149 protein-coding genes, 1 tRNA gene and 2 pseudogenes are annotated in these 162,115 nt (G+C 67.1%); 73 read left to right on the top strand and 79 right to left on the bottom strand.

Annotated features, from left to right (window positions below; all coding sequences use genetic code 11):
• Positions 1 to 151: pseudogene (locus KBZ33_RS04570) on the top strand (IS630 family transposase); the annotation flags it as partial.
• Here the strand turns inward: KBZ33_RS04570 and KBZ33_RS04565 are convergent.
• Both KBZ33_RS04565 and KBZ33_RS21590 read right to left on the bottom strand, forming a co-directional pair.
• A complete protein-coding gene (locus KBZ33_RS04565) occupies positions 148 to 834 on the bottom strand; it encodes a retropepsin-like aspartic protease (protein ID WP_254950903.1) in 687 nt (228 codons plus the stop codon). The pseudogene KBZ33_RS04570 and the gene KBZ33_RS04565 overlap by 4 nt on opposite strands.
• Before the next feature lie 260 nt (positions 835 to 1,094).
• Positions 1,095 to 1,898, bottom strand: a complete 804-nt coding sequence (locus KBZ33_RS21590; RefSeq protein ID WP_254950904.1) for an AEC family transporter — start codon at positions 1,896 to 1,898, stop codon at positions 1,095 to 1,097.
• A 679-nt stretch (positions 1,899 to 2,577) separates the two neighbouring features.
• Here KBZ33_RS21590 and KBZ33_RS04555 point away from each other — a divergent pair.
• Positions 2,578 to 4,074, top strand: coding sequence for an NAD(P)/FAD-dependent oxidoreductase (locus tag KBZ33_RS04555; protein WP_254950905.1), 1,497 nt, complete (start codon positions 2,578 to 2,580; stop codon positions 4,072 to 4,074).
• Between the two features lie 75 nt (positions 4,075 to 4,149).
• On the opposite strand, the gene KBZ33_RS04550 is transcribed toward KBZ33_RS04555, so the two are convergent.
• Both KBZ33_RS04550 and KBZ33_RS04545 read right to left on the bottom strand, forming a co-directional pair.
• A complete protein-coding gene (locus tag KBZ33_RS04550; RefSeq protein WP_254950907.1) occupies positions 4,150 to 5,352 on the bottom strand; it encodes a glycosyltransferase family 4 protein in 1,203 nt (400 codons plus the stop codon).
• Positions 5,349 to 6,287 (bottom strand): glycosyltransferase, encoded by a 939-nt coding sequence (locus KBZ33_RS04545; protein WP_254950908.1) that lies wholly within the window; start codon positions 6,285 to 6,287, stop codon positions 5,349 to 5,351. The genes KBZ33_RS04550 and KBZ33_RS04545 overlap by 4 nt, the downstream gene beginning before the upstream one ends.
• Positions 6,288 to 6,947: 660 nt before the next feature.
• On the opposite strand from KBZ33_RS04545, the gene KBZ33_RS04540 reads away from it, so the two are divergent.
• The 6 genes from KBZ33_RS04540 to KBZ33_RS04515 all read left to right on the top strand — a co-directional run bounded on the left by KBZ33_RS04540 (position 6,948) and on the right by KBZ33_RS04515 (position 15,931).
• Positions 6,948 to 8,216: a glycosyltransferase family 4 protein gene (locus KBZ33_RS04540; RefSeq protein WP_254950910.1), complete on the top strand. Its 1,269-nt coding sequence runs from the start codon at positions 6,948 to 6,950 to the stop codon at positions 8,214 to 8,216.
• A 57-nt stretch (positions 8,217 to 8,273) separates the two neighbouring features.
• The gene (locus KBZ33_RS04535) at positions 8,274 to 9,218 is read left to right on the top strand and encodes a UbiA family prenyltransferase (RefSeq protein ID WP_254950912.1); all 945 of its coding nucleotides are present in this window, start codon (positions 8,274 to 8,276) and stop codon (positions 9,216 to 9,218) included.
• Between the two features lie 115 nt (positions 9,219 to 9,333).
• Positions 9,334 to 11,280 carry a methyltransferase domain-containing protein gene (locus KBZ33_RS04530; protein ID WP_254950913.1) on the top strand — a complete coding sequence of 649 codons (1,947 nt, stop codon included), beginning with the start codon at positions 9,334 to 9,336 and terminating at the stop codon, positions 11,278 to 11,280.
• A 317-nt stretch (positions 11,281 to 11,597) separates the two neighbouring features.
• Positions 11,598 to 12,449 (top strand): phytanoyl-CoA dioxygenase family protein, encoded by an 852-nt coding sequence (locus KBZ33_RS04525; protein WP_254950915.1) that lies wholly within the window; start codon positions 11,598 to 11,600, stop codon positions 12,447 to 12,449.
• 147 nt (positions 12,450 to 12,596) lie between these two features.
• A complete protein-coding gene (locus KBZ33_RS04520; RefSeq protein ID WP_255011561.1) occupies positions 12,597 to 13,400 on the top strand; it encodes a phytanoyl-CoA dioxygenase family protein in 804 nt (267 codons plus the stop codon).
• A gap of 308 nt (positions 13,401 to 13,708) precedes the next feature.
• Positions 13,709 to 15,931: a glycosyltransferase gene (locus KBZ33_RS04515; protein WP_254950919.1), complete on the top strand. Its 2,223-nt coding sequence runs from the start codon at positions 13,709 to 13,711 to the stop codon at positions 15,929 to 15,931.
• Here the strand turns inward: KBZ33_RS04515 and KBZ33_RS04510 are convergent.
• Together KBZ33_RS04510 and KBZ33_RS04505 are read right to left on the bottom strand one after the other, a co-directional pair.
• Positions 15,913 to 17,178: an ATP-binding cassette domain-containing protein gene (locus KBZ33_RS04510; RefSeq protein WP_254950921.1), complete on the bottom strand. Its 1,266-nt coding sequence runs from the start codon at positions 17,176 to 17,178 to the stop codon at positions 15,913 to 15,915. The genes KBZ33_RS04515 and KBZ33_RS04510 overlap by 19 nt on opposite strands.
• Before the next feature lie 2 nt (positions 17,179 to 17,180).
• Positions 17,181 to 17,990, bottom strand: a complete 810-nt coding sequence (locus tag KBZ33_RS04505) for an ABC transporter permease (RefSeq protein WP_254950923.1) — start codon at positions 17,988 to 17,990, stop codon at positions 17,181 to 17,183.
• 525 nt (positions 17,991 to 18,515) lie between these two features.
• Between KBZ33_RS04505 and KBZ33_RS04500 the strand changes: the two genes are divergently transcribed.
• The 3 genes from KBZ33_RS04500 to KBZ33_RS04490 are packed head-to-tail and all read left to right on the top strand — an operon-like array spanning position 18,516 to position 21,058.
• The gene (locus tag KBZ33_RS04500; protein ID WP_254950924.1) at positions 18,516 to 19,520 is read left to right on the top strand and encodes a glycosyltransferase family 2 protein; all 1,005 of its coding nucleotides are present in this window, start codon (positions 18,516 to 18,518) and stop codon (positions 19,518 to 19,520) included.
• Positions 19,521 to 19,536: 16 nt separating this feature from the next.
• Positions 19,537 to 20,763, top strand: a complete 1,227-nt coding sequence (locus tag KBZ33_RS04495; RefSeq protein ID WP_315859132.1) for a glycosyltransferase family 87 protein — start codon at positions 19,537 to 19,539, stop codon at positions 20,761 to 20,763.
• A gap of 55 nt (positions 20,764 to 20,818) precedes the next feature.
• Positions 20,819 to 21,058, top strand: a complete 240-nt coding sequence (locus KBZ33_RS04490; protein WP_255011559.1) for a hypothetical protein — start codon at positions 20,819 to 20,821, stop codon at positions 21,056 to 21,058.
• 162 nt (positions 21,059 to 21,220) lie between these two features.
• Here the strand turns inward: KBZ33_RS04490 and KBZ33_RS04485 are convergent, their stop codons facing one another.
• The 4 genes from KBZ33_RS04485 to groES all read right to left on the bottom strand — a co-directional run bounded on the left by KBZ33_RS04485 (position 21,221) and on the right by groES (position 24,890).
• Positions 21,221 to 22,099, bottom strand: coding sequence for a hypothetical protein (locus KBZ33_RS04485; protein ID WP_254950927.1), 879 nt, complete (start codon positions 22,097 to 22,099; stop codon positions 21,221 to 21,223).
• Positions 22,092 to 22,571 (bottom strand): hypothetical protein, encoded by a 480-nt coding sequence (locus KBZ33_RS04480; protein WP_254950928.1) that lies wholly within the window; start codon positions 22,569 to 22,571, stop codon positions 22,092 to 22,094. Before KBZ33_RS04480 ends, KBZ33_RS04485 begins: the two co-directional genes overlap by 8 nt.
• Positions 22,572 to 22,887: 316 nt before the next feature.
• On the bottom strand, positions 22,888 to 24,525 hold the full coding sequence (gene groL / locus KBZ33_RS04475) for a chaperonin GroEL (RefSeq protein ID WP_254950929.1): 1,638 nt from the start codon (positions 24,523 to 24,525) through the stop codon (positions 22,888 to 22,890).
• A gap of 53 nt (positions 24,526 to 24,578) precedes the next feature.
• Positions 24,579 to 24,890, bottom strand: coding sequence for a co-chaperone GroES (groES, locus tag KBZ33_RS04470; RefSeq protein WP_015110667.1), 312 nt, complete (start codon positions 24,888 to 24,890; stop codon positions 24,579 to 24,581).
• Positions 24,891 to 25,139: 249 nt separating this feature from the next.
• On the opposite strand from groES, the gene atpD reads away from it, so the two are divergent.
• The 3 genes from atpD to KBZ33_RS04455 are packed head-to-tail and all read left to right on the top strand — an operon-like array spanning position 25,140 to position 28,169.
• A complete protein-coding gene (atpD, locus tag KBZ33_RS04465; protein WP_254950930.1) occupies positions 25,140 to 26,606 on the top strand; it encodes a F0F1 ATP synthase subunit beta in 1,467 nt (488 codons plus the stop codon).
• A gap of 16 nt (positions 26,607 to 26,622) precedes the next feature.
• Positions 26,623 to 27,030, top strand: coding sequence for an ATP synthase F1 subunit epsilon (gene atpC, locus KBZ33_RS04460; protein WP_254950931.1), 408 nt, complete (start codon positions 26,623 to 26,625; stop codon positions 27,028 to 27,030).
• Positions 27,031 to 27,062: 32 nt separating this feature from the next.
• Complete coding sequence (locus KBZ33_RS04455) at positions 27,063 to 28,169, top strand: rhomboid family intramembrane serine protease (protein WP_254950932.1); 1,107 nt, start codon at positions 27,063 to 27,065, stop codon at positions 28,167 to 28,169.
• 8 nt (positions 28,170 to 28,177) lie between these two features.
• On the opposite strand, the gene KBZ33_RS04450 is transcribed toward KBZ33_RS04455, so the two are convergent.
• A complete protein-coding gene (locus KBZ33_RS04450; RefSeq protein WP_254950933.1) occupies positions 28,178 to 30,475 on the bottom strand; it encodes a transglycosylase domain-containing protein in 2,298 nt (765 codons plus the stop codon).
• Positions 30,476 to 30,534: 59 nt separating this feature from the next.
• Between KBZ33_RS04450 and KBZ33_RS04445 the strand changes: the two genes are divergently transcribed.
• The 6 genes from KBZ33_RS04445 to KBZ33_RS04420 are packed head-to-tail and all read left to right on the top strand — an operon-like array spanning position 30,535 to position 35,627.
• Positions 30,535 to 30,819: a hypothetical protein gene (locus tag KBZ33_RS04445; protein WP_254950935.1), complete on the top strand. Its 285-nt coding sequence runs from the start codon at positions 30,535 to 30,537 to the stop codon at positions 30,817 to 30,819.
• Positions 30,816 to 31,541, top strand: a complete 726-nt coding sequence (locus KBZ33_RS04440) for an FHA domain-containing protein (RefSeq protein WP_254950937.1) — start codon at positions 30,816 to 30,818, stop codon at positions 31,539 to 31,541. The genes KBZ33_RS04445 and KBZ33_RS04440 overlap by 4 nt, the downstream gene beginning before the upstream one ends.
• Entirely contained in the window at positions 31,538 to 32,893 is a 1,356-nt protein-coding gene (locus KBZ33_RS04435; protein WP_254950939.1) for a protein kinase domain-containing protein, read from the top strand. Before KBZ33_RS04440 ends, KBZ33_RS04435 begins: the two co-directional genes overlap by 4 nt.
• 3 nt (positions 32,894 to 32,896) lie before the next feature.
• Positions 32,897 to 33,634 (top strand): VWA domain-containing protein, encoded by a 738-nt coding sequence (locus tag KBZ33_RS04430; RefSeq protein WP_254950941.1) that lies wholly within the window; start codon positions 32,897 to 32,899, stop codon positions 33,632 to 33,634.
• On the top strand, positions 33,628 to 34,959 hold the full coding sequence (locus KBZ33_RS04425; protein WP_254950943.1) for a protein phosphatase 2C domain-containing protein: 1,332 nt from the start codon (positions 33,628 to 33,630) through the stop codon (positions 34,957 to 34,959). The genes KBZ33_RS04430 and KBZ33_RS04425 overlap by 7 nt, the downstream gene beginning before the upstream one ends.
• 5 nt (positions 34,960 to 34,964) lie before the next feature.
• Complete coding sequence (locus KBZ33_RS04420; RefSeq protein ID WP_254950945.1) at positions 34,965 to 35,627, top strand: transaldolase family protein; 663 nt, start codon at positions 34,965 to 34,967, stop codon at positions 35,625 to 35,627.
• Between the two features lie 21 nt (positions 35,628 to 35,648).
• Here the strand turns inward: KBZ33_RS04420 and KBZ33_RS04415 are convergent, their stop codons facing one another.
• Positions 35,649 to 36,131 carry a 30S ribosomal protein PSRP-3 gene (locus tag KBZ33_RS04415; RefSeq protein ID WP_254950947.1) on the bottom strand — a complete coding sequence of 161 codons (483 nt, stop codon included), beginning with the start codon at positions 36,129 to 36,131 and terminating at the stop codon, positions 35,649 to 35,651.
• A 47-nt stretch (positions 36,132 to 36,178) separates the two neighbouring features.
• Between KBZ33_RS04415 and KBZ33_RS04410 the strand changes: the two genes are divergently transcribed.
• Positions 36,179 to 36,976, top strand: a complete 798-nt coding sequence (locus tag KBZ33_RS04410; protein ID WP_254951126.1) for a TIGR01548 family HAD-type hydrolase — start codon at positions 36,179 to 36,181, stop codon at positions 36,974 to 36,976.
• On the opposite strand, the gene KBZ33_RS04405 is transcribed toward KBZ33_RS04410, so the two are convergent.
• Positions 36,948 to 38,279, bottom strand: a complete 1,332-nt coding sequence (locus KBZ33_RS04405; RefSeq protein ID WP_254950949.1) for an aminopeptidase P N-terminal domain-containing protein — start codon at positions 38,277 to 38,279, stop codon at positions 36,948 to 36,950. The two genes, KBZ33_RS04410 and KBZ33_RS04405, sit on opposite strands and share 29 nt — an antisense overlap.
• Before the next feature lie 103 nt (positions 38,280 to 38,382).
• On the opposite strand from KBZ33_RS04405, the gene KBZ33_RS04400 reads away from it, so the two are divergent.
• Genes KBZ33_RS04400 through ald form a run of 5 tightly spaced genes read left to right on the top strand, consistent with a single transcriptional unit; the run spans position 38,383 to position 44,209 of the window.
• Complete coding sequence (locus tag KBZ33_RS04400; RefSeq protein WP_254950951.1) at positions 38,383 to 39,396, top strand: CNNM domain-containing protein; 1,014 nt, start codon at positions 38,383 to 38,385, stop codon at positions 39,394 to 39,396.
• Complete coding sequence (locus KBZ33_RS04395; protein WP_254950952.1) at positions 39,393 to 40,730, top strand: DUF697 domain-containing protein; 1,338 nt, start codon at positions 39,393 to 39,395, stop codon at positions 40,728 to 40,730. The genes KBZ33_RS04400 and KBZ33_RS04395 overlap by 4 nt, the downstream gene beginning before the upstream one ends.
• Positions 40,727 to 41,308: a nicotinate-nucleotide adenylyltransferase gene (locus KBZ33_RS04390; protein ID WP_254950954.1), complete on the top strand. Its 582-nt coding sequence runs from the start codon at positions 40,727 to 40,729 to the stop codon at positions 41,306 to 41,308. The genes KBZ33_RS04395 and KBZ33_RS04390 overlap by 4 nt, the downstream gene beginning before the upstream one ends.
• Complete coding sequence (locus KBZ33_RS04385) at positions 41,308 to 43,017, top strand: NAD+ synthase (RefSeq protein WP_254950956.1); 1,710 nt, start codon at positions 41,308 to 41,310, stop codon at positions 43,015 to 43,017. The genes KBZ33_RS04390 and KBZ33_RS04385 overlap by 1 nt, the downstream gene beginning before the upstream one ends.
• Positions 43,018 to 43,060: 43 nt before the next feature.
• A complete protein-coding gene (gene ald / locus KBZ33_RS04380) occupies positions 43,061 to 44,209 on the top strand; it encodes an alanine dehydrogenase (RefSeq protein ID WP_254950957.1) in 1,149 nt (382 codons plus the stop codon).
• A 25-nt stretch (positions 44,210 to 44,234) separates the two neighbouring features.
• Here the strand turns inward: ald and KBZ33_RS04375 are convergent, their stop codons facing one another.
• From KBZ33_RS04375 to KBZ33_RS04365, 3 genes are all read right to left on the bottom strand, one after another.
• The gene (locus KBZ33_RS04375; RefSeq protein ID WP_255011557.1) at positions 44,235 to 44,840 is read right to left on the bottom strand and encodes a methyltransferase domain-containing protein; all 606 of its coding nucleotides are present in this window, start codon (positions 44,838 to 44,840) and stop codon (positions 44,235 to 44,237) included.
• Between the two features lie 262 nt (positions 44,841 to 45,102).
• Positions 45,103 to 45,876, bottom strand: coding sequence for a hypothetical protein (locus KBZ33_RS04370; RefSeq protein ID WP_254950959.1), 774 nt, complete (start codon positions 45,874 to 45,876; stop codon positions 45,103 to 45,105).
• Positions 45,877 to 46,122: 246 nt separating this feature from the next.
• The gene (locus KBZ33_RS04365; RefSeq protein ID WP_254950961.1) at positions 46,123 to 47,112 is read right to left on the bottom strand and encodes an SDR family NAD(P)-dependent oxidoreductase; all 990 of its coding nucleotides are present in this window, start codon (positions 47,110 to 47,112) and stop codon (positions 46,123 to 46,125) included.
• A gap of 111 nt (positions 47,113 to 47,223) precedes the next feature.
• On the opposite strand from KBZ33_RS04365, the gene KBZ33_RS04360 reads away from it, so the two are divergent.
• A complete protein-coding gene (locus KBZ33_RS04360) occupies positions 47,224 to 47,745 on the top strand; it encodes a WbuC family cupin fold metalloprotein (protein WP_254950962.1) in 522 nt (173 codons plus the stop codon).
• Between the two features lie 19 nt (positions 47,746 to 47,764).
• On the opposite strand, the gene KBZ33_RS04355 is transcribed toward KBZ33_RS04360, so the two are convergent.
• Complete coding sequence (locus KBZ33_RS04355) at positions 47,765 to 48,337, bottom strand: DUF721 domain-containing protein (RefSeq protein ID WP_254950963.1); 573 nt, start codon at positions 48,335 to 48,337, stop codon at positions 47,765 to 47,767.
• Positions 48,338 to 48,432: 95 nt separating this feature from the next.
• Between KBZ33_RS04355 and KBZ33_RS04350 the strand changes: the two genes are divergently transcribed.
• From KBZ33_RS04350 to KBZ33_RS04330, 5 genes are read left to right on the top strand one after another with little or no spacing between them, the layout of a single operon-like run.
• Positions 48,433 to 49,206 (top strand): PspA/IM30 family protein, encoded by a 774-nt coding sequence (locus tag KBZ33_RS04350; RefSeq protein WP_254950965.1) that lies wholly within the window; start codon positions 48,433 to 48,435, stop codon positions 49,204 to 49,206.
• 35 nt (positions 49,207 to 49,241) lie between these two features.
• Complete coding sequence (locus tag KBZ33_RS04345; RefSeq protein ID WP_254950967.1) at positions 49,242 to 49,592, top strand: thioredoxin domain-containing protein; 351 nt, start codon at positions 49,242 to 49,244, stop codon at positions 49,590 to 49,592.
• Positions 49,579 to 50,790 carry an aminotransferase class I/II-fold pyridoxal phosphate-dependent enzyme gene (locus KBZ33_RS04340; protein WP_254950969.1) on the top strand — a complete coding sequence of 404 codons (1,212 nt, stop codon included), beginning with the start codon at positions 49,579 to 49,581 and terminating at the stop codon, positions 50,788 to 50,790. The genes KBZ33_RS04345 and KBZ33_RS04340 overlap by 14 nt, the downstream gene beginning before the upstream one ends.
• On the top strand, positions 50,787 to 51,575 hold the full coding sequence (locus KBZ33_RS04335; protein ID WP_254950971.1) for a biotin--[acetyl-CoA-carboxylase] ligase: 789 nt from the start codon (positions 50,787 to 50,789) through the stop codon (positions 51,573 to 51,575). Before KBZ33_RS04340 ends, KBZ33_RS04335 begins: the two co-directional genes overlap by 4 nt.
• A gap of 36 nt (positions 51,576 to 51,611) precedes the next feature.
• Positions 51,612 to 52,856, top strand: coding sequence for a peptidoglycan DD-metalloendopeptidase family protein (locus KBZ33_RS04330; protein ID WP_254950973.1), 1,245 nt, complete (start codon positions 51,612 to 51,614; stop codon positions 52,854 to 52,856).
• A 14-nt stretch (positions 52,857 to 52,870) separates the two neighbouring features.
• On the opposite strand, the gene KBZ33_RS04325 is transcribed toward KBZ33_RS04330, so the two are convergent.
• Both KBZ33_RS04325 and KBZ33_RS04320 read right to left on the bottom strand, forming a co-directional pair.
• Positions 52,871 to 53,554: an ABC transporter ATP-binding protein gene (locus KBZ33_RS04325; RefSeq protein ID WP_254950975.1), complete on the bottom strand. Its 684-nt coding sequence runs from the start codon at positions 53,552 to 53,554 to the stop codon at positions 52,871 to 52,873.
• 18 nt (positions 53,555 to 53,572) lie between these two features.
• Positions 53,573 to 55,114 (bottom strand): NAD(P)H-quinone oxidoreductase subunit N, encoded by a 1,542-nt coding sequence (locus tag KBZ33_RS04320; protein WP_254951129.1) that lies wholly within the window; start codon positions 55,112 to 55,114, stop codon positions 53,573 to 53,575.
• Positions 55,115 to 55,298: 184 nt separating this feature from the next.
• Here KBZ33_RS04320 and topA point away from each other — a divergent pair, with 184 nt between their 5' ends.
• From topA to KBZ33_RS04295, 5 genes are read left to right on the top strand one after another with little or no spacing between them, the layout of a single operon-like run.
• Positions 55,299 to 58,028 carry a type I DNA topoisomerase gene (gene topA, locus KBZ33_RS04315; RefSeq protein ID WP_254950977.1) on the top strand — a complete coding sequence of 910 codons (2,730 nt, stop codon included), beginning with the start codon at positions 55,299 to 55,301 and terminating at the stop codon, positions 58,026 to 58,028.
• Positions 58,028 to 58,522: a hypothetical protein gene (locus tag KBZ33_RS04310; RefSeq protein ID WP_254950978.1), complete on the top strand. Its 495-nt coding sequence runs from the start codon at positions 58,028 to 58,030 to the stop codon at positions 58,520 to 58,522. The genes topA and KBZ33_RS04310 overlap by 1 nt, the downstream gene beginning before the upstream one ends.
• A gap of 4 nt (positions 58,523 to 58,526) precedes the next feature.
• A complete protein-coding gene (locus KBZ33_RS04305) occupies positions 58,527 to 59,183 on the top strand; it encodes a DUF2232 domain-containing protein (protein WP_254950979.1) in 657 nt (218 codons plus the stop codon).
• The gene (locus KBZ33_RS04300; protein ID WP_254950981.1) at positions 59,180 to 60,340 is read left to right on the top strand and encodes a nicotinate-nucleotide--dimethylbenzimidazole phosphoribosyltransferase; all 1,161 of its coding nucleotides are present in this window, start codon (positions 59,180 to 59,182) and stop codon (positions 60,338 to 60,340) included. Before KBZ33_RS04305 ends, KBZ33_RS04300 begins: the two co-directional genes overlap by 4 nt.
• Positions 60,341 to 61,363 (top strand): twin-arginine translocation pathway signal, encoded by a 1,023-nt coding sequence (locus tag KBZ33_RS04295; protein WP_254950983.1) that lies wholly within the window; start codon positions 60,341 to 60,343, stop codon positions 61,361 to 61,363.
• 15 nt (positions 61,364 to 61,378) lie between these two features.
• Here KBZ33_RS04295 and KBZ33_RS04290 read toward each other — a convergent pair whose 3' ends face one another.
• Together KBZ33_RS04290 and KBZ33_RS04285 are read right to left on the bottom strand one after the other, a co-directional pair.
• Positions 61,379 to 62,464 (bottom strand): aldo/keto reductase, encoded by a 1,086-nt coding sequence (locus KBZ33_RS04290; protein ID WP_396107942.1) that lies wholly within the window; start codon positions 62,462 to 62,464, stop codon positions 61,379 to 61,381.
• A gap of 85 nt (positions 62,465 to 62,549) precedes the next feature.
• Positions 62,550 to 63,101: a bifunctional nuclease family protein gene (locus KBZ33_RS04285; RefSeq protein WP_254950985.1), complete on the bottom strand. Its 552-nt coding sequence runs from the start codon at positions 63,099 to 63,101 to the stop codon at positions 62,550 to 62,552.
• A 69-nt stretch (positions 63,102 to 63,170) separates the two neighbouring features.
• Here KBZ33_RS04285 and KBZ33_RS04280 point away from each other — a divergent pair, with 69 nt between their 5' ends.
• Both KBZ33_RS04280 and KBZ33_RS04275 read left to right on the top strand, forming a co-directional pair.
• Entirely contained in the window at positions 63,171 to 63,812 is a 642-nt protein-coding gene (locus KBZ33_RS04280; RefSeq protein ID WP_254951133.1) for a riboflavin synthase, read from the top strand.
• An 82-nt stretch (positions 63,813 to 63,894) separates the two neighbouring features.
• A complete protein-coding gene (locus tag KBZ33_RS04275; RefSeq protein ID WP_254951135.1) occupies positions 63,895 to 64,485 on the top strand; it encodes a DUF308 domain-containing protein in 591 nt (196 codons plus the stop codon).
• 18 nt (positions 64,486 to 64,503) lie between these two features.
• On the opposite strand, the gene KBZ33_RS04270 is transcribed toward KBZ33_RS04275, so the two are convergent.
• From KBZ33_RS04270 to KBZ33_RS04255, 4 genes are all read right to left on the bottom strand, one after another.
• Positions 64,504 to 64,884, bottom strand: a complete 381-nt coding sequence (locus KBZ33_RS04270) for an AbrB family transcriptional regulator (protein WP_254951137.1) — start codon at positions 64,882 to 64,884, stop codon at positions 64,504 to 64,506.
• A 121-nt stretch (positions 64,885 to 65,005) separates the two neighbouring features.
• On the bottom strand, positions 65,006 to 65,608 hold the full coding sequence (locus KBZ33_RS04265) for a cytochrome c oxidase subunit 3 (protein ID WP_254950987.1): 603 nt from the start codon (positions 65,606 to 65,608) through the stop codon (positions 65,006 to 65,008).
• A 49-nt stretch (positions 65,609 to 65,657) separates the two neighbouring features.
• Entirely contained in the window at positions 65,658 to 67,325 is a 1,668-nt protein-coding gene (ctaD, locus tag KBZ33_RS04260; protein ID WP_254950988.1) for a cytochrome c oxidase subunit I, read from the bottom strand.
• A gap of 46 nt (positions 67,326 to 67,371) precedes the next feature.
• Positions 67,372 to 68,250 (bottom strand): cytochrome c oxidase subunit II, encoded by an 879-nt coding sequence (locus KBZ33_RS04255; protein WP_254950989.1) that lies wholly within the window; start codon positions 68,248 to 68,250, stop codon positions 67,372 to 67,374.
• 338 nt (positions 68,251 to 68,588) lie between these two features.
• On the opposite strand from KBZ33_RS04255, the gene KBZ33_RS04250 reads away from it, so the two are divergent.
• The 7 genes from KBZ33_RS04250 to KBZ33_RS04220 all read left to right on the top strand — a co-directional run bounded on the left by KBZ33_RS04250 (position 68,589) and on the right by KBZ33_RS04220 (position 74,700).
• Entirely contained in the window at positions 68,589 to 69,365 is a 777-nt protein-coding gene (locus KBZ33_RS04250; protein ID WP_254950991.1) for a hypothetical protein, read from the top strand.
• A 205-nt stretch (positions 69,366 to 69,570) separates the two neighbouring features.
• Entirely contained in the window at positions 69,571 to 70,527 is a 957-nt protein-coding gene (locus KBZ33_RS04245) for a heme A synthase (protein WP_254950993.1), read from the top strand.
• Positions 70,520 to 71,515: a heme o synthase gene (locus KBZ33_RS04240; RefSeq protein WP_254950994.1), complete on the top strand. Its 996-nt coding sequence runs from the start codon at positions 70,520 to 70,522 to the stop codon at positions 71,513 to 71,515. Before KBZ33_RS04245 ends, KBZ33_RS04240 begins: the two co-directional genes overlap by 8 nt.
• Positions 71,516 to 71,553: 38 nt before the next feature.
• The gene (locus KBZ33_RS04235) at positions 71,554 to 72,576 is read left to right on the top strand and encodes an ABC transporter ATP-binding protein (RefSeq protein WP_254950996.1); all 1,023 of its coding nucleotides are present in this window, start codon (positions 71,554 to 71,556) and stop codon (positions 72,574 to 72,576) included.
• Between the two features lie 19 nt (positions 72,577 to 72,595).
• On the top strand, positions 72,596 to 73,459 hold the full coding sequence (locus KBZ33_RS04230) for an ABC transporter permease (RefSeq protein ID WP_254950997.1): 864 nt from the start codon (positions 72,596 to 72,598) through the stop codon (positions 73,457 to 73,459).
• Between the two features lie 10 nt (positions 73,460 to 73,469).
• Positions 73,470 to 73,976: a hypothetical protein gene (locus KBZ33_RS04225; RefSeq protein ID WP_254950999.1), complete on the top strand. Its 507-nt coding sequence runs from the start codon at positions 73,470 to 73,472 to the stop codon at positions 73,974 to 73,976.
• Positions 73,977 to 73,995: 19 nt separating this feature from the next.
• The gene (locus tag KBZ33_RS04220) at positions 73,996 to 74,700 is read left to right on the top strand and encodes an N-acetylmannosamine-6-phosphate 2-epimerase (RefSeq protein WP_254951001.1); all 705 of its coding nucleotides are present in this window, start codon (positions 73,996 to 73,998) and stop codon (positions 74,698 to 74,700) included.
• A gap of 39 nt (positions 74,701 to 74,739) precedes the next feature.
• On the opposite strand, the gene groL (KBZ33_RS04215) is transcribed toward KBZ33_RS04220, so the two are convergent.
• Positions 74,740 to 76,407 (bottom strand): chaperonin GroEL, encoded by a 1,668-nt coding sequence (gene groL / locus KBZ33_RS04215; protein ID WP_254951003.1) that lies wholly within the window; start codon positions 76,405 to 76,407, stop codon positions 74,740 to 74,742.
• A gap of 135 nt (positions 76,408 to 76,542) precedes the next feature.
• Here groL (KBZ33_RS04215) and KBZ33_RS04210 point away from each other — a divergent pair, with 135 nt between their 5' ends.
• The gene (locus KBZ33_RS04210) at positions 76,543 to 76,785 is read left to right on the top strand and encodes a hypothetical protein (protein WP_254951147.1); all 243 of its coding nucleotides are present in this window, start codon (positions 76,543 to 76,545) and stop codon (positions 76,783 to 76,785) included.
• On the opposite strand, the gene fabG is transcribed toward KBZ33_RS04210, so the two are convergent.
• The 3 genes from fabG to KBZ33_RS04195 are packed head-to-tail and all read right to left on the bottom strand — an operon-like array spanning position 76,786 to position 79,555.
• Entirely contained in the window at positions 76,786 to 77,538 is a 753-nt protein-coding gene (gene fabG / locus KBZ33_RS04205) for a 3-oxoacyl-[acyl-carrier-protein] reductase (protein WP_254951005.1), read from the bottom strand.
• Between the two features lie 40 nt (positions 77,539 to 77,578).
• Positions 77,579 to 78,703 (bottom strand): TrkA family potassium uptake protein, encoded by a 1,125-nt coding sequence (locus KBZ33_RS04200; RefSeq protein WP_254951007.1) that lies wholly within the window; start codon positions 78,701 to 78,703, stop codon positions 77,579 to 77,581.
• Between the two features lie 9 nt (positions 78,704 to 78,712).
• Positions 78,713 to 79,555: a glycosyltransferase family 9 protein gene (locus KBZ33_RS04195; RefSeq protein ID WP_254951009.1), complete on the bottom strand. Its 843-nt coding sequence runs from the start codon at positions 79,553 to 79,555 to the stop codon at positions 78,713 to 78,715.
• 37 nt (positions 79,556 to 79,592) lie between these two features.
• Between KBZ33_RS04195 and ispD the strand changes: the two genes are divergently transcribed.
• Together ispD and KBZ33_RS04185 are read left to right on the top strand one after the other, a co-directional pair.
• Positions 79,593 to 80,342 (top strand): 2-C-methyl-D-erythritol 4-phosphate cytidylyltransferase, encoded by a 750-nt coding sequence (ispD, locus tag KBZ33_RS04190; RefSeq protein WP_254951010.1) that lies wholly within the window; start codon positions 79,593 to 79,595, stop codon positions 80,340 to 80,342.
• 8 nt (positions 80,343 to 80,350) lie between these two features.
• Entirely contained in the window at positions 80,351 to 81,013 is a 663-nt protein-coding gene (locus KBZ33_RS04185; protein WP_254951012.1) for a CpcT/CpeT family chromophore lyase, read from the top strand.
• Positions 81,014 to 81,053: 40 nt separating this feature from the next.
• On the opposite strand, the gene KBZ33_RS04180 is transcribed toward KBZ33_RS04185, so the two are convergent.
• Positions 81,054 to 81,977 carry an LD-carboxypeptidase gene (locus KBZ33_RS04180; RefSeq protein ID WP_254951014.1) on the bottom strand — a complete coding sequence of 308 codons (924 nt, stop codon included), beginning with the start codon at positions 81,975 to 81,977 and terminating at the stop codon, positions 81,054 to 81,056.
• 6 nt (positions 81,978 to 81,983) lie between these two features.
• Positions 81,984 to 82,877: a 4-hydroxybenzoate polyprenyltransferase gene (locus tag KBZ33_RS04175; RefSeq protein WP_254951015.1), complete on the bottom strand. Its 894-nt coding sequence runs from the start codon at positions 82,875 to 82,877 to the stop codon at positions 81,984 to 81,986.
• A gap of 130 nt (positions 82,878 to 83,007) precedes the next feature.
• On the opposite strand from KBZ33_RS04175, the gene KBZ33_RS04170 reads away from it, so the two are divergent.
• Positions 83,008 to 84,675: a Ppx/GppA phosphatase family protein gene (locus KBZ33_RS04170; RefSeq protein WP_254951017.1), complete on the top strand. Its 1,668-nt coding sequence runs from the start codon at positions 83,008 to 83,010 to the stop codon at positions 84,673 to 84,675.
• On the opposite strand, the gene KBZ33_RS04165 is transcribed toward KBZ33_RS04170, so the two are convergent.
• From KBZ33_RS04165 to petC, 9 genes are all read right to left on the bottom strand, one after another.
• The gene (locus tag KBZ33_RS04165; protein WP_254951019.1) at positions 84,650 to 84,883 is read right to left on the bottom strand and encodes a hypothetical protein; all 234 of its coding nucleotides are present in this window, start codon (positions 84,881 to 84,883) and stop codon (positions 84,650 to 84,652) included. The two genes, KBZ33_RS04170 and KBZ33_RS04165, sit on opposite strands and share 26 nt — an antisense overlap.
• Before the next feature lie 23 nt (positions 84,884 to 84,906).
• Positions 84,907 to 85,398, bottom strand: a complete 492-nt coding sequence (locus KBZ33_RS04160) for a RodZ family helix-turn-helix domain-containing protein (protein ID WP_254951021.1) — start codon at positions 85,396 to 85,398, stop codon at positions 84,907 to 84,909.
• Positions 85,399 to 85,530: 132 nt separating this feature from the next.
• A tRNA-Val gene (locus KBZ33_RS04155) sits at positions 85,531 to 85,602 on the bottom strand.
• Between the two features lie 120 nt (positions 85,603 to 85,722).
• Positions 85,723 to 86,382, bottom strand: a complete 660-nt coding sequence (locus KBZ33_RS04150) for a hypothetical protein (protein WP_254951023.1) — start codon at positions 86,380 to 86,382, stop codon at positions 85,723 to 85,725.
• A 108-nt stretch (positions 86,383 to 86,490) separates the two neighbouring features.
• Entirely contained in the window at positions 86,491 to 87,075 is a 585-nt protein-coding gene (locus KBZ33_RS04145) for an alpha-ketoglutarate-dependent dioxygenase AlkB (RefSeq protein WP_254951025.1), read from the bottom strand.
• Positions 87,072 to 87,836: a precorrin-4 C(11)-methyltransferase gene (cobM, locus tag KBZ33_RS04140; RefSeq protein WP_254951027.1), complete on the bottom strand. Its 765-nt coding sequence runs from the start codon at positions 87,834 to 87,836 to the stop codon at positions 87,072 to 87,074. Before cobM ends, KBZ33_RS04145 begins: the two co-directional genes overlap by 4 nt.
• The gene (lgt, locus tag KBZ33_RS04135; RefSeq protein ID WP_396107939.1) at positions 87,833 to 88,654 is read right to left on the bottom strand and encodes a prolipoprotein diacylglyceryl transferase; all 822 of its coding nucleotides are present in this window, start codon (positions 88,652 to 88,654) and stop codon (positions 87,833 to 87,835) included. The genes cobM and lgt overlap by 4 nt, the downstream gene beginning before the upstream one ends.
• 35 nt (positions 88,655 to 88,689) lie before the next feature.
• Complete coding sequence (petA, locus tag KBZ33_RS04130) at positions 88,690 to 89,631, bottom strand: cytochrome f (RefSeq protein ID WP_254951028.1); 942 nt, start codon at positions 89,629 to 89,631, stop codon at positions 88,690 to 88,692.
• 57 nt (positions 89,632 to 89,688) lie between these two features.
• Complete coding sequence (petC, locus tag KBZ33_RS04125; protein WP_254951030.1) at positions 89,689 to 90,249, bottom strand: cytochrome b6-f complex iron-sulfur subunit; 561 nt, start codon at positions 90,247 to 90,249, stop codon at positions 89,689 to 89,691.
• A gap of 127 nt (positions 90,250 to 90,376) precedes the next feature.
• Between petC and KBZ33_RS04120 the strand changes: the two genes are divergently transcribed.
• A complete protein-coding gene (locus KBZ33_RS04120) occupies positions 90,377 to 90,706 on the top strand; it encodes a DUF3067 family protein (protein WP_254951032.1) in 330 nt (109 codons plus the stop codon).
• A 9-nt stretch (positions 90,707 to 90,715) separates the two neighbouring features.
• Here KBZ33_RS04120 and tatC read toward each other — a convergent pair whose 3' ends face one another.
• Together tatC and KBZ33_RS04110 are read right to left on the bottom strand one after the other, a co-directional pair.
• A complete protein-coding gene (tatC, locus tag KBZ33_RS04115) occupies positions 90,716 to 91,474 on the bottom strand; it encodes a twin-arginine translocase subunit TatC (protein ID WP_254951034.1) in 759 nt (252 codons plus the stop codon).
• On the bottom strand, positions 91,471 to 93,174 hold the full coding sequence (locus KBZ33_RS04110) for an NFACT family protein (protein ID WP_254951035.1): 1,704 nt from the start codon (positions 93,172 to 93,174) through the stop codon (positions 91,471 to 91,473). Before KBZ33_RS04110 ends, tatC begins: the two co-directional genes overlap by 4 nt.
• 60 nt (positions 93,175 to 93,234) lie before the next feature.
• Between KBZ33_RS04110 and gmk the strand changes: the two genes are divergently transcribed.
• A complete protein-coding gene (gmk, locus tag KBZ33_RS04105) occupies positions 93,235 to 93,822 on the top strand; it encodes a guanylate kinase (RefSeq protein ID WP_254951036.1) in 588 nt (195 codons plus the stop codon).
• A gap of 58 nt (positions 93,823 to 93,880) precedes the next feature.
• Here gmk and psaJ read toward each other — a convergent pair whose 3' ends face one another.
• Positions 93,881 to 93,997: a photosystem I reaction center subunit IX gene (psaJ, locus tag KBZ33_RS04100; protein ID WP_035834007.1), complete on the bottom strand. Its 117-nt coding sequence runs from the start codon at positions 93,995 to 93,997 to the stop codon at positions 93,881 to 93,883.
• A 93-nt stretch (positions 93,998 to 94,090) separates the two neighbouring features.
• Entirely contained in the window at positions 94,091 to 94,600 is a 510-nt protein-coding gene (locus KBZ33_RS04095; RefSeq protein ID WP_254951038.1) for a Photosystem I reaction center subunit III, read from the bottom strand.
• A 73-nt stretch (positions 94,601 to 94,673) separates the two neighbouring features.
• Between KBZ33_RS04095 and tsaD the strand changes: the two genes are divergently transcribed.
• Entirely contained in the window at positions 94,674 to 95,729 is a 1,056-nt protein-coding gene (tsaD, locus tag KBZ33_RS04090) for a tRNA (adenosine(37)-N6)-threonylcarbamoyltransferase complex transferase subunit TsaD (RefSeq protein WP_254951039.1), read from the top strand.
• 39 nt (positions 95,730 to 95,768) lie between these two features.
• Positions 95,769 to 95,966: a high light inducible protein gene (locus KBZ33_RS04085; RefSeq protein ID WP_254951041.1), complete on the top strand. Its 198-nt coding sequence runs from the start codon at positions 95,769 to 95,771 to the stop codon at positions 95,964 to 95,966.
• 4 nt (positions 95,967 to 95,970) lie between these two features.
• Here the strand turns inward: KBZ33_RS04085 and KBZ33_RS04080 are convergent, their stop codons facing one another.
• A complete protein-coding gene (locus tag KBZ33_RS04080) occupies positions 95,971 to 97,050 on the bottom strand; it encodes a type IV pilus twitching motility protein PilT (protein WP_254951043.1) in 1,080 nt (359 codons plus the stop codon).
• A gap of 241 nt (positions 97,051 to 97,291) precedes the next feature.
• Between KBZ33_RS04080 and wecB the strand changes: the two genes are divergently transcribed.
• Complete coding sequence (gene wecB, locus KBZ33_RS04075; protein ID WP_254951044.1) at positions 97,292 to 98,413, top strand: non-hydrolyzing UDP-N-acetylglucosamine 2-epimerase; 1,122 nt, start codon at positions 97,292 to 97,294, stop codon at positions 98,411 to 98,413.
• Here the strand turns inward: wecB and KBZ33_RS04070 are convergent.
• Positions 98,410 to 99,531, bottom strand: a complete 1,122-nt coding sequence (locus tag KBZ33_RS04070) for an efflux RND transporter periplasmic adaptor subunit (protein WP_254951046.1) — start codon at positions 99,529 to 99,531, stop codon at positions 98,410 to 98,412. The two genes, wecB and KBZ33_RS04070, sit on opposite strands and share 4 nt — an antisense overlap.
• Positions 99,532 to 99,686: 155 nt before the next feature.
• On the opposite strand from KBZ33_RS04070, the gene ychF reads away from it, so the two are divergent.
• The 7 genes from ychF to KBZ33_RS04035 all read left to right on the top strand — a co-directional run bounded on the left by ychF (position 99,687) and on the right by KBZ33_RS04035 (position 107,642).
• Complete coding sequence (gene ychF, locus KBZ33_RS04065; protein ID WP_254951048.1) at positions 99,687 to 100,778, top strand: redox-regulated ATPase YchF; 1,092 nt, start codon at positions 99,687 to 99,689, stop codon at positions 100,776 to 100,778.
• 11 nt (positions 100,779 to 100,789) lie between these two features.
• Positions 100,790 to 101,677 carry an NAD(P)-dependent oxidoreductase gene (locus tag KBZ33_RS04060; RefSeq protein ID WP_254951050.1) on the top strand — a complete coding sequence of 296 codons (888 nt, stop codon included), beginning with the start codon at positions 100,790 to 100,792 and terminating at the stop codon, positions 101,675 to 101,677.
• Positions 101,678 to 101,764: 87 nt separating this feature from the next.
• Complete coding sequence (locus KBZ33_RS04055; RefSeq protein ID WP_255011553.1) at positions 101,765 to 102,769, top strand: glycosyltransferase family 2 protein; 1,005 nt, start codon at positions 101,765 to 101,767, stop codon at positions 102,767 to 102,769.
• A gap of 110 nt (positions 102,770 to 102,879) precedes the next feature.
• On the top strand, positions 102,880 to 103,599 hold the full coding sequence (locus tag KBZ33_RS04050) for an ABC transporter ATP-binding protein (protein ID WP_254951052.1): 720 nt from the start codon (positions 102,880 to 102,882) through the stop codon (positions 103,597 to 103,599).
• On the top strand, positions 103,596 to 106,220 hold the full coding sequence (locus KBZ33_RS04045; RefSeq protein WP_254951053.1) for an FtsX-like permease family protein: 2,625 nt from the start codon (positions 103,596 to 103,598) through the stop codon (positions 106,218 to 106,220). The genes KBZ33_RS04050 and KBZ33_RS04045 overlap by 4 nt, the downstream gene beginning before the upstream one ends.
• Entirely contained in the window at positions 106,217 to 107,386 is a 1,170-nt protein-coding gene (locus tag KBZ33_RS04040; RefSeq protein WP_254951055.1) for a lipocalin-like domain-containing protein, read from the top strand. The genes KBZ33_RS04045 and KBZ33_RS04040 overlap by 4 nt, the downstream gene beginning before the upstream one ends.
• 34 nt (positions 107,387 to 107,420) lie before the next feature.
• On the top strand, positions 107,421 to 107,642 hold the full coding sequence (locus tag KBZ33_RS04035) for a hypothetical protein (RefSeq protein WP_254951057.1): 222 nt from the start codon (positions 107,421 to 107,423) through the stop codon (positions 107,640 to 107,642).
• On the opposite strand, the gene KBZ33_RS04030 is transcribed toward KBZ33_RS04035, so the two are convergent.
• Positions 107,616 to 108,770, bottom strand: a complete 1,155-nt coding sequence (locus tag KBZ33_RS04030) for an MFS transporter (RefSeq protein ID WP_254951059.1) — start codon at positions 108,768 to 108,770, stop codon at positions 107,616 to 107,618. The two genes, KBZ33_RS04035 and KBZ33_RS04030, sit on opposite strands and share 27 nt — an antisense overlap.
• Positions 108,771 to 108,826: 56 nt before the next feature.
• On the opposite strand from KBZ33_RS04030, the gene KBZ33_RS04025 reads away from it, so the two are divergent.
• Complete coding sequence (locus KBZ33_RS04025) at positions 108,827 to 110,407, top strand: alpha/beta hydrolase (protein ID WP_254951061.1); 1,581 nt, start codon at positions 108,827 to 108,829, stop codon at positions 110,405 to 110,407.
• A gap of 26 nt (positions 110,408 to 110,433) precedes the next feature.
• Here KBZ33_RS04025 and KBZ33_RS04020 read toward each other — a convergent pair whose 3' ends face one another.
• The 19 genes and pseudogenes from KBZ33_RS04020 to KBZ33_RS03930 form a co-directional block, all read right to left on the bottom strand.
• Complete coding sequence (locus KBZ33_RS04020; RefSeq protein WP_254951062.1) at positions 110,434 to 111,453, bottom strand: ABC transporter permease; 1,020 nt, start codon at positions 111,451 to 111,453, stop codon at positions 110,434 to 110,436.
• Complete coding sequence (locus tag KBZ33_RS04015) at positions 111,450 to 113,033, bottom strand: ABC transporter substrate-binding protein (protein ID WP_254951064.1); 1,584 nt, start codon at positions 113,031 to 113,033, stop codon at positions 111,450 to 111,452. The genes KBZ33_RS04020 and KBZ33_RS04015 overlap by 4 nt, the downstream gene beginning before the upstream one ends.
• Positions 113,034 to 113,165: 132 nt before the next feature.
• Positions 113,166 to 114,482 (bottom strand): homoserine dehydrogenase, encoded by a 1,317-nt coding sequence (locus KBZ33_RS04010; RefSeq protein ID WP_254951066.1) that lies wholly within the window; start codon positions 114,480 to 114,482, stop codon positions 113,166 to 113,168.
• Positions 114,483 to 114,515: 33 nt separating this feature from the next.
• Complete coding sequence (locus tag KBZ33_RS04005) at positions 114,516 to 114,935, bottom strand: SufE family protein (RefSeq protein WP_254951068.1); 420 nt, start codon at positions 114,933 to 114,935, stop codon at positions 114,516 to 114,518.
• 17 nt (positions 114,936 to 114,952) lie between these two features.
• Positions 114,953 to 115,426: a hypothetical protein gene (locus KBZ33_RS04000; protein WP_254951070.1), complete on the bottom strand. Its 474-nt coding sequence runs from the start codon at positions 115,424 to 115,426 to the stop codon at positions 114,953 to 114,955.
• 7 nt (positions 115,427 to 115,433) lie between these two features.
• Positions 115,434 to 115,619, bottom strand: a complete 186-nt coding sequence (locus KBZ33_RS03995; protein ID WP_255011551.1) for a hypothetical protein — start codon at positions 115,617 to 115,619, stop codon at positions 115,434 to 115,436.
• A gap of 60 nt (positions 115,620 to 115,679) precedes the next feature.
• A complete protein-coding gene (locus tag KBZ33_RS03990) occupies positions 115,680 to 116,300 on the bottom strand; it encodes a 5-formyltetrahydrofolate cyclo-ligase (protein ID WP_254951073.1) in 621 nt (206 codons plus the stop codon).
• On the bottom strand, positions 116,297 to 116,779 hold the full coding sequence (ruvC, locus tag KBZ33_RS03985; RefSeq protein WP_254951075.1) for a crossover junction endodeoxyribonuclease RuvC: 483 nt from the start codon (positions 116,777 to 116,779) through the stop codon (positions 116,297 to 116,299). Before ruvC ends, KBZ33_RS03990 begins: the two co-directional genes overlap by 4 nt.
• 15 nt (positions 116,780 to 116,794) lie before the next feature.
• Positions 116,795 to 132,934, bottom strand: a complete 16,140-nt coding sequence (locus KBZ33_RS03980; protein ID WP_254951077.1) for an S-layer family protein — start codon at positions 132,932 to 132,934, stop codon at positions 116,795 to 116,797.
• Positions 132,935 to 133,134: 200 nt separating this feature from the next.
• A complete protein-coding gene (locus KBZ33_RS03975) occupies positions 133,135 to 133,716 on the bottom strand; it encodes a TVP38/TMEM64 family protein (RefSeq protein ID WP_254951079.1) in 582 nt (193 codons plus the stop codon).
• A gap of 10 nt (positions 133,717 to 133,726) precedes the next feature.
• Positions 133,727 to 134,224, bottom strand: coding sequence for a response regulator transcription factor (locus tag KBZ33_RS03970; protein ID WP_254951142.1), 498 nt, complete (start codon positions 134,222 to 134,224; stop codon positions 133,727 to 133,729).
• 273 nt (positions 134,225 to 134,497) lie between these two features.
• Positions 134,498 to 134,686: pseudogene (locus KBZ33_RS03965) on the bottom strand (crossover junction endodeoxyribonuclease RuvC); the annotation flags it as partial.
• 104 nt (positions 134,687 to 134,790) lie between these two features.
• The gene (locus KBZ33_RS03960) at positions 134,791 to 135,033 is read right to left on the bottom strand and encodes a hypothetical protein (protein ID WP_254951081.1); all 243 of its coding nucleotides are present in this window, start codon (positions 135,031 to 135,033) and stop codon (positions 134,791 to 134,793) included.
• A gap of 1 nt (position 135,034) precedes the next feature.
• A complete protein-coding gene (locus KBZ33_RS03955; protein ID WP_254951082.1) occupies positions 135,035 to 135,253 on the bottom strand; it encodes a CopG family transcriptional regulator in 219 nt (72 codons plus the stop codon).
• A 77-nt stretch (positions 135,254 to 135,330) separates the two neighbouring features.
• Entirely contained in the window at positions 135,331 to 136,416 is a 1,086-nt protein-coding gene (gene bchI / locus KBZ33_RS03950; protein WP_254951083.1) for a magnesium chelatase ATPase subunit I, read from the bottom strand.
• Positions 136,413 to 137,855 (bottom strand): DUF3370 domain-containing protein, encoded by a 1,443-nt coding sequence (locus KBZ33_RS03945; protein ID WP_254951085.1) that lies wholly within the window; start codon positions 137,853 to 137,855, stop codon positions 136,413 to 136,415. Before KBZ33_RS03945 ends, bchI begins: the two co-directional genes overlap by 4 nt.
• The gene (locus KBZ33_RS03940) at positions 137,852 to 138,916 is read right to left on the bottom strand and encodes a serine hydrolase (protein ID WP_254951087.1); all 1,065 of its coding nucleotides are present in this window, start codon (positions 138,914 to 138,916) and stop codon (positions 137,852 to 137,854) included. The genes KBZ33_RS03945 and KBZ33_RS03940 overlap by 4 nt, the downstream gene beginning before the upstream one ends.
• Positions 138,917 to 138,963: 47 nt before the next feature.
• Positions 138,964 to 139,707: an RNA methyltransferase gene (locus KBZ33_RS03935; protein ID WP_254951089.1), complete on the bottom strand. Its 744-nt coding sequence runs from the start codon at positions 139,705 to 139,707 to the stop codon at positions 138,964 to 138,966.
• Positions 139,704 to 140,132 carry a cytochrome c gene (locus tag KBZ33_RS03930; protein WP_255011549.1) on the bottom strand — a complete coding sequence of 143 codons (429 nt, stop codon included), beginning with the start codon at positions 140,130 to 140,132 and terminating at the stop codon, positions 139,704 to 139,706. The genes KBZ33_RS03935 and KBZ33_RS03930 overlap by 4 nt, the downstream gene beginning before the upstream one ends.
• A gap of 75 nt (positions 140,133 to 140,207) precedes the next feature.
• On the opposite strand from KBZ33_RS03930, the gene petG reads away from it, so the two are divergent.
• The gene (gene petG, locus KBZ33_RS03925) at positions 140,208 to 140,321 is read left to right on the top strand and encodes a cytochrome b6-f complex subunit V (RefSeq protein WP_015110794.1); all 114 of its coding nucleotides are present in this window, start codon (positions 140,208 to 140,210) and stop codon (positions 140,319 to 140,321) included.
• Between the two features lie 63 nt (positions 140,322 to 140,384).
• Here petG and KBZ33_RS03920 read toward each other — a convergent pair whose 3' ends face one another.
• The 9 genes from KBZ33_RS03920 to KBZ33_RS03880 all read right to left on the bottom strand — a co-directional run bounded on the left by KBZ33_RS03920 (position 140,385) and on the right by KBZ33_RS03880 (position 148,158).
• Positions 140,385 to 141,266: a hypothetical protein gene (locus tag KBZ33_RS03920; RefSeq protein WP_254951092.1), complete on the bottom strand. Its 882-nt coding sequence runs from the start codon at positions 141,264 to 141,266 to the stop codon at positions 140,385 to 140,387.
• A gap of 102 nt (positions 141,267 to 141,368) precedes the next feature.
• The gene (locus tag KBZ33_RS03915) at positions 141,369 to 142,031 is read right to left on the bottom strand and encodes a hypothetical protein (protein WP_255011537.1); all 663 of its coding nucleotides are present in this window, start codon (positions 142,029 to 142,031) and stop codon (positions 141,369 to 141,371) included.
• 187 nt (positions 142,032 to 142,218) lie between these two features.
• A complete protein-coding gene (rsmD, locus tag KBZ33_RS03910; RefSeq protein WP_254951096.1) occupies positions 142,219 to 142,785 on the bottom strand; it encodes a 16S rRNA (guanine(966)-N(2))-methyltransferase RsmD in 567 nt (188 codons plus the stop codon).
• Entirely contained in the window at positions 142,782 to 143,405 is a 624-nt protein-coding gene (gene hisH / locus KBZ33_RS03905) for an imidazole glycerol phosphate synthase subunit HisH (protein WP_254951098.1), read from the bottom strand. The genes rsmD and hisH overlap by 4 nt, the downstream gene beginning before the upstream one ends.
• The gene (locus KBZ33_RS03900; RefSeq protein WP_254951100.1) at positions 143,402 to 144,436 is read right to left on the bottom strand and encodes an LOG family protein; all 1,035 of its coding nucleotides are present in this window, start codon (positions 144,434 to 144,436) and stop codon (positions 143,402 to 143,404) included. The genes hisH and KBZ33_RS03900 overlap by 4 nt, the downstream gene beginning before the upstream one ends.
• A 61-nt stretch (positions 144,437 to 144,497) precedes the next feature.
• Positions 144,498 to 144,821, bottom strand: a complete 324-nt coding sequence (gene trxA, locus KBZ33_RS03895; RefSeq protein ID WP_015110798.1) for a thioredoxin — start codon at positions 144,819 to 144,821, stop codon at positions 144,498 to 144,500.
• Between the two features lie 282 nt (positions 144,822 to 145,103).
• Positions 145,104 to 146,267, bottom strand: coding sequence for a GuaB3 family IMP dehydrogenase-related protein (locus KBZ33_RS03890; RefSeq protein ID WP_254951102.1), 1,164 nt, complete (start codon positions 146,265 to 146,267; stop codon positions 145,104 to 145,106).
• A 72-nt stretch (positions 146,268 to 146,339) separates the two neighbouring features.
• Complete coding sequence (locus KBZ33_RS03885; protein ID WP_254951104.1) at positions 146,340 to 146,930, bottom strand: CAAD domain-containing protein; 591 nt, start codon at positions 146,928 to 146,930, stop codon at positions 146,340 to 146,342.
• Positions 146,931 to 147,003: 73 nt separating this feature from the next.
• Positions 147,004 to 148,158, bottom strand: a complete 1,155-nt coding sequence (locus tag KBZ33_RS03880; RefSeq protein ID WP_254951105.1) for a homocysteine biosynthesis protein — start codon at positions 148,156 to 148,158, stop codon at positions 147,004 to 147,006.
• A 33-nt stretch (positions 148,159 to 148,191) separates the two neighbouring features.
• On the opposite strand from KBZ33_RS03880, the gene gyrA reads away from it, so the two are divergent.
• Positions 148,192 to 150,867 carry a DNA gyrase subunit A gene (gene gyrA / locus KBZ33_RS03875; RefSeq protein ID WP_254951107.1) on the top strand — a complete coding sequence of 892 codons (2,676 nt, stop codon included), beginning with the start codon at positions 148,192 to 148,194 and terminating at the stop codon, positions 150,865 to 150,867.
• A 15-nt stretch (positions 150,868 to 150,882) separates the two neighbouring features.
• Here gyrA and KBZ33_RS03870 read toward each other — a convergent pair whose 3' ends face one another.
• Positions 150,883 to 151,905, bottom strand: a complete 1,023-nt coding sequence (locus KBZ33_RS03870) for a hypothetical protein (protein WP_254951109.1) — start codon at positions 151,903 to 151,905, stop codon at positions 150,883 to 150,885.
• Between the two features lie 15 nt (positions 151,906 to 151,920).
• On the opposite strand from KBZ33_RS03870, the gene crtL reads away from it, so the two are divergent.
• On the top strand, positions 151,921 to 153,177 hold the full coding sequence (gene crtL / locus KBZ33_RS03865) for a lycopene beta cyclase (RefSeq protein ID WP_254951110.1): 1,257 nt from the start codon (positions 151,921 to 151,923) through the stop codon (positions 153,175 to 153,177).
• Here crtL and mqo read toward each other — a convergent pair.
• Positions 153,174 to 154,661 (bottom strand): malate dehydrogenase (quinone), encoded by a 1,488-nt coding sequence (gene mqo / locus KBZ33_RS03860; protein WP_254951111.1) that lies wholly within the window; start codon positions 154,659 to 154,661, stop codon positions 153,174 to 153,176. The genes crtL and mqo overlap by 4 nt on opposite strands.
• 113 nt (positions 154,662 to 154,774) lie before the next feature.
• Here mqo and KBZ33_RS03855 point away from each other — a divergent pair, with 113 nt between their 5' ends.
• Positions 154,775 to 155,386 carry a PAP/fibrillin family protein gene (locus KBZ33_RS03855; protein ID WP_254951112.1) on the top strand — a complete coding sequence of 204 codons (612 nt, stop codon included), beginning with the start codon at positions 154,775 to 154,777 and terminating at the stop codon, positions 155,384 to 155,386.
• A gap of 16 nt (positions 155,387 to 155,402) precedes the next feature.
• Here the strand turns inward: KBZ33_RS03855 and xth are convergent, their stop codons facing one another.
• A complete protein-coding gene (gene xth / locus KBZ33_RS03850; RefSeq protein WP_254951144.1) occupies positions 155,403 to 156,236 on the bottom strand; it encodes an exodeoxyribonuclease III in 834 nt (277 codons plus the stop codon).
• Between the two features lie 82 nt (positions 156,237 to 156,318).
• Between xth and KBZ33_RS03845 the strand changes: the two genes are divergently transcribed.
• A complete protein-coding gene (locus KBZ33_RS03845) occupies positions 156,319 to 156,711 on the top strand; it encodes a hypothetical protein (protein ID WP_254951114.1) in 393 nt (130 codons plus the stop codon).
• Here the strand turns inward: KBZ33_RS03845 and KBZ33_RS03840 are convergent.
• Complete coding sequence (locus KBZ33_RS03840) at positions 156,641 to 157,492, bottom strand: lipopolysaccharide assembly protein LapB (protein ID WP_254951115.1); 852 nt, start codon at positions 157,490 to 157,492, stop codon at positions 156,641 to 156,643. The two genes, KBZ33_RS03845 and KBZ33_RS03840, sit on opposite strands and share 71 nt — an antisense overlap.
• Before the next feature lie 118 nt (positions 157,493 to 157,610).
• Here KBZ33_RS03840 and KBZ33_RS03835 point away from each other — a divergent pair, with 118 nt between their 5' ends.
• The 5 genes from KBZ33_RS03835 to KBZ33_RS03815 are packed head-to-tail and all read left to right on the top strand — an operon-like array spanning position 157,611 to position 161,742.
• On the top strand, positions 157,611 to 158,315 hold the full coding sequence (locus KBZ33_RS03835; RefSeq protein ID WP_254951116.1) for a hypothetical protein: 705 nt from the start codon (positions 157,611 to 157,613) through the stop codon (positions 158,313 to 158,315).
• 1 nt (position 158,316) lies between these two features.
• A complete protein-coding gene (locus KBZ33_RS03830; protein ID WP_254951118.1) occupies positions 158,317 to 158,958 on the top strand; it encodes a hypothetical protein in 642 nt (213 codons plus the stop codon).
• Complete coding sequence (locus KBZ33_RS03825) at positions 158,955 to 160,169, top strand: LarC family nickel insertion protein (protein ID WP_254951120.1); 1,215 nt, start codon at positions 158,955 to 158,957, stop codon at positions 160,167 to 160,169. Before KBZ33_RS03830 ends, KBZ33_RS03825 begins: the two co-directional genes overlap by 4 nt.
• The gene (locus KBZ33_RS03820) at positions 160,166 to 161,242 is read left to right on the top strand and encodes a lysylphosphatidylglycerol synthase domain-containing protein (RefSeq protein WP_254951122.1); all 1,077 of its coding nucleotides are present in this window, start codon (positions 160,166 to 160,168) and stop codon (positions 161,240 to 161,242) included. The genes KBZ33_RS03825 and KBZ33_RS03820 overlap by 4 nt, the downstream gene beginning before the upstream one ends.
• Before the next feature lie 29 nt (positions 161,243 to 161,271).
• Positions 161,272 to 161,742: a Fur family transcriptional regulator gene (locus tag KBZ33_RS03815; protein WP_254951124.1), complete on the top strand. Its 471-nt coding sequence runs from the start codon at positions 161,272 to 161,274 to the stop codon at positions 161,740 to 161,742.
• Positions 161,743 to 162,115 lie beyond the last annotated feature (373 nt).

The following is a 162,115-nucleotide window of genomic DNA, read 5'->3' as shown; positions in this document are numbered from 1 at the left end:
CTCCAGTGTCAAGCAGCTGATCGCCAGGATCGAGCAGTTCGTGGCGGCATATAACAAGAACACAGCTCCATTCACCTGGACGGCTACGGCGGATTCAATCTTGGAAAAGATTCAGCGTCTTTGCTCTTGTATCTCTGGGACAGAACACTAGGCCTCGGCCCCGATCAGGAAACCGCCCAGCACCAGGATCGGCTGGGGCGGGGTTGGCGCAGGGGGTGCCGACCGAAGCGGTGGCAAGAGGGAGGGATCGATCCGGATCGGCAGCAACCGCAGGCTCGGTGCCCCGAGCACCCCATCCGCCCTCGCCGGCAGGGCGGCCACCGGCAGCACCAGCGCCTCCACTCCCTCCAGGGAAAGAGCGGGCGTACCGAGAGGAGCTGCCGGGTCGCGCAGCAGCAGATCGGGAAGCCGACTGCGCTGAGGGTTCAGATCAGGGCAACCGTGGCCGCCTCCTGCCAGTCCAAAGGCGCCCCGGGGCAGTGGGCGGCGCTCCAGGGCCAGCCGCTCCGCCAGCTCCGGCGTGACCATCGTGGAGGTGGCGCCGGTGTCGAGCAGCAGACGGATGCGGGAGCCCTGGCGCTCGTGGCGGGGAGCATGGCCGGCTCTGGCAGCGGCTGCGCCGGAGCCGGGCGGCGCCCCGACGCCCGAAACCTGAAAGTCGAGCACCGGGGTGTGGCCCCCCTCGGCGCGCTCCAGCGCGAGGCTCACCGTGCCCCGGCTGCGGCCTCCCGAAAGCGGCTGGCCGGCCAGCTGGATCAAGGCATGGGCAGGAGCGCTGGCGGCGGGACTGACCGGTGGACGATCAGCGGCCCTGGTGGGAAGGGTCAGCAGCAAGGCCAGCAAGGCTGGGCACCGCCACCAACCAGCGCAGCGAACGGCAACCGGAGCAACCAGACGCAGCTCTGAGGGCTTGGCCGTCGGCTGCCAGCCAGGGTCTGGCCGGGAGCCCATGACGTGGAATACAGAAGAAGGCTCAACCCGGTGAGTCGTGGATCCCCGTTGTGAAGGGCGTGATCGGCGTGCTGGGCCTGCGTGATTGGGCAGCCCCGGTTGCCGGGAGCGTGCGGATCCAGCGTGGGGCTCGGCGCAACCGATCACCCAGCCGGCAGATGGGCCAGCAGCCGCCACCAGAGCGGCACCGTGACCAGGGCCAGCAGGGTGGTGGCCAACACCAAATGGGCGGTGCGGTCGGCGTCACGGCCGGCCGCCTCGGCCAGCAGCAGGGCCGACACCGCGGTGGGAGCCGCCGCCTGCAGCACCACCGCATCCTGCACGGCGAGCGGCAACGGGATCAGTCGCGTGAGCGCGACCATCAGCAGCGGCATGGCCAGGAGCTTGAAGGCCACGGCTCCCCCCAGAGGCCACGCCTCCCCGGGCGCCAGCGACACCCCTTGGCGCAGGCTCACCCCCAGCCGCATCCCCACCACACTCAGGGCCAGCAGCAACAGTTGAGACGGCCACCACAGCAGCCGGCCCAGCTCCGCGCCCCAGGGCGAAAGGTGCAGCAGCAGGGCGATCGCCAGCCCCTTGCAGGCCGGACTGCCCCACAGCACCGCCAGAGCGCGGCGGGCATCGAAGGCGAGCCCCTGCACCAGCAGCGGACCCACGCTCCAGGTGATCAGGGTGCCCACCAGGTCGTAGCTGATGCTGTGCCCGAGCGAGGCCGGCGGCAGCAGGGCCCCGGCCACCGGAATGCCGAAATAGCCCGTGTTGCCCACCACGGCCCCCAGCTGCAGGCCGCCATGGGGAATGGAGCGGCGCAGCGGTGCCCATCCCAGCAGCAGCAGCAAGCCAGCCCCATTCACCAGGGCCGCCATCGCTCCAGACACCAGCAGCTCTCGCCCCATCCCCGAGCGCAGCAGCAGGCCCATCAGGCTGAGCGGCACCCCCCAGTTCACCAGCGGAGCGGCCAGCCGGGAGGGCAGCTACTGGAAGCGAAGCCCCAGCAGCAGGCCAAGCAGCAGGGAGGGGATCAGTTCGCAGGCGAAGCGCAGCACGGCGGGGGCCTTTGCAGGTGATCCTCGAATCCCACGGACAATCCGGCAGGATTCCAAGTCGTTTGGTGGCAGTGGGAGGCCAACCTCAATCACAGCCTTGATCCCTACCAGGAACGATCCGCGCTACGTCTCACCGCACCGGTAGCGCGGCAAGTGCATGCACTCCAGGGTTCTTGCCGTAGAGGGGGCCTGGTCAGCATGGCTCGGTTGATCCCCACTGCGACGGCGGCGTCCTTGCAGTTGCGTGGCCGCCAGTGTGCGGCTCACCAGGTAGAACTTCCAAGCCCAGAACCCGGTGAGATTTAGGCAAATTGCTGGCAGCTGCCCATCAGCCTTAATTTTTGACGGCGCTGGTTTCACCCGCACTTAAGCCAAAACAATCTGGGTGCGCAAAATTATGAGTGGAACAGCGAGCGTGAAATGGCGATGCCCCGCTGCTGGAACAACCCCGTCGATGATGTCGAGTTAGAATCTCGGTTGATTGAGAACGCGGGACGGCCTTGGAATTACTCCCCAGCATCTCGTTGCAGGATAGGCCATTGGTAGTATTGATGCACATTTCCGCACTCAAGCTTCTGGCATGCGAATTGGGGTGATTGGCGCCGGTCCAGCCGGATTGACCGCCGCGTACCTGTTGAGCGGAGCAGGTTTGGATGTGCAGATCTGGGAATCCGATCCCACCAACGTCGGTGGCATCTCGCGCACCGTGACCTACAAGGGATATCGATTTGACATCGGCGGCCATCGCTTCTTTTCAAAATCCAAGGAAGTGGAAGACCTGTGGAGTGAGATTCTGCCCAACGACATGCTTCAGCGAAACCGACTATCCCGCATTTACTATCGGGGAAAATTCTATTCCTACCCCTTAGATGTAGCCGAAGTTGTTGACAACCTCGGCAAGCGCCAATCACTACTTACCGTTGCGTCCTACTTCAAAGCCAAACTCACCACAAACGGTAAGCCCGCCAATCTCGAGGACTGGGTGACGCACAAGTTCGGCGGCCGCCTGTATCAGATGTTTTTTAAGAGTTACACAGAGAAGGTATGGGGCATGCCCTGCCGCGACATCTCAGCCGACTGGGCTGCCCAGCGGATCAAGGGACTCTCACTGAGCCAAGTGGCCCGCACGGCGCTGCGCCCCGCACGCAGCACTCCAAACCCGGATGACCGGGAACGCTCCGATGTGATCAAGACCCTGATCACATCTTTCCGCTATCCACGCCATGGGCCCGGCATGCTCTGGGAGGCAGCCGCCGAAAAGATCCGGAATCGTGGCGGAACGATCCACATGGGCACGCGGGTGAACAGTCTCGGGTACACCGGCCAGGGCAAGTGGCGGGTGTCCCTGAGGACCAAAGAGGGCAAAGAACAACAGCAAGACGTTGATCAACTGATCAGCTCCGCACCCCTGGGCTGGTTGGTTGACCACCTGCAACCAAGCCTGCCAGCCGTGGCGCTGGAAGCCGCTGGAGCCTTGCGCTACCGAGACTTCCTCACGGTAGCCCTGATCCTGAAGACCCCAAGTACCTTCCCCGATAACTGGCTCTACATCCATGATTCCCTGCTGCAGGTGGGCCGGATCCAGAACTTCGGCAACTGGTCGCCGGAGATGCTCGCCGACCCCTCAAAGGCCTGCTACGGGATGGAGTACTTCTGCGACCGAAGCGACCATCTCTGGAACAGGAGTGATGCGGACTTGATCCAGATGGCGACCCGGGAACTGCTCAGCCTCGGGCTGGCCCAGGACGGTGATGTGATCGATGGAGCCGTGGTGCGCCAACCCAGGGCCTACCCGGTGTACGACGACGCCTATACCGAACGCCGTCGCTGCATCCGCGCCGCTCTCAGCGAACACTGCCCTGGGCTGCATGTGGTGGGGCGAAACGGCATGCACCAATACAACAACCAGGATCATTCGATGATGACGGCCATGCTTACAGCCCGGAACATCCTGGCCGGGCAGCAGCTCTACGACGTCTGGCGGGTAAACCAGGACGCCGAATATATTGAATCCGGAGTGGTCGGTGCTGGCAACACTACCCCTGCTGATCCAGCGCCAGCCGGCCTAGGTGTCTGAGCAGGGACGCCAGAGCCGATTGCCCTCCGCCGCAAGCACACTGATTCACACGCTGACACCGTATTGATCGAGGTGCTAGCGAATCACGTCGCCATAAATAGCCTCCAGCCGCGACGTGAAGCCGTTGAGTTCAAACAAGTCCCGGGCCCGGGCGTGGCCGCGAGCCCCGAGCACCTGGGCGAGGGCGGGGTCGGAGAGCAGCAGCTCAAGCCGGCTCGCGAAAACCTCGGGGTCGCCGGGGGGCACCAAGTAGCCCGTCTCCCCGTCTGCGACGATCTCCGCAAGACCGCCGCAGCGGCTTGCTATAACAGCCACACCGTGCATCTGGGCTTCGGCGGCGATCATGCCGAAGGGTTCCTCCCACAGCGAGGGAACACAGACAACCCAGGCGGAGCGAACCATGGCAAGTGTGGCCTCGGGTGACAGTTTCCCCGTGAAGGTAACCCGCTCGCCAACACCCAGACCAAAGGCGAGGCGAACGAGATTGCTCCATTCAGGACCGTCGCCGATCACGACGAGGCTGCTGTGGGGAACGCGGGGTGCTAATCGGGCGAACGCCCGCACAACTGTGTCGATGCCTTTCTCCGGCACAAGACGCCCTGCCACCACCGCCGTCGGTGTTGTCGGCAGATGGATGCGAGCTTCCACCGCGACGGTGCCGGGGTGAACGACGCTGGCCTTCCCCAGGTGAGGGGGACCGAACTCCGCCAGCCGATTTGCAACAGCCTGGCTGATGGCGACGACCCGCGTAAACCGTTGCGCCAGGGCTCGATCGGCCGCCAGCTGGGCCATGAGCGGCAGCCAGTCGTGGATGGGCAGGCAGCCAGTGCGCAGACACGCGATCCCGGGGCGGGATGTACAGATGCGACGATCTGGCAGCAAGCGATTACCCAGCGGGCAGATCACCCTGTTCCACATCGCGTAGTAAATCACCGGTACATCGCCGAGCGCCAGCAGGATCAATGGCGACAGCTGGGTCAGGTAGAGATTGACGTGGACAACGTCGGGAGCGAAACCGGCGAGCAACCTGCGAAGCGTGCATGCCGCAGCCAGGTTCGCGGATTGCACCACCGTGCGCCACCGACTCATGGTTCCATAGCCCAGATCATCAGCCAGGTTGGTTTCGCTGCCAGCTTGCGCGGAGGAGGCAAAAACCCGAACCTCGTGGCCCCGCGCCCGTAAGGCATCACGGAGGCTGAAGACGATCACCTCAGCGCCGCCGGCGAAGGTGCCGTAGTCGTTGACGAGCAGAATCCTCATGTTGCCCAGGTCATTCATCTTCCCGGGTTCGAGCCGGAATCCCGCCGTGAGAAGAAGCGAGAGAAGGAAGGGAAAGAGGATCGCCTCGCTGCAACGGAGAGTGCTTCGATGAAAAACCCCACCGCATTGGCAACCTGCCAAAGGGCGAGAGCCGCCACCAGGGCCAACTTATCCAGAATGTGAACATTTCGCTCCGCAAGATGATGCCGGACACGGCGGAACAAGGTGAGATGGAAGCTAAGGTCTTCCTGCATTGACCCAGATCGACGCTGCTTCCGTCTGGCCTGATAGAGGTAGGCGCCGCGCCCGTAGCGGATATGGAGATCGATGAATTTTCTAAGCGACTGGGAATGGCGATGCTCCACGCGGGCGTCTGGGCGCCAGATAAGTGGCCATCCAGAGATGCGCCAGCGGTCACAGAAATCACGGTCCTCTGCACCGGCGCGGGGAAAGCTGCTGTCAAATCCGCCGAGGGAGAGGAAACAGTCCCTCGGACAGAGCATGTTATTACTAGCGAAGAAGTAGGAATTATCAGGATCGGCGTTGAAATGCTCATAAACAAGGTCCACGATCAGCTGACTTGTGGAAGCGAAGAACTCAGAGCCAAGCCCATTCAGCGTCGCCCCGCCTACGAGTGCGCTGGGCCGCTCCTGGGCCGCCCGCACAAGCGTGTCGAGCCACTGTGGGTCCGGCAGGCAGTCGTCGTCAGTGAATGCGATCAGGGTACCTCGTGCCTCCTGAACGCCGCGATTGCGGGCCGCTGCGGGGCCGGAGTTGTCCTGACGGATGACACGCAAGTCAAACCATCCAGACCATGACAAGGCTACGCCTTCAAGCGGCTGCGGACTGCCATCATCCACCACCACCACCTCCCATGGCTCAGGCAGGGTCTGCACGGCGAGTGCTGCAAGGCAGGCCTGCAGTTGCAACGGGCGGCCGAAAGTGGGAATCACGATCGTGACGACAGGAGCATGGACGAGAGGCCCGGAATGGCGGCGCTGTTGAGCGCCTAGCTGTCCGTCTACCACGCTGCAAACCTTTGCTTCAGGGTGAATAGGTGAGTGTTGACCCTGAGCCAGGGTTATGTCAATGTAAACGGCTCGCGATTATTCAGCCGAGTGCCGGTGAAATTGAGGCTGAACGTTGCTCGGAGGCTGCATTACATGCGAGAAACTGAGACGAGATGGGCGGGATGAGATAAATTGTCATCATGCTCAGAAGCATCTCATGGATGAGACGGCATGGAGGATAAATCCAACCAGAAAGCAGAGTGGAGTTCACGGCCTGAGAATAACATGACAGCCACCCGAGAAAGCTTTATGCGTCAATTCTGCAAAAGAGAATTGAACATATGTTCTCATCATTGGCTAAGCAGCAAAAACCCTGCTTATCACAGGCAGGTCTAAAAGCTAACCACAATATTGCTAGGCAAGCACTTATCCTTGAGGCTCATCGGCACACCTTGAGGCAATTAGCTTATGCAATTCAGTTAGTAAAAGCTGATGTTGCAACCCTTGCCGAAACCCGAATGCTAAGCTGAGAAACAGATTGCTGGCTATCGACCTGCCATGCAGCAAACCTAAAAATAGTCCACCGCAATGAACCAAAAGGGGATGGCAAACTCCAGAAGAATTCTTTTCATCACCTCATGCCCCTTGCCATGGGGAGGTTCCGAGGAGCTCTGGTCTGGCACGGCTCAAAAACTCGCTGTACGTGGTCATCATATCCTCGCTGGAGGCTCTGAAAACATCCCATCAAGAGCCAATCACCCCAAATGGATTCAACTAAAGAATCGAGGTGTGAAGATTGATTGTTTTGGCGTTCACCCTATGGAACGCTCATTTGTTGATGCAGTTCTGCGCTTCAAGCCTAGATATTATCGTCTTGCATCGTATCTACGCAATCATGTTTTGGCTATGAGGTTGCGATGGCGAAAACCTGATTTGGTCGTGGTTGCTCAAGGTCAGGCTTATGACGGGTGTGTGCCGATACCGTTGCCAGAAATCTGTGAAAAAGCAGGCATCCCCTATGTGCTGATTTGTCAAAAGGCGGCTGAGATTCATTGGCCACATGATGGCGCACTGGCTGCTTTGCGTCGGTCCTACAGGCAAGCCAGGCACAGTTACTTTGTTTCAAAGCACAACTTTGAGCTGGTTCAGAAACAACTCGGCATGAGCATCTCGGCTGTTTCTGTGGTTCGAAATCCGTTCCTAGTGCCACACGATCAAGCGATACCTTGGCCTCAGCCATCTATGTCGCCGTGGCGTCTGGCCTGCGTTGGTCGTTTGTGGCCAGAAGAGAAAGGCCAGGATGTGATTCTGAACGTTTTAGCACTGCCAAAGTGGCGAGCTCGGCCTCTGCATGTCAGCTTCTATGGCGAGGGAGCGATGGAGCAGGGCTTGAAAGGAATGGCCAGCTATCTCGGGCTTGAGCAGGTGAGTTTTCCCGGCTTTGCATCGCCGCAGGAGATCTGGCGAGAGAACTATGGTCTGGTGCTGCCCTGTCGTGCCGAAGGCCTGCCTTTGGTGCAAGTCGAGGCGATGCTCTGTGGACGGGTAGTGATTGTTGCCGATGCCGGTGGCACGTCTGAGATCCTTCAGGATGGAGTGCATGGCTTCCTTGCCAGCTCCGCTAGCATCTCCGAAATGGATGCGGCCCTAGAGCGAGCCTGGCAACGCCGTGATCAATGGCAGCAGATTGGTGCTGCCGCCGGTGAACATCTCCGCAGCCTCTATCCTCCTGATCCCTGCTCGGTCTTTGCCGATCATCTTGAATCGATCCTTGATCAACTACCAAGCAGCTCATCACAGCGAGCCATAAATGCTCATACAGGTCAGAGTAGGCAAAGCCATCAAGGATCACCGAATGTATCAATAAAATGAGGCAATAAGCCTGTGCTAAAATCTATCAAAGCTAACCAGTGGTGGGGGTATCACTTCATGGTGATGCTTGGTTCTGCTTATTATGCACTTTATATCACACCTATTCTCCCGCCAATCGGGGCGTTCCTGGCCAAGCTAACAATCTTCACCATTGCCACGATTGGTATCGCAAGCTTCGGATATGTGATCAATGATCTTACGGATGTGAAACAGGACCTGAGATCAGGCCACTACAACATCATGGTAAGGCATGCTCGCCTAGGCAGATGCTTGATTCTTGTATTTGTCGTATTATTGGGTACTGTGCCTTGGATTTGGCTGCCAAGATCGCCGCTGATTCTGACTCTTCTAGCGCTCGAATATGGTCTTTTCCTCGCCTATAGCGTTCCACCCATTAGGCTAAAGACCCGTGGTCTGTGGGGACCGATCGCTGATTCGATCTATGCCTATGTGTTGCCAGGTACCATCGCAGCCTTGGTCGCCAGTGATGGGGAGTCTGGACCGGCATTCGTTGCTTACATCATCGCATTTGTAGCCTGGTGTTTTCTATTTGGACTCGTTGGCATCCTGAAGCATCAGTTGTTTGACCACTCCAGGGATCGCATTGATAAGATTAGAACTTTTGTGGTGATCCGTGGTTGGGATGCAGCTTTTGATGCCACGGTTAAACTGGCTAATGTCACCTTGCTGGCCTATCTGCTTTTAATGACAATACAGGGCCATGCCAACCTTTTTATCTTATTAGGATTTTGTGTACATCTCTCATGGCAGTTTTTCAATTGGAACAGACATGCTATGGGTGCAACTAGATTGTCTGATTCGGTTTCTCGCCCTGAGCGCTTTCACATTCTCTATAATCAGATAATCGGTGACTTTTGCTGGTATTGGCAGCCACTGCTTATTCTCATTCTTCTTTCTCTTCGATCATCAGATTATCTGATTTTGCTAATGGCGCACCTTCTGGTGCTTCCCAATGGGATCAAGCGCATGGTATTGGAATGATGAAGGAATATCCCTGATCCGCATCACTGCGAAAATCAGGCGAACTATCGTATAGTGGTATTGCTTCAAGTTCACGGCGCGTCTCCGAAACCCCAACTGATTCTGTCACATCAACATGAGACAAATACTGCGAGACAAATCCCAAAATGCCCTCCTCTCAAGAAGAGGGTATGTGCGACAGCGGCTGCTTGCAGATGATCAGATCCAGGATTTGCTGGACAATGCACGTCACTTCTATCCACAGGAAGATCTTTTGCCCTCCATGGATAGATCAGGGAATTCATACGTTTTGAATAGCTACACTGATGACAACACTGCATACCGTCAGTTCGCTGCCGAGCACCTAAAGAATATTCTTGGGCCGTATGTTGAGCAACTCCTTGATGGCTATCGTCTTATTTCATGCGGATTATTCATCAAAGTACCAGGAGCTGGCTGGCTCGATCTGCATTATCATCCCACAGTTGTAGACAACCCAAAGCACTGGGTTATCGATATCTGGTGCCCATTGATTGATACTGATCTAACCAATGGAACTCTTTGTGTTGTCCCCGAGAGCCACAAAATCTTTCCTCAAATCATAGGTCACCCATCATCTGGGCCTTTGTTTTGCAAGGATTACACGAATATCGTCAGAGAAAAATTTTCGCTTGCCCTGCCATCCAGAGCTGGGGATGTCGTTATTTTTGAAAACAGCCTGCTGCATTGGTCGCCTATCAATAATTCTAAAACACCAAGATATGCTTTGCACTGCTCATGTGTTCCCATCGAAGCCACGGCAGTGCATACTCATTTTGATCCAAGTCAAGCCCATAAGTTTGATCTTTACAAGGCTACTGATGACTATTTTGAACAAGTATTCGGCAGTTTCCTTCCTCGCCCAAGTGAGCTTGATTTATTGAAGACAATTCCCAATCTCAATCGACTTTACAGCCGGTCAGAATTTGAAGAACGCTTAAACAATGCAGCCCAGATTAGGCACAACTTATTCCCAGAAAGCCAGTCTGTTGATGACGCATGCTACGAGGAATTGAAACAGCAAGAGCGTGAAGAAGGCGATTACACTGAATCCATTCCCGTTCCGAAAGAATTCACAGTCGCGCCATCTGTAAGATCGGCAGTTGATCATCAGACTTCAGATCAACTGCTTAGGATTCAAAGTTCTATACCAAATGGCTCTCACTTTTCTGCCCGGCTTCATTCTTTTGCTGATAAAGTACGCAAAAATTTTTCTTTGCGTGACGGCTCGTCTCGGCCATTTGCGGATCAGATCCTAAGTGTGCAGCGCAACGCTCGTAAAGCTATCAATCAATACTCAACGTCAGATGTTAAACAATATTATGATGAAATGACGTCTAGCTATATCGAGGGTTTTGGTGAGGTGTTTCAAGGCTCCAGACCTGAATCAACTGATGAACTAGTTGACTACCTCATTCAAGCTGCAAAGCTGGAAGACAACCTGACAGTCCTAGATGCCGGCTGTGGTATCTGTGGGCCAGCGATTATGTTTGCTGAGCGATGTGACATAAATATCGAAGCTCTAACACTTTCTTCTGTTCAGGTTAGCAAAGCTCAGGATCTTATTCGCAATAAAGGTCTACAACGTCAGGTCAATGTTAGGCAAGGCGACTTTCATCGACTCGATGATCTCTATCCAGCCAATACGTTTGATCGCGTTTTATTTCTTGAATCTCTATGTCATGCTGAGGATTATCGTAAAGTATTGGCTCAAGCAAGCCATGTTTTAAAGCCTGGTGGATTTCTGTACATCAAAGATTTTTATGCCATTGACCATCGTTCAAGGCCTAAATTACTCGCCTTGCAGGCTAAAGATCTGCAGTCTCTTAATGATATCTATCGTTTGGTCATGCCTGACCTCCCCAGTACAGTTGATTTGATCAGTGAGTTGGGATTCGAAATATTCTTTATGCGTAAACCCCAATATAACTACTCTCTTTTGGCCTGGCAGAATTTTATGCAGCATACAAATCAGTTTTGGATAAGAGAGTCGGGAGATGCGATTCAGGCGGCAGAGTTCTTAGCTTACAAGCCAACTGAGTAACTGACAGGAAAGCAGCCACTTGCACCGTTGATATCGTAACCTATAAATAGTAGTTACTCCTTGTATTGTGAATCATCTTTATGTTAATTCTTGAATCATTTGGGTCGTAGCCTGAGTTAAATTTCTGCTTACTTTTAAGTTTAAAGTCTGAAATTGTCTTGAAGTTTGGAATTAAAGTCTTTCCTGGAGCTGTCTCACATAAGATCAATTCATCCAATCTGTCTGTTCCCCGCAGAATCTCTTATCTAATGCCTGTGCTCCTTACAGCCGTGATAAGTTGCATTCTTTTTTTTTTAGTTCTAATCATAGCGCCATCTATGCGAACAACTTTTATTGATCCTTTGCTTCAGGCGGAGTTTAATGAAAACGGTTATGTTGTTGTTGATATAGCAGATCCCGATGAATTGCAACAACTTCTAGAAGCTTACCATCAGTTTTATCCCGATGGTGAGCAGGGTTGTTTTTTTTCTTGCCATGATTCTGACTTTGATCGTAGACTCCGTTCTCAAGTGTTGCTCCGTAATATCATTGAAGCGAATGCTGCTACCCTCCTCAATCGATACCAGTTTGTGAGTGGAGCCTTTGTAGCCAAACATCCAGGAGAGGCGGGCGTTATCAAACCCCATACCGATCTTACATTCGTTGACCATCAGCTTTGTTCAGCTATAGCGGTATGGACCCCATTGACAGAGCTTACTTCTGATAAGGGGCGTCTTCATGTGCTGCCAGGATCGCATCTCTACACACCCATGTGTGGATCCAACCTTATGAGAAGTTATTCTCACATATCAATTTCTCAGATGACTGAAGTTAAGGTCAGAGTTGGACAAGCTGTCTGTTATGATCTGCAATTGATTCATGCATCCCCCGCTAATGAATCAGCGGAACCTCGGATTGCTGCAAACTGCGTCTTCACGCCGATAGATGCCCAGCTGCTGCACGTTACGTTGCGAGATGGAAGAATCTATCGCTATGCAGTTGATCTTGAATTCTATGCGAGCCGGGGTGGTGATGAACCTGCTAATCAACGATCTCTACAGCGCTATCCAGTATTGGATTCGCTGCCGAGTGGGTTCTACCATGATCGCTGGGCTACTTATGGCAATAGAACCAAGCTTCCTAATGCGATTCAATGGTTGATCAAACGAACTGCTTGGTTCGTTCATTGATGAATCCGAGAGCTGGGGCGTCTCCCTTCGCTCTGGCACCGAAGTACAATGGTTTTGTAATTTGCAGTTTTGGTAACTATGGGTACATTTTTTAAGGATAAAAGCTTGCAAGAAGCATACGATATCGAGGGCTACGCAAGCACATGTATGCTTTCTTCCGATGAGGTAAGCCAATTTCTTGCGGAGCTTGCTAAACTTAATCCTGAAGGTGGATTCGCCCCCTCTGTTTCAGCTAACATAGCGCTTCCTTACCATGTGTCTTTTTTGGATAGTAATCAAGATTATCGACGAGGAGTATTCAAGCTAGTTAGTGACTATTTTGCCTCCAAGGTTAGAGAAGTTTTACCTGATTATCATATTCTGAATACGAGTCTTATTGTCAAGCCGCCACGCCATGGCTTGTTTCCTGTTCATCACGATTGGAGCTTTCTGGCTGACCATGCTGGAAAATGCATGACGATCTGGTGCCCTCTTATAGATACAAATACAGAGAATGGAACGATTCATCTCCTGCCAGGCAGTAATAAGGTACTTAAGGAGATTCAAACGCCAAAGATTCCTTGTTGCTTTCATGGCTTCCGTGAGGATATCGTTGAACGCTGGCTTCAGCCAATTCCGACTCTAGCTGGTCATGCACTGCTCTGGGATAACCATATGATCCATTGGTCAGGAAAAAATCATACGGATGATCCGCGAATCGCGGTACAGATTACCTGCATACCGGTTCATAGCCAGCCCGTATATTTCTACTACAACGAACAGAGGCCTTACCAGTTTGAGCTTATTGATGCCGACCAGGAGTTCTGGTTAAGAACTGATCACCAAGAGCTCTTCACGCGTCAGCCACACTGGAAAAGCTTGGGTTATGTACCCAACGAAAATCGAAGTTTATCAATAACTGAATTTAGCGAATTGCTTAGGAAGAGAACTGGATCATGCCGTACAGAGTGATCATCGGCTTACCCCGATGGGAAATCAATTCAAGCTGCATTTTCGCCGAGAGAATGGTAAGGGGTCTTTTAGGCCATGGCCATGAGGTTACACTTCTTCTCACCGAGACACATTCTACGATTTCAGAGGGAGAGGGAGCGAGCCAGGAGGCCACCCTTCCCGCCGATTTGCCTTGCGACCTCCTGGCTGTAGGGGGGCAAGATCCCTGGGGACATCGCTGGGAGGCTTTGGAGCGGTATCTCGAAGAACGAGCTCCATGTCATTTTCTAATGCTCCACGACTTGCGGCACAACGTGATTGCGCCCAGGTTGTCGAACCGCATCAAAAGCATTGGGGTCTTGCTTAAAGATAGCGAGCCTCTCTTGCAACAAGCTTATTATCTTTTTCCTTATTGGGATGCAGTCGTAGCGGCCAACGAACGCATCCACTACAAGCTCACGTATTTGCATGGTGCAAGTCCAAAGCTGGCAATGATCCCTCCTGGGATCCCCCTGCTCTCATCTCCGCCAGATAAGAGCCGAGGAGATACGCAGATAGCCTGCATCCTGGATTCGATGCCTTCCCCATCAGATCTAACTATTTTGGTGGCTGTCATGTCGCGCTTGGCGTGCCATACAAGCCAATTTCGTTTTACCCTTCTTGGATCAGACTTATCGCAGGAAACTCTCAGTAAGCAGCTTCAGCCTCTAGTTCAGTCTGGTTTGCTGACCGTTGCTGGTCGGATGCCCAACGCAGATCTGCTTGATGCCTTTGTAAACCAACACGCTGTTCTCTCCACTGTCCCTGAGAGTGCAGATCTCCCCCTCAGCCTCCTAGAGGCCATGAGCCGCGGCTGTATTCCTCTTCTGCCCTGTATGGAATCACGAGCGGGGCTGATAGTTCATGGCATCAACGCACTGACATCCGCTGCAGGGAACCCTGATGACTTCGTGACTCAGGTCGAGATGCAGCTCTCCGACCTTGACCAGAGACGGCGTTTAGGAGACAAGGCTTTCACAACCGTCAGGACCGCTGGGCTTGGCAATGAGCAGATGGTGGAGCGATACTTGAATCTCTTTGAGCGAATTGGCGAGCGATCTCTGCGAAGAGATTTTGCTCGTTCTCGTAAGTTCTATGTTGCCCTGCAGGAAGAGGTGGCAGGTCAATCCATCTTTCCTGAAAGCAGCATGGTTGATCAGCAATATATTTCAGCCACAGACCGCTGGCCCGATCCACCAGCTCTCATCAAAGCTATAAGCCACGTATCCAGCTTGCCCTCCAAATCGATTCCTCTGGAACAGCACCGTGTTCTCGTTGCCTGTAGCGGTGGATCAATCAGCGGAGTCGATACCTTTTCCGTTCATCTTGTGCGTGGACTGCGTCAGCGTGGAATTGATGCCCGCATTCTCACCCGTCCCGCTGATCAGGATGGTCATCCCATCTCTTTTGCAGACGACATCCCCTTGGTGCTCAAGGACCCGCGGCTTGAATCCGACTATCTCAGCTGGAAGATTCGCTGGCAGATCATGCGCGAGCATCTGGAAAATCTCAGCCCCTGCATCTATTTGCCAAACTATGATGATCGCTATTCATGCCTCGCGCCGGTTTTGTCGAATCGTGTGAGAGTCATTGGCATCGCCCATAGTGATGATCCCTGGCATTATGAACATCTCTGCCGCATTGGGCACGCCTGTAACGCCTTGGTTGGCGTGAGTCATGCCATCACGGATCACCTGCGAGGCCTGGCACCAGCTTTTGGCTCGAGGTTGCACACGATTCCTTATGGAATCCCGTTCCCTTCCGCCTTGAAGCCTGCCTGGGATGAAGACGTCTCTGGTTTTGACAGGTCTCGATTGCGCATCATCTACACCGGTCGGCTCATTCCAAGGCAGAAACGGGTGCTTGATTTGCTTGTGATTGCCCGGGCGCTCGACGATAGGAGTGTTCCTTATGAATTGATCATTGTCGGCGATGGTGATCTTCGCTATCCGATGGAACGGCAAGCCCATCAACTGGTGCGTGAGCGAAAAATCTGGTTTACGGGAGCCCAGCCTCATGAGGATGGATTGGCCATCCTGGCGATGGGTGATGTCTTCTTGCTCCCTTCATCTTTCGAAGGGCTCTCGGTGGGAATGCTGGAGGCGATGGCCCTTGGGCTTGTTCCTGTCGTCAGCGACCTGCGAAGTGGTGTACCCGATGTGATCGTGCCTGGTTGCAATGGTCTTGTTGCCCGAGTGGGAGATTACGAAGGATTCGCGGACCATCTCCAATGGCTCTGGCGCCATCCCGAAGAAAGGCGTCGCATGGGACAGGCGGCCACACGCACAGTGAATTCTACTTATCTGATCAACCCAATGATTGAGCGGTACATGTCGCTTTTCCAGGGGGTTGTCTCGTCCCCATTTTCACGGCCTTCCGGTGGGGCCATCGTTCCACCAGCTCACATCTTGCCTGACTTGAAGCTATCAACCTGGGCGGCGAGGATTGCGTCGGATCCTGGGCAATCGGTTAATCGTGTAATGAAGCGAATGTTTCAGTCCAGTTCGGATTGATTGCTCGTCATCTCCCATTCTGCTGCAATGTGCACGAAGTTACGCTTCTGACGCATGATAACCGTCCAGTTGATATCCTCCGCTATGACTTTCAATGGAAATGCTGCACTATCCCACCCAAGGGTGGCAATGGTGGTTGCTGATGATGGCTGGAACAAGGCGAAACGTAGGTCATACTTGCCCGGTGCCAGCGGTAGCCGATCGATATTACAGCGTATGATCGTCATGGGTGGCTTGAGAGAAAGACTGCCCTCAGGATATCCGTGAACAAGGGTGGTAATTGAGGTGAGTTCGGCGTTGCCGATATCGATCGCACATGCCAAGCAACCGATCTGTTGTTGAACACAAATCTCCAGCTCAATCACTAGTGATCCGCCTGAGGATACGGGAAGGTTATTCTGTGTCTTCAGATTGATGGAGTTGATTTGGCAGATCTCATTTGATGGGATTTCTGTAGATTTTTTTATCTCTTTTGTGTCTAGCTTCTCGTTTTCTTCGATACGTTCTTGATAGACCGTGATCACATCTGTAGGGTCGCCTTCGGCAATGATCCGACCCTGATCGAGCAGGATAGAGTGATGGCAGAAAGCCTGGATCAATGTCATCTCGTGGGAGCAGAGAAGGATCGCCCCTCCCGCATCCACATAATCGCGAAGAAATCGCCGAAAACGATTGCGAAATTGTTGATCGCCTCCTCCGAGGGCTTCGTCGATCACAAATAATTCCGGCGCCAAGCGGGTATAAATCGAAAAGGCCAGGCGCAATCGCATTCCCAGGCTATAGGTGCTAACTGGCGCATCGATAAACTCACCAATTCCTGCAAATTCCTCCACGGCTTCTATTTCTCTGGGGATACCTGCGGTGGGCAACCCATAGAGGGCAAGCAGGGTGGCGGCGTTTTCCCTTCCGGTTTCGAATGGATTCAGGCCGCCGTTGGCATCGATCATGGCGATGCGAGGGGTCTTGATGTGGATCGAACCAGCTGTTGGGAGAATGACGCCTGTGACCAGATTGATCAGCGTGCTCTTGCCCGCACCGTTGTGGCCAATCACGCCAACCACCTGGCCGGGCGCGATGGCAAGATTGATATCCTGCAGTGCCCAGAATTCTCCGGCGCGAAGCTCAAGACGTGGAGGACGGCCAAAGATCTGCCGGCTGATATCGGCGAGGGTGTGGGGAACGGCACGATCGTGTCGGCGACACAATCGCTTCCACATACCATCAATCACCAGGAGTGGTTCGGCCATCGTCACATCATCAGCCTTTCGACCACGTGGGGCCTGGAAACACGACACAAGCTCCAGCCCAACAGAAGCAATGCACTGCCCAACAAGCCGGCCAGAGCAGATGCAATGGTATGGCCCTCTCCACCATAGGCGGCCGCACGGATACCATCGAAGGCCCAGGTTAGGGGGTTGATGGCCGCAATACGACCCAAAATTGTGCTGCCCGTGATCGGTACGAACACCGGCGTGATCGCGAAGATCGTCCAAGGAAGAAGAGATGACACATGCTCAAGGTCCTGGGTGAGGGCGGCAAATGGGGCGATCAACAGGCCAATCCCTGATCCAGCGAAAGCGATGCCGCAATAGCCCAGAACGGCGATCATGGCCATCACTGGGCTTGGTGCTGGCACCGAGAATAGTGCATAGACAGCAACCACGATCGAGAACCGTACCAGCATGGTGAAGAGCAACTGCATCAGATCAGCCATGATGAAAGCATCCAATGGCAATATCTGTCGCCTTAGTACGTGTTGGTGTGTGATGAATAGGCGTCGCATCGTGTTGAGTGCTTCCAGGAATGTTTGCGCAAGGGCAACGCCGAAAATTCCGTAGAATGCGGCTGGTATATTTGTGGAGCCAGCAAGCATCTGAGCCCGCTGGCTGCCGATTAACACCACGGCCGTCAATATCGTGGGAACGAAGGCCCAAAGCAGTCCGAGTGATGAGTAGCGATATTGTTGCGCTAACTGCCTTTTAAAAAGACAGTACGCACTGAAGCGGCAAGCTAGAACATCATTAAGCCACTGATTCAGATAAGAAATATTTTTTTTCATTGATGGCTAATGTAGGCTGACGAGCAAAATCACCGACTCTTTCGCTTGTGGAAGAAGGTGTTGCAATGGGCAAGGTGTGAATGTTTCGCTGACTGTTGGGATGCGTCAATCAACCAAGTACTCAGTTTAGGCCAAACTTTATCACCTTTGGCTGAATCAAGAGCATGATCGTCGCTTGGGCGAGGATGCTACCATTGCGAAGGCCAGCGATTTCGCTTCATTCAGTTATTTCAATTGTTTCCTATTTGCGCCATTCTCATCGCATCACCTTGTGGCCCACCAGATAGCCAGCTGTCCAAGTCTTAAACTTGCCCATTTCAACGGTAAGAGGGCTGATAAAATAAATGAAAGTGCCAGTTCATTCCCTGCTTTAAAGTAAAAGTTAATCAGTTGTACGCACGTTTCGCCATGCCCCACATGAAATTGATAAAGATGTTCGGATCAAGCAAGCCCATCAGACGCCTATGACAACCCTGATTCGCTCCACGGGGTTTTCCATCCTGATGCACTGCGATCGCAGTGTTCATGTTGAGCTCTGACTACCCATCCTTCACCCTGGTGATGCCCACCATCGGCTGGGACAACACCTTCTGTCGCTGCGCCCGGGCCGCTTTGGCCGGTCTTGAGACGGACGACGAGGCCCTGGTGGTGTTTGACGGGTTGCCGCCAGCTCCTCCCTCCTGGCTGCTGCAGAGCGGCGCCCGTCTTCTCAACACCGGCCTAAGGCAGGGGCCTGCCGCCGCACGCAACCTGGCCGCCCGATCGGCCCACGGCGAGATCCTGCTGTTCGTGGATGCCGATGTGGAACTGGCCCCAGCCGCGATCGAGCGCATCCGAGCCCGTTTCCGCGCCAATCCAACCCTGACGGCAGTGTTCGGCAGCTACGACGATCGCCCCGCCGCTCCGGGGGTTGTGAGCCGCTTCCGCAACCTGCTGCACCACCACACCCACAGCAGCCACCCCGGCGCCGCCACCACCTTCTGGGCCGGCTGCGGCGCGGTTCGTCGCGAGGCCTTCCAGGCTGCGGGTGGCTTTGACGCTGTGGCCTACAAGTGTCCCAGCATCGAGGACATCGAATTCGGCCTGCGCCTCAGCGACGCCGGCGGGCGGATCGAACTGGATCCCTCCATTCAGGGCACCCACCACAAGCGCTGGACCCTCCGCTCGATGGTGGCCACCGACATCCGCCAGCGGGCCATCCCCTGGAGCCGGCTAGTGCTTCGTCGCGGCAGCCGCAGCACCCACCTCAACCTGGATCGTATCGCCCGCCTCAGCGCCCTGCTGAGCCTGACTGTGGTGGTGATCAGCCTCGCCCTACCCTTTGTTCCGACCCTCTGGCCCTTGCCACTGCTGGCTCTCGCCCTGATCGTGCTGTTCAATCGAGGGTTCTACGCGCTCTGTTTCCGCCGGGGCGGCGCGCTCCTCGCCTTAGCGGCCGTTCCGCTGCATTTCCTCTTTTTTTGCTATTCGAGCCTCAGCTTCTGCTTGGTGATGTTGCAACAAGCCCTGACGGGAAACGGACAGACATGAAGGAGCTAAAACGGCCATGGCGTCTCGAGATCGGTCGGCAAGTTGTTCTACTTGTTCTGTTCATCTTGCTGGCCTGCTATGCCGCCTTCAACCTGGCCAGTGGCCTGAAATCCAGCCACGGTCATCTGACAGCGGATCTGATGACGCGAGGGCGGGAGTACGCCGTTTTCCGGCAGGGTTTCTATCCCATGAGCCGCCTCCAGCACCCACCGGTACCGGCCCAATTTCCCAACTCGGTGTATCCCCCTACGCCCAGCCGATGTTCGGGTTCTTCTTTGTCTGGGGCGGTTCGGGTGGAGCCTGGCGACTCGTGCACGGACTGAGTCTGCTCTCCCTGGGCCTGATCAGTTGGATTGGCTGGCGCACGCTCCGATTCGCTGGTCCCGCCGCTGGCCTGCTCGGGGCCCTGGCTCCCGTGGCCATCGGTGGCAATAGCAATTGCCTCTATCACGGCCAATTCTCGATCCTGTGCATGGGTCTGATCAGCCTGCAGTGGTGGCTGCTGGAACGCCAGCGCCCGCTTCCGGCGGGGATCAGCTGGGCCCTGGCCATGCTCAAACCCCAGATTGCCGCCGCTTTTGCCCTCCCGTTACTCCAACGGGGCAACCGCCGCGGTCTGCTGCTGGGCCTTGCCGTGCTGCTTGTCCTTTCAGGGATAGCCCTGGCCTACACCCACGTCTCGCCCATCCGGTACGTCTCTCTCTGGTTGGTGCCCAGCAGCCTGAGCTTCGTGAGGGCTGGGAACACGAACCTGATGGGGCTGCTCGGTCCGTGGGTTGGGGCGATTCTGACGCTGACCCTGCTGCTCGGTGGCCTGTTCCTTGCCAGGAAGACCGCCAAGGGGCGTCATCAGCAAGGAAGCATGGCAGCTCCTCGCCGGGTCGACCCCGGTACGATGCTGCGGCTTCAGGGACTGTGCGCGGTACTGGGAGCCCTGGCCGCCTATCACCTCAACTATGACAACATCATGCTGTTCCCTGCCCAGCTGGCAATCCTGAGCTTGGCGCTGCGCCATCCCGGGATCTGGATCGGGGCACTGGCGGTGGCTATGCAGGTCTCCCTCTGGATCCCGGTCCACCTGACCGCTGATCGGTTCCTCCCCCAGACGCTCTCGGCGGCAATCTGGTTTTCTGTGGGGCTCACCCTGCTGGCCAATCGGCCCGAGAATTTCCGTACAACCCTCACAGAGGCAGCCACGGAATGTTCCATCAACTCGACGACCTTGCTTGAGAGAGCTCCTTGATTCAAAGCCGAGTTGAACGCCCCAGGCTGGGGTTGATCCGCCATCGTCTGCTGTTGTGAGTCAACGCCCCGTGGTCGTTGGTGCCGCCCTCGCCCTGCTGCTGGGCCTGGGGGCAGCGCTGCTCCCGCGGCCCGATCGCCGCAGCGCCTGGGACCAGGCGGCCCTCACCGGCGATCTGCCGGAAGCGAGCACCCCAAATCGGCGCGGACTCTGGGCCGACCAGCTGCGGCCTCTGCTGCAGGCAGCCGATGCACTCGGTGCGGAGCCCAGCGATCCAGCTGAGCGCCTGGCCTGACGGCAGGCCCAGTGCGCCATCAACCGGCGGCTTCAGGAGTTCCAGCGGCAATTCGGGCGGCCGGTGGAAACGGCTCAGCAAATGGGCCGGCCCCCCGCCTGTGAGCAGTTGGCGGGCAAGGGCTGAGCGCCGGGCTTGGAATGGGCCGATCGGCCTAAGCGCTCAGTTCACATGGAGCTGGCGGGCCTGCTCAAGCGTGGCCAGCAGGTCGGCGTCGTCAAGATCGAGGGCTTCGGGCCAGAGAGGCTGGAGCCAGGTGCGGAACCGATTGGGATCGAGGGCGGCGGTGGCTCCAAGAGCGGTCGAGGCGGTGGGCTGGACTAAGGCCCGGCCGACAACCTGGGGCGCGGGAGCCAGGCAAGGCCTCGGATCCGGCCGTGGGGCATCACCGGGCTGGAGCGCTCGGAACGCCACGAAGAACTCCTCCTGGGCCGCCAGCACGCGGAACTTATGGAACTCCAGCAGCCGCGCCCGCAGCCGGACCGGATCGATCAGGCGGCAGCAGCGCGGATCGACGCCCAGTTCCAGCTCCAGACCCGGCGTGAGGCCTGGGATCCAGGGGGACAGCACCTCCAGGCAGCTGGGAGCTTGGTGATGGGCGCGCTTGGTTTCGGGGTGGGGGTAATAGATGAGGGCGGCCAAGCCGGCGGAACCAACGGCGCCTCCGGCATCGGAGCAAACCGCATCGCCGCTTGAAACTTCACCTCCAGCGCCCCCGCCAACGATTGCCGCTGTGGCGGTTTCGGCGGGAACCCGCAGGCGGCATTGCCAGAAGGAGAAGGTCTCCGGTGGATGGCGATCGGTCCATTCCAGGGCCTCAACCCGGGCGTCAGGGTCACTGAGGCGCCAGTGGTCCCGAACGGCCTCCAGGTTGAGGGTGCCGGCGAAGAAGGGCGACAGATCGATGCCCCTGGCCGCAAAGAAGGGCGCCTGCAGGTGAATCGTGCCGGCCGGGTAGGGGCTGGTGGGGGCCCGGCCCGATGCCATGCCATGGCCCGCCACCAGCCGGCAGCGCACCCAGCGCAGTGACGCTTCAGCCATGACGTGAATCACCCACCTGGGTGTGGCTGCGGCAGCCGAGCACCGCGTCCGGATCGCTGTAGTGCTTGAACTCCAGCCAGTTGCCGGTTGGATCGATCAGGAAAAGGGTGTGATGCTCCAGCACTTCGCCGGCGAAGCGGAGCTTCGGTTCCACCGCGAAAACCAGGCCCCCAGATCGGCTGCGCTCCAGCACCTCCAGCGGATTGGCGATGCCGCCGCTCCAGAAGGCATTCCAGATGCCGTCGATCTGGTTGCGCAGCTCACCGGTGAGCACCGAGGCGGCCGTGGTGCCAGGGGCGAAGGCGGGCTGGGCGCTGGTGGGGGCCGCGCCAGTGACGTTGCGGCGGCCGCGGCCTGGGGCTTTCAAGCCACCGCCGGCGCCGCGGGCCTTTTCGGCAGCACCCATGGCCACCACGTGGTCCTTGGCGGCTTCAAACTCCTCGTCTCTGAAGGGTTCATCGGCCAGGTCCAACAGCTCGGCGCGCAGCTCTGCATTGCTCAGGCGGCTGCCGTCCTCCGGGATCAGGGCCAGCAGGGCGTCAGTGAGGTCGGTGCGGACGGGGTATCAGACGTGGAGCGGGGCAGGCAGGGGGTGGGGGGGCCAGGCTGCGTTGGGGCAGCCTGGCAGCGGGGGTCGGGTGTGCCCAGTGTGACGCTGTGCAGCCGATGCGTCTGGGCCGTTCATGCGAAAGACGAATGGCCTGCCAGCGCCAAAAAAAAGCGCCCCGTGAGGGGCGCTGGGAACTGAAAGCGAAGGGGGTTGAATCCGACGCTGACCGCAGGCGCGATCAGTAGTCGAAGTCGCCGCCCATGCCGCCACCGCCACCGGCGGGAGCAGCTTCCTTCTTCTCGGGCATGTCGGCCACGATGCACTCGGTGGTGAGCACCATGCCGGCGATCGAGGCGGCGTTCTGCAGGCCGGAGCGGGTCACCTTGGCGGGATCGACGATGCCGGCGGCCAGCATGTCGACGTACTCGCCGGTGGCGGCGTTATAGCCCTCGTTGAAGGGCTTGTTGCGCACGTGCTCGGCGACGACGGCGCCGTTGACGCCGGCGTTCTGGGCGATCCGCATCAGCGGAGCGGTGAGGGAGGAGGCCACGATGGTGGCGCCGATCAGCTCCTCGCCGGAGAGATGGGCGGCTGCCCACTCTTCCAGGGCCGGGGCCAGGTGGGCCAGGGTGGTGCCACCGCCGGGGACGATGCCTTCTTCAACGGCCGCCTTGGTGGCGTTGATGGCATCTTCCAGACGCAGCTTCTTGTCCTTCATCTCGGTTTCGGTGGCAGCGCCCACCTTGACCACGGCCACACCGCCGCTCAGTTTGGCCAGACGCTCCTGCAGCTTCTCCTTGTCGTAGGAGGAGTCGGTTTCGTCCATCTGCTTGCGGATCTGCTCGCAGCGGGCCTTCACGGCCGCCTCGTTGCCTTCGGCAACGATGGTGGTGGTGTCCTTGTTGATGGTGATGCGGCGGGCGGTGCCGAGCATCTCCAGCTTGGTGTTCTCCAGCTTGAGGCCGGCGTCCTCGGTGATCAGCTGACCGTTGGTGAGAACGGCGATGTCCTCGAGCATGGCCTTGCGGCGATCACCGAAGCCGGGAGCCTTGACGGCAGCAACGTTCAGAACGCCGCGCAGACGGTTCACCACCAGGGTGGCGAGGGCTTCCTTCTCGATGTCCTCGGCGATGATCAGCAGGGGCTTGCCGGTGCGGGCGATCTGCTCAAGCACGGGCACCAGATCCTGCACCAGGCCGATCTTCTTGTCGGTGAGCAGGATGTAGGGCTCGTCGAGCACCGCTTCCATCCGCTCGGTGTCGGTGGCGAAGTAGGGCGAGATGTAGCCCTTGTCGAAGCGCATGCCCTCGGTGACCTCCAGTTCGGTGGTCATCGACTTGCCTTCCTCGAGGGAGATGACCCCCTCCTTGCCCACCTTGTCCATGGCATCCGCGATCATGCGACCCACCTCTTCGTCGTTGCCGGCGGAGATGGTGCCCACCTGGGCGATGGCGTTGGAGTCGGCGATCGGCTTGGCGTGCTCCTCGATCTTGCCGACCAGGAACTCGGTGGCCTTGTCGATGCCCTTCTTGAGGGTGATGGCGTTGGCGCCGGCGGCCACGTTGCGCAGACCCGCCTTGACCATGGCGTGGGCCAGGACGGTGGCGGTGGTGGTGCCGTCACCGGCGGCGTCGTTGGTCTTGCTGGCGGCCTGACGGATCAGGGCCACACCGGTGTTCTCGATGTGATCCTCCAGTTCGATCTCCTTGGCGATCGTCACGCCGTCGTTGATGATCTGGGGAGCGCCGAATTTCTTTTCCAGCACCACGTTGCGGCCCTTGGGACCCAGGGTGACGGCAACGGCTTCGGCAAGAATGTCGATGCCGCGTTCGAGCGCCCTGCGGGCTTGCTCGTTATAGATAATACGTTTGGCCATGGAAGAAGAAAAATTGCTTGGTTGGTAGTGATGCAGACGGGAAACCCGTCAGATCAGTTGACGACGGCCAGGATGTCCTTCTCGGACAGAAGCACGTACTCGTCGGTGCCGAGCTTGATGTCCGTACCGGCGTACTTGCTGTAGAGCACTTTGTCGCCGACGCCCACTTCAGGGGCCTGACGGGAACCGTCGTCGTTGCGCTTGCCAGGACCGATCTGGACCACTTCGCCCACTTGGGGCTTTTCTTTGGCGGTGTCGGGCAGAAGGATGCCACCGGCGGTTTTTTCCTCCGATTCGGACACCTTGATGAAGACGCGATCTCCGAGGGGTTTGACCGTGGAGACGCTGAGGGAAACGGCAGCCATGAAATGACGCGAAGAAAAGGTTGCGAAGACAGCGACGCCGATCGGCCGGGGCCGGAGCGTTGCTGGGGTGGGATGAGTTAGCACTCACGCCCTTCGACTGCCAACCTAGGTGGCGGCTCTGTCGCGGCGCCATCCCCGGGCTGTGCGGGTGACCGAACCCCTAAGTCCCAGGCCCCTGCGGTGGTAAGGTTGCCCCGCTTCAGACGGGTGGTTGGACCCCGCTGGGCACACCACGCTCCTTCCTTACCTATGGCTGCTGCCGCTCCCGCCGTCCCTGGTACCAAAGGCACCGTGCGCCAGGTGATCGGCCCCGTCCTCGACGTGGAATTCCCTGCCGGCAAGCTGCCCAGAATTTTCAATGCCCTTCGCATCGAAGGCACCAATTCCGCTGGCCAGCAGGTGGCCATCACCGCTGAGGTGCAGCAGCTGCTGGGCGACCACCGTGTCCGTGCTGTGGCCATGAGCAGCACCGACGGCCTGGTGCGCGGCATGGGCGCCCTCGACACCGGCGCTCCCATCTCCGTTCCCGTCGGTGAAGCCACCCTCGGCCGGATCTTCAACGTGCTCGGCGAGCCCGTTGACGAGCAGGGCCCGGTTTCGACGACCATGACGGCCCCGATCCACCGCCAGGCTCCCAAGCTCACCGAACTCGAAACCAAGCCCCGCGTCTTCGAGACCGGCATCAAGGTGATCGACCTGCTGGCCCCCTATCGCCAGGGCGGCAAGGTCGGTCTTTTCGGTGGCGCCGGCGTCGGCAAGACCGTGCTGATCCAGGAGCTGATCAACAACATCGCCAAGGAGCACGGTGGCGTCTCGGTGTTCGGTGGCGTGGGCGAACGCACCCGTGAGGGCAATGACCTCTACGAGGAGTTCAAGGAGTCGGGCGTGATCAACGCCGGCGACCTCTCCAAGTCGAAGGTGGCCCTCTGCTACGGCCAGATGAACGAGCCCCCCGGCGCCCGCATGCGCGTCGGCCTGTCGGCGCTCACCATGGCCGAGCATTTCCGTGATGTGAACAAGCAGGACGTGCTGCTGTTCATCGACAACATCTTCCGCTTCGTGCAGGCCGGTTCCGAAGTGAGCGCCCTGCTGGGCCGCATGCCGTCGGCCGTGGGCTACCAGCCCACCCTCGGCACCGACGTGGGTGAACTGCAGGAGCGCATCACCTCCACCCTGGAGGGTTCGATCACTTCGATCCAGGCCGTCTACGTCCCTGCCGACGACCTCACCGACCCGGCACCTGCCACCACCTTCGCCCACCTCGATGCCACCACCGTGCTCAGCCGCGGTCTGGCCTCCAAGGGCATCTACCCGGCCGTGGATCCCCTCGATTCCACCAGCACCATGCTTCAGCCCGCCGTGGTGGGTGATGAGCACTACCGCACCGCCCGGGCCGTGCAGTCCACCCTGCAGCGCTACAAGGAACTGCAGGACATCATCGCGATCCTGGGTCTGGACGAACTCTCCGAGGACGACCGCCGCACGGTGGATCGGGCCCGCAAGATCGAGAAGTTCCTCTCCCAGCCGTTCTTCGTGGCCGAGATCTTCACCGGTCAGTCCGGCGAATACGTGAAACTCGACGACACCATCAAGGGCTTCAACATGATCCTCGCCGGTGAACTCGATGATCTTCCCGAAGCCGCTTTCTACCTGGTGGGCAACATCGACCAGGTGAGGGCCAAGGCCGCCAAGATCCTCGCCTCAGCCAAGTCCTGATACGAGAATCCTCTCCATGACCCTCACCCTGCGCGTCCTCGCCCCCGATCAGAGCGTCTTCGACGGCACCGCCGACGAAGTGATCCTGCCCGGCACCACCGGCCAGCTTGGCATCCTCACCGGCCACGTCTCCATGCTCACCGCCCTCGACAGCGGCGTGCTGCGGGTGCGGGAGGGGGCCAACTGGCAGTCGATCGCCCTGATGGGTGGCTTTGCCGAGGTGGTGGCCAATGAGGTCACCGTGCTCGTCAACGGCGCTGAGCTGGGCAGCAGCATCGACGCCGCCGCCGCCCAGAGTGATTTCGAAGTGGCCCAACAAGCCGCTGCGGCCCTGGAAGGCTCCGACCCCAGCCCCGAAAAAGTCAAGGCCCAGCAGGCCCTGGCCCGCGCCCGCGCCCGTCTTCAGGCCAGCAAGGTCGCCTGAGTTCTCCTGCTGGCCGGGGGGCTGCGGCGGCCATGGGCAAGGGTCGGGAACTGGGACTGCAATTGCGCCAGTGGATCGCCACCGGTTCCGTCAGACTGGACAATCCCCAGGCCCTGGCCAACCGGCTGATTGATGTCCTCGGGGCTGAGGAAGCTCTGAGGGGACCCGTGCGGGACCTGGCCACCCAGCCTTTGCTGCTGCGGGTGCTGCAATTGCAGGGTGGTCCCCAGCGCAGTGCCATCGCGGCCCTCAGTCAGCATCTGGCCGGCATCTACACGCCGAGGGTGTTGGCAGAGCTGCTTGACCTGCTGGAGGCCAGCTCCGGCGTGGCACCCTCCCGGCCCGCCGGCGATGTCCCGGCCGCTGATGCCTCCCCTGCCATCACCGGGAGCTTCCCCCTGCCCTGGCTGGAGTGTCTGCGGCCCCTCGGCCCGGGTCTGGCGCTTTCGGCGTCGGGCGCCCTGGTGCTGTTCTGGGCCGGTGGGGAGCTCGACCAGTGGTTCTTTGATCCCTGGCGCTGGGGTGGCGGCGTGGTGCTGGTGGTGGCCCTGGCCCTGCTGCAGGCCCTGGCCCTCGGCCCGCTGCGGGTCCTGCGCCGCCGCTGGCCCCTGGCCCTGGAGGCCAGCGGTGACCCTCGCCGTGCCTGGTGCTGGATCACCGCCCCCTGGATCCATGCGGCCAACCGCGAGGCCCTGCTCAACCTGGTGATGCTGGCGCTCGTGCTGGGGGGCTCGTCGCTGCCCCTGGCCTCCCTGCTGCTGCGCTATTCCCTCACGGCCCTGGCCACCACGGCTCCGGCGGTGCTGGTGGCCCGCCGGGCCCGGGTGCTGCGGCACTGGGACGGGGCCTCCGGTCCGATCGCGGCTGTGATCGCCCTGGCTTCGGTCCTCAGCCTCCTGCACTGGAAGGCTCACCCCTTCGTGGTGGGCGCTGTGGAGATCCCAGCCTGGGTCCTGCTGGTGGTCTTTGGTGCCGTGCAGCTGGGCTGGCAACTGCCCCGCCGCGATCCCCAGGACAGCAGCAGCCCCATGGCGCGGCTCTGGAGCAGCCCCTGGTGCTGGGGCACCGTGCTGGGAACGGCCTGGGCCCTGGTCACCCGCGCCCAGGAGCTGGCCAGGGGCCTGGGCTGGCTGGGCTGAAGCCGGCCTCAGCCCGCCAGGGCGCGCATGTACTGCCCCCATAACTGGGCCACCAGGGCGCCGGAGGCGGCCTGGGCTGGTCGGTTGTCGTCGTTGCCCATCCAGATGCCGGTGAGGATGCGGCTGGCGGGGGAGTAGCCCACGAACAGCACATCGACGCCGTTGTCGGTGGTGCCGGTCTTGCCGCGGGCATCGGCCACCACGGCGGCAGCGCCGCCGGTGCCGCCACTCACCACCTGCCGCAGCAGGCCATCCATTTCGGCCGCCAGCGCCGGTTCGATCAGCTGTTGCGACAGCTCGGCCACCGGCGTGGTGACACCGCTGGGGGGGCAGGTGGCCAGGTTGCGCACCGAGCCGCAGATGCCCAGGTCGTAGATGCGTTTCACGCCGTGCAGCGGCACCGAGCGGCCGCCGTTGGCCACCACGGCGTAGGCCCGCGCCAGTTCGTAGAGGAAGGTTTCCTTGCCGCCCAGCACCATCGAGACGCTCTCTTCCATGGGCGTGCTGATGCCCAGCTGGCGCGCCTTGCCCACCACCTTGCCCAGGCCGGCCTGCTGGGCCAGCCGTAGAGCCACCACGTTGTCGGAGTTGGCGAAGCCCGCCGCCACACTGGTGCTGCCCCCCCCGCCACGGCAGCCGGCCACGTAGGCCAGGGGCGCGCAGGAGACGGCATCGCCGGGCTTGACGCCGGCCTCCAGGGCCGCCAGGAAGCTGAACAGCTTGAAGGTGGATCCGGGCTGCCGCAGGGCCTGCACCCGGTCGAAGCTCGAGCGGCTGTAATCACCGCCGCCGACATAGGCCAGGATCGCGCCGGTGCCGTAGTCGATCGAGATCAGGGAGCCCTGGGTGAGCCCGGCCCGGCCCCCGGGGCCCTCGAGGAACGCCTTCAATTGCTTCTGGGCGATGGCCTGAAGGCGGGGGTCGATGCTGCTGATCACCGCGTAGTTGCCCCGGGCCTCCGCACGGCTGAGGTCGAGGGCGAAGCGCCGCCCCTCCAACTCGCTGATCACGTAGTCGCTGAAGAAGGGATAGCTGGAGTAGCTGGATTCGCGGCAGGCGGAGGGATCGATGTTGAGAGGCCGGCGGCGGGCGTCGATCAGCGCCTGGTCGGACAGATAGCCCTCGGCGTGCATCCGCCCCAGCACCAGGTCGCGGCGCTCCCGGCCCCAGGCGGGGGTCTCCCGGTTGCAGGGGCTGTAGCTGTTGGGGCTCGGCAGCAGGCCCACCAGGAACGCCGACTCCGCCACATCCAGGGCGCTGGCCGACTTGCGGAAATAGAGCTGGGCCGCCTGCTCGAACCCTTCGGCCCCCAGGCCCAGGTAGGCCCGGTCGAGGTACATCTTGAGGATCCGGTTCTTGCTGAAGCCCGCCTCCAGTTGCCAGGCCACCCACAGCTCTCGCAGCTTGCGGGCCAGCGACACATCGGTGCCGACGGCCGGGTAGACCATGCGGGCCACCTGCTGGGCAAGGCCGCTGCCGCCGCCGGTACCCAGCACCAGGGAGCGGGCCGTGCCGAACAGGTCGATGCCGCTGTTCCAGCCGAAGCGGGAGTCCTCCGAGGCGATCAGGGCCTGGCGCAGGTGCAGGGGGTAGTCGGCCAGGGCGGGCAGGGCCGTCGAGGAGCCCTCGGCCGCATCGATCTGGCGGCCATCGCTGGAGAACACCTTCACCGGCCCGCCCACCGACCGGATCGAGGAGCCACCGGAAATGGTGGTGGCCAGCAGCAGGCCCCCCAGGGCCACGCCCGAGCCGACGAGGGCGCCGATGGCCCCCCAGTGCACCAGTTGCCCCAGGGGACTGCGGGGATGGCGATACACCAGGGTGGGCGCTTCACCCTTGAGCGGCGAGCCGAGCTGCAGCCGGTCCCCGTCCCGCAGGTGGATGGCGCGGATGCGGCGATCGCGGTGAAACAGACCGTTGGCGGAGCCGAAATCCTCGCCGCGGTAATCCCGATCGCCGGGGCGCTCCTGCTCCACGATCGTGTGCACCCGGCTGACGCCGGTGGCGTCGGCCTGCAGCTCGCAGAGGGGATCCCGGCCGATGCGGTAGCGGCCCCCCTCCAGGGCCAGCCGCTGGCGGCACTGGCCGCCGATCCAGAGTTCCAGCCAGGCGCCGTGGTGCTTCAGTTCCCCCAGGGCCGCTGCCACGGCCCGGCGGCGGCCGCCGGCCGGAGTGGGGCGGCGAAGGGACTGCCAGAGGCTCAGCCAGCCCGTGGCGGGCTCGGGTGTGGGGCGCGGTGGGGTGCCAGGTGGAGTGCCAGGTGCGGTGATGTCGCCAGGCGACGCCTGCTCCGTCGTCCCCACCATCCCGGGCCCATCTGCCTTGCTCCCATACGCTAAGCGCAGCGATCGGAGCGGCCGGCCAGGTGGAGCAACGCCGGGATCCATGGGCACCCTTCCGCATCTGGACCGCCCTGACCATCGGGGTGTACGCGCTGCGGGCCACCTTTGCCGCCACCTGGGTGGGGGCGATCCCCGGCTGGGTGCTGCTGCTGCTGCTGCTGGTGGCCCTGGCGCTGGCGGCCTTGGCCCTGCTGTTCCCCGGGCGGGTGATCTCCTGGCGGGAGGGCGAACCGATGGGCTGGTGGGGCCGCTTTCTGGCCGACCGACGCCTGGGCCGCCGGCGCAAGGCCGGTGAGGACCCCCGATGAGCTCCCACCCCCGGCTGCTGCTGCGGGACGATCCCGGCCGCAGCGTGCCGCTGGATCCCCGCACGCCCCTCTCGATCGGCCGCGATCCGGCCAGCGGCCTCTGCCTGGGCCAGGCCCAGGGCGTCTCCCGCCACCATGCCCTGGTGCGGCTGTCGCGAACGCAGGCGGGCCAGTGGTTGCTCTGCGACTTGGGCAGCGCCAACGGCACCTATCTGGAGGGCGCCCGGCTGCGGGACTGCCGGCCCCTCTCGGACGGCGATGAGATCCGGCTGGGCCTGCAGGGGCCGGTGCTGCAGTTCCGCACCACCGGCAGCGCTTCCCCCCAGGCTCTCCCTTCCGCCGGCCGCCCGGCGGCTCCGGTGGTGGCCCAGGCGGCCGCCGGCCAGCTGGATTTCGCCGGCCGTTCTCTGCGCCTCGATCGGATCCGCTCGGCCTACGTGCGCAGCCGCCGGCGCCATCCCCAGGCCTTCAGCTGGTGGCTGTTGCTCTGCCTCGGCGGCCTGTTGCTGCTGCCCTTCCCCTGGCTGTTCTGGCCCGTGCAGCTGGGGGCGCTGGCGGGCTGGATCCTGCTGGGCTCCCGCTGGGAGCACCTGCTCGAGTTGACGCTCCAGGACGGCCTGGCCTACCGCCATCGCTTCGACAGCCTGGAGACGGCCCTGGCCCACCGCAACGGCATCCGCAAGGCCATGGGCGCGGCCCCGGCGACGGGGAGGCGGCCATGAGCTGGATCCTGCCAGAGGGCGCCAGCCTGGGCTTTGAGGGCCTGGCCGCACCGCTGCGGATCGTGCGCGGCCTCGGGGGTGGTACTCAGGGCCAGGTCTACGAGGTGGACCTGGAGGGGGAGCGGCTGGCCCTGAAGTGGTATCTGCCAGCCTGCATCGCCCGCGACGGCGGCCTGGAGCGGCGCCTGGTGGCGAGCATCCGGGCCACCGCCCCGAACGAGGATTTCCTCTGGCCGATCGCCCTGCTGCGGGCCAGCCCCGCCAGCCGGCCCCTGATCCGCATCCGCGACGAGAGCTTCGGCTACCTGATGCCCCTGCGGCCGCCCGCCTACGTGGGCGCCTGCGAGCATGCCGCCGGCCGGCTGGCGATCGGCCTGCGCCAGGTGATGCGGGCCTGCTTCGGCCTCGCTGACGCCTTCCATGCCCTGCACCTGGCGGGGCTCTGTTACAAGGACGTCTCGCTCGGCAACCTCTTCCTGGAGCCGGCCAGCGGCGGCATCCTCATCTGCGACAACGACAACGTCGCGGTGGACGGCGCCGACCACGGCGCCGTGCTGGGCACCCCGGGTTTCATGGCTCCGGAGGTGCTGCTGGGGCAGGCCCGTCCCGGGGCCGACAGCGACCTGTTCTCCCTGGCGGTGCTGCTGTTCCGGCTGCTCACCCGCCACGACCCCCTCAAGGGCCAGATGGAGCTGGCGATCCGCTGCCTCGACGAGCCGGCCCGCCGGCGCCTGTGCGGCGAGGACCCGGTGTTCATCTTTGATCCGGTGGATGACCGCAACCGGCCCGACCCCATCGAGCATGCGGCGGCCCTGATCACCTGGCCCATCTACCCCCGCCCGCTCCAGGCGCTGTTCGAGCAGACCTTCTGCCGCGGCATGAAGCAGCCCTCCCGTCGGGCCCTCACCGGCCAGTGGAAGCAGGAACTGGCCCGCAGCCTTGATCGACGTTCCCTCTGCCCCGCCTGCGGCCAGGAAAACTTCCAGGCCAGTGGCGCCCCGGCGCTGTGCTGGAGCTGTGGCGCCCCTTTGCCGGAGCCGATCACGCTGCGGCTACCCCATGGGAGCGTGGTGGCCGCCCCCGACAACGAGCTGCACCCCCACCACTTCGATGCCCTGGCCGGGGAGGATCTGCGCCGGCCGCTGGCCCGGGTGGTGGCCCATCCCCAGGACCCCCGGCGGCTGGGGCTGCGCAACCTCTCATCGGCCGCCTGGAGCGCCGAGACCCACGACGGCCGCGTCCAGGCGGTGCAGCCTGGCGAGAGCTGTAGCCTCGCCGCACTCGCCCGGATCCAGTCCCCGGCGGGTCCGATCGCCGTGCAACGCCCGATCCGGCCATCCCCCATCGCCTGATCCATGCCGTTTCCCGACGTCAAGCTGGCCAACCGGCCGCTCCACTTCCTCTACCTCTGCGACTGCTCCGGCTCGATGGCCGCGTCCGGCAAGATGCAGGCCCTCAACCAGGCCATCCGCCAGTCCCTGCCGGGGATGGCGGCGGTGGCCCGGGACAACCCGGAGGCGCGGGTGCTGGTTCGGGCCGTGCGCTTCGCCGATCACGCCGTCTGGCACATCGAGACCCCCACGCCTGTAGACCAGCTGGAGTGGCGGGATCTGCAGGCCGGCGGCATCACGGCCATGGGGGAGGCCCTGAAGCTGGTGGCGGCGGCCCTGCAGACCCCGCCGATGGAGGTGCGCGCCCTGCCGCCGGTGCTGGTGCTGATCTCCGACGGCCAGCCCACCGATGATTTTGCCGCTGGCCTCGAGGCTCTGCTGCGGGTGCCCTGGGCCCAGAAGGCGGTGCGGCTGGCCATCGCCCTGGGCCACGACGCCGATCTGGAGGTGCTGCAACGGTTCATCGGCACGGAACCGGCAACGGCGGGCCGCTCGCCCCGACGGCCCCTGCAGGCCAGCAACGCCACCTCCCTGGCCCAGTACATCCAGTGGGCCTCCACGGCGGTGGTGGGGGCCGCTTCGATGCCGGCGAGCCGGGTGAGCGAGACGCCCCTGGAGCCTGCGGCGGGCAACATCCCCCTGCCGGATCTGCCCCCCACCGTGCTGGATCCCACCGACGACGTCGGTCCCCTGGTGTGGTGAACCCCTGGGTGGCGCCGATCGGTGCCAGCCGGGCCGGGGCCGCCCACCTCAGGGCCGGCCGCCCCTGCCAGGACGCCGTGCTCTGCGGCGAGCTGCGCGACGCCGCCGGGCAGTCGGTGATGCTGATGGCGGTGGCCGATGGCCACGGCGGGCGCCGCTACCGGCGCAGCGAGGTGGGCAGTCGCCTGGCCTGCGAGACGGCCTTGGCCGTGGTGGCTGACGCCCTGGCCGCCGCGGCCCCGGGGGACGGGGAGGGGGGCTGGAGCCGCTGGCTGGCCCACGACCTGCCCGAGATGGTCCAGTGCCGCTGGCTGGAGGCGGTGCAGGCCCACTGGCAGGGCGATCCCGGCGAGGGCGACTTCGAGCCCCTGCTTTACGGCAGCACCCTGGGCCTGGTGGTGATGACGTCCCGCTGGTGGGGCCATACGGGCCTGGGCGACTGGGACCTGGTGCGGGTGGAGGCGGACGGCCGTGCCCGGTTGCTGGAGGAGGAGAACGAACCGACCGCGCTTGGCGAGGCCACCTGCAGCCTCTGCCAGCCCCAGGCGGCGTCCCTGTTCGCCCGTCGGGCGGCCCTGCATCCCCTGGCGCCAGAGGAGCGCGACTTCGCCCTGGTGCTCTGCACCGACGGCATCCGCAAGTCCTGCGCCAGCGACGGCGACTTCCTCACCCTGGCGGCCTGGCTGGCCCGCAGCGCCGCCGAGACGGCCGGGATCCTGCCGGAGGCGCTGGATCGGATCAGCCGCGAGGGCAGTGGCGACGACGTGACCGTGGCGATCGGCCGCAGCGAAGCGCCCGGCGAGGAGCTGCCGCCGCCGCCGCCAGCCCAGGCGAAGCAAACCCCTCCGCCGCCGCCATCCCCCCCGGCGGCCCCGGAGGCGTCCCCTCCCCGCCCCCTTCCCCGGCGGCGGCGCCCGGCGATCGGCCGGGCGCTGGTCATCGGCCTGGCCCTGGCCGCCGCCGGTGCGGGCTGGCTGGCCCTGGTCTGGCCCCGAACCCAGCCCCCGCCGCAGGCGGCGCCCACCTCCCCCGGGCTGCGGGCCGCCCTGGCCGAGGTGGAGCGCCTCTGCAGCCAGCCGGCCACCCTGCCCCTGGAGCTGCGCCGTCGCCGCGACCTGTTCGTCGCCTTGCGCCAGGGCCGGCAGGATCCGGCCCGATTGAAGGCTGCAGCCGCCTCGGATCCCCTGGCCGCCCTGATCGCCGCGGATCTGCCGGCGGCCCACCCTCGCCGCCCTCTGCAGGCCCTCGGCGCCTGCCCGGCCCTGCTGGAGGCCCTCAGCCGGCAGTGGGCCGAATCCCCAGCCCCGGCCACCGTTATCCCCTGAACCCCATGGCCCTGCGCCTGCTGCTCGATTGCGCCGATCCCCTGGAGTGGGAGCACTGGCTGCCCAGCGGCCTGTTCCAGGGCGTCACCACCAACCCGACCCTGCTGCGGCGGGCCGGCCAGCCCTGCAACTTTCACCACCTGGGGCGGCTGCATGAGCGCGCTGTGGCCCTGGGCTGCCGCGAGCTGCATCTGCAGACCTGGGGCGTTGATGGGGAACAGCAGCTGGCCACCGGCCGGGCCCTGGCGGCCCTCGATCCCCAGCGGGTCTTCGTCAAAGTGCCGATCACCCGGACCGGCGCCGCGGTGGCGCGCCAGTTGATCGCCGAAGGGGTACCCGTCACCTTCACCGCCTGCTATGAAGTGGCGCAGGTGCTGGTGGCCGCGGCCCTCGGGGCCGATGGCATCGCCGCCTACCTGGGCCGCATCAGCGATCGTGGCCGTGACGGCCACGGCGAGCTGATCGCCATGCAGCGGGCCCTCGAAGGGGTGGGTTCCAGCACCCGGTTATTGGTGGCCAGCCTGCGGCAGCCGGGGGATCTGGCCCGCCTGGCTGCCGCCGGCCTGGCCCACCACACGATCAGCCCGGCGATTGCCCAAGCCCTGTTCGCCAGCCTGGATACAGCCGCGGCCGCCGAGCAGTTTGAAAAGGACGCCCAAGGCGGCTGAACCGCCTGGGAAGGGCAGGACTCAGGCGGTCCCGCAGAAGGTGACGTCGGGGAACTTGAGCTTGGCCTCATCGAGGGATTTGCCGCGCCCTTCCTCCTGCCAGTAGTTGATCACCTCGGTGGCCTTGTTGAGGATCTCAACCCGCTCGTTGTCGGTGATCCAGCTCTTGGCCTCAAGCTCGCCCTTGAGGGTTTCCCAGGCGTCTTCCCGGGGCCAGAAGAAGTAGGCGGTGAGGGGGCTGGGCCCGCCACCGACGATCTGATCCACCGCCAGGGCGACGTTGTCGGGCAGCCAGAGGATCTTCACCAGGAAGCGGCCCTCGTCGGCCTTGGGGGTGTAGCCGGAGGGCACCCCGTCTTCGTCGATGGTGGCGGTGGCCAGGGCGGCACTGCCGCCGCGCAACACCGGACGACCCTCGGTGGTGTCGGCGGCAATGGCCGCGGGTACGGCGCTGACTGCAGCGGCCTCGGCACTCTCAGGGGCTGTCACGGTTTCGGCGCTCAAGGAGAACTAGCAAACGATTAACCTACCAGCCGATTCGCTGCAACCCCCTGGCTGCCCCCGCCGCCCCCCGCGCCGTCCTCCTGTTCGACATCGACGGCGTGATCAGGGATGTGGGCGGCAGTTACCGGCGCGCCATCGTCGAAACCGTGCAGCACTTCAGCGGCTGGGCGCCGGAGCCCGCCGCCATCGACGCTCTCAAGGGTGAAGGTCGCTGGAACAACGACTGGCAGGCCTCGATGGAGCTGCTGCGCCGTCGCGGCGTGGCCCCTCTGCCTGCCTGGGCGGAGCTGGTGGCGGTGTTCAGCGGCTACTACTTCGGTGGCGATCCGGAGGGGGATACCGGCCTCTGGCGCGGCTTCATCGGCAGTGAGCCCCTGCTGGTGGACGGGCCGTTCTTCGCCGCCCTCGGCGATCTTGGGATCGCCTGGGGCTTCGTCAGCGGCGCCGAGCCCCCCTCCGCCCGCTTTGTGCTGGAGCAGCGGCTGGGCCTGGTGGCGCCGCCCCTGATCGCCATGGGCCAGGCCCCCGACAAGCCCGAGCCCACCGGCCTCCTGGCCCTGGCGGCCCGCCTGGCGGGGGTGCCCCTGGGCGCCGGCGCCCCGCCCGTGGCCTACCTCGGCGACACAGTGGCCGATGTGGAGACGGTGCGCCGCGCCCGCGCCCGGGTGCCCGGCCAGCGCTTCGAGGCCCTGGCGGTGGCGCCCCCCCATCTGCACGGGCCCGGACGGGAGGCCGAGCGGCAGCGGTATGAAGCGCAGCTGCGCCAGGCGGGGGCCGACCATCTCCTGGGCTCCACCCGTCAGGTGCTGGAGCTGTTCAGCGCTCCATCGCCGCCGGCGCCTTGAGGGCGGCGGCCGTGAGCACCTCATGGCCGTGGTCGCTCACCGCCACATCGTCCTCGATGCGGATGCCGATGCCCTTCCAGCGCTCGGCGATGGCGGGCTGGCCCTCGGGTACCGCCAACCGGTCACTCACGTAAAGGCCGGGCTCCACGGTCAGCACCATGCCCGGCTCGAGCGCCACGTGGTGCTCGCCCAGCCGGTAGGCCCCCACATCGTGGACGTCGAGGCCGAGCCAGTGGCCGGTGCGGTGCATGTACAGGTGGCGGTAGGCCCCCTGCTCGATCAGGCCATCCACCGCGCCGCTGAGCAGGCCCAGCTCCACCAGCCCCTCCACCAGCACCCGCACGGCGGTGTCATGCACCCCTTCGGCGGTCTGGCCAGGGGCCACCGCCGCCACGGCCGCCTCCTGGGCGGCCAGCACCAGTTCGTAGAGGGCCCGCTGCTCGCCGCTGAAGCGTCCGTTGACGGGGAAGGTGCGGGTGATATCGCCGTTGTAGTAGTCGTCGAGGCTGCAGCCGGCATCGATCAGCAACAGGTCGCCGTCCCGCAGCACATCGGCGTTGGCGGTGTAGTGGAGGACGCAGGCGTTGTCGCCGCCGGCCACGATCGAGCCGTAGGCCGGGCCCCGGGCCCCCTGCTCAAGAAAGTGCTGCTCGATCACGGCCTGCACCTGCCGTTCGCTGAGGCCAGGCCGCACCACCCGCCGCGCCAGTTCGTGGGCCTCGGCGGAGATGCGGGCGGCCTGCCGCAGGCGGGCCAGCTCCTCGGGTTCCTTGCGCAGCCGCAGCTCGTGCAGCAGCGGGCAGGGGGCGACCAGCCCCAGGGCCGCCTTGCCGCTGCGGGGGGCCCGATCCAGCTGGCGCCCCCAGGCGGCGAGCACCAGGGGTTCCACCTGGGGGTGGCGGCCCACCCGGAAGGCGATCCCCTCGGCGCCGTCGAGATACTCCGGCAGCCGCTCGGCCAGTTCGCGGCGGGGGTGGGCCAGGTCGGCGCCAAAGCTGGTGACGGCACCCTCGCAGCCCCAGCGGAAGCCGTTCCATACCTCGGCCCCCGGATCCTTCGCCTCCACGAACAGCACGAAGGGGTTGTCGGGGCGGTGGGGGAGGAACAGGGCCACGGCACCGGGCTCATCGAAGCCGGTCAGATACCAGAAATCGCTGTTCTGGCGGAAGCTGTGCTCCACGTCGGCGTGGTGGGTCACCAGCGCCGCGCCGGGGATCACCGCGGCCACTCCGCCCAGCTGCTGCAGGAACCGCTGGCGCCGGCGGGCCAGCAGGGCGGCATCGATCGGGGGGGTCGGCGGCATCGCGGCGCAGGGATGTACAGCGAGAAGATGGCACAGCCGATTAAATACACGTGATCCCCCCGAACCTGCACGTGCCGTTCACCCCTGCTGCCCACCCCCGCGGATGAACGATCTCCTGCTTCTGGTTCTGGCGGTGATCGTGATGTTGATGGGGTCCTTCCTGTGTTCGGGGGTGGAGGCGGCCCTGCTCACGGTCAACCCAGTGAAGGTGCATGAACTGGCGAGCCGCCCCCGGCCGGTGCCAGGGGCCCGGCGGCTGGAAGCCCTGCGCCAGCGACTCGGCCGCACCCTGGCGGTGCTTGTGATCGCCAACAACATGTTCAACATCTTCGGCAGCCTGATGGTGGGCGGGTTTGCCAGCGTCGTCTTCGCCCGCTACGGCGTCAGCGGCCCGGCCCTGCCCCTGTTCTCGGTGGCCCTCACCGTGCTGGTGATCCTGCTGGGGGAAATCCTGCCCAAGGCGATCGGCAGCAAGCTGGCCCTGCCCGTGTCCCTGGCCGTCGCCCCGGGGCTGGGGTTGATCACCACCTTGATGTTGCCCCTGGTGCTGCTGCTGGAGCGGATCCTGCCGGCGATCACGGCCGAGAACGAGATCAGCACCGACGAAAACGAGATCCGCCTGCTGGCCCGCCTCGGCTCCCAGCAGGGTCAGATCGAGGCCGATGAGGCCGCCATGATCGCCAAGGTGTTCCAGCTCAACGACCTCACCGCGCGGGACCTGATGCTGCCGCGGGTCTCGGCCCCCACCCTGGCGGGCCACCAGAGCCTTGATGAGCAGCGCGCCACCCTGCTGCGCCATGCCACCGCCTGGTGGGTGGTGCTGGGGGAGGAGGTGGACGAGGTGCTGGGCGTGGCCAGCCGCGAGCAGCTGCTCACCGCCCTGGTGGAGTGCCGTGGCGCCAGCCAGGCCGCCGATCTCTGCGAACCGGTGGAGTTCGTGCCGGAGATGATCCGGGCCGACCGGCTGCTGACCAGCTTCCGCCGCAATGGCTCCGGGGTGCGGGTGGTGGTGGACGAGTTCGGCGGCTTTGTCGGGGTGATCGGCCCCGAAGCCGTGCTGGCGGTGCTGGCCGGCTGGTGGCGCCGCCCGGCCTCCGCCGCCGAGAGCCACCCATGACCATGGCGGCCCCGGCCCCCCTGGTTGCCCCCCCCGCCGCCGAGCGCTGCCGGCAGCTGCTGGCCCGCTGGCGATCGGGGCTGGTGCTCAGCGGCCGGGAGCAGGCGGCCCTGGCGCCGGAACTGGCCAGCCTCGATCGCCAGCTGGAACGCCTGCGCCTGCGCCGGCCGCGGGTGGCGGTGTTCGGCCGGGTGGGGGTGGGCAAGTCGAGCCTGCTCAATGCCCTGCTCGGGGAGGAGCACTTCGCCACCGACGTGGCCCACGGCTGCACCCGCCACCAGCAGCAGCAGGCCTGGGGCCAGCCCTTGGCCGGCCTGGAGGGGGTCGACCTGGTCGACACCCCCGGCATCGACGAGATCGCCGCCGCCGCCCGCTCCCGCCTGGCGGCCCGGGTGGCGGTGGGGGCCGACCTGGTGCTGCTGGTGATCGACAGCGACCTCACCGTGATGGACGCGCAGGCCCTGGACGATCTGCTGGCCTCCGGCAAGCCCCTGCTGCTGGTGCTCAACCGCAGCGACTGCTGGCCGGAGGCCGAGCGCGACGCCCTGCTGGCCAGCATCGGCCTGCGTCTGCCGGTGGGGGCCCGCAACCTGCGGCCCCTGGCCGTGGCGGCCGCCCCCCGCGAGGCACGCCTGCGCGCCGACGGCCGGGTGCGCAGCGAGCCGGCGCCGCCCCGGGTGGAGCCCCTGCGCCGTGAACTCACCGGCCTGCTCGAGCGCCATGGGGAGCTGCTGCTGGCCCTCAATGCCCTGCGGGCCGCCGACCGCTTCAGCCAGGCCCTTCACCGCTGCCGGCTGCGCCACGGCCGCCGCCAGGCCCAGGGCCTGATCGGCCGCTTCGCGGCCCTCAAGGCCACGGGGGTGGCGGCCAACCCCTTGCTGCTGCTCGATCTGGCTGGAGGTCTGGCCTGCGACAGCGCCCTGGTGGTCCAGCTCTGCCAGCTCTACGGCCTGCCCATGACCCGCGGCGGGGCCCGTTCCCTGCTCACCCGCCTCAGTGGCCACAACGCCCTGCTGGGGGGCGCCCAGCTGGGCCTGCAGCTGCTGCTGGGCGGGCTGCGCCAGCTGCTGCTGCTGGCGGCGCCCCTGAGCGGTGGGCTGAGCCTGGCGCCGGCGGCCCCGGTGGCCCTGGCCCAGGCGGCGCTCGCGGTGCACACCACCCGGCGCACGGGCCGGCTGGCGGCCGCCGAACTGCTGCGCGCCGCCACCGCTGCGGGCCAGCCGGGGGCCCTGCTGCGCCGGCTGGTGCGGCAGGATCCGGAAACCCGCCGCTGGTTGAGCGAGTGGCAGCAGGAGGGAGGGGAACGCACCGCCGGCGGCGGCCTCCAGCCGTGACCCCCCCTGAAGGTCGTCTCGCCCTGTTCGGCACCAGCGCCGATCCCCCGACCCGCGGCCACAGGGCGCTGCTGGAGGGACTGCTGGGCCTGTTCCCTGCGGTGGTCACCTGGGCCAGCGACAACCCCCTCAAGCAGCACGGCGCCCCCCTGGAGCTGCGCACCGCCCTGCTGGCCGCCCTGGTGGGCGCCATCGATGACCCCCGGCTCAGCCTGGAGCCGCAGCTGAGCAGTCCCTGGGCGGTGGAGACGCTGGAGCGGGCGCGGGCGCGCTGGCCCCAGCGGGAGCTGGTGTTCGTGGTGGGCAGCGACCTGGCCGGCCAGATTCCCCGCTGGAAGCGGGCCGACACATTGCTGAGCAGCTGCCGGCTCGGCATCGCCCGTCGCGAGGGCTGGCCGCTGGAGACGGCGGATCTGGAGCGCTTGCGCGGCCTGGGGGCCAGCCTCGACCTGCTGCCCCTGGCGATCCCGCCCAGCGCCAGCTCCCGGATCCGGGATCGGCCCGATCCGGCCCAGGTACCGTCCGAGCTCTGGCCCGTGCTGCTGCAGCACAATCTCTACGGCCTCTCCGAGCCCTGATGCGCCTCGCCCTGGCCCAGCTCAATCCCCTTGTCGGCGACCTGGAGGGCAACGGCCAGCGGATCCTGGCGGCCGCCGAGCGGGCCCGCGCCGGCGGGGCCGACCTTGTTCTCACCCCCGAGTTGTCGCTGTGGGGCTACCCGCCGCGGGACCTGCTGCTGCGCCCTGCCCTGATCCAGCGCCAGGAGCAGGTGCTCGCGTCCCTGGCGGCGGCCTGCCAAGACGATCTGGCCCTGCTGGTCGGGGTGGCCGAGCCGGCTGTTGGCCGGCGGCAGCCTGGCCTGTACAACGCCCTGGCCCTGGTGCAGCGGGGTCGCTGGCGCTATGTCTGTCGCAAGCGCCTGCTGCCCACCTACGACGTCTTCGATGAGCGCCGCTACTTCCTGCCCGGCGACGCCGCGGCGGTGCTGGAGCTGGAGGCCGGTGGCCGCCCCTGGCGGCTGGGCCTGACCATCTGCGAGGACCTCTGGGTGGAGGAGACCCTGCGCAGCCGCTGGCCGGACGCGGTGGATCCGATCGCTGATCTGGTGCCGAGCCGGATCGACCTGCTGCTCAACCTCTCGGCCTCCCCCTTCGGCCGCGGCAAGGGGGAGGTGCGCCAGGCCCTGGCGGCCCGGGCGGCGGCCCGGCTCGGGGCGCCGGTGGTCTACCTCAACCAGGTGGGCGGCAACGACGAGCTGGTCTTCGACGGCGCCAGCTTCGTGGTCGATGGGGCCGGGCGTCCGTTGCTGCGGCTGGCCTGCGCCGCCGAGGACCTGGGCCGCTGGGACGCCGGCCCCCCTGCGGCGACCAGCCCCGGGGCCACCACTGCCACGACGCCCGCGGCGCCGCCAGATCCCTGGGAGCAGCTGCTTCGGGTGCTGGTGCTGGGGGTGCGCGACTACGCCGCCAAGTGCGGCTTCCAGCGGGCCCTGCTGGGGCTCAGCGGCGGCATCGATTCGGCCCTGGTGGCGGTGATCGCCGCCGCGGCCCTCGGGCCTGAGCGGGTGGAAGGGCTGCGGATGCCCTCCCCGTTCAGCTCGGCTGGCTCCTTGGACGACGCCGCCGCCCTGGCCGGGCGGCTCGGACTGCGCACCGCCACCCTGCCGATCGCGCCGCTGATGGAGGCCTTCGCCGCCGCCCTCAGCGCCGAGCTGGGGGCGCCACCGCGGGGGGTGACCGAGGAGAACCTGCAGTCGCGGATCCGGGGCACGCTGCTGATGGCGGTGGCCAACGAAAAGGGGGGTCTGCTGCTTTCCACCGGCAACAAATCGGAGTTGGCGGTGGGCTACTGCACCCTCTACGGCGACATGAACGGCGGCCTGGCGGTGATCGGCGACCTCTACAAGACCACCATTTCCGGTCTGTGTGACTGGCTGGATGGGCCGGCCTCCGGCCCCTGCCGCGCCACCCTTGGCCTGCCGTCCGATGCGGAGCTGATCGGCGTGGCGATCCGCACCAAGCCCCCCAGCGCCGAGCTGCGCCCCGACCAGCGCGACAGCGATTCCCTGCCCGACTACGCGGTGCTCGATCCCCTGCTCAAGGCCTGCATCGAGGAGATGCGCACGCCGGAGGAGCTGGTGGCCCAGGGGGCCGACCGGGAGCTGGTGGACCGGGTGGCCGGGTTGCTGCGGCGGGCCGAGTTCAAGCGCCGCCAGGCGGCACCGGTGCTCAAGGTGAGCGACCGGGCCTTCGGCAGTGGCTGGCGGATGCCCATCGCCTCGGCCTAGGGTTTGGCCACGATCGCCTCAGGGCGGCAATTCTTTTCGGTCCATGCCAGCTCCCGGCCCGGCACCCCTGGCCTCTCCGATGGCGAGCATCGGTGTGCCCACGGAAATCAAGCGCGACGAACAGCGGGTGGCCCTCACCCCTGACGGCGTCCATGAGTTGGTGTCCCAGGGCATGGAGGTGCGCGTCCAGGAGGGGGCCGGGCTGGGGGCGGGCATCAGCGACGACGACTACCGCGCCTCCGGGGCCCGCCTGGTCAGCTGTGAGGAGGCCTGGGCCGCCCATCTGGTGGTGAAGGTGAAGGAGCCCCAGCCCCAGGAATTCGCCTTTCTGCGCAGCGACCTGGTGCTGTTCACCTACCTGCACCTGGCGGCCTACCCCGAGGTGGGCCAGGCCCTGCTGGACGCGGGCACCACGGCGTTGGCCTACGAGACGGTGCAGCTTGAGGACGGCAGCCTGCCGCTGCTGGCGCCGATGAGCGAGGTGGCCGGCCGGCTGGCGGCCCAGGTGGGGGCCCACCTGCTGGAGAAACCCCACGGGGGCCGTGGTGTGCTGATGGGGGGCTGCACCGGCGTGCGGCCCGCCCGGGTGGTGGTGCTGGGGGCCGGCACGGTGGGCTGGAATGCGGCCCGCATCGCCGCGGCGATGGATGCGGAAGTGTTCCTGCTGGATCGCTCGCCGCAACGCCTGCGGGGCCTGGAGACCGCCCGGCGCGGCCGCATGACGGGCCTGGTGAGCAGCCGCAGCCTGATCGAGCGGCTGGTGCCGGGGGCCGACCTGCTGATCGGCGCCGTGCTCCTGCCCGGAGGCCGGGCCCCCACCCTGGTGGGGGAGGAGCTGGTGCAGCGCATGCGGCCAGGGTCGGTGATCGTCGATGTGGCCATCGACCAGGGGGGCTGCATCGCCACCAGCCGCGAGACCACCCACACCGATCCGGTGGTGACCATCCATGGCGTGCAGCACTACGCCGTGGGCAACATGCCCGGCGCCGTGCCCTTCACCTCCACCGAAGCGCTGGTGAGCGTCACCCTGCCCTACATCCTGGTGATGGCGGGGCGGGGCCTGCTCGAGGCGGTCACCGACCGGCCCGAACTGCTCTCCGGTCTGAACACGGTGGATGGGGCGGTGTGCCATCCCGGCGTGGCCAAGGCTCTTGGGGTGGCGCCCCGCCATCCGATGGCCTGCCTGCGCTGAGTCAGCGGCCGGGCCTTCAGGCGGCTCAGGCGGCGTTCATGGTGGTGGCGCGAAAGATCACCGAGGCGGGCTGGCCGCTGATGGGATCCAGGGGTTCGCGCATCTCCCTGACCTCGAGGTTGTGACGGCGGAAGAGCCCCTTCCAGGATTCCATGGTGCGGAAGTACCAGGGAGCCGGAGTCCGGAAGGATGGGGAAAAGCCTGACCAGGAGCTCTCCCGCCACCCATCTTCGTAGGGATGGTCGGCGCAGATCAGCATGGGGTGCAGGGTCTGGACAAGCACGCAGCCAGTGGGGACAAGCAGCTTCGGCAGAGCCAGGAACAGCTCGTCGACGCTGCGATTCCCCAACAGGGAGAAGTTGGCCGCCACCACATCAAACCGCTCCTTCAGGCTGCCGGTCGCGACCTGCTGGTAGGTCAGCGTCTGAAAGCGGGCACCAGGCGGGGCGCTGTCCGCGGACACAGCCGTGAGCTCGTTCACGGCGTCGATGCCGAGCACCTCAATGCCCTGACGGGCGCAATGGTGGGCCAGCCAGCCTTCACCGCAGCCCAGATCCAGCAGGGTGCGTGGGGCAACTCCTTGATCGCTTTGAGGATGGCCTTGGTCCAGACGGCGGCATTGAGGCCCCACGAGGTCAGGATCTCTTCCTCCCGGAGCGGCATCGACGCTCCGGGGCCGGAGGCCGAATCACTGGCAGTTCCATGGGGAAAGGGCATGGGAGGGGGACAAGCCCAGATCGAGGGGAGGCAACCCTGGGGATGAGCGAATGGCGAAAGCGAAGCAAACATCCACCTTCGGCCATCGTGTTCAGGAACCGTCGTGTGGAATGTGATCAATCCGAATCACGATCAACCGCGGAGTCAGCAGGCAGGACCGTTGCAAGCGGCCGGGGTCAGGCCGCCGGCTCGACCAGCAGTCCCGTGAGGTCTTCGCTGCCGAACACCTGGCGGTAGGCGGCCGTGCTGGTGCAGAGGATCACCGGCACCGCCACCAGCAGCCCCACGAAGCAGGCCAGCAGGCCCACAAGGGCGATGGCGAATTCCACCAGGGCCAGCAGCAGCACCGAGCCCCACTGGGGATCAAGCAGGGTGCGGCCGCGGGTGATCGATTCGATCGGGCCCAGCCCCTTGAGCAGGGCGATCTGGGCCATGAACTTCTGGTTCACCGCCAGGTAGATCAGCACGGTGAAGGCCACCAGGAAGGGCAACACGGCCAGGACCTGATTGAGCCGGGCGGCGGCGACCCCCACCAGGGCCGCCACCACCAGGACGGCGCCAAACAGGATCCCCAGCACCAGCCCGTTACGGAACAGTCGCCAGCTGGCCTGGCCGTCCCAGCGGAGGAAGGTGCCCAGGCTTGGCTTCCCTCCCGCCAGGGCGCACCAGGCCCCCCGGACCAGACCCGTGGTGCTCCACAGGCTCACCAACACGCTCAGGATCGAGCCCACCACGAGGCGGATCACCTCAACCGTCGTGACCACGGCGGCTGCATCGGGGTCCATCTGGCCCTGGATCAGCGAGCAGAGGCTGCTCAGCACCCCCGCCAGCAGGGTGAAACCGACGAACACCCAGGGGGCCCGGGTGAAGGCCTGCCACCCCTCCTTCACGGCCTCGATCACCTTCAGGGAGGATCCACCGGAGGGATCCTGCATCAGAGACACGGCCATCGCAGGGGGGGGAGCTTTGGCGGGAGATTAGGCAGGGGCGGCCCAGCAGGCACTCCATTGGTGGCAAGCGTTGCACCCCAAATGCCCCCGGCGGTGTCGGCAACGCTCAGGAAGCGGGTGAAGCGGGTGCGTGACCCGGAGGCGGGATCCTCACGGGAACCAGTTCCTGCACTTGGCCCTCCAGCCAGCGCCAGCGATGGGCCTGCTCTGGCGCCAGCGGATTCCAGTGGGGGCCGGTGGTCTTGCTCATGGCGCCCCCACCCCCACCAGGGCCGCACTGGCCTCCCAGAGCCGGCAGGCCAGATCAGCGTCCTGTCCTTCGGCGCTGGTGGCGGTGGGCGCAAACACATGCCGGCCCGGGGCCGTGACGCGGTTGCAGTGGTAGCGGAAGCCGTTGACGGCGTAGGCGTCATCGACGGCCAGGGCGGCCAGCAGCGCCCCGGCGTTCTCGACGCTTTCGGTGAGGCGCAGGATCGAGCGGGCCGCCAGGGCGAATAACCGTTGCCCCAGCTCGTTCGACTGGCGGCTGTAGCGCCAGAAGCCGCCTTCGCTGGTGGGCGGAATCACCAGTCCGGGGCTCCAGGCGATCACCGGATGGGGCGTTCCCTGCGCCTCCACTCGCCGGGCGAACTCACGCGCAAACAGCACATTGCAGAGCTTGCTGTCCTTGTAGGCCTTGTCGGCATTGAAGCGGTCCGTGCCGTTCACCATCGTGGTGGCCTGGCCCGGCCGCAGGCCAGCCAGATCGCCCAGCCCCGCCGGGGCGCCCACCTTCCCGCCTGCGGTGCTGGGGTCGTGGACCTCGCTGGCGGTGACCACCAGCCGTGGGGATTGTCCGGCCGCCAGCAGGGGCCCCAGCTGGTGGGCCAGCAGGACATGGCCGAGATGGTTCACCCCGAAGCTGAGCTCATGGCCCTGGGCGGTGCGCCGCGGCTCGCTGGCGCCGGCGTACTGCAGGCCGGCATTGAGCACCAGCGTGTCGATGGGGGTCGCCTGGGCCAGCAGGACGGCGGCACAGGCCCGCACGCTGTCCAGATCCGCCAGGTCGCAGGCCTCGCTTGCGGGGGGCGTGCCGGCGCCGGCCCGCTCCAGCACCCGCCGGCTGGCCGCCTCGGCGCTGGGGCGATCCCGGCAGAGCAGGGTGAGCCGGTGGCCGGCCCGGCAGAGGACCACCGCCGCCTCAAAGCCGATGCCGGAATTGCCGCCGGTCAGCAGGATGTGGCGCGCGGCGGCCAAGGGCGGACTCCTGCGGGCGGCGAAACGGGGGCCGTGAACCAGCTCAGGCTAAGGAGCCGCGCCATGGGCAGGACGGACTAGGACGGACACCGATGGCTGTCCCTGTCTCCGATGCAGTCCGCAACGCCTTCTCCCCTGCAGCGCATCGATCAGGCGTTGTTCGACACCGTGGCGGCCGGCGCCCGCGGCTCCCGCCGCCGCCGTCTCAACCACAACTTCCATGCCCCCGCCGATCGGGTGCAGCGCTTCCTCAACGTCCTGCAGATCGGCACCTACGTGCGGCCCCACCGCCACCGTCGCCAGCCACCCGGGGCCGGTTTCGAGTGCTTCCTGGTGCTGCAGGGAGAAGTGGGGCTGGTGCTGCTCGACGGTGGTGGTCGGGTGCTCGGGTGTGAACGGATCAGCGCCGGCGGGCCCCTGTTCGGGATCGAGCTGGCCGAAGGGGTGATCCACACCCTGGTGGCCCTGAGCGCCGATGCGGTGCTCATGGAGATCAAGCAGGGGCCCTACGAGCCATCCGCCGACAAGGACTTCCTCGCTGGTTTCCCCCTGGAGGGCAGCGAGGCTGCGGCGGCCCAGGAGAAGGCCTGGCGGGCCCTGTTCGGCGACCAGCACGAGGCTGGCGGCCCCTGAAGGGCCCCGGGTGAGGCGCTCAGGCCAGCTCTGCGCGGCGGCAGAAGCTGCAGTGGCCCCAGCGGGCCATCTCCCCGGCCGGGGCCGGCCGACCGCAGGCCGGGCAGTCCGCCATGCCGTGAACATCGCAGCGGCTGGGATGGACGGCCCACACCTCCGCCTCGCTCTGGCCGCCCGGGGTGGTGGGGGCGGGGTGGTGCTGCTGCACCCGCACGTCCCGCACCGCAAAGCCCGCCGCCCGCAGCGAACCCAGCAGCTGGTGGCGGTTGTACTGCAGGGCCTGCAGCCAGGGTCCCGGCGCGGCGCCCACTGTCAGCAGGCCCCCCTGCAGCTGCAGGGGGCGGCAATGGGGGGCCAGCTGGGGGCCGGCGATGCGGGGCCATTCCCGCCACAGGCCCGCCAGGTGGCCGTCGCGGCGCCAGTCCTGCTGGAGGCTGTCGAGGCAGCTCGCCAGGGCACTGGCCGGCGGCCGGGGAGGCGGCATGAGCAAGGAAATGTTGCCCACCCGGCGCGTCTGCAGCGCCTCGCTGATCCAGCGACGGGAGCCGCCGCTGTCGGCTTGGCGGCGCTGGCGGGAACGGGACGGCTCCATGGGCCCACGCTAGGGGTGCGGCAATCCGCTGACTGTTGGCTGGGTGCGCCTGGCCAGTTCTGGCTACTGTCAGCTTCTGCAATAGCCCCGCCTCCATGGGTTTTTTCGATCGGCTGAGCCGCCTCCTGCGCGCCAACCTCAATGACCTGGTGAGCAAGGCCGAGGACCCGGCCAAGATCCTGGATCAGTCCGTGGCGGACATGCAGTCCGATCTGGTCAAGCTGCGCCAGGCCGTGGCCACCGCCATCGCCAGCCAGAAGCGGCTGCAGAATCAGGCCGAGCAGGCCGAGGCCCAGAGCCGCACCTGGTACGAACGCGCCGAACTGGCGCTCAAGAAGGGTGAAGAGGATCTGGCCCGCGAGTCCCTCTCGCGCCGTAAGACCTACACCGACACCGCCGCCGCCCTCAACGCCCAGCTCAACGGCCAGGCCGGTCAGGTCGACACCCTCAAGCGCAGCCTCACCGCCCTCGAAGGCAAGATCGCCGAGGCCAAGACCAAGAAGGACATGCTCAAGGCCCGTGCCCAGGCGGCCCAGGCCCAGGAGCAGCTCCAGAACGCCGTAGGCAGCCTGAACACCAACAGTTCGATGGCCGCCTTCGACCAGATGGAGGAGAAGGTGCTGAACATGGAGGCCCGCAGCCAGGCCGCCGCCGAGCTGGCCGGGGCCGATCTGGAAAGCCAGTTCGCGGCCCTGGAGGGCAGCAACGTCGACGAAGAGCTGGCGGCCCTCAAAAACCGGCTCGAAGGCGGCAAGACCCCCATCTCCCTGCCCATGGAGGGCGGACCGGCCCCCCTGCTGGAGCCGGTGAAGGTGGCTGAGGTGAATGCCGAACTCGAGGAACTGCGCCAGTCCATCGACAAGCTCTGAATTCATACAATCGGGCCACCGCTGTTCCGAACGCCGTGCCCGCCGACGTCGACTCCCCCGTCCTTGAACTCACCGATGCCAACTTCCAGGCGTCGGTTCTCGAGGCTCCAGGACCGGTGCTGGTGGACGTCTGGGCGGCCTGGTGTGGCCCCTGCCGCCTGATGGCGCCCCTGATGACCTGGGCCGCCACGGCCTATGCCGAGGTTCCCGGAGGCGCCCTCACTGTCGGCAAGCTGGAGGCCGATCCCAACCCCATCAGCCGCGACAGCCTCAAGGTGCAGGGCCTGCCCACCTTGATCCTGTTCCGGGCCGGCCTGGAAGTGGCCCGCCACGAAGGTGCCATGGCCCAGTCCCAGCTCAAGGCGTTCCTTGATGCCCATCTCTGAGCGCCTGTCGCGGCTGGGCAGCGGCGTCTTCGCCCGCAACGACCAGCGCAAGGCCGCCTACAGCGTCCGTGCCGCCGCCGGCCACGGTGCCGACGCGTCTCCCCTGCCGCCGCTGCTGGATCTCTCCCTCGGCTCCACCGACCTGCAGCCCCCGCCTGTGGCCCTTGAGGCCATCGCCGCGGGCCTGGCCAGGCCCGAGAGTGCGTCCTACTGCCTCCACGCCGCCACCCTGCCCTTCCGCGAAGCGGTGGCGGCCTGGGCGCGGCGGCGATTCGACGTGGCGGTGGATCCGGAAACGGAGGTGCTGCTGCTGGTGGGTTCCCAGGAGGGCACGGCCCATTTGCCGCTGGCGGTGCTCAACCCCGGCGATCCGGCCCTGCTGCTCGACCCCTACTACCCCTCCCACATGGGGGGCCTGCATCTGGCCAGCGCCGAGCCGGTGTTGCTGCCCCTCGACGCCGAGGCCGGCTGGCGTCCGGATTTCGACCGGCTGGCCCCCAGCCAGTGGCAGGCCCTCAAGCTGATGGTGCTGGGCTTTCCCCACAACCCCACGGCCACCACTGGCGAGCAGGCCTGGCTGGACGCGGCGGTGGAGCGGGCCCTGCGCCACGACGTGGTGCTCGCCCATGACAACCCCTACGTGGATCTGGCCCTGGACGGGGAGGCCCCTGCCCTGATGCGCCATCCCGCCTGGCGGCGCTGTGGCATCGAGTTCTTCTCCTTCTCTAAAAGCTGGTGTCTGGGGGGGTACCGGCTGGCCTTCGCCATCGGTGCTGAGGACTTGATCAGTGCCCTGCGCCAGCTCAAGGGGGTGGTGGATTTCAACCAGTCCCTGGCGCTGCAGGCCGGAGCCATCGCCGCCCTCGAGCAGGCCCCCCACTGGCCCGAGCAGTTGCGCGGCGTCTACCGCGAGCGCCGCGACCGCATGGCCGCCGCCCTCGAGGCCCAGGGCTGGCCGGTGCGGCTGCCCTCAATGGCCCTCTACCTGTGGCTGCAGATCCCTGAGCCGGCGCGGGCTCGGGGTCTGGATTCGGAGCGTTTCTGCGCCGCCCTGCTGGAGGCCACGGGCGTCTGCCTCACCCCCGGCAACGGCTTCGGCCCCGGCGGCGAGGGCTGGCAGCGGTTGGCCCTGGTCCACCCGGCCGCGGAACTGGAGGCGGGGGCGGCCCGCATCGGCGACTGGCTGCGGCGGTTTTGATCGGCGCGATCGGGGCCCAGCGACGAGCGACGCCAAACGCCCCGACGCCTCCCCTGCCCTGGCGGCTGCGGGCCCTGCCGGTGTGCGCCAGTACCGAGACGGAGCTCGATCGCTGGCTGGCCGATGACCCGCGCCTTGCGGGCGACGGGTCGCTGCGGGCCCCCCGGGCCGTGATCGCCCGCCGCCAGCGCTTCGGCCGCGGCCAGCAGGGCCGCCCCTGGTGCTCCCCGAGCGGGGGGGTCTGGCTGAGTGCAGCCCTGCCCTGGCCCGCCGCTGCCGAGCCGGCCGCCGCCCCCGGCCTGGCGGCGGCGGTCGGATTGTGCCTGCGGCTGGAGGCCCGGGGGCTGCCGGTGCGGCTCAAATGGCCGAACGATCTGCTGCTGGTGGCCGCCGATGGGGCCACACCGCTGAAGCTGGCGGGCCTGCTGCCCCGGCTGCGGCTACGGGGGGGCGTCTGCCGCTGGGCCCGCGTCGGTGTCGGGCTCAATGCCGCCAACCGGGTGCCAGCCGGTGCGGTGGCCGTGGCGACGTTGCTGGGCCCCCGGCGCGCCGATCCATTGCTCTGGTGTGGGGAGGTGCTGGCGGCCCTGGAGTGGGCCATGGCCTGGGCCGGGGAGCCCGAGGAGGTGCGCCGGCAGGCGGAGCGGCGTCTGCTGCTGCCCGCTGGGCCCATCCACCGCAACGGCGAAGACTGGCGTCCCATCGGGCTGACGGCCGATGGCGGACTGCGGCTGGTTCACGGCCCACGGGAGCAGGTGCTGCAACGCACGTTCGGCGCCGGTTGAGCACCCCCCTTAAAGTGTGTATCGCCTTTCTCTGACATGTCCCCCCAGCCCCTCACCGTTCTGACGGCCCTCACGGCCGGGGCCACCGCCTCGTGGCTGGCGATGCCCCTGGTGCTGGCCCAGGCCGTTCCTGGCGCCGAAGCGACGGCCCCGCCGGCCCAGGCCCCAGAACCGACGCCGGTGCTGCGCCCTTCGGTGAGAATCGCCGCGCCGGTCACCCGCCCCGAGCTCCAGGCCCCCGTCCAACCCCTGGCGCCTCCATCACCGGTCAGCGGTGAGGCCCCTCCGCCGATGCTGCGTCCCGGAACGGCCGAGCGCCGTCCCGAACCGGTCCGCCGCTTTGATGCCTCCCTCGATGCCCTGGTGCGGGAAGGGGTTGTGACCCCTGGCGAGCGGGTTCGGGTGCGCGGCTCCCTGCTCTCGCCCCAGCAGGCGGCCTCCCGCAGCCAGGCCTGCCGTGCCGGGGCCCTCTCCGTACAGGAATGCAATACCGGTGTGATCATCATCGGCCGCGGCCGCAAGGATGGTCTCGCGGACGGACGGGGCGAGGGGGATCTGGCGGCCGGGGGCCGCGGCATCGGCTTCGGCGGTTTCGGCCTTGATGCTTCCCCCCTGCCGCCGATCACCGTTCCCGTCAGCGCCCTGCTCACCGGAGCCGGCGGCAGCTTCCGGCTCACCGACGTGTTTCGCGTCACCCCCCGGCCCGCCCCGATCGGTGGCAACGGCAACCTGCGCCTGCTCTTCCCCCTGATCGGCTCCGCCGTCACCACGAGCGACTTTGGCTGGCGCCTGCATCCGATCATCGGCAGCTGGCTGATGCATGCGGGCCGTGATCTGGCGGCCCCTGAGGGCACGCCGGTGGTGGCGGCCCTCTCCGGACGCGTCGTCAGCAGCGGTCTGGCAGGTGGTTACGGTCTGGCGGTGGAGCTGGAGCATGACCGCCCCCGGCGCCGCACCCTCTATGGCCACCTGTCCGAGCTCTATGTCAAGGACGGGGAGATGGTGCGTCAGGGCGAAGTGATCGGCCGCGTCGGCAGCACGGGCCTGAGCACCGGCCCCCACCTGCATTTCGAGCTGCGCCTGCCCCAGGATGGCGGCTGGGTCGCCACCAATCCCGGCGATTTCGACCCGGGCGGCAGCCTGTTCGCCGGCATGGCCGGTCCCGATGGCCGTGGGTCCAGCGACGCGGTGGCCCTGCTGATGGGCCAGCTCATCGCCACCCTGGAGCGGCCCCGTTCTCCCCTGGCCCTGCCCACAGATCGGACGCCTTCCCCCGGCTGAGTCGGGGGTGCGGGTCAGGCGCTGATGCGTCCGTCGCGGAAGTGCACGACCCGATCGGCCCTGGCGCCCACCTCATTTTCGTGGGTGACGATCAGGATCGTGATCCCCTGGGCATTGAGATCACCGAACAGGCTCAGCACTTCCTCGGTGGTGTGGGAGTCGAGGGCTCCGGTGGGCTCGTCGGCCAGCAGCATGGCCGGATCGTTGATGATCGCCCGGGCCAAAGCCACCCGCTGCTGCTGGCCGCCGGAGAGCTGGTTGGGCTTGTTCTCCAGCCGGTTGGAAAGGCCGACACGATCGAGGGCCGCCAGGGCCCGCCGGCGCCGCTCCTCCTTGGGGATGCGGGCATAGATCATCGGCAGCATCACGTTGTCGATGGCACTCAGCTGGGGCAGCAGATGGAACTGCTGGAACACGAAACCCAGCTGCTGGTTGCGCAGGTCGGCCAGCGCATCGTCGTCGAGGCTGTCGACATCGGTGCCGTTCAGCCGATAGCTGCCGGAACTGGGCCGGTCCAGGCAGCCGAGGATGTTCATGGCCGTGCTCTTGCCGGATCCGCTGGCCCCCATCACCGCCAGGTAGTCGCCCTGCTGCACCGTTAACGAGAGGTCGTCGAGGGCACGAACCTCTGTGTCGCCACTGCCGTAAACCTTGGAGACGTGGGCCAGCTCGGCCACCGGGGGCTTGGGGAGATCCATGGCCGAAAGGCTAGGAAGTCAGCCCAGCGGGGCGATGGCCGCTGCGGCGATGGCCTGCTGCAGGATCGGGGTGCCGGCCACGGTGGAGCTGGCCCAGTCGAACAGCGGGCTGGAGAGGACGCCCCCCACGGCGGTGATCACCACGCAGCCCACCAGGGCGGCCCGCAGGGGCTGCATGCCGGCCAGATTCCAGGTGATGGCGGGGTAGGCCTTGACCACATCGGAGGCCTCCTGGGGTTCTTTCACCACCATCATCTTGATCACCGAGATGTAGTAATAGATCGACACCACGGAGGTGACCAGACCCACCACAACCAGCAGGTATTGGTGGTCGGCCCAGCCGGCGAAAAAGAGGTAGATCTTGCCGAAGAAGCCCAGCATCGGTGGGATCCCGCCAAGGGAGAGCAGGCAAAGACTCAGGCCCAGGGTGATCAGGGGATCCTTCTGATAAAGACCGGCGTAGTCGGCGATGCGGTCGCTGCCGGTGCGCAGGGAGAACAGGATGATGCAGGCGAAGGCGCCCAGGTTCATGAACAGATAGGCCGCCATATAGAGGACCATCGCCGAGAAGCCATCTTCGGTGCCACACACCAGGCCGATCATCACGAAACCGGCCTGGCCGATGGAGCTGTAGGCCAGCATCCGTTTCATCGAAGTCTGGGCCAGGGCCACCACGTTGCCCAGCACCATGCTCAGCACCGCCAGCACGGTGAACAGAAACTTCCACTGGGCATCGAAGCTCTCGAAACAGCCCACCAGCAGCCGCACCGCCAGGGCGAAACCGGCGGCCTTGGAGCCCACCGACAGAAAGGCGACCACCGGCGTGGGGGAACCCTCGTAGACATCGGGGGTCCACTGGTGGAACGGAACGGCGGCGATCTTGAACGCCACGGTGGCCAGCACGAACACCAGGGCCAGGGCCGTGATCGGTGAGGCACTGGTCTGCAGGGCCAAACCGATGGTCGCCAGGCTGGTGGCGCCGCCACTGAGGCCGTAAAGGAGCGAGGCGCCGTACAGGAACACCGCGGCGGCGGCCGATCCCACCAGCAGATACTTCAGGGCCGCCTCGGAACTGCGGGCATCCCGCTTCATGTACCCCGCCAGCAGATAGCTGGCGACCGAGAGGGTTTCCAGGGAAATGAAGATGCTCACCAGGTCGGTGGAGCCGCAAAGGAACATGGCCCCGAGGGTCGCGGCCAGCAGGATCGCGGCGTATTCGCCCATCGGTGTGCCGCTGCGCTCCACGTAGCGCCAGCTCAGCAGCAGGGAGATCAAGGTGGAGGCGGCCACCACCGCCCGGAAGGCGATGGCCAGGTTGTCGGCCAGGAAGGACCCGAGGAAGGAGGGCTCCAGGGGGCTGTTCCACTGCAGCGCCAAGAGCACCAGGGAGGACCCCAGGCCGCCATAGCAAATGGGCGGCACCCAGCGGCTGGCCGCCTTTTCCCCGGCCAGGTCAACCACGAGGCAGACCACCAGCGTCAGCAGAACGGCCACTTCCGGAGCGATCGCCCCGGCGTTCAGCTGCAGGGCCAGGCCGCCGGTGCCCAAACCTGAGGCAATGGCTTCGGCGGCGGATGCGGCCGTGGTGACGGCGCTCGCTGCTGCCAGAAACAGGACTGACACAGGGATCGGGGAGGCACGCGATGGTGCGGACTGTAGCCGCCATCTGGGGGGTCAGTCTGGTGCCCCGATACCCGCTGGGTCCGCCGATGCGATAAAGAAGGAAGCGGTATCGCGCCTTCCCGTGGCCCACACCCTGGTCATCGTCGAGAGCCCCACCAAGGCCCGCACCATTCGGGCGTTCCTGCCCAAGACCTACCGGGTGGAGGCGTCGATGGGCCATGTGCGTGATCTGCCCAACAACGCCAGCGAGATTCCTGCGGCCCATAAAGGAGAAAAGTGGGCCAACCTCGGCGTCAACACCGCCAACGCCTTCGAGCCCCTCTACGTGGTGCCGAAGGACAAGAAAAAGGTGGTGAAGGAGCTCAAGGACGCGCTCAAGGATGCCGACCAGCTGCTGCTGGCCACCGATGAAGACCGGGAAGGGGAGAGCATCAGCTGGCACCTGCTCCAGCTCCTGGGGCCGAAGGTGCCGGTCAAGCGGATGGTGTTCCACGAGATCACCAAGGAAGCGATCGGCCGCGCCCTCGACCAGACCCGTGATCTCGACATGGAGCTGGTCCATGCCCAGGAGACCCGCCGCATCCTCGATCGCCTGGTGGGCTACACCCTGTCGCCCCTGCTCTGGAAAAAGGTGGCCTGGGGCCTCTCCGCCGGCCGGGTGCAATCGGTGGCGGTGCGGCTGCTGGTGCAGCGCGAACGGGCCCGCCGCGCCTTCCGCAGCGGCAGCTACTGGGATCTCAAGGCCGGCCTTGCGCAGGCGGCGGTGCCGTTCGAAGCCAAACTCACCCACCTGGGGGCCGAGCGCATCGCCGGCGGTTCCGACTTCGACGAGACCACCGGCGGCCTGAAGCCCGGCAGCAAGGTGAAGCTGCTCAGCGAGGCGGAGGCCGGTGCCCTCAAGGCCGCCGTCGAGAGCTCCCCCTGGCGGGTGTCGGCGGTGGAGGAGAAGCCCACGCTGCGGCGGCCCGTGCCCCCCTTCACCACCAGCACCCTGCAGCAGGAGGCCAACCGCAAGCTGCGGCTCTCGGCCCGCGACACCATGCGCACAGCCCAGGCCCTCTACGAGCGAGGCTTCATCACCTACATGCGCACCGACTCGGTGCACCTGTCCGACCAGGCCCTGACGGCGGCGCGCAACTGCGTCGGCGCCATGTACGGCAAGGAATTCCTCAGCCCGGCGCCGCGCCAGTTCACTACCAAGGCCCGCAATGCCCAGGAGGCCCACGAGGCGATCCGCCCCGCCGGCGAGAGCTTCCGCACGCCCAAGGATTCCGGCCTCGACGGCCGCGACCTGGCCCTCTACGAGCTGATCTGGAAGCGCACCGTGGCCAGCCAGATGGCCGATGCCCGGCTCACCCTGCTGGCCGTCGACATTGAAGCCGCGGGCGCCACCTTCCGGGCCAGCGGCAAGCGCATCGACTTCGCCGGCTTCTTCCGCGCCTATGTGGAGGGCAGCGACGATCCCGACGCGGCCCTGGAGGGCCAGGAGGTGCTGCTGCCGTCGCTCGCCGTCGGTGATGCCCCCGTCTGCCGGGGGGTGGAGGCCCTCGGCCACCAGACCCAGCCCCCCGCCCGCTACAGCGAGGCCGCCCTGGTCAAGACCCTGGAGAAGGAGGGCATCGGCCGGCCGTCCACCTACGCCAGCATCATCGGCACCATCACAGACCGGGGTTACGCCACCCTGCAGAACAACTCCCTCACCCCCAGCTTCACGGCCTTCGCGGTGACGGCCCTGCTGGAGGAGCACTTCCCCGACCTGGTGGACACGGCCTTCACCTCGAAGATGGAGCACACCCTCGACGAGATCTCCACGGGCAAGGTGTCCTGGCTGCCCTACCTGGAGGGATTCTACAAAGGCGACAAGGGCCTGGAGACCCAGGTGCAGCAACGGGAGGGCGACATCGACCCCGGCATCTCCCGCACGGTGGTGCTGGAGGGTCTGCCCTGTGTGGTGCGGATCGGCCGTTTCGGCGCCTACCTGGAGACCAAACGGGTGGCCGACGACGGCAGCGAGGAGCTGCTCAAGGCCACCCTGCCCCAGGAGATCACCCCCGCCGATCTCGACGCCGAGAAGGCCGAGCTGCTGCTGCGTCAGAAGGCCGAAGGTCCCGAGTCGCTCGGGGAGGACCCGGAGAGCGGCGAACAGGTTTACCTGCTGTTCGGCCAGTACGGCCCCTATGTGCAGCGCGGCCAGGTGAGCGAGGAGGTGCCCAAGCCCAAGCGCGCCTCCCTGCCCAAGGGCGTCAAGCCCGAGGACCTCAGCCTCGAGGACGCCCTGGGGCTGCTGCGGCTGCCCCGCCACCTGGGTGAGCACCCCGATGGGGGCAAGGTGCAGGCCGGGCTGGGGCGCTTTGGTCCCTACGTGGTCCACGACAAGGGCAAGGGGGAGAAGGACTACCGCTCCCTCAAGGCCGAAGACGACGTGCTGGCGGTGGGCCTCAGCCGGGCCCTGGAGCTGCTGGCCATGCCCAAGAAGGGCCGCGGCGGTCGCACGGCTCTCAAGGATCTGGGAGCTCCTGAGGGTTCCGAAGAGACCATCCAGCTGTTCGACGGCCCCTACGGGCTCTACGTCAAACAGGGCAAGGTGAATGCCTCCCTGCCGGAGGGCACCACCGCCGACACCATCAGCCTGGAGCAGGCGGTGGAGCTGCTGGCCGCCAAGGCCGCCACCACCAAGGGCGCCGCCAAGGCCCGCAGCGCCACCAGGGCAGCCGCCAAGCCCGCCGCCAGCAAGTCGGCCGCCAAGAAGGCGACCCCCAAGCCAGCCGCCGCCAAGAAGCCTCCCGCCACCACCAAGTCCGGTCGCCTGCGGGCCAGCGCCGTGCGGGTGATCAAACCCGCCAGCAGCTGATGGCGTCTCCCCGCCCCTCCCTTCCGCTGGCGGGAACCCTGCTGACGCTGCCCCTGCTGCTGTCCGCCTGCGGCGGCACACCCTTCGGCGAGGCCCTGTCGCGCAGTTTTTCCCGCGCCCCCGCCGCCCCAGCCTCCCCGCCAGCCACCGCGCCCAGGACCCTGACCCCCGCCAACCCGGCCCCGACCCCAGAGAGCCCGGCCCGTCCGGCGGCCAACGAACCTCCGGCCCGTCCTCCGACCGCGCCTACCCTGGAGACCCCGGCGGCCCCGGCGGTCCGTCCGGCCCCCTACCGCGTCACCATCCGTCTGCCCCTGGCCGATCCCTCGGCGCCCGCCGAGGTGGTCACCAAGGCGCTGCGGGCCGCGGGGGTGCCGTTCGAGGTGGAGACGATCGAGCGCATGCCGGCAGCCGGCACCCCGGCCACGGAGACCCCCGCCCCAGCCACCGGCAGCGCGGCCCCCACCTCCCGTCCGGCGCCAGCGCCGCGCTGAGCCGATGACCCCTCCCTCCCGGCGGCAGCTGAGCCCTCGCCAGGCGCGCCAGTTGATGGACACCGCCTACCTGGCGGCCTCCACCGCCCTGCTGTGGGTGGCGCTCTACTACCTGCCGGTGGGCAGCCCCCTGTTCCGCCTCGCCCTGCCCCTGCCCCTGGCCCTGTTGCAGCTGCGCCATGGCTGGCGCTGTGCCCTGGAGGGGGTGGTGGTGACGGCCCTGTTGCTGGTGGCCCTGATGGGGCCGATCCGCGGCCCCCTGGTGCTGTTCCCCTATGGCCTGCTCTCGCTCTGGCTGGGCTGGGGCTGGCGTCGTCGCAGCAGCTGGTGGCTCACCCTGGGGGTGGGCGGCCTGATCGGCGCCGGCGGCTTCCTGGTGCGGGTGGCGGTGCTCTCGGTGCTGGTGGGGGAGAACCTCTGGGTGCTGATCACCACCGCCGCCGCCAACCTGCTCGACCGCCTGGCCGGGGTGGTGGGTCTGGCCGGGGGGTTCGATCTGGCCCAGGTGCAGGTCGCGGCCCTGTTGCTGGTTCTCTTGCAGAACCTGATCGTGGTGCTGGCTCTCCATGCCGTGGCCTACTGGATCTTCCCAAGGCTCGACCTGCCGATCAGCGAGCCGCCGCCGGCCTTGCGCGGCCTGGTGGCCCTCGACCCCCTTTGAGCCAGCTGCGGCGGATCTGCGGTTCCGCGGCCGCCGCCGAGCGCTGGTGCGGGCCCTGGCGGCAGGGTTGGCGCCATAGCGAGGTGCTGCTGCTGCTGGCGGCCACCGAGACCGCCGCCGTGCCCGGCATCTCCGCCGCCGGCGCCACCCCCAGCTCCCGGCGCCGCACGGCCGCCGCCGATGCCGAACTGCTGCTGTTCGGCCCCGCCGGGGAGCGTCCCCACGCCCTGCCGCCCCTGCCCGCTGGGGTGTCGCCCGCCCTGATCAGCCATGTGGTGCTGCGGGAGCTGGCCCTGGCCCCCCTGGTGGTGGACCTGGGCTGTCCGGTGGCCCCAGCGGTGGCCCACCTGCGGCTGCCGGGGCTGGCCGGGGCCGGTCCGGCCCGCTGTCTCAGCGGCGGGGAGGCCCTCGATCCGGCCCGGGTGGAGGCCCTGCTGGCCCTGGGCCGTCGCTGGGCGGAGCGCCTGACCCCCGGGCGGCCCCTGCTGCTGGCGGAATGCGTGCCCGGGGGCACCAGCACCGCCCTTGCCGTGCTGGTGGGTCTGGGGGTGGCCGCCCATGGGCTGGTGAGCGGCAGCCTGCGCCACCCCGACCATGGTCGCAAGGCGGCGCTGGTGGAACGGGGGCTGCGGGCGGCGGGCCTGACTGGGGCCTCAGCAGGGGATCCGGCCGCTGCGGCACGGGTGGTTGCCGCCCTTGGGGATCCGATGCAACCCCTGGCCGCCGCCGTGGTGCTGGCCGCCGCCGCTGCTGGCCGGCCCGTGCTGCTGGCCGGCGGCAGCCAGATGGCGGCGGTGCTGGCCCTGGCCCTGGCCCTGGCGTCCCCCTGCCTGCGCCCGGCGATCGCCGCCGGTACCGCCCTGGGCACCACCGCCTGGGTGGCCGAGGAGTCCGGCAGCGACCTGCCCCTGCTGCTGGGCCGCATCGGGGCGCGCTGGGGGGTGGAGCCCCTGGCCTTCGCGGCCGACCTGCGCTTCACCGATCCCTGCCATCCGGCCCTGGAGGCCTATGAGCGGGGCTACGTCAAGGAGGGGGTGGGAGCGGGGGGGCTGGCCCTGCTATGGCAGCTCAGTGGCCGCTCCGGCCCGGCCCTGGCCCGCCTCTGCGACCAGGCCTGCGCCACCCTGCTGGGGCCACCCCCGCCTACGGTCCGCTGAATGGGTGCCCCCTTCCCCCCACCACCGTCCCCGGGCCTCAGCCGCCGTACCCTGCTGCGCCTCGGTGCCGCCTCCGCCCTCACCCTGCTGGCCGGCTGTGAGCGTCAGGAGCTGCTGCTGCTGGGCAGCCGGGGCGATCTGCCCGCCGCCTGGGTCCGCCGCCTGCCCAAGCCCTGGCGCAGCGAGCTTCTGGAGGATCCCGCCCAGGTGCTGGCCCGGGCGGCCGCTCCCCTGACGGGCCTGGTGCAGCTCAGCGATGGCTGGGCCGCCGAGCTCAGGACCGGCGACCTCCAGCCCATCGGCACCCCGGCGCTGATCGAGCGGTTCGCGCCGATGGCGGCCCCGCTGGCCCGCCTCCATGGCCCGCCCGGCGCCGGCCCCCTGGCCTTCCCCTGGTCCTACGGCCCCTGGGTGCTGGTGCTGCGCAGCCGGCCCGACCTGGCCCGGCGCCGGGCCGAGGGCTGGGATCTGCTGCTCGATCCCAGCCTGGCCGGCCGGCTGGTGCTGCCCTCGTCTCCCCGGGTGACGATCGCGTTGGTGGGGGAGGACCCGGAACGGCTGCGGCGTCTGCGGCGCTCAGCCCTGGCCTACGACGAGCGGGATGGCCTGAGCCTGCTGCTCACCGGCGAGGCCGAGGCCGCCGTGTTGCCCCGCCAGCGGGTGGTGGGCCTGCTGCGCCGCGATCCCCGGCTGCAGGTGTTGCTGCCCGAGGGCGGCGCCCCCCTGAGCTGGAACCTGTTGCTGCGGCCGGCCGGTCCCCATCCCGAGCCGCCCCTGGAGTGGCTGGGGGAGGCCCTGGAGCCACCCCTGTTGCCGGCCCTGCTGACGGGGGGCTGGGTGCCGCCCCTGCCGAGGGACCAGCTGCAGCGAGCCCTGGCGGAGTTCCCGGCGGCCATCGCCGCCCTGCTGCTGCCCCCCCAGTCGGTGCTGGAGCGCTGCTTCAGCCTGCCGCCGCTGGCGGCCGCCGAGCGCCGCAGGCTGCAGCAGCTCTGGGATGGCGCCGCCCCTGCCCCTGGCGCTTGAAGAGGGCAACAGAACTCAGCCCCACAGGCGGCGGCGTGGCGCAGCGGCCAGCCGCCGGTGGGTGTCGGCCAGCAGATCGGGGATCGGCAGCCGGAGCGGACAGCGGGGCAGGCAGGCGCCGCAACGGCCACAGGCGGAGGCATCCACCTGCTCCCACCAGTGGCCGGCCCGGCCGATCAGGTTGTAGCGCTCGCTGGCGAACGGTTCCATGCCATGGCCCACCGCCAGGTTGCGCAGCCGCAGCAGGGCGGGGATCGGCACGGCGTTGGGGCAGGGCAGGCACTGGCGGCACTGGCCGCAGCGGTCGGCCCCGAGGCGTTCACTCCCGGCCGCCTCCAGGCGGGCCAGCGCCGCCGCGAGGTCCTGCCGCTCGCCGGCGCTGGGGACAGCGGCGGCGGCGCCCAGGAGAATGGCCCAGGCCAGGTCCTGGGGCCGGGCAGCCCCCAGGGTGAGGGTGCTGATCCCTTCGGCCAGCAGGAAGCGGTAGGCGAGCTCCAGCGGCGCGAAGGGGGCGCAGTCGGCCGTCAGCTCCGCGGAGGGATCATACAGACGGCCGCCCTTGTCAGCTGGGGAGATGGCCATCACGCCGAGTCCCGCCGCCAGGGCCTGGCGGGCCAGGGGCAGCCGCTCCTGGTCGAACAGATGCACGTGCAGGCTGCAGAAGCTGAAGCGGTGGCTGTCCAGGGCCGCCGCGATCAGGGCCGCGTCCCCGTGGCTGCTGAAGCCCACCTGGCCCACCAGCCCCTCCCCCATGGCCCAGGCCAGCAGCTCGGCCCCTGGCCCCGAAACGGCCCAGGCCAGATGGTCCGGCCGGTTGAGGCCATGCACCGCCAGATTGTCGAGTCGTTCGATCCCGAGGCGTTTCAGGCAGGCCCGCAGCTGGCGGCGGCCGTCCTCCAGCTCCAGGCCGGGCAGCAGCTTGCTGGTGAGCACCAGGGCGGAGCGACCGGCCGGATCGCGCGCCGCCAGACGCTGCAGGGCCCGACCGAGGAAGGCCTCGGCGGGGCCGTAGGCGGGGGCCGTCTCGATGTGGTTGATCCCGGCCGCCAGGGCCGCCACCAGCACGGCGTCCATGGCCTCCGGGGAGTCCAGGGCCCGCATCGTGCCGAGGGTGAACGCCGACACCGGCCTCCCCGTCCCGAAGGATCGCCGTCCTGCCGGCAGCGGCGGCCATGGGTCTTGGGGATCAGGCGCCAGGGCCGCCACCCTCGGGGGCTTCCTCCGGGCCGAGATCGGGCTCGGCCACCGTTCGGCCGATGTGGCGGATCAGGTCGGCCGGGCTGGTGCGGTCGAGGAAGCGGCGGAAATCCTCCTGGTCTTCGGCATCGGCCTCCGCATCCACCGGAATCGAGGCATCGGCCACCACCTCCTCCAGCATCCAGATGCCGCTGTCGGTGCGCAGGGCCAGGGCAATGGCATCGCTGGGCCGGGCGTCCAGCTCGATGGGCTGGTCGGTGCCGTCCTGGAGCTTGAGCACGGCCCTGAAGGTGTTGTCCTCGATCGCGTGAATGATCACCCGCTCCAGCTGCAGGCCGCCGGCCTCCAGCAGGTTGGCCATCAGGTCGTGGCTCAAGGGCCGGGGCGGCCGTTCCCTGTTCAGGCCCGAAAGGATGTTTTGCGCCTGGGCCTGGTCGATCCAGATCGGCACCTGCCTGCGGCCGGCAGGATCGCGCAGCAGGACGATCGGATTTCGGCTGGCCGCATCCAGGGCGATCCCGGCGACACGCATTTCAACCATGGTCGGGCCCGCTCCTCGCACGTGATGGTTCCCGTGAAACGATTATGGCCAGTGCCGCCGCCTCAGGGGATGTTCACCGGACTGGTGCAGGCCATCGGCAGGCTGGAGCGGAGTCCGGCCGGTGTGCGGGTGCGCACGGACCTCGGACCCCTGGCCCTGGGGGACAGCGTTGCCGTCGATGGGGTCTGCCTCACGGTGGCCGAGCTGTTCGCCGATGGCTTCCGGGCCGATGTCAGCCAGGAGACCCTGGGCCGCAGCACCCTGGCCGAACGGGCCGCCGGCGGCGGCTGGGTGAACCTGGAGCCGGCCCTGCGTCTGGTCGACCGTCTCGGCGGCCACCTGGTCAGCGGTCACGTCGATGGCCTCGGCGAGATCACCGCCATCCAGCGGCAGCCGGACGCCTGGCGGCTTGAGGTGGCCTGGCAGGATCCCGCCTACGGCCGTTATGTGTGCGAGAAGGCGAGCGTGGCCCTGGATGGCATCAGCCTCACGGTGGCCGGCTGCGAGGCCGACGGCAGCCGCTTCTGGATCGCCGTGATTCCCACCACCTGGAACGGCACCACCCTGGCGGGACGCCGGGTGGGAGAGACGGTCAACCTGGAGGCCGATCTGCTGGCCAAGTACACCGAGCGGCTGCTGCGGACGACCGGGATGGCGCCGCCGGAGGCCACCCTCTCCTCCGCCTGGTTGGCCGAACACGGCTGGGGGTAGCCCGGCGGATGCTTTGAGTCATCAACGCCCGTGGCCAGCGGTGGGCTCCCTTGTCACGCTGACGACAGCGACAACGGCACAGATGCTCACCCCCGAAGCCCCCTCCTCCCGCCAGGCCATGGGGGCAGCCCTGCGCGCCTTCACCCTGGCCGAGGGGGTGATGCTGCTCGTGCTGGGGGTGCTGGCCCTCGTGTTTCCCGTGCTGGCCTCCAAGTGGGTCACGGCCGTGGTGGCGATCGCCTTCCTGGTCGGGGGCCTGGTGGGGTGGATCAGCTCCCTGCTGCGCTCCCCAGGGCTGAGCAGGGCCATCACCTTCTGGCGCCTGGTGACCTCCACCCTGTTCCTGGTCCTGGGGGTGTGGATGATCCAGCAGATGGCCTCCGGTCCGGCGGCGGCGGCGATCCCGATGGCCGGCCTGGCCCTGGCCATCGGCGTGGTGTTTGTGGTGGAGGGGTTGGTGGAGGCCCTGGTCGCCACCTCGCACCGTCACATCACCGGCTGGCGCTGGGGGCTGGTCAACGGTCTGGTGACGCTCGCCCTGGGCCTGCTGATCCTGACGCTGAAGTTCTGGAGCCTGCTCTGGGTGGTGGGCACCCTGGTGGGGATCAGCTTCCTGTTCAGCGGTATCGACCTGCTGCGTTTCAGCGCCAGCTTCCACCCCGAAGCCGATTGACGACCCGCGGGACCCGGCTCAGGAGAGGGTGTCCCCGACGGCCCCATCCAAGGGCAACAGCCAGATCGAACCGGTTTCCTTGTGGATCTCGATTCTGAACTCCTGACCCGGTTCCAGCCCCATGCGCCGGGTGTAGGCCTGGCCGATCAGCAGGTTGCCGTTGCCGTGCACCCGGGTGCGGAATTCAGCCTGACGTCCCTTCCCGACCCCACTGGCAGCGCCGCTGGCGGCCCCACTCGACGGCAGGGTGTAGCCCTTGGCGGCCACCAGGGCCCGGTAGAAATTCTTCTTGAGCACCCTGCCGCTTGGCCCCACATAGCCGCAGGCCCGGGCGATCTGGTCCTCCGGCCGGTTGCTGAGTGAGCGGGCCCGATCGAGCAACGCCTGGCCCTCCAGCATCAGGCCTGTGCCTGAGTTGTCCTCATTGGCTGATCCTTTCTGGGCACCCATCAGCCGGTCAGACGGAGACTTCTGAGTTGATTGTGCCGATCGTTGTGCTGAACAGGCAACAGTCAGGGAATCAGAGCAGGTAAAGAATCCCGTAAAGGACCACCCAGATGCCGTCGACGAAATGCCAGTAGAGCTCAGCGGCCTCCAGGCCGAAGGGGGCGGCACTGGTGACGCGACCCCCGTTGCGGGTCTGGAACCAGACCAGGAGAATGCAGATCACCCCGAGGGTGACATGCAGTCCGTGAAAGCCCGTCAGGGCATAGAAGGTGCTGGCGAAGAGGTTGTCGGTGAGGCCGAAGGGCAGGGTGAAATACTCGACCATCTGCCCGGCCAGGAAGGCGGCTCCGAGGCCTGCGGTGAGCAGCAGCCAGGCGCGGCAGGGGCCCATCTGACCCAGCAGCAGATGGCGGCCCGAGCGGTGGAAGGTGTAGCTGCTGACCAGCAGCAGCAGCGTGTTGATCGATGGCAGCAGCAGTTCCAGCTCGTAGGTGGACCCGGCCGGCAGCGGATTGACCGCACGGAAGGTGAGATAGGCGGCGAAGAAGCCGGCGAAGGTCATGCCGTCGGCCACCAGGAAGGTGGCCAGACCGAAAAGCCTCAGATCCGCATGGCCTTCATGGGCCTCGGCGGTGACCGCTTCGGCGGCGCTGGTGCTGGTGGCGAGGCTGGTCATGGGACGACGGACAGGGGACGGCGGGGGTGAGGAAAGCGATGGGGGCGATTCAGCGGCGACCGGCGCCACTCCAGAGGTCCTTGCCGGTGGCGGCCTCCAGGCTCAGGGTTTCTTCATCAACGCCGTAACCGTAGGGGTGTTCGACCAACGGTGCTTCACCGATCCAGTTCTCCACAGGCGGTGGCGAGGAGGTGAGCCATTCGGGGGTGAGGGCGTTCCAGGGGTTGTCGCCGGCCACCTGGCCCCGGAAGGCGCTCACCAGAACGTTGTAGAGGAAAGGCAGGCTGCTGATCGCCATCAGCAGGGCCCCCACACTGCTGATCTGGTTGAGGGTGGTGAAGCTGGGGTCGTACTCGGCCACGCGACGTGGCATGCCGTTGAGGCCGAGCCAGTGCTGGGGGGCGAAGCAGAGGTTGAAGCCCACGAAGGTGAGCAGGAAATGCAACCGACCCAGATCTTCATTCAGCAGGCGGCCGGTGAACTTCGGATACCAGTGATAGATGGAGGCGAAGATCACAAACACCGTGCCGCCATAGACGATGTAGTGGAAGTGGCCGACCACGAAGTAGGTATCGTGCACGTGAATGTCGAACGGCACCTGGGCCAGGGCCACCCCTGTGATCCCACCGAACACGAAATTGACGATGAAGGCGCAGGAGAAGAGCATGGCGCTGTTCAGGGCCAGCTTGCCGCCCCAGAGGGTGGCGAGCCAGTTGAAGAACTTGATGCCCGTCGGCACGGCGATGAACGACGTGGCGATCGTGAAGAACAGACGCATCCAGGGAGGCGTGCCACTGGTGAACATGTGGTGGGCCCAGACCACAAGGCCCAGTACCACGATGGCCATGATCGAATAGACCATGGTGGTGTAGCCAAACAGCGGTTTGCGGGCATGGATGGGCAGGATTTCGCTCACCAAGCCGAAGGCTGGGAGCACCATGATGTACACGGCCGGGTGTGAATAGAACCAGAAAAGGTGCTGGTAGACCACCACATTTCCCCCCAGAGCCGGATTGAAGAAGCCGGTGTGGGCGACGATGTCGAAGCTGAGCAGCAGCAGGGTGCCGGCCAGTACGGGGGTGGAGAGCACCACCAAGATGCTGGTGCCGAGCATCGCCCAGCAGTACATCGGCAGCTGCATCAGCTTCAGTCCCGGACGCCGCAGCTTGAGCACGGTGGCGATGAAATTGATGCCACCGAAGATCGAACTGCCCCCCAGCAGCAGCACACTCACGATCCACACCACCTGACCCAGGGCTGGCGTGGTGAGGCTCAGCGGTGGGTAGGCCGTCCAGCCGGACTGAGCCGCGCCGGTGATGAAGTAACTGCCGATCAGCAGGATTCCGGCCGGTGGAATCATCCAGAAGGCCACGGCGTTGAGCCTGGGGAAGGCCATGTCCCTGGCGCCCACATAAAAGGGAATCAGGTAGTTGCCGAAGCCGCCATTCACAACCGGAACGATCCACAGAAAGATCATCACCGTGCCGTGCAGCGTGAGAACTTCGTTGTAAGTTTCCCGGCTGACGAAATCGGAGATCGGGCTGGCCAGCTCGGCGCGGATCACCCCCGCCATGGCACCGCCAATGAAATAGAAGAGGAACCCAGTCACCAGATACTGGAGACCGATCACCTTGTGATCGAGGCTGAAGCTGAAATAGCGCAGCCAGCCCTGGGGCTGGAGGCTGTCCTGGAAGTCGTTGGGGGAAGCGACAGTCATCGGGGCTGGAAGGATCGGGCGGAGTGGGGACCGGGAGAACGGAGGTTCAGGCGGTGGGGTTGCTCGGGGCGCTGGCGACGGTGGCCGTCACAGGGCTGTTCTTCTTGAGCCAGGCGTCATAGGCATCGGGTTCGTGCACGACCACGGTGGAACGCATGCCTCCGTGGTAGGGACCACAGAGCTCGGCGCAGATGATCGGGTAGCTGCCCGCCTTGGTGGGGGTGAAGGTGAGCACGGTGGGCTGGCCGGGGATCACGTCCTGCTTGAGCCGGAACTGGGGCACCCAGAAGGCGTGGATCACGTCATTCGCTTTCATGCGCAGCTCCACGGGGCGGCCATTGGGCACGTGCAGCTCGCCACTGGTGATGTCCCCTTCCGGGTAGTGGAAGATGAAGGCGAACTGCATGGCCGTCACCTCGACCGGCAGGACATTGGTTTCTGCGCCCCCGGTGCCGATACCACCCCAGACCCTGGCGGCGGGCTCCTGGCCGCCCTCGGGGGAGGTGACGGATGCCTCCATGGTTTCCATCGACGGCATCCGGTGCATGGCGGAATGGTCGTTGAGGCTGCTCATGCCTCCCATCCGCTCATAGATGTCGTAGCTATAAATGCCGACAAACAGCACCACGATCGCGGGGATCGCCGTCCAGACGATCTCGAGCAGCAGGTTTCCCTCGATCGCCTGCCCGTCGGTGTGGTCCCCGGCCCGACGACGGAACCGCACGAGGCTGAACACCACCAGGCCGACGATGCCCAGGAAGAGGATCGTGCCGATGCTGAACAGGACCCGGAACAGGGAGTCGTAGACAGGCGCGTTGGCGCTGGCGTCGAGGGGCAGGAGGTTGACGTTGTAGCCCACCCAGAGACCGGAGAGGACGAGCGCCATGCCGACCAGCAGGGTGACCAGGGAGGAGGGAATCGGCACGGCGGCGGCGGGGGACGGCTTTTCGGGAGGGTGGAGGACCCTGAGGCCATCAGCTTATGGAAGGCCGTTCGCGTGCCGCGCGTTCGTTGTAACCAGAGAAGCGATTTCGGTGAAATTTCACATTCAATCCAGGCGATGTGCTGATTTGCACATCTTCCAATGCCTCCGAAGTGCCTGTCCCGTCATGGCGCCCGCTCAAGCCCCTGTCCAAGCAGGCGGCCGCCCCTGCCCTGCCAGCGCTGCTCTGCCACCGCTGCCCTGCGGCGTCCTGTCCCCCGGGGCCCGGTGCGGCGGCTGAACGCCGCTGCGACTATGGATCGCACCCACGCCCGTCTGCGGTGCCCTTCACCCACGAGCAGATCCAGAGGCTCCGCCACCGCCATCGCGGCTACATCCTCACCCTCGCCACCGAGGTGCTGCTCATCCTGATGCTGCCGTTCTGCCAGTCGCACGTCTGGCTGCTCTCGGTGCTGCTGATCGGCCTGGCGGTGGTGCTGGTCAGCACGGTGACGCGCTACTCACCCCTGATCAGCACCCGGCCTCTGCTGTACGGCCTCGGTGGCCTGGCGCTCGCCCTGGAGGGGGTGTGGCATCTGGCCCTGGCCTTCGATCCGCCCCTGGGGCGCCTTGTCACGGTGCCGCATGTGGTCGCCTGGCTGCTGTTCTTTCTGGTGGCGCTGATGCGCAAGGTGAAGACCCTGGTGCGTGAGCCCTTCGTGACGCTGGCCGTGGTGATGGGTGCCACGTCCGGTTACCTCCTGGTCGGCATCGCCGGCGGGGTGATGCTGGTGGCCCTGTGGGTCCTGCATCCGGGCGCCTACGACCTCTCCGCCCTGCCAGTGCTTCAGGATCGCAACGCCGACAACGTGGCGATGGCGCCGGCGCTGATGGCCGCCTCGTTCATGATTCTGACCAGTGTGGGATCGGACGTGCTCCGCAGCAGCGACGTGACGGGGCAGGTGATCACGGTGGTGATCACCATTTCAGGGCAGCTGTACATCGCCATCCTCATTGCCCTGATCCTGGGTCGCTTCCACAGCAGGCCCGGGAGAGGGAGGCCCGTACCACCGCCGACCCATTCCCATCGGGGGAGCCACCAGCCTTCGATCCGCTGATGTGGCCCGGCGGTGATGCCGCCGCTGCTGGGGCCCATGGCTGGCTGACGATGGTGCGTTTGGTGAGCTAAATCCGCGCGCATGCCGTGCGTTCGTTGTAGCCAGAGAAGCAATTTCGGGGAAATTTCACATTCACTTCGCACGATGTGCTGATTCGCACATCTTTCAATGCCCGCTAACTTGGTTGCCCAAAGAGCACGTGTTCATGGCCGTGGCGCCCTCCGCGCAACCCCAGTCCCGGCCACGGTCCACCGCCGGGGCCCGATGGCCCCGGCGCCTGGTGCCCCTGCTCACCGCCCACCTCGTTGTCGCCCTGGTGGCCCTTGTGGCCATCGGCGGTGCCACCCGGGTGATGGAGGCGGGCCTGGCCTGTCCGGACTGGCCTCTCTGTTACGGCGTGCTCTGGCCAGGCCGCCAGTGGAATCTTCAGGTATTCCTGGAGTGGTTCCACCGCCTCGACGCCTTCCTGGTGGGCGTCGCCCTCCTGCTGCTCTTCGCCCTCAGCCTGCGGTTCCGGGCCCGCTTCCCCGGCTGGCTGCCCTGGAGCTCCGGTCTGGCCCTGGCCCTGGTGGCGGTGCAAGGGGGACTGGGGGCCCTCACCGTGCTCAGCCAGTTGGCGGCCCCCACCGTCACCCTGCACCTGGCCACCGCCCTCAGCCTGGTGCTCCTTCTCAGTGCCATGCACCAGGGCCTGGAGCGCCCTGACCCCCAGGCTGCCGGCCTTCTTCTGCCGCGCTGGTGGTCCCCCCTTCCCTTTCTGGCGGCCCTGCTCGTCGGCGCCCAGTGCCTGCTGGGTGGGGCCATGGCCAGCCGCTGGGCCGCCGATCTCTGTGTTAACGCCGGGGAGGGCTGCCGCTGGTTGCTGCTGCACCGCCAGGGGGCCTACCCGGCGGCCATCGCCGTGCTGGTGCTGGCCGCCGGCTCCCTGGCATTGCCAACTGGCCACCGTCGGCTCCAGGCTCTGTCCCTGACCGCCGCCGCGCTGGTGGCTGTTCAGGTGGCCCTTGGGGTCTTCACCCTGCGGCTCCAGTTGGCCGTTCCCGCCGTCACCGTCGCCCACCAGCTCACCGCCGCCCTGCTGGTGGCCGTGCTTGGTGCCCTCTGCGGTCTTTCGTTCCAGTCCCCTTCCGTCCCTACCCGTCTTGAGGTGGCCCATGGTTAGTGTCAGCGCCGTGTCGGCCATCGCCGCGCCCCCAGCGCCGGCAGCGATTCGACCGTCCGTGAAGTTGCCGGCCTGGCTTGAGGTGGCCAAGCCGCGGCTCATCCCGCTGCTGCTGGCCACCACGGTCGGTGGCATGGCCCTTACGGCGGCCTGGCCCCTGGATCCGGTGCGCATGGTCTGCACCCTGGTGGGGGGCTCGATGGCCTCGGCGGCGGCCGGTGTCCTGAACTGCCTCTGGGAGCAGGAACTCGACGGCCGCATGCAGCGCACCAGCCGCCGGGCCCTGCCTTCGGGCCGGCTGGCCCAGCGCCAGGCCTTCGCCCTGGCCGTCGGCCTCACGGTCGCCTCGGTGCTGGTGCTTGTCTTGGGGGTGAACGCCCTGGCCGCCTCCCTGGCCCTGCTGGGGCTGTGCAGCTACGTGCTGCTCTACACGGCCCTGCTCAAGCCCCGGACCACCCAGAACATCGTCATCGGCGGCATCGCCGGGGCCATTCCCCCCCTGGTGGGGGCGGCGGCCGCCACCGGCCACCTGGGCTGGAGCAGCTGGTGGCTGTTCAGCTTGGTGATGGTCTGGACCCCAGCCCATTTCTGGGCCCTGGCCCTGCTTCTGCATGAGGACTACCGCTCCGTCGGCATCCCGATGCTGCCGGTCGTCAAGGGTCTGGAGGTCACCGCTCGGGCGATCCGCCGCTACAGTTGGGTAACGGTGGCGATGAGCCTGGCCGGGGTGGTCGCCTTGCCCAGCGGCGGCTGGCTCTACGGCCTGCTGGTGCTTCCCTTCAACGCCAGGTTGCTGCAGCTGAGCGGCAGCCTGCTGGAGGATCCCAGCGATCCCCGCCGGGCCCGCAGCATGTTCCGCTGGTCGATCTTCTATCTCTTCGGCATCTGCCTGCTGCTGGTCCTGGCGCGCACGCCCCTGGCCAGCGCCGGCGCGCCGGCTGCCCTGCTGGCTGCCGTGCTCCATCTGGCTCCCGCGGCGGCTGCCTAGATTGATGTCGCTTCCGGCCCTTCGCGATTGATCCCGGCTTGATCGAGCTCCAGCACCTCAGCAAGTGTTTCGGCGGCCGCAAGGTTGAACCGGTGCAGGCCCTGGACGACCTCTCCCTGAGTGTGCCGGCCGGCTCCCTCTATGGACTGCTCGGACCCAATGGCGCCGGCAAAACCACGGCCCTGCGCATCCTCTGCACCCTGCTGGCTCCCGATGCCGGCCAGGTCCATGTCGCCGGCGTGGATGCCCTGGCCGAACCCCGGGTTGTCAGGCGCCTGCTTGGCTACGTCGCCCAGGAGGTGGCCATCGACAAGATCCTCAGCGGCAGGGAGCTGCTGCACCTCCAGGCAGATCTCCACCACATGGCAGGCGCCGATCGGCTGGCCCGCACCGCCGAGCTGATCGAACTCCTCGCCATGGACGCCTGGATCGACCGCCGCTGCGGCAGCTATTCCGGCGGCATGCGCCGGCGCCTCGACCTGGCCGCCGGGCTGCTGCACCGGCCCAGGGTGCTGGTGCTGGATGAACCCACGGTGGGCCTCGACATCGAGAGCAGGGCCACCATCTGGCAGGTGCTTCAGCAGCTGCGCGACCAGGGCACCACGGTGCTGCTCAGCAGCCATTACCTCGAGGAGGTGGATGCCCTCGCCGACCGCCTGGCCATCATCGACGGTGGTCGGGTGATCGCCGAAGGCACCCCCTCGGCCCTCAAGGGCGCCCTCGGCGGTGACCGGGTGACCCTGCGGGTGCGGGAGTTCAGCGATGAGCAGGAGGCGTCCCGGGTGCGGGATCTCCTCCAGGCCTGCCATGGCGTCCGCCAGGTGGTGGTCAACCGGGCCCAGGGCTATTCCCTCAACCTGGTGGTAGAGGACAGCGGCGTGGTGGAGACCCTGCGGCACCAGCTGGCCGAGGCCCAGCTGCCGGTGTTCGCCCTGGCCCAGAGCCGGCCCAGCCTCGATGACGTCTACCTTCAGGCCACCGGTCGCACCCTGAGCGACGCGGAACTCTCCGTGGCGGGTCGCCGGGACCTGAAGGAGGAACGCAAGCAGTCGATGCGATGACCCGATTCCCTGATTCCCCATGACCAGCGCCAGCCCTTCCCTCGCCCCCGTCCCCTCCCTCAGCGCTGAGCCCTCGGCCTTCGCCGAGATCTCCCAGGAGACGCTTGCCCTCACCCGGCGCCTGTTCGTCCAGCTGGCCCGGCGCCCGTCCACCCTCGTGGCGGGGGTGCTGCAGCCCCTGATCTGGCTGGTGCTGTTCGGAGCGCTGTTCGCCAACGCCCCCGAGGGCCTGCTTCCCGGCGGCATCAGCTATGGCCGCTTCCTTGGGGCCGGGGTGATCGTCTTCACAGCCTTCAGTGCCGCCCTCAATGCCGGCCTGCCGGTGATGTTCGACCGCGAGTTCGGCTTCCTCAACCGGTTGCTGGTGGCGCCGTTGCGCTCCCGCAGTTCGATCGTCTTCGCCTCGGTGCTCTACATCACCAGCCTGAGTCTGGTGCAGAGCCTGGCGATCATGGGCACCGCTGCCCTGCTGGGCTATGGCTGGCCCGGAGGGGCGGGGCTGCTGCTGGTGCTGGTCACCCTGCTGCTGCTGGTGTTCGCCGTCACGGCCCTCAGCCTTGGCCTGGCCTTCGCCCTGCCGGGCCATATCGAGTTGATCGCCGTGATCTTCGTGGCCAATCTTCCCCTGCTGTTTGCCAGCACCGCCTTGGCACCGATTTCGTTCATGCCGCCCTGGTTGGGCTGGCTGGCGGCCCTGAATCCCCTTACCTTCGCGATTGAACCGATTCGCGCCGCCTACGCGGGGTCGTTCCGCCTCACCGACGTGGTGCTGGTGGCTCCCTACGGATCCCTCAATGCCGCCACCTGTCTCGCCATCCTGGCGGGCCTGGCCGCGGGTCTGTTCCTGTTGATCCGCCCGATGCTGGATCGCAAGCTCACCTGACGCCCCCTCCGTGCCCCTGCCCCCCTCCCGGCCCGAGCTCTCCAGCCTGCTTCTCGAGGCTGTCCACCGCAGGGATGCCACCGCTACGGCCCGTCTGACCCGGCAGTGGGCCCATCGCCATGGGGTGGGCTCCCTGGAGCGGTTCCGAACCGACAACCTGATCGCCCAGCAGGGCATCGGGGCCGGCGACTGGCTCCGTCAGCAACTGGAAGGAGCGGCAGGGGCCCCCACCGCCGCTCCCGCGGTCCCCGGCCCAGCTGCCGCCAGGGTGGAGGATGCCTTCGCGGCCCTTGAGGCGGCCTTCTCGACCGCGCCGGTGTTCGCTGGGGTAGCTCCGGACGCCCCCGCGCTGGTCTCCCAGTTGGCACCTCAGCCGGCGCCCTTCCCCACGTCCCTTCCCGAGGCCTCCCGCCTCAGCGTCCTGCCACCGGGAACGCCCCCGGCCCCGGCACCCTCCACCCTGGCTGACCTGCGCTCCTGGCTCTCCGGCGACCCCCAGCATCGCCGCGCCAGCTGATCTCCCCTTGCCGCCTTTGATGGTGTCATCTGTTCCCCTGCCTGCACGCGCCGAACTGAACGGTCGCCTGATCGTCTCGGTGCAGGCACCGGAGGGCTCGCCCCTACGCGATCCGGCCGTGATCGCTGCGATGGCCGAGGCCAGCCTGCGCCAGGGGGCTGCCGGGGTACGGCTCGAGAGTCCGGAGCACATTGGTGCGGTGCGGCGCCGCTGCCCCAAGGCCCTGATCGTGGGCCTCTGGAAGCGCACCTTCCCTGACAGCGCCGTGTACATCACCCCCGGCTGGGAGGAGATCCGCGCCGTCTGGGCGGCAGGAGCCGATGTGGTGGCCCTCGATGCCACCGACCGTCCCCGGCCTGAGGGCCAGGAGCTGGAAGCCCTGATCAGGCGAGCACGCCAGGATCTGGGCGCTCCGCTGATGGCGGATGTGGACAGCGTGGCGAATGGCCTGCGGGCGGCGGCCCTGGGTTGTCAGTGGGTGGGCACCACCCTCTACGGCTATACCGAGGCCACCGCCGCGCAGGCGCCCCCGGCCTGGGACCTGCTGGGCCCGTTGCGGCGTGAGCTTCCTGAGGCGGTGGCGCTGATCTGTGAAGGGGGCATCGCCACCAAGCAGCAGGCTTGCAATGCCCTGGACGCTGGCGCCGATGCCGTCGTGGTGGGAACGGCCATCACCGGCGTGGACCTGCAGGTGGCCGCCTACGTGAAGGCTCTGGCCGGTTGAGCCTCGGCTCCACCGGCCCCATCCAGAGCCTCTGGGGGCTCACATCATGCCGGGCATGCCCATGCCACCCATGCCACCCATTCCGCCCATGCCACCCATTCCTCCCATTCCGCCATCCCCGGCGGGCGGAGCGGCGGGTTCCGGCTTGTCGGCGATCACCGCCTCGGTGGTGATCAGCAGCGAGGCGATCGAGACCGCATCCTGCAGGGCCAGCCGCACCACCTTGGCGGCATCCAGGATGCCGGCGTCGAGCAGATCTTCGTAGGTGTCGGTGAGGGCGTTGTACCCCTTGCCCTGGCTGAGCATCTGCTGCACCACCACGTCGCCGTTGGCGCCCGCATTGATGGCGATCTGGCGAGCCGGCGCCGCCAGGGCCCGTTGCACGATCTCCACACCCGTGCGGACGTCGCCGTCGCAGCGGCTGGCCAGGGCTCCCAGTTCCTCGCTGAGCTGGATCAGGGTGCTGCCGCCGCCGCCGACAATGCCTTCATCGATGGCGGCCCGGGTGGCGTTGAGGGCATCTTCGATGCGCAGCTTGCGGTTGCGGAGTTCGGTCTCGGTGGGGGCGCCCACCTTGATCACGGCGACACCGCCGGCCAGCTTGGCGATGCGCTCGTTGAGCTTCTCGCGGTCGTAGTCGGAATCGGTGGCCTCCAGCTCCCGTTTGATCGAGGCCACCCGGTCGGTCACGGCGGTGCGCTGGTCGTCGGCCGCCACGATCGTGGTCTCGTCCTTGCTGATCGTGATGCGGTGGGCATGGCCCAGGTCGGCCAGGGTGGCCTTGTCCAGCGTCATGGCCCTGTCCTCGCTGATCACCGTGGCGCCGGTGAGGATGGCGATGTCCTCCAGCATGGCCTTGCGGCGATCACCGAAGCCAGGTGCCCGCACGGCGGCCACCTGGAGCACGCCCCGGGTCTTGTTCACCACCAGGGTGGCCAGGGCCTCGCCCTCCACCTCCTCGGCCAGGATCACCAGGGGACGGCCGCTCTTGGAGACAGCCTCCAGCACGGGCACCAGGTCGACCACGGTGCTGATCTTGCGATCGGTGATCAGCAGCAGGGGATTGTCGAAGGCGCATTCGCGCCGGTCCTGATCGGTGACGAAGTAAGGGGAGGAGTAACCGCGATCGAAGGCCATGCCTTCAGTCACCTCGAGTTCGGTGGCCAGGGACTTCGATTCCTCCACGGTGATGACGCCATCGGCGCTCACCCGCTCCACCGCTTCGGCGATCATGCGGCCGATTTCCTCGTCGTTACCGGAGCTCACCGTCGCCACCTGGCGGATGGCGTCCCCGGCCACGGCGCGGGAGCGCTCAGCGATCCCGGCCACCACCAGGGCTGTGGCCTGCTCCATGCCGCGCTTCAGGGCGACGGGGCTGGCACCGGCGGCCACGTTGCGCAGGCCCTCATGCACCAGGGACTGGGCCAGGACAGCGGCGGTGGTGGTGCCGTCGCCGGCGGTGTCCTTGGTTTTCGAGGCCACCTGCTGGATCAGCTTGGCGCCCAGGTTCTCGAAAGGGTCCTCGAGTTCGATCTCCTTGGCGATGGTGACGCCGTCATTGACGATGTCGGGGGCGCCGAATTTCTTCTCCAGCACCACGTTGCGGCCCTTCGGACCGATGGTGACCTTCACCGCATCGACCAGGGCATTGACGCCCCGCTCCAGCGAGTCACGGGAGGCATCGGCGAACTGGATCAGTTTGGCCATCGACGGGGTGGTAAGAGCAGCGCTCGCAGCGTCCCACGGCGACCCCACCGGTGGCATCCGCCCGTCGGTGGGGAAAGCCGAATGTCCCGTTCCGCGACGGCTGCGGCCCCCTGCTGCAGGAGGTACCTTCACAACATGGAAGACCTGCTGCAGCAGACCCTCGACAGCGCAGCCACCGAATCGGTCCTGGTACCCAGCACCAGCGCCGATGGGATGGTGTTCCTGCTGATCGCCACCCTGGGCTTGCTGATGGCCCTGGTCTATGTGCCGATCCGGCTGTTCCTCACCCTGACGGCCCGCAGCCGGCGCCTGCGCTTGCTGCAGCGCATCCGCAAGCTGCGGGAAGACCTCGCCCAGCCCCTGGCACCCGAATCCTGATCAGCGCATCACCATGCCGCCGTCCACCTGCAGCACCTGGCCGGTGATGTAGGCCGCCGCCGGATCGGCCGCCAGGAAACGCACCGCACCGGCGACCTCCCCAGGCTGGCCCATGCGGCCGAGGGGGATGGCCGCGAGGATCGGCTCCTTGTCCAGATCCTTGGTCATGTCGCTGTCGATGAAGCCGGGGGCCACCGCATTCACCGTGATGCCGCGGCTGGCGAATTCGGCGGCGGTGCTGCGGGTGAGGCCGATGACGCCGGCCTTGGCAGCGCTGTAGTTGGCCTGCCCCGGGTTGCCCATCAGGGCCACCACCGAGGTGATGTTGATGATGCGGCCGCGGCGGGCCTTGAGCATGCTGCGGCTGACAGCCCTGGTACAGAGAAACACCCCGGTCAGGTTGAGGTCGATGACGCTCTGCCAGTCGGCGGTCTTCATCCGCATCAGCAGGCCGTCACGGGTGATGCCGGCGTTGTTGACCAGTACATCGAGGCGCCCTTCCTTCTCCAGCACCGCTTTCACCATCGCCTCCACGGCCTGCTCGTCGGCCACATCCGCCTGGTGGCTCCAGGCCTGGCCGCCGGCCGCCCTGATCGTGGCCAGCACCGCTTCGGCCGCTTCGGGCGAGCGGGCGTAGTTGACCACCACCGTGGCTCCGGCCAGCGCCAGGGACTCGGCGATGGCCCGGCCGATCCCCCGGCTGGCTCCTGTCACCAAGGCAACCTGGCCGGAGAGGGGAGCGGCACTGGACATGGCGGCGGAGGCAGGGTGTGGCGATCGTATGTCTGTCGCCTCAGTCGGCCATCTGGTCGGAACTCTCGAGGGCCGGGCCGAGCACCTCGGCGAAGCGCTGCAGCTGTTCCTTGCTGCCCATCACCACCAGCAGCTGGCCGGCCTCCAGCCGGATGTCGCCGCCGGGGTTGGTGACCAGCGTGGCCTCCGGGGTGCCGTAGGTGGTCCCCCGGTAGGAGTAGGGATTGACCACCGCCGGGGCCGGGGTGCGGATGGCCAGCACCTGGGCGCCGCTGCGGCGGCCGAACTGGATCTCCGCCAGGCTGCGGCCCAGCAGCTCGCCCAAGCGGGAGCTGTCGTCGCTGAGCTGGAATTCCTCCACCTCGCAGTCGGAGCCGGCCAGCAGCTCCATGAAGTCGACGGCCAGCGGCCGCAGGGCGGTGGCGGCCATCACCCGGCCCCCCGCCACATAGGGGCTCACCACCTGGTCGGCGCCGGCCAGGCGCAGCTTGCGTCCCGCTTCGGCGCTGTCGGAGCGGGCGATCAGGCGGCAGCGGGGGGCCAGCCCCCGGGCGCTCAGTACCACGTAGAGGTTGGCCGCATTGTTGGGAAGGGCCGCCACCAGGCTGCGGCACTGATGGATGCCCGCCTCCAGGAGGGTCTCATCGAGGGTGGCGTCGGCGAAAAGCACCGGCAGTCCCCGCTCCTCCGCCTCATCGCGGCAGCCCGCGTCCATCTCCACCACCAGCAGCGGCACCTTCTCCCGGATCAGCTGATCGGCGATCTCCTTACCGATGCGGCCGTAGCCGCAGAGAATCACGTGGTTGTTCATGCTTTGGACCCAGGTGCGGAATCGGCGCTCCCGCAGGCGCCGGAAGTAGCCGGTTTCGGAGAGGCCCACCAGGTTCTGGACGGTGAGCTGGACCACCACGAGCCCTCCGGCGATGGAGAACACGGTGATGATCCGCCCGGCGGTGGAGAGGGGGTGGACCTCGCCATAGCCGATGGTGGCGATGGTGATGGCCACCATCCAGTAGCAATCGCCCCAGTCCCAGCCTTCGGTGATCCGATAGCCGATCGCGCTGGCGTTGACCACCACGAGCAGGGCGATCAGGGGGGTGACCCAGGGCCGGCGTGCCCTGGCCGAGGGGGGACGCTTCCTGCGGGAGAACCACAGGCGACTCATGGGCGCCGCTCAGCCCAGGCCGAGGGCCTGGAGCACGTCGCTGGAGGGGAGCTCACGCAGGTGGCCGGGGCAACCCAGCCCTTGTACTCCGCTGCGGGCCGGCAGGCTGTCGCTGCTGCGACCCAGGGCCACCACCGGGGTGCCGCTGAGCAGGGCCAGTTCGATGGTGACCGGATCGCTGGCCAGCACCACGTCACTGGCGGCGACCAGGGCGGCCCGGGCGCTCAGGTGGGCCGGAGACTCCGGCGGCACCTGCAGCGAGCGCAGGCCGGGGAGGGTGGCGGCGATGCGGCCGGGCAGCTCCTGCCAGGCCGCGGCCGGCCAGTCGTCCGGGTCGCCGGAGGGGGCCAGCAGCAGCATCGGCCCGTCGCCGGCCGGCAACGTGGCGACCGCTTCGTCGAGGGCGCCCTTTGACAGGCTCAGGCGGAAGGCGGCGGCATCCAGGCTCACCCCGATTGGCCGCAGGTAGGCCTCCAGGGCCTGGGCTGGCCAGAGACTCTGGGGCACCTGCACCGTCTTGGTGGCAGAGAAGCCCCCGGCCGCCATGCGGTTGGGGATGTGACTCATCGAAAGCATCAGATCCACCTGACGGCCGCTGGCCAGGTTGATGCAGGCCTGAAAATCGGGCTCCCGCACGCATCCGAGCAGGTTGGCCCAGTCGGCCAGGGTGGCGCCATCGAAGTTGAAGGGAAGCACCTTCTCCACCGCCGGCAGCAGTTTCCAGAGGGTGATCAGTGACGGATGGCAGGCCACCTGAATCTGGAAGTGGAGTTGCTCGGCGATGGCCGCCACAGCGGGGAGCGCCTGCAACTGGCTGGCGCCATCGCCCGGAATCAGAAACAGTGCGCGCATCGGGCGTTGGGTCGGGCGGGCCTGGCGGCCTGATTGTATGGAGGGGATTCCAGTGTTCCGCCCGGGCGGGCCATCGCTTGTGCATTTGCTGATCGCCGCCGCCGGCAGCGGGCGCCGCATGGGCGCCGCCTCCAACAAGCTGCTGCTCCCCCTGGCCGGCCGCCCGGTCCTGGCCTGGACCCTCGATGCCGCCCTGGCCTGCGGGGCGATCCGCTGGATCGGGGTGATGGGCCGGCCGGAGGATGAGGCGGCGATCGGGGCGATCCTGGCCGCCGCCGAGCCCCGCCGCTGCCTGGCCGAACCGGTGGCCTGGATCGTCGGCGGCGACACCCGCCAGGACTCGGTGCGGCGTGGCCTGGAGGCCCTGCCCGCCGATGCCGAAGCGGTGCTGATCCACGATGGCGCCCGCTGCCTGGCGGAACCGGAGCTGCTGGAGCGTTGTGCCACGGCCCTGAGGCAGGCCATGGCCGAAGGGGCCGGCATCATCGCCGCCACCCCCGTCACCGACACCATCAAGCAGGTGGATGGCGGCGGCTTGATCACCGCCACCCCCGAACGCAGCGGCCTCTGGGCGGCCCAGACGCCCCAGGGCTTCGGCGTGGCCCAGCTGCGGGAGGCCCACGGGCGGGCCGAGCGTGAGGGTTGGAGCGTCACCGACGATGCGGCGCTCTACGAGCGGCTGGGGCTGCCGGTGCGGGTGCTGGAGGCGCCCCCCTCGAACATCAAACTCACCACCCGCTTCGATCTCACCATCGCCAGCGCGGTGCTGGCGGCCCGCGGCGCCTGAGACCGACCATGGACAGTGCCGACCAGCTTGAGACGATCGCCTGCCGCTGGCAGGGGGCCTTCCACAACCAACGCCAGGTGGCCGCCACCCTGGCCAGGGGCGGTCCGGTGGCTCCCGAGCTCACCCGGGAACTGCGAACCATGCTGGTGGAGCGGTTGGAGGCGGCCCAACTCGGTGCGGTGGTGCTCTATTTCCAGGAGTCCCGCGCCAGCGCCCCGCAGCTGGCCCACCGCCAGCGGGTGGTGGTTCTGGGGGTGGACCCGCTGCGCGGGGCGGTGCGGGCCGAGCAGCTGTTCTTCCGCGGTGGGCCCACCTACGACCGCCCAGCCTTGGACGCGACCTGGGTGCAGACCCTGGGACCAGAGGCCTTCGATCGCCATCCGGGCTGCGATCTGTTCTTCGAGGCGGAGCCGGCCCTCGACCGTTTCCGCGCCCGCATGGATCCCGGCGCCTGCCGCTACCGGCATCCGCAGGACGGTGAGGTCTGCGCTGAGTTCGAGATGCTGCTCCATCCCGACCAGCTCTGGTACCGGGACCGCAGCCTGCGCCTGGCCGACGGCTCGGTGCGGGGCGAGGTCGACGGCTTCAGCTGGCTGCTGTTCGACCGGGTGGACGGTGCCATCGGGGCCGACCTGCCGGCGCTGATGCGGCAGCAGGGTCTAGGGGGGTGAGTCAGCCGCTGAAGGATGGTCAGCTGATCGGCCCACGGCCTTAACCGATGACGCTCAGCCGGCCCCGGTCGCCGTCGATCCGGGCGTGCACCCCCAGGGGCAGGGCGGCATTGACGCGGCCGTGGCCCACCGGCAGACCGGCCAGCACGGGGATACCCAGATCGGCGGTCCGCTCCCGCAGCACCTGCTCCAGGCTGAAGTGGGGCGTGTCGCCGCCGGTGTCCTGGGGGTCGTCGCAAGCCTCGAAGCTGCCGAAGCCGAGGCCCCTCAGTCGCTGCAGGGCGCCGCAGAGGCGCCAGTGGGTGAGCATCCGGTCGATCCGGTAGGGCGCTTCCCCCACGTCTTCGAGGATCAGGATCGCCCCGTCCAGGTCCGGCAGATGCGGGGTGCCCAGCAGGTGGGTCGCCACCGTGAGGTTGGCGGCCAGCAACGGGCCTTCGGCCTGGCCGCCTTCCCAGCTCTCCCCCTCCAGGTCGCCGAGGGGCTCGCCGAACAGCAGGGCCCGCAGCCGCTCCTGGCTCCAGGCCGGCTCGGCCGCCAGGGTGGTCAGCAGGGGGCCGTGGATGGCGCCGCCCCGGCCCATCGCCAGCCGGTGCCACAGCAGGGAGGTGACATCGGAGAACCCCAGCAGCCAGCCGCCTGCCGCCTCCAGGGGGCGCTCCAGCAACCGGGCCGACCCCCAGCCACCCCGCACGCAGGCCAGCAGCGCCGGGGGCACCCCAGGGTCGTCGCTGGTGGGCAGCAGATCACCGGCGCGCTCGGCGTCGCGGCCCGCCAGGTAGCCCCAGCGGCGCGCTGGCAGCCGGGTGGGATCGCCATCCAGCTCCAGGCCCCAGCTGGCCAGCACCGCCAGCCCCGCCTCCAGCCGTTCCAGATCGGCCAGGGCGGAGCTGGCGGCCACCAGCCTCACCCGGTCGCCGGGTTGGAGGGGCGGTGGTTGGCGGGCTGGTGGTCCGGCGGCCATGGCGAATCAGGCGCTGGTGGAGAGGATCACGGCCAGCAGCAGCAGACCACCGAGCCACACCTGGACAGCGAAATGCCGGCCGTAGGCGCTGCGGGGCAGATCGGGGCGACGCAGCCGGGCCGCCTGCTGCTGCATGGCCAGGGCGGCGGCGGTCCAGGGCAGCCAGAACGGCAGACCCGCCCGCCCCTGCAACAGCACCGCCAGGGCCAGGGCCGCACAGGTGAGCCCGTAGCAGAGGGCTACGGCCACGGGGGCCTGGGCCCCCAGGCTCAGGGCACTGCTGCGCACCCCGAGGCGCCGATCGTCGTCCCGGTCGCTCATGGCGTAAACGGTGTCGAAGCCGAAGGTCCAGCTCACCGCCGCCAGCCAGGTGAGCAACAGGGGCCAACCGCCCAGGGAGCCCTGCAGGCCTCCCTGGGCGGCCGCCCAGGGAATCAGCACGGCGAAGCCCCAGCACAGGGCCAGCACCAGCTGGGGATAGGCGAACCAGCGCTTGGCGGAGGGGTAGAGCAGCACCAGGGGCAACGTCGCCAGGGCCAGGCCCACGCACAGCCCCCGGTTGGCGGCGGGCAGGGCCAGCAAGGCCGCCAGGGCCACCACCAGGCAGAGCAGCAGCAGGACCGCCGCGGTGCCCACCCCGAGGCGGCCATCGGCCAGGGGCCGGTGGCGGGTGCGCTCCACCAGGGGATCGATGCGCCGGTCCCAGAGGTCGTTGGCCACGCAGCCGGCGCCGCTCACCGCCAGGCCCCCCAGCACGATCCAGCCCACCAGCAGGGCCGGAGGCGGCACGACAGGACCGAGCCACAGGCCCCAGCCGGCGGGGATCAGAAGGATGAGCCTGCCGCTGGGCTTGTGCCAGCGCAGCAGCTCCAGCCAGGCCTGGGCGCGGCCTGGGGCCATCGGAACGTTCACCGCTTGCAACGGTTGTATGGCCGCACCCTATCCAACTCCTGATGGCGGCGTTCCCGTGCACTGTGGGGAAGTGGCGCCCAGTGGCAAAGTGGCGCCGCCGCTGCCCGGGCCCACTCCCATGCCCCCGATCCCCGATCCGGCGTCAGCCGCGTTGGCTTCGGTCCCCGCCACGTCCGGCACCGCGGAACGGCGAGTGGCGGCCATCGACATCGGCACCAATTCCATCCATCTGCTGGTCGCGGCGATCGATCCGGTTCTGGGCAGTTTCTCGGTGGTGCTGGCGGAAAAATCCACCACCCGCCTTGGGGAAAGGGACCCCGATTCCGGCGACCTCACCCCTGAGGCGATCGAGCGCGCCTTCCTGACCCTGCGCCACTGCCGGGACCTGGCCACCAGCCATGGGGTGGAGCAGATCGTCACCGCTGCCACCAGCGCCGTGCGGGAGGCGCCGAACGGCCGCTCGTTCCTGCAGGGGCTCCAGGACCAGCTGGGACTGGCGGTGGATCTGGTGAGCGGGCCGGAGGAGGCCCGACTGATCTACCTGGGGGTGCTTTCGGGCCTCTCCTTCGGCGATCAGCCCTACTTCATCCTCGACATCGGCGGCGGCTCCACAGAGCTGGTGCTGGCCGATGGCCGCGATGCCCGCGCCCTCACCAGCACCCGCATCGGAGCGGTGCGCCTGCAGCGGGAGTTCTGCCGGGAGGACCCCCTGACGCCGGCCCGCCGCGGTTTCCTCGAGGCCTACATCCAGGGGGCGATGGATCCGGCCGTCGCCGAGGTGAAACGGGAACTGCGGCCGGGGGAGAAGCCGGTGCTGGTGGCCACCAGCGGTACGGCCATGGCGATGGCGGCCCTGGCCTCCGCCCAGGACCCCAACCCGCCCCTGAAGCTCGACGGCTACCGCCTGGGCCGGGCCCGTCTCGATGGGATTGTCGAGCGGCTGGTGGGGATGACCCCGGAGCAGCGCCGCGCCCTCACCGCGATCAACGAACGCCGGGCCGAGATCATCGTCCCCGGCGCCCTGATCCTCCAGACCACCATGGAGATCCTTCATGTCAGGGAGCTGGTGGTCTGTGAACGGGCCCTGCGGGAGGGACTGATCGTCGACTGGATGCTGCGCAACGGCCTGCTCGTCGATCGCTTCAGCTTCCAGAGCACCATTCGCCGCCGCACGGTTCTGCACCTGGCCCGCACCTACGGAGTGGACACGGTCCGGGCCGATCGGGTGGCCAGCCATGCCCTCAGCCTCTACGACCAGACCCGGGGCCTGCTGCACGATGACGATGGCGACGGCCGCGCCCTGCTGTGGGCGGCGGCCCAGCTGCACGCCTGCGGCAAGCATGTGAACATCGCCGCTTACCACAAGCACACCTGGTACCTGATCCGCCATGGGGAGCTGCTTGGTTATTCCGAATCTGAGCACCTGATGGTGGCGGCGATCGCCCGCTACCACCGACGCAGCCTGCCCAAGAAGCGCCACGAGTCGTGGCAGCTGATCGAGGCCGGGCAGCACCGCCACAGCGTGTTCACGATGGCGCTGCTGCTGCGGCTGGCGGCTGCCCTCGACCGCAGGCCCGCCCCCGGAATCGAGGCGATCAGCGTCTCTGCGGACGCCGAGCGGACCGCTCAGTCCCGTGGCTTCACCATCAGCCTGCTGGCCAGCGCCCCACAGCCCGGTGAGCCCCCCCAGGATCTGGGCCTCGAGGAGTGGAGCCTGCGCTCCTGCGCTGATCTGGTGCTGGAAGCCACGGGCCTGAGGCTCACGGTGCGGCAGGTGTCGCCGTGAACGTGCGCCACGCCACCTGATCGATCCGCCCCAGGGACCGGGGGCCCTCGCTGCCGTCGGTGGCGGTCACCAGGTCCGGCCGGCCGGCCAGCACCTTGAGGCCCTGTCCCAAGGGGAAACGCTTCTCGCCGGTGAAGGTGCCGCGGAACAGGGTGACCCCGTTGGCGTTGTGGACCTTCAGCCAGCTGGGCTGATTGCTCTGCAGCACCAGGGCCTGGTTCGGAGACGTGCTCAGGCCCTGGGTCGTGTTCTGGTTGGTGGCTGCGGCCGCTGATGGGGCCCTTGACGCCTGGGGGGAAAGATCTTCTCCTGCAGGGCGGCCACTGCGCCGGCGCCGGCCCCCAGCAGCAGCAGAGCCGCCCCTAGGCCGCCGAGGGGCCTGCCTTGGCTGGAGGGGGCGGTGGCGCTCCCTCGCAGGAGCGGCGTCACGGGAACCTGGCGCCGCTTGACGCGCATCAAGCGGCTCCCCTGCAGATCGCTGATCTGCTGGCTGACATCGATCCCAAGGGCGCCCGCGACGCGTTTGGCCTGGGCGACCACGAACACCGCTTCCGGCAGGTGTGCGTGGTCGCCCGCCTCGAGCGCCGTCAGCTGCTCGGTTCCCAGCCGCAGTCTGTTGGCCAGCTCCTCCAGGCTGAGGTTCTGGTCGCGGCGTGCCTTGCCGAGCGTTTCGCCCAGCTGGACGAGTTGCGGGATCGGTGCGCTCCAGTTCTCTGCGGCCATGGTTGCGGCAGGAGATTCGGGCAAGGGCAGGTACTCCTGAAGCGCTGCGTAGCCAGCAGTATGACGAGCGGTCTTGATGCCAACCAGCCCCCGTCGCGATGACGGTACTGGGCAGAAACAGGAATGAAGACATGGGCGATACTGGATTCGAACCAGTGACCCCTTCCGTGTGAAGGAAGTGCGCTACCGCTGTGCTAATCGCCCATCGTTGCTGTCGGCACCTCGGCATCGCCTGAAAGAGAAACTTTCTGCGGCAGGGGTTTCGACCAGGCCCAATGGCCTTGAACCCTCCTACACGGTCGCCGAACACACTGTCAAATCCCCTCAGCCGGCGCTGTCGCAGTCGGCTCTCACCCGCCGGAGGGCCGTGGGGTCGAACTCGATGCTGGCGGGGGCGTTGAACAGATCGGGCTGGAGCCGCCTGAGGGCCTGGGCGTCCCGGTCGAGCTGTCCTTGGGCGGCTGCGATGCGTTCGACGCGCTGCTGGCGCCACTGGGCTCGCTGGGCGGCCACCTGCTGTTCCCAGGCGCCGAGGGCGGCCTCGTAGCGGTCCCGGTCGAGCCGCTGGTCTTCGGGGCGATAACGGGATTCCTTGCCTGCATCCAGGGGATCGGGTGGCGCCTCACTGGGGCGGAAGGAGCTGTTCCGGGCTGCCGCCAGCTCCTGTTCTGCGTTGCGCAGGCTGGCCAGCAGGGTGTTGATTTGCCGTTGGCGGTTGCGGCAGCTCTCCAGGGCTGCCCTTCGGGCCGCGGCCGCCTGCTCGTCAGCCGCCTTCTCGGCCGCCAGGCTGGAATCGGAGCCAGGCAGGCAGCGGACGTAGCTGAGGGCTGCCATGGGGGGATTGCCGGCGGCGGCGCTGAGTTTGCGGCAGCGCTCCCGGCCGGCTTCGCTCACCCCGGTGAACTGACAGCCACCGCTCAGCAGGGTCACGCCCAGCAGCACCGGCAGGAGGCGCCGGTGCCGGCTACCACGGGAACTGGCCATCGCCCTCGGAACTCCGCTCAGAGGTACACGGCATCCATTCTCGCCGTCCTCCCGGCGCCGGGAGGTCCGCGGCGGCCGCCCTCAGTGGCGGCACCAGCACCCCCGTTTTCAGGCCGGCCGCCGCACCAGCCGGAAGGTCAGGTTGAGCCGGGCGGCGTCAACCTTCAGGCGTCGCGGCAGCCCGTGCTGCCAGTGCCGCTGGGTGGGTGGATCCATCAGCAGCAGATCCCCGTGCCCCAGTTCCACCGCCAGCGTGGGGGCCATGTCCCGCTGGCGGGAACGGAAGCGCAGGGTGCGGCTGGCCCCCAGACTGAGGGAGGCGATGCAGGCTTCCGGATCCAGCTCAGGCTCGTCATCGGCGTGCCAGCCCATGGCATCACGGCCGTTGCGGTAAAAATTCAGCAGCAGGGAATTGAACTCCTGGGCCGCAGCCGCAGCAACGCGCCGGCGGATGGCGCTGATGAGCGGTGTCCAGGGTTCGATGGCGTTCTCCAGCCCGGAGTAGCGGTAGCCGCAGCCCGGATCCGCCATCCAGCAGGTGAGACGGGGCATCGCATGGCGATGGCCGTACACGGTGATGGACTCCTGTTTCCAGGGCACCTCCCGCTGCAACTGCTCCAGCCAGCCATCGGCTTCCGCCGCGCCCAACCATCCCCGCCAGTGGCGCAGGCAGGGCTGGCTGGACGGAGTCACTCGGCGCCGCCGCGGAACAGGTGGTTGTGGTTGGCGGAATAGAGCAGGGATCGGGCCTCCTCAGCCGCCCGCAGCGCCGGACTTACCACGTAGAGAGTGGTGCGGATCAGGTTCCGCTCGCGGCTGACCCGGGCCATGCTCTCCAGGGGCACCACCGTGAGCCACTGGTCGGGCCAGCTGACCCTGTAGCCGATCGCCACCGGCGTGTCCGCCGGGTAGTGCAGCAGCAGCTCGCTCTGCACCTCTTCCACGTGGCGGGCGCTGAGGTAGAGGCACAGGGAGGCCTGCAGGGCGGCGAGTCGGGCCAGGGATTCGCGCTCCGGTACGCCGGTGCGGCCACCGGCCCGGCTCAGCACGATGGTCTGCACGCGGCCGGGAATGGTCAGCTCGGCGCCGAGGGCGGCGGCGGTGGCCTGGTAGGCACTCAGGCCCGGCACCACCTCCACCGCCAGGCCGGCGTCGGCCAGCCGGCAGATCTGCTCCTGCAGGGCGCCGTACAGGCAGGGATCCCCGTCGTGGAGGCGCACCACCCGCCGTCCCTGCCTGGCCCGCTCGACCACCACGGCCATCACCTCCTCGAGGGTGAGCGTGCTGGTGCGGATCGTTTCGCACGCGCTGGGTGCCAGGGCAGCGATCTGGGGATTCACCAGGGAATCGGTCCAGACCAGCACCTCCGCGTCCTCAATGGCCCTGGCGGCCCTCAGGGTGAGCAGATCCGGGGCCCCGGGGCCCGCTCCGACGATCTGAACGGTGGCTGTCATGCGGTCAGGCCGGAGGGATCAGGGAGGGGACGTTTGAAGCGGTAAAGCCAGAGCAGACCTGCCCCACCAAGCGCGATGAGCAGCAGGCTCATCAGCTGGGCCATGCGCAGGCCACCGGCGCAGAAGGGCGGCTGGGAGAACAGGCAGAGGGGATCGAGCCGCAGCCCCTCGATCCAGAAGCGGCCGGCGCTGTAGGCCATCAGGTAGACGCAGCTCAGGGCTCCGGCCGGCAGCCGCAGCCGGCCCTGGCTGCCCAGGCGGAACAGGAGCAGCAGCAGGACGCAGACCGCCAGGTTCCAGAGGGACTCGTACAGAAAGGTGGGGTGAAAGGAGGCCTGCTCCAGGAACTGCGGCGGCCGGTTGGCCATCGGAATGGTCAGGGCCCAGGGGAGGTTGGTGGGCACACCGAAGGCCTCGGAGTTGAAGAAATTGCCCCAGCGGCCGATCGCCTGGCCCAGGGCCACGGCGGGAACGAGCACGTCGAGCAGGGGCCAGAAGGGCTGCCGGCGCCAGCGGCAGAAGAGCAGGGTGACCAGCGACCCCCCGATCAGGGCACCGTGGATGGCGATGCCCCCCCGCCAGATGGCGAAGACATCGAACCAGTTGTTGTGGAACTGGCGCCACTCCAGCGCGACGTAATAGAGGCGGGCGCCGACCACGGCACCGAGCACCATCAGCGGCAGGAGATCGGCGATCAGGGCGGGCTCGATGCCCCTGATGCGGCCCAGGCGGGTGGCCAGGAGCAGGCCCAGCAGCACCGCCAGGGCAATCAGCAGGCCGTACCAGCGCACAGAAACGGGACCCAGCTGAAAGATCAGGGGTCCCGGGGAGGTGAAGAGGCCGAAAAGAACGCTCAGAAGCCCTCCGCCGCCTGGACCTTCTCGACCTGGCGCTTCTTGAGCACCAGCATGATCTGGGCCAGGGCCACGGCGGCGAAGAAGGCCAGCAGCCCGTAAATGCGCACGGGGTTCTGGAGCACCACTTCGGCATCGATCTGACCGAAGCCACCGACGTTGGGATCGTTGGTGATCGGGGCACCGGCCTCCACCACATCGCCCACGGCCACGGTCAGGCTGGGTCCGGCGGGCACGGTCTCGGTGACGGCGCCGCTGGCCCCGGTGATCTCCACCACGGTGGCGCCGTTCTCACCGGCGCTGATGGCGCTGACCGTGCCGGCCGCGGGTGCGGTGTAGACGGTGTTGTTGGTCTTCTCTCCTTCCGGGGTCACCTGGCCGCGGCCACGGTTGGCTCCCACGTGCACCTGGTACTTGCCGAAGTGGATGGCGCTGTCGGTGGACGGATCGGGGGACAGGATCGGGAAGACGATCTCCTGGTGCTGGTCACCGGGGAGAGGGCCCACCAGAAGAATGTTGGGTTGGTCGTCGCTGTACTGGGTGAAGTAGACGCCGGCCGTTTCTTCCTTGAGCTCGTCGCTGAGCCGATCCTGGGGCGCCAGGGTGAAGCCATCGGGGAGCATCACCACAGCGCCCACGTTCAGACCGGCGGGGCTGCCGTTGCCCGACACCTGCTGCACCGAGGTGTCGTAGGGGATTTCCACCACCGCCTTGAAGACCGTGTCGGGGAAGACCGCCTGGGGCACTTCCACCCGGGTGGCCTTCTTGGCCAGGTGGCAGTTGGCGCAAACGATCTTGCCGGTGGCTTCACGCGGCGAGGCGTAGTTCTGCTGGGCCCAGAAGGGGTACGCCCAGCTGGGGCTGGCTCCCAGGAGCAGCGCGCCCACCGAAAGGCTGAGGGTGAGGAGGGTGCCGAACAGGGGGGAGAGGAAGCGGCGCATGGGGTGCAGGTGGCGGGCGTCGGAGAGGGAAGCGGGGGAGAAAGATTCAGGCGCCGATCACGCCCACCAGGCCTTCTCGCCGGTGCGGAAGTCGGTTTCGGTCCACGGGCTGAGGAACACGTTGTCGTTCTCGACGCTGACGTGGGCCAGGGCCAGGGAGAGGGGAGCGGGTCCGCGCACCACCTTGCCGGCGGCGTCGTACTGGCTGCCGTGGCAGGGGCAGATGAACCGGTTGGCGCCGCTGTTCCAGGGCACCACACAGCCCAGGTGGGTGCAGATGGCGTTGATGCCGTAGTCGCCGATGGCCTCGCCACCCTCCACCAGCAGATAGGTGGGATCGCCCTTGAGACCCTGCACCAGGCTGCGGTCGCCTTCCTTGTGGGTGGCCAGCCAGCCGGTGGCGGTGACGCTGTTGCCCAGCTCGTCCTTGGCGGTGACGCCGCCACCGCTACCCGCGGCCTTCGGCGGGATGAAGTAGTTCACCACCGGGTAGAGGGCACCCAGGGCCACCCCAGTGACGGAACCGAAGGTCAGCAGGTTCATGAACTGCCGGCGGCCCATCCCGGGCACATCAGCCGCTCCACCGCCGTTTGAGGAGGCCGCAGGAATCTGGGTCATAGGAAACGGCGCGGTGTGACCGATTGACGTGGCGCCCATTATGAACCTTGCCCTTCCCGGCCCGGGTCCGAGTCGCACCCGCCGATGGCTGGCTGCAACATGCTGTTGTGGAGTGCAACCTGCCGCCATGACCTCAGCTGAGCCGCTTCGCCGGGAGGAACTGCTGGCGTTGCTGCGGACCCGCTGGCAGGCCACCTATGACCTGCAGCTGGTCCAGCGTCGCGGCCGCCTGTATCTGCATGTGATGTGGGGCTACCTGGAGCAGCAGTCTTTCCCTCTCAGCCCCGAGGCCTTCGAGGAGCACCTCGAGGAGCTGGTTGGCTCCCTCAATGGCCTCGGCGTGGCCGCCCAGGTGCGCCACTGGCTCCAGACCACCACGGACAAGCCCCGCCTGGGCAAGGCCCTCTCCCTGCCCCTGGAGCTGCCGGCGGGCCGCGCCAGCGAGTTCATGCTCTGAGCCGGCGCCTCAGGTGGAGGGCGACGGGGAGGGCCGCAGCCCCTCGGCCAGGGCCACCAGCGCCACCCCCAGCAGGTACAGGGCTGTGATCGCCCCGGTGAGCAACAACATCGTGATCGGATCGGTGGAGGGCGTCAGCACCGCCCCGGCCAGGGCCGCCGCCAGCACCACCCAGCGCCAGGCGCCCAGCATGGTGCGCCAGTCGATCAGCCCCAGGGCGCCCAGCAGCAGCTGCAGCACCGGCAGCTGGAAGGCCAGGGCCGTGGCCACCATCAACAGCAGCACGAAGTCGAGGTAGCGCTCGATCGACCAGATCGGCTCGACCACGTCGGCGCCGTAGGACACCAGGAAGCGCAGGGCGGCCGGCACCAGGGCCCACCAGGCGAAGGCCAGACCGGCGGCGAACAGCACCGTGGAGCCGGCGACGGCGGGGGCCACCAACCGCCTCTCCCGCCGGCTCAACCCCGGCAGCACGAAGGCCAGGATCTCGAAGAGCACGTAGGGCAGGGCCAGGGTGAGCCCCGCGTAGCCGGCCACCTTCAATGACACGAACAGGAATTCGCCGGGGGCCAGCTGCAGGAAGCGGATGCCTTCGGCCGGCACCTCCAGCAACTTCACCAAGGGCCGCACGCCCACCAGGCAGACGGCGGCACCGACCACCACCGCCAGCAGGCTGCGCAGCACCCGCCGGCGGAGCTCCTCCAGGTGCTCCACCAGGCTCATCTGCACCTCGCCGGGGAAATTGTCCTCGGGGATGGAGTCGCTCATGGCCGTTCCGTTCCCGGCAGCCTAGGGGGCTCCACCAGGAGTCCAGCGGCCCGCTCGGGCACCGCCCACAGCACGTCGCCGCCGCGGTGGCGCACCGTTCCGGGGCCGGCGCCGGCGATGCGTTGCAGATCCCCGGTCGGCACCATCACCACCGCCACCCGGCCATTGGCCCGGCCCCGGCTGAAGTGGGCCGCCAGGTCGGCCGCCTCCCGCAGGTCCTCGTCGCTGGGGGTGCCCTCTGAGCCCTTGAGCACCACATGGCTGCCCGGGCATTCCTGGGCATGGAACCAGAGATCGCCGCGCCGGGCTTGCTGCAGGCTGATCCACTCGTTCTGACGGTGGTTGCGGCCCACCTGCAACCGCAGGCCACCGCTGCTGCGCAGCTCCAGGGGGCTCGGAGCGCTGCCGGCCGGACCGCGCCGCGTGCGCCGGGAGGGGCCCGGTCCCTTGCCGTCGCGGGAGGGGAGCAGGGCCGGCAGGTCCTCCTCGACGGCGGCGAGCTGCGCCTCGTTTTCCGCCTGCTCGACAAAGGTGAGGCTGGTGTCAATGGCGGCCAGCCGCTGCTGATGCAGCTCCAGCCGGGGGGTGATCGCCGCCACGGAACGGCGCAGCTTGCGGGCCTGGCGGTAGAGGCGCTGGGCTTCGTCGATCGCGTCCCGGGAGGGCGCCGGCAGGCTCAGCAGGCCATCGGCCCGGCGCTGCATCGCCTCGCTGCCGGGCACCGCCGCCAGCAGGGCCTGCTGCTGGTCGGCGTTGCGACGCTCCCGGACGGCGGCGTTCTGGAGGCGCTGCCGCAGGCTCGCCCGCCGTTGCTCCAGCTCCCGACGCCCCAGCCGGTCGGCGTAGTAGCCCGCCAATCCCCGGTTGATCGCCCAGGCGGCCGGCACGCTGGCCGCTGCCCCGGGGTCCCAGCAGCGGTAGTCACTGGGGCCGCCCCAGCCCAGGGCGAAGCCCTCCTGGTCCACCGTTTCCAGCCAGAGGCGCCAGCGCTGCCACAGCCCCTGCCACTGCTCCGCCTGCAGGGTCTGCACCGCCAGCGGCAGCCAGGGGCCCGCCAGCTGGCGGGCCAGGGCCGGGCCGACCCCCTGGTAGGCGCCCATCAGCGCCTGGCCGACCGTCTGGGGCAGCAGGGCGAGGCGCCGCTGCCAGGAAGCGAAGTCCTCCTGGAGCCGGGGAGGTTCGCCGGCCATGGGCGGCGGCGGCCCATAGGCATCCCCAGTGCCGATCGGCCGCAGGCGCGACCGGTCCTGGCGGACCTGGCGGGCCAGGGTGATCACCCGCCCGTCCCCATCCAGCAGGAACAGGTTGCTGTGGCGCCCCATCACCTCCAGCACCAGCTGCCTGGCGATCGGCTCACCGGGCCTGGGGGCGAAGCCCAGGGTCACCACCCGCTCCCAGCCCAGCTGCTCCAGGCTCACCAGAGCCAGACCCCGCAGGCCGTGTTGGAGCTGCTGGGCCAGGGTGCTGCCATCCCCCAGCCGCAGTGGCGGGTCGATGGCCAGCAGGCGTGGGGCCTCCGCCAGCCAGCTGAGTTCCAGCCAGAGGGTTCCCTGCAGGCTGCGCAGGCCGAGCTGCAGCCGATGGGCGTCGGGCTGCTGGGCCTTCTCGAAGCGACTGGGCAGCAGGCCGCGGCGCATCTCGACCAGCACGGCGCGCAGGCTGGTCACATCCATGGCCTGGATGGGCGGGGATGGGGCCATCGCCTCCACTGTCGCTTCCGTGCGGTCCACCCCTACTGTGCGCCCCAGCGCCAGCGATCCATGTCCTCCCCCCCCTGCCCCGGTCGGCTCACGGTGATCACCGGCCCCAGCGGGGTGGGCAAGGGGACCCTGGTGGCCAGGCTGCTGCAGCGCCATCCCGGGATCTGGCTGTCGGTGTCGGCCACCACCCGATCGCCCCGCGCCGGGGAGATCGGCGGCCAGCACTATTTTTTCCTGACACGGCCCGACTTCGAGCAGCGGGTGTCCACGGGGGGCTTCCTGGAATGGGCCGCCTTCGCGGGGCACCTGTACGGCACCCCCAGGGACCCAGTGGAGGAGCATCTTGCCCAGGGCCGGCCGGTGCTGCTGGAGATCGAGCTGGAGGGGGCCCGCCAGGTGCGGCGCACCTTCCCGGCGGCCTATCAGCTGCTCATCAAGCCACCCAGCTTCGAGGAACTGGAGCGCCGCATCCGCGGCCGCGGCACCGACGCGCAGGAGGCGATCCAGAAGCGCCTGGCCCGGGCCCGGGTGGAACTGGAGGCCGAGGCCGAGTTCGATGCGGTGCTGGTCAACGGTGATCTGGAGGCGGCGGTGGCCGAACTGGAGCGTCTCCTGGGCCTCGACGCCGGGGCGACCCCGCTGCCCTGAACGGCCATGAAAAAGGCGACCCGTGGGTCGCCCTGGCGGTCTGGCTTTGAACCCCGCTTCAGAGCGGGTGGAAGAGCAGATCGGGGAAGAACCGGTTGAACTCGATCATGATCCCGGCGGTGATGCCGAACCAGATGGCGGCGAACACCGGAGCGGTGGTGAGGAACTTCTTCATGGAAGGGCGGTGCGGAAGGGGGATGACCAGCGGCCCTTGGGACGCTGGGGGCAGAACGGAACGAACGGCTTGGCGGGGGAATCAGGGACGCCCTCAGCGGGGGGAGACCGTCACCTTGCTGTCGTCCTCGAGCAGCTTGCCGCCGGTGAGTTCCTTGAACGCCGCCAGGGGCCAGGTGGCGGAGGCCAGGGTGCTCTTGAAGGCCAGGGCCAGATCGATCTGGATCTCCTTCATGTTGGCGTCCTTGTTGCCACGGATGGCCTGCAGGTAGACCCGACCGGCCCAGCCGATGCAGCCGGCGATGTAGAGGAAAGCGATGCCGGGGATCGTGAAGTCACCGGCGTGATTCCAGCGGCCGTCGACGATCAGGTGGGGCAGGCCATCGGTGCCGCAGAGGGCTTGGCCATACATGGCGAAACGGGCCTTGGCCTGATCGGTCTTGGCTCCGGCGGCGCGCTGCTGGAACCGGGGAGTCTCGCTGCAGAGGGTGAGTCCGCCGATGTCGGCCTGGGCCGAAGGGGCGAAGCCGAAGAGCAGAAACGCCGAGGCGAGCAGGGCGAAAAGCCTGCTGGCGAACGGACGGCTGGAAAGAAGACGGCGCATGGAGAGGGGCCGCGGTGGAACTGCCGCGGGGCAGGATGGCTCGTGCGGACAGTAGGGGAGCTCTTCAGGGCGCATGAGCACGGTTCTGGCCCTCGAAACAAGTTGTGACGAGTCGGCGGCGGCGATCGTGTCCGGACGGCGGGTGCTGGCGGGGGCCGTCGCCTCCCAGATGGAGGAGCACGCCCGCTGGGGCGGGGTGGTGCCGGAGATCGCCTCCCGTCGCCATGTGGAGGCGTTGCCGGGCCTGATCGCCCAGGTGCTGGAGGAGAGCGGTCTGGCCATGGCTGACCTCGATGCCATCGCCGCCACGGTCGCCCCCGGCCTGGCGGGGGCCCTGCTGGTGGGGTCGGTGACAGCTCGAACATTGGCTCGACTGCATGGCAAGCCGTTCCTGGGTGTGCACCACCTGGAGGGCCATCTCTGCTCGGTGCACCTGGGTGAGCCGCTGCCGGAGGGGCCCTACCTGGTGCTGCTGGTGAGTGGTGGCCACACCGAGCTGGTCAAGGTGGAGGCTCCGGGGAGCTACGCCCGCCTTGGCCGCAGCCGCGACGATGCCGCCGGAGAATGCTTCGACAAGGTGGCCCGGCTGCTCGGGCTCGGCTATCCGGGTGGGCCGGCGATCGAGGCGGTGGCCGAGGACGGGGATCCAGGCCGCTTCCGCTTTCCCAAGGGGAGAGTTTCCCTCCCCCAGGGGGGCTACCACCCCTACGACTTCAGCTTCAGCGGCCTCAAGACGGCGGTGCTCCGCCAGGTGCAGACCCTCAGCCGCGACGGCGGCAGCCTGCCGGTGGCTGACCTGGCGGCGAGTTTCGAGCAGGTGGTGGCCGAGGTGCTCGTGGAGCGCAGCTGCCGCTGCGCCGTCGAGGCGGGGCTGAAGACCGTGGTGCTGGTGGGGGGCGTGGCCGCCAACCGACGGCTGCGCCGCCTCATGGCCGCGGCCACCGCCGCCCGTGGCCTCTGCTGGCGCGTTGCGCCCCTGGCTTACTGCACCGATAACGCCGCCATGGTGGGCCTGGCCGCGATCGAGCGCCTCGATGCGGGGGGGCGCAGCGGGATCGCCCTGGGGGTGGCGGCCCGTCTGCCCCTGGAGCAGGCCGGCACGCTCTATGCGCCACAACCTCCCTTTTGATGCCCTTAATGTGGGTAGATCGCTTTAAGGTCTGGCCCCATGGCCCCCGCGAATCCCCTGCCCATCGAGCAGATTGATCCATCGCTCAGCGACACGGAGCCTGTGTCCCAGCAGGAACTCAACTCCTGGCGTCGCGGTTTCACCCCCCAGGCCGAGATCTGGAATGGCCGCTTGGCCATGCTCGGACTTTCGGTCGGTCTTGGCGTTCTGCTGCTGGTCCGGTTAGCCGGGGGCTGAGGGATCAGGTCCGTCCCCGCAGGGTCTGGGCCAGTTCGTCGGGCTTGAGGCTGGCGGCGAGGGCCTCTTCGGGATGCACCTTCCCGGCTGAAACCAGATTGGCCAGGTATTGGTTGGAGGTGATCATGCCGTCAAAACCACTGCGGGCCATGATGGCTTCAACCTCGTCAAGATTGGCGCGCATGATGTAGTCCTTGCAGGCGTCGGTGTTGATGAAGACATCGTGATACGAGGCCCGCTTCCCATCCACGGTCTTGATCAGGCCCTGGGAGATCACCCCCAGCAGCGAATCAGCCACGGAGCGCCGAATGATCTGCTGTTCATCGGGGGGGTACATCCCCAGCATGCGCTCCACGGAGCGCACCGCCGAATTGGTGTGCAGGGTCCCCAGCAGCAGGTGCCCGGTCTGGGACGCTTCGATCGCGGTGGTAAGGGTGTCCTGATCGCGGATCTCCCCCACCAGGATCACGTCGGGATCTTCCCTCAGGGCGGCCCTCAGGGCGGTCTTGAAGTGTTTCGTGTGGGTGCCCAGTTCTCTCTGGCGGATCAGGGACTGGCGACTCTGATGCACGAACTCCACTGGATCCTCAATGGTGAGGATGTGGCGCTTCATCGTGCGATTGATGTGGTCAATCACCGCAGCCAGGGTGGTGCTCTTGCCCGAGCCGGTGGGTCCGGTGACCAGCAGCATTCCCTTGGGCCGTTGGGCCAGATCCTTCAGCACCTGCGGCAGGCTGAGCTCGTCGATGGTGGGAATGGACTGGGGAATCAACCGCAGCACCATCGCTGGACCCTGCAGCGACTCCAGCAGGTTGATCCTCACCCGCACGAAGCTGAAGGCGAACGATCCGTCATGCTCCTTTTGCTGGACGAAGTGGTCGATCTGGGAGGGTTCCAAGATCTCCCGCAGCCAGTCTCGGAATGTGCCGGCATCGGTGACACCCAAGCCGGCCAGAATCATGTCGCCGCGATGGCGAAATCTGGGTTGTTCACCAACGCCGAGGTGAACATCGGAGAAATTGCGCTCGAAGGCCACCCGAACGATCTGCTCCAGCGTCGTCGGAGATCCCCCATCCGCGGCCATCGGCGGGGCCTGAGCCGACCGCGCTCCTACCCCTTCCACCGGCGGAGGTGGTGGTGGTGCCTGGGCGTGTGACGTGGAAGAACTCTGCAAAACGGATGGTTGATCCAGTTGAAGGGCTCGGTTCTGAACAGAAATTCTAGGTGCGGATTCGCCGCTGTAAACATCAGCGTGAAGTGATGGCCTCCGGCCTGGGGGAGGGTCGATCGGGGGCTCCCTAGGATCGCCGGACCCGCTTCGGCCCGTGTCCCCACAGCCCCTGGTCAGCATCGTTCTGGGCACGCGCCCGGAGGCCATCAAGCTGGCGCCGGTGATCCTGGCTTTTCAGCGGGCCGAGGAGTTCCGCACCCGGGTGGTGCTCACGGGGCAGCACCGCGAGATGGTCACCCAGGTGATGCGCCTGTTCGGCCTCAGCGCCGACCATGACCTGGCCCTGATGGCTCCCAAGCAGACCCTCACCCATGTCACCTGTGCGGCATTGCAGGGCCTGAAGGAGGAGTTTGAGGCGCATCGCCCGGATCTGGTCCTGGTGCAGGGCGACACCACCACGGCCTTCGCCAGTGCCCTGGCCGCCTTCTACGAGCAGATTCCCGTCGGCCATGTGGAGGCCGGTCTGCGCACCAACGACCTGCTCGATCCGTTTCCGGAGGAGGCCAACCGGCGTCTGATCTCGCAGCTGGCCCGGCTCCACTTCGCCCCCACGCCCCAGTCGGCGGCGAACCTGACGGCCTCAGGGGTGGTGGGCGAGATCCTCACCACCGGCAACACGGTGATCGATGCCCTGCTGTTGATGGCCCGCACCGCTCCCGAATGGGACCTGCCCGGGCTCGACTGGCAAAACCAGCGGGTGCTGCTGGCTACGGTGCATCGCCGCGAGAACTGGGGCGAGCGGCTGCTTGAGATCGGCCAGGGCTTCCTGGCTTTGCTGGAGCGCTTCCCTGACACGGCCCTGCTGCTGCCGCTGCATCGCAACCCCACGGTGCGTGAGCCCCTGCAGGCCCTGCTCGGCTCCCATCCCCGCGCCTTCCTCACCGAACCCCTCGATTACGACCGGCTGGTGGCGGCGATGCGCGGCTGCACCCTGTTGCTGACTGATTCCGGTGGTCTGCAGGAGGAGGCGCCTGCCCTGGGCAAGCCCGTGCTGGTGCTGCGCCGCACCACCGAACGGCCCGAGGCGGTGACGGCCGGTACGGCGAAGCTGATCGGCACCGACAGCGCGGTGATCCTGGCGGAGGCCAGTCGCCTTCTGGACGACCAGGAGGCTTATCAGGCCATGGCCCACGCCCACAATCCCTTCGGCGATGGCGCGGCCAGCGGTCGGATTGTGGAGGCGGCTCGCCGCTACCTGGGGGTCGCCGCCGCTTAAGGACGCTTCTTCGCCCAGGGGGGTAGGTCAATGAACACCCTGGTGCCGCTCTCCAGGCCCGTGAGGATCTGGGTGTCCTTGCCACTGCTGGAGCCCAGCTCCACCGGCTGGAAGGTGGGTTCCTGACCCTTGCCCACCAGCAGCACCCCGGGGCGGCCGTCCTCGGTGACGATCGCGACGGTGGGCACCACGGTCCTGGCCTGGAGGGTGCCGGTCTGGAAGTCGATGTCGGCGGTCATGCCGATGCGCAGTTCCGGGGCCGGATCGACCAGCTGGAGCTTCACCTCGAAGGACGTGACGTTGTTGGTCTTCACCGCCCGGGGGGCGATCTGGCGCACCCGGGCCTGGAAACGACGGTCCGGGAAGGCATCGACCCGCACGTTGGCGGGCAGCCCCACCTTCAGCCGGCCGATGTCGCTTTCGGGCACCTTGGCGACCACCTCCAGGCCCTCGGACAGCTCCACGATCGAGGAGCTGGTGGCACCGGCGGTGGCGGACGCGGTGGTGGTGGGGGTGACGAAGGCGCCGGGCTCGGCGTAACGCTGGCTGATCACCCCGTCGAACGGGGCCCGCACGGTCAGCTCGCTTTTCTCCACCTGCCGTTGTTTGAGACGTTGCTGGGCCGCAGAGGTGGCCAGCCGTCGGACTTCCGCGTCGGCCCGAAAGCGGTTCAGGTCGTTGAGGCTGATCGCCCCCTGGCGGAACAGGGGTTCGTTGCGGCGCAGCTCGCTGTCGCTGCGGCGTTGCTCCGCCTGCGCCGAGAGCACGTTGGCCTGCAGTTCGGTCAACCGGTCGCGCAGGTCGCCGTCATCCATCAGGGCCAGGGGTTGGCCCTTGCGTACCGTGTCGCCCTCGTCGACCAGCAGCTCCAGCAGGATGCCCTGCCGTTTGGGGCTGACGTTCACCCGCTGGACGGCATCCAGTTCACCGCTGGCGGTGATCACCCCGGGCAGGGATCCCTCGCGGGCGACCACGGTGAAGGGGGCCAGATCGCGCCCGGTCTGCAGCCGTTGCCGCTGCCAGAGTCCGGCTGAGGCGAGCAGGGCCAACCCCACCACCAGGCCGATCCAGAGGCGGCGACGGGGGCGGCGCTTCGTCGCCACCGGGACGTTGGGCAACGCAGGGCTCCGGGTGGGAGCTGGAGCCGGCGGTAGGGGGGTAAGGGCGGGAATGGGCCGGCGGTTCGCTGCGATCAGTGTCGCTCGCCTGGGCCGCTGTTGTGGACGGGGGGAGACCGAAAGGGCCCTGGCACGGTGACCCCTAGATTTCACCCATGCTCAAAGCCGGAATCGTCGGGCTGCCCAACGTGGGCAAGTCGACCCTCTTCAACGCCCTGGTGGCCAACGCCCAGGCCCAGGCGGCCAACTTCCCGTTCTGCACCATCGAACCCAATGTGGGGGTGGTGGCCGTTCCCGATGAGCGCCTGCAGAAGCTCTCCGATCTCTCCCGATCCAAGGAGATTGTGCCGACGCGGGTTGAATTTGTGGACATCGCCGGGCTGGTGCAGGGCGCGAGCCAGGGGGAGGGGCTGGGCAACAAATTCCTGGCCAACATCCGCGAGGTGGATGCGATCGTCCACGTGGTGCGCTGCTTCGACGACGACGACGTGATCCACGTCTCCGGCAGCGTCGATCCGGAGCGGGATGCCGAGATCATCAACCTGGAACTGGGGCTGGCGGATCTGGCCCAGATCGAAAAGCGGCGCGACCGGCTCAAGAAACAGACACGCACCAGCAAGGAGGCCGCCGCCGAAGACGTGGCCCTGGCCAGGCTTCAGGCCGAGCTGGAGCAGGGCGGAGCCGCTCGACGGGTGTCCCTGAGCGAGGAGGAGCAGGCCCTGGTGCGCAACCTCGGCCTGCTCACCGCCAAGCCGATCATCTACGCCACCAATGTGAGCGAGGACGACCTCGCCAGCGGCAACGCCTGGGTGAGCGCCGTGGAGGCGCTGGCCACCCGGGAGGGGGCTGAAGCCGTGCGCATCTCCGCCCAGGTGGAGGCCGAACTGGTCGACCTGGCCGCCGAGGAGCGCTCCGACTACCTGGCCGGGCTGGGGGTGAGCGAAGGCGGTCTGCAGAGCCTGATCCGCGCCACCTACCGCCTGCTGGGTCTGCGCACCTACTTCACCACCGGCGAGAAGGAGACACGCGCCTGGACGATCACCGCCGGCATGACCGCCCCCCAGGCCGCCGGTGTGATCCATACCGATTTCGAACGGGGCTTCATCCGTGCCCAGACCATCGCCTACGGCCAGCTGCTGGAGGCCGGCACCCTGGCCGAGGCCCGCAACCGGGGCTGGCTGCGCAGCGAGGGCAAGGAGTACGTGGTGGCTGAGGGGGATGTGATGGAGTTCCTGTTCAACGTCTGAGCGGACCGCCCGTGGCCACACCCGTCGGTTTCATCGGCCTGGGGGCTATGGGAGCTCCAATGGCGGCCAATCTGCTGGCAAAGGGCTTTGCGCTCACGGTCCACAACCGCCACCGGGAGCGGGAAATGGCTCTTGCTGCCGCCGGGGCCCGGCGGGCCGCCACCCCGGCGCAGGCGGCGCAGGCTGCCGCTGTGCTGGCGCTGTGCCTGAGCGATGACACAGCCGTGGCCGAGGTGCTGCTGGGGCGTGGGGCTGACAGCGTTAACGCCGCCCTGGCGGGCCTGGTGCCCGGCTCCCTGGTGGTTGATTTCTCCACCATCGCGCCGGCGACCTCCCGTGCCGTGGCCGCCGCCCTGGCCGAGCGCGGCGTGGCCTATCTCGATGCGCCGGTGACCGGTGGCACCGAGGGGGCCCGGGCCGGCACCCTTTCGGTGCTGGTGGGTGGAGAGGCCGCCGACCTGGAGCGGGTCCGTCCGGTGCTGGAGGCGGTGGGCCGAACGATCACCCACCTCGGCCCGGTGGGGGCCGGCCAGGAGGCCAAGGCCGTCAACCAGGTGCTGGTGGCGGGCTGCTACGCGGCGGTGGCGGAGGCCCTGGCCCTGGGGCAGCGTCTGGGGCTGCCGATGCAGGCGGTGCGTCTGGCGCTGGTGGATGGAGCCGCCGGCTCCTGGGCCCTGGAGCACCGCGGTGGTTCGATGCTGCGGGGCGAATTCCCGCTCGGCTTCCGGCTGCGCCTGCACCGCAAGGATCTGGCGATCGCCCTGGAGGCCGCCGCCGCCGCTGGCCTGGAGCTGCCGCTGGCCCGCCAGGTGGCGGCGATGGAGGACGACCTGATCGCGGCCGGTCACGGCGACGAGGATGTGTCGGCCCTGGCCCGCTGGTTCATGGAGTCGTTTTGATCCGTGCTTCAGCCGCTTGTCAGGGCAGGGCTGGCTGCATGCTCACCTTTTGATTATCCTTCAACCCAAAGGAGAGGGTGAAGCGACATGAGAATTGCCTGCGTAATGATGCAAAAGGATGAGACGATCCTGCTTGATCCTTGGTATTCTTATCATGCTAATCTGTTGGGCCCTGAGAATTTATTCATCTTCGATAATGGATCGAAGTCTACTTCTGTCATCCAGTCACTTCAGCGTGCAGGGAGTAACGGTGCTACTGTCATATGGGAGTATTCAACTCGACATGAATACCGCGAGCGTGGATCGATGATCGCCAACTTCATTCAGCGGTTGGATCACTCCAATCCCTTTGATTTTTATTTTTTATTAGATTGCGACGAGTTTCTGGCTTGTCAGACGAATTCGGGAATATCCTGTCAGAGGCGTGATATTGAAAGGGTCCTCCAGCCGTGCATAGGGAGCAGAGATGTGCTTCTCATTCGGCACAAGTTCTGGCATAATCCTTGCAGAATGCATCTTTACTCCATTACGAATTCCAGCCCAAAATGTTTTTTTGCTCAAGGCGCTTGCGATTCTCTGGACCATGGTTATCACCACGCCAAATCGCGCCTTGGGTCAGGCGAAACGATCACCAACATCATCTATTTCGAGTTTCATTACAAGCCCTACAGGCTGCACAGAATCAGCAGTAGGCAGCACCTTTCGTGTGTGGTGACTGATTTCTCCAGGAGATCGTTGCAGGCCTACCAGAAAAAGCAGGATTTCAATCATCATTGTGCTGAAGACCTGCTCGAAGGCAAGTTCGATTACGTTCGACGATTTCTTGACCCTCAAGGCTGGGAGAGAGCGCCGGCTCTATTGGCTGAATTCAACAGAATCGGCATCTCCTATGCAAGCTTGTATGAGCCTAAGTCACTTTTGCCCCAGCCTTTGCAGCTCTCCCTGCTGCGGATAAGGCAGTCCGTCATGCATCGCGTCGATGAGCTCAATGACCTGCTCTATCGCGGTGCTCGGTTGATCTTCCGGAAGACCTCTTGGTTGATGCAGAGATCGCTGCAGCCGCTGTTGAGGATGACACGCTTCGGCGGATGAAGGATTGGCTCTCGACCTGGCCACTGAAGTGCCTATCTTTAGTCTGCTGACAAGGGAGTTTTCTTGCCCAGGTCCCGCTCCCAATGAACGTACACCGATAACGCGCTGCGATGCCTGATTCCCACTCCCGGCCTGCGATCGAACTGATTGGGCTGCGCAAACGCTTTCAGGAAGGCGACACGGAGCGCACGGTTCTTGAGTCCGTCGACCTTGTCATCGCCCCCGGTCAGTTCGTTGTTCTGCTGGGCCAGAGCGGCAGCGGTAAGAGCACCCTGCTGCATCTGATCGGTGGCATCGACACCCCCTCCTCCGGCAGCGTCTGCATCGGCGGGGTGGACCTCACGGCCCTCGACGAGCGACGCCGCACCCTGTTTCGCCGCGATCGCATCGGCTTCATCTTCCAGTTCTTCAACCTGATTCCCACCCTGTCGGTGCTGGAGAACGTCACCCTGCCCAGCGAGCTGGCGGGTTTGCCCCGCCCGGCCCTGGAGCAGGCGGCCCTCGATCTGCTCGGCCAGGTGGGGCTGGCGGACCGGGCCGACACCATGCCGGATCGGCTCTCCGGGGGTCAGCAGCAGCGCGTGGCCATCGCCCGCGCCCTGCTGCACCAGCCCCTGCTGATCCTGGCCGACGAGCCCACCGGCAACCTCGATGAACACACCGGCGAACAGGTGCTGCGGCTGTTGATCGCCCTCACCCGCCAGCAGGGCCGCACCCTGATCATGGCCACCCATAACGCGGCCATCGCGGCGCAGGCCGACCGGGTGCTGCGGGTGCAGGAGGGCCATCTGCTGGAGGCCGGACCGGCGCCTGCGCCGGTGACGGCGTGAGCGAAGCAAGTCCCCTGCCCGTGGTCCGCAACGGCCCCCTCTGGCGCCTGGCGGCCCGTCGCTGGCGCCGCCGTCCCTTGCAGTACCTGCTCTGCATCCTGGGCATCGCCCTGGGGGTGGCGATGCTGGTGTCGATCGATCTGGCCAGTGGCTCGGCCCAGCGGGCCTTCTCCCTCTCCACCGACGCCATCACCGGCCGCACCACCCATCGGCTGGTGGCGATCGGGCCCGGCGGCGTCCCCGACACCACCTTCGTGGAGCTGCGCCGCCGCTTCCCCGAGATCCCAGCCGCCCCGGTGATCGAGACCTACGGCCGGGCCGAGGAACTGGACGGTGAACTGCTGCGGGTCGTCGGCGTCGATCTGTTCAGCGAAGCGCCTTTCCGCGGCCTGCTGGGGGGCGATGGCGGTGGTGAAAGGGGAGGTGGCAAGGGTTTCGTGCCCTTCCTCACCGAACCCGGCACGGCCGTGATCGCCACCGAGACCGCCGAGCGCTACGGCCTCCATCCCGGCGCCGCCGACGGCTCCGGCACGTTGCATCTCGATCTGGCCGGGCGCACCTCGGAGCTGCAGCTGGTGGGCAGCGTCAGCAGTGAGGCGGCCCTGGAGCGCCGCGGCCTTGAAACGCTGCTGCTGGTTGACATCGCCACCGCCCAGGACCTGCTCGACCCCACCGGTGCCCAGGCGGTGCCGGCGGTGGCTCACATCGATCTGATCCTGGAGAGCCCCGCCCAGGAGGCGGCCCTCAGCGACTGGCTGCCCAGGGGGCTGAAGCTGGAGACGGCGGCAGCGCGCGGCAACGCCGTGCAGCAGATGACGGCCGCCTTCGAGCTCAACCTCACCGCCATGAGCCTGCTGGCGATGGTGGTGGGCATCTTTCTCATCTACAACACGGTCACGTTCAGCGTCGTGCAGCGCCGCGGCCTGTTCGGGGTGCTGCGCTGCCTGGGGGTGACCCGGGGCCAGCTGTTTACCCTGATCCTGGGCGAGGCGGCCCTGTTCAGCCTGGTGGGGTCTCTGCTGGGCCTGGTGCTGGGGGTGGTGCTGGGGCGCACCGTCGTGGGTCTGATCACCCAGACGATCAATGACTTCTATTTCGTGGTCTCGGTGCGACAGATCAGCCTGTCAGGGTTCACCCTGGCCAAGGGGATGCTGGTGGGGGTGGCCTCAGCGCTGCTGGCCTCAGCCCTGCCCGCCTGGGAGGCGATGGCCACACCGCCGCAGATGACCCTGCAGCGCTCCAGCCTGGAGGCTGGCTGGCGGCTGCTGCTGCCCTGGTTCCTGCTGGCGGCCCTCTTCAGCGGCAGCCTCGGGGTGCTGTTGCTCCGCTGGGACAGCAGCGGCCTGGTGCCCGCCTTCGCAGGAGTGTTTGCCCTGCTGATGGGTGCGGCCCTGCTGATGCCGCCGGTGCTGGTGGTCGCGATGGAGGTTCTGGGCTGGGCCAGCCGGGGCCTGGGGGTGGTGGCCCGCCTGGCCCCCCGCGACATCCTGCGCTCCCTCAGCCGCACCGCGGTGGCCGTGGCGGCCCTGATGGTGGCGGTGTCGGTGATCGTGGGCCTCTCGATCATGATCGGCTCCTTCCGGGGCACGGTGGTCACCTGGCTCGACCAGACCCTCCAGGCCGATCTGTTCGTCTCCCCCCCCAGCACCACGGCCAACCGGGTGCTGGGCAAGGTGGATCCCGCCATTGTCTCGGCCATCGCCGAGCGCCCCGACCTGCGGGCCATGGTCACCTACAACAACTTCGATGTGCGCCTGGTCGACCAGGACCGGGACATCACCCTGATCGCTGCTGGGGGCGATGTGTCCGCCGGCCGCCGCCCCTACGCCTGGATCCGCCCTGGCCTCGATGACCCCTTCGCCGCCCTGGAGGCCCGCGAGGGGGTGATCCTCTCCGAGGCCGTCTACCTGCGCGATGGCCAGAACGCCATCCCCGAGCAGGTCAGGCTTGAAACCCCCGAGGGCGAGAGGAGCTTCCCGGTGATCGCCGTTTTTTACGACTATTCCTCCGATCGCGGCAGCGTGCTGATGGACCGCGCCCAGGTGGCGGAGCTCTGGCACGACGACAGCGTCGCCTCCCTCGGCCTGTTCCTGGCCCCCGGCGCCGATGCCGATGCGGTGGCCGCCGAGCTGCGCCAGGGCTTCGGCTCCCGCCAGACCCTGCTGGTGCAGACCAACGGCTCCCTGCGCCAGGGCTCGCTGGAGATCTTCGATCGCACCTTCGCCATCACCGGCGCGCTGCAGTTGCTGACGGTGCTGGTGGCCTTCATCGGCATCTTCAGCACCTTGATGAGCCTGCAGCTGGAGCGGGGCCGGGAGTTCGCCGTGCTGCGGGCCACCGGCATGACACCCCGCCAGCTGGGGCGCCTCACCCTGCTGGAGACGGGTCTGATGGGCCTGCTGGCCGGGGCCTGCTCGATGCCCCTGGGCTTCGTGCTGGCCTGGGTGCTGGTGCATGTGATCAACGTGCGCTCCTTCGGCTGGACCCTGCAGATCGCCCTGGAGCCGCGCTTCTTCCTCCAGTCGCTGCTGATTGCGGTGGGGGCCGCCGTGCTGGCGGGCCTCTATCCCGCCCAGCGGCTCTCGCGGATGAACATCAGCGAGGCGCTGCGGCAGGAATGAAACACCGCCATCCCCTGCCCGCCCTGCTGGCCCTGGTGGCTGTGCTGCTGCTCAGCCTGGCCGGCCCCAGCCCAGCCGGAGCCAGCAGCCGCATCCAGTGGGGGGAGGCGCCGGCGCCCCAGGGCTTCGCCCGGGCCCTCACCCCTCGCCAGTGGCGCTTTCCCGCCGATTTCGGCGCCCATCCCGACCACCAGACCGAGTGGTGGTACTACACGGGCAACCTGGAAACCGCTGAGGGACGGCCCTTCGGCTACCAGTTCACGATCTTCCGCCAGGCCCTGGTGCCCGAGACGTCCTCGGCGCAGGCTTCCGGGGGCGGTGGGTCGGCCTGGCGCACCCCCCAGGTGTATTCGGCCCATTTCACGGTCAGCGACATCGCGGCCGACACCTTCCGGCAGGAGGAGCGCTTCGCCCGCGGCGCCCTCGGCCTGGCCGGGGCCGAGGCCGATCCCTACGCGGTCTGGCTCAACGACTGGCGCATCAGCGCCGAGGGGCCCGACCAGGTGCGGCTGCGGGCCGCCACCGGCGCCATGGCCATTGACCTGACCCTGCGCCAGAGCCGGCCCCCGGTGCTCCAGGGGCAGGACGGCCTCAGCCGCAAGGGGCCCGAACCAGGCAACGCCTCGCACTACTACTCCCTCGTGCAGCAGCCCACCGAGGGCACGGTCACGGTGGCAGGCCAAACCCATGCCGTGCACGGTGTCAGCTGGAAGGACCATGAGTTCTCCACCAGCGTCCTCAGCCCGGGCACCGTCGGCTGGGACTGGTTCTCGGCCCAGTTCAACGACGGCTCCGCCCTGATGCTCTACGGCCTGCGCCGGGAGGACGGCGGCAAAGAACCGTTCAGCGGTGGCCGCTGGATCGATGGCGACGACGAGGTGGAACTGGGCGCCGAGGACTACGACCTCATGGTCACGGCCACCTGGCGCAGCCCCCACAGCGGCGCCCGCTACCCCGCCGCCTGGAGGCTCACCATTCCACGGCTGGACCTGGAGCTGGTGATCACGCCGCAGATGGCGGATCAGGAGCTGAGCACGGCGTCGGCCACCTATTGGGAGGGAGCTCTGCGCTATGGGGGCCATCGCGGTGAGCAGGAGCTCCGGGGCCGGGGCTACGGCGAACTCACCGGTTACGCCGACCGCCTCGACAGCCTGCGGGGTGGGTGATCGGCGAGGATGGATCCAACAGGAGCGCAGGGCCATGGCAGCAACGGAGCACCCCAACACCCCGTCTCCCCTGCCGGATACCGCGGGTGAGACTTCCGAGCATCCCCATAACTTCGAGGCCCAGAAGGAGATCCATCGCCGCATCCGCAATGATCCGGACTACGACGACTGGGAGTACGGCACCGAGCCCCTGCCCCATGAGGCCTGGGTTGAGAAGCAGGCGGCGGCGTCAGCCGAACGTCCTGCGGGGGCCTAGGCCCCGCACCAGCAGCAGACCCCCCAGGCAGGCCAGGGCCATCAGCAGCCACAGGCCGGTGCCATGGCCCTGGCCATCCAGCAACCGGCCGGCGAGCAGGGGAGCCCCGAAGCCGCTGATGGCGAAACACTGGGAGAGCAGGGCCATGCCCAGTCCCTGGTGCTCGAGCGGGCAACGCTCCACCACCGCTTCGGTGGCGGTGGGCAGGAAGGCGGTCACCCCGAGGGCCAGCGGCAGCTGGGCCAGCAGCAGCAGAGCCAGGCCCCGTTCGCTGAGCGCGGAGGCCGCCAGCAGCAGGTTGCCGGCGGCAAAACTGAGCAGGCTGAGGTTCAGGCCCGTCGTCACCGGCCGCCGGGCCAGGGCCTGACCCACCGGCCACTGGAGCAGCAGCACCAGGCCCAGCTGCAGGCCGATGGTGAGGGCGCCGAGGCTCACCGGCAGGGCACGGCGCTGCAGGCTGCCCCGCACCAGCTCCAGCGGCAGGGCGCTCTGCATCAGGGCCGGCATCGCCGTGGCCAGCACCGCAATGGCCAGCAGCGGCAGCAGGCCAGGGATCCACTGGCCCCAGGGGCTGGGGTGGGCCAGGGCCTCCCTGGGCCTGGGATCCGGCAGGCCCTGGCGCCGCAGCACCAGCAGCAACAGGAGCATGCAGCCGATGTCCACGACATAGATGCCCCGCAACCATCCCCGAGCGGCGAGCACGGCCCCCACCAGCGCCCCGATGGCGATGCCGAGGGCATCGGCGCTGCGGGTCAGGGCAAAGGCCCGCCCCGAACTCACCGGCGCGCAGCTGAGCGGCACCGCCAACTCCACCGCGGGCCAGTAGAACCCCATGGCCATGCCGAGCAGCACCTGCCCCTGCAGGTAGCCAGCGAAGGACCCGGTGCCCATCAGTCGGGCGTCGCCGGCGATGGCCATCAGCGCCGCCAGCAGCACCGGCACCGAACAGTTGAGGCCCCGATCCAGCAGCACACCACTCAGCATCCGGCCCAGGGTGCCCGCCACCGCGGCGAGGGCCAGCCCCTCGGTGACCCTCCCGGCGCTGAACTGCGCCTGGTGGAACACCATCGGCGTCAGATACAGCACGCCACCGGCTCCCAGCATGGCGATCGTGCGGATCAGGGCCACGTCGCGCAGGGCTGCTGGAAACTGGGTGAACCAGGACCGCGCCCTGGCCCTTCCCTGTGCCTGTCTCACACCGCCGTCGCCAACTCAAGGGCCTGCTGGCCAGTCTGCTGATCGCGGTGCCCGGCCTGGCGCCCGTGGCCGGTGCCGCGGAGGTGCTGGAGCTGCGCTTCGATGGCCTGGAGCTGCCGGTGAACCTGGAGCAGCTCGATGGCTGGTCCAGGAGCCCCGGCGGGCGGTCCGGCGGCGGCGGCGATCTGGCGGTCTGGCTGGATCTGCTCGATCCCCGCAGTCGTCAGGACCTGAAGATCCTGCTGCGCGCCCCCCTGCTGCGGGACACCAGCTTCGGCCAGCAGCTGCTCGACAGCTGGACCGGCAGCCAGATGCTGGCCCGCCTGGGCGACCTGCTGACCACCTCCGAGGGCCGCAGCACCACGGCGGTGCTGCAGACCACCCTGCGGCGGATGCTGGAGACGCGTCAGGACGTCTCCAGCATCGGCCTGTTGCGGGCCCTGCCGGTGCAGCGGCTGAGCCTCCAGCTCGATGGCCTCTACGACCTGGCCCTGCAGTGGCGCCAGCAGATCGACCTGCAGCGCCAGGCCCTGCGGCGCCTCCAGGCCCTGGCGCTGCCGGAGCGCCGCACCGTTCCCTTCGCCTTTGGTGAACACGCCTCCCTGAGGGCCCGCCGGCAGGGGTTGGTGGTGGCGCACCGCCCCCAGCCCCTGCCCCTGGAGATCTGGCCGGCGCTGGCCCCGGCGGATCGGCCCTGGTTGCTGATGATGCCCGGCTTGGGGGGCAATGCCGACCAGTTCGGCTGGCTGGCCAGTGAGCTGGCCGAACGGGGCTGGCCGACGGTGGTGATTCAGCACCCCGGCAGTGATGGCCCTGCCCTCAAGGCCGCCCTCGACGGCCAGCGGCCCCCGCCGGGAGCCGAGACCCTGGCCATCCGGCTGGCCGACATCACCGCGGTGCTGGCGGCCCAGCGGCGCGGTGATCTGCCGGTGCAGGGCAAGGGCGTGGTGCTCCTTGGCCATTCGATGGGGGGCCTCTCCGCCCTGCTGGCGGCTGGCGTGGTGCCGGAACCCGGCCTAAGGGAGCGTTGCCGCAAGGCCCTCGACCGCCTGCCGATCGCCAATCCCTCCCGGCTGCTGCAGTGCCAGTTGTCCAGCACGGAACTGCCGGAGCGCTCCGCCCCTCCCGCCGACCTGCGGGGGCTGGTGCTGCTCAACGGCTTCGGCAGCCTGCTCTGGCCCCGTCGGGGCCTGGCCTCGCTCGGGGTGCCGGTTCTGATGGTGGGGGGCAGCCTCGATCTGGTCACGCCGCCCCTGGAGGAGCAGCTGCGCCTGTTTTTGCAGGGGCGGGATCCCCGCAGTCGCCTGGTGATGGTGGAAGGCGGCAGCCATTTCTCGCCCGTGCGGCTGATGTCCACCGACGAGGTGCTCTTCCGCCTCGATGAGGAGCTGGTGGGGGTGGATCCGGTCCGGGTGCAATCGGCGCTGCTGCGTCTCACCACCGAGTACCTCCACACCCTGGAGCAGCCCCTGCTGCTGCCTGCCCAGCGGCGGGTGCAGCAAGGGGTCACCCTCGACGTGCTCGATGCCGCCGCTGCCCGGCGCTGGAAAGCCGGCCTGAAGCCTTGATTCCGTGGCGCAGTGCCGTCTTGGACTCAAAAGCGGATGCGGGGATCCAGCAGGGCCACCACCAGGTCGACAAGCACAGACACCAGCACCACCAGGGCTGCCACCACCACCACGATCCCCTGCACCAGGGGGTAATCGCGTTGGGCGATCGCTTCCTGCAGGCGGAAGGCGATGCCGGGCCAGGAAAACGTGACCTCGATCAGCAGGGCACCGCCGATCAGGGAGGCCACCGTGATGCCGGTGATCGTGAGCACCGGCAGCAGGGCGTTGGGCAGGGCGTGGTGCAGCACCACGCGTCGTTCACTGAGGCCGCGGCTGCGGGCGGCCTCCACGTAGTCGGAGCCGAGGGCACGGCGCAGGTTGAGCCGCAGGGCATTGGTGAAGATGCCGCTGAGCAGCAGGCCCAGGGTGGCCGCCGGCAGCACGAGGTGGCGCAGGCTGCCGCCCAGCTGCTGCCAGTCGCCGGCCCTGAGGCTGTCGAGCAGGTAGAAGCCCGTGCCCTGCGGCGGCATCAGGGTGGCGGGGAAGCGCCCCCCCACCGGCAGCCAGCCCAGCCAGACGGCGAACACCAGCTGCACCACCATCGCCGCCCAGAAGGGGGGCAGGGCGTAGGTGCCGATGCCATAGAGGCGGCCGGCCAGATCGAGGCGCCCCTCGGGGCGGCCGATGCCGCTGAAGCCCACCGCCAGCCCCACCATGGCGGCCAGCAACAGTGCCACCACCCCCAGCTCCAGGCTGGCCGGCAGGCTGTCCTGGATGAGGCGGGTCACCGGTTCGCCGTTGGTGAGTGACTGGCCCAGGTCGCCCTGCAGCAGGTGACCCAGGAAGCGGCCGTACTGCTCGGACAAGGGGCGATCCAGGCCGAGCTGGGCCCGCAGGGCGGCGCGGGCCGCCTCCGGAGCGCGGGTGCCCAGCAGGGCATCGATCGGATCACCGGGGGCCACCCGCAGCAGCAGGAACACCAGCGAGGCGATCAGCCAGAGCATCAACGGCGCCAGGGCCAGCCGGGAGGCCAGGTAGCGCGCCAGGTCGGAACGGCGACTCATGGCCGTCGGGCTCCGGAGGCGGCGGGCAGCCGGCGCAGCTCGCCGAGCATCACCCGCCCGGATCCATCGAAGCGGGGCTGGCTGACACCCAGACCGCCCCAGGCCGCCTGGGCGCTGAGCCAGACCGGCAGATAGGGGTTGGCGGCGGCGACACGGCGCTGGATGGCCACCAGCAACGCGGTCCGATCGGAGCCATCCACCTGGCTGCTGCGCTGCAGCTCCGCCTCCAGCCCCGGCGCCGTCCAGAAGCTGCCGCCCTGCACGCTGTTGCCCTTGAGGCAACGGTCCCCCTCGGCCTTGCTGCAGGACAGCAATGGCATGAGGAAGTTTTCCGCATCGGGATAGTCGCCGACCCAGTCGTAGAAGAGCATCGTCAGGGCGCCTTTGTCGAGCTGGGAGTAGGCGGTGGTGGCCTCCATGCCGGTCACCTCCAGGGTCACGCAATCGCCCAGGTCGCGGCGCAGCTGGGCCTGCCAGGTGAGGGCAAACAGACGGTCGGTGGGGATGTCGGAGCGGTAGGTGAGCGGCAGGGTGAGCACCTTCCCCTGGCAATAGCCCGCCTGGCGGTAGAGGACGCGGGCCCCGGCGGGGTCATAGGGCGGCCAGGCGCTGGGATCGGAGCCCAGCAGGTCCGGGGGGATCAGCTGCCGCTGGGGGGAGCGCAGCCCCAGGGTCACCCGCCGGACGATGGTGGCCCGATCCAGGCTGCGGGCCACGGCTTGACGCAGGACGGTGCGGTTGAGCGGCGGCTGGTCGCTCAGCAGCGACACCAGGGCGATCCCCTGGGCTGGACCGATGGCCTCCCGCAGGCGACCAGCGGCGGCGTCCCGGTGCAGGGCCTGCTGATGGTCGATCTCCAGACCGCTGTTGAGCAGCAGGTCGACCTCGCCGCTGCGCAGGGCCCCGAACAGGGCGGTGGAGTTGCTCAGGGTCACCAGGTCGATGCCCGCGTTGGCCGGACGCCGTCCCCAGTAGCGGGGCCAGGGCGTGAGGCGCTGCTGCTGGCCTCCGAAGAAGGCCAGGGCGTAGGGGCCGGTGCCGACGAAGCGGTCGTTGAGGGGCTTGTCGCGATGCCGCTGGTAGGCGGTGGGGGACACCGGGGTTAGGACGATGGCGCTGAGCAGCCGCGGCAAAGGGGTGAAGGGGCGCTTCAGCACCAGCTCGATCTCGTAGGGAGCGATGACCTGCACGCTCTCGACCCGTTCGCTCAGTTGGTAGCCGAGGGTGCCGATCGCCATGAAGCGCCGCAGCGAGAACGCCATGGCGGCGGCATCGAAGCGGGTGCCGTCATGGAAGAGCACCCCCTGGCGCAGGGGGATCCGGGCCCGCCGTCCGTCGCCGCTCAGCACCGGCAGGGCCGTGGCCAGCCGCGGCTCGAGGCGCCCGTTGCCGTCGATGGCATAGAGGGGGTCGCCGAGGCCACTGAGCACCTGCATCACGCCGATGCGGGAGGCCTGCACAGGATCGAGGGAATCGATGCGGCTCTTGGTGGCCACGATCAGGGACTGGCCCGACCGCGTCGGCTGACAGGCCGCCAGCAGTGGCAGGGCCAGCAGCAGGCTGGCGAGCCTGGTCGCCATGGGGGCCGGCCTGCGTGCTGTTCTTCCCCTGGTCGTCGGCAAGACCTTGCGATCCGGTGGGGCCCATTCAAGCGGCCTGCCTGCGGGGGGCTGGCTGGTGGTGGTCAGGGGGCGCGACGGTTCAGCTCCGGCTCAGAGGGTCCGCAGGCAGGCGGCCACCCTCTCCACCCCCTCAAGGGCTTCGATCGCGGCCAGGGCCTCGCGGAATCGGTCCTCCCTCACCTCGTGGGTGATGACGACGATCTCCGCCTCCCCCTCCCTGGCCTCCAGCTGCACGATCGACTGGATCGACACCTGGGCGTTGCCGAAGCAAGTGCCGAGGCTGCCGATCACGCCGGCCTCGTCGCGGGTACTGAGGCGGACGTAGTTGCGGTGCCGGCTCAGGGAGCCGTCGACCAGGGTGCAGTGGCGCCAGCTGCTGGCGGCCAGCAGGGGATCCAGGCCGGCCTGGGGACCGCCCACCTGGCGGATCCCGGCGATGTTGAGGATGTCGGCCACCACCGCCGAGGCGGTGGGACCGGCCCCGGCGCCGGGGCCGAAGAACATCACCTGCCCGACTGGATCGCCTTCCACCAGGATGGCGTTGTTGACGCCGTGGACCCCCGCCAGGGGGTGGTGCTTCGGCAGCAGGGTGGGATGCACGCGCACGTCGAGGCAAACGCCGTCCGGTGGCCCGGCTTGGGCGTCGTCCTGGACCCGTTCGGCCACCGCCAGCAGCTTCACCACGAAGCCGAGCTGGGCGGCATAGGCCACATCGCGGGCCTCCAGCCGGTCGATGCCTTCGGTGGCGATGCCCGCCCGCTCCACCGGCCCTCCGTAGGCCAGCCCGGCCAGGATGGCGATCTTGTCGGCCGCATCTCCCCCCTGCACATCGGCGGCGGGATCGGCCTCGGCATAGCCCAGCCGCTGGGCATCGGCCAGCACCTCGGCGTAGGCGGCCCCCTCGTCGGCCATGCGGCTGAGGATGTAGTTGGTGGTGCCGTTGATGATGCCGCTGACCCGCTGGATGCGATTGCCGCCCAGGGACTGCTTGATCGGCTCGATGATCGGGATGCCGCCACCCACGGCGGCCTCGATCAGCACGTAAACGCCCTGCCTGGCGGCGGCGGCGGCGATCTCCTGGCCGTAGCGGGCGATCACCGCCTTGTTGGCCGTGACCACGGGCTTGCCGGCGGCGATGGCGCGCAGGATCAGGCTGCGGGCCGGCTCCAGGCCCCCCATCACCTCCACGACGATGTCCACCTTCGGATCGTCGATGACCGCCCCAGGGTCGGTGGTGAGGCGCTCCGGCGGCAGGGTCAGCGGGCGGGGGCGGTGGAGGTCGCGCACGGCCACCCTTTCGAGCACCAGGTCGCCGACCAGGGGATGCCGGCCCTGGGGACTGGCCAGGATCGCCGCCACGCCGCTCCCCACCGTGCCCAGCCCGAGCAAGCCGATGCCGATGGTCATGGGCTGCAACCCCACAAACCACCATCCTAGAAATCAACCGGCCTGCAGCTGCCTGGCCTGGGCCTGCATGGTGCGCAGGATGTTGAGAAAACCGTTGGCCCGCGAGGGCGTCAGGCTGGCCTGCAGGCCCGTCGCGGCGATGAAGGCGGGGTCGAGAGCGGTGGCCTGCTCCGGGGTCATGCCCTCCAGCCCCTCGATCAGCAGGGCCAGCAACCCCTTGGTGATCTGGGCATCGGAATCGCCGCGCCAGTGGAGCTTTCCCTGCTCCAGGTGGCCCACCACGTACACCTGGGAGACGCACCCCTTGACCTTGAAGGCGTCCAGGCGCAGGTCGTCGGGGAAGGGTTCCAGCTTCTTGGCCAGCCACAGCACGTATTCGTAACGGCGGCGCGGGTCGCTGCTGCTCCCCAGCCGTTCGACGATCCGGTCGAGAGCGGGACTGCCGGTGGCCATGGACGACAAGGAGGGGACTAGGACGGACGGCGCGGCCTCAGCATCCCGGCCAGTCCGGCCACGGCGAGCACGCCGAGGGGAGGCAGGAAGGCCCAACCCTCCGCTTGAGCGTAGGGATGGGATCGGCTCACCCGTGCGGGCAACGAAGGGGTCGCCGTGGCCTCGGGCAGTTCGAGGTAGTCGCGGTGGCCGGGGCCCGCATCCACTTGCACTTCCCACTGGCGGCTGGCCTGGGGCGGCAGGGTGAAGACGATCGTTCCAGCGGCGTCGGTGCGCCCCAGCTCAATCGGGCTGCCCCCATCGAGGGGGACCAGGCGGACGGCGGCATCGCCGGCCGGCTCGCCGCTGGAGAACTGACTCTCCAGGCGCAGGGAGTCGGTGAGGCTGGTGAGCCGCTCCAGGCTGCTCTCGATGGCATGGGCCCTCACCTGGGCGGGGGCCAGCCCAAGACCGACGAGGCCAACCAGCCCGGAAAAGAGAAGGGGCTTCATCCGTGAATCAGGTGGATTTCCAGCGACTATCGCTGCTTTTGCCCGCCTGAACCATCCTCGCGACCGAGCTGACCATCATCGAGAGGGCGTCGCTGGAGGCGCCACGGGTCTGAAACTCGGAGGTCATCACCCGCTCGGCGGCCGTCATGGGACGGTTCTGGAGCGACGAGAGGATCAAATCCAAGGACGGCACGGATGCACTGCGCCGATCCTGGCAAACCAATCGGCCATTGGCTCGAGAGGACGGCGTTCGTTAAGAGCTTGCAATCTTCTGCCGCCCCGCTGCGGTGAGGTGGCAGTCCCATTCATCGATCCAGCCGTCGAAGGGGATGTCCCAGGGATCACGGGGCAGGGTCGCCGCTGCGCAGGCGGCGGGGAGCACCGCCAGCGCCGGGACCGCCGCCCAGAGCGGATCGGCCCGCAGCCGGTCGTACCAGCCACCGCCGGAGCCCAGCCGCAGGCCGCAGGGGGCCACCGCCAGGGCGGGCACCAGCAGCAGGGCCATGGCGCCCGGCGATCGCTCCTGGCCGTGCCGCTGATCCGTTACCAGCGCGACCGGCGCCGGAATGCCGCAGGCGTCGTCGGCCAGGGGATCGCCCGGAACCCAGGCCCGGTACACCAGGCCGGCGCCAGCCACCGCCGGCAGGGCCAGCCGGCTGCTCCAGGCCTGGGCCAGGGGGCGCAGGTCGGGCTCGCTGCCCAGGGGCCAGTAGAGGCCGAGATCCCCAGCGCGCCCAGCCAGCAGGGCGGCCAGGTGCCGTTGCGCCGTCGCCAGGATGCCGGCGGCGGCGCCCGGCAGGCTCTCCTTCCGCCGCCGGCGGAACAGGCGACGCAGCTCCTGCTTGGCGGCCCCACCGGCGGCGGCTGCACTCACCGCTGGAACCACCCGGTCAGGGCCACCGCCAGGGCGTCGGCGGCGTCATCGGGACGGGGGGGGATCTGCAGATCCAGTTCCCGCATCACCGCCGCCAGCACCTCGTCCTTTTCGGCGTGGCCCGATCCCGCCAGCGCCAGCTTGATCTGCATCGGCGGGAACTCCACCACCGGGATGGCGAAGCGGGCCAGGGTCATCATCACCACCCCCCGGGCCTGGACCACGGCGATGGTGGTGCTGGAGCGGTAGAAGAAAAACTTCTCCACCGCCGCCAGCTGGGGCCGCCAGCGGCGCACGATCACGCGTAGATCGCGGGCGATCTCCACCATGCGGTCGCCGTCGCTGCGGCCAGGTTCGGTGCGGATCATGCCGCAGTCGAGCAGGCGCTGGTGGCCGCCGCCTGTGGCGGAGCGACCCTCCACATCGATCACCCCATAGCCAACGCGGGCCAGACCGGGATCGATGCCGAGGATGATCATGGCCTGGCCGTTTACTCAGAACAGTCCTAAGGAGACACCCTGGATCTTGACGATCAAATCGTTGAAGTCGCTGTCGCCTAGCCCTTTCGCCACCGACAGGTCCTCAATCCCCAGCACCAGGCTGTTGGCGCTGTTGCTGAGGCTGACCATCTGGGTGGTCCCACCCTCGTTGGCTGCGGCGAAGGAGGAGAAGATCACGGAGCGATCGCCATTTTGGAGGAGCAGTACGCCATAGCGCTCGCGGGTGTCGAGCGGGAGGGCGTTGAAGGTGGCTGAAGCCCCGAAGGCGGGCAAGCTGCTGGCATCAATGAGCAGGTCCTCCGCCTCGGAGCGGGCCAGGGCCTTCTGCAGATAACCCTCATCGCCGGGATTGAGGCCGTCGACCCTACCGGTGATCGAATCCACGGTATAGAACCCAAGGCTGTTGTTGAAGCCGGCCAGGCGCTGCACCTCAACGGCGACTGGGACAGGCAGGAGCGAGGGTGCGTTGCCGTCGGCTTGCCAGAACACGCCCGTGACGCCACCGCTGAAGGTGGCGGTGACCTGGTTGCCATCGACAGCCAGGTTGAGCAGGGCCAGGGAGACGCCGTCAAGGCTGGCGGTGGGAGTCCAGTCGCTGCCTTTGAGGTTTAGGCCGTCTGTGATTGAGCGGCTGCCGATGGCCTTGCCCTCGGTGGTCTGCCAGCTAGTCGCCCCGTTGGCGTTGTTGGAGTTGAGGCTGCCGGCGCTCCCTCCCTGGGCATTGCTGATCAAGGTGAGGTTGTTCGAGCCCGATTGCAGCCCAAAGGTCACTAGGCCCGCACCACTGTCGGCGCGCCAGCTGGTGAGCGGTGCATCCTGCTGGAAGCGCACCTGGTTGCCATTGAGCAGCTGGACGGTGCTTTGCCAGTTCAGCTCCGGCCCGAGCAGGGAGACCAGGGGGTCGTTGCCCGTGGGTTTTAGGTTGAGCAGCAGGGAGGTCTGGACCTGTTGATTAGGGCGGCCATCGTGATCCAGGTTCTGCAGGTTGTAGGCGGGGGGTAGGTCGCCTGGAACTGGCTTGAAGTCGTTGATTGAAACGAGTTGGCGTTGGCTGACGGCGACGGTGTCGGCGCTGTTCCGTCTAGCGATGCTGAGGTTGAGGGCATCGGCACTGCCGTCATTGGTGTCGGCTCGGAGCTCAAGGGTGGCGCTACGGCCGCTGGAATCGGGGCTGAGGGAGAGTCCCGAAAGCACAGGTGGCAGGCCACCAACTGCGGCTGGAGTTGGCTCGATCAGAAGATGAATGGATTCCATCTGATCGCTGTAGGTAATCTCTTCCACCCGCAGCGAGAGGGTGCCATTGCGCAACTGCGAGAAGGCCTCGCTATTGATGGGAACGGTGATATCGAAGCTGGATTCGCCCTTGGCCAGAACGGCCACACCAGCGATGGCTGTGTAGTGCCGGCCAGGTTCGGCGGAGCTGTTGGCGGACGAGATGGCGTAGAGCAGCGCACGGGGCTTTGAGGTGTCTGAGCTGCTGATGGAGAAGCGAGCCTCACCGTCGGAGGCCTTGGTGCGGTAACTGGTGAGGGTGAGAGTGGAGCCAAAGCTCACGCTCTGGTGCACAGCTGAGGTGGTGGGGATGGATGATTCGCTACTTGAATCCGTTGCTCCCAGCGGTGCCGCGAATGCGGCCCTGAGGCTGGTGCTGCTGGGGGCTGCAGAGTTGATAGTGACATTGGTGCTGAGCCAGTTCGCGTTGGTGGCACCTTCTGGATTGAGCACATAAACCAGGGCGGGGCTATCGCTGGTGGGTGAGGTCTGCTCACCGGCGGCGTAGGCGTTCCAGAGGGCTCCGCCGTAATTGGTGTCAAATAAGCGGTTGCGCTGGAACTCACTACTTAGAGCGATGATATCGCTGGTATCGGGGGTGAGGAAGAGAACGCGATCGGGGTTGATCGCGTTGACAGTTGCCGCATCAAAGCTGAGGGTGTTGCTGCCGTAGTCAACGGAGCTAATCAGTTCGATGTTGCGCAGCTTGGTGCCAGCAAAATATTCAGAGAAGTCGTAGTCCAGCCCGGCGCCCCCCTCAAGTAGCAGCTTGTCGAAACCACTGCCGGCATCGATGCGGAAAAAGGCGTTGTCTGTGATCGAGATCTGATCATCACCGGAGCCGGTGTAGATCACATCGGCGCCGCCATTAGAGATCACCTCATCAGCGCCACTGAGCGTATAGATTACATCGGCGAGAGGCGTACCAATCAGGGTGTCATTACCTGCGGTTCCAACCTGGGAGGCGATGTTGAGATAGTCGCCACCAAAGAGTACGTATTGGTTGTCAACCCCCTCGCTTGGATCAGAGGGATCAGAAATAAGAATATCAGTGAAGCCATCGCCATTGACGTCAATATTGCCATCGATGGAATAACCGGCGAGGGATTGCTGCGTGGGCACATTCACGCTGACATCAAGATTGGAGACCTGAATGTCGAAACTGGAATTCGTCCAAGCTGCTTTGAGTTCACCATTGAGCACAAATGGGTTGATCACCCCATAAGTGAATTCACTCACGAGTGATGGCGAGCCCCCTACATTGGTTCTGGTTGGAGTATTCCACGTGTTGGAGTCAGCGGGGCTCAGGCTCCATAGAGTGGAAGTGGGCGTGTAGTCGGCGTAGTCGCCACTTGCGGTGAGATAAAGCAGACCTTGATCACTGGTCAGCCCCACACCATTGACGTTACTTATCCCAGTGTTGAAGAAATTCCAGCCCGCAGTGGGGCTAGGAGCGGAACCGGTCGTCTGTGAATAGTCTTGAGTGGCCAATATGATTTGACCATATCCAGCAGAGCCGTTGTAATCCCGGAAGGCCAGTACGGTGCGCCCTTGGAACGTTGTGGCAGCAATCGGAGATGTAACTGTTGGTCCGGCGGGAATGGTAGTACCTGCAAGTGGAAAGTCCATTTGACCACTGATGCCCGAATACACCCCAGTGGACGTGTTAAGGCTGCCACCCCAGTTGCCGTTGGTATTGCTGCCGGCCTGATTGCCAGGATCATGGCTGTAGAGGTAGCGCACATATTCCGGATTCTTGCCATTGTTTGAGGGGAAATACATCGCAAGCCTGCCTTGCTCTGCAATCAGGGTTGGTGAGGAAGCAGTGGATTCGGTGGTCGATGTTTTTACCTGGTATTGCTGCCAGGAAGTGGCTTCCTCGGGGTTGCCATTGCTGTAAGCAATCCATATATTTCCATTGTAGTCACTGTAAGCAACATAAAGGCTTCCCTCGTAGAAAGCAGCACTCGGCGAGAAAGAGCTGGCATTGGCTTCCACGGCTGTTGCGGTGGGGCCTATTTTGATTTCCATCTGGCTCCAGATCCCATCTTGCTGATAGGCCATCCAGAGCCCGCTGTTAGATTTGCTCGAACTGAAATTGTCGGCGCCAGAGAGGAATATATAGGTCTCATTCTGCGGACTGATTGCAACCGACGGAGGCGAGTAGGACATCGCACCCGCGGGATTGAAACTGTTGGTGATGGATGACGACTTCAGGGATCCTGGCTCAAAATTGAGGATGGGGTCAAACCAATTCTGCAGCAGTGGTACATATTGACTGGTTGAAGTGCTGCTGATGTCGTAGATCTCGCCCCTGTTGTAGGGGTCTAGAGGGGTGCGGAGATTGTTGAGGCTGAAGGTCGTGGAGCCGGTGTCAATCTTGAAGAGGGATCCATCGAGCAGGACGGATTGCAGAGCTGTGGGGCTGCCAGCAGATGTAGGAACATAAGCCGGTCCCTGCGGAGCGAGCGAGAGCAGCACATCATCGACGCCATTACCGTTGACATCGCCGGCGGCACGGATGCTCCAGAGGGTCCAGCTCTGGCTGTTGGCCCCTGTGATGACAGTGGCGGAGGTGGGGTCGAGATAATCCTCGTAGCCGTCGCCATTGAGGTCGCCGAAGCCGGCGGTGCTGATCAGGGCGAGCTCACCAAGGGGAATCCCAGCGGTGGGTTTGCCAATGGTGAAGGCCGCGTTGGGCTGGAACAGCTGCTGGGCTGTGGCTGTATCCCCCGCTGTGGCGGTGAATGCAGCAGTGGAGGAGAGAGTGGCGCTGTTGGATTGGCTGCGGCCGCTTTGGGAATCTGTGCTGGTGACGGTGAGCTGACCACTGCCACTCAGTGAGGCAACTGGGGTGCTGTTGCTGAGGCCTTGCCAGGGCGCCAGTTGCACGTTCTGCGTGCTGGAGCTGGGATTGTTGTTGTCGAGGATCTGGCTGCTCGTGGCTGCGCCGCTGATCAGCCGCAGTCCGGTGGCGAGCGTCGGCGAACTACTGGACGGATTAACGACCACGTTGTTGGCGGCCACCAGCAGATCAGCAAAGCCATCGCCATTGAGATCGCCAACAGCGGAGAGAGTGGACTGGGTCTGGGAGCTGCTGAGGCTGGTGCTGGTCGGCAGCTCGGAGACGATGGTGGTGTTGATGGCGTTGTTGTAACCCGTGCCGTTGTTGATCGCGCCCACCAACACCGCATTGCTGTTGGCCGATGCCAGCAGGCTGAAGGAGTTATTGGTGCCCGAGCTGGGCAGGCTGCTTCCTGTTGGGGCCTCCAGAGTGGTGAAGGATGACCAGGTGCTGCCAGAGTTGGCGCTTTGCTGAACCACATAAACAAGCTCATCATTGAGCTTGTCGGGATAACCCAACAGCAGCCCTGCGCTGTTATTGGAAAGGCTCACGCCGCCACGGTTGGCTGTGGTGGGTTGTGCCGTTAACTCAGCAAAGTTCCAGGAGCTGGAACTGCCCGTGGACTGAGTGGAACTGTAGGTGAGATAGAGGGTATCGCTTGGAGTCGAAGGTGTACCACCCTGATAGGCGATGTAGGTGGTGTCACTGTTTGAGCCTGATCCCGGTACGGTGGTAACGGCGAGATTGCCTGAGGCTGTCTGATCTCCATTTGCGTATTGGATCAGCATGCTGTTACTCCAGCCGCTTCCGCTTGTGGGATTCGAGGTTGCAGTGCGGTAGAGGTTGGCTTTGGTGCCGGTGCCCACGTAATAGGCAGCTAGCTCGTCATTTTCACTCGTCAGAGCGATGTATTGACCCTCCTGATTATTGACCTGCACTTGGGTCCAGGAATTCGTGCTTGGATCGGTCAAGCTGGCGATGAAAATACCAGCATTGGTGCCGACGTAGCCCATGTAGATGGCGCCATCAAAGGCTGCCAACGAAGGCGCTTGATTGCTGGCGTAGTTGGGCACCTGTTGCCAGGAGCTCCAGGTTTGGCCGCCGTCGGAGCTGGAGTTCCAGAAGAGCAGCCCGTCATTGCTGTCTGTCGTGGTGTCATCACCCACCACGGCGGCATAAAGAACCCCGTTCAGTTCGGCAAATGCCGGAGCGCTGGGGGAAAGGCCACCGTTATCGCCCGTCCAATGCGGTGTGAACGTGCCGATGTTGACCGTGCCGGTTTGCTGGCTGATGCTCCAGCCACTACTACTGTCCGGAAGCTGAATGGTGGAGTTCAACCAGGTGGTGCTGGACGCATCACTGAGATTGGGAACGGCGTTGATCCAGATCTGGTCATCCTGACTGGAGCTGTTGCGGATATTGGTCAGCAGCAGGTTGCCGTTGACGCTCACAGGGGTGCTGGCCAGAGATGTACTCAGCCCACTGTTGCCCTCGTTGAGCACGGTGCTCTGCCACTGCAGATCGGCGTTGCTGGTGTTGATGCTGCCATCCGCATTGAACTGCACACCGGGCAACGGCGTGCCGTCATCTGCGACGAATGACAGCCGATTGAGGCTGATCGATCCATTGGCGTTGGTGTAGGTGAGCGCCAGGCCAGTGGGGGTGCTGGTGAGCACCGGCGCCGAACTGATTGCCGGCCCACCGCTGGGAGCCGTGAAGCTGGAGGTGAGCTGCAGACTGGAGCCGCTCTGCACACCGGCATAGACATTGATTCTGCCGTTGTCGTTGACGGCCAGCACCGGCACCCCGCCCAGCCAGGTGGCGGTGGGAGCCGCCGTGGCGCTGATCGCGACGAAGCTGGCGCCGTCGTTGGCCTCAAGGCGCTGCAGCACCGTGGTAGGCGACGTCCAGCTGCCAGCCTTCCCGTCAGGCATGGAGGAGCCGGAGGACTTGAGCGTGCCGCTTGCCGCGTCGACCCAGACCATGCCGAGGACATCGCCGCGATCCAGCAACTGAGGCCCGTAGGCGCTGCTGAACACTGCCGCGGCATTGGAAGAATCGCTCAGTGCTGTGGGAGCACTCCAGGCGGCAAGGTTATTGCTGGCGGGATCCCAGCTCGACAGCGACAGCGTGCCGGAGAGATTGAGGAAGCCCAGATAGAGCTTGTTCTCAAAGAAGGCCAGGGAGGGGCCGGTGCTGGTAGCAAAGCCACTGTTGACCGTGCCCAGCTCTGTCCAATTGTTCCAGGTGTTGCCGCCGTCGCGGCTCTGGGTGAACCAGAGGGTGTTGTCCCCTTTGCCCTTGACCGCCGCATAGAGGATGTTGCCCACAGCGATCACACTGGCAGTGGCATCGGTGAGGCCCACCTCGCCAGCGCTTTTCTCCACCGCCAGCCCGGGCAGAGGTGCCAAAGGCGCACTGGTGGTGGGATCCACCGGAGCGATGAAACCAAAGCCCGCGCCCAGCGGCAGGTCGATGGAGCTTCGCCCATAGAGAATCCCTGTGGTGCTGCCGGCGCCACTGTTGCCATCGGCCGCGCTGCTCAAGTTCTGTTCGAGGAATAGCACGATGTCGTCCATCCCGTCGCCATTGATGTCACCCCCAGGCAGCACCTGGGTGCCATTGGCAACTGTGAAGGTGTAGAAGTTGTAGGGAGCATCAGCGAGGATCTCCTGGGTATTAGCACCCAGCTCAATCCGCACGTTGGTGAGTGCATTACCAGGACGGATGGAGATGAAGTCGTCATAGCCATCGCCATTGAAATCACCGATCGAACGCAACGATCCCTGGTTGGTGCTCGCCAAACCATCGAGCAGAAAGCCGCTGTCGCTGGTGAGCTTGCTGAGCTGCAGATTATCGATCGCTTCGAGGTAGGGCTGCCCCCAGGTCAGATAGGCATTGCCGTTTGGACCGGAGCCCAGGGGGATATCGTTGATGCCATTTCCGTTGATGTCACCACCACTAAAAGTACCCTGCCCTGTGTAACCGATGTTGCCATAGCCGAGCTCAGTGAGGATGGCGATGTTCAGTGGCTTGCCATCAGCTCTGTTCAGCTGACCGATCGATCCGGAGGCCACACTGCCACTGGCAGGATTGGGCCCAGCGCTGCTGGCGGGGAAGATCTGATCGTTGCCGAACAAGACATAACCATTACCAGCGCCGGAGGAGGCGTTGTAGGCCTGAATCAACAGGTCGCTGTAGCCATCGTCATTGACATCGCCAAGGTCGACGAGGCCATTGCCAAAGTTGTCAGCGCTGTCTGCCCCATAGAGGGTGAGGCCACTCGCTAGGTGGGCCAGGTATTGGTTACCCTGCGCCAGATTGATGGACTTGATCCAGCTGGGCTGGCTTGCAGTTGCGTTGATGAATTCTTGGCTGGTGTCCACCAGATACAACGCTCCAGAGCCGCCGGTCTGGGGAGCTCCGATCGCCAGAATCGAATTGCTGTTGGTGTTGTTGAAGTCGCCGAAGCTCAGGCTGGATCCAAACCCTGAGGCCCCCAGGGTGTTCCAGGGCAGGGCTCCATAGAAGGTGGCGCCTCCCTTGCTGGCAGCGGCCACGGCTTCAGGCGTGACCGCAGTGGTGAGAGCCGTCAGATCAGCGCTGCTGCCAAACAGATAGACAGCGCCGACCTCTCCGGTCTGAATCGCCTGGTTGTTGGCATAGGTCGCCCCAACGATGGGGTCCTGCTGCAGAGCCCTGAGGTTCTGCATGTAGGTGGACTCTTTCGACGACAGAGCACCGCTCTGGCTGCCGACGTCGATCAGGCCGGGGTTGTTGACACCCTGCGTGCTGGAGACGCTGTTGTTGTTGCTGCTGGAGGGCAGCTGAATCCTCACCAGCGCGCCATCGCCATAGGGATCACTCGGATTCTTCTTGCCATTGGCCGACTCCTGAACGGCCTGAGTGCCGCTGTACAGCAGTGAGGCCTGCACGCCGGGAGCCGAAACAGCGATGCCACCACTGCTGTTCACGGCGATGGCGGTGCCGAACTGGCTGCCCCAGTACGCAGTGGTCTCGGCACCGCTGGCGTTGTTGGTGATGGTGGTGCCTGCCGATCCCAGGATCGGGTTGGCCAGAGCTGGAGCGGTGCCGGTATCCCAGCCATTGGGGTTGGTGGCACTGGTGCTGTAGCGATAGAGGGCACCGATCGGCACCAGCGATTGCAGCGAATCGGTGCCGTCAGCACCCACCTGCCTGAGATAGTTGGGCGCACCAATCCACAGCGTGGTGCCATCAAACGCCAACGCCGAACCGAAGTTCGCCACGCTGATTTGGTCGTCGCTGCTGGCGGGATCAGCCGGCGTGAGCACGGTGACATAGGAACCCACACCGCTGGGGTTGGACAGATCAAGCGTCGTGGCTCCACCGCTGCTGGTGAGGGTGGTCTTGATCCATTGACCGTCGACGATCACCACACGACCACCGCCATTGGCCTGCGGTGCGGCGATGATCAGGTCACTGATGCCATCCTGATTGACATCGGCCACCAGCATCGTCTGGCCGAAGTTCTGGCCCCAGCCGGCGGTCGGGTCGGCCTTGATCAGCAGACCACCGCTGCTGCTGGGATTGTTGGCATCGCCGAGCAGGGGCAGATTGGGGGTTGCGGGAGAGAAGTTGCTGTTGGCCAGGGCATTGAGCCAGGTGGTGGGTGCCTGGGCCGTGGTGGTGCTCGGTGTTCCGCTCTTGGACTGACCGGTGTAATTGATCCAGACGCGACCAGCGGGATCGCTGAGGGCATTGGTTGAGAAGGGCTGGGCGATCGCCAGCCAGCCATTGGTGTTGCCGCTGCTGTCATTGAACGAGCCGAACACCTGCGACTGCCCGAAGCTGTCGGCGGGAGTGAAATCGGCAGGATTGTTGGCACCTGCGGCGGTTTCAGCGCTCTTGAGCACCACGCCGCTGTCGACATACTTGAGCTGCAGCGGCGCCTGCTCGATCACCTGCGCTGTGGCGATGGCCTTGTTGTTGTCCTGCAGACGAGTGAGGGTTTTGGCGCTGACCACGCCGGTTGCCTGCATGGCAGCGAGGCTGCTGGCAGAGGTGTTGACGTCGACGGCGGCGGTCGTGCCCACAGTGACCGTGTTGGAGCCTTCAACGAAGTTGAAGGAATAGGTGGCGCTGTACTGATCCTTGAGCCTGTCGTCTTTGTCTGCTGGCAGCTGATCCTTGGGGATCACCAGGCTGAAAGCGGGGGTATTGCTGAGCACCGTGTAGTTGAAGTCGGCATCGCTGGCCATGGGCTGCAGCGACTGCAGGCTCTGGTTACCGATCAGCACCTGATCTGGGGTCAGCGCAATCGTGACGCTTGCCTCAGTGGTATCGGTGAGATTCTTCAGGGTGACGGTGACGCCGGTGAGTTCCTGGTTGGCTGGATTAAAGAAACCATCCGTCTTGGTGCTGCTGCTTGTGGTTTCCTGCCAACCGCTGCTGGTCCAGCTGGCCGTGGGAACGGCGATCACCAGCCCATCCTGGAGCGATCCACCGCTGCTGTAGCTGGGGAGGCTGGGATCCACCTGCAGCAGCGCATTGAGGCTGCTGGCCTGCGACCAGCTGTTCGTGCTGGCGTCGAAGCTGCTGGTGTAAGTGGCCTGCGCCGCAGCGTTGGGGTTCACATTGCGGGCCTCCCAGTGCTTGGAGACCGCTCCCGGAATCGCGCCCGGATCAGGCGTCTTGGTGGCGATGTCGTAGCCCAGGCTGGCGAGCAGTCCGAGGGCATCCTGCGCATTGGGCGTGGGCCAGTCGCCTGACAAGTTGGGACTGAAGGCCGCGCTACTGAGGGCCTTGTCGTAGAACGCCAGTTGATCAATGGCGCCTTTGGCATTATTGGCCAGCAGCTGGGCCTGATCGTTGAGGTTGATCAGCGGATAAGGATTGAAGACATTCGTGTTGCTGGCCACCAACTGGTTATCCACATACAGCGAAGCCGTGCCGATGTTGGTGGGCAGCTGGACGGTGACACCGTCTGCGTCGTAGGTCTGAAAGGTGGGCAGGAAGGAGGCCACGATGTAATGCCAGTTCCCATCTCGCAGATCGGCGGGCACCGTGCCACTGGCCTCAGAGGTGATCGACGTTCCCTGACCGACATCAAACACCAGCTGGCCGGATCCATTCACCGAGATGGCGGTGCCACGGGCCAGGGCGAAGCTGAGCTGATAGCCGGAGTAGCTCTCGGTGCTTAACCCGCTGGGCAAGGCTCCGGAGCTGGGGGTGGTGACATTGGGGCTGTCGGGAGCCAGGGAGAAGTTGACCTTGGCCTCGCCTGTCGCCTGCTGAAAGTCCCAGAGCGCCGTGAACATGGCCGAGAGCTCGGAGCTGATGCCGCCTGAGGCGGTGACCAGCCCCTCGTTCAACAGCGCTGTGCTGGTGTCAACAGCAATGGTATTGAGGCTGGAATTGGGCAGGCCGGTGCTGCTGTCGATGGCGTTGCTGAATTCCAGCTGGGTGGTCGGCACACTGGCGATGGTGGCAGCATCGCTGTTATCGATGCCGCTCAGATCCTCAGGGGTGAGGCCATAATTGGCCAGGAACTGGGTGACACCAGCAAGCGTTGAGCCACTGACCAGATTATTGAGCAGCAGAGCATTGTTGTAGAGATTGCTGCCGCCATTTCCATCCATGGCGGTGGTGTTAGCGCCGGTGGCTACCACACCCCACTCCCAGCCATAGAGCGTCTCGCCGGGATCGCTGATACTGGTGGGAATGGAGCTGATCAAGCCACTGGCTGCGGCCTGCTGATAGGAGACACGATCCACCACGAAACTGGCGTTCAGCAACCAGCCTTCCGGCAGCTCGGGCGCGCCGACAGCCGCATCGGAGGGCTGCCCCAGCGCCACCAGGCCGGCACCGTTGGGGTTGTCGAACGTGCTGTCGCTCAGCTGGGCCCAGAACTCGATTGTGTAGGGATTGCTGGGGACGCCGGGGCTGGCCACCAGCGCCGAGCTGGCGACGGCTTCGCTGAAGCTCTTGTTGAGCAGAAAGCTGCCGGTGCCGTTGTCGAGATCGAAGGTATTGACGGCGATGATCGTGGTACCGCCCGGGATCCCCGGACCGGTGATCAGATCACCCACAGCCAGGTCGCCCTGGCTGATGTCGCTGACGCTGAGGGTGCTGCCAGAGATGCTGCCGGTGAAGCTGCTCAGGGGGAGCTGGCTGGACGCCTCGATGGCCTGCAGGTCAGTCACGGCAAGGCTCTGGCGCTGACTGATCCTGTAGGTGCCCAGTCCGGTGGTCTGATCGACCGACCCGACGAACTGGATCGTGGTGCCGGCAAGAACCCCCGGGCCCGCCAGCAGATCACCCACCCCCAGCCGCCCGGCCGGGAGCGCGCTGACGGTGAGGGTGTCGCCGCTGATCGCCCCGGTGAAACGGGCGATGGCGCTGCCGGCGGCCAGGCTGCTGGCCGGAATGTTGCTGGCGATCTGACGAATGGAGGCGAATGTGGAGCCCAGCCCTGTACTCAGCACGCCGGTTCCATCGACGTTCTGCACGGCGGTGGCCTGGGATTTGGGCAGGGCGCCGGCAATCGTGAAATTCAGGCCGGTGTCGGAGGCAAAGGTGCTGGTGTAGGTCGAATTGACCGAGCCGATGTTGATATCGCTGATGCCGCTCTGCAGCTCACCGAACTGCAGATAGAGATTGGGCTGATCATTGAGAACGCTCTGGCGGTAGGGGGTGCGCACCTCCTGGCTCCAGGTGATCAGCGGACTCTTGGCGATGCTGCCATCAGCCTGCAGCAAGAGCTTGGAGGCGATGGAGATGTCTTCGATCGTCAGACCCACATCAGCATCCTGATCCCAGGGGATGGTCTGGATCGAGGAATTGCCACTGGCATCAGTGAGCAGAGAATTCCATCCAAAGTTTGAGGCATTGGGATTGATCCAACCTGCCTTGATCACCGTGGGGAGAGGTTCGATCGCCCTCAGGATCACCGAACTCTCAGCCGACCCGAGCATCAGGCTTCGGCCGAGGTTGTAGGTGCCGTCACTGTTGACAGCCTTGATGCTGGCGGGCTCGCCCACGCCGATACCGCTGACCAGATCACCAACGGACAGCGAAACGCCTGGAGTGGTGACGGTGAGCTTGGTGCCTTCAATCCAACCCTCGAAGCCGCTGTCCTTGATGGCATCAAGGGAGGTCTCCGTCCACACCAGCAATGTGGCCAGGCCACCTGAGGCGCTAGCCTTCGGCACATTGAATGCCTGAAGATGACGGATTACCGCGTTCTCAGGCTTATACAGGGAGGACAGATTAGCAGGCCCCTCCCAGCCGGTTGTCCCAGCGGCATTGATACGGTAATTAATCTGCTGATTGCCATACAGGGCATCCATGAAATTCTGGAAGTTGGCAGCCCCATTGCCGCTCATCGTCGCGGGGATCACCGGATCAGCAGCCTCCACCCAAGCCACAAAGGTGTCACCACCAAATTTGCTCGTAGCAGGCCCTTCGATGGTGATCGCAGTCGGCGTGCTGGCGGCACTGAAGACGGGAAGATCATTGCCGGAAGTATCTTTATACAGGGCAAGCAGCGACAAGTCATCGGGCTCCACCACCAGCTTTGTGGCATATCCAGTTGGGGCCTGGGCATCTTTCACCCTGCCATTCAGATACACCACATTGGATTGACCTGAGCCGTTGGTGGTGACATAGGTGACACGATTCTGGACCGGCCAGGCCGCCATCGCGCCCGTCAGGGGCAACGCATCGCTGATGCCCGAGGCAAGAAACACACCGGCATTGGCCACATCAGGCTGGGCGCTGAACTGCTCATCAGCCACGACATTGTTGAAGCCCAGCGCTTCCGGCACTACTGAGAAACTGGGCGGCAGGCTGCCCTTGGGCAGGCTGCTGACGACCGCATCGGGCAAGCTCAGCCGCAGCGACGTGGCTGTGTCGATGGCTCCATTCGCGACCAATAACGGTTGATCAAGGGCGACCCGCTGGATCACACCACCACTGAGGGTAACGGTGGCGGTGACCGAATTGGCTGGATCGGCGCTTGTGGCACCGGGATTGAGAAGGGGGATCGCAGTTGTACTCGAGGTGCTGCTGAACAGCTGCACCGGCACATTGTTATAGGTGTAGAGACTGTTCTGAGTGGCGCTCGGCGCGGTGGTCTCTTGGGTGGTCGGATCGTATTGGGGATAGAGCAGGTTGGCGGGCGGATCTGCGGGGTTAACAGACACATTGGAGACCCGCTGAATATCCTGGATCTGCAGCGGGGGCGGATTGGTGCTGTTCGACGCCAGCGTGATCAGGGGCAGATAGGCAAAGATGTTGCCCAGATTGCCGCTAGGGTCCGGAGGCGTGGCGATGCCGGTGGAGTACACATCGAGCACCAGCGCATAGGTGCCACTGTTCGGCTGTGTTTCAGGAAGCGCCAGATAGGAGCCGCCAGAAACGATCTGAAAACTGCTGGCCTGGATGCTGCCACCCTGAACCGTGAAACTGGTCTTGGCCGCCGTCTGGAGATCGCCATCGGCAGTGACACCCAGGATCGGCACATTGGCATAACTACCGTCATTCAGACCGGAGCCAGGATTGTAGAGACTGAGCGCATTACTGCCGGCCGTATTGGCTGGGTTGATCGCACCGATGGCTGTCGGTTGAAGCGTGAGCAGCTGCAATGTGGTCGCCTGGCCACCCAGCAGCGCCACGTTGTTCTGCGCTGTGGATGTGGCGGCTGAAAAATAAGAGTTGCTGCCGGACTGCGGTGCATAGAGGAAGGGGTAGGCTTCACCACTGGTGGCACTGATGTAGGCCCCTGATGGGTTGTCTGTGCTGGTCGTGGTGCCGGTGATTCCGGAGGAGTTCGCCGCGAGCGCCTGTGGCGTGTTGTCAGACGACTGATGCGACTCATCCCCCCCCCAGCTCTTGCTGAGGGAATAACTCAGCAGGGGGACGGAGCCCCCCAGAGGCAGGGCCAGCCCCAAACTGGCGTAGAAATTATCCGTACCGACACCCTTTTCTTCACCAGCCAGAAACTTGACGAGCTTATTGGCGACCGTGAACTGCAGGCCCAGGACGGATTTATACAGCCAGCGCCCGGTCAGGCGCGCGAATAGATTCAAACCGGAGCCATGCGTCAGCTCCGAATCCGTCCCCAGACCGCCACGAACTGCGGCGGTGATGGCGGTGGCAGGCCCCAAGGCGGCCAGAGCACTGCCCACACCGGCGTTGATCCCTTGCAGATTTCGTTGCCATTTGTTTGCGTATGCCCCACCCACCCCTCCGGAGTAACTATTCAGCCCCTTCCCTGCATAACCTTTACCTAACGCCATAGCGCCACCTAAAGCGGTCTTTTCCAGATCAGCCGCAGCTCCACCCGCATAGCCCAGATCAGCCAGCCAGCTGGGCAACCGCCCTCCCTCTGCGCTGGTGAGAGTCTGCTCGAACAGCCAACCACTACTGACGGCGGAGTTGCCCATCAGGCTACCGCCAGTGTCGCTGAATCTCAAGCTCGTAGACTCAAAATCAGCCCCGATCGACTCTTCGGACTGGAGGCTCACCAGATATGGCTTGCCCTTGCCTTGATATTGATAGATCGTCTGCAGATCCCCACCACCGCCGACGGCGAACCCTGATCTGACCTTGGTCCACCCAGTCTCACCATTTCCCCGGCTCCGCAATCCGTCCTTAAAGATCTTACTTCGATCGTTGTTTCCGACATCAATCATAAACTTGGCTGCACTCAACACCGTGGGGCCGCCGCGGCCAACATTGGCCAGGCCGATCACACCCCTCAACAGGGGATGAACATGGACCGGGTTCTGGTCTGAACCTCTGTACCCAAACAGCGAGATGCCTGATGCCATTGGGGCCAATCCAACCGAGGCCAAGCTGGATGCCCTTGGCCTTGTAAACGTGGCAATGTCATCGGCAAGCTCAGAAGGTGGTGGATTCAGGATCTCCGCGAACGTGCCCCTCGACTCATTGACGAAGCTTTCAAAGCCGGATGCATCATCAGCAATAAAGCTGCCAAAATCAGCACCTGAATCCGTCAGGAATGAACTGTTGGAATGGCTGAAAACACTCCCCGAACTCCGTGTGTATTCGCTGGTGATATTGTCGAGCGGATCCTCCTCCAGGCTCAGTAGTGACTTCTGATTCGGGAGTTGCCAACGCAGCAGGTTCTGACCCACCAGGAAGCCAATCCGCAGGGAGCCGCCATTGGCGCTGCTCAGCTGTTTGCCTGGGCCTCCCTGCCACTTCCAGCTCACACCGGCTGGGCTTGTGGGCTCACTGCTCTGCAGCATCAGCATCGGACCGGCCGACAGGGACTGCGTCTCCTGCACCGGCTGGGTGATCAGCTGCTGCCGCGACAGCTGGGTGTTGCCCGAGAAAGCCGGCGGAGAGCTGGCAGTCGCGGACGGAGGCAGAATTGCGCTGAGGGCTTTAGGGGTGCCGCCTGAGAGGTCGTTGAGCTGAAGCCCGCCGCTGGGATCGGCAGCGATCGCGAACTGCGTGGCATACAGATCGCTGTCCGGCCGCTCGCCGCTGGCAGCCGCCTTCAGCTCCGCCTCGAGCCGATCGGACGGGGTGTTCGCCAACTTGTCGAGCAGGGCATTCACCGGAGTGGCGGCCTGCTGCTTCTGCACCACCAGCGAGAAGCCGCCACCCGTGCCCTGCGTCAGCGAGAAGGCCTGCTCCTCCACCTGATCGTCGGTGAGCTGCACCGGCGCCGACCAGCCCAGCTGTCCATCACTGCCCCACTGGCCGAGGCTCGCGACGATCTCGGCGCTGCTGCCCTCCCCCACCCGGTAGGCCAGCACGATCCCCGGGTTGTTGCCCGTTGTGGCATTGCCGCTGCTGCCGCCGCTTTCGGTGGGCCAGAGGTTGTCCAGAGCCAGCGCCTGCAGCTTCTCACCACCCACCGCACCCGGCACCGCCTGGCCCTTGTCCCAGCGCTGGGCCGCTCCATTCCACTGGCACTGCCAGATGAGCCCGTTGTCTGCCAGGAAGGCATAGGCGGTTCCGTTGGCGTCGTTGACGACCTGGATGCTGCTGGCGTAGGGCAAGACGGTGCTCGGCTAGGGAGGGGTTTGCAGCAAGGGCGCGTCGGCCTGCTGCGTTCGTGCATCCATGGTGATGGTTGATGTCTGTCCTGTGTACCCACCGAATGGGGGGGATGCCGTTCTGCCTCTGGCCGCTCAAGGCTCTGATGGGAGACTCAACCCTGGTTGAAACGCAGTGGCATCAAGCTCTTTCAGCGCCCTGCCTAGGGGAGGCGTTCCTCCTGCTGCCTGGTTTCTGTGGTGTTCCGGTTCTCGCCGAACTGCAGCCGCCTGGCCAGGCGCAGTAGCACCGCTGCGCTGGCAGCCACAGCCACCCAGCGGCCCGTCAACGACAGTGGGCTCAGGTTTCCCCGTAGCGATTCAGCCCCAGTGGCCCCTGCCAGCACCATCAGGGCAAAGCGTGGGATCAGGGCCAACGAGGCCAGGGCATAGGGCTGCAGCCGGGTGGGCCCCAGGGCACAGCCGGCATTCACCAGATTCATCGGGATCAGCGCCAGCCGCAGCAGCAGCAGCAGTTTCAACCCGGCCGGTTGCGTCATCAGCGGCTCCAGCCGCCTGGCTTTGGGCGTTCGGGCCAGCCAGCGCTCCATTTTTGGCCGCAGCAGCCCACGGCACAGCCGCCAGTTGAGCAGCAGGCCCATGGCTTCGCCGCTCAGCACGGTGAGCAGCCCCAGCCCGGGCCCAAACAGGGCTCCAGCGCCAACAACGAGGGCACCGGCCGGCAAACCCAGCCCCACGGCGGCGCTCAGCAGCAGCAGATACAGCCAGGGGTTGATTTCTGGCATCAGGGCAGCTTCATCGGCCAGCCCCGTCTTGCCTGCTGTGCTGCAACAACAGGCCCAGCTTCATCGCAGCGCCCACCGCCATGGTGCGATTGCGCGCATTCAACTTCTGCAGCACCGAGCGGGTGTATTCGCGGGTGGTGGTTTCGGCGATGCCCAGGCGCTGCGCAATCTCCCGGTTCGTCAGGCCCTGGGCCAGTTCCTCCAGGGTTTGCTGCTCCCTTGGGGTGAGCTGGGGCTGGTTGCCGCGGCTGTTGGCCTTGAGGGCGCAGAGCAGGGCTGGGTCCACGTAGCGATGCCCCCGGTTCACTGCCGTGAGAGCTTCGATCAACACGCCACTGCCGAAGCTCTGCGTTTTGACCACGGCGTCGACGCGATCCAGTGGGTAGGCATTCACCTGCAGCCACGCCGTGCTTTCGAGCAGCAGCACCACCGCCGGAGGGCGCGGCAGGACGCGCAGTTGGTTGATCAGCGCCTCGCCATGGTCGGGCGCGATCGAATCCACCAGCATCAGCAGGCAACGCTCCTTGCGGCTCTCGACCAGATCCATCACCTCCGCAGGGGTGACGCAGCTACCGAGCATGCGATCCAACTGAGCGGTGATGGCCGCGCGCGTCATCAGCTGCGCTTCCAGATGGGAGCCTGACGCGCCGATCAGCGTCCAGGGCTTGAACAGCGCATCGACCGCTTCGCGGCGGGCGCGGAAACCTGGATCCAGCGGGTCGAAGCGAGGCACGGCTGGGTGAGGAGCGGTGTAAAGCGGGGGGCTTTTGGCGGAGCCGCCCTGGCACCAGCCGGTGAGGGCCGCAGCTAGGGCTTCGGCAGCATCATCGGGCCGCGGTGGGCTGTCCAGGTTCAGTTCGCGCATCACCGCGGCCAGCATGTCGTCCTTGTCGGCATGGCCGTGGCCGGTGAGGGCCTGCTTGATCTGCATTGGCGTAAACTCCACCACCCGCTCACCCACGCGGGCCAGGCCGGGATCGATGGCGAGGATGCGCACTGCTCAGGCCTCGGGGCTGAGTCGGTAAGGAACCTGCACACCGCCGAGGGACTCTGGGAAGTCGCGGGTGTTGCGGGTCACCAGCTGCAGACGATGGCCTGGGTCAGCTCCAGGCGGGGAAAGCTGCTCAGCCAGGGTTCCACGGCGCCCATTTCGTCGTCGTGGCAGCCCACCAGGATTTCAATCCAGCTGATCACGCTGATCGAGGTTGCCCCGGCGTGGGCCTCGATCCAGGCGAGGGCCTGGGCTTCCCCGCGTAAGAGGTCGATCAGGATGTTGGAGTCGAGCAGCAGGCCTGCAGCCGCAATCCCAGCGGCCACCTCAGCGCTCCCATTCGCTGCGCAGGCTCCGTTCAAGGCTCAGAGAGTCTTCCGGGCGGTTGCGCCATAGGCCGAAGATGCTCTGGTGCTGAACGCCCTGGTGGTCTAGCCAGCTGCGCAGGGCCTGGCGCAGGCCTTCGGCCCGGGATAGGCCGCGCTGGCGGCAGAGGCTGTCGAGCCGTTCCCGATCGGTATCGGGCAGATCGATGATTGTGCGCATCTGGCCCGATCCCCCACGGTACAAGTTGATATTGGCATCATATGCCGTTATCAATGCGGAGCTGGTTTGGCGCGCCCTTAGGCCGCCAGGGCCAGTTGGAAGGCGGCGGGGTCGCCGCCGGCGTGGTCGAACACCTTGCAGAACATCTTCACCACCCGATCGCCGGAGTCGATCTGCTCGAGGGGGTCCTTGCGCAGCCGGTGGCGCAGGCAGCAGGCCACGACGCGGGCCACGTCGTCGTCGCTCACCTCCAGGTGGCCCTCGAAGGCCGCCAGGGCCCGGGCCGCCCGGTTGGTGACGATGTCACCGCGCAGGCCGTCGACATCCAGTTCGCCGCAGACCGCCGAGATGCGGATGCGCAGCTCGTCGTCGATGGCCACCTGGGGCAGGCGCTCCTGGGCCTCCACCACCCGGGCCTGCAGGGCTTCCTGGGTGCTCTGGAGGCGGTCGCTGAAGCTGTCGGGGTCGGCATCGAAGCCGGTGCGCTGATCCACCACCTGCACACGCAGCTCGGGATCGCGCACCGTGCGCACCTCGACGCTCATGCCGAAACGGTCGAGCAGCTGGGGCCGCAGCTCCCCTTCCTCCGGGTTGCCGGAGCCGATCAGCACGAAACGGGCCGGGTGGCGCACCGAGACCCCCTCCCGTTCCACCGTGTTCCAGCCCGAGGCGGCCGAATCCAGCAACACATCCACCAGGTGGTCGTCGAGCAGGTTGACTTCGTCGACGTAGAGCAGGCCCCGGTTGGCCTTGGCCAGCAGCCCCGGCTCAAAGGCCCGCACGCCCTCGCTGAGGGCCTTCTCGATGTCGATCGTGCCGCAGAGCCGGTCTTCGGTGGCCCCCAGCGGCAGGTCGACCATCGGCACCTGGCGGGCTTCCACCGGCAGCTGCTCCCCCCGTTCGGCCCTCTGGCGCACCTCGGCGCTCTGCAGGTCGGGGTCGCTGGGGGAGCTGTTGTAGGGATCCCCCGCCACCACGTCGATCGCCGGCAGCAGATCGGCCAGCGCCCGAATGGTGGTGGATTTGCCCGTGCCCCGGTCGCCCATGATCATCACCCCGCCGATGCGGGGATCGATCACGTTGAGCAGCAGCGCCAGCTTCATCTCCTCCTGCCCCACGATGGCGGTGAAGGGGAAGACCCGGCGCTTCCTGGTTGGCGTCACGGTTGGGGGCTGGCTGGGGGAAGTGGGGATTGTTTCACAGGCAGCAGGCTGAGCACCTGGGGTGGTGTGGCGTCGGCCGGATAGATCAGTCGCACCCGCAGCTGTCGTTCCTGGCCGGGGCGCAGGCTGACGGTGCCCAGGGTGGGTCCTTCCTGACCGGCCCGCAGCACGAGGTGGAAGCGGCGCCGTCCGCCGGGGCCGCCCGCGTCGGTGTCGAGGCCGCTGACCTCCACGGTGCCCCGGAACATCACCGCCCGCGCTGGGGTGGTGTTGAAGCGCAGGCCGCCCAGGGGCTGGTCGGTCTTGATCGGGGATTCCAGGGCCAGGGCGAGCCGCGTCGGGCTGCCTGTGTCGTTGCGCAGCGGCAGGCTGAGGTCGTAGGTGACGCCGTAGTTGCCGTGGGCCGCCCAGGCGGTGCCCGGGTAGAAGGCGCGCAGGGGGGCGGTCTGCACCTGGCCGGTGCCCAGGGTGCCCCGCTCCAGCGACGCGATCGGCCAGGAGATCGGTGCCCGGCTCACCGACAGGGTCGGCCGGCCTGGATCGGTGATCCGTCCCACCCAGGCGCTGCCCTCCTGGACCCCGCTGACCCGGGAGTAGATCATCGGGCCGCTGGCCCCCCTGGGGCTGGGGCTGTGCTCCTTCGGGCTGAGGCCACCCTGCAGCAGCCGCTGCCAGACGGCCGGATCCGGCGGGCGATCGACGGGGCCGAAGGCCGCCAGGGTGGCCACGTCCACCGGGCCGTCGCTGTTGAGGCGCAGCTGCAGGTTGAGGCCGTTGAGCAACGGATCGAGGCCACGCACGGGCAGCGGCAGCACCATCAGCGTGCTCAGCTGACCCGGCGGCAGGCTCCAGCCCTCGGGCACCAGGGGGCTGCGCTGCCGTGCCAGCAGTTCGGTGGCCACCCGGCTGCCGGGGCCGGCCCAGATCGGCGTGCTGCCCTGCTCCATCAGGGCCGGCAGGGGCAGGAAGGGGGCCGAGGGCTGGTCGGGGTTCACCGACTGGGACAGGGCGGTGGATCCCGCCACGGTCCGCAGCTTCACCGGGACCTTGCCCCGCGGGGCCGCGACCACCGCCAGCCAGAGGGTGGAGTCGAGGCTTTCGGGGCTGCCGGCGTAGATGTGGTGGCTGAACAGCTCGAAGGGGCCACTGAAAGCCGCGTTCAGGTGCGCCGAGGGTTCACCCAGGGGCCGGCCGGCGTAGCCCCGCTGGCCATCGAAGCTGGACAGCAGGATGCCGGGCCCCTTGATCACCTCGGGGTTGTTGTCGTTCAGCATCGGCACCGTATCCAGCCGGCCCGGCAGGGGCGCCACGGTGCCCGGGCGCAGCACCGGCAGCGCGGGGGCGGGCTTCGGGGCTGCAGACGGCTGCGGTTGGGCCAGCAGGGGGCTGCCCAGGCCGGACAGCCACGGCAGCAGCAGGGCGGGGATGACGGCTCTCACTGGCTTTTGACGAGGGTTTTGGCGACGACGCCGGCCATCGACCGGATCAGTTCGGCGGAGCGGGGGTCGTTGAAGGGACCCTTCACCATCACAGCCAGCACGGCCCGCTGGCCATTGGGGAGCTGGATCAGGGCGGCGTCGGAGTAGGCGATGCCGATGTCGCCGGTCTTGTTGTAAACGGTGATGCCCTTGGGCAGCAGCTCGCTGTCGGGATCGGAGGAGTCTTTGCCCATCCCCATCAGCAGGCCGAGGGGGATCAGGGTGTTGGTGCGAGACGTGGCCATGATTTCGCGGAACAGATCCCGGGCCCGGGGGGTGAGCTTGTCACCGGTGTCCACCAGAGCAATGGAGCGGGCCAGGTCGCGGGAGCTGGTGGTGTTGGTGCCGTCGAGGTCCGGCAGCCAGTTGTTCACCACCGTGGCCGTCAGGCCGAGGTCGCGGAAACGTCCGTTGAGGCCGGTCTTGCCGCCCAGGCGGCGGATCAGCAGGTTGGTGGCGGTGTTATCACTCACCCGGATCATCTCCGTGGCGGCTTCGAAGAAGGGGAAGCGGGTGCCCAGCGGCTTGTTGGCCATCCAGCCGGCCCCACCGCCCACCACCTCCTTGGTGAGGGGCATGGGTTCGTTCCAGCGCAGCTTGCCGTGATCGAGATCCTCCAGGCCCGCCAGCAGGATCGGCACCTTGATGGAGCTGGCCGCCGATAGGGGCAGGTCCGGTTGCAACTGGGCGAAACGGCCGTCGTCGAGCACCAGCAGGAAGCCGCTGGCGGTCAGATCCTTGTGGGCGGCGGCCATCCGGGTCCACTGCTGGCTCAGACCGACGAGCTCCTGGCGCGGCTCGAACCGTCCCAGGGCCATCGCTCCGGTGCCCGGTTTCTTCACCACCGGGGGGTCCGGCACTGGAGTGCCGATCGCCCCCTGGACAAGGCGGGGCTCCAGCAGCTTGAGGGCCGTGCCCACGATCACGCCCAGACCCACCCCCAGCACGATCAGCCGCAGCACCAGGCCCACGGGGCGAAGCCAGGGGTTGCTGGGGGGACGGGAGGGACGGCCGGCACTCACGGAATCAGGACCCTGGGGCAATGGTTCGACGGTTCGACTTCTCGACGCTAGTGGTCCTGGGACGAAGGGAAAGGGCGACGGCTCGCCCAGCGCAACTGGCACACCAGGCCCCGCAGCAGGGCCACCTCCGGGGCACTGACCTGGCCGCGCTGCAGCAGGGCCCGCAACTTGGCCATCCGGGCATGGGCGGTGTGGGGCAACAGAAACCCGACCTCCAGCAGCAGCTCCTCGGCGTCGCCGAGCATGGCTTCGAGCACCCCCCGGGAGCAGGGGGCCGGGGGGCAGGCGGCCACCGCCGGGGCCGGGGTCTGCCGGGCCAGTCGGTGCAGGTCGTGCAGGACCACGGCCACCGCGTGGGAGAGGTTGAGGGAGCCGTGGGGCGTGGGGGTCGAAATCTGCAGCAGCCGGCCGGCCTGCAGCAGCTCGTCATTGCTCAGACCCCGGTCCTCCCGGCCGAACACCAGCGCCGACGGCAGGGCCTGGTCGCCGGCCAGCAGCCAGGCCAGGGCGTCATCGGGGTCTTCGAGCGGCAGGGGCTCCCCCTCCGGACGGCCGCTGGTGGCCACCACCCGCCCGCAGTCGGCCAAGGCGGCGGCCAGGGTGGGGAACAGGCGTGCCTGCTGCAGCAGGGGCAACCCCTTCACGGCCATCAGTCGGGCCTCGTCGCCGAGGGGATCGCAGCGGGGGGCGACCAGCCGCAGATCCTCAAGGCCATAGGTGCGGCAGAGCCTGGCCACGCTGCCCACGTTGAGGGGGCCGGCGGGTTCGACCAGGACCAGCTGGAGGCTCAAGGCAGCGCGTGCAGAAACGCCAGCAGATCAGCCATGGCCTGGGGTTCCGGCTGGAATCTCGGCATCGGTGGGGTCCGGCCGCTGACCACCTGCTGGATCAGCTGGCGATCGTTCTTGCGTCGGTCAACACCATGCAGATTCGGGCCCACCAGGCCCTGGGCCGCAAGGCCGTGGCAGCCGGCGCAGTTGAGCCGGAACAGGCGGCCCCCGTCGGTGGCCGAGCCGGTGAGCTCGAGGGTCTGGCGGGTGTAGGGATCGCTGCGGGCCGCCGGCAGCACCACCACCAGCAGCAGCAGGATGCAGGCCACCGCCGCCAGCGTCGCCAGGGCCGCCACCAGGCTGCGGCGCTGGGCGAGGGGCTGATCTCCCCCGGCGGGGGTAGGGGGCGTCACGGCGGCCGGGGTGCTGGGGGACGGACTGATCACAGTGCTGCGGTGGGACTCGCGTTGCCGGCGGTGGTCGTGGAAGAATTGTGCATCGCCGGAACCGACAGCCCCTCCATGATCGAACCCCTCCTCTGCGGCATCGTGCTTGGACTGATCCCCGTCACGCTCGTGGGGCTGTTCGTGGCGGCCTGGAACCAGTACCGCCGGGGCAGTGCCCTCGGGGGCTGAGCGTTCGTCTGATCGCACCCTAGCCAGTCCGGCCGCCCGGTTCTTCCCCTCGGAGTCCGAACATCAGCCCTCCCGTTGGGACGGCGATGCTCCTGCTGTCGTCGTCCCTTCGTCGCAAAGGCTGTGCAGAAAGGCATCGGCCTTGCTGCGGTGGTGCCGCTTGAACAATCCCGTGCGCCGGTGGCCGAAGGCGCCCCCGCGTTGATTGAACCTTGCCAGCCAGCTCTGCAGCAGCGTCATCGACCAGCCCCGGCGCCGGGAGAAGCCGGCGAAGCCGACCACCAGCACCAGAGCCGAGAGGACGGCACGGATGCTGCCCTGGATGATCGGCCACAGACCCGAGGGTTGAATCCCCCTGAGCTGGTCACCGGCGCGGATTTCCGTTCGCTCCAAGGTTTCCAGCATGGTTTTGCGCAGCACCGGAAGGGGGTGGGCAAGGTCTGCGGCGCTCAGGGGTGGAACCCTCAGGGCCTGCAGGCGGCCTTGCAGGTCCTGGGTGCTGGTGGATTTGTTGATGGCGTCTCTCACGGCCGAGACCCGGCCGGTCACCTGGCGGAGCTGGCTGCTCTGCTGGCTGTTCGCGTTGCTGACGCCGCGCCACACCGCATAGCCCTGCAGGGGGATGAGCAGCAGAAAGCCCAGCACGGCGGCCAGGGCCAGGGCGGCAAAGTTGTCCCGACGGCGGATCAGATAAGGATTGGCGGGATCGAGATAGGCGGCCAGATGGAGCACGGCCAGGCCGAGCAGGGCGAGGAAGCCGTTGTTGATCAGGGCGTTGGTGAACCGCAGCTGCCAGGCCGGATCCAGGAGCCGCGGCGGCAGGATGGCGGCCAGCACCACCAGCCCGTACAGGATCAGCAGGCAGATGGCCAGCAGTCCGAACTGTGAGGCCATCGCTCTGGAATCGTCGGAGCGTTGATCGGAACGCGTCGGGGAGGCAGCCATGGCGGATCCGGGAGGAAGGTTCAGGAGGTGGGAATTGGGTGGGACGAAAGAAAAAAGGCCCTGCCGGGAGGCGGGGCCGCGAAACGTTCTCGGCAGGAGCCGTCAGGCCTTGACCCGATCCCCCTGGATGCGACGGCGCAGCTTGCGGCTGAAGCCGAAGGCGACGCCAGCACCGAGCACGGGCAGGGGGCCGGGGACGGAGGTTTGTTGGAAGCTGTTCTCGAAAGAGTCAATGGCCCCAGCGCCGTTGTATTCATTTCGTACGGTCAGGATCTGGGGGCCGCCAGCTACGTCGGCAAAGCTCGACGATCCATTCGTGCTGCTGAGAGTAATTGGGACTGCGCCGCCAGTAAAGTTGGCCGTCAGAATGCTTGGGGGACTCGCGAGGACGTCTGCGTCGGAGTCAAGGTCGACAGCACTGAAGACCCGGCTGGGATCGGTGATCGAAGCCACGTAGGTGAAGTCGAAGCTGCTCGTGGTGAAAGTGGGCAAGTCCAGGTTGAAGAGATAGTCGCCTGGGAGAGGTTGAACAGCGGAGACAGTCGATGAGGCAAGATCGCCGAGTGTGGCCGTCGCGCTCCAGGAGAAGACTTTGTCGCCGCAAGTGAGGGCCTGGCCGCCAACCCAGTCTGCCCAGGGGATCCCAACTCCGCAGCCTGTTGCGGCTTCGGCCGAACCTGCAGAGAGCGCCGCGCCGGCGCCACCGATCAGGGCGGCCGCCATCAGGCTCCGCGCCAGGAGGTGTTTCGCGCTGAAGGGGGCCATGGTGGATGGACTGGAAGGCTTGGAAAAAAGGTTTGGCATGACGGAAAGTGCCGGAAGGGCTATCCCTGAATACCATCTAAATCCGGGCTGAATGGTGTCATCGACCGTGCCGACTTGAGATCTGCTGTCGATGTGCAGCAGATGGGCAAAATTGTGATGAAGATGGTTGGGTTGGCGTGACCGCGCGTCAGGAGATCTCCATCTCCAGCAGCACCACCGTGCTCCCCCCGTAGCGCCGCTGATCGCGGCACTGCCATCCCGGCGGCAGCTCCGGCACCGCGTCGCTGGCGCACTCCCACACCAGAACCCCCCCGGGGGCCAGCCAGCCGCCCCTGAGCACCGCCGCCGCGATCGGCGCGTACAGGCCGGCGGCATAGGGGGGATCGGCGTAGATCAGATCGAAAGCGCTGGGGTCGGTGCGGCCCAGCCAGCGCAGCACCTCATCGCCGTCCACCCGGCAGCGGGGGGAGCCTTCCGGCCCAGCCGGCCGGCCTTGCCGCACCAGCTCCAGATTGGCCCGGGCCACCGCGGCGATGCGGCGATCCCGCTCCACGGCCACCACCTCGGAGGCGCCGCGCTGCAGGGCCTCGCAGGCCATCACGCCGCTGCCGCAGCAGAGATCCAGCCAGCGGCTGCCGGGGACCCTTTCGGCCAGCAGGTTCATCACCGCCAGTCGCACCCGGGCGGCGGTGGGCCGGGCGGTGCTCCCGGGGGGGCTCTGCAGCCGGCGCCCCCCGCTCAGCCGCAGCGTCACAGGGAGGCGACCCAGTCGAGCCAGCGGCGCAGCATCGCTTCGCCCACGGGCCCGGACTTCTCCGGGTGGAACTGGCAGGCGGCGATGGTCCCCTGCCACACCGCCGCCGTCACCGGGGTGCCGGCGTAGTCGACGAGGGCCGTGCTGGCCGCGGCGTCGGCCGGCTCGGCGGCGAAGGAGTGCACGAAGTAAACCCAGGCCTCGGGGGTGGCGGCCGGCAGCAGGGGACTGGCGGTGGCCGGGATCAGGGGGGCCCAGCCCATGTGGGGCAGGGGATGGCCCGCCACCCGCGGCAGGGAGCGCACGCGGCCGGCCAGCACGCCCAGCCCATCGGCTCGGCCCTCCTCACTGGCCTCGAACAGCAGCTGCAGGCCCAGGCAGATCCCCAGCAGCGGGCGGCCGCTGGCGCACGAGCGTTTCAGCGCCGGCTCCAGCCCGGCCGAGCGCAGCCGCTCCATGGCCGGATCGAAGGCGCCCACGCCCGGCAGCACCAGGGCGTCGCAGGCTTCCAGGTCGGCCGGGCCGTGCACGCTCACCAGCTCGGCACCGAGCCGCGCGAAGGTGCGCTGCACCGAATGGAGGTTGCCCATGCCGTAGTCGATCAGGCCGATGCGGCTCATGGCTGGCTGACGCTCGGGACCCGCTCGGCCGGATGCTCCAGGGCCGGTGAGGCCGGCAGGTCGAGGCCGTTGAGGTGGTCGATGAACTGGTAGAGCCGGCCGACGCGGCGTTTGTCGAAGCGCAGCCGCAGGCAGGGCCGCAGCAGGCCGTTGTCGTCGACGCCCTCACCGGTCTGGATGGCACCTTCCTCCAGCAGGTCGGCGAAGCCGCGGTTCAGCTCCGGCAGCAGGCTGCGGGGCACCTCGGCGTTGAGCAGCAGTTCGATGCGGTCCTGGCCCAGCTGGGCGCTGTGGAACACCCGGTAGAACCGGCAGATGTGGTCCACGGCCTCCTCGGCGCCGGAGGCTTCCACCATCAGATCCACATCCTCCGGAGAGATCAGTCCCCGGGTGGCGAGTTCCTGGTGCACGTTCCGCTTCCAGACCTTCCAGAAATCGTCGCCCTCCGGCGAGAGCAGCACCAGGGGAATCGGCGAGGTGCGTCCCGTCTGGATGAGGGTGAGGCACTCGAACAGTTCATCGAGGGTGCCGAATCCCCCGGGCATCACCACGAGGGCATCGCTCTCCATCAGGAAGAACAGCTTGCGGGTGAAGAAGTAGCGGAAGTAGAGGAGGCGCCCGTCGCAGGCGCTCACGTAGGGGTTGGGATGCTGCTCGAAGGGCAGATCCACGTTGAGGCCGATGCTGTGCTCGCAACCCGCGCCGCTGTTGGCGCCCTCCATGACGCCGGCCCCGGCTCCGGTCATCACCTCGAAACCGGCCTCCACCGCCTGGCGGGCGACGTGCTCAGCCAGCAGGTAGCAGGGGTCGTCGCGGCGGGTGCGGGCCGAGCCGAAGACGCTGATCTTGCGGGCGCTGCGGCGCGGACGGAAGACCTCCAGGGCTTCGCTGATGTCGGCCAGACAGCCGGCGATCAGGCGCCATTCCTCCTCTTCTTTCTCCTGACGCGCCACCTGCAGCAAAGACACCACCGCCCGCTCGATCTGGCGACGTTGGGGGTGCCCGTGGAGCTCGTCGGCGAGGGCCTGCAAGGGACTTCTGCCCGCCGCCGGCACTGGGTTCGGGGAGAGGGGCGGCGTCAGCGGAACGGAATCAGAGGTATTTGGAAATGGTGCCGGACAGGGTGTTCTTGGGGACAGCACCCACGACGGTGTCAACCTTCTGGCCGCCCTTGAACAGCATCAGCGTGGGAATGCTGCGGATGCCGTACTGACTGGCGACGTTGGGGTTCTCGTCGGTGTTGAGCTTGTAGACGCGGATCTTGCCTTCGTATTCCTTGGCGATCTCATCGACGATCGGCGCCACCATGCGGCAGGGACCACACCAGGGGGCCCAGAAATCAACCAGCACGGGCACATCACTCTTGAGCACGTCTTGCTCGAAGGAGGCGTCGGTGACGGCAGCGGCGCTGGACATTCCTTGCAGACTCGGGATGAAATGAATCTAGCAACCGGTTTCGGCCGCTTTCCCCTGGGAAGGAGTCAGCGTTGCAGGCCGTAGCGGAACTGGCAGTTCCAGGGAGCAGGGCTGCGGGTCGAACGGCGGGGAAAGACAAAAAGCCCGGACACGCCGGGCCGGGGGGTGTGAGGAGTGTGCGAGCCGGAGCCCCCACACCAAGAGGTTAGCCTCCATCTCGCCTTGAGGCAGTGTTGTCCAGCTCTGCGACGACCCCGTTGGGTCCGGCTGGACCGCGCCGTGCTACTTGCCCATGCCCAGCTGTTGGGCCTTCTGGTACACCTTGCCTTCGGTCAGCAGGGACGGCGCCACCACCACCTCCACCTCGCGCATCTCCTTGAGGGTGCGGGCCCCCAGGGTGCCCATGGAGGTGCGGATGCAGCCCAGCAGGTTCTGGGTGCCGTCATCAAGACCGGCAGGGCCGCGCAGGATCTTTTCCAGGCTGCCGGTGGTGCCCACTTTGATGCGGGTGCCGCGGGGCAGCACGGGGCTGGGCGTGGCCATGCCCCAGTGGAAGCCGCGGCCAGGCGCTTCGGAGGCCCGGGCGATCGGGGAGCCGATCATCACCGCATCGGCGCCGCAGGCCAGGCATTTGCAGATGTCCCCGCCGGTGACGATGCCGCCATCGGCCACCACCGGCACGTAACGCCCGCTTTCACGCTCGTAGTCGTCCCGGGCGGCGGCGCAGTCGGCCACGGCCGTGGCCTGGGGAATGCCGACACCGAGCACGCCTCGGGAGGTGCAGGCGGCACCGGGGCCAATGCCCACCATCACGCCGGCGGCCCCCGCCCGCATCAGCTGCAGGGTGACGTCGTAGGTGACGCAGTTGCCGATGACGACGGGCACGCCCAGGTCGCGGCAGAGGGCGGCCAGGTCAAGGGTCTGGCGACCTTCGGGGCCGACGTGTTCGGTGGAGACCACCGTGGCCTGGACGAAGAACAGGTCGGCGCCCGACTCGGCCACCGCCGCCCCGAAGCGCAGGGCCGCCGCCGGGGTGGCGCTCACCGCCGCGATGCCGCCGCCGGCCTTGATTTCAGCGATCCGTTGCCGCACCAGGTCTTCGCGGACCGGCTGGCTGTAAAGGTCCTGCATCAGAGCCACGAAATCGTCGCGGCCCACCGAGGCGATCCGATCCAGGATCGGTTCGGGATCGTCGTAGCGGCACTGGACGCCCTCCAGGTTGAGCACCCCCAGGGCCCCCAGCCGGGTGAGTTCGATGCACATGCCCACATCCACCACCCCATCCATGGCGCTGGCGATGATCGGAATCTCCCGCTGGAGGCCCCCGAGGCTCCAACTGCTATCGGTCACTTCCGGGTCGACGGTGCGGCCGCCCGGGACCAGGGCGATTTCGTCGATGCCGTAGGCGCGGCGGACGGTCCTGGAGCGACCGAGCTGAATGTTCACCGTTGGACGGACACAGTGGGCACAAACTATCAACCGGTCCGCGGCGGGTCCGACCGCATCAGGGGCTGGGAATCACTCCCGGCCGCGGAAATCGTTCCAGCGGCGGCTCCAGTCGGCGAAGACCTGTTCCCGGTCGCTCTTGCGCACCAGCCTGGTGACGGTGAAACGGCTCACGGCGATCAGCCCCGCCAGCTCCAGCAGGCCGCCCACCAGGGGCAGGCTGTCCAGGGTGCCGATCAAGGAGGCATAGATCCGCAGCAGCAGCACGACCCCGATCAGGATCGCCAGCCCCTTGAGGGGGCCGCGGAAACGCTGCCACTGGGCCTGCAGCTCACCGCTGCTGAGCCAGTCCTTGATCTTCTGCAGCAGCAGATCGAATTCCCCGCCGCCTTCGCTGGTCGGATCAGCGGATCCCTCCAGGGGGGGCACTTCAAAGGTGGCCACGATGCCGGGCTCCGGCGCGCTCACCGGCGCATCTGCGGGGTCAGCCTCGGGATCCGGCCCGGCCAGGATCGGTTCTGTTTCGGGGGTGACGGGGTCCGGCGTCGCCTCGGCCGCATCCGCCGGCCACGGCTGCGATGGAAGTCCGTTCTCCTGCCCCTCGGGACTGAGGGGAGGCTCAGGGCTGAAGGGGGATTCGGGGCTGAAGGGGGTCTCGGCCATTGCGCTGGCGCCGTTAGCTCTCGGCGGAGCTTACGGCTGTTTTCCGGAACCTCCGCCAGGGATCCCCGGGATTTCAGCTGTCGAGGGGGATCAGGCCACCACGCCCCGAGAGCGGACGGACCGGCAGGCGCAACGGGAAACGACCATCCTCGAGCCAGGCGATCAGCTCCGCAGCAATCGCTTCGGCCAGCCGCGGACTATGGGCCGGAGCGGCGCTGACGCGGTGCCCCTCCACCTGAATCAGGCCGGACTTCAGCCGGGCGTAGCTGACGGAACCGAAGCGGGGCCGCAGGCGCCGCGGGATCGCCACATCCAGCACGGGCGCCTCCAGATCCTCGTTGCCGCAGGCGGCCTGCCGGGCCACCGCCTCGCTGATCAGGGGGATCGGCGCCGCCAGGCCCACCAGCAGGCCGGCCCCGTGGCCCTCGAAGAAACAGGGCCGCAGCCATTCGGACCGCAGGCCATGCAGGTCCACGCTCACCGCCGCCACCGCCCCTGGGCTGAGGGCATGGCCGCCGGCGGAGCGAGGCACGCCCGGCTGGTGGCCGCTGCCACTGCCCACCACCCAGCCGAGGGCCCCCGCCACCAGGACCGCTGAGCCCGGCCCCAGCAGCCCTAATCCGGGCATGGTGAGCCCGATGCTGCCGGCGCCGCCGCAGCCGTAGAGCGCATTCCCGAACGGCCCCAGCACGGGTCCCCAGGGGCTGCGCAGCACCCCATCGGCACTGCTCACGGCCACCAAGCCGTTTTCACTGATGGCCCGGTGCAGCAGCAGCCGGCCGGAACCGATCCGTTCCAGATCGAGCTGGGCCTGCAGATCCCGCCGCGGGTGCAGGGCGGTGATGTCCCCGGTGGCGGTGAGGCCCAGGGAGCCGCCCTTGAGCAGCCGGTCGAGCAGATGGGCGCCCCCCTGCCGCTGGGCCTCCCCGTGGCCGCCGCCGATGGGCAGCACCAGGTCGCCACCGCCACCGCCGCCCTGGGCCCCGAGGCCCTCGAGCTGGGCCTCCCGGAAGCGGATCGGTGGATCGCTGGGGCCAATGTTGAGGTGCAGGCTGCCCTGATCGGTGAATTCGGCGTTGGCGGCCACCACCACGTCGGTGCTGTCGTAGGCCTCCGCCAGTCCGGCCTCGGCCACCAGGGCGCGGAAGTCGGCGGCGGCCCGCACCCGCAGCACGCCCTTGCGCTGACGCTGGCGCAGGGCCGATTCACCACGGGCCGGCAGGGTCATCGATAGAGTGGGCTGTGCCCCATACGGTCTTGCATGGCGGATCCAACCGGACCCGGTGAATCCGACGGACGGATCATCCAGACCGATTTGCGCATTGAGATGTCGCGCTCCTATTTGGAGTATGCGATGAGCGTCATCGTGGGCCGGGCCCTGCCCGATGCCCGCGACGGCCTCAAGCCGGTGCACCGGCGCATCCTCTACGCGATGTACGAGCTCGGTCTCACCAGCGACCGGCCTTACCGGAAATGCGCCCGCGTCGTCGGGGAGGTGCTCGGTAAGTACCACCCCCACGGCGACACGGCGGTCTATGACGCCCTGGTGCGCATGGCCCAGGACTTTTCCATGCGCATGCCCCTGATCGACGGGCACGGCAACTTCGGGTCGGTCGACAACGATCCGCCGGCCGCGATGCGGTACACCGAGTCGCGCCTGCAGGCCCTGACCACCGACAGCCTGCTGGAGGACATCGAAGCCGAGACCGTCGATTACATCGACAACTTTGACGGCTCCCAGCAGGAACCCACCGTGATGCCGGCGCGGGTGCCGCACCTGCTGCTGAATGGCTCCTCGGGCATCGCCGTGGGGATGGCCACCAACATCCCCCCCCACAACCTCACCGAGCTGATCGACGGTCTGCTGGCCCTGATCGACGACCCGGAGATCGAGGATCGCACCCTGATGGCGATCATCCCCGGCCCCGATTTCCCCACCGGCGGCCAGATTCTCGGCAGACGAGGCATCCGCGAGACCTACACCACGGGCCGTGGCTCGATCACCATGCGGGGTGTGGCCTCCATCGAGACGGTGGAAGCCAAGGGGCGTCCCGACCGTGACGCGGTGATCATCACCGAGCTCCCCTACCAGACCAACAAGGCCGCCCTGATCGAGCGCATCGCCGAGCTGGTCAACGACAAGAAGCTCGAGGGCATTGCCGACATCCGCGACGAAAGCGATCGCGACGGCATGCGCATCGTGATCGAACTGCGCCGCGACGCCTACCCCCAGGTGGTGCTGAACAACCTGTTCAAGCTCACGCCGCTGCAGAACAACTTCAGTGCCTACATGCTGGCCCTGGTGAAGGGGGAGCCCGTGCTGCTCACCCTCGGCCGCATGCTGCGGGTGTTCCTCGACTTCCGCATCGGCACGATCGAGCGGCGTACCCGCTATTTCCTGCGCAAGGCCCAGGAGCGCGATCACATCCTGCAGGGCCTGCTGCTGGCCCTCGACCAGCTCGATCCGATCATCGCCCTGATCCGGGCCGCCCCCGACACCGCCACGGCCCGGGCCCAGCTGCAGGAGCGCCATGGCCTCAGCGAGATCCAGTCCGACGCCATCCTGCAGATGCAGCTGCGGCGCCTCACGGCCCTGGAAGCCGACAAGATCCGCCTCGAACATGACGACCTCGTCGCCAAGATCGCCGACTACACCGACATCCTTGGTCGGAAAGAGCGGGTGCTGGGGCTGATCCAGGAGGAGCTGCAGGTCCTGCGCAGTCGCTACGACTCCCCCCGCCGCACCGAGATCCTGGATCTCGAAGGTGGCCTCGAAGACATCGACCTGATCGCCAATGAGCGGTCGGTGGTGCTGCTCACCGAGAACGGCTACCTCAAGCGGATGCCGGTGAGCGAGTTCGAGGCCACCAGCCGCGGCACCCGTGGCAAGGCCGGCACCCGCAGCCAGGGCGAGGAGGCGGTGAAGCTGTTCATCAGCTGCAACGACCACGACGCCCTGCTGCTGTTCAGTGACCGGGGCGTGGTGTATTCCATCCCCGCCTACCGGGTGCCGTTCAGCAGCCGTTCCGCCAAGGGAACTCCGATCGTGCAGCTGCTGCCGATTCCCCGCGAGGAGGCGATCACGTCCCTGCTGGCGGTGAGTGCCTTCGACGACGACGTTCAGCTGGTGATGCTCACCAGCGGTGGCTACATCAAACGCACCCGCTTGTCGGCCTTCAGCAACATCCGCTCCAACGGCCTGATCGCCATCTCCCTTGAGGATGGAGACGCCCTGCGCTGGGTGCGCCTGGCCCTGCCCGGCGACAGCGTGCTGATCGGCTCCCTCAAGGGGATGACGATCCACTTCCGTCTCAGCGACGAGGAGTTGCGTCCCCTGGGCCGTGCCGCCCGCGGCGTGCGGGCCATGAATCTGCGCGCCGGCGATGAGCTGGTGAGCATGGATGTCCTCACGGCGGAACTGGCGGACCGTGTCGCCAGCACGGCGGATGCCGCCGGTGGCGACGACGAGGAGGGTGACGAGGTCGCCCCCAGCGAGGGCCCCTGGGTGCTGGTGGCCAGTGCCAGCGGCCTTGGCAAGCGGGTGCCGGTGGATCAGTTCCGGCTGCAGCGCCGCGCCGGCATGGGTCTGCGGGCGATCAAGTTCCGCCGGGATGGCGACGTGCTGGTCGGTCTCAAGGTGCTTGGCGCCGGTGAGGAACTGCTGCTGGTGAGCGAGCGGGGGGTGATCGTGCGCATGAAGGCCGATGCCATTCCCCAGCAGTCCCGGGCGGCCACCGGGGTGCGGCTGCAGAAGCTGGATGCCGGCGATCGCCTCACCGAAGTGGTGCTGGTGCCGCCAGCCGCCGAGGAGGAGGAGCTGGCCGTCGGGGTGGTCCCTGAGGCCACCCCTGAGGCGACGGCGGCAGTCCCCCCCGAGCTCCCGGGGGATACGGCGCCAGCCACTGACGAGACCCCAGACGAGACCCCAGACGACTGACTCGCCTGCAGGGAGTCAGCGCTGGCTCCAGGCCCAGAGCATCAACAGGCCGTAGCCGGCCAGGCTGGCCAGCTGCAGGCCCAGTTCCAGCCGTTCGATCCGGCGTTCGAGCCATGGGCGCTGTGGGCCGTTGCCGTCGCTGGCGAGGCGATCCAGCCGGTTGGCGCACCAGATGAACTCGCAGAAGAACACCAGGGTCACCAGGTAGGAAAAGGCGTACAGCTCATCCAGCACGGTCAGATAGGGCAGGGAGGGCAGGGAGTCGCGGTAGGACTGCTGCATGAACACCAGCGTCAGCAGGATCACCGGCGGGATCGCCAGGCGCTCGGAGCTGAAGCCGGCCCGAAGGTTGGGGGTGAGCAGCATCACCACCATCGTGATCGTCAGGGGCAGCAGCCACTTCACCAGGGCCGCCCAGCCGATGGGTTCGTAGCGCAGCTCCATCTCGACGCCGCCGCGGTGGTGGAAGAGGCGCCAGCTGCTGAGCCGGTAGCCGCTCATGTTGCTGCGGCGGCTGACACCGGAGGCGCCGCTGTCGGCCTGCAGGCGAATCCGGGGCGGCTCGGCGATCGTGGCGGGAAAGCTGGGGTCGGCCACCAGCCGGATCTGCAGGGGCAGGGTGCCGAAGGGGTAACCCCGGTAGTCGATCTCATCGGAGTAGAAGTTGCCGTTGAAGCGGTAGTCGCGGCCCAGATCCGTGCCCAGGCGAAGCGGACCGCTGCTGGCCTCCAACAGGGAGTTCCAGGGCTCCACCAGGTTCTTAAAGCGGACCAGATCGAGCGGATCCACCCCCGCCGCCAACCATTGCCGCACCGCCGCAGCCGGCGCCGACAGTCGCAGCGTTCCCTCGACGCTGAAGGTTTTCTCCCTTGAGGAGAAGCGGTAGACGTTGTCGACCTTCAGGGCGACGCGGATCGGCACGGTGGCGACCGGGGCTGCGGCCGCTGTCGCCAGACCCAGGCCCTGCGCTAGCACCAGGCTCAGGCTCAGGCCCAGGCAGGCCAGCGCCGACAGCGTCCAGCGGGCGAGGGCACGCATGGGCCGTGATGCAGGATGAGCGATCACGGTACCGGCGAGATGGCGAGGGACGTGCTGGTGCTCGGAGGCGGTCCCGCCGCCCTCTGCATCGCGGCGGCCCTGGCGGCGGAAGGGCTGAAGGTGGCCCTGCTGGCGCCCCAGGATCCGCGCACCCCCTGGCCCAACACCTACGGCATCTGGGGGGACGAGGTGGACGCCCTTGGCCTGGGCCACCTGCTGGAGCACCGCTGGAGCCAGACGGTGAGTTACTTCGGCGCAGGGGATCCTGATCCCGCCGCGGCGGCCAATCGCCCCACAGCCCATGGCCGTGATTACGGCCTGTTCAACCGCGAGGCCCTGCAGCAGCACTGGCTGGAGGCCTGCGGGCGCGGCGGGGTGGAGCTCCTTCAGGGGCTGGCCACAAGCTGGGAGGCCGTTGGCGCCCTGAGTGTGGTGGTGGGCGCGGATGGAAGCCAGTGGCAGGCGCGGCTGGTGGTGGACGCCACCGGCCATCAGCCGCTGCTGGTGCGGCGGCCCGATCGGGGCCCGGTGGCGGGGCAGTCGGCCTACGGCGTTGTTGGCCGCTTCTCGGCGCCGCCGGTGCCGCCCGATCAGTTCGTGCTGATGGACTACCGCAGCGACCACCTCAGCGAGGCCGAGCGGGCCGAGCCCCCCACGTTCCTGTACGCGATGGACCTGGGCGGGGGGCGATTTTTCGTCGAGGAGACCTCCCTGGCCCTGGCGCCGCCTGTGCCCTTCGAGCGGCTCCAGCACCGCCTGCACCGGCGCCTGGCCCAGCGCGGCGTGCGGGTGCTGGCGGTGGAGCACGAGGAGTTCTGCCTGTTTCCGATGAACCTGCCCCTGCCGGATCTGCAGCAGCCGGTGCTGGGCTTCGGCGGGGCCGCCTCGATGGTGCATCCGGCCTCCGGCTACATGGTGGGCGCCCTGCTGCGCCGGGCTCCGGCGGTGGCGGCGGCGGTGGCCGCGGCGATGGCGGCGCCTGCGGCTCCCTCGCTGCTCCTGGCCCAGGCGGGCTGGCGGGCCCTCTGGCCCCCGGAGCTGCGCCGCAAGCACGCCCTCTACCAGTTCGGCCTGGGCAAGCTGATGGGATTCTCCGAAGCCCAGCTGCGCCAGTTCTTCGCCAGCTTCTTCCGCCTGAGCGGCCCGCAGTGGTCGGGCTTTCTGGCCAACACCCTGGGCGTGCCGGAGCTGCTGGCGGCCATGCTGCGCCTGTTCAGCCTGTCTCCCTGGGGCGTGCGGGCGGGCTTGCTGTTGCCGCCGCGCCAGCCTTAGCCGGGTGCCGGCAGCCCCAGCACCTCGGCGCTCTGGCTGCGGATCCGCTGGCAGAGATCGGCATCGTGGCGGATCGAGGCGCCGTAGGAGGGCAGGATCTGCTTCAGCGTCCGCTCCCAGCCATCGGGCAGCTTTTCGCGGAAGCAGGAGCGCAGGATCTCCAGGCTGATCGCCACGGCGGCGGAGGCGCCAGGTGAGGCCCCCAGCACGGCCACCAGGGACGTATCCGCCGCATGCACCACCTCGGTGCCGAATTGGAGCACCCCGCCCCTGCTGGGGTCGCCCTTGATGATCTGCACCCGTTGGCCGGCCACCGCCAGTGACCAGTCACAGGGCCGGGCGTTCGGGTAGAAGTCGCGCAGGGCCGCGAAGCGCTGCTCGTCGCTGGCGAACACCTGACTGATCAGATAGTCGGTCAGGGGCAGGTTGTCGCGGGCCACCGCCAGCAGGGGCAGCAGGTTGCCGGGCCGCAGGGACCTGGGCCAGTCGCAGAGGGAGCCACTCTTGAGGAACTTGCTGGAAAACCCGGCGTAGGGCCCGAACAGGACCCAGTGCCGGCCGTCGACAAGGCGGGTGTCGAGGTGGGGCACCGACATCGGCGGCGAGCCGGCGGCGGCCATCCCGTAGACCTTGGCGTGGTGGCGGCTGGCCACGGCTGGATCGCCGCAGCGCAGCCACAGGCCGCTGACGGGAAAGCCGCCATAGCCGCGTCCTTCGGGGATCCCTGATTTCTGGAGCAGGGTGAGGGCGCCGCCACCGGCGCCGAGAAACACGGTGCCGGAATCGATCAGGCGGGTTTCACCACTGGCTTGATCGCTCGTCTCCAGGCGCCAGCTGCCGTCCTGCCGGCGCTGCAGGCCCGTCACGGCCGTGGAGAAGCGCGCCTCGAAGGGCGGACTGGTGCGCAGGTGATCCAGCAGCTGGCTGGTGAGGGCCCCGAAGTTCACATCGGTGCCGGAGGCGATGTAGGTGGCGCCGATCGCCTGGGCCGGATCCCGCCCTTCCATCAGCAGGGGGGCCCAGTCCGCCACCTGGGCCGGCTCCTCGCTGTAGGTCAGGCCCCGGTAGCAGTGGTGGGCGCCCATCAGCCGGTGGCGTTCGTGCAGGTAGGCCCGCCGCTCTTCCCCCAGCACGAAGCTCATGTGGGGGACGCCCTGGATGAAGGCCTCTGGAAAGCCCAGGGCGCCGCCCTTCACCAGGTGGGTCCAGAACTGGCGCGAGAGATCGAAGGCTTCGTTGATGTCGAGCGCCTTGGTGAGGCTGATCGAACCGTCCGCTGCCATCGGCGTGTAATTCAGCTCGCAGTTGCCCGCATGGCCCGTGCCGGCGTTGTTCCAGGCGCTGGAACTTTCCTGGGCTTCCCGGGGCAGGCCCTCAAGCAGCAGGAGGCGCAGCTCCGGCCGCAGCTGTTTGAGCAGGGTGCCCAGGGTGGCACTCATGATCCCCGCCCCCACCAGGGTCACATCAACGGTGGTCAGCGTCACGGGGTCTGCCGGTGGATCGGATCGGCGATCAGGCCGGGCGACACGGTATCCGATGGCCACCTGTCCCTGACAGCATGGATCCTGATGCGCCCCCGTGCTGCGGGTGAACGCCGGTGTCGGATCCTTCCCTTGCGATCGACGATGGCCCGACGGGTGCGGACGGTGAAGCGCAAGCCTGCCGGGAGGAACTGCTGGGCTGGCTGCGGGCCGGATCTGCCCGTTCCGCAGTCCAGGCCGCCGAGAGGATTCCGGCCCTGATCGAGCGGCTGGAGCGCCTGCAGCCCGCCGATCTGGCCGCCCAGGCGTCCCAGCTGGCGGGGGTCTGGGAACTGCGCTGGAGCAGCAGCTCCCTGCCCTATCTGGCGGTCCAGCCCTGGCTGGAGAATCTGCAACTGCTCGATCCCGCCAATGGCCGTGCCATGAACCTGCTGCGGCTGGCCGGCCCCCTCGGGCCCCTGGCGGGGATCGGGGTGCAGGCCCGGATCGCCGTCGCCCCCGAGCCGCCCCACCAGCGGGTGTCGGTGCAGTTCGAGCGGGGCGGCTGGCTGGGACCCCGGATCGGAGAACGGCGCCTGCAGCTGTTTCGGCAGGTGAATCAGAGCTTTCCAGCCTGGCTCGATGTCACCGTGCTCGATGATGCGCTGCGGGTGAGCCGCGGCAATTCCGGCACGCTGTTCGCCCTGGTGCGGAGAGCGGACCTCGATCTGGCGGCGCTGCTGGCGTGAGTTCCCCGGCGGTCCGTCACCACCGGTGGTCGTCGCCGTCGGCCGCTTCCTGTGGCGGCCAGGCCAGGTGCACCACCACCGGCGCATGGTCGCTGGGCTGCGCGTTGCCGCGCTGATCCTTGTGGATGACGCAGCCCGTGGCGCAGGCCAGCAACTCGTCTGAAAGATAGATGTGGTCGATGCGCCAGCCCCGGTCCATGTCCCAGGCGCCGGTGCGGTAGTCCCACCAGCTCCAGTGGCCGGGCTCCGTCTCAAAGACGCGGAACACGTCGCTGAGGCGATCGCCCAGGGCGGCGCTCAGGGCCTGCCGCTCCGGATCACTGGCCATGATGCCGCCGCTGAGGCGCTCCGGGTCGTGGATGTCGCGGGAGTCCAGGGCGATGTTGAAGTCCCCCACCATGGCCAGGGGTTCCCCTTCGGCCTCCTGGGCCTCCAGGTAGCGCCGCAGGCAGGCCAGCCACTCCAGCTTGTAGGGGTACTTCTCCGAGGTCAGGGCCGATCCGTTGGGGACGTAGAGATTCAGCACCCGCACCCCTTCGATCGAGGCACTGATCACCCGTTTCTGCTCGCCCAGCGCCTCGGCCGTCGGATCGTCCGGCAGCAGGGCGGCGAAGCCCACCCGCACGTCCTCGATCGGCAGTCGGCTGAGGATCGCCACGCCGTTGTAGGCCTTCTGGCCGCTGATCACGGACCGGTAGCCCAGGGCCTCGAAGGCGGCGTGGGGGAACAGGTCATCGGCCACCTTGGTTTCCTGCAGGCAGAGCACCTCGGGCCCTTCGCTCCTGAGCCAGGCACCAACCTGATCGAGCCGGGTGCGCACCGAATTGACGTTCCAGGTGGCGATCCGCAGGGCCATGGCGACGGGCCGGTGGACCGGCTGGGGGCCCTTATCATGAAGGTCCTGGTGATTCTTCCCCTCGCCGGCAGGAGCCATGAACCCTTTGCTTCCTTTGCGCGCCGGCACTCTCCTCGCTGGCACTGTCCGCGCCGGCATCGTCCGTGTCGGCACCCTGGCCGCCGCTGCGCTGGCCCTGCTGCCGGCCGGTGAGGCCTTGGCCCAGCAGGCCGGCTACGGCCAGACACTCGGCACTGGCACGTTGGAGCGCCAGCTCTACGACTACGGGCCCGGCAAATCCGGTTCCGGCAGCGGCTCGATCCTCGACAGCACCAATCCCCTCGACCTGCTGAACAAGCTGAAGCGCAGCACCTCCCTCGACGACGCCACCCCACCCAGTTCCGCGGTCGATCAGGCCCTCAGGGACTTTGACGCGAAGGCACCGAAGCCGGCGCCGGCAGGGTCTGCGGGGCAACTGAAGGGGATCTGAGCGGTTCGAGTCCCCAGCTCGCCGCCAGTTCGTCGAGTCTCGGGTCCGGCTTTTCGGGGTTGGGGTTTCTCAGCCGTGCCTGGGCCAGGGCCTCCTGGGACCCTCTGGCGTCCCCTTGGTCGTGCCGCAGCATGGCCAGGCCCAGCAGCGGGCGTTGGTCCTGGGGAAAGAAGTTGGCCAGCTGCAGGTAGGTGGCCGCTGCTCTGGCCACCTGATCGCGTTTGAGCTGGAGCTCGGCCAGCAGCAGGCCGATGCCCAGGGCCTCCGGCTGCACCTCGGGTTTGATGGCCATGGCGTAGGCCGCCTTGACCCGGGCCTCGGCGGCGGCGCCGCGACCCTGCTCCAGGTTCAGCAGGCTGAGCAGTTGCAGGGCTTCCACCTGGGTGGGCCGCAGGTTGAGGATCTGGCGCAGTTCGCGCTCGGCGCCGCTGCGGTCGCCCTGGTCGCGCCGCAGTTCGGCCAGCATCAGCCGCAGCGACCAGCGCTCGGGTTCCCGGTCCGCCATCGGCTCCAGCAGGCTGATCGCCTCCGCCTTGCGGTCGAGGGCCACCAACAGCTCCAGCAGCCGCTGGCGGTCGGCCGGGGCCGCTTCGTCGCCGTCGAGCCGTAGCCGCAAGCGGGTGGCCTCCTTGGTGAGCAGCGTCCGCTTCGGGTCGGCACTGGCCTGGGTGGCCGACTGGCGCTGGCCCAGCCACCAGCCGCCCCCGAGGGCCAGCAGCCCGACCAGGCCTGCCGCCAGCAGCGACGGGAGGCCAGGTAGGCGGCGGTTCGGCGAGGGCATCCGCTGACGGAGAGGGCTCAGGATCGCGTCCGAGTCTGACCTGGGCATCGCGCTTCCGCTGCTGCTTACATTGACCCGGGCCAGTCCAGGCACCGCCACGGGGTTTTTCACATCCACCATGCGCCAGCATCCCATCTCCCCGGTCACCGAGCCGATGCAGTACCGGGCCATCGGAGTGGTGCGCGGTTGCTACGTACCGGCCGATCCCGACCAGCCCACCCGGGGTCTGATCCGCACGACCGATGGCACCGAGATCGAGGCCGTGGTGCTCGGCCGCCTGCTCACGCTGATGCGGCGCCATCTCGACCTGGCGATGCCCCATCTCTGGGTCGTCTACCCCCGCTCCCGGGAGGAGAACCAGCTGCACCTGCAGATGGTGGGCGTGTGGGAACCGAGCACCCTCGCCCCTGCCCCCGAAGCTGAAGCCAATGAAGCCGAGGCCACTGAAGCCGAGGCCACCGACGCCGACCAGCTTCCCGAGGGTGACGACTATTTCTCGATCCGTGGCGAACTGATCTTCACCCGCCCCGAGACCGGCGATCTGGTCATCAAGGTGCGGCAGCAGCCCCGCCCCGACGGCAACCGTCCGGTGCCGTTCAAGCTGCAGCTGCGCGGCGACATTTCCCTGGAGCATCTGCGCCACTTCGTCTCCCTCGATCTGCGGCGCCAGGGGCAGCAGCTCGCCGTCGAGCGCTTTGAGGTCATCGGTCCGGTGGCGGAACGGGGTAACCGCGGCGGCCGGGCCCGCAAGCCCGGCGGCGACAAAGGTGGTCCGGCCAAGCCCAAGGGCCATGGCCGCGCCGTGACCCGCCAGGGTCGCTGAGATGACCAGCGGTGCCCTCACGGCTGGCGTCGTGGTGCTGCTGGTCAGCCTTGCCGCCGTGCTGGGCCCGCTGGTCGGGCTTTCCCCCTGGTGGATCACCGTGCTCGTGGCCCTGGGCCTGGGATCCCTCACCATCGATGCGGCCCGCTTCGGCGGCCGGGGCGGCCACCTGCTGGCCGAAACCCTGCCCGGCGGCCACGGGCGCCTGCGCCGCATCGCCATCCATGAAGCCGGCCACGCCCTGGCGGCGCTCAGTGATGGTCTGGCGGTGCAGCGGGTGCTGGTGGGCAGCCTGGCCTGCCTGCGGGCCGGTGTTGACAGCGGCGGTTGCACCGAGTTCGCTCTGCCCGAGAGCGTCAAGCTCTCCGCCGAGGACCTGCGGCGCTGGAGCCGGGTGCTGCAGGCCGGCATGGTGGCCGAGTCGCTGGTGTACGGCGACAGTGTTGGCGGCGATGACGACCGGGCCTTGCTGGGCCGCCTCTGGGGCCTCTCGGGCTTCGATGTTGAAACGGCCCGCCTGGAACAGCGCCGGGCGCGCCGGGAGGTGGAGCAGGCCCTGCGGGCCCGCCGCTCTGAAATGGAGGCCGAGGCCGAACGGCTGCTGGCGGCGGCCCCACGCTTCGGACGGCGGCCCCCCCCATGACCCTGGCCCTGCTGGATTGCCCCACCGGCCTGGCCGGCAACATGCTGCTGGCCGCCCTGCTGGACCTCGGCCTCCCCGAAGCGACCATCCATGCGCCCCTCGCCGCCCTGGGCCTGGAGGGGCGCTACCGGCTGCGGATCGAGGAGCGACGCAGCGGCGGCCTGCGGGGCCTGCATCTGGATGTCGAGGCCCTGGAGGAGCAACCGCCCCATCGCCCCTGGGGGGCGTTGCGCCAGCAGATCCAGGCGGCTCCCCTGGCGCCGGAGCTGCGGCGGAAGGTGCTGGCGGTGTTCGCCCTGCTGGCGCAGGCGGAGGCCTCGGTCCACGGCCATCCCGCCGAGGCTGTGGCGTTTCATGAGGTGGGGGCGATCGATGCCCTGGTGGACATCGTGGGGGTCTGCGCCGGCCTGCTGCACCTGGGGGTGGATCGCTTGGTCTGCGGCGTGCCGCCTGGGGGCCACGGCAGCGTGATCACCGCCCATGGCGCCCTGCCCCTGCCGGCCCCGGCGGTGCTGGAGATCGCCCGCTCGCGGGGCCTGCCGCTGGCCTCCAGCGAAGGGTTTCCCCCCGGCGAGCTCACCACCCCCACGGGCCTGGCCCTGATGGCCTGCTGGGCCGACCGTTTCGGCCCTTCCCCCGGGGCCGTGCCGTTGCAGGTGGGCGTGGGGCTGGGGACGCGCCAGCTGGATCGGGCCAACCTGCTGCGCCTCACCCTGGCCCGTCCCCTGGGGGACGATGGCGCCAGTGGAGCCAACGAAGTGAGCGAAGTCCTGTTGCAGCAGCAGGCCCAGATCGACGACGCCAGCGCCGAGGACCTGGCCTACCTGGCGGAGGCCCTGCGCAGCGGCGGGGCCCTGGACGTGTTCAGTCAGCCGGTGGCGATGAAGAAGGGCCGCAGCGGCACCCTGCTGACGGCCCTGATGCCCCCGGAGCTGGGGCCGGTGCTGCGCCAGGTGTGGTGGCGCCATGGCACGACGCTGGGGGTGCGGGAGCAGCTGCAGAACCGCTGGATCCTGCCCAGGCAAAGTGCCACCCTGGCCACCGCCCTGGGCCCGGTGCGGATCAAGTGGGCCAGCCTGCCCGACGGTCGCCGGCGTGCCAAGGCCGAACATGCCGACCTGGTCGAGCTGGCCGGGCGTCTGGGTCGCTCCATCGAGGAGGTGCGTGACGAGGTCCGCCGCGCCCTGGCGGCTGAGGGAGGAGCGCCATGAGTCGCTGGTCGCGCCCCAGCCTCGAAAGCCTGCGGCGCCGGCTGCCGACGACCATCAAGTGGCCCGCCCTGCCTGCCTTGCCAGCCCTGCCGGGCGGCCTGCGTCCCTGGATCACCCTCGGCAGCCTCGGGTTTGTGATGGCGGCCCTGCTCAGCCATGGCCGTCAGCTGCTGCAGTTGCGGCTCGATGGCCAGGGTTGGCTGTGGCTGGTGCTGGGCGTCGGCGTGAGCCTGCTCAGCCTGCTGATCAATGGCGTGGCCTGGGGCGTGATCCTGCGCTGGCTGGGCCTGCGCCCCAACTGGGCCGCGGTGGTGGAACTGCACCTGGCCACCAACCTGCGCAAGTTCCTGCCCGGGGGGATCTGGCACCTGGCCTCCCGGGTGCAGCGGCTGCGCAGCGAGGGCGCCCCCCTGGCGGCGCCGCTCAGCACGAGCATGGCTCTGGTGGCGGTGCTGCTCGACCCCTTGGTGGCGGCGGTGGCGGCCCTGGCCCTGGTGCCCCTGGGCGGCTGGCAGGGCGGCCTTGGACTGGTGTGCCTGCTGCCCCTGGCCCTGCTGCTGCCCCGCTGGCTGGATCCCCTGCTGGCGCGGCTGGAGCGGCGCCGGGCCCGGGAGCTGGGCCTGGAGGAGGAGCTCCAGCAGGAGCTGGCCCAGGCGTCGCCCGTGGCGCGCTCCAGCTGGCTGCGGGGCTACCCCTGGGCGCCGCTGCTGGCGGAGCTGGCCTTCGTGCTGTTGCGCTTCGCCGGCTTCTGCTGCTGCATCCGGGCCTTCGATCTGCCCCTGGGGAGCGAGGTTCCCGTCTGGCTGGCGGGATTCGCCCTGGCCTGGACCGCTGGTCTGGTGGTGCCGGGGGCACCTGGCGGTCTGGGGGTGTTCGAGGCGGTGCTGCTGCTGCGGATGGGGGTGGCCCTGCCGGAAGCGCCGCTGCTGGCGGTGGCCTTGAGCTACCGCCTGATCGTCACGCTCACCGATCTGCTGGCGGCGACCCTGGTGGCCCTGGACCGGCGGCTGGTGCGGCAGCCGTCGGCGGCGACACCGCCATCGACACCGCCATCAGGCAGCCCTTCTCAATAGGCTCTAGTTTTGCGAAGGTCTGGGATCGCGTGGTGAACACTCCCCCCACGGGTCTGGCCCAGCCCAGCAGCCTGCGCACCACCCTCCACGATCGGGGCCAGCGGCTCACACCGCAGCGCCAGCGCGTGCTGGATCTGTTCGAGCGGATCGGCGAGGGCAGTCACCTGAGTGCGGAGGAGGTGCACCTGCGCCTGGTGCGCAGCCAGGAGCGGGTGTCGCTGGCCACCGTCTACCGCACCCTGCGGTTGCTGAGTTCGATGGGGTTGCTGCAGGAACTGGAACTGCCGGAGGGGGGGCGGCGCTTCGAGCTGGCCGGCGACGCCCACCGCGACCATCACCACCTGCTCTGTGTCCGCTGCGGCCGCACCGAGGAGTTCGAGAGCGGTTCCGTCCTCGCCGCTGGCGAGGCGGCGGCTGGGGCCTTCGGCTTCCGTTTGCTGGAGTGCGTGCTCAACGTGCGGGCCCTCTGTCCGGCCTGCGCGGCTGAGGAGCAGGGTTGAGGGGGGTGCCGGGGCTGAGTGCTGGCAGTTGCAGCTGCTGATCGGCCCAGTGGGCTGCCAGCGCGGCCAGCAGGCTGGACCGATCGCCACGGATGCGGAGCATGGGGGGCTGAAGCGGAGGAATCACACCAGGCTGGAGGCGATCGGCGCGGGACCCGCTGCCGTGGGCACAACGGCAGGCCTCCAAGGCGACCGTCGCGGGTGACCGGCCCTGGGGACCCTTGCGCTGCCGCCTCCCCGCCGCCTCCCCGTCGCAATCTCCAGCTGCTATTGAGAATCGCTTGCAAAAGGGGTGGTTAAGCGTCTAGGTTGCGAGCAGTTCGCAATAAGGGCGCCCCTCTCCGATGCGCTACCGCTTCCTTCCCGATGACCC

Source organism: Cyanobium sp. Cruz-8D1 (assembly GCF_024345975.1).
GTDB lineage: Bacteria > Cyanobacteriota > Cyanobacteriia > PCC-6307 > Cyanobiaceae > Cyanobium.
Note: the sequence above shows the minus strand (reverse complement) of the source record. Positions and strands in the feature narration are given on the sequence as shown.

Coding starts and splice junctions, on each gene's coding strand:
- KBZ33_RS04555 (WP_254950905.1), top strand. CDS start 2,578: ATGCGAATTGGGGTGATTGGCGCCGGTCCAGCCGGATTGACCGCCGCG.
- KBZ33_RS04550 (WP_254950907.1), bottom strand. CDS start 5,352: ATGAATGACCTGGGCAACATGAGGATTCTGCTCGTCAACGACTACGGC.
- KBZ33_RS04540 (WP_254950910.1), top strand. CDS start 6,948: ATGGCAAACTCCAGAAGAATTCTTTTCATCACCTCATGCCCCTTGCCA.
- KBZ33_RS04535 (WP_254950912.1), top strand. CDS start 8,274: ATGGTGATGCTTGGTTCTGCTTATTATGCACTTTATATCACACCTATT.
- KBZ33_RS04530 (WP_254950913.1), top strand. CDS start 9,334: ATGAGACAAATACTGCGAGACAAATCCCAAAATGCCCTCCTCTCAAGA.
- KBZ33_RS04525 (WP_254950915.1), top strand. CDS start 11,598: ATGCGAACAACTTTTATTGATCCTTTGCTTCAGGCGGAGTTTAATGAA.
- KBZ33_RS04520 (WP_255011561.1), top strand. CDS start 12,597: ATGCTTTCTTCCGATGAGGTAAGCCAATTTCTTGCGGAGCTTGCTAAA.
- KBZ33_RS04510 (WP_254950921.1), bottom strand. CDS start 17,178: ATGGCCGAACCACTCCTGGTGATTGATGGTATGTGGAAGCGATTGTGT.
- KBZ33_RS04505 (WP_254950923.1), bottom strand. CDS start 17,990: ATGAAAAAAAATATTTCTTATCTGAATCAGTGGCTTAATGATGTTCTA.
- KBZ33_RS04500 (WP_254950924.1), top strand. CDS start 18,516: ATGTTGAGCTCTGACTACCCATCCTTCACCCTGGTGATGCCCACCATC.
- KBZ33_RS04495 (WP_315859132.1), top strand. CDS start 19,537: ATGGCGTCTCGAGATCGGTCGGCAAGTTGTTCTACTTGTTCTGTTCAT.
- KBZ33_RS04485 (WP_254950927.1), bottom strand. CDS start 22,099: ATGGCTGAAGCGTCACTGCGCTGGGTGCGCTGCCGGCTGGTGGCGGGC.
- groL (WP_254950929.1), bottom strand. CDS start 24,525: ATGGCCAAACGTATTATCTATAACGAGCAAGCCCGCAGGGCGCTCGAA.
- groES (WP_015110667.1), bottom strand. CDS start 24,890: ATGGCTGCCGTTTCCCTCAGCGTCTCCACGGTCAAACCCCTCGGAGAT.
- atpD (WP_254950930.1), top strand. CDS start 25,140: ATGGCTGCTGCCGCTCCCGCCGTCCCTGGTACCAAAGGCACCGTGCGC.
- atpC (WP_254950931.1), top strand. CDS start 26,623: ATGACCCTCACCCTGCGCGTCCTCGCCCCCGATCAGAGCGTCTTCGAC.
- KBZ33_RS04455 (WP_254950932.1), top strand. CDS start 27,063: ATGGGCAAGGGTCGGGAACTGGGACTGCAATTGCGCCAGTGGATCGCC.
- KBZ33_RS04450 (WP_254950933.1), bottom strand. CDS start 30,475: ATGGTGGGGACGACGGAGCAGGCGTCGCCTGGCGACATCACCGCACCT.
- KBZ33_RS04440 (WP_254950937.1), top strand. CDS start 30,816: ATGAGCTCCCACCCCCGGCTGCTGCTGCGGGACGATCCCGGCCGCAGC.
- KBZ33_RS04435 (WP_254950939.1), top strand. CDS start 31,538: ATGAGCTGGATCCTGCCAGAGGGCGCCAGCCTGGGCTTTGAGGGCCTG.
- KBZ33_RS04430 (WP_254950941.1), top strand. CDS start 32,897: ATGCCGTTTCCCGACGTCAAGCTGGCCAACCGGCCGCTCCACTTCCTC.
- KBZ33_RS04420 (WP_254950945.1), top strand. CDS start 34,965: ATGGCCCTGCGCCTGCTGCTCGATTGCGCCGATCCCCTGGAGTGGGAG.
- KBZ33_RS04405 (WP_254950949.1), bottom strand. CDS start 38,279: ATGCCGCCGACCCCCCCGATCGATGCCGCCCTGCTGGCCCGCCGGCGC.
- KBZ33_RS04400 (WP_254950951.1), top strand. CDS start 38,383: ATGAACGATCTCCTGCTTCTGGTTCTGGCGGTGATCGTGATGTTGATG.
- KBZ33_RS04395 (WP_254950952.1), top strand. CDS start 39,393: ATGACCATGGCGGCCCCGGCCCCCCTGGTTGCCCCCCCCGCCGCCGAG.
- KBZ33_RS04385 (WP_254950956.1), top strand. CDS start 41,308: ATGCGCCTCGCCCTGGCCCAGCTCAATCCCCTTGTCGGCGACCTGGAG.
- ald (WP_254950957.1), top strand. CDS start 43,061: ATGCCAGCTCCCGGCCCGGCACCCCTGGCCTCTCCGATGGCGAGCATC.
- KBZ33_RS04370 (WP_254950959.1), bottom strand. CDS start 45,876: ATGGCCGTGTCTCTGATGCAGGATCCCTCCGGTGGATCCTCCCTGAAG.
- KBZ33_RS04360 (WP_254950962.1), top strand. CDS start 47,224: ATGCAGTCCGCAACGCCTTCTCCCCTGCAGCGCATCGATCAGGCGTTG.
- KBZ33_RS04355 (WP_254950963.1), bottom strand. CDS start 48,337: ATGGAGCCGTCCCGTTCCCGCCAGCGCCGCCAAGCCGACAGCGGCGGC.
- KBZ33_RS04350 (WP_254950965.1), top strand. CDS start 48,433: ATGGGTTTTTTCGATCGGCTGAGCCGCCTCCTGCGCGCCAACCTCAAT.
- KBZ33_RS04340 (WP_254950969.1), top strand. CDS start 49,579: ATGCCCATCTCTGAGCGCCTGTCGCGGCTGGGCAGCGGCGTCTTCGCC.
- KBZ33_RS04330 (WP_254950973.1), top strand. CDS start 51,612: ATGTCCCCCCAGCCCCTCACCGTTCTGACGGCCCTCACGGCCGGGGCC.
- KBZ33_RS04325 (WP_254950975.1), bottom strand. CDS start 53,554: ATGGATCTCCCCAAGCCCCCGGTGGCCGAGCTGGCCCACGTCTCCAAG.
- KBZ33_RS04310 (WP_254950978.1), top strand. CDS start 58,028: ATGGCGTCTCCCCGCCCCTCCCTTCCGCTGGCGGGAACCCTGCTGACG.
- KBZ33_RS04305 (WP_254950979.1), top strand. CDS start 58,527: ATGACCCCTCCCTCCCGGCGGCAGCTGAGCCCTCGCCAGGCGCGCCAG.
- KBZ33_RS04295 (WP_254950983.1), top strand. CDS start 60,341: ATGGGTGCCCCCTTCCCCCCACCACCGTCCCCGGGCCTCAGCCGCCGT.
- KBZ33_RS04290 (WP_396107942.1), bottom strand. CDS start 62,464: ATGCGGGCCCTGGACTCCCCGGAGGCCATGGACGCCGTGCTGGTGGCG.
- KBZ33_RS04285 (WP_254950985.1), bottom strand. CDS start 63,101: ATGGTTGAAATGCGTGTCGCCGGGATCGCCCTGGATGCGGCCAGCCGA.
- KBZ33_RS04280 (WP_254951133.1), top strand. CDS start 63,171: ATGTTCACCGGACTGGTGCAGGCCATCGGCAGGCTGGAGCGGAGTCCG.
- KBZ33_RS04275 (WP_254951135.1), top strand. CDS start 63,895: ATGCTCACCCCCGAAGCCCCCTCCTCCCGCCAGGCCATGGGGGCAGCC.
- KBZ33_RS04270 (WP_254951137.1), bottom strand. CDS start 64,884: ATGCTGGAGGGCCAGGCGTTGCTCGATCGGGCCCGCTCACTCAGCAAC.
- KBZ33_RS04265 (WP_254950987.1), bottom strand. CDS start 65,608: ATGACCAGCCTCGCCACCAGCACCAGCGCCGCCGAAGCGGTCACCGCC.
- ctaD (WP_254950988.1), bottom strand. CDS start 67,325: ATGACTGTCGCTTCCCCCAACGACTTCCAGGACAGCCTCCAGCCCCAG.
- KBZ33_RS04245 (WP_254950993.1), top strand. CDS start 69,571: ATGGCCGTGGCGCCCTCCGCGCAACCCCAGTCCCGGCCACGGTCCACC.
- KBZ33_RS04240 (WP_254950994.1), top strand. CDS start 70,520: ATGGTTAGTGTCAGCGCCGTGTCGGCCATCGCCGCGCCCCCAGCGCCG.
- KBZ33_RS04230 (WP_254950997.1), top strand. CDS start 72,596: ATGACCAGCGCCAGCCCTTCCCTCGCCCCCGTCCCCTCCCTCAGCGCT.
- KBZ33_RS04220 (WP_254951001.1), top strand. CDS start 73,996: ATGGTGTCATCTGTTCCCCTGCCTGCACGCGCCGAACTGAACGGTCGC.
- groL (WP_254951003.1), bottom strand. CDS start 76,407: ATGGCCAAACTGATCCAGTTCGCCGATGCCTCCCGTGACTCGCTGGAG.
- KBZ33_RS04210 (WP_254951147.1), top strand. CDS start 76,543: ATGGAAGACCTGCTGCAGCAGACCCTCGACAGCGCAGCCACCGAATCG.
- fabG (WP_254951005.1), bottom strand. CDS start 77,538: ATGTCCAGTGCCGCTCCCCTCTCCGGCCAGGTTGCCTTGGTGACAGGA.
- KBZ33_RS04200 (WP_254951007.1), bottom strand. CDS start 78,703: ATGAGTCGCCTGTGGTTCTCCCGCAGGAAGCGTCCCCCCTCGGCCAGG.
- KBZ33_RS04195 (WP_254951009.1), bottom strand. CDS start 79,555: ATGCGCGCACTGTTTCTGATTCCGGGCGATGGCGCCAGCCAGTTGCAG.
- ispD (WP_254951010.1), top strand. CDS start 79,593: ATGGAGGGGATTCCAGTGTTCCGCCCGGGCGGGCCATCGCTTGTGCAT.
- KBZ33_RS04185 (WP_254951012.1), top strand. CDS start 80,351: ATGGACAGTGCCGACCAGCTTGAGACGATCGCCTGCCGCTGGCAGGGG.
- KBZ33_RS04180 (WP_254951014.1), bottom strand. CDS start 81,977: ATGGCCGCCGGACCACCAGCCCGCCAACCACCGCCCCTCCAACCCGGC.
- KBZ33_RS04175 (WP_254951015.1), bottom strand. CDS start 82,877: ATGGCCCCAGGCCGCGCCCAGGCCTGGCTGGAGCTGCTGCGCTGGCAC.
- KBZ33_RS04170 (WP_254951017.1), top strand. CDS start 83,008: ATGCCCCCGATCCCCGATCCGGCGTCAGCCGCGTTGGCTTCGGTCCCC.
- KBZ33_RS04160 (WP_254951021.1), bottom strand. CDS start 85,398: ATGGCCGCAGAGAACTGGAGCGCACCGATCCCGCAACTCGTCCAGCTG.
- KBZ33_RS04150 (WP_254951023.1), bottom strand. CDS start 86,382: ATGGCCAGTTCCCGTGGTAGCCGGCACCGGCGCCTCCTGCCGGTGCTG.
- cobM (WP_254951027.1), bottom strand. CDS start 87,836: ATGACAGCCACCGTTCAGATCGTCGGAGCGGGCCCCGGGGCCCCGGAT.
- petA (WP_254951028.1), bottom strand. CDS start 89,631: ATGCGCCGCTTCCTCTCCCCCCTGTTCGGCACCCTCCTCACCCTCAGC.
- petC (WP_254951030.1), bottom strand. CDS start 90,249: ATGACCCAGATTCCTGCGGCCTCCTCAAACGGCGGTGGAGCGGCTGAT.
- KBZ33_RS04120 (WP_254951032.1), top strand. CDS start 90,377: ATGACCTCAGCTGAGCCGCTTCGCCGGGAGGAACTGCTGGCGTTGCTG.
- tatC (WP_254951034.1), bottom strand. CDS start 91,474: ATGAGCGACTCCATCCCCGAGGACAATTTCCCCGGCGAGGTGCAGATG.
- KBZ33_RS04110 (WP_254951035.1), bottom strand. CDS start 93,174: ATGGCCCCATCCCCGCCCATCCAGGCCATGGATGTGACCAGCCTGCGC.
- gmk (WP_254951036.1), top strand. CDS start 93,235: ATGTCCTCCCCCCCCTGCCCCGGTCGGCTCACGGTGATCACCGGCCCC.
- psaJ (WP_035834007.1), bottom strand. CDS start 93,997: ATGAAGAAGTTCCTCACCACCGCTCCGGTGTTCGCCGCCATCTGGTTC.
- KBZ33_RS04095 (WP_254951038.1), bottom strand. CDS start 94,600: ATGCGCCGTCTTCTTTCCAGCCGTCCGTTCGCCAGCAGGCTTTTCGCC.
- tsaD (WP_254951039.1), top strand. CDS start 94,674: ATGAGCACGGTTCTGGCCCTCGAAACAAGTTGTGACGAGTCGGCGGCG.
- KBZ33_RS04085 (WP_254951041.1), top strand. CDS start 95,769: ATGGCCCCCGCGAATCCCCTGCCCATCGAGCAGATTGATCCATCGCTC.
- KBZ33_RS04080 (WP_254951043.1), bottom strand. CDS start 97,050: ATGGCCGCGGATGGGGGATCTCCGACGACGCTGGAGCAGATCGTTCGG.
- ychF (WP_254951048.1), top strand. CDS start 99,687: ATGCTCAAAGCCGGAATCGTCGGGCTGCCCAACGTGGGCAAGTCGACC.
- KBZ33_RS04055 (WP_255011553.1), top strand. CDS start 101,765: ATGAGAATTGCCTGCGTAATGATGCAAAAGGATGAGACGATCCTGCTT.
- KBZ33_RS04050 (WP_254951052.1), top strand. CDS start 102,880: ATGCCTGATTCCCACTCCCGGCCTGCGATCGAACTGATTGGGCTGCGC.
- KBZ33_RS04040 (WP_254951055.1), top strand. CDS start 106,217: ATGAAACACCGCCATCCCCTGCCCGCCCTGCTGGCCCTGGTGGCTGTG.
- KBZ33_RS04035 (WP_254951057.1), top strand. CDS start 107,421: ATGGCAGCAACGGAGCACCCCAACACCCCGTCTCCCCTGCCGGATACC.
- KBZ33_RS04020 (WP_254951062.1), bottom strand. CDS start 111,453: ATGAGTCGCCGTTCCGACCTGGCGCGCTACCTGGCCTCCCGGCTGGCC.
- KBZ33_RS04015 (WP_254951064.1), bottom strand. CDS start 113,033: ATGGCGACCAGGCTCGCCAGCCTGCTGCTGGCCCTGCCACTGCTGGCG.
- KBZ33_RS04010 (WP_254951066.1), bottom strand. CDS start 114,482: ATGACCATCGGCATCGGCTTGCTCGGGCTGGGCACGGTGGGGAGCGGC.
- KBZ33_RS04005 (WP_254951068.1), bottom strand. CDS start 114,935: ATGGCCACCGGCAGTCCCGCTCTCGACCGGATCGTCGAACGGCTGGGG.
- KBZ33_RS04000 (WP_254951070.1), bottom strand. CDS start 115,426: ATGAAGCCCCTTCTCTTTTCCGGGCTGGTTGGCCTCGTCGGTCTTGGG.
- ruvC (WP_254951075.1), bottom strand. CDS start 116,779: ATGATCATCCTCGGCATCGATCCCGGTCTGGCCCGCGTTGGCTATGGG.
- KBZ33_RS03975 (WP_254951079.1), bottom strand. CDS start 133,716: ATGCCAGAAATCAACCCCTGGCTGTATCTGCTGCTGCTGAGCGCCGCC.
- KBZ33_RS03970 (WP_254951142.1), bottom strand. CDS start 134,224: ATGCTGGTGGATTCGATCGCGCCCGACCATGGCGAGGCGCTGATCAAC.
- KBZ33_RS03955 (WP_254951082.1), bottom strand. CDS start 135,253: ATGCGCACAATCATCGATCTGCCCGATACCGATCGGGAACGGCTCGAC.
- petG (WP_015110794.1), top strand. CDS start 140,208: ATGATCGAACCCCTCCTCTGCGGCATCGTGCTTGGACTGATCCCCGTC.
- KBZ33_RS03920 (WP_254951092.1), bottom strand. CDS start 141,266: ATGGCTGCCTCCCCGACGCGTTCCGATCAACGCTCCGACGATTCCAGA.
- KBZ33_RS03915 (WP_255011537.1), bottom strand. CDS start 142,031: ATGGCCCCCTTCAGCGCGAAACACCTCCTGGCGCGGAGCCTGATGGCG.
- hisH (WP_254951098.1), bottom strand. CDS start 143,405: ATGAGCCGCATCGGCCTGATCGACTACGGCATGGGCAACCTCCATTCG.
- trxA (WP_015110798.1), bottom strand. CDS start 144,821: ATGTCCAGCGCCGCTGCCGTCACCGACGCCTCCTTCGAGCAAGACGTG.
- KBZ33_RS03885 (WP_254951104.1), bottom strand. CDS start 146,930: ATGGCCGAGACCCCCTTCAGCCCCGAATCCCCCTTCAGCCCTGAGCCT.
- KBZ33_RS03880 (WP_254951105.1), bottom strand. CDS start 148,158: ATGACCCTGCCGGCCCGTGGTGAATCGGCCCTGCGCCAGCGTCAGCGC.
- gyrA (WP_254951107.1), top strand. CDS start 148,192: ATGGCGGATCCAACCGGACCCGGTGAATCCGACGGACGGATCATCCAG.
- KBZ33_RS03870 (WP_254951109.1), bottom strand. CDS start 151,905: ATGCGTGCCCTCGCCCGCTGGACGCTGTCGGCGCTGGCCTGCCTGGGC.
- crtL (WP_254951110.1), top strand. CDS start 151,921: ATGAGCGATCACGGTACCGGCGAGATGGCGAGGGACGTGCTGGTGCTC.
- KBZ33_RS03845 (WP_254951114.1), top strand. CDS start 156,319: ATGAACCCTTTGCTTCCTTTGCGCGCCGGCACTCTCCTCGCTGGCACT.
- KBZ33_RS03840 (WP_254951115.1), bottom strand. CDS start 157,492: ATGCCCTCGCCGAACCGCCGCCTACCTGGCCTCCCGTCGCTGCTGGCG.
- KBZ33_RS03835 (WP_254951116.1), top strand. CDS start 157,611: ATGCGCCAGCATCCCATCTCCCCGGTCACCGAGCCGATGCAGTACCGG.
- KBZ33_RS03830 (WP_254951118.1), top strand. CDS start 158,317: ATGACCAGCGGTGCCCTCACGGCTGGCGTCGTGGTGCTGCTGGTCAGC.
- KBZ33_RS03825 (WP_254951120.1), top strand. CDS start 158,955: ATGACCCTGGCCCTGCTGGATTGCCCCACCGGCCTGGCCGGCAACATG.
- KBZ33_RS03820 (WP_254951122.1), top strand. CDS start 160,166: ATGAGTCGCTGGTCGCGCCCCAGCCTCGAAAGCCTGCGGCGCCGGCTG.